This window comes from Mesorhizobium sp. M1027 (genome assembly GCF_040318745.1).
Classification (GTDB): Bacteria; Pseudomonadota; Alphaproteobacteria; order Rhizobiales; family Rhizobiaceae; genus Mesorhizobium.
On sequence record NZ_JAMYMW010000007.1, the window covers coordinates 57672 to 280354 of the forward strand.

Consider the following 222683-nt stretch of genomic DNA (forward strand, 5'->3'; position numbering starts at 1 on the left):
GCTGGCCGGATGCTGTCTCTATCTGGTCGCGCTCTTCAATTCCGCATGCGCCACCGCAATGCGGGCAGCAAGCGCGGCGTTGTTGCGGACCAGCGCGATGTTGGCCTTCAGGCTGCGGCCTTGCGAAAGCTCATTGATGCGTGCGAGCAGAAACGGCGTTAGTTCCTTGCGCCCGATGCCGCGCTTCTCGGCCTCAGCCACGGCCGCTGCGATCGTGCCGTCGATGAACGCCGGATCGAGCGCGTCCGCTTCGGGGATAGGGTTGGCGACGAGAATGCCGGTGCCGGATTCCATCTCGTCATGCAGCAGCATGGCTCGCGCGATCTCGTCGGGCGTGTCGAGGCGATGATCGGCCTTGAGCCCGCTGGAGCGGGTGTAGAAAGCCGGAAAATCATCGCTCCCATAGGCGATCACCGGCACGCGCTGAGTTTCCAGATATTCCAGCGTCTTCGCAATATCGAGGATCGACTTAACTCCGGCGCAGACGACGGTCGTGCCGGTTTGGCCGAGTTCGGTCAGGTCGGCGGAGATATCGAAAGTGGCTTCGGCGCCGCGATGCACGCCGCCGACGCCGCCGGTCGCAAAAATGCCGATCCCGGCTAAAGCGGCGATCCGCATCGTCGCCGAGACGGTGGTTCCGGCCGAGCCGCCGCGCACCATGATGGCGGCGAGATCGCGCCCGGAAGCCTTGACCACGCCCTTTGCCGCTGCCAGCTCTTCCAGTTCACGGTCGTCGAGGCCAACCTTGATCTTGCCGGCGACCACCGCGATCGTGGCGGGCACGGCGCCGTTTTCACGCACTACGGTCTCGACACCACGGGCAGTTTCCAGATTGGCCGGATATGGCATGCCGTGGGTGATAATCGTCGATTCCAATGCCACCACCGCGCGGCCTTCATCAAGCGCAGCAGCGACTTCATCGTTCAGGTGGACAAGGAAAGGTTTCATATCATCTCGCTTTCAGGCAGGAATGCGGTACATGCCGGCGGCAAGGAAGCGCGGCGACAGATCGGGATGGACGCTGGATTCGCTCTCGGTGGTCAGTGTGGCAAGCAGCGCGCCGGTGCGCACGGCATGAGCGACCGGCTCACCCGAAAGCACCTTGTACAGTGTGCCGGCGATCATCGCGTCACCGGCGCCGGTGATATCGACGGGCTGCGCCGGGACGGAGTGCATGGTCGTCACACCGCTCTCGGTCGCAACGGCAAATCCATGCGCGCCCACGGTCACGACCACCTCGCCGGCGCCGGCCGCGCGCAGCGCTGCCGCTGCTTCCTCCGGCGTCAGCCGCCTGTCGGCATCCGTCATGCCGAGCATCGTGTTGGCCTCGTCATGATTGGTGAACAGAAGATCGACGCCGGTCAAGTCCTTCGGCAGGCGCGCTGATTTCGGCGCCGATACCGTGTCGACTGCGAGCTTGAAGCGCGCACCCTGCTTGCGCGAGATCAGTGCTGCGAGGGTCGCGGCCGGCAGATTGCAGTCGATGAACACCCATGTCGCCGAAGCCAGATGCGGCCAGAAGCGGTCGAGATAGGACGACGAAAACAGATCGAAGATCTCCATGTCGGCAATGCCGAGCACGAGGTCGTTGTTGCGGTCGAGGATGGCCGCGTATTCCGCCGTCGGCCGTTCCGTGGTGGTGATGACCTGGCTGACATCGGCGCCGAGGTCGCGCAGATGCCGCACCAGTGAGCGGCCGGTTTCATCGTCGCCGACGATCGAGACGAAGCTTATGTCGACGCCGAGGCGGGCAAGGTTTTCGGCGACGTTGCGGGCAACCCCGCCGAAGCTGCGATAGCCGTCGACCGGGTTCGACGTCTCGAAAATCAGATCCTTCTTGGCGTGGTATTTGCGGTCGAGCACCGCGCCGCCGACGCAGACCATGCGCTTGGACGTCGGCAAGACGTAACCACGGCCGAGAATGTATCCCTTGTTGACGAGTTGCACGATGTGGGCCGCGACCGTCGAGCGGGCGATGCCGAGCACCGTTGCTATGTCCTGCTGGCCGGCGAATGGGTTCGCCGCAATGAGGTCGAGAACCGCTTGTTCCTGTGCTCCAAGGTCGTCCATTGTCTCACCCGGCCGTCAAATTCGAGGCTGAACGCCTTCGCAACAACAGATGACATTGTCAACATTTGTTTCGACCGGCGGCATTTGACCAATCAGCGCTCCCGCGACTCTCTTCCAGCCGGACGAAGAAAGCGGGTGAGCACATTGAAGAAAGCTATTTCACCAAGGAGGACGAAAGTTGCTCTTGTCGGCGTGCAGCGCCAGGGAGGAACTGAGGCCTTAACGCGAGACGGCGAAGAGCGCTAAGCCTTCAGCACCGAGACGGCCAATTCGCTGTTGTGGACGTATTCGTTGGCGTCAGGCTGCTTCTGCACGAGCAGGATGAACAGCAGGTCGGTCAGCGTCAGTTGTGCATCACGCGCAGTTATCGATGACGAGCGCGCGCGCTCTTCATCGGCGATCGTGTGGAGGCGAATGTCGGCAACCCGGCTCAGCGGATTGTCGCGAAGTCCGGTGACGGCGATAACGGTGGTGCCACGTTTGCGGGCAAGTTCAGCTATCCGCAGGGTTTCGATGCTCGCCCCGGAATAGGAGAGCGCGAACAGCACGTCACCTCGTCCAAGCGTCGAGACATTGGCCATTTGCACATGGCTGTCGCTGTCGTGCAGCACGTTGCGGCCGAGCTTCATCAGCTTGTAGGAAAAATCGCGCGCCACCAGCGAGGATGCGCCGACGCCGGCCAAATGAATGCGGCGCGCACCGTTCAACGCTTCGAGGGCCTTGCCGATTTCCTGCTCGGTGTTGGCCGCGACGGTCTGCTGCATCGACAAGAGCTTGCTGCCGATCAGCTTGCGCAAGATGACCAGATAGCTGTCGTCGACCTCGATCGAACCGTGGATCATGCCGGCCGACACGTGCCATTCCTGCGACTTGGCCTCACTGACGGCGAGCTTAAGCTCCTGATAGCTGGAATAGCCGAGCTTCTGGCTGAACTTGACGACGCTCGACTGGCTGCGGCCGATCTCGGCGGCAAGCGCCGCCGTCGACAGGCGGAGCATCTGGTCGGGATTATCGACGATATACCGACCGATCTCGCGGTCGCCGGGCGCCATGACTTCGAGCTTGGCCTCGATCTTCTTCAGCACGGACATGCGTTCCTCCATTGCCTGTCATCGACAATGCCAAGCCAAGGAATAAATTATTCCGTCTCTGATTGACAGCCAAGAATGAACCATCAAATCTCGACTGGTGCGGTTGCGGCCCAGCCTTCGGGCATGTCGACGATTCGGACATGAAAGATCGTAGACTCGCCGACAGCTCGGGATTAGGTCAGAGCCATGGACAAATTGCGGATCGTCGGCGGGCACAGGCTTGAGGGCGCGGTGACGATCTCCGGCGCCAAGAACGCGGCCTTGCCGCAAATAGCGGCGGCGTTGCTCAGCCCCTATCCGCTGCAGCTGACCAACCTGCCTGAGGTGACGGATGTCGACAACATGCTTGGCGTCGTCGGCCTTCATGGGGCCGAAGTCATCAGGTCGGCGCATGCCGCCACAATCGATACCAGTGCTGCCGCTTCCAGGGAGACAAGCTACGATACCGTCAGGCGCATGCGCGCGACGGTGCTGGTTCTCGGTCCACTGCTTGCCCGCTTCGGTCATGCCCGGGTCTCGCTGCCTGGCGGCTGCGCGATCGGCGCACGGCCGGTCGACATGCATGTCGCCGCACTTGCCGCACTTGGCGCCGATATCGCGATCGAAAACGGACTGATCGTCGCGTCTGCGCCGGGCGGACTGAAAGGCGCGCGCATCGTTTTGAGCTCGCCGTCGGTCGGCGCGACCCAAACGGCGATGATGGCGGCGACGACGGCAAACGGCGAGACCGAGATCCTCAACGCGGCCCGCGAGCCGGAGGTGGCCGATCTTGCCGCCTGCCTGAACGACATGGGCGCGCGGATCGAGGGCGCCGGCACGCACCGCATCCTGATCGGGGGCAGCACAGACTGGCGCGCCGCCACGCACGACATCATCCCGGACCGGATAGAGGCCGGCACCTATGCCGTCGCAGCGGCCATCACCGGCGGTCAGCTCGAGCTGACCCACGCGCGGCTCGAGCACATGGCATCCGTCGTCCAGCTGCTCGAAGCAGCCGGTGTGAAAATATGGCCGGGCGACCGCGGGCTGATCGTATCGAGAGACGGGCCGCTCAAGGCGGTCGACGTGACGACGGAGCCCTATCCGGGCTTTCCGACCGATCTCCAGGCGCAGTTCATGGCGTTGATGTGCTGTGCCGAGGGCGCTTCGCTGTTGCGCGAGACGATCTTCGAGAACCGCTTCATGCATGTGCCTGAACTGATGCGGCTCGGCGCCAATATCAAACTGCAAGGCACCATGGCGCTGGTGCGCGGAGGCGAGAAGCTGAAGGGCGCGCAAGTGATGGCGACCGACCTGCGCGCCTCCGTCTCGCTGGTGCTGGCAGCGCTGGTGTCGGAGGGCGAGACGACGATCAATCGCGTCTATCATCTCGACCGCGGGTACGAGCAGTTGGACCGCAAGCTCCGGCTGTGCGGCGCCCAGATCGAACGAATAAGGCAATGAGTGCCGGTGGGGCGTCTCCGCATTATTTCCTGGGCGTCGATGGCGGCGGAACCGGCTGCCGGGCGCGTATCGAAGACGAAGCAGGAACCGTGCTCGGGCAAGGCCTGTCGGGCCCGGCGACAACGCGACTCGGTATAGAGGTGGCCTGGGCCTCGATTGCCAAAGCCTTTGGCGCGGCGATCGAAGAGGCAGGGTTCGCGGCGGCGGAAATCGCCAGGATCCGCGCGGGTATCGGTGTTGCCGGCATCGGCCGTAAGGGTGCGCTCGAGGCGTTTCGTGGCATCGAACAACCCTTTGCGAGCATCGACTTCGTCAGCGACGGCGTCGCGGCTTGCCTTGGCGCGCATTCGGGTCAAGACGGCGCCATCGTCATAGCCGGGACCGGTTCGATCGGGCTCGGCTTTGTCGAAGGGCGCGACCTGCGCGTCGGCGGCTACGGTTTTCCGATTTCCGACGAGGGCAGCGGCGCCGATCTCGGACTGAAGGCGGTGCAGCTTGCCTTGCGAGCCCATGACGGCCGGCATGAGCGGACGGCGCTGCTGGCCGAGGTGATGCAGCGCTTCAAGGACGATCCGTTCGAGGCGGTGGCCTGGATGGACCGCGCCAGCGCGACGGACTATGCCGCCATGGCGCCGATGGTGATCCGTCATGCCGACCAGGGCGATCCGGCCGGTCGGCGGATCGTGCAAGGCGCTGCCGAGCAGATCGACACCTTCGTGCGGGTGCTGTTCGAAAAAGGCGCGCCGCGGGTCACGTTGCTCGGAGGGTTGTCCAGCCCGCTTGGGCCATGGCTCGCTCCCGACGTCCGCCGACGGCTGAAGCCGGCCGACGGCGATGCGGTTTCGGGAGCCATAATCCTGGCCAGAAAATCCCTCTGCCGCCAGTGATGGCCTTCGGCAAGGAATATAATATTCCTACTTTCCGTTGACAGAGGGAATATCGAATTCTAAAAAGTTAACGAAACAGAACCGGCGCAGCCGGTACGGAGCCGACGGCCAGGTGCAGGCACTGGACGCCGCTTGCCGCGGGCATCACAGTCCTGCTCGCAGTCGCACTTGAAAGTAAGCGAAGTGGTCGAACAAGGGTTGATGTCGGAGCTGGAGCGGCTGGTTTCCGAGGACCGGAACCCGAAAACCATGGACATCGATCTGTTGCCGACCCTCGAGGTGCTGCGCAAGATCAATGACGAGGACAAAGGCGTTGCGGCAGCCGTCGAGAAGGTCATTCCCGATATTGCTGCGGCCGTGGACCGGATCGTGAGCGCGTTCCAGAACGGTGCACGCCTTGTCTATATGGGGGCTGGCACCAGCGGCCGGCTCGGCGTCCTCGACGCCTCGGAATGTCCGCCGACCTTCGGGGTACCCGAGGACATGGTGGTGGGCCTGATCGCCGGCGGCGTTGACGCGCTGGTGCACTCTGCGGAAGGCGCCGAGGACGATCCGAAACAGGGAATAAAGGCGCTGCAGGACATCAAGCTGACCGCTGGCGACGTGGTGGTCGGCATCGCTGTCAGCGGACGCACACCTTATGTCATCGGTGGCCTGACCTATGCCAAGGAAGTGGGAGCCACCACCGTGGCGTTGTCCTGCAATCCTCGATCGACCATTGCCGGCATTGCCGATATTGGCATCTCTCCGGTGGTTGGCCCGGAGGTCCTCACCGGCTCGACCCGGCTGAAATCGGGAACCGCGCAAAAGCTGGTGCTCAATATGCTGTCTACCGCCAGCATGATCCGCATCGGCAAGAGCTATCAGAACCTGATGGTTGACCTCAATCCAAGCAACAAGAAGCTTGTCGCAAGGGCGGTCAGGATCGTGATGCAGACGACCGGCTGCGCGGCACAGCAGGCACGACAGGCACTCGACCAGACCGGCAATGATGTAAAACTGGCAATCCTGGTGACGATCACCGGCATGGGTGTCGAAGAAGCACGTAAGGCGCTTGCCAACGCGGGAGGTTTCCTGCGCAAGGCGATAGGCGAAAAGACGGTGTAAGACCGCATGGATACTGGGCCGATGTTCCGGGGCGTGTGTCCCTTTGAAGCGGTCCGAGGAACTGCAAGGCATCTGGTTTAACAATAATGGGAGACGACAATGGTACGGCACATTGGCAAGAAACTGCTTTCCGGCATGACCCTCGCGGCAATGGTTGGCATCGCCGCGCTACCGGCGCAAGCGAGTGCGGCGACGCTGCATATGGCGTGGTCGCAGGACGCCACCGGTCTTGATCCGCACAAGCAGACGGCATTCTCCTCACTGCGGCTGCTGGAACTGATCTATGAGCCACTGGTGCGGCTCGACGCAAACCTGCAAATCACGCCCGCGATTGCCGATTCATGGCAGTTCTCGCCGGACGGCAAGGAGCTGAGTTTCAAACTCAATCCGAAAGCAAAATTCCAGAACGGCGCCGCCGTGACCTCCGCCGACGTCAAGGCATCGTTCGAGCGCATACTCGACGAGAAGACCGGCGCGGCCGCGCGCGCCAACTTTCTCTCGATCGCCAGCATCGACACACCCGATCCAGCCACCGTCGTGTTCCACCTCTCGCAGCCGGATGTGCCGATCCTGACGGCGATGAGCGACGTCAACGCCGCTATCGTCCCGGCAAGCGAAATCACGGCCGGCTCGATCGGCACGACGACGATCGGCTCGGGTCCGTTCAAGTTGGAAAAGTGGGATCCGAATTCCAAGGAAGTGCTTGTCGCCAACAAGGATTGGGCGGGCGGCACGACCGGCGTCGACGGCATCGAGATCAGCGTGCTGCCGGACGAGACGGCGATCCTGGCGGCGATGCGCAGCAAGCAGATCGATTTTGCCCTGCTCAACGATCCGCTTGTCGCCACGCTTGTGCCCAAGGAAGCCAGTCTGCAGTTGAACCGTGTCCCGGTGCTTGCCTATCACGTGCTGCAGCTCAATCCTTCCCGCAAGCCGATGACCGAACTCAAGGTGCGTCAGGCGATTTCCTGCGCCATCGACCGGCAGGAAGTGCTGGACACCGCCTCGCTCGGTGAAGGCAAAGTCACCGGCCCGCTGACTATCCCGGCGCTGGCGACCGATCCGAGCCAGTTGTTCTGCTATAAGCGCGACGTCGAGAAAGCCAAGCAGCTGATGGCCGAAGCGGGCTACGCCGACGGTTTTTCGGCGACCGTGATCGGCGCCACCGGCGAGCCGCCGACAGCAGCGGCGGAAGCCCAGGTCATCCAGTCGCAACTCGCAGAAATCGGCGTCAAGCTCGACATCAAAATGATGGAGCTCAACGTCTATGTCGATGCCTGGCTGAAGGGCGATTTCGATATGGCCATCGCCCTGAACGGCGGCAGGGCCGATCCCTACACTATGTACAACCGTTACTGGACCAAGACGGGCAATCTGCAGAAGGTCGCGAACTATATCGACGATACGCTGGACAGTCTTATGCAGAAGGGCCGCAGCGAGACCGACCCGGCAGCGCGCAAAGCGATCTTCGCCGACTTCGAGAAGCACATCACTGAGATGTCGCCCTGGATCTGGCTCTACACGTCCTACAGCTACACGGCACAGCAGAAGAATATCGCAGGATTCGAACCGGTGCCGACAGGCTCGCTGTTCAGCCTCGCCAAGGTGACGATCCAGTAGCTGCTTTGGTGCCGGACGAGAGGGTATTCTTCGCGTGAACTATTTGATGCGGCGACTGGCAACCTTCCCTCTCGTCCTGCTTGGCGTGTCCATCGTCGTGTTCCTGGCGATCAGGATGGTTCCGGGCGATTCGATCACGGCAATGCTGGGGACCGAAGCCGGCCTGCTGACGCCGCAGCAGCGCGATGCGCTTGCAGCTTATTTCGGCATCGACCAGCCCTGGTTCATCCAGTACTGGCGCTGGCTGCTTGGTCTTTTCCAAGGTAATCTCGGCATTTCGTCCACCTATGGCAGGCCGGTGCTCGACGTCATCCTCGAGCGTTTCCCGCTAACGTTGGAGCTCGCCCTGCTTTCGATGGTCATCGCCCTGGTTGTCGGCATGCCGGCCGGGATTTTTGCCGCCACCCATAATGAAAAGCTGTCCGACCTCGGCGTGCGCGTTGTCGCAATGATCGGGCAGTCGACGCCGAACTTTGTCCTTGCTCTGCTGATCATCTACACGCTGTCGGCGGGGTTTGGCGTTTTGCCGGCGATGGGCGAGTTTTCGCCGCTGTGGCAGGATCCGCTGCGCAATCTCGGCCAGCTGTTGCTGCCTGCGGTCACGCTTGGATTTGCCTTCGCGGCTTCGGTGACCCGCATATCGCGTTCGGCGATGCTCGATGTGCTCAGCGACGACTATGTCAGGACGGCGCGCAGCAAAGGCGTTTCGGCGCGCGGCGTCATCTGGCGGCATGCTTTGCCCAACGCGCTCATCCCGGTCGTGACGCTGAGCGGCATAGAGTTCGGCTATCTGCTGGGCGGGGCAGTCATCGTCGAGCAGATATTTGCGCTGCCCGGTCTCGGCCGTATGGTGCTGGATGCCATCCTGCAGCGCGACTACGCGCTGGTGCAGGGAAGCGTGCTGTTCATCGCCTTCAACTTCATGATCGTCAATCTCCTCGTCGACCTCGCCTATGTCGCGCTCGACCCGCGTATCCGGCTAAGCGAGCACTGATGGCGACATTGCGGGCTATATTTGCGCATCCCAGCGGCCGCATCGGCGGTGCCATCGTTGCGCTTTATCTGCTGCTTGCCGTGCTTGGCATGCTGGGGCTGACGCCGCACAATCCGCTGACGCAGCACCGGGTCGAGCGGCTGCATGCGCCTGACGGCACCTACTGGATGGGCACGGATCTGTTTGGCCGCGATGTCGCAAGCCGGCTGATGACCGGGATCGGCCAGTCCTTCATCGTGGCCTTCTTTTCGGTCGCCTTCGCGACACTGGCCGGCACCGTGCTCGGGCTGGCGGCAGCCTGGTTCGGGCGCCGCTGGGACGGCCTGGTGATGCGCATCATGGACGTGCTGCTGGCGTTCCCGGCGATCCTGCTGGCGCTGCTGATCGTCGCGGTTGCGGGACCGGGAACCTCGACCAGCGTCATTGCCATTGCCATCGTCTACACGCCGATCTTCACACGCGTCGTGCGAGGTCCGGCTCTGTCGCTCAAGGCCCGCGAGTTCGTCGACGCGGCCCGCACGTTCGGCAGCAGTGCGGGCTATATCGTAACACGGCATCTGCTGCTCAATCTGGTGGCGCCACTGACGGTTCAGGTGACGCTGGCGCTGGCCTGGGCACTGCTGACCGAGGCCGGCTTAAGCTTCCTCGGGCTGGGCACGCAGCCGCCCGCCGCGTCGCTCGGCCTGATGCTGAGCGACAGCCGCAATCTGATGGAGACAGCTCCCTGGCTGATGATCTTCCCGGGCGTGGCGATCATGATCAGCATCCTCGGTTTCAACCTGCTCGGCGATGCATTGCGTGATGTCCTCGACCCGAAGATGCGGAGATCGATCGCATGATCCCGCTGCTGTCCGTCAGCGGATTGCGCGTCGGCTTCGGCCGCAACCCGAAAGCCAATGAGGTCGTGCGCGGCGTCAGCTTCGATCTCGCCGACGGCGAAACATTGGCAATCGTCGGCGAAAGCGGCTCGGGCAAATCGGTCACGGCGCTGTCGATCAATCGCCTTGTCGATTATGGCGGCGGCCGCGTCACCGCAGGCTCGATCACGCTGAAGCGGGTCGACAACAGTATTTTCGACCTGACCGCCGCGACCGAGCCGCAACTGACGAAGATTCGCGGCGGTGAAATCGGCATGATCTTCCAGGAGCCGATGAGCTCGCTCAATCCGGTGCTGACCATCGGCAGGCAGATCGAGGAATCGTTTCGCCTGCATCGCGGCCTGACCGGCCGGCAAGCGACGGCGGCGGCCAAGGACGCGCTCGACCGCGTGCGTATTCCCGACGCTGCACGGCGACTGAAATACACGCCCAACCAGCTTTCGGGCGGCATGCTGCAGCGGGTGATGATCGCCATGGCGCTCGCTTGCAACCCGCGCCTGCTCATTGCCGACGAACCAACGACGGCGCTGGATGTTACGGTGCAGGCGCAGATCATGGCGCTGCTCGCCGAGTTGAAGCAGGAAACCGGGATGTCGATGATCTTCATCACCCACGACATCGGTCTGGTTGCAGGCATCGCTGACAAGGTCATGGTGATGCAAAGCGGAGAAGCTGTCGAGCAGGGCGCGCTGAACCAGATATTGGACAATCCGCAGCATCCCTATACGCGGCATCTGCTTCATGCGGTGCCGCATTTCGCCGGCGGCAGTGCCGCACGCAAGGACGTGCAACGCGAAGCGCAAAAAGCTGCCGAGGCGGCGCTGACGGTCAATGGCCTCGTGGTGCGGTTTCCGGTCAAGGCTGGGTTTTTCAGCCGCGTCAGCGGTGCCGTGCACGCAGTGGACGGGGTGGATTTCGAGCTAATGCCGGGCGAGACATTGGCGGTCGTCGGCGAGAGCGGTTCCGGAAAGTCCACCACCGCCCGCGCGATTCTGGGGCTGGTGCGCCCGACGCACGGCACAATTTCGGCCAGCACGCCCAAGGCCGTCGCCGGGCAGAGCGCCCTTCCCGTGCAGATGGTGTTCCAGAATCCCTATGGCTCGCTCAATCCCAGACTCACCATCGAAAGCACCCTCGCAGAGCCGGTGATCGCTACCGGCGGACGGATAACTGCTGAAACGCAGGCGAAAATGGCCGCGCTGCTGAAACGCGTCGGCCTTCCGGAAAACAGCCTGCAGCGCTATCCGCACGAATTCTCCGGCGGCCAGCGGCAACGCCTGTGCATCGCTCGCGCGCTGATGCTCAGTCCTTCGGTTGTCGTCCTCGACGAAGCGGTTTCGGCGCTCGATGTGTCGGTGCAGGCCAGGGTGCTGGAGCTTTTGGTCGAGCTGCAGCGTGAATTCGGGCTGGCCTACCTGTTCATCTCGCATGACATGGCTGTCGTCGAGCGGATCGCCCATCGCATTGCGGTCATCTATGCCGGTCAGATCGTCGAGATCGGCGATGCCAGATCGGTGCTCTCGGAGCCGAAGCACTCTTATACCAAACAGCTTATCGCGGCCGTTCCCACCATAGACCGGCGGCATGAACGTTTCGAGCTCGACACGCGCCAGGTCCCCTCGCTCGTGCGTCCGCTGGGATTTGAGCCGGGCCCGGCCAATTGGCAGCAATTCGGGCCGGATCATAGAGCGCGGGTGGAAGTGTGATGATTGTCACCCGAAAGCATGCAGAGTCAGGCGGACAGCCTCCTCGCTGCCGTTCAGACGGAGGCCGCAATTGATCGACCATGATCTCTTCGACCGCGCATTCGCCCCGCTCGAAGCGGCCGTGGCTGCGTCGCGCATTCCTGGCGGCGTGCTCGGCATGGCCGACCGGGACGGTCAACGCATCGTCCGGGCAATCGGCTCGGCCCAAGTCGTGCCGAAGGTCAGGCCGATGCATATCGAAACATGGTTCGATCTGGCGTCGCTGACCAAAGTCATCTTCACCACGCCGCGTATCCTGGCACTGGCGGAAGAAGGCGTCATCGACCTCGACGCGCCGCTGATTTCGGTCCTGCCCGACCTTCGCCAATATGAGGAAAAAGCCTGGGAACGGAAGGTGACGTTTCGCCAGTGTCTCGGTCATCAGACGCCGTTTCCCGCCGTTGCTCCAATCTACACCTATGGCCGCGATCCCGAGCTGTTACGCGCCTTTGTCCTGCAGCGCGAGTGGCAGGCCGGGGAGCCGGTCTATTCCGATATCAACTTCATTCTGCTCGGCTTCGTCCTGGAGCGCCTGTCCGGCAAGACCATTCGCGACATGGATCCCGGTCCGGGCTTCGCGTTCTCCACCGAACCGGATCGCGCGGCGGCCACAGAAGACTGCACATGGCGCCATCGTGTTCTCAGCGGCGAGGTCCACGACGACAATTGCTCGGCATTGCAAGGGGCCGGTCACGCCGGGCTGTTCGGAACGGCGGCCGCGATCCTCGATTTTGCGCTAGGGCTGCAGGACGGGAGCGGCGCATCCGAGCGTTCAATAGCGCTGATGCGCACGCCCTTGTCGGCAACCCGCACCCATGGCTGGGAACGGCCTTACGAAGGCTGGTCCGGTGGGCGGCTGTGCAGCCCCGGCACAATTGGCCATACCGGCTTCACCGGCACCGGGCTGTGGATCGACTTCGACGAAGGCAGAGCATGGACCTTGCTCACCAACCGGATCCATCCGACACGTCATTTCAACAGCGGGATCGCAGCGCTTCGCCAAGCGGTCGGCGATCTCGTCAACGGAGCCTGACAATCATGAATCCGAAGAATGGCGAACCAATCTGGGCCGTCGGCCTGATGACCGGCACCGTGCTGGACGGCAATATCGACGTCGCGCTGATCAAGACCGACGGCGAACGGATCGCGGATTTCGGCACCTACACGCTGGCCCCCTACCCGCCGTCGATCCGGACCTTGCTGGAAGAGACGCTTAGGCAGGCAAGGAGCTGGAATTTCACCGGGCCGGAACCGGCAATCTTCCACGAGGCAGAGGAGGCGCTGACGCGCGCCCAGTCTCAGGCAGTCAAGGACCTGGTCGAACGCCACGGGCTGACGATGGCCGATATCGGCGTCGTCGGCTTCCATGGCCAGACCGTGCTGCACCGTGCCCCGCAAGTGGGCCGACTGGGCCAGACCCGCCAGCTCGGCGACGGCGAGCTGATGCATGCCATCCTGGGCACCAAAGTCGCCTATGACTTCCGCTCGGCCGACATGCGCGCCGGCGGCCAGGGTGCGCCGCTCTCGGCCGCCTATCACGCTGCGCTGCTGCGCGAAGCCGACGCCAGCGGCGACACGGCGGTGCTTAATCTCGGCGGCGTCGCCAACATCACCTGGTGGGACGGCACGGACAATGTTGTTGCCTTCGACACCGGACCCGCCAACGCACCGCTGAACGACTTCATCAAATCGAAGGGTCTTGGCGAAATGGACCGCGACGGCGCGCTGGCCCGCGCCGGGACGGTCGACGAGTCACGGCTGGCCAAGCTCCTGCAGCACCCGTATTTGACCAAGCCTTACCCGAAATCGCTGGACCGTTTCGATTTCGACGCCTCGATGGCGGACGGGATGAATGCCGAGGATGGCGCAGCACTGCTGACGGCCTTCACCGCGGCCGCGGTCGGCAAGGGGCTCGATCTTCTGCCGCGCCGGCCGAAGCGGCTGGTGATCAGCGGCGGCGGGCGCCACAATCCAACGATCATGGCCATGCTTGCCAGCCGCGCCGGTGTCGAGGCCGTGCCGGCTGAGGCTATGGGCTGGAAGGGCGATGCGGTGGAGGCGGAGTGTTTTGCCTTCCTGGCAGTGCGCGTGCTTAGGGGCTTGCCGATCAGCTTCCCCAGCACGACCGGCGTGCCGCAGCCGATGCGCGGAGGGCGGCTCGCCGGCTAATCGTGCTTCAGGTTCTTCTGCAAGAAGATGCGGCTGCGGCCAATGGGAAAGTCGGCGAGCGCACCGAACGGCCGGTAGCCGTGGCGCTCATAGGCCTTGGCCGCCTTGGGATTGAACGTGTCGATCCAGGCGCCGTGACAGTCGCGCGCGATCGCCTCCCTCTCGGCCGCCTCGAGCATCCTGCCGGCCATGCCGTGGCCGCGCAGTTTTTCATCGACCCAGAGCCATTGCACATAGAGCCAGCCCCAGGCGGTGTATCCCGAGATGCCGGCGACAATTACGCCGTGCTCATCGCGCACGAACACGGCCAATGCCTTCCTGCGGGAGGCGCCGACATCACTGTCGTTGAACGCAGCAAGCCGCTCTCCGAGAAAAGCCAGCTCGTGCGGCAAGGGATCGGCGGTTGTCTCAAGCGTTGTATTGTCCATCCACCAAGCATCTATCGATGGACGGGGCCGAGACGCAAGCCTTGCTGCGCTATAGCTTCGGCGAACGCCACGCCGCTGCCACAGCAGCGATCAGCATGAGCAGGGCTGCAACCACCGCCGACGTCGCAAAACCGAATGTGGAATAAAGCGGTCCGAACGCCGTGGTGCCGACGAACACGGCGAGGTAGGTCACCGCGCTGTTCAAGCCCATGATCGTGCCGCGCCGCGCAGGATCAAGCGCGGACAGGCGCATCACCAGGACGTTCAGCCCGAAATGATTGGCAAGGCCCCAGACGGCTATCATCGCTATAGTCAGATGGAAACTACTGCTCGCTGCGGCAATCGCGACATAGACGGCCGCGACGAGCAGGTAGGCAAATGGCATGATACGCCGCGCGCCCAGGCGGTCGATAACGCCGTCAAGAAGTGCCGCCGCACCAAATCCGGCGCCATAAGCGAGTGCGGCCAGCCCGTTGGCGCTGACCGGCCGTCCCAAGCCATTGTGAAGGTGATCGCCAAGATAGCCATAGACACCGTAGAACGCGGTCATGAATGCGGCGCAGGCAACCAGAAGCGGCACTATGCCTGGGACGCTCAAGGCGCCCAGCGGCGTCGGCGCCGGGCCGCTCTTCCTGACATCGCTCAGCGACGTCAGCGTCAGGCTTGCCAATGCGAGTGCTGCGAGCACCGCGACCGCCGCGAAAACGGCGCGCCAATGCACCAGGTCGGCAAGTACGGCCGACAGCGAAACCCCGGCGATCATGCTCAGCGTCCAGCCGGTCAGCACGACGCCTATGGTGCCGCTTTCGCGGCCGGGCGGTGCAATCGCGGCGGAGCTGGCGTAGATTGCCGGCATGGCGACACCTGCAGCGATGCCGGCGAGAAGCTGGGCCGCGACCAGCGCCGTCACCGTCGGCGCAGCAGCGCTGGCGACGAGCGCTATCGCCAGCAGCAGCAACGCTCCTTGCAGCATGCGGCGGGCACCAAGCCGGTCGATATAGCGCGCCAGGAACAAGGCGCTCGCCGACGTACCGAGCCCGAACGCGGCGGACGCGATCATAACCGCCGGCACGCTTGTGCCGAAGGACGCGGCCAACGCCGGTGCGATCGGACCGAGCACCAGCGAGTTCGAGCCGATCACGGCAATGCATCCGGTGAGGAGGTAAGCGAGCGCCGGGATAGGCGGCCTTACCGTAAATGTTGCGACTTGATCACTATTCGACATAGGGCGATAATGGCCGTATTAAATTCTGCATCAATAGGGAATTTCATTATGGATGAAGAAACAGATGGCATTCCGCAGAACAGGCCTGCCGCCCGCGATATCGATGCAACCGACCGAAAAATATTAGGCGTTCTGGTCGACGACGCCACGATCAGCTATGCCGAGCTCGGCGACCGGGTCGGCCTTTCACCGCCGGCAGCCCATGAACGCGTCAAGCGCCTCCGGCGCAGCGGCGCCATCCGCAACACCGCGGTCATCATCGATCCCAAGGCGGTGCACAAGCCGCTGCTTGCCTTCGTCCATATCGACACCAAGGGGTGGGGAAAGACGCCGGAGCTGATGGCTATTTCCGAACATCCCGAAGTCGAGGAGATCCATTCGGTGGCCGGCGACACATGCATGCTGATCAAGGTCCGCACCGAGGACACGCGGGCACTCGAAGGCCTGTTGTCGCGCCTCTACGAAACGCCTGGCGTCACCTCGACCCGAAGCTATGTGGTCCTGTCGACCTATCTCGAGCGGCCGGTGCAGCCGGGGATAACGACGGAATGGCCGACCCCCCGGCACATGGCCAAGCCGCTTTATTAGCTCATACGATCCTCACGCGTATCCAAAGTCGAACCGGAAACGTCTTAGGCACTGCATCCTGTGGTCATCCGTCGGGCCGGTTCGTTTGCGCCGGTTCTTGGATCCGACGGGATGCCTGTTGCGCAACCGGAGGCACGCGATGAGGAAATTAATCGTAGGCAGCTTTATTTCGCTGGACGGCGTCATCGAAGCACCAATGGAATGGGCCTCGCCCTTCTTCGACGAGGAGATGAAGGAGCACTCATATGAAAAGGCCGGCGAGGCGGATTTTTTCCTGCTCGGCCGCATCACCTATGAAATGTTTTCGGCGCGTTGGCCGCATGTCAAAGGCAGCAAGTACATGGACCGCATGAACGGGCTGAACAAGCTCGTCGCTTCGCGCAGCCTCCAGGCAGTGAGCTGGAACGCATCGCTGATCCAAGGCGACGTCGCTGCCGAAATCGCCAGGATCAAGCAGCAAACCGGCGGCAACATACTGAAGTATGGAGTGAGCAATCTCGACCAGACGCTGCTCGCCAACAGGCTTGTCGACGAGTATCAACTCTCGATCGTGCCGACCCGCGTCGGGCATGGCAAACGCGCTTTCCAGGATGTCGACCCGTCCCTGGTCAAGCTGGAGCTTATAGATACGCACCGTTTCAAGAACGGTGTGATCACGCTGACCTATGTCCCGATGTGATCCGCCGCCGAATCGATGCCAATGAAGATGCAGCCAAGACTTGACCCGACCGGGCTTTTCGACGTCCGCTACGCCGGCTTCCTGGAGACAGTCGCGCATTTGCGTGGACGGCTGCACCGCTACTGTGCACGCATGACCGGTTCGACGCTCGACGCCGAAGACGTGATGCAAGAGGCGCTGTTCGAGGCCTATCGGAAGATCGAGAAGCTGGACGATGCGAGTGCTCTTCGCCCCTGGCTGTTTCGCATTGCATATAATCGCTGCATCGATTTCTTGCGAAGCCGGCAGGTGCGTCTGCATGCGGAGGCCAATTTCGTCGAAGACGAGATCATCCTGCCGGTCGAGCCGGCGGGCAAGGGCGCGGATCGCGCGATCGAACGGCTGGTTATCCACCTGCCGCCCAAGGAACGCGCCTGCGTCCTGCTCAAGGATGTCTTCGACTATTCGCTGGAAGACATCGCCGATCTCGTCGGCTCGACCGTGGGTGGCGTCAAGGCCGCATTGAGCCGTGGCCGCTCCAAATTGGCCGCCTTGTCAGGCGAGCCAATCCTCCGTTCGGAGCCCCAGCGCGATCCGGAACTTCTGGAATTGCTCAGCCGCTATGTCGAACTGTTCAACCGCCGCGACTGGGACGGGGTACGGGCGCTGAGCAGCGCCGACGCACAATTGCAGGCCGCGGATTGCTTCAGGGGCAGGCTGTCGGATTCACCTTACTTCGTTGAATATGAAAGAGCCTCGACGGCCTGGAAAATGGCGATTGGCATGATCGATGGCGAGGCGATGCTGCTCGTGCTCCACCATGGCGAAGACGGTTGGAAGCCGGCCCATCCGGTTCGGATCGAAGCCGCTGGCGGGACCATAAATGGCATCACCGATTATTATGCCTGCCCCTGGATCATGCCGACGGCTGGTGCGGTGGTCGTTTCCAGGCCGGCATAACCAGCAACAGGACATGCAAGCGTCCGGCATCAAGCTGAATGAAATGGGATCGATGCCGGACAAGACATAGGGGGCTTACTGAAGCTTCGCCTGCAAGGCGTTGACGTCATCCGTCGTCATTTCGCCGTCGGTCGTCACCTTGCCGTCGACGATCTTCCAGAGCCGGAACGGGCCGGTGATGTCGCCATACTTGTCGAAGGCTACAGGGCCGATGACGCCTTCGTAGCGGATCGGCTTGCCCTCCTTGATCAGGCCGAGCGCCTTGGCGAACTCGTCCTTGCCGGCATAGATCGGTGTGCCGGCCGGATCGACCGCCTTGTACATCGCGTCCTTGATCTTGGCCGGATCCTCGGAGCCGGCAATGGCGATAGCCAAGCCGACAATGGCGCCGGCATCATAGGACCGGTCGGCTGCGGGATTGGACGGTTCGATGCCCGAAAATTCCTTGTAGTTCTTGGTGAAATACTCGGTCGATGCGGTCGGGCTGGTGCCGGATGAAGTGCCGTACGCATCCTTCAGGTAATCTGCGCCAACGGATTCGATGAAGTCCGGGCTGTTCATGCCGTCATTGAGCAGGAATTTCTGGACGCCGCCCTGCGAAATCCAGGTACGGGCGATGGTTGCGCCATCGACAGGCGTGCTGACGAGGTAAAGCCCGTCCGGTTCGCCGGCCATGGCCGCGGTCACTTCAGAGGCATAGCTCGACTGCTTTTCATTGTAGGGCGTGTCGGAGACGATGGTGCCGCCGAGCGCCTTATAGGCACGCGAGAATTCCGCCACCATGTTGACGCCGAAGTCGTTGTTGACGTGGATGACCGACAGCTTCTTGAAGCCCTTGTCGATGGCATATTTGGCGGCGGCGACGCCCTGCAGAGCGTCCGAGGTGATGGTGCGGAAGAAGATGCCATTGGTCTTGCCGTCGCGCCCGAGCGCCGTCAGCGTCGGCGACGACGAAGCCGGCGACACCTGGACGATCTTGGCCGGCGCGGTAACCGAGGTCAGGATCGGGATCGACACCGAGGAGATGATGCCGCCTATGATCACCGGCACTTTCTTGACCTGCACGAGCTGGGTTGCGGCGTCGACCGCAATGTTGCCCTGGCTCTGGCTGTCGCGGGCGTCGGTCGCGAGATCGCAGCCGCGCACGCCGCCGGCATCGTTGATGTCGCGGAATGCCATTTCGACCGACTTGGCGCCTGCCTGGCCATATTCGCCGGCCGGGCCGGTCAGTTCCATGACGAGGCCGACGGTGATCTTGCAGTCGGCGGCTTGTGCTGCGCCGGCCGTTGTCAGCAAGGCGAGCGCGGTGGTGATCTGAAGTATGGTCTTTGTCATTGTTGTTCCCCTTTCGTTACACGACTCTCATTCACGTCTTGAGCCTGTTCAGCCTTCCGGCACCTGCAGCCAGGTTTCATGCAGATGTCGCCATTCGACGCCGTTAGGCGCCGATGAACTGGTGGTGAAAACGGCACTCGAGCGACGGCGGCTGTGCTTGCCGGCGCGTTGCTGTGCCTCGACATAGCAGAGGACGATCGTGTCGCCGGCCTGCCAGCCGGCCCGGATATCCTCGATCGAGATGGTGAAACCGCCGTCACAGCTGGCGCGGCTTGCGCTGACATGGTCAAGCACAGCATCGCGATCGAGGACCTGACCGTCCGGCGCAACCATCTGGAAGCCTTTGCCCATGACGCTTTCGAAGCGCCTGAAATCTGCATTGTCCGCACTTGCCGCATTGAACCAGTCGACGAAGAAGCGGTGGAGATCGACCACCTCGACGCTGGCGCGGGAAAGCAAGGAGGGGTTTTCGTCCATGGCCGCGTTCATTTCCTGCCTGCATTCAAATTGTAATGCATGATCGAGCCGTGGCGGCCGTGACGGTCGCGTTCCAATGTGTAGACGTCGCCCAGCGGCCCCCGGCTTTGCGCGATTACGGCAGCGATCCTGGCCCGTTCGTCTGCATCGAGCGCGACGTCCATGATTCTGGCGTTGGCAAGGGCGTGCGCCTGGTTGCGGGCGCCGACGATGACGGCCGCCACTTGCGGCTGCTCCAGCACCCAGGCGCTGGCGATGGTGGCGATGTCGATACCGCGGTGGTCGGCGATGGCCTTCAGTGTGCGAAGCAACTCCTGGAAAAGCTCCCAGCCGCCGAAATCATCGATGATCAGCTTGTATTTGACCAGCGACCGGTTTTCGAGCGGCGTCTGCGGCTCGGTAACGCCAAGCCATTTTTCGCTAAGGAAGCCGCCCGCCACCGAACCGTAGCAGAGGAAACTGACGCTATGCCGGCTGGCGAGTGCTGCAAGGCTGTTGGCCGGCCGCTGGTCGAGCACCGAGTATTGCAATTGCTGGCTGACCAGCGGCACACCCGCGGCCAGGATCTCGGCCAGCCGCAGCGTGTCGAAGTTCGTGGTGCCGATATTGCGCACCTTGCCTTCCCTGCGGATTTCGTCGAGCCAGCCCATCGCATCGACATAGCGGGGCACCGAATAGTCCCACCAATGGAACTGCACAAGATCGAGGCGCTCAGTCTTCAACCGCCGCAGCGACTGGTCGACGATGCTGCTGATGTAGTCGCGGCCGATCGTGGAGAGCCGTTCGAGGTCAGGCACCAGCTTGGTGTGCACCTTCATCTTGGCGGCAGCGTCGAGGCCACGCTCATTGGCAAGGCGCAGGCGCGCCGCACCAATCAGTTCCTCGACACCGGTATAGATATCGGCGCAATCATAGGTCCAGATGCCGGCGTCGAACGTGGCGATCAGGTCCCTCACCGCCTGTTGGCGATCGACCGCGCCGTGCCCGCCGGCAAGCTGCCAGCCGCCGCGAATGACGCGCGAGATCGTGTAGCCGGGGCTGAGCTCGAATGCCTTGGCGGTCATCTCTGGTCACTTTCCCTGGGCAGCAGCACCGCCGTCGTTTCGGCATGGCTGAACCGCCGCTTGCCGGTCCTGATGATCCGCAGCCGGCTGGCGCAATTGGGATCTGGACAAGCGATCTCGGCGTCCGATGTCATCCAGTCGTTCCTGTGGGTCGGGCGCTGTTTTGCCGCGAGCAGCGGCAGCACGGCTGATATCGAATAGATCGAAAAACCCTGGCCTGCCGGCATCGACAGCATCTCGCCCTTCAGCTCGAAATAGTCGCCGGCCTTGGCGCCGCAATAGATCGGCTTGCCCTCGGGGATAACCGCCTCGACGCGAAGGTCGAAGAGCTCAAAACTATCGTCTTGTCCGGCCATTCAGATCTCCACCCGGGTGAAGGTGATGTCGCAGGCGCCGTTGCGGCGGATCACGCCACAAGCGGCTGCAAATTTATCGCGCTCCCCAGGCAGCACCTGCGCGACGACGCTTCCGGCAAGCCAGCCGATCGGGAACAGCAGGCGTGCACCCTGTCCATAAAACAAGCCGATGTCGAAGATGGCATTCGGATTGCCGCCCCACATGCGCGGCGGCACGTAGGACAACACGATGTCGCCCGGCTGCGGCGTCAGCGTTGCATTCTCCGCCGGCAAGGGCCTGGCATAGGTTTGGCCCTCAAGATCGACTGATGGAACCGGGCAGGAAATCTCAGGCCCCGTCCACATCGCATGGATGCCGGCAACGACGCGCGGCTGCTCGAGATAGGCCAGCAGGAAGGCGGCATTGTCGGGCGCCTTTTCAGGCAACAGCAGCGCGGTCACGGAAAGCTGTGAGCGCGGCTCGGTGATGCTGATGCCAGGCGCCGTCATGCCCTCAATCCTTCCTTGCTTGTGGACTGAAGTTTGTCGCGCAGGAAAGCGAAAGGCCGGCTGATGTCGGCCACCAGCGCCTCGCGCGCCGCTTTTGCATCCTGCCTGGAAAGCGCTGCGACGATGCTGCGGTGGTAATGGGCCGTATCCACTTCCCCAGCGTCTGAAAAAGCGTAGATGGCGACGCGGATGCATGGCCCCGACTGCAGCCAAAGACTCTCGATCATCGGGATCAGCACGGCGGAACCGCAGCAACGGTAGATCTCGAAATGGAAGCTCTGGTTGAGGGTGGCCTCGCGGTCGATATCCTTCTTGTGCTTCAGCGCCCGCATCTCGTCCCACTCGCCGAGCATGGCTTCGACCGAAGCGATCTGGCGCGGGTTCATGCGCGTGGCGGCCAAAGCGATCGCTTCGCCCTCGATCAGGGAGCGGGCGCGCAAGAGGTCGTCGATGCGCTCCAGCGTGATCGGCGGCACACGCACCGAGCGGTTGGGAAGCGCCTCCAGAGCCTTCTCGGTGATCAGCCGTCCGAGCGCCTCGCGCACCGGCATGGTGCTGGTGACCAGCGCGTCGGCGAGGCCGCGGATGGTCAGAACCTGGCTCGGCTCGAAAAGGCCGCCGATCAAGGCGCGGCGCAGCTCCGAATAGACGCGATCCTGCACGGTCTCGCGCCCGACCGGCGTAAGCTGGGCTGCGATCAGCTCATTGTTCTTTTCGATGGCGGCCTTCTGCATCGGCAATCCTGGTCCCGGCCGTTTTCGGCTTGCGGAAGAATTTAAAGCCGAATAGCGTGATCAAAGCAAGTGTGATCACAAATCAAATCATAGGCGACGAAGATCGCTTTCGGCCAGAGGGATTGATGAGCGACACGACGGAACGGCAGGAGGAGATCCGCACGCCGGTCCTCACGGCCAAGAACGTCCTCAGACGCTTCGGCGGCCTGGTCGCGGTCAACAATGTCTCGTTCGACGTCCGGCCGGGCGAAATACTTGGCCTCATCGGCCCGAACGGCGCCGGCAAGACCACGATGTTCGACCTGCTGGCCGGCAGCATTCTGCCGACCAGCGGCGAAATCCTTCTCAACGGCGTATCGGTGTCGGGGGAAGCTGCCCATCGCCGCATCGGCCGCGGCCTTGGCCGCACGTTCCAGATCCCCCGGCCCTTGCCTAACCTGACGCTGATCGAAAACGTCATGCTTGCCGCGCAAGGCCAGGCCGGAGAAAAACTGCTCGCCAATTTCCTGACCCCTCGGCGGGTCGCTGCCGAAGAAAGGGCTGCCGAGACAAGAGCCATCGAACTACTCGAACTCGTCACCATCGCTCACCTCGCACACGAGCCGGCGCGCGTGCTTTCAGGCGGCCAGCGCAAGCTGCTCGAGCTGGCCCGCGTGATGATGGCCGATCCGGCGATCATCCTGCTCGACGAACCGGCGGCCGGGGTCAACGCAACCCTGCTCGAGATCATTATCGACCGCATCCGCGACATCAATGCGCGCGGCATCACCTTCCTGCTGATAGAGCACAATATCGACATGGTGGCGCGGCTTTGCCACCGCGTGCTGGTCATGGCGAGCGGCCAGCTTCTGTGCGAAGGCACCCCGGAGGAGGTGGCGCGCGACCCACGCGTCATCGAGGCCTATCTCGGAGGCGCGGCATGAGCCAAAGGGTACTCGATGTCCGCGATCTCGAAGCCGGCTACGAGCCCGGCGTTCCGATCGTGCGCGGCGCTTCGATCACCATCGACCAGGGCGAGATCGTCGTCGTTCTCGGTCCCAACGGCGCCGGCAAGTCGAGCCTTATCAAGGCCATCGCCGGCCTTGTCCCGATCACCGGCGGCACGGTGCTGCTGGACGGCAAGGATATCACGGCGTCGCCCGCCCACACCATGGTCCGCCTTGGCCTTGCCTTCGTGCCACAGACAGAGAACATCTTCCCGCTGATGTCGGTCGAGGACAATCTCAGGGTCGCCTGCGGCATCCTGAGGCCGCGCGAGGTCCCCGCCCGCATCGAGGAAATGTATGCGGCCTTTCCCGATCTCGCCCGTCAACGCAGAACGGCCGCGGGCAATCTGTCGGGCGGACAGCGGCAGATGCTGGCCGTAGCCCGGGCGTTGATCGTCCATCCCAAGGTGCTGGTGCTCGACGAGCCGTCGGCCGGCCTGTCGCCGAAATTCGTATCGATGGTGTTCGAGATGCTGGCCGGCATCCGAAAGTCCGGCGTCACCATCCTGCTGGTCGAGCAGAACGCCAAGGCAGCGCTTGCCATCGGCGACCGCGCCTATGTGCTGGTCGAGGGCAAGGACCGGCACCAGGGCGTCGCCTCCGAGCTCTGGAACGACCCGGTCGTCGCCGAGCTCTACCTTGGCCAGCGCCGCCGTGAGCTAGGGAAAGGAGGCGCGGCATGAACCTGCAATTTGTCGTCGACGGACTGCTGGCAGGGTCGATGATCGGCCTCGGCGCCATCGGCGTGACACTCACCTATTCGATCCTGCGGTTCTCGAACTTCGCCCATGGCGACTTCATGGCCTGGGGCGCCTATGCGACGCTGGCCGTGGTCGGCGCCATCGGCGCGATGTTCGGCAAGATCGCGCCGATCGCGCCCCTCTCCTTCGGTTGGCCGCTGATCGTCGCGCTCATCATCGGCATGGCGGCCACCGGCCTGCTGGCGCTGGCGCTCGACATGGTGCTGTTCGCGCGGCTGCGCGCCAAGGGCCAGGCGATCATCGTGGTGATGGCGAGCTTCGGCGCCTCGATGGCGCTGAGAAGCCTGCTCGAATTCATCTTCACCTCGCGGCCGACCTACTTCAGCCGGGCCATCCAGATCGCCATGCCGATAGGCTTCGGCATTCGCATCACCCCGGACCAGATGGCGCTGCTGCTGCTGACCGCCATTCTGGTGCTTGGCGTGCATCTCCTGATGACGCGGACCCAGATCGGCCGCTCGATGCAGGCATTAAGCCAGAACGCGGCACTTGCCCGCATCGTCGGCATCGACGTCGCCAGGGTGATGCGCGTCACTTGGATCATCGGCGGCGCGCTGGCCTGCGTCGCCGGCGTCATGATCGGCATTCTCATCCAGATCCGCCCGTTCATGGGTTTCGAGATGCTGCTGCCGATGTTCGCGGCTGCCATCCTCGGCGGCATCGGCAGCGTGCCCGGCGCCGTTCTCGGCGGTTTGATCATCGGCATGGCCGAAGCGGGTGCCGTGCAATTGATCGGCGCCGAATGGCGGGCGGCCGTCTCGTTCATCATCCTGATGGCCGTGCTGTTCGTGCGGCCCATCGGCCTTTTCGGAGTGAGGGAACGCTGATGGATCTGCTCGGCTACGGCGCCTTCTTCCTGACCACCGCGCTGATCTTTTCGCTCGTCACGCTCGGGCTCAATTTGCAATGGGGGCTGACCGGGCTTTTCAATGTCGGGGTCGCCGGCTTCGTTGCCATCGGTGCCTACACCTCGGCGCTGCTGACCACGCCCGACGATGCCGCGCGACTGGGCGGCTTCGGTCTGCCGATCCTTGTCGGCTGGCTCGGCGCCATGCTGGTTGGCGGTGTCGCCGCCGCCATCACCGGCATCGCCACGCTGCGCCTGAGATCGGACTATCTGGCGATCACTACTTTCGGCGTCGCCGTCGTCGTGCAACTGGTAGCGCTCAATGCCCAGAAGCTGACCGGCGGCCCGTTCGGCATCGGCTTCATTCCGCGTCCGTTCGGCGGTCTTGCCGAAACGCCGTTGCTGTTCAACCTTTCGAACCTTGCGATCGTCTCGGTGATGACGCTGATCGTCTATCTCGCGCTGGAGCATCTGTCGCGCAGCCCGTGGGGGCGTGTATTGAGGGCGCTTCGCGAGGATGAGCGGGCCGCGATATCCCTAGGCAAAAGCGCGCGGTTCTACCGCGTCCAGGCCTTTGCCGTCGGCGGCGCCATCATGGCGCTTGCCGGTGCGCTGCAGGCGCATTTCACCGGCTTCATCGCTCCGGACAATTATTTGCCGGCGCTGACTTTCCAGGTCTGGGTGATGCTGATCGTCGGCGGCTCGGGCAGCAACATCGGCGCCGTCATCGGCAGCATCCTGGTCTGGGCGATATGGGCCGGATCGGGAGCCTTGACGAGTGTGTTGTTCTCGCCCGAACAACAGGCCCGCGCCGCCTCGCTGCAGATCGTGGCGATCGGCGTGATGCTGTGCGTCATCCTGCTGGTCAGGCCGAACGGCCTGTTCGGCGACAGGCCGCGGCGTGTGAGGTTTGGCAAGAGCACGAAAGTGACACCAGACGAGAGCGCTGCAAGGTCATGAGCAGCATTGCCGTGCCACGCGGCCTTTCGCTATGGCACGCGGTCGGCCGCAACCGCCGCGACCGGCCGGCTCTCGAAGGTGCACTCGATGTCGATCTGGCGATTGTCGGCGGCGGATTCTTGGGCCTTTCCACCGCGCTGCACACCGTCGAGAAAGGCGTCGCGGTCGCCGTCCTCGAGGCGGAAACCATCGCCTGGGGCGCGACCGGCAGGAACGCCGGCTTTGTCGTGCCGAATTTCGCGAAAAGAGACCCCGACGATATCATTGCCCAGCTTGGGCCCGAACGCGGCGAACGCCTTGTCGATTTCGCCGCCGGCGGCGCCGACCTCGTCTTCGACCTGATCAAGCGGCACGGCATAGAATGCGATGCAGTCCAGAGCGGCTGGATACAACCCGCCCATTCGCCGGCCGCTTTGGAAAAAACTAGATCGCGCGCCGAACAATGGGCACGACGCGGAAGGCCGGCTGTTGCGCTGGATAGTCAGGCGGCCGAGGAGCTGACCGGTGTTCGCGGCTATCTCGGCGGCTGGATGGACAGGTCGGGCGGTGTCCTCAATCCGGTCGAATATGCGCGCGGGCTGGCCGACTCGGCGGAAAAGGCCGGCGCCCGCATCTTCGAATATACACGGGTTAAATCGATCGACCGGACAGGGGGTGGCTGGGCTCTGAAGACGGCCGCCGGTTCGGTGCGTGCCGAAAAAGTGCTGGTCGCCACCAACGCCTATGGCGGCGCGCTGGATTGCGCGCTGCAGCGAACCTATTTCCCGCTGAAAATCTTCCAGATCGCGACGGCGCCGCTGCCGCGCGAAACACGCACCCGGTTGCTTCCGGGCGGGCAAGGCGTCGGCGACACCAGGCGCAATCTTTTCACCTTCCGCTTCGACAGCGGAAACAGGCTGATCACCGGCGGCATGCATGTTTTTGGCCCCGGTGCCGACACGCGGGTGCCGCGGGCGATCTGGCGACGGCTCGCCAAGCATCTCGATCTCCCGGAAATCCCGCCGCTTGAATATAGCTGGTCGGGGATGGCTGCCGTCGAGCCCGACTTCCTGCCCCACCTCGTCGATCTCGGCCCCGGCTTGATTGCGGGCTTCGCGTGCAACGGTCGCGGCATTGCCATGACCACCGCCATGGGCAAGGTGCTTGCAGATTGGGTTGATCGAACAAAGCCTCAGGATTTGCCGCTGCCGTTTGCGCCGCCGTCGCCGATCCCGTTCCACAGCCTGGTGCGGCATGCACCAAACATGGTCCTCCCCTGGAGCATGCTGCGCGACCGGCTGGATCGCTGATCGACGTGCGTGTCCGTCCGCCGTCCTGATACCCGAACTGCTAGACTCGCCCACATCATGTTGTTAACGACAGCAGATGAAGCAGAACTATCTTTATCTCATCATCGGCGCTTTGGTCGTCGCCGTTATTGCGTTGGGGATTTACGTTTATCGCGAGGAGACTAAGCCGAAAGGCGTGGAACTTCGTATCGACGATTCCGGCATTTCAGTTCAGGAAAAGTAGATCACATATTCCTGTTGCCCGACTTTGCGCTGGAAGTCGGCTTGCACCGCCTCACCCCAACTCCAGCGTCGTTATCGCAAAAACCCCGGACTGCATGAGCTGCGGCGCCTTTCCCTTGTACATTCGAGCGGTCTCGAAGCCCGGTTGAAGGCCGGCGGACGACAGCAAATCTGCAAATTGTCCACTGGTTTCGGGAACGTCGAGATGGACGTTTCCTGGACCGGACATGTGCGCGAGCGCGGTGAAGAGATGGCTTGCCGCGTCCAGATCGTCGGCAAAGAGCGGGCCGATCTTGCAGCCGTCCCGGCATTGGCGCGCGACGCCGTATCCCGCAATGGCGCCGTGCTTGAGGATCGCAGGCGCGATATGCGGCGGGCGCAGCCAGTGTTCCAGGAATGATCGCCTCGGGCCGGGGAAGAAACGGCGGTCATAGTCCAGTATGTCGGCCAAGAGTTCCGGCCCTATGGCGCGAATGTCGTTGTCGGCGGCTGCCGGGACATTCGGTGACCCCATGAACCGGATCGTCCGGTAGGCCGGCGCAAAGCCCATGCTGCGGTAGTTGGCCTGCTGTTCGACGACGCCGTCGAGGCCGATCGTGCGCTTGCCGAGCCGCGCCATGCCGGCATCCCAAACGGCCTTGCCGTGGCCTTGGCCACGCCTGTCCGGCCGGCAGATGTAGAGGCCGATGAAGCCGAAATCCTTGCCATAGGCAACGGCCGAAATACCGGCCGCCAGTTCGCCGTCGACAAAGGCGCCGATGAAGCCCTGCGGGTCGGCTGCCTGGAACAGCGCGGCGTCGCGGAGGCCGGGATTCCAGCCTTCCGCCGCCGCCCAATCGACAAGGGTTTCCACTTCTTCACGTGCGAGCGTTCGGATCATTCGGGGCATTGCGATCAATCGGCGGCACCAGGCGCGAAGGATTTCAGCGCACCATGATAGGGCTTTGCCAATGGGCTTGCATAGGCGCCGCGCTTGGATGTCGTCAGGCCAAGCGCGATCAATGCCTCGGCCTGTTTCACGGCAGCGCCGACGCCGTCGACGACCGGAAGCCCGAATTCCCGCTGCAGCGCCACCGCCAGGTCGGCCATGCCGGCACAGCCGAGCACGATCGCCTCGGCGCGATCCTCGTCGATGGCGCGCGCGATCTCGTCGCGCAGCCTGGGGAGTGCGTCGGACGCCGGATCTTCGAGGGCAAGAACCGGGATGTCGGCGGCGCGCACACGCGCCCGCCCCGCCATGCCATAGCGCTGCACCAGCCCTTCGACCGGCACGCGCGAGCGCCCGGTGGTGGTGACGACGGTGAAGCGCTGGGCGATGAACGAGGCCGTGCTGAGCGATGCCTCGCAGATGCCGATGACCGGAATGTTGGCCATGGCGCGTGCGGCATCAAGGCCGGTATCGTCGAAACAGGCAATGATCGCGGCTTGCGCGCCCGAGCGTTCGCCGGCGGCGATCTCGACCAGCAGGCCGGGCACGGCAAGCGCCTCGTCATAATAGCCTTCGATCGACACAGGTCCCATCGTCGAGGTGACCGCAACGATCGTCGTCGATGCGCCGGCGACAGATCGGGCCGCGGCTGCGATAGTGTCGGTCATGCTGGCGGTGGTGTTTGGATTGACGACGAGGATCTGCACTGTCAGGCACGCTCGCGGCGGCGGCCGACATAGACGATCGCGCCGAGCGTCAGCAGGATCACCAGGAAGGAAAATATGGTCGTCACGGTGCCCAGCGCATAGAGCACCGGTGTCGTCACATTGGTCGTCATGCCGTAGATTTCCAGCGGCAGCGTGTTGAACGTGCCCGAGGTCATCAGCGTGCGGGCGAACTCGTCATAAGACAAAGTGAAACCAAACAGGCCAACGCCGATCAGGCTGGGCGCGATCATCGGCAGGACGACATGTGCGAAGGTTTGCCAGGATGATGCTCCGAGATCCCGCGCGGCTTCCTCGTAGGCCGGCGAGAACCGGTTGAAGACAGCAAACATGATCAGCACGCCGAAAGGCAGCGTCCAGGTCAGATGGGCGCCGAAAGCAGAGGTGTACCAGGCGGGACGAAAGCCGATCTGCTGAAAGACAACGCCGATGCCAAGGCTGATGATGATCGAGGGCACTACGAGGCTGGCGACGGCCAGATAAAACAGTGCGGTTGCGCCGCGAAATTTCTGCCGGAAGGCAAGGCCGGCGAGCAGCGACACGGCGACAGTCACCACCATCACCATCAGGCCAAGGACGAGCGAGCGTTTGAAACTGCCGCCGAAGTCGCCGACCGCCTGGCGCTCGAACAAATTGGCGAACCAGTGCAGCGAGACGCCGTTCAGCGGAAATGTCAGGCCGCCATTCTCGCCCTGGAAGGAGAGGATCAGGATCGCCGAAAGCGGGCCGTAGAGGAACAGCACGAAAAGCGCAAAGAACGCCGCCAGCACATAGAATTCGAGGGTCCGCTTGTCGTGACTCAAAATCTCACAGCTCCTTGCGAATGTCGACGATGCGCAGGATGCCCGCGACCATCAGCAGGACCAGTACCAGCAGCACGACCGCGTTGGCAGCGGCCGCCGGATACTGCAGCAGCGACATCTGGTTCTTCATCATCAGCGCGACGGAGGCGCTCTGGCCGCCGGACATCACCTGCACCGTCGAAAACTCGGCCATCACCAGGGTGACGACGAAGATGGTGCCGATCGCCATGCCGGGCTTGGCAAGCGGGATGACGACGTTCCACAGGACCTGCCAGCCGGAAGCGCCGGCATCACGCGCGGCCTCGATCAGCGACTTGTCGATGCGGATCAGCGTGTTGAAGATCGGCGTCACCATGAACAGCGTGTAGAGATGCACCATGGCCAGCACCACGGCGAATTCGGAATAGAGCAGCCATTCGATCGGCTTCGGGAGCAGCCCCATCTGCACCAGCGTCGAGTTGACCAGGCCGTTGCGGCCAAGCACCGGAATCCACGAGATCATGCGGATGATGTTGGAGGTCAGGAACGGCACCGTGCAGACAAGGAACAGCACCATCTGCATGGCCGTGGTCCTGATATGGAAGGCGAGGAAATAGGCGACCCAGAAACCGATGAACAGCGTCAGCGCCCAAACGATGGCGGCGTATTTCAGCGTGTTCAGATAGGTCTTCCAGGTGACCCAGGAGCCGAGCGTGTCGGCGTAGTTGGTGGTCAGGAAATCCGGGTACATCGCCGCGAAATCGTAGTCCCAGAATGAGACCACGGCGATCATCAGGATCGGCAGCAGGAGAAACGCGCCGAGGATCAGCGCCAGCGGTGCCGCCTGGAGATAGGGTGCGAGGCCGGCAAAGGAGCGCTTACGTCTGGCCGGCTTTGTGGCAATGGTTGCGGGCTGATCGAGTGCCACTGTCATCTGGAACAGCCTCGGTGGTATTTTGCCGGGCTGTGATCCTTCGCGCCCCCCTCTGTCCTGCCGGACATCTCCCCCACAAGGGGGGAGATTGGCTTGCAAGCCGGCCTTCGCCAATCATCGCCGTATGACGAAGAGTGCTGAAGAAAGCCACAGCCGATCTCCCTGCTTGTGGGGGAGATGTCCGGCAGGACAGAGGGGGGCGCGAAGGAATGCAACATCTCAGTTATCGCCTGGCATCAAGCAGCGATGAACTCGTTCCAGCGCTTCACCATGTAGCGGTCCTCGTCCATGACCGAGTTCCAACAGGCGACCTTGCCCATGCGCTCTTCGAACGAGCCGCCGTCACGCACGGCGCCTGCTTTTTCCATGACCTTGCCGTCCGGCGACAGGATATCGCCCTTTGCCGGCTTGCCTTCGATCCAGTAGCCCCACTCGTCCTCCGACATGAACTTCTTGGCCGACACCATGTTGGCCGAGTAGTAGCCCTGGCGGTTGAGATAGCCGCCAACCCAGCCGGACGTGTACCAGTTGATGTATTCATAGGCGGCATCGAGTTCGGCGCCGGAGAGGTGGGCTGCCAGGCCAAGCCCGCCACCCCAGGAGCGGTAGCCTTCCTTGAGCGGCTGGAACCGGCACGCGATGCCCTTGGAGCGGACCGCGGCCACGGCCGGCGACCACATCGACTGGATCACCACTTCACCTGAAGCCATCAGGTTGACGCTCTCGTCGAAGGATTTCCAGAAGGCGCGGAACTGGCCGTCCTCCTTGGCCTTGATGAGGAAATCGATCGTCTTGTCGATCTCCTCCTTGGTCATGTTGCCCTTGTCGGCATACTTGATATTGCCGGTGGCTTCCATGATCATCGCCGCATCCATGATGCCGATCGATGGGATGTTGAGGATGGCGGTCTTGCCCTTGAAGGCCGGATCCATGATGTCGGCCCAGGTGGTGATATCGCGGCCGACGAGGTCGGGGCGGATACCGAGCGTATCGGCATTGTAGATCGTCGGCACCATGGTGAACCAATTGGTCGGCGCCTTGGCGAAGGCCTTGCTGTCCTGCGCCTCGACGTAACCGACCGTGTGCGGCGCGGTGCCCTGGGCGATGACGCTGTCCGGCGTCAGCTTGCCGGTTTTGAACAGCGGCACCAGCTCGTCGTAGTATTTCAGCTTGGTGACATCCATCGGCTGCAGGACGCCTGTCGGAAACACCTTCTTGCAGATCCAGTATTCGATGTCGGCGATGTCGTAGCTGTCGGGCTGCGTCACGGCGCGCTGCGCGGCGGCGTCGGAATCGGTTGCCGTCATCTCCAGCGTGATGCCGAGATCGGCTTTGCACTTGTCGGCGATGGCATTGAGGTTAGACACGCCGGTGCCGAACTGGCGCAGCGTGATGTTCGATTGCGCCCAGATGGTCGGAAAGCCCGATATGGCGCCGGAACCGGCGGCAAAACCGACGGCGGCGGCACCTGTCTTGAGCAGCGAACGTCGCGATATTCCAGTCTTCTTGTCGGTGGTCTTGGTCATGTTCAGTTCCCCTGTTTTGGTTGGTTATGCTGGATTCAGGAATGGAGACGGCCAAGGACGATCGCGTCCTCAGCGTCCCAGGCGATCTGCACGGCGTCGCCGACGGCAACCGGCCTGGCGAAGAAGCTGGTGTCGTCGACGATCACCGTGAAATCGTCGATGCCGGCGCCATTGACCGAGAGCTTCACGGTCGAACCGCGGTACTCGACGTTTGAAACGATGCCGGTGAAGCCGAGCCCGGCTGCCGGCGGCTCGCCGATGCGCACGTGGTCCGTGCGAATGGCGATATCGATGGGCTCCCCGGTCTCCCTGCCCTGCCCGCTGGCGGCGAGCGTGACGCCGCCGGACACATCGAAAACGACCATGCCGTCGCGACTGCCGGTGACGCGGCCGGAGATGACATTGTGGTCGCCCATGAAACGGGCGACGAAGGCAGTGGCCGGCCGCTCGAACACGATGCGGGGGTGCGCCGCCTGCTCGATACGGCCGTCGTTCATCACCACGATCAGGTCGGCCAGCGCCATCGCCTCTTCCTGGCTGTGAGTGACGTGGACGAAAGTGATGCCGAGCGACGTCTGCAGCTTCTTCAGTTCGGCCCGCATGCGGATTTTCAGGAACGGATCGAGCGCCGATAGCGGTTCGTCGAGCAACAGCGCCTCGGGATCGGTGATCAGTGCGCGGGCGAGAGCAACGCGTTGCTGTTGGCCGCCCGAAAGCTGCGCCGGACGACGGCTGGCATAGGCCTCCATCTGCATCAGCTTCAGCATGTCGAGTGCCTTGGCGCGGCGCTCCTCCTTGCCCACGCCTTTCATCTTCAGGCTGAACGCGACATTGTCGATCAGGTCGAGATGCGGAAACAGTGCGTAGGACTGGAACATCATGGCAGTGCCGCGCCTGGCCGGCGGCAGGTCGGTAACCACTGTGTTGCCGAGCCGCACATCGCCGCTCGATATGCTCTCGTGCCCGGCGATCATGCGCAGCGTCGAGGTCTTGCCACAGCCGGACGGACCGAGCAGGCAGCAATAGGTCCCCGCAGGGATTTTCAGGCTGATGCCTTCGACGGCAGTCGTCGCGCCATAGACTTTCGAAACGGACACAATGTCGATTTCGGCGGCTTTGGACATCCAGCTTCCCCTTTGGTCGGATTAGCCAAAGCATCATGCGTGCCAGTTGCGCGCCGCCGCACCAACCGACTGAATCCTCGAAGAAATCGGGGCTGTATCTACGTGGCTGCCGATACGGCATCCTTGTGCAATGCACAAATTATAGGCGATTGCCGCCGATCCTCGCAAAAATCGTATGCAATCTTTTTAATCCCTGTATTCACTTTGTCTCTCGTCCAAGCGATGCGATTCAGGGTAGAAGTACGCAGGATCACCGCCATGAACATTGCCGACCAGACTTTCCCTGCTATCGAGGCCGCCAACGAGGATCGCGCGCAGGCGATCCGCGACCAGTTGCGCGATGCGATCGTCGATCGCCGGCTGGCGCCGGGAACCAAGCTTTCCGAAGGCGAAGTCGGCACGCTGTTCGATGTCAGCCGCACCGTGGCGCGTGCGGCACTGCAGATGCTTTCCTTCGAGGGATTGGTGCGCACCGAGCGCAATCGCGGCGCCTTCGTGGCTAATCCGTCGCCGGAGGAAGCGCGGCAGGTCTTTGCTTCGCGCCGGCTCATCGAACCAGGCATCGCGATTGCCGCCGCCGGACGGATGACGCCGGGGCATATCGAGGCGTTCAAGGCCCAGCTCGACGAAGAAGGCCGTTTCATCGCCGAACGCGGACCAAACGCAAGGCGATCGGAGATCAAGGCGTCGGGGGATTTTCACCTGCTTCTGGCGTCGGTCGCGGGAAACGTCATCCTGCAGCGTTTCATGGAGGAATTGGTCGCTCGGTCATCGCTGGTGATAGCACTCTATGGCCGCTCGGGTATCTCGAGCTGCGGCCACAACGAACACACGCAGATCCTCGAGGCGCTGGAGAACGGCAATGCCGAACGCGCCAGCGCGCTGATGCTGCACCACATCGACCATATCGAGGCCGACCTCGATCTGCGCGTCAGGAGCGGCCCGGCACTCAGGCAGGCGCTCGAGTTCTGAGATCACGTCAACGCACGATCCTCACGCACATCGGCGTACCAATGTCGATGGATCGGCCGGTGTCGGTCAGCCGGCCGGTTGCGGCATCACGGGCGAAGATCGAGATGCGGTCGGCATTCTGGTTGGCCGAGAACAGATGGCCGCCCGAGGGCGTCAGTGCCAGATTGCGCGGCGTGGCGCCGCCGCAAGGCGTATAGTCGACGAGGGCAAGCCTGCCGGTTTGCTGGTCGACCGAAAACACCACGATGCTGTCATGGCCGCGGTTGGAGCCATAGAGGAAGCGGCCGTCGGGCGAAATCTGGATGTCGGCGCAATGATTGCCGTCGCGCGCCTCGGGCGGCACGGCCGGTTTGCTGTCGATCACCGTAAGCTTGCCTGATGCTTCATCCAGCGCCAGCGAGACGACCGTCGAATCCAGCTCGTTCATGACGAACACGAAGCGGCCGCCGGGATGCAACGCGAGATGGCGCGGACCTGCGCCTGGCGCAAGCGCCGACTCGGCCAGTTTGGTCAGGCTGCCGTCTGAGCCGATGCGATAGGACACCAGCTGGTCGATGCCGAGGTCGGCGACGATCGCCATGCCGCCGGCAACCGTCTCGGTTACGCTATGGGCGTGCGGCCGCTCCTGGCGTGCGGGGTCTGGTCCGGTCCCGCTATGGGCGACGCTCGACAACGGTGCGGTCAGGCCGCCATCCTCGCGCAGCCGCAAGACCACGACCGAGCGATCGGGGCCGCCCTCGCCCATGCCGTAATTGGCGACCAGCAGCTTGGTCCCGTCGCGCGTGAGGGTGTTATGCGCCGTGATGCTGCCCAGCGTCGGCTGCTTGTTGATGTAGGACAGCGTGGCGGTCTGCCTGTCGAAGCGGTAAGCCGAGACCACGCCTTCGCGCCAGGTGAACACTTCGGAATTGGCGTAGACGTGGGAGCCGTCCAGCGTCACCGACAGGAAGGTCGGATTGTCGATGTCTTCCGTCTCGGCCAGTTTCTTTGTCTCCAGCGTCCCCTCGTCAAAACTGTAAACACCCAACCCGACACCGCGCGCGCCTTGAAAATACGGGGCGTCGCGATTGAGGCTGCCGACGAAAACCAGACAGGCATTCTGCATCACTTCCTCCCTTGTTCCGCCGGCATTGGCCGCGACGGAGCAGGCAAAATTTCGCCGAGACTCGCTTGCAACACAACCCCATATGTGAAAATACTATTCACAAAAGAAGATTGACGGGAGGATCGATCATGCATTTCGCTGGTCTGCGGCGCGCCCTGATGGACGATTCCCGCTGCCCGGGGAAGCCGTCATGAGCGGTTTCGCGCCAACCGTGGGCGTGGCATCGACACACCCCGCCAACATGCCTAGGGATCACGCCGACCTTCCCGTCTGGAACGCGGAGAACTGGTTCTACGAAGACTGGCCGGTCGGCCAGAAGATCCGCTCGCTGCGCAGGACCATTGCCGAGGGCGACAGCCATCTTTTCAACGCGCTGGTGCTCGATATCCATCCTTACGTGCAGGACCAGATGTTCGCCGAAACAGAAGGCATCTTCGGCAAGCGCCTGGTCGCCGGCGCCTTCGTGTTCTCGGCCGGGCTCGGCCTCGTTGCCACCAATTGCATCAACGCTTTTTCCTATGGCTACGACAAATTGCGCTTCATCAAGCCGGTGTTCATCGGCGACACGATCTATTCGATCCGCTCCAACCTCGACAAGAAGCCAAAATACAAGGAAATGGGGCTGATCCGCGCCAGCTATGAAGTCTTCAAAGGTGAAGGCGAGCTTGTGCTTTATTGCGAGCACCTGCAGACGGTGAAGTACCGCAATCCGGCCGATTTCGCCGGCAAGACGGAGAAATAGGCAATGGCTGCCATTGCCGAACTGCCGCTGACCGGGCTCATCGTTGTCGATATGAGCCAGTTCTTGTCCGGCCCCTACTGCTCGCTCAGACTGCTCGACCTCGGCGCTCGCGTCATCAAGATCGAACGGCCGGATGGCGGCGACCTGTCGCGCCGACTCTATCTCAGCGACACCGAGATCGGCGGCGATTCCACTATTTTCCACGCGATCAACCGCGCCAAGGAAAGCTTTGCCATCGACCTCAAGGACGAGGCCGATCTTGCGGCACTGCGCGGCCTGCTGGCCAGGGCTGACGTGCTGATCCAGAACTTCAGGCCCGGCGTCATCGAACGACTGGGCTTCGATTATGAGGCGGTGCGCAACATCAATCCGAGCCTGGTCTACGCCTCGATCAGCGGCTATGGCGAGGAAGGCCCATGGGTCAAGCGGCCCGGGCAGGATCTGCTGGCGCAGGCCCGCTCCGGCGTCATGTGGCTGAACGGCGACGAGGACCAGGGGCCGGTGCCCTTCGGCCTGGCGATCGCCGACATGCTGGCGGGTTCGGCCGCCGCGCAAGGCATCCTCGCCGCACTGGTGCGGCGCGGTGTGACCGGCAAGGGCAGCCATGTCGAGACCAGCCTGCTCGAAGCGCTGGTCGACTTCCAGTTCGAGGTGCTGACCACGCATCTCAATGATGGGCGCCGGCTGCCGCGGCGGTCGAGCTTCCGCAGCGCGCACGCCTATCTGTCGGCGCCCTACGGCGTCTATCCGGCCAAGGACGGCTATCTGGCGATCGCCATGACGCCGATCTCGAAACTCGCCGATCTCCTCGGGCTCGAGGAACTTGCGCCCTACCGCGATCAGCCGTCGACCTGGTTCACTGCCCGCGACGAGATCAAGGCGATCATCGCGCAAAAAATCGCGACGAAAACGGTCGACGAGTGGCTTGCCATCCTCGAGCCTGCCGACATCTGGTGCGCCAAGGTTTTGACCTGGCCGGAAATGATGGCCAGCGAAGGCTTCCAGGTTCTCGACATGTTGCAGACGGTGACGCGCGAGGATGACGTTTCGATCCTTACCACGCGCTCGCCGCTCAGGGTCGACGGCATCCGCGCCAAGGTCGAGCGGGCCGCCCCACGCATCGGCGAGCACAGCGCAAAAATCCGCGCGGAGTTCGGGCTGTGAGCGACGTCATGCTCAAAGGCATGACCTGGAGCCATCCGCGCGGCTATGGCCCAATGGTCGCCTGTTCGGCGCTGTGGAAGGAACGGACCGGCGTCACTATCGAATGGGACAAGCGCTCGCTGCAGGATTTCGAATCCTTCCCGGTCGAGGAACTGGCCCGCGCCTATGATCTGATCGTCATCGACCATCCGCATGTCGGCCAGATCATCGCCGAGAACTGCCTGACGCCGCTCGATGTCGCCGGCCGGGAAGCCGAACGTGCAGCACTTGCGGCGGGCAGCGTCGGCCGGTCCTATGCCAGCTACAACTGGCAGGGCCGGCAGTGGGCGTTTCCGATCGACGCGGCCAGCCAGGTGCAGGCATGGCGCCCCGACATGCTCTCGGCTGCGCCGGCGAGCTGGGCCGATGCGCTCGATCTGGCGCGGCAGGGCCGCGTGTTGTTGCCGCTCAGGCCGCCGCATTCGCTGATGGTGTTCTATACGCTCGCCGGCAATCTCGGCCGGCCCGCCGGTGAAGGCCCGGGCGACCATGTGGATCCAGCAACTGGCAAGCAGGTTTTCGAGATGATGCGCGAGATCGCGGCCCTCGTCGACCCGGCCTGTCTTGGCATGGACCCGATCGCGGTTCTTGAGCAAATGGCCGGATCGGGATCGCGGATCGCCTGTGCGCCGCTGATCTATGGCTATGTCTCCTACGCCATCGCCGGATTCCGGCCCAGCCGCGTTGTTTTCGCCGATATCCCTGCTGCGGGCAATGTCGGTCCCAAAGGCTCGGCGCTTGGCGGGACCGGCATCGCCGTGTCAGCCTTTTCGAAGGCCAGGCGGGCGGCCATCGACTTCGCTTACTGGATCGCCAGCGGTGACGTGCAGCGCGGCCCTTACGCCTCGGCCGGCGGCCAGCCCGGCCATGCGGCAGCCTGGGCGGATGCCGCCGTCAACGCCGCCACCGGCAAGTTCTACGTCGCCACCCGAGCCACGCTCGAAGGTGCCTGGGTCAGGCCGCGGCACGACGGCTACATGGCCTTCCAGCAGGCGGCGTCAGATCGGATCAATCTTGGCTTGGGCGAAAGGCACAATGCCGCTCGCGTCGTTGCCGATCTCAATCGCCTGTTTCGGGAGAGCCTTTCGACGCAGGTGTCCGGGGTTGCCGGCGGAGGAGCCTGAAACAACCGAACGGAGGCCTGCGCTCAAGACGTTTCGGGCGTGATTGCTGGATTGCCGACCGAACTGAAGGCGCGATATGACGGCGCGCCGCAGAAGGTGCTGCCGTCGGCCTGGGCCGCACCTGGCCTGGTCATCGTGCTCCTGGTTTCGCTCTACGGTCGCGAGCGGCGCGTGTCGGCGACCATCTGAGGCCGTCTATTCGTTTTAGCCGCGTTTGTGCGACGCCAAGTGATTCCGCTTGGCTGCAAAATGCTCTACAAACTCCACAGCCGCTTGGCGTTGCCGGAGAGCAGCTTTTGCCGTTCATCGTCGCTGGCACCGCTGAGCAGCGCATGCGTCGCCGCCACCCAGGTCGCAAGCCCGCCGCCGAGCGTGCAGACCGGCCAGTCGCTGCCCCAGACGACGCGATCCCAGCCGAAGCATTCGATAGTGTGCTCGACATAGGAACGCAGCGTTTCGACAGTCCAGGATCCAGCATCCGCATAGGCGACCACACCGGAAATTTTGCCGGCGACGTTCGGGCGCCGCGCGATCTCCGCCATGTGCTCGCGCCAGGGGTGCTCGGCACTGCCCTTGATGTCGGGCACGCCGCAATGGTCGAGCACGAACTGCACATCCGGCGCGAGGTCGGCGAGTACGATCGCCTTGGGGATCTGGTGCGGCAGGACGACGAGGTCGAAGGTCAGGCCGCTGCCGGCAAGCCGCTTGATGTTTTCACGAAACAGCGCGCCTTCCGACAGTTCATCCGGCATGACGTGCAGCACACGCCGAAAGCCCTTGACGAAAGAATCTTCACGCTGGCGCTCGAGATAGCCGGCAAAGCCCGGCTCTTCCGGACGGCAGGAGGCGATTGCACCGCGTAGCAGGCTGCCCTTCTGCTGCGACAGCGTTTTCACATGGCTGGTCTCGGCCTCGATGTCGGCAGGATCGACATCGACCTCCATGTGCAATGCGCCCTCGATGCCGGCGCGGCGGGCCTGGACTGCATATTCGTCGTAGGAGAAATCGCGGTTGAGCGCCGGCACACCGGCCAGCCAGGGATAGCGCAGCGCGGACTGGTCGATCAGGTGCAGATGAGTGTCGAAGATCATGGTGGCGCGCTCCTCCTTGGCGACTTCGCGATCATCTCACGGAGAAATTCTTCATTCAAATAAGAATTCATCGCGATTGCTTGACGGTCGATCCCGCCAGCTGCGACAGCTTTTCGGTCGCTGCCAGCAGCAGCTCAATCGTCCTCGTAATGTCGGGCGCCTTGGGTGCGTTGACCAGTGTTATGTAGGGGATCGACAGCGCGGCGATCGCCCTGCCGTCCGAGCCAAGAACCGGTGTCGACAGGTTGAAGACACCGGCGGTCTGCATCGATGCCATCATCTCGTAGCCGCGTTCCCGGATCTGGTCGAGGCGGGCAAAGAACTCCGGCGATTGCGGCGGCTTGTCGGTGCTGCGCAGATGTTCTGAGATCATCATCTGCCGCTCTTCCGGCGGGCGGAACGCCAGCAACACATGGCCGGAGCCGGTGTCGAACAGGCTGATATGCGAGCCGACGCGGATCGAGATGCCCCAGTAATCCGGTGCTTCCTGCTGTGCGATCACCACCGCAGAACCGCGATCGAAGACGACCAGCTGATTTGCCTGCTGTGTGGTCTCGGCCAGCTCGCGCATCAGCGGCGTCGCATAGGAAACCAGCCGTCGCACCGGCGCGTGCAGCTGCGCTAGGCCAAACAGCTTCAGCGTCAGTGAGTAACGGTCACCATCCGGCCGCGTGACATAGCCGCGCCGCACCAGCCGGTCCAGCATGCGGTAGAATTCGTTCGGGCTGCGGTCGAGCTTCTTGGCGATTTCCGCCTGCGTCAGGCCACCATCGACCCCGGCCAGCAGCTCGAGGATGTCGAGCCCCTTGTCCAGCGCCGGGGCTCGATAGCGGTCGTCTTCCTCGTCCTCAGCCATTCCGCCTCTCCAGTGAATTGCATTTTTCATATACGCATAACGGTATTGCTTCCGAAAGAACTTTCGGCTTGACGATCATATGAATGTTTTGTTTGTATATGAATGAAGCTGCCGATTGACCTCACTACGCGATCGATGCAGGCTCTTGGGAGGATACCAATGACGAAACTGCTCTGCGGCCTGTCAGCCGGCGTAACGCTGCTCGCACTTGGTGCGAGTGCTGCCCTTGCTGCCGACCTGCCCGGCAAATTCGACGGCGTCACCATCGATGCCAAGCTGATCGGCGGCCAGCAATATGAAGGGCTCTACGCGCGCATCGGCGAATGGGAAAAACTGACCGGCGCCAAGGTCAACGTGATCTCGAAGAAAAACCACTTCGAGCTCGACAAGGAAATCAAGTCGGACATTGCCTCCGGCAGCATCAACTGGTGCGTTGGGTCGAACCACTCGTCCTTCGCGCCGCAGTATCCTGATATCTACACCGACCTCAACAAGCTGCTGCCGAAGGAGGAGATCGACGCCTTCGTGCCGTCGACGATCAAGGCCTCGACGCTCGACGGCAAGCTGGTGATGCTGCCGCGCGCGCAGTTCGACGTGTCGGCGCTCTATTACCAGAAGAGCCTCTACCAGGACGAAGCCAAGAAGGCCGCCTACAAGGCCAAGTACGGCAAGGAGCTGACACCGCCCGACACCTGGGACGAGGTCGCCCAGCAGGCGGAATTCTTCGCCAGCCCGCCCGATTTCTACGGCACCCAGTTCGCCGGCAAGGAAGAGGCGATCAACGGCCGGTTTTACGAGATGCTCATCGCCGACGGCGGCGAATACCTCGACAAGGATGGCAAGCCGGCCTTCAACTCGGAAGCCGGCGTGCACGCACTCGACTGGTTCGTCAATCTCTACAAGGCCAAGGCGGTGCCGGCCGGCACCACCAACTATCTGTGGGACGATCTCGGCCAGGGCTTTGCCTCAGGCACCGTCGCCATCAACCTCGACTGGCCGGGCTGGGCAGTCTTCTTCAACGATCCGAAGTCGTCCAAGGTCGCCGGCAATGTCGGGGTTAAGGTGGCGCCGAAGGGATCGGCCGGCATTCGCACCGGCTGGTCGGGGCACCACGGATTTTCGGTCACCGAAAACTGCGCCAGCAAGGAGGCTGCGGCGTCGCTGGTCTGGTTCCTGACCAATGAGGACAGCCAGAAGCTCGAGGCGGCAAGCGGCCCACTGCCGACCCGCACGGCGGTGTGGGACTGGGACATCCAGCAGGCGGCAAGCGATCCCTATAAGAAGGAAGTGCTGGCGGCTTTCCAGGAAGAGGCAAAGCACGCTTTTGCCGTGCCGCAGACACCTGAATGGATCGAAATCTCCAACGCCGTCTATCCCGAATTGCAGGCCGCCATCCTTGGCGACAAGACCTCCAAGCAGGCGCTGGACGACGCTGCCGCCAAGGCCACCCAGATCCTCGAGGACGCAGGCAAGCTTTGATCATTCAACCAAGGGGGGCGCCGCGCTCATTGAAGAGCGGCGCCCCGAACTTTTTTCGAACCATGCGCAACACGCTGTGTCTTGATCCCAGCTCGCCAATGGCGGCCTTCGGTGTCCGGGCACCAACCAGAACCGGATCGCCATGAAAGGCTGGAGACCTTCGCCGCCATTGCTGCTCCTGCTGCCGGCGGTGATCGTGCTGGCGGCGGTGGTGGTGGTGCCGCTGCTGCTGTCGCTCTATTCCAGCTTCACGCCGTTCCGGCTGACCAGGCCGGAAACGTTCTGGGTCTTCATCGGCGCGCGCAATTACGTCGCCATCCTGACCAGCCGCGCTTTCTGGGTCGCCTTTGCCCGCACCGTGGTCCTGCTGACGGTGGCGCTCAACCTGGAAATGGTGATCGGGCTCGGGCTGGCGCTGCTGGTGGAAAAGGCATCGCGCGGCCAGCGGGTTCTGCGCACCATCATGATGTTTCCGATGATGTTTTCGCCGATCCTGGTCGGTTTCCAATTCAAATTCATGTTCAACGACAATATCGGCCTGGTGAACAACGCCCTGCAGGGGCTCGGCCTGACCGACCGCGCCATCCCGTGGCTGATCGACGGCAATCTCGCCTTCATCGCCATCCTGACCGCCGAGATCTGGTCGTCGACCTCGGTGTTCGCGATCCTGATCCTTGCCGGGCTGCTGGCGATGCCGCGCGAACCGGTCGAGGCGGCCCGCGTCGACGGCTGCACGCCGTGGCAGACATTCCGCTATGTCACCTGGCCGTTCGTCATGCCGTTTGCCTTCATCGCCATGACCATCCGCTCGCTCGACGTCGCGCGCGCCTATGACATCGTCAAGATCATGACCGACGGCGGTCCTGCCGGCCGCACCGAACTGGTCTGGACGCTCGTCGCCCGCACCGCCTATGGCGATGCCCGGATGGGAATGGCCAATGCCATGGCCTATTTCTCGATCCTGCTGTCCATCCTGTTCACCGTCTATTTCTACCGCAAGCTTGCCGCGGCGCGCACGCAGATCGCGGCGGAGTGGTGAGGATGGACCAGAACAGCCTGCATCGCGTCGGCAACAAAGCGCTCGGCATCGTTCACGGCATCGGGCTGTTCCTGGCCATGCTGGTCATCTGCCTGCCCGGCATCTGGATCGTGCTGTCGTCGCTGCGGCCGACCGTCGAGATCATGGCCAAGCCGCCGGTGTGGATCCCGCAGCAACTCTCGCTCGATGCCTACATAGCCATGTTCAGCGGCGTCGGCCAGGGCGGCATCCCGGTGCTCGACTACTTCCGCAATTCGCTGATCATCTCGGTGACCTCTACGATAATCGCCATCGTTATCGGCATGGCCGGCGGCTATGCCTTTGCGCGCTACCGCTTTCGCGCCAAATCGGCGATGTTCCTCGGCCTGATGCTGACGCGCACCGTGCCCGGCATTGCGCTGTCGCTGCCGCTGTTCTTCGTCTTTGCGCGGCTCGGCATCATCGATACGCATTTCGGGCTGATCCTGGTCTATGTCGCGCTCAACGTGCCCTTCACCGTTTGGCTGATCGACGGCTTTTTCCGCCAGGTGCCGAAAGACCTCGCCGAGGCGGCGCAGATCGACGGCTGCACGCGCTGGCAGGCCTTCTGGCAGGTCGAGTTTCCGTTGGCCGGGCCTGGCATCGCCTCGGCCGGCATCTTTGCCTTCCTCACCTCCTGGAACGAGTTCGCGCTCGCCTCGCAGCTGACGCGCTCGATCAACTCCAAGACCCTGCCGGTCGGCCTGCTCGACTATACGGCCGAATTCACCATCGACTGGCGCGGCATGTGCGCGCTGGCCGTGGTTATGATCATACCGGCGCTCACGCTTACCTTCATCGTCCAGAAACATCTCGTCGGCGGCCTCACTTCCGGCGCGGTGAAAGGCTGACATGGCAACTGTATCGCTCAAGAAACTCACCAAGAGCTATGGTCCGGTGGCGGTCGTGCACGGCATCGACCTCGAGGTCGCCGACCGCGAGTTCATCGCGCTGGTCGGGCCGTCCGGCTGCGGCAAGTCGACGACCCTGCGTATGATCGCCGGCCTCGAGGCGATCAGCGACGGGATCATCGAGATCGGCGGCCGCATGGTCAACGACCTGCCGCCGCGCTCGCGCAACATCTCGATGGTTTTCCAGTCCTACGCGCTCTATCCGCATATGACGGTGCGCGAAAACCTCGGCTTCTCGCTGAAGATAGCCGGCGCCGCGAAGGAAGAAATGGACCGTCGCGTAGCCGAAGCGTCCGGCATTCTCGGCCTCGACCAGTTGCTCGACCGCCGGCCGTCGCAGCTGTCGGGCGGACAGCGCCAGCGCGTCGCCATGGGTCGCGCCATCGTGCGCGATCCCGACGTCTTCCTGTTCGACGAGCCGCTTTCCAATCTCGACGCCAAGCTTCGGACACAGATGCGCACCGAGATCAAGAAACTGCATGCCAAGGTCCGGTCGACGGTGATCTACGTCACCCACGACCAGGTCGAAGCGATGACATTGGCCGACCGCATCGTCATCATGCGTGACGGGTTCATCGAGCAGGTCGGCACACCCGACGAGGTCTTCCGCCGGCCGCAGACACGCTTCGTGGCCGGCTTCATCGGCTCGCCGCCGATGAATTTGCACGAGGCTGACGTCGACGACGGACAGCTGCTGTTCGCCAGCGGCGAGAGACTGCCTCTGCCCAGCCAGTTCAAGGCAAATGTCGGTACCGGCGACAAGGTCGTCTTCGGCTTGAGGCCCGACGACATCTATCCGACGGGACACGGCATCAGCTCCGGCGAAGATGTCGACGTCCACCAGGTGGAACTGCCGGTGACCGTCACCGAACCGCTTGGCAACGAGACGCTGGTGTTTGCCGAATTCAACGGCAGCGACTGGGTATCCCGCATGCTCAATCCAAAGCCGCTCAAGGCCGGCGACCGGGTCAAGATGAGCCTGGACCTGTCGCAGGCCCATCTGTTTTCTGCCGAAACAGGCAAGACATTGCGAGGTTAAAACATGGCAAAGATCGAGAAAGTCGAACTGCGCATGATCGACTTGGTGCCTAAGGTCAAGCGCACCGATGCCATCCAGAGTTTTGTCAGCCAGGAAACACCGATCGTCACCATCACCGACGCCGACGGCGCGGTCGGCACCGGCTACAGCTACACGATCGGCACCGGCGGCTCCTCGGTGATGCGGCTGCTGGCCGACCACCTTGCGCCGCGGCTGATCGGCCGCGACGCCGACATGATCGAGGCGATCTGGCGCGAGCTGGAGTTCGCCACCCACGCGACGACGATCGGCGCGATTACGGCAATCGCGCTGGCGGCCATCGACACTGCGCTTTGGGATCTGCGGGCGAGGAAGCAAAACCTGCCGCTGTGGAAGCTTGCCGGCGGCGCCAAGGACCGCTGCCCGCTCTACACCACCGAAGGCGGCTGGCTGCATATCGAAACCGAGGCACTGGTCGAGGATGCGCTGGCCGCCAAGGCCAAGGGGTTTCGTGGCTCGAAGGTCAAGATCGGCAAGCCGCACGGTTCCGAGGATCTTGCCCGGCTGACGGCGGTGCGCCGGGCGGTTGGAGACTCCTACGAGATCATGACCGACTGCAACCAGGGCTTTTCTGTCGACGAGGCGATCCGCCGGGCCGAGCGCTTGCGTGAACTCGACCTCGCGTGGATCGAGGAACCGCTGCCGGCCGACGACATTGACGGCCATGTGCGACTGTCGAGTGCCACATCGACGCCGATCGCCATCGGCGAGTCGCTCTATTCGATCCGGCATTTCCGCGAATATATGCAAAAGGGCGCGTGTTCGATCGTGCAGGTCGATGTCGGTCGCATCGGCGGCATCACGCCGTGGCTGAAGGTGGCGCATGCAGCCGAGGCGTTCGACATACCGGTCTGCCCGCATTTCCTGATGGAACTGCATGTCAGCCTGACATGCGCCGTTCAGAACGGCAGATATGTCGAGTATATTCCCCAACTCGACGAGCTGACCGGCACGAAAATGCGTATCGAGGACGGGCGAGCGCTGGCGCCGGACGAGCCCGGCATCGGCATCGACTGGGACTGGGATGCGATCAAGTCGAAGAGCATAGCGGAATTCACCATGGCGATAGTGAAATAGGAGGCGGACATGCAGCGAATGGGAATGGTGCTCGGTCTCAAGCCGGAGAAAGTCGCCGAGTATGTGCGCCTTCACGCTGCCGTCTGGCCGGACGTCCTCAAGATGATTTCCGCCTGCAACATCAAGAATTATTCGATCTATCTGAGGGAGCCGGAGCACCTTTTGTTCAGCACCTTCGAGTACCACGGCACCGACTATGCCGCCGACATGGCCAAGATGGCTGCCGATCCCACGACGCAGGAATGGTGGGCGCTGTGCATGCCATGCCAGGAGCCGCTGCCGACCCGCAAGGAGGGCGAGTGGTGGGCGTCGATGGACGAAGTCTTCCACTATGACTGATGACATTTTCGATCCTGCCTCGTTTTCCCAGGCCTGGCTACAGCCCTCGAAGCCCAGGCCGATCCTGATTTTCGGCGCCGGCTCGATCGTCGGCGATGCGCATTTCCCGGCCTATGGGAAAGCCGGTTTCCCGGTTGTCGGGCTTTTCGACCCCGACTTGGCCAAGGCGGAAAAACTGGCGCAGAAATGGGGCGTCACCGCTTACCGGTCGCTCGAGGAAGCTGCGTCAATCAAGGACGCCGTCTTCGACCTGGCGACACCGCCGGCTAATCACGCCGGCGTGCTCAGGGCGCTGCCCGATGGTGCGGTGGCGCTGATCCAGAAGCCGATGGGCAGCGACCTCACCGAGGCGACCGAGATCCTCGAAATCTGCCGCTCCAAAAACCTCAGGGCCGCTGTGAATTTCCAACTCCGTTTTGCGCCGATGATGCTGGCGCTGAAGGATGCGATCGCCAAGGGCTGGCTGGGCGAAGTGGTCGATTTCGACGCATGGCTGGCGCTGGCGACACCCTGGCAGCTCTGGGAATTCCTGTTGCAGGCGCCGCGTGTCGAGATCGCCATGCATTCGATCCATTATCTCGACCTGATCCGGCAATTGCTCGGCGATCCCAAGGGGGTTCACGCCAAGACACTCGGCCACCCCGGCCATAAGGTTGCGCAAACGCGCACCAGCGCGATCCTCGACTATGGCGACACCGTGCGCTGCGCGCTGTCGATCAACCACGATCACAAATTCGGTCGAAAACACCAGGCTTGCGAATTCCGCATCTGCGGCACCGAGGGCGCCGCTTACCTCAAATTAGGCGTCAACCTCGACTATCCGCGCGGCGAGCCGGATATTCTCGAAATCTACCCCAAAGGCGGCAAGGACTGGATTGCGGTTCCACTCGTCGGCTCATGGTTTCCGGACGCCTTTGCCGGCCGCATGGCCAATGTCCAGCGCTACGCGTCGGGCGAGGACGCCGAGCTTGTCAGTTCCGTCGAGGACGGCTGGCGCACCATGGCGCTGGTCGAAGCCGCCTATCAATCGAGCGCGGCGCCGGCAACACCGATAGCGGCGAGGTCCTGACATGGAGCAGACGATCTACTTCGAGGACTACCAGATCGGGTCGTCGCGCATGACCAGCGGGCGCACCATCACCGAGACCGACTTCGTCGTCCATGCCGGCCATACCGGCGATTTCTTTCCCCACCACATGGACGCCGAGTTCATGAAGACGACGCCGTTTGGCCAGCGCATCGCCCACGGCACGCTGGTCTTTTCGGTCGGCGTCGGGCTGACGGCAAGCGTCGTCAACCCGGTTGCCTTCTCCTATGGCTACGACAGGCTGCGCTTCATCAAGCCGGTGTTCATCGGCGATACGATCCGGACCCGCACCACCATCTCGGCTAGGGAAGACGACCCGAAGCGACCCGATTCAGGCCGGGTCATCGAGCGCTGCGAGGTGATCAACCAGCATGGCGACGTGGTGTTGGTCGCCGACCACATCTACATCGTCGAGCGTCGCGACAAGCCGAGCAGAGCCTCGACGGATGGCGCTGAAACCTAAAAACAAAAAACCCGCCTTGCGACGGGTCCTCGGTGCGAGCCAGCACCATACCCAAATTAGTAGCATAGCTGCCGGCACAAAGCAAGAACAAAAATGTGGCGCTGTCGGCAAAAAATGCGAATTCACTCTTCACCCGTTCCCGTCTCTATCCGCTTGCCGAGGTCGCGCTCAAGGGCGCCTGCCCCGGACCGTAAGGTGGAACCGTCGACAGGCAGCGGATGGTGCCGACATCGGGAATGGTCACATCCGGTTGACCGGATATACCGGCTTGCCGCCGCGCAGGACCGATGCGACATCGGCAAACACCTTGTTGCGAACCTCTGCGTAAGACTGGGTCGAGTAGTGCGCCGCGTGTGGACTGACCAGGACGGTGTCCAGCGCCAGCAGCGGATTGTCGGGCGAAGGCGGCTCCCGCTCGAAAGTGTCGATGCCGGCGCCAGCCAGATGGCGATGCCGGATCAGATCCGCCAAGGCGACCTCGTCGACGAGGCCGCCGCGGGACACGTTGATGAGTATCGCCCCTTCCTTCATCCGCGACAGGGCTTGCGCCGACATGATGTTTCTGGTCTCCGGTGTCGCGGGAACGTGCAGCGAGACGATGTCGGCCCTGGCAAGCAACTCGTCGAAGCCGACCGGTTCAGCACCACCGGCCGTGATGCGCTCGGCCGGCATGTACGGGTCGTAGGCGATGATGTGGTAGCCGAATATCCGTGCCCGCTCGGCAGTCAGGCGCCCGATCTGGCCGAAGCCGATCAGGCCGATGATCTGCCTGTCGGGCCGTAGGATGCCGGCGCCATCGGTCATTGCAGCCCAGCGGCCGGCGCGCACCGCGCTGTCGAACTGCTTCAGCTTGCGCGTCAAGGCCAGGATCAGGGCCATGGCGTGGGTGCTGACTTCCACCAGATTGGCGTCCGGCACGTAGGTTACCTGAACACCGGCACGGCTGGCGGCCTCGACGTCGATCGAGTCGAGCCCAACGCCGAACCGTCCGATGACCTTGAGCCTCTTCAGTTCCGCCAAAACGCGAGCCGTAATCGGCTCTCGCAATACCATCAATGCGTCGGCGTCGCGGCAGTGTTCGATCAGGGCTTCTTCCGTGAGCAGCGTCTTTTCGACAAACTCGGCGCCCAAGCCGTCGAGGTAGCGCAACTGCTCTTCCTCGACTGACAACACGCCGTCGGTCTTGATGATCTTCATGCCAAACTCTTGCTATGAGGCGCTGCGCGCCGACGCGACACCGGCGGCAAGGCCGGCGCCGAGAAACATCGTGTCGCTGGCCAGCACGTGGAAGCTGATGCCGTGCCGCGACCATTTGCCGACATCATCCGCCGAAGGGCGAAAGATGCCGACGGCCTTGCGGGCCGTGCGCGCCGCGGCCGCGATCCTCATAATCGCGGCATTGAGCTTGTCCTGGCCGGCCGGCCCCATGGCGTCAATCGAGACCGACAGGTCGCCGGGGCCAATGAAGACCACGTCGACGCCGTCGACCTGGACGATGTCGTCGATGTTGGCGAGGCCTTCGGCCGTCTCGACCTGGATGGCGACCGTCAGGACCTCGTTGGCCGATTTTAGGTAGTCCGGAATGCTGTAGCCATAACCGGCGGCGCGGCCTGGGCCGACACCGCGTGCGCCGACCGGCGGGTAACGGCAGGCCATGACCGCCATGCGGGCTTGCTCGGCCGTGGAGACGCGCGGCACCAGGACGCCCGACGCGCCGGCGTCGAGCGCGGCCGCGATCCACTCCGGCGTGTGGCCGGGAACGCGCACCATCGCGGGAACCTTGTGGACATCGGCGGCGCGGATCAGATCTTCGAGCCGTTCGCGGCCGATCTGCGAATGCTCCCAGTCGATGCACAGGAAATCGACCCCGCTCGCGGCCGCCACTTCGACCGCCACAGGGTGCGGGATGGCGCAGAAGGTGCCGATGAGGCGATCGAGAGAGATACATTTCTTGCGAAAGTCGTACATGAAATCTCCAGAAATTTTCGACGTCGGTAAACCCTGTTTGCCTATGTGGCCCTTGACGAAGGATGCACGGCTTCCGTCGACATCGGAAAATGCCGGCTGCCGCCTGAAAACGGCGGAAAAGTGTTGTAGTCGGCGCGCATCTCCAGCCGCGCCGGCGATTGCAGCGCGTGCGTCAATGCAGCGGGACTGTCGAACATGACGCGATTGCGCTGCATATGGTCGATCCGCGGCCAGGGCAGCGAACCGCACCAATCCAGTCGCGACAGAACCTCGATGTGGCGAATGCCTGGGAAGCCCCGCATCAATTGCGGATGATGCGTCACATAGTGGTGGAGCCAGACATTCATGTCTTCGGCCGGCCCGGGATAGTGGACAAGATAGCTGCAGGGCAGCCCGGACGTCTTGACGCCAACGTCCTCGACGGGAAACGGACGCACGCACATTGCCTGTTGCGTCGGCCTCGAACCGGCGATGCTCGACAGCATGCCAGCTGCGGCAAGTGCCTGCAGATGGCCGGACGGCGCCAGCGCCGCCTCCATGTCCGCCAAGTCGTCGAAATAGAGCTGGAAGCCAAAGACCGGTGGTGGACCATCGTTGTTGAACATGTCCGTCGCCACTTCGGGCAGATAGATGTTGGCAAGCGCAAGGCCCGGCGTCGATGCAATCACACGCCGCACAGCGTCAACGTCTTCACCGGCGGTGGCCAAATTTGCCTCGCGGTCGTCATGGAAGAAGGCAAGATAGGCAAAGCGCATGTGGAGACCCTCTGGATCGAGTTCGGCTAGATCAAATTCGGAAGAAAGAGAGCGATCTGCGGAAAGAGGACAATCAGCAGGATCAGCAGAAGCGTCAGCGCGATGTAAGGCGCCGCTGACATGGCAACCGTTTTGAGCGATGTGCCTTTCGGCGCGACACCGATCATGATGAACAGCAGCAGACCAAACGGCGGCGTGGTGAAGCCGACCTCGTAGGCGAGCAGCAGGATCAGCCCAAACCATACGGGCTCGTAGCCGAATTGCTGGGCGATCGGCAGGAAGATCGGCAGCGTGATCAGCATCATCGAGACCTGATCCATGAACATGCCGAGCAGCAGGATGACGAGCACCATCATGAGCAGCATGGGATACGGTCCAAGATCGTAGCCGACGATGAACTGGATAAAGCCGTTGGAGGCGCCGGAGAAGGCGAATATCTGCGAGAACGTCGTCGAAGCCGAGATGATCAGGAAGGTCATGCCGGTGACCTTCATCGCATCGTCCAGCGACTTCCAAACAACCGACCAGCTGAACCGTCGGTAGACAAACAACAAGGCGAAAACGGCGGCACAGCCGAGGCCCGCCGATTCCGTCGGCGTCGCTATCCCAAGGATGATCGTGCCGACCACCATGAACACGATAACGCTCATCGGAATAATGTTGACGGCGACCGCCCTCACCTTCTCGGCCGCGGGAACGGCGGGCACCGGATAGTGCGGAGCGGCGTCCGGGTCGATCTTCGTCTGGGCGAAGATCAGCGCTGCGTACATGACAACGAGCAGCAGCCCGGGCAGAGCCCCCGCTATGAGCAGCGCGCCGACGTCGATCTGGGCAAGCGAGCCGAGCAAGACGGCCAGCGAGGATGGCGGGATGATGACGGCAAGGCTTCCGGCGCCAAGCACCGGGCCGTAGGCCATATGCGGCTTGTAGCCCCGCTTCAGCATCTCGGGCACCATCAGCGAGCCCATCATGCCGGTATTGGCGAGGCTCGAGCCCGACAGCGCGGAAAAGATCGTGCCGGCGGCGAGGACGACATAGGCGAGGCGTCCGCGCAGATTGCCGATGCACAGGTCGAGCGCGTAGATGACCTTCTCGCCGAGGCCGGAGCGGAAGAACAGGCTGCCCATGACAAGAAACATCGGCAGCGGGGCAAGCGCGTAGGTCGAGACAGCGTCGGAGAAGTTGGCGACCATCTGCGTCACGCCGATCGAACCGCCGAAGAACAGGTACAGCCCGATCACATTGGTGACGAAGAACGCGAAGGCGACCGGCAGCCCCAGCCCCATCAACACCAGGATGGTGCCAACGAGCACGGCGAATGGAAACAGCCAGGCCACCGGTCAGAGCCCTTCCATTTCCAGAGGATCCAGCGTGTACAGCGTGTCACGGCCGAGCAGATATCTGAGCCATTCCAGCGCCGAGAGGTAGAAGGCGAGCATGATGGGCAGAAAGACCAGCCATTTCGGCATGTCGAAGCTGCGCGTTTCATATTCGCCGCCCGCCACGGCACTGGTCAGGGACGACAGAGCGACGCTGCCGAGGTAGAGGCTGACGGCAATGCAGGCGAGATAGACCAGCTTTTCAAGCACCGCCCGTGCCCGCACCGGCAGCGCCTTGCGCAGGAACTCGACGAAGACATGGCCCTTGCTGTGGACCAGCCAGGGCATCGGCAGAAATGCCGCGTAAAGCAGGCCGTATTCCGTCGCGGATACTGCCCAGGCAAGCGGCCTCAGGCCCAGATTGCGGACGCATACATCAGCAACCACCGCGACAATGATGAGGCCAAGCACCACTTTTGCCACCGCCGCCAACGCAAGGCTCAGCTTCCCAATCGCTGCAAACAATCTGTCCATGCCCGACGACCCTCATGTCCACCTTTTGCCCTTGGCCCAGCTTTGACGGAGGGCGCACAAGGCACCCTCGGCTCGGGCTACTGAAAGAATTTCTTCAACTGATCGATGTTGGTGGGATCGCGTTTGGCCATTCTCGCCCAGCTCGCCTGCGTGGCAGCCGCCAGGAATTTGTCGCGGCCGGCGCCGGTTAAGCTGACAACCTTCTGCCCGCCGTCGATCATCGCCTGTGCCTGTTTTTCGGATTCGGCAAGGTTGGCGTCATAGCTCGCGCGCTCGTATTCGACGGCCGTGTCGGCAAGCAGCTTCTGCGCCTCGGGCGACAGCGTGTCCCATCTGGCCTTGTTGATCGAGATCAGCACGTCGGTTTTGAAGAATTGCGGATCGACACGGTATTTGGTGAATTTGTCCCAGCCGAAGGATGCATAGCCAAATACGGTATAGGCGTTGGCATTGACGACGCCGCGCTCGAGCGAGGTATAGACATCCCCCGGCGCTTGCACGATCACTGTCGCGCCCAGAGATTCGAGGAAATCGCGATAGAGCGGCGACGAACGGATCTTCAAACTGCCCCAGTCGATGCTGCCTTCATCGTTGAGCTTGGGTTCGTCGACGGTGAAGACGTTGAAGCCCGAGCCCGCGTCGACATGCGCCAGCAGATGGGCATTGGCCTTCTTCTCGAAAATTGCGCTGATGAAGTCCCAGCCGCCATTGTCGCGAACCTCCCAGGGCGTCTTCGTCGATGCGGAGAAAACCTCGCCTTCGGGCACGAGTTCGAGGAACTGCCCTGCCGGTGTGTCGATCACATCGATCAGGCCGCTCCTGAGCGCCGCGCCCTGCTGGATCGGTGGAATGACCTCCGGCCCGCCACGCACGTTGATCTGGACCACGCCCTTGCCCTTTTCGTTCACCTTTTGAACGAACTTCAGGAAGCTCTGGGCGTAGCCGTTCTGCGTCGGCGTAAAATGCACGGCGTTGAGGACGACCTCGTCGGCCATGGCGATACCCGCCACACCCGACATGAGTGCAGCCAGAACAAGGGATTTCCAAATGCGCATTGCCGTATTCCCTCTGATAGATTCACTTCGCCGGAGCCCATCATCGGGCCGATCTGAAATTGCGCGCTTCGCCGCCACACGAACGGCGGTTAGTTGACATCATCTCCTACTGTCAGGAACCGCCCATGCGCGTAGAAGACCGGCGATCGGTGAGCGCGATCCAGCGCAACGCCCGAGACGATGCCGATGACGATCATGTGCGACGCCCGCACGATGATTTCGGCCACCACGCACTCGAACATTGCCCGCGCGCCGACCAGCAAGGGCGCGCCGGTTTCGCCGCGCACCCATGATCCGGACGAGAACCGCGCGGCGCCCTTGGCTTTGGTCATGCCGCCAAAGGCACGCACAACGTTCTCCTGGTCGCCGGCGGGAAGATTGACCGAAAAAGGCAAACCTTCGCGAATGGCCGAGGCAAAGGTGCTGCCGCGGTTGACACAGGCAAGCAGCGAAGGCGGCTCGGCACTGAACGAGCAGAGAGCGGTCGCCGTGATGCCGCAAAAGCCGATCTCGTCATGCTCCGACGCGAGGATGGCGACGGAGCCCGCCACGGCCCGCATAGCCTGCTTGAACGCGCGCGGATCGATGGCGTTGTGCCCATCCACCCATAGCGTCGGAATGGCGGCGGCCGGCATCAATTTACTCGAAGCCCGGCCTGGCGCATCAGCGGCAGCACGCGGTCGCAGAAGAAGGGCAGTTCGTAGGTGTAGTTGACGAATGTGAGGGCGGCGCCGGAATAACCCTGTTCCATGATCTCGGTGAGGTCGTCGACGATCTTTTCCGGCGTGCCGATGAGCGGGAAGGTCCCGGCACCGCCGGCGAACCTCTGCCGATATTCGGTGAAGGCCTTCGCGTCATGCGAGTTCGCGAATTCCTTCTTCTTGCGCATATGCTCGTCGACGGCACCCTCGTCCGCGCATTCCAGCGCGTAGTGCCGGTAGTAGTCCTCGGCTTCCTGCTGGGTCTCCCGGCAGACGACGTGACAGACCGTATAGACGCCGACTTCGCGCCCGACTTCGGCCGCGCGGTTGGTAATGTCGACCACATGCGCACGGCCGTCGGCAATTTCGGAAAAAGTCGAAAACAGATAGTCACAGTGGCGCGCCGCGTAGTTGCGCCCCGGCGCGCCGAAGGCGGCGTTCATGGTCACCGGTCGTGGCACTTGCAAGCTTGGCGGCCGGCTAACGACACTCTTCAGATCATAGAACTCGCCGCTGAAGTCGAACGGCTCCCTCGATTGATAGGCACGCACGATGATGTTGATCCATTCCTCGGCCTGATCGTAGGTCCGCTCGCCGACCGTCTGCCCGAACATGGCGAACTCGTCCGGGTTCCAGCCGCAGACGATGTTCAAGCCGGCACGCCCGTTGGAGATGTGGTCGACCGTCGCAAGCGCTTTGGCAGCCTGCAGCGGATGAACCAGCGGCACATGCACCGTCATGAACAGGCCGATGTTTTCCGTGGCGACAGCAAGACCCGCCGCCCAGGTGAACGTCTCAAACGACCATTCCCGCACATGCGTCAAACCGCCGAAGCCGCGCCAGCGGGCGATCGGCAGCAGAAACTCGAGGCCGGCGCGGTCGGCGATGCAGGCGGAATTGAGGTTGTCTTCCCAGCGGGCACGCCAGCGCTCGGGAACGGTGGTCATTGCCAGGCCGCCATCGGCGTTCATGGAAAAGACGCCGAGCTTGAACCTGTTCGGCCCTTTCAGCGGGTGCTGCTTCCTGGTCATGGTTTCCCCCGCTGCGACATGCTCTCACCTTCACCTGTGGAATTTTGAGACGGAGGGCTCAGCTTCATGAAACGCTCCTCGGCGTTCTGAATGAAGTGGGTCATGCGGTCGTAAGCGGCGACGGCGTCGCGCTTGACGAACGCCTCATAGATTGCGCGCATGCCGGCCACGACGACGGCCTGCGTCGGCTGGTGCGACAGCGTCCTTAAACGGACGACGAGGACATGATCGGCGAACCTTGCAATGGTTTGTGAAAGGCGCTCGTTCTCGACAGCGCCGAGCCAGCAATTCCTGAATGCCGAATTGGCCTGGAAAAAGCGGTCGGCATCGCCGGCGGCGGCCGCAGCCTCCGCCTCCCGAAGCGCGGCCGCAAGCGTCTTGAGGCCAGCGGCGTCGAGTGTCCGCGCAGCGTGTGCGGCGGCCCGCGGCTCGAGCAAGCGGCGGACCTCGAAGATGTCGGCGACATCCGTTGCGGTAAGCGTGGGCAGCGTGAAGCCGCGTGTGGTGCCGACGAGATAGCCCTCATGCACCAACTGCATCAAGGCGTCGCGGACAGGCATTCTGGAAATACCGAGCTGGGCGGCAATGTCGACATCTACGAGCTTCTGGCCAGGCGCCAATTCGCCATGCTGTATGGTCAGACGGATTTGTTGATAGACCTGGGCACGCAGATTGCCATCGCCAACCCGTTTGAGCTCTATCGTTTCCGTCATCCACGCCTTCCCCTGCGAAGATTTCGTATATCGTTTGAGGCTGGTGTTCTCGCAGTGATCGTTGAAATGCAGCTACATATCGAGAGAATTCGACCTGCAGGCCACGTTCCAATGCGAAGTGGAGCACAGGCTGGATCGCCTGGCAAGATGTTTTAAGTTTATAATGTATACTGTTTAGGTTCGTTGTCCGGAGGGCAGAGGGTCACGCCATCCGTGCGGTCGCGCCGCGCGACGCGGGGAGAGCCAGCGATCCGCGCGGTTCGGTAAAAAACGTACAGACGTTTTCCCGTGACACATCGAGGCTGGCGGATTTAACTAAAAATACTTGCGATCTGCGCGTGCCGGCACGCCCACCCGATCCCCTCGCCGGTGCGCATTACTGGATCGCCCGCCGTATCGAAAGGTGCGGCGGGCTTTTGGTTTCGTTTGGCGGGGAGGCGCTTATGCGAGACTTGCCTAGGGATATCGACGCAGACGTCGTGATCGAAATCAGCAAGCTGCTCGACGACCGGGCGAAGTCCGTGCCGGTGCCGGTGCACAAGCTGGCGGCGATGATCCGGCTGGGCGTCGAGACGCGTCTGACCAATCACTCCATCGAAGAGCTGATCGTAGAGATGGCCGCGACGCGAGGGCTTCCGATGCTGTTTGATTTGCCGGCGGCAAATGTCGACAATGTCGTTCCGTTCGCCTCGGCGCGCCGTCCCCGCTGAAATTTCAGCTCGAGCCACCGATCTTCGCGTCGCCACCCGATTTCACTTGCCCTGATGCGCAGGCCGGGTGTCGCCTTTCTTTTCGGGGTCGTGGGTATGGTGGCTGTCGCGTTCGCCGCCGCCACCGGAGACCTTGCTGTGGCTGCGCCGGTCGGAATCGGCCGGCGGCTTTTCGACGCTCAGCGGCTTCTTGGCGTTTTCGTGCGCCGCGCCGGGACCACCCTGGCGGATGCTGGCAGGAGTCTTCTTCGACGTGGACATGACCTAGCGATCCTGGACGTTGCCTTGATGGGTGGTGTTGACCTTCGTATTGCCTTGCTGGCCCTGCTTGTCGGGATCCGGCACGGTCGATTGGCCGTGCGGTGCTTGGTCGGCGGCTACCGGTTTTTTGTCACCGGCTCCTTTTGGGCTCAGATTCTCCGGTGGAACAGGGGGAGGTTTTGTGCTCATGGCGTTTCTCCTTCCGCCACCCAAACAAGCGGGTCGGGAGAAAAGTTCCAGATGGCCCGGTCCGAACGGCAATTGCTGCGAATAGCCGGGCCAGCAGGCCGTGGCTTGGGCCGGCGGAAGGCCTGCGCAATCCAGGATTATTTCTTGATGATGGTTCCGTTGTTCAGATCGAAGGCCTGGGCACCGAAAGCCTGTTTATAGAAATCCTCCTGCAGCTCGCCCCATTCGCCGAGATAGGCGCCGCAATTGCTGCAATAGATCGGCGTCGAATCCTTCGGGTCGTCGGGAATATCCATCAGGATCGTCCCGCACGCCTTGCAATCGAGCTTGTCATCCAAACGGCGGCTCATCGGCCGATAATTGCGCGTTTTCGGCCCCGCGCCAACTGTCGTTTTCGTACGCAGCCCCGATGGCACGTCTTCCAACTTGCAACGGACCCCAGGCTAGCGTTCCGCCGGATTTCCGAAGGTCGGATCTCGCCGCCTCGAATACGTCCCCACCCGCGGCAGCTCGTCTGGAAAGTCGACCCAGGGCAACCTCATGTCCCAGTATGCATGGGCCTGTGGCGGAAACCGTTCGGGGTGATCGAGAAAGCCGATTGCCAGATAGAGTTCGTCGGGCAACCCTTGGTCGACATAGCCGATCGATGTCCCGCAATCCGCGCAGAAGGACCGGAGCACGCCGGAGGTTTTCGAAAAGGTCCTCGGCGTGCCGGTGAGCAACGTGAATTCGGAAGGCCGATAACCGACCCACACCGTCAGAGGGCTTCCTATCGCCTTGCGACAGTCGTCATCGTGATCGGAGCAAATCCAGAAAGGCTCGCCGCGCATCTCCGCGGTTATGGCGCCGCAAAAACAGGAGGCCGTTTCAGTTCGTGGCATTGGTTAACTTCGTTGCTGGACCGGCCTTCATTGCTGGCCTGGCATTTCGGTATTTTCCTTGGGGTTCTTCTTGATGCCGGCGGCAGGCGAGGTATCGGCCGGAGCATTGCCACCCTGGTTCTGTTCAGGGGCTCTTTTGAGCGGGGAGGTTTGCCAGCCCATATCGCCGTACAAAAAGCCTATGAGAAAGCCGACGATGATAATGGCCGAAATCACCATCGCAATTAACGCGTTACGTCGCTCCATTTCGCGCGGCTCCTTTCTTCGAGCCGAACAAACGATGGCGGAAATGGTTCCGGAAGGCCTCGACCCGGAATCGGCGGCGGCAGGCTGGCACCTCGCTGCCCCACCGACAAGCCGCTGGATTGAAAAGGCGGGCCCGCTGGAACGACAGGAATTCAGCCGGCGCGCGCGAGTTCATCTACGGCATTCAAAATCGCACTTTGGCTCGCCGGCTTCTGCACGATCCTGCAAGCGCGGAACCCGGCTGGAATTTCGCGTTCGCCGTACCCGGAGAGGAAGGCGAACGGAACACCGCGCGTTTGCAACGCTTCCGCGATCGGATAGCTGGTTTCGTCGTTCAACTGGATATCCAACAACGCCGCGTCGATGCCGCCTTCGCCAACGAGCCGAAGTGCTGCCGTTACCGACGAAACCGGTCCAACCACCTGATGGCCGGCTTTGCGCAGGTAAGCCGCCGCGTCGTCGGCGATCAGCCATTCATCCTCGACGATCAGCACACGCACCTTTCCGGTCACGACGAGCCCTCGCGGGTCAGAGGGAATGCAATTTCCGCCTCCAAACCATTTGAGCGGAAAGTTGTTTCAATTTTTCCGCCCAGCCTGTAGCCGATTTCTCCGCGCAGAAGGGTAAGGCCGAAGCCGCTGTCGGTTGGCTCCTTGATGCGGGGGCCGCCCTTCTCGCGCCAGACGAGCTTGAAGGTTCCATCCACCACCGACCATTTCACAATTATCCGCCCGGCAGGCTTCGACAGTGCGCCATATTTAGCGGCATTGGTCGCCAGTTCATGGATTGCCATGCCGAACGAAAGCCCCTGTACAGGCTTGAGGCTTACCCGCTTGCCATCGAGCTCGAACCGTTCGGCCCCGAAGGGACCAAGCTCCTGGCGCAGCAGTTCCTCGACGGAGGCTTCCGTCCAGCTTTCGCGCGAGAGCAGACTGTAGGCTCGTGACATTGCATGCAGACGGCCGATCAAAGCTTCAGCGAACTCGTCTTTTGACGCCGAGTATTCCCGCGTCCGGTTGGTGATGCTGGCGACAACCGCCAGCATGTTCTTGACGCGATGGTTCAGCTCCGAGATGAGCACCTGCTGACGCTCTTCCGCCTGCGCCAGTGTCGTCACGTCGATCAGTGTCACGACCACGCCTTGGATGCTGCCGCCTTTGTCCCGGTAAGGGTTGATGCGGACCAGGTAGAACCGGCCCTTGTCGTCGCGCGCAAGGTGATGGTTCAGGGTCTCTCCCGTCTCGAACACCGCCTGGATGTGCCGCTTCAACTCGGGGTAGTCGAGTTGGCTCGAAAGATCGGTCAGCGGTCGGCCGACATCTGACGGACGCAAGTTGAAGAACGACGACGCGGCAGGAGTAAAGGTTCGCACCACAAGGTTGCGGTCGAGGAAGATGGTGGCGATTTCCGTGCTTTCGAACAAGTTTCTGAGATCGCTGTTGGCGCGATCGAGTTCCTCTATCTTGCCGGTCAGTTCCGCATTGATGGTGTTGAGCTCTTCGTTGAGCGACTGCATTTCCTCCTTCGAGGCCTCAAGCTCCTCATTCGTCGACTGTGCCTCTTCATTGACGGAGACGAGTTCCTCGTTCGAAGATTTTACTTCCTCCAGCGCGGTTTCGTACTCCTCGATGGTCGACTGCAGCCGCTCGCGCGTGTCGCGCAACTCCCGTTCGAGATCGGCCGCGTCGTCTGTGCCGCGGCTTTCGCGGGCCGGATCGGAGCGTATCTGGGCCTGCCCCACCGGATTGAACAGGACGAGGTAGAGGGGCTCGCCATTGCTGCGTTCCGTGTACGGCTCGACTGTCAGTGTAATGAACTGAAGCTGTCCGTCGTCTTCTTCGACCGCTATGTTCTCCCGCACGACCGTGCGGCGCGTCGTTGCTGCTTCCCGCAACGCGGCGCGCATCTCAAGTCTCAGCCCGCGGCGGGCCAAGGTCAGCAACTGCCGGCTCGGGGCACCTTGCGGCGCTTCCAGATATTTACCCGTCCGCCCCGAATAGTAGACGACGTCGCCATCGCCATTGACCAGCACGTGAGGCGGGGCGAACCGCTCCAGCACCTGAGCCTCGATTGCCTGGCGCAGCGAATGGCTCGCGCCATCGTTTTTTGAGCCACGGCGTCCCGCCGGCAGGGCAGCTGTGAAGCCATTGCCGATCAGGACCGGCGGTCGCGGCGTGGCATGTTCCCGCGCCTGGAATATCCGCTGCTTTTTATCGACCGTGGCGAACAGGTCGCCGTGCTGACCGACGCTTTCCGAGGTGCCGAGGAACAGATAACCGCCCGGCCTCAGCGCATAGTGGAAGATCGGGACGACCCGGTTCTGGATCTGCGGGCCGAAATAGATCAACAGGTTGCGGCACGAAATCATATCCATACGCGAGAACGGAGGATCGCGGATGACGCTGTGCGGGGAAAAAATGCAGAGTTCGCGCACCTCTTTGGCCAGCACATAGCTCTCGCCGTCGCTGTGGAAAAAGCGTTGCCTGCGCTGTGGCGATAGCCCGTGCAGCAGCGCTTCGGGATAACGCGCCGCACGCGCCACCGCGAGCGCCGGCTCGTCGATGTCGGTCGCGAATATCTGGACGCGCGGCGGCGCGGGAAGTTTCTCCATGCGCTCGCGCATCAGCATGCCGATCGAGAACACCTCCTCGCCGGTGGCGCAGCCGGGCACCCAGACACGCACCGCATCGGACGCGTTCCTGCCCTCGAAAATCTGCGGTATGATCTTGTCCTCCAGCAATTTGAACGCTTCGGCGTCCCGAAAAAAGCTGGTGACATTGATGAGCAGGTCGCGAAACAGCTTCGCCACCTCGTCGGGATCCCTCTTCAGCCGTTCTATGTAGGTGCTGATCGACTGTAGCTGCGTTATCTGCATGCGCCGCTTTACGCGACGCAGGAACGTCTTGGCCTTGTAGCCGGAAAAGTCGTGACCGGAATGGCTGCGCAAAATGGCGTAGATTTCATCGCGGGCTCGATCTATCTCGGCCTTGCGTTCGTCGTCCGCTTCGGTCAGGCCGTTCAGCACGTCGAAACCGCGGACAAACGCCTGAAGCTTTGCACCGATCTGCTCGGCGGGCGCCGCTATGTCGATCAGGCCGCTCGAAATCGCGCTCTGCGGCATATCTGGATTGCGGGGGCCGGAACCGTTGGAGGCCTGGGCAATGGTCAGCCCGCCATGCTCCTTGATGGCCCTGGCGCCAAGCGTGCCGTCCGAATCGCCACCCGACAAAATAATGCCGACGGCATACTCGCCCTGGTCCTCGGCCAATGCGCTGAAGAAGATATCGATCGGCTTGCGCTCGCGGTTGAGCGTGTTCGGCCGGCGCAGCGAAAGCGCGCCCTTACGGATGGTGAGGACGACGTTTTGCGGCATCACATAGACCTGGTCGGGTTGGACCGCTGCCCCCTCCTCGGCCACCAAGACCGGCATTTCGGTGTAACGTCGGATGACCTCGTGCAGCAGGCTTTCCCGCTCCGGGCTGAGATGCGTGACGACGACGAACGCCATGCCGGTGTCGCCGGTCAGCCCTTTGAACAGGCCCTCCATCGCGGGAATGCCGCCGGCCGATGCGCCGACCCCGACTATGGGAAATCTTCCATTCTGGGATGCCACGCCAAGCCCCTGGTAACAGCCGCAAACACAAAGCCGTCAAATCGGGCCTTAGACCCAAATCGCGCCTCAGATTAAGACCGGGCCGAGCCTGAGGCCAGTAAATAGTCCACCAACGGAACAAAGTACCGCCGGTGGGCATTAACATTTGACTTTGGAGGCGGTTCCAATGGCAAAACGATCACCTGAAATAAAGCCGGCCAAGCGAATTCTGTTGCCCTCGCCGGATCTGACCAAGTTCCCGGTATCTGAAAACATTCCGGCTCGCCTGCTCGCGCTCGCGGAACGGTTGCAAGAGGTATTGGAGCGCCACTTTGCAGAAGTCCGCGCCGACAAGCGTAGATCCCGCAGAAAGAAGGAACAATGAGGTGCGCGACCTGCAAGGCCTGCATATCCTGATCGTCGAGGACGAATGGATGCTGGCGGGGGATCTTGCACGTTATTTCAGCAAGATGGGCGCCGTGGTGCTTGGCCCGGTAGCGACGGTGGAACAGGCATCGAAACATACGGACGAGGCCGAAGCCGCGATCCTGGACATCAATCTCAACGGACGACGGGTATTTCCGATCGCCGACGAACTGATGCGCCGTGGCGTGCCGTTCGTGTTTTTCAGCGGCGATGAAGACATCGTTATTCCCGAGCGGCTTCGGTATGCCAGCAGCCTCCGAAAATCCTCGGACGCCCAGGCTGTTTTCGACGCTCTCTTTCCAGCCGAGACGTCGGCATCGACAGGAGGTCGAGCGTCGGAGCCCTCGGACGACGTATTTTCGCTGCTGCCTAAGCTCAGGCTCGCGGCGCGCCTGCTGCTGGGAGATGTCGAGGCCTCCGACCGGCTGGTCGAGCGGACGCTCGAACAGGCTATCGGCGAAATCGACCGGAGACCATCCGGCTCCTCCACCGAGGACTGGCTCAACGGCATCATGCGAAACATCGTCAGGGCACGTGGAGCGAACCTGCTGCACTGACCGCGGCAGTTGCCGGCAATCAGACGAGGTCAGCCTTTCCGGTTGCGTTCGACGAATTTGTTGAAGCGGCTGGTTTTGCCGCCGCTGGTCTCTTCCTGGTAGAGGAAGGCCAGTTCGTTCTCGTCGAATATCCTGAAGAACTCGTCCCATTCGACAGGCTCGAACGTTTCTTCAGGCTCGCCGAAGTCGATGCGCAGTATGCCGCCCTCGCCCTTGGTGCGCACCACCGCCGGCCGGCCATCGCGATCCTCGGCCCAACGGCGGATTTCATCATGATCGGTGGTCGTCTTCGATTCAGACATTCCAATCTCCCTTCGATTCCACCGCACACCGCGAGATCCCGGTCTGCCTCGTACAACCAGCAGATGCATTGCTGCCGAGCATATGCGCGCGGTTGGTCGATTATGGCTCCTAACACCAAGCGCGCTTCGATGTTCCCGTGCCCAGCCCAAGGCGGTCGCTTCCGGAGCGCAGCGCCCGGGAACTTTGTTGAAGCAAGGGAACAAACCTTTCGCCCGGAAGTTTGGGGCGGCAAAGCCATTCGTATGAGGAGTTGTCGTGAAACGTATACTGGTCACGGGAGGCTGCGGTTTTATCGGCCGCCACGTCGCCCAGGAACTCGTTGAACATGGCTATGGGGTTTCAATTCTCGATGCGTTGCTGGACCAGGTGCATGGCGGCGAGGCAATCAGCCTGCCGCCAGGCGCCAAGCTGATCAAAGGCGACGTTCGCGATCGCGAGGCCATCGCAGAGGCGGTCGACGATGTCGACGCGATCATTCACCTGGCGGCCGAAGTCGGTGTCGGCCAGTCCATGTACGAGATCGCCCGCTATGTCGGCGCCAACGACCTCGGCACCGCCACGCTGCTGGAAGTGCTGATCAAACGCCCGATCGAACGGATAGTCGTTGCTTCGTCGATGAGCGTCTATGGCGAGGGTCTCTATGCCACGCCGGACGGCCGGCGCATCGACAATGCAAGACGGCAGCCGGACGATATCCGCAGCGGCCAATGGAATCCCCTGTCGCCGGAAGGCGAAGTCCTGTCGCCGCTGCCCACGGACGAGCAGAAACCGGTCGACCTCGCCTCGATCTACGCGCTGACAAAATACGCCCAGGAACGCGCCGTACTGATCTTCGGTGAAGCCTATGGCATCGACGCGGTGGCACTGCGCCTGTTCAATGTCTTCGGCGCCGGACAGGCGCTCTCGAACCCGTATACCGGCGTCCTGGCGAACTTCGCCTCGCGCATCGCCAATGGCCAGCGACCGCTGATTTTCGAGGACGGCGAACAGCAGCGCGATTTCGTGCACGTGCGCGACGTTGCCCGCGCCTTCCGGCTGGCGCTGGAACAGCCCCAGGCGCGCAGCCACGTCATCAACATCGGCAGCGGGCGGGCCTACGCAGTCAGCGACGTCGCCCGGCTGCTCGCCGAAGCAATGGGCGTGCCTGGCCGCCAGCCGGAAATCCTCGGCAAGGCACGCTCCGGCGATATCCGCAATTGCTTTGCCGACATATCGAAGGCGCGCGAACTGCTCGGCTTCCAGCCGCAATACCGGCTGGAGCATTCGCTCGGCGATTTCGTCGCATGGGTGCGCAACACCGTCGCCATCGATCGCAGCGCCGAGATGAAGCGGGAACTCGAAGCGCGAGGGCTGGTATCATGAGACCGGATTCACCCGATTTTCGCGAAGCGCCCGTCGCCGTTATCGGCGGCAGCGGCTTCATCGGCTCCAACCTCGCCGACAGCCTGTTGTCGGATGGCGAACCGGTGCTGGTCATCGATAATCTGAGCCGTCCCGGCGTCGAGCAGAACCTCGAATGGCTGACGCAAAAGCACGGCAGCCGTCTCACCACTGAAATCATCGACATCCGCGAGGCCGAGGCGCTGATGCCGCTCGTGGCTGGTTCGAGGGCGGTTTTCCACTTTGCCGCGCAGACCGCCGTCACCACGAGCCTGGTTCGGCCGGACGAGGATTTCGACATCAACCTGCGCGGAACGTTCAACGTCCTGGAAGCCGCTCGCCGCAGCGGCAAACGCATCCCCGTCGTTTTCGCCAGCACCAACAAGGTCTATGGGCGGCTCACTGACATTGCGATGCGCGAAGACGACGGCAAATATGCGCCTTGCGACGCCAGCATCCAGGCGCACGGCATTGACGAGACGCGCGGCCTTGATTTCTGCACGCCCTATGGCTGCTCCAAGGGCGCGGCGGACCAGTATGTCCTCGACTACGCCAAGTCATACGATCTGCCGACGGCGGTGCTGCGCATGAGCTGCATCTATGGACCGCGCCAGTTCGGGACGGAGGATCAGGGCTGGGTCGCCCATTTCCTGCTTAGCGCGTTCTCCGACCGGCCGATCACCATCTATGGCGACGGCAAGCAGGTGCGCGACATCCTGCATGTTGCCGACGCGGTCGCGGCCTACCGCGCGGTGCTCGACCGGATCGAGGAAATCAAGGGCCAGGCATTCAATCTCGGCGGCGGACCGGAAAACGCCGTCAGCCTGCGCATGCTACTGAAGGAGATTTGCGACATAACGAAACGGGACGTTTCGATCCGTTACGACCGCGAACGCACCGGCGACCAACCGTTCTTCGTCGCCGACACACGCGCGATCGAGGCGGCGCTGGGATGGAAAGCGCATGTCTCGTGGCGAAACGGCATCCGCGACCTCGCCGATTGGCTGCAGCGTCATCGCGCCGACCCGCATCCCGAACCGGCGAGGTACGTAGCATGAAGGTCGCTCTGGTCAATCCGTCCTGGACCTACCAGGACAGCATCTATTTCGGCTGCCGCCAGCCGCATCTGCCGCTCGAACTCGGCTATTCGAAAGCCTTGCTCGAAGCCGCCGGTCACGAGGTGCTGATGCTGGACGGGCAGATCCAGAAGCTCGACAACGCCGCGCTTGCCGATCGCGTCGCCGCTTTCGAGGCTGATATGACCGTCGTCAGCACCGCGCCGACCTACCTGTTCTGGCGCTGCGCACCGCCCGAGTTGCGCGTGCCGGCTGAGTTTCTCAACCATCTTGCCGGGCGCGGCGGCCGCACCGTCGCCGTCGGGCCGCACGGCTCGGCGACGCCGGCGCCGACTTTGCGCAAGCTTGGCGTCGACATTGTCGTGCGCGGCGAATGCGAGGAAGTGGTCGCGGAACTCGCCCGGCGCGACGACTGGAATGCTGTGCCGTCCACCGCCCATTTTGAGGATGGAGAACTGGTTTCGAACGGCAGCGCGCATGCGAGCTCGTTCATCGATCACCCAGCGCTCGAATGGCCATCGGACTGGATTGCCGCCCATTCGCACCACCATCACCGCTTCGACGACAACCAGGTCGGCTTTGGCGCCGAGGTCGAGGCTTCGCGCGGCTGCCCGTATAATTGCAGCTTCTGCGCCAAGATCGATTTCCGCGACGCCTATCGCCGTCGGAACCACGAAGCGGTGATCGCCGAGATCGACCGGCTGATCGCACAGGGCGTCGGCTACATCTACTTCATCGACGAGATATTCCTGCCACAAAAGGCATTGCTGGAAGCGCTGGTCGATCGCGATGTGAAGTTCGGCGTGCAGACGCGGATCGACCTCTGGAAACCGGAACTGCTGAAACTGCTTGGCGCCGCCGGCTGCGTCTCGATCGAGGCGGGGCTCGAAAGCCTGACGGTGGAAGGCCGCGCCATGCTGGCAAAACGCTGCCGGCTGGGCACCGAGGAACTGGCTGCGTTGCTGGTCGACGCCAGGCGCCATGTGCCGTTCGTTCAGGCCAATCTCATCGGCGTGGTCGAAGACGATCCCGCGCTGGTCGACTATTGGCGAAAGCACCTGATCGACAACGGCGTTTGGGCCAACGAACCGGTGCCGCTTTATCCTTATCCGAGTTCGCCCAGCTACCGCGAACTTTGGGGCGAGCCGGACGATCTCGCCTGGGAGCGCGCGCATGAACATTACCTCGCATCCTTCCGGACGTTCAGCGACATCCAGGAGAAGCGTCCGCGTCCGCTGGCTGAATTGGAGGCCACATGTTGCGGACACTGAGCCCGCCGCGTCGCATCCTGATGACTGTCGATGCCGTCGGCGGCGTCTGGCGCTATGCGCTCGATCTGGCCAGGCAACTCGTCGCCGGAGGCGACAGTGTCGTGCTTGCCGGGCTTGGTCCGGAACCGTCCAGGCAGCAGGCCGAGGAGGCCCAGTCATTCGCGGCGCTGACCTGGCTCAACACGCCGCCCGACTGGATGACCCGCGACGAGCAAGACCTCGACGCGTTGCAGCAGGAGCTGCTCCCGCTCATCCGTGACTACGCCATCGAAATCGTCCATCTCAACGCGCCGACGCAGGCTGCGGGGCTCGACGTGCCCTGCCCGGTCGTGGCGGTGTCGCATTCCTGCGTGGTGACATGGTTCCACGCCGTCAAAGGACAGGCGGCGGACGGCGATTGGGCCTGGCAAAAGGACCGCAACCGGCGCGGTTTCGATGACGCAGGCATGGTCGTTGCACCCAGCCGCAGCCATGCCGACATGCTGGAAACCTGCTACGGGCCGATCGCCCGCCTGAGCGTCGTCGGCAACGGTGCACGGCCCGGGCCGAAGAGCGAAAGGCGGGAATCGGTCGTTTTCGCCGCTGCGCGCTGGTGGGACGAGGGAAAGAATGCGGCGGTGCTGGACCGGGCCGCTTCCCGCACGCAATGGCCGGTCTTCGTCGCCGGCTCGCTGCAAGGCCCGGACGGCCAGCATGTTGGCTTCAGCCACGCCGTTCCCGTCGGGCCGGTACCGCATGAGGAAGTGCGCCTGCTGATGGCGCGGGCCGGCATTTTCGTATCGCCGTCGCGCTACGAACCGTTCGGTCTGGCCACGCTGGAAGCCGCGATGTCGAAGACGCCTTTGGTGCTCGCCGATATTTCGACCTATCGCGAACTGTGGGACGGCGCGGCCATGTTCTACGACGCGCGCGATCCGAGCGATCTCGCCAGATGCATCAGCAGCCTGTGCAGTGACGCGCAGCGCCGGCGAGAACTCGGTGAGGCAGCGGCCCGCCGAAGCCGTAGATTTTCATTGGCAAGACAGGCGACCGCCATGCGCGGCGTCTACGACAAGGCGGCCCTGGCCACCATGGCGGGTAGTTGATTATGCGGTTTTTGTTCTACACCCATTCGATCGTTTCCGACTGGAACCACGGCAACGCACATTTCCTGCGGGGCATCATGCGTGAGCTGGTCGCGCGCGGGCACCAGGCTATCGCGCTGGAGCCCGCCGACGGCTGGAGCCGGTCGAACCTGCTGGCCGAGAAAGGATCCTTCGCCATCGAACGATTCCGGAAGGACTTTCCCGAGCTGATGCCGGTCACCTATGACGCCGCCTTCGACCACGAAGCCTGGATCTCCGATGCCGATGTGGTGATCGTGCATGAGTGGACCGAGCCGGATCTTGTCGCGCGGCTGGGCAGGGTGAAAGCGAATGGCGGGCGTTTCACGCTGCTGTTCCACGACACGCACCATCGCGCCATATCGGCCACGCAAGCGATCTCCTCCTTGCGGCTTGAACATTATGACGGCGTGCTCGCCTTCGGCGAGGCGCTGCGGGAAAGCTATCTCCGTGCCGGATGGGGCAAGCGGGTCTTCACCTGGCACGAGGCAGCCGATGACCACCTGTTCCAGCCGCATCCTGAAATCGAGCGTAGTTCCGACCTTATCTGGATCGGCAATTGGGGCGACGACGAGCGCAGCGCCGAAATCAGGGAGTTCCTGGTCGGCCCGGTGCGTGAGCTCGGCCTGAGCGGAACCGTCCACGGCGTTCGCTATCCGCCGGAGGCGCTCGCCGACCTTGCGGCCGCCGGCCTGCGCTACGAAGGCTGGATCGCCAATGCCGACGTGCCGAAGGCATTCGCGGCGAACCGCATCACGGTTCACATCCCGCGGCGTCCATATCGCGAAAGCCTGCCCGGCATCCCGACCATCCGCATGTTCGAGGCGCTCGCCTGCGGCATTCCGCTTGTTTCGGCGCCTTGGTCCGATGTCGAACGCTTGTTCAGGCCCGGCACCGATTTCTTGTTTGCAAATAATGGCTTCGAGATGGGGCGTCATCTTCGCGCCGTGCTGCACGATGCGGATCTCGCCGCTTCTCTGGCGACCTCGGGCCTCGAGACCATCCGCTTGCGGCACACATGCCGGCACCGGGCGGATGAATTGTTCGGCGTGCTCGCCGAATGCGGGCACCGCCAAGCCGCCGACACGATCCTTGCAAAGGAGGCCGCCGAATGAAGATCGCATTCTATGGATCGAGTCTGCTGTCGTCCTATTGGAACGGCGCGGCAACCTATTACCGCGGGCTGCTCAAGGCCTTGGCAAGGCTCGGCTATGACATCACCTTCTACGAGCCGGACGTCTACGATCGCCAGAAAAACCGCGACATCGAGGCGCCGGACTGGTGTGCCGTGGTCGTCTACGAGGCCACCCCGCATGCCATGATGCAGGTGGCCGCGCGGGCGGCGGAGGCAGATATCGTCGTCAAGGCAAGCGGCGTCGGTTTCGCCGACGACGCGCTGTTGCGGGCGGTGCTCGATCACGCCCGTGCCGATGCGCTGACCGTATTCTGGGATGTCGATGCGCCGGCGACGCTCGGCCAGTTGCGCGACGAGCCCGACCATCCGCTGCATCGCGCGCTGCAGGAAATCGACCTCGTGCTGACCTATGGCGGCGGCGACCCGGTGGTCTGGGCCTATCGGGCCATGGGAGCGGCCGAATGCGTGCCGATCTACAATGCGCTCGATCCGGAAACTCATCATCCGGTCGGCAAAGATATGCGTTTTGCCTGCGATCTCGCCTTCCTCGGCAACCGGCTGCCGGACCGCGAGGCGCGCGTCGAGGCCTTCTTCCTCGACCCGGCCGGCCGCTCGGCCGATCAGCGCTTCCTGCTCGGCGGATCTGGCTGGGGCGACAAGCAGATGCCCGCCAATGTCCGATGGCTCGGCCATGTCGGCACGCGTGACCACAATGCTCTGAACGTCACGGCCAAGGCGGTGCTGAACATCAGCCGCGACAGCATGGCGGCCAATGGCTTTTCACCTGCGACGCGCGTGTTCGAGGCAGCCGGCGCCGGCGCGTGCCTCATCACCGACGCCTGGCTCGGTGTGGACCTGTTCCTGAAACCCGGCGAGGAAATCCTGGTCGCGCGCGATGGCGAGGACGTCGCCGAGATCATGCAAAGCCTTAGCGCCGAACAGGCCAAGGCGATCGGGGCATCCGCGCTTCGGCGGGTACTTGGCGAACATACCTATACGACACGGGCCGTTTTGGCCGACGCCATTTTCAGGCGCCATTTCGAGCGTCCGACCGTGGAGGCGGCCGAATGACGAAGCCGCTCGACATCGTCTTTCTTGGCCTGTCGCTCTCCTCGTCCTGGGGAAACGGCCACGCCACCACCTTTCGGGGGCTGCTTAAAGGTCTCCACGAACTCGGTCACCGCGTCACCTTTCTCGAACGCGACGTGCCGTGGTACGCAAGTCACCGGGATCTGCGCGACCCCGATTTCTGCGCGTTGCGCTACTATGAAACGACCGATGATCTTCGCCGCAATTTTGCGCGCTGCCTGCGCGATGCCGATATCGTGGTCGTCGGCTCCTTCGTTCCCGAAGGTCCTGAAATCATCGACGTCGTGGCATCGCTGTGCACAGGTCAGTTCTGCTTCTACGACATCGACACGCCGGTCACGCTGGCAAAGCTTTCAACCGATGATTGCGAGTATATTGCCAGGCGGCAGGTCCCGTATTTCGATGCCTACTTCTCCTTTACCGGCGGGCCGACGCTTGCCCGTCTGACTGCGGAATTCGGCGCGAGGCGGGCCGAGCCGCTCTACTGTTCCGTCGACCCGGAACGGCATCACGGAACCGGTGACCCAATCCGCTGGGATCTCGGCTATCTCGGCACGTACAGCCCCGACCGCCAGGCGACGCTGGAGGCCCTGCTGTTCGAACCGGCGCGTCGCATGCCTGAGCGTCGCTTCGTCGTTGCCGGCTCGCAATATCCGCGCGAAATCGCCTGGCCGGACAATGTCGATCGCATCGAACACCTGCCGCCGGCAGACCATGCCGCCTTTTACAGCCGCCAACGCTACACGTTGAACGTCACGCGCAGTTCCATGATCGCGGCCGGATGGTCGCCCAGCGTGCGCCTCTTCGAGGCAGCCGCCTGCGGCACGGCGATCATCAGCGATTGCTGGGCCGGACTGGACAGCTTGTTTCCAGGGCGGACGATCCACACGGCGCGCAGAACCGAGGACGTAATCGGTATCCTGTCTGGAGAATCCGACGGCGCCCGGCTTGCCATGGCCAAGCAGGCGCGCGTGCTCATCCTGGCAGCTCACACAAGCATCGCAAGAGCCCGCGAATTCGTTGCGCTGCTGGCGCAAGCCAAATCGCCACGTTCTGTTCTCGATCTGGACGTCGAGAGCGCAGCATGACCCGCAGACGGGAGAAGATAGAGATGCAGCTATCAAGAAAGGCGCAACGGACCAAGACCGTGCTTGTCGCCGGCGGCGCCGGCTTCCTCGGTTCGCATCTTTGCGAGACAATGCTCCAGGCCGGCTGGCGCGTGATCTGCGTCGACAATTTCCTTACCGGCCGCATGGAGAACATAGCATCGATCGCCGATCGTCCGGATTTTCGGCTGATCAAGCAAGACATTTGCCGGCCGTTGGAGCTTGGCGAACCGGTGGATCGCATCTTCAACATGGCATGCGCGGCCTCGCCGCCGCGTTACCAGGCCGACCCGGTCCACACGACGCGGACTTGTGTCATCGGGACGCTCAATCTGCTGGAGCTCGCCGCCCGTGATGGCGCCCGCTTCCTGCAGGCGTCCACCAGCGAAATTTATGGCGATCCCGAACAGCATCCGCAGAAGGAAGACTATGTCGGCCACGTGAACTGCATCGGCCCCCGCGCCTGCTATGACGAAGGCAAGCGCACCGCCGAAACCTTATGCTTCGATTATCTGAGAATGGGAAAAGCCGATATCCGTGTCGCGCGCATCTTCAACACCTACGGCCCCAGGATGGACCCTGCGGACGGACGGATCGTTTCCAATCTGATCATGCAGGCACTCGAGAGACGGCCGCTGACCATATTCGGCGACGGGCTGCAGACCAGGTCGTTCTGCTACGTTTCCGATCTGGTCGACGGCTTGATCCGGTTGATGGAGGTCGATCCCAATCCACGCCAGCCGGTCAATCTGGGCAATCCGGGGGAGTTCACCATCCTGCAACTGGCGAGCCTGGTGAGAAGCATGACCGCAACCAAATCGGGCCTGAAATTCCTGCCGCTGCCGCAAGACGATCCTCGTCGTCGGCAACCCGACATTTCCCGCGCAAAGAAGCTTCTCGGTTGGTCGCCAAAAGTGCCGCTCAGGCAAGGTTTGATGCGCACGATCGGCTATTTTGCCGAGCTTGAGACGGCGCAGATGATCGACAGAAGACGTCGAATTGCCGCCACCGTGCGTTCTGCCTCAGGCCGGCTGCAAAACCTGCCCGCCTGAGGCGGGGAGCGTCTGGCCGCTGCACGATCGCGCGGTCGTTTCGGATTTCGTCACTTTTTCTCGTCGCGGGAACAACCCGTCCAGCTTCTGGTTCTGCCAAGGTACCGGCATGGAGACGATTATGCATCCGAAGCGATCCGCCAAAGACATCGAGCAAATGGCCGCAAAGGAGACGGCTGCCTTCCTGCGGCGCGCCTCCATCACCTATCTGGAATGTTGCGTGAGCCTGATGATGACGCATCTTCAGCGCGAGGAGGTAGTCGCCATCCTCGAAAAGGAAGCGGATATGCTTCGCCGGCTGGACTGATCCTGGTCGAAGGGCCGCAGTTCCCCTTGGTTCTCCAGGAAACGAAGCAACATCGAGGTATAACGTCTTGCCGCGGCCGCCAGCCGGATCTGTTCCCGATCATCGCCAGATCGTGCAGCCATGCTCCACAAGCCAAGCTGGAACGCAAGATAGCAGGGCTCATAGTATTGGACCAGATTGGCATCGACGGGACGTGAGGCTCTCACTTCCACAGCCTTGCAAAGCGCCCCAGTCGCCGGGTCGGAGAGGCTGTACTCGACACGGGCGCCGGCAATGTCCCAGGCGATGTTCTGGCAGCCGATCAGATCGTGCGATCGGCAATGATCGAGGGCGTCCGTCTTGACCAGCGTTCCACTGCGCGAAAGGATGAACTCCCACGGATGAAGCCGCCCGTCGATCTCGACCCGCTGCATGGTCTTGGGTGGAGCCTGTTTCGAGAACCAGGTCTGCAGCTCCGCCGCGCGGCGTTCGCCCAGCGCTTCACTTGCATTCCGCACGGCCATGTCGGCAAGCGCCTCCAGCGAGGCGCCTGGCTCCGAGGCGGGCAGATTGGCTGCGCGCCAGGCGAGATAGCGCGCCAGGTGAGCGACCAATTTTTCTTTCGAAAGCGTTGCCCGGTCCAGCGTTGTGCCGTCGATCCAGCGTTCGGCCAGAAAGCCATGGCACAGCCCGGCGACTTCCGGGCCAAAGCCTGCGTCGTGCAGCCTCCTGGCGGTCTCGGCCTTGTGCATTCCGATTTCACCGAGGCCGACGAATTTGACCGACCATTTTTCCCGGCCGGCGGAAGCGAGGAACTTCCGCCGCTCGAGGCCGCGATGAACGGGCGGCCACTGATCCTGCGAGCCATAATGCAAGCGACGCCACTCTCCGGCGGATATTTCCATCAGGCTGACCGCTGTGCGGCCGATCATTCTAGCCACCCAATCCCGCAGCGCCGGCAGAGCGGATCCAGCGGGGAAAGTCCGTTCGAAATCCGCGGTGTGTTTTTGGCACACCGTCCATGCCTCACGGATGTCCGCCGACGTCTCGGGGCCCGGGCCACCCAAATGACTTGGGAACAGATGGATGCGCCTGGCATCGATGCCCAGCGCTTGTAGCCATGCGACGACGGCATGGAACGAGCTGCCGGACAGACCCGGGCCCTCATCGACGATGGCAAAGCGGGCCGACGGCTTCGCCATCCAGCCCCTGATCAGCTCCGGATCGGCGGCAAGCCGCCTGCGAAACGGGTGGCCGGTCGGACGGACGCTGACGGGTGCTGGCGCGCCGATGGCTGCAGCCACCATCGCGGCAAGCCCCAGGCCGATGCTGCGGATGCCGATTACGCATGTGTTCGCATCGAGACCCGACTGCCGCGCGGCGACGAAATAGCTCTCCGGATAAAGCCCGTAATGAGCGTAGCCCTCAGCCGCGCCGGTCAGAATGTCGGCATCGCATTCGAGTTCGGCCAACATTCGCGGCACTTCGGCATCGACCGGGCCGGCGACGGCGAATCCGGCTCTCCACGATCTGCCCACCTCCCGGGCCAAGCCGACCAGGAGATTTGCGCCCGCGATCCGTTGTGGGGAATTCCTGTCCGTGCCCTTGGCCTCGAATTCCGCGTCGGCAAGGCCCTGGACCAATTCCGAGACCTTGATGAACAGGCCGACCAGGGCTGCGTGCCGTCCGATCCCGCTTGGCATGTCCGCGATGTGCCCGGCCGCGTCGCGAGCCGAGGCGCGAACATATCGCGCGCTCTCAGTTTGCTTGTGGTCGCCATAGACGATCATTGTCCGTCCCGGTTGGCCTCATCCCCTGCTGCACAACTCGGCGGACGCTACTTTGATCCACCGTCGGTTGCACGATTTTTACAGCCGGCAAGGAACAATCCGGGAGGAAGGCGGTTTGGCACGAAGAACTTACCTTCAACAGCATAGGCAGCGGTTTCGTGGGATCGAAGAAAGTTCGGATCGGAATAGTCGGCGTCGGCAACTGCGCCTCCTCCCTTGTTCAGGGCATCACCTATTACCGCGACGCAAGGAGCAATGAGCCCATACCCGGGCTGATGCATGCCGATCTGGGCGGCTACCATGTCAAGGACATCGAGGTGGTCTGCGCTTTCGACGTCGCCAAGGGCAAGGTCGGACGTGATGTGGCAGACGCGATCTACAGCGCGCCCAACAATACTTTCCGCTTTGCCAATGTTGCGCCTACCGGCGTTCGCGTCGAACGCGGACCGACGCTGGACGGCATCGGCAAATATCTGCGCGACGAGATCGAGGAGGCCGACGAGCCGGTCGCCAATGTCGGCAACATCCTCGCCGAAAGCGGCACCGAGATCCTGGTGTCTTATCTGCCTGTCGGTTCGGAGGAGGCAACACGCTTTTACGCCGAGTGCGCGCTCGAGGCGGGCTGCGCCTTCGTCAACTGCATACCTGTCTTCATCGCCTCGCGGCCGGAGTGGCGCCGGCGCTTCGAGCAGCACGGGCTGCCGCTAATCGGCGACGACATCAAGAGCCAGGTCGGTGCGACGATCGTCCACCGGCTGCTCGCCAACCTGTTTCGTGAGCGCGGCGTGCGCATCGATCGCACCTACCAGCTCAATTTCGGCGGCAACACCGACTTCCTCAACATGCTGGAGCGCGAGCGGCTGGAATCAAAGAAGATCTCAAAGACGCAATCCGTCACCAGCCAGATCGACGTCCCCCTGGAGCCCGGCAACATTCACGTCGGGCCGAGCGACCATGTCCCGTGGCTGACCGACCGCAAGTGGGCCTATATCCGGGTTGAAGGCACGACCTTCGGCGGCGTGCCGCTGAATGCCGAGCTCAAGCTGGAAGTGTGGGATTCGCCCAATTCGGCCGGCGTCGTCATCGATGCGGTGCGTTGCGCCAAGCTGGCGCTCGACCGCGGCATCGCGGGCGCGCTGACCGGCCCATGCAGCTATTTCATGAAATCGCCGCCCGAGCAGTTCACCGACGCGGAAGCCCGCCAGCGCACACTCTCTTTCATCGCTGGCAAGGACGAGCCGATGCTCGATGCGGCGGAATGACGACGACGTTTTTTCTGGTGCGCCACGCCGCGCATGACAATGTCGGCTGTTATCTTGCCGGGCGGATGGCCGGCGTTTGCCTCGGCGAGGCCGGCAGGGCACAGGCCTCGCATCTGGCTGACCGTATGGCACGCGAGCCGGTAGCGGCAATCTTCTGCAGCCCGCGCGAACGCACGCAGGAGACTGCCAATCCGATGGCGCTCGCCTGTAATGCCGGTGAAATCGTGATCCGCGAGGAACTCGATGAGATCGACTTCGGCACCTGGTCGGGAAAGACCTTCGAGGAGCTGAACAAGGATGCCGACTGGCGAGCGTGGAACGACCAGCGTCAGCAGGCGAGAACGCCGAGCGGCGAGACCATGCTAGACGTGCAGCAACGCGTCGTCTTGCTGATCGAACAGGTCCGCGGCACCTACCAGAACCAATGCGTTGCACTGGTCAGCCATGCCGACGTCATCAAGGCCGCGGTGTGCAAAGTGCTCGGCCTGTCGCTGGGGAACTGCTTTCGCTTCGATATCGACCCAGCGTCGATCACCACGGTTGTTTGGGGGGACTGGGGGTCGAAGCTGATCAGACTCAACGAAGCTGCCTGACGAGGAATTTGCCGGATGCGCATGGTCATTTTCGGTCTTACCGTGACATCGTCGTGGGGCAACGGCCACGCCACGCTGTGGCGCGGATTGATCCGGGCGATGGCCGGGCTGGGCTGGTCCATCACCTTCTTCGAACGCAACACCCCCTATTATGCCGGTACACGCGATCTCGACCAGTTGGATGGCGGCAACCTTGTCCTTTACCCGGATTGGGAGGACATCCAACGCGTTGCCGAGCAGGCGATGAAAGAGGCCGATGTCGTCATCGTCACCTCCTATTGTCCCGATGCCGTGAGCGCGTCCCGCCTTGCTCACCAGGCCTGTCGCGGGCTGAAGGTCTTCTACGATCTGGACACGCCGGTGACGCTGGCGCGGATCGAACAAGGCGAGCCTCCGGCCTATTTCGGGCCGGAAGGGCTTCGCGATTTCGATCTCGTGCTGAGCTACACGGGAGGAACCGCGATCGACGCATTGAGGTCGACGCTGGGTGCACGCCGCGTCATGCCGCTCTACGGCCATGTCGATCCAGAGCGACACCGGCCCGCCCCGCCCAGGCCGGAGTTTGCCGGTGACCTGTCCTATCTTGGAACCTATGCGGCAGACCGCCAGGCCGGGGTCGAGAGGTTGCTGGTCAGCCCGGCTGCGCGCCTGCCGGATCGCCGTTTCATTATTGGCGGCGCACAATATCCGCAGGAATTCCCGTGGAGCGACAATATTTTCTTCGTCCGGCATCTGCCGCCGGCCGACCACCCCGCCTTCTTTTCATCTTCACGACTGACCCTGAACGTGACCCGCGAGGCGATGGCCGAACGGGGCTGGTGTCCTTCCGGCCGGCTGTTCGAAGCCGCCGCTTGCGGGGCTGCGATGGTGAGCGACACATGGCCCGGACTGGAGGCCTTTTTCCGGCCCGGTGAAGAGATCGTCGTGGCCAACAGCACCGACGACGTGGTCGCGGCAATCGACCTGTCCGACGCCGAGCTTGACGCGATTCGCCGCCGTGCGCGCGAGCGGGTGCTGGACGAACACACCTCGGCGCGGCGCGCGAAGGAATTCGACCGCATCCTGTCCGATGCACTGCACGGCTCCACGCATGGCGAGCCATTGAAGGAGGCAGTTTGATGTTGGGCATCGTGCCCGCAGCCGGACGGGGAAGCCGCATCCAGCCGCTCGGCTTTTCGAAGGAGCTTCTGCCGGTCGGCAGCCGCATCGACGGCAACACCGAGCGGCCTTGCGCGGTCAGCGAATACCTGGTGCGCCGCATGGTCCGCGCTGGGGCCGACAAGATCTGCTTCGTCATCGGCTCGGGTAAGTCGGATATCCTGGAATATTATTCTGCCGGCTATGCCGACGCGGCCGCTCTGTTTGTGGTGCAGCCCTCTCCGGTCGGCCTTTGCGACGCCATCTTCCGCGCCGCACCGCTCGTCGCAGCCGACGAGACCGTTCTGGTCGGGTTGCCCGACACGATCTGGTTTCCCGAAGACGGCTTCCTGGCCCTCCCGGACGACGGCCTGTCCTTCCTGCTGTTTCCGGTGGACCAGCCGGAGTTCTTCGATGCCGTCGTTGTCGACCCGGACGGCCGGGTGAAGCAAATCCAGGTCAAGCAACAGAATGCCGCATCGAACTGGATCTGGGGTGCGTTCAAGATGCCCGGCCGCACCCTTCATCAGCTCGCCGCGCTGTGGCGGGAACGGGACCGGTGCGACGAATACATCGGCACACTGGTCAACGCCTATCTCGCCGCCGGGGGCGAAGCCTATGGCATCAAGGCTGGCACCGCCTATGTCGACGTCGGCACCTTCAACGGCTACCGCACCGCATTGCGGCTGCTTGAAAGCGCCGCCGGTACCAAGGACGACCAAGCCGCCATTACGCTGCCCGGCCACCAGCACGTCCCTATCCTCGCAGGCGAAGGAGGCTAGCCATGCTGCATTCCGATGCCGAGATCCGCCGCCGTATCAATGCGCTCGGCCCATGGTTCCACAATATGGAGCTGGCCGGCATCGAAACCGCTCCCGACCATTTCCTTGGCAACTATCCGCTGATCAAATGGCGCAAATTCGCCGGCGCGATTCCCGCCGATCTTTCCGGTAAGGCGGTGCTCGACATAGGCTGCAATGCGGGTTTCTACTCGATCGAGATGAAACGTCGCGGCGCCGGCCGCGTGCTAGGCATCGACTTCGATGAAGCTTACCTGGCGCAGGCGCGCTTTGCCGCCGAGGTCGCAGACTGCGACATCGAATTCCGGCAGCTCTCGGTCTACGACGTTGGCGCCCTGCATGAGCGGTTCGACATCGTGCTGTTCATGGGCGTGCTCTACCATTTGCGCCATCCTCTGCTCGCACTCGATCTGATCCGGGAGCACGTCGCCGACGACCTGATGATCTTCCAGTCGATGCAACGCGGCAGCACCAACGTGCCGGCGCTCGAGCAGAACTATCATTTCTGGACCCACGACCTTTTCGACCGGCCGGAATTCCCAAAGCTGCATTTCATCGAGCATCGTTACGCCGACGACCCGACCAACTGGTGGATTCCCAATCGCGCCTGCACCGAAGCCATGCTTCGCAGCGCCGGCTTCAAGATCGTGCTGCAACCGGAACAGGAGGTCTATTTCTGCCGCACCGCCGACGTGCCGGCCGGCGGCGGCGCCGTCTACCCGTCGAAAGGACAGATAAATGATTGAAGCCGCGATGATCTGGAACGAGCCCAACAACAAATCCCACTGGGATCCCGAGCTCGACCCCGACTGGAGCCGCTTCGCCGCTACGGCAATCCTGGCCGCCGACGCGATCGCGGCGGAGAATCCCGCCTTGACCAAGGTGCTGGGCGGCATCTCGCCGATCGATGCCGGCTTCATGACCCGGATGAAGGAATTCGGCGTGCTCGATCACGTCGACGCGGTCGCCGTACACGGCTTTCCGCTCGACTGGAACCTCTGGCAGATCCACGAATGGCCGCAGAAGGTCGGCGAGATCTCGGCTGTCACCGATCTTCCGGTATGGGTCAGCGAGGTCGGCGTGTCGACCTTCGGCGCCGAGGAGGTACAGGTCTGGGGCCTGCGCCGGACCGCGGAATTGCTGATCGGCAACGCACCGCGCATCCAATGGTACAGCCTCTACGACCTGCCGCGCGAGTGGGAAGCGACGACGCGCCATCGCGAGGCGGAAGGCTCGTCTTACTATCGCCATTTCTACATGGGCCTGCTTCGCCAGGACGGCACGCCAAAGCCCGCGCTCGAGGAGTTCCTGCACCACACGCCGGCATTAGGACTGGTGCAGTGGTTCCATTTCGAAGATCACCGGCTTGATGACGCCGTTGCCTGGATGAAACGCCTCGGCGTCACCAATCTGCGTACCGGACTTTCCTGGGCCGACAGCTTCAGGCCGAACGCGCTTGACTGGTTCGACCGGCAGATGGAGGCGTTGGCCGACTTCGACGTTACCGTTACTTTCTGCTTCACGCCGGAGCATCGCGGAATGATGCCGCACCACAGCAGTCCGCCGCTGGTGCCGGAGGAATTCGCCGAGTTCTGCGCGGCAATGACGCGCCGCTATGCCGGCAGCATCGCTGCCCCCTCCGTCGGCAGGCTACGCGCCTCCGCGGCGTGAGGAGCTTCGGCTCTCCCGCCATGACGCTCACCGTCCTCAACGTCGCCTATCCCCTCGCCCCGGTCGGGCCGGATGCGGTCGGTGGTGCCGAGCAGGTGCTGTCGATGCTCGACCAGGCGCTCGTACAGGCCGGACACCGCTCGATCGTGATCGGTTGCCAGGGCTCGAGCGCTGCGGGCACTCTCATCGAGACGCCGGCCGAACCGGGCGTGCTCGATGAAGCGGCGAAGCGCCGGGCGCAGCGTGCTCATCGCGCTGCAATCGCTACCGCACGCGCTCGCTGGCCAATCGACGTGGTTCATTTGCACGGCATCGATTTCGACGCCTATCTGCCGGGCGACGGGCCGACATTGGTGACCCTGCACTTGCCGCTCGACTGGTATCCGGCCGACGCTCTCAATCCGACACGGGAGGATCTGTGGCTGCATGCGGTATCAGCGGCTCAGCAAAGAACCGCGCCGCCGGGAGCCAGGCTCATCGAACCGATCCCGAACGGAGTGGACATCGACGCGCTCAGCGAGCGGCAGGCCAAGCGCGACTTTGCCCTCGTGCTCAGCCGCGTCTGCCCGGAAAAGGGCATCCATCTGGCGCTGGACGCAGCCAAGAAGGCCGGTGTGCCGTTGGTCATCGGCGGCAAAGTCTACCCTTACGAAACCCACACCGCGTATTTTGGCGACGAGGTCGAACCTCGGCTGGACGACCGGCGCCGCTTCCTTGGTCCGGTCGGCTTTGTCGCCAAGCGGCACCTGCTGAACACAGCCCGATGCCTGGTCATCCCGAGCCTCGCCGCGGAAACCAGTTCGCTCGTGGCCATGGAGGCGCTCGCCTGCGGCACACCCGTGGTGGCCTTCCCGAATGGCGCACTGCCGGATGTGGTTGAGCACGGCAAGACCGGGTATCTGGTCGGGGATGTCGACGAGATGGCGCAAGCCATCCTTGCCGCGGCCGGCCTGGATCCCGAGACCTGCCGGGCCGAGGCGCGGCGGCGCTTTTCACTCGACCGCATGGTTTCCTCCTACATGGACGCCTATCGGGCGCTGGCACGGCTCGGCACAGACAGCGGGCAGCTCGCGACGGCGAAGTGAGCGGGACATGCTCCGCGGTGAGATCATCGACGATCCGGCCGGCCTCGAAGCCCTTGAGCCACACTGGTGGGAACTCTGGTCGCGCAGTCCCTCGGCGACGCCGTTCCAGTCTCCCGCATGGTTACTGCCATGGTGGCGGACATTCGCTCCCGGCGAGCTAGCGACCGTCGCCGTTTGGAGTGGCGACGATCTGGTCGGCCTGGCGCCACTCTATCTGGAACGCCAGGACGCCGGCGCGCGGCTGCTTCCGCTCGGCATTTCGTTGAGCGACTATCTGGACGTCCTTTGTATTCCCGAAACCGCCGAACCGGTCGCCGTCGCCATCGCCGACACGGTTCTTTCCCTCGGCTGGTCGCAGTGGATCTTGCAGGACCTGCCTCCCGGCGGCGCCGGCCTTGCCATCAGGCATGCCGCGCTCGAATCGTGCCAAGCCGTCAGTCATGCCGCTTGCCCGGTGCTCGCTCTCGTCGGCGACCAGACGCTTCAAGGCTGTGTTCCGGCGCGGCGGAGGCGCCAATTGCGCCGCGCCCTCGGGGCCGCGTCGAGACGCGGCAGGGTCTCCATCGAACCCGCTTTGTCCGATCCGCAGACATTCCTCGATCACCTGATCCGCCTTCACCGCGCGCGCTGGGCCGGACACGGCGACGGGGTTCTGTCCGATTCCCGCGTGGAAGCATTCCACCGTCAGGCGCTGCCGAAACTGGTCGCACAAGTGCTTGCCCGATGCTGGCTCATCACCATCGGTGACGTGATCGTGGGCGCCTATTACGGGTTCCATCATCGGGGCCGCGCTTACGCTTACCTCGGTGGCTTCGATCCGGCCTATGCTGAGGAAAGTCCCGGCGCGCTGCTCATCGGCCAGGCGATAAGGCAGGCGATCTGCGAAGGCGCGGAAGAGTTCGATTTTCTGCGCGGACAAGAGGCCTACAAATACAGTTGGGGCGCCGTCGACCGGTGGACGATGCGCAAGATCTGGACGCGGAGCAAAGGGCGATGAGCGCGACCCAGCCAGGATCTCGGCGGTCGACATCAGCAAGGCGGGTGCTGGAGGACTGCATGGCAGACGGTGCCAGCGTCGAAGCCGTCATCGCCAGGCTGGCTCTCCGTTTCGAGACAGGAATCGAACCCGCAGAACTGGCGAAGATTGCACAAAACACGCATTCGGCCGATCCGCGAAAGACGGCAAAACTACGACGGATTGCGGACCTGCTTCAGCGCAGGCCCGAGATCTTCGCCACGCTGCGCAAAACAGGTGCTGCCGTTCGGCATGAGCGTGGCGGTGGCGAGACCGACGATGCGGTTGTCAAGCGGCTGGCGGCAGGGTTTGACGCGGCGGCGGCGATCTCGCCGGCGGCGAGCGTCCAGCTGTCGTCGCTGGGCGATGAGGAAAAGCTCGCGGCCGCTACGGCTGAAATCGTTGCATGGTTGGAGAGGCGAGGCTTTACCGGAATCGGCCGCGACATACTGGATATCGGCTGTGGCATCGGTCGGTTCGAACAGGTGCTCTCTGCTCTATCGCACCGGATCGTCGGCAGCGATATATCCCCGGCGATGATCTCGATCGCCCGCCGGCGATGCGCCGGGCTCGGCAATGTAGAATTCCGCCCTACCCGCGGTTTCGACCTTGCCGATTTTCGCGATGCCAGCTTCGACCGCGTGCTGGCCGTCGACAGCTTTCCCTATCTGGTGCTGGCCGGCCTCGCGGAACGACATTTTGTGGAAATCGCACGCGTGCTGAAGAGGCCAGGCATGGCCGTGCTTTTGAATTATTCATATCGCGGATCGCCGGCGCTGGATCGCGCCGATGTCCATAAGTTCGCCAACGCAAATGGCATGCAAGTTGTCGTCGACGGCGAAAAGCCGTTCCGGCACTGGGATGGCGATGCCTTCCTGCTTACGATTTCCGGCGGAACATTGCGGCCCAACGCAGGTTCGGATGCCGAACGAGAAAAGCCGCTATTCGACAGCAGGAAGGAGGACGAGATGGCGTCCGGCAGCAAGAAGCACATCGGTCGCGGCAGTCACGGCAAAGGCGCCGGCGCTGGCGCGATGACCGATCTTCCCAAGGACAAGATCGGAGAGAACGCCGTTCTGTCCAACAGAGACAAGAAGCAGCACACCAAGGAGCGTGGGCTCGACGGCAATCGGGTTAAATCGGAGCAGTACCAGGATCATTCAGCGGATCGGCGGCCTGAAGACTGATCGTTGCGGCAGCATATGGCTTGCAGCCGGTGAGCAATTGAAACGCAGCGAGAGCCCAACCGCTGACGAAGCTGTGCAAGGACCGAAGCCGGTCGCATGGATGGCCTGCAAATTCTTGCAAACTCGCACTGTTGCCACCAGAGTGAGATGAAGGGACCAACATTTGCCAAGAGAACGCGATGTCTCGCGCAAGGGAAGATTCCGTCGGCACGCGCGCCGATCTGACGATAGACCGGGAAATCGCTTCCTTGCTTGCGGCAATCGAGCAGGAAAGGGTTCCTGACCGGCTGACCAAACTTGCGATCGAATTGCAGCATGCGCTTGTCGAAAGACGCTTGCGCGGAACCAGTAACTAACGTGACATATATTAGCGGCGCCTCTCGGCTTCGAAGTCCAGTTGTCCTTCGGACAGATAGCTGCGCCTTTCCATCAGGGTTTGCGAGGAACTTTCGCCTAGGTATTCAAGCACGCCGGCGCGGGCCCTGTTGAGCCGGCTCTTCACGGTTCCCACCGCGCAACCGCATATTTCGGCGGTTTCCTCATAGCTGACGCCCAGCACGCCTATTAGCATCAGAACCTCGCGCTGATGCTCGGGAAGGCTCTGGATGGCCTGGTGGACTTCCTTGCCCTGTACGGACCATTCCTGCGTCGCTTCCGAGATCGGCCGCAGCGAAGCGCAGTCGAGCAGGCCGGGCGCTTCCCTCACGGCGGCCCTGACACGCGTGTAGTAGGTGTTGCGCATGATCGTGAAGAGCCATGACTTCATGCGCGTTCCAGCTTCGAACTTGTCAATGTTGGCCAGGCCCTTGGTCAGCGTCTCCTGGACCAGGTCGTCGGCATCATCGGGAGTGCGGCAGAAGGTGCGGGCGAAAGCCCTCAAAGCGGGTATGAGGTCGACGATGGAAACTTCTTCGGCTTCGCGGGTCGCCAAGGCGTAGGCTGTGGGTGGCAATGGTTCAGCTCCCGTCCAGAATGAGTTCGCGAGCGCAGACCAGTTAAATGCATTGGGCGAAAGATCGTTCCGGTTGCGAAAATCACCCCGCTCCAGAAAACCGGAGAGGGCTTGGCTGAGCAATCCCGGCCGACGGCGATATTTTTGACGGAACAACCATCGGGATCGCGGAGTTCAAAATCAAGGTCGTCCGACAATTCGGGCGCCGCCATTTGGCGCGTCGAAATGCGATTCGCAGCGAGCCTTGGCCGCGACCTCAAGGGCGGCCTGCCACCTCAAGAAACAGGAGGAGTCCATGACAGGAAACAAGCACGCCAAAGGCAAAACGCCGGCCGATAGCGATCTTGCCAACGATCCCGGCATCGGCAGTTCCAGGGGCACGATCAAGGAGGGCGACCGGCTCGATCAGGGCACCAATACGTTCGAAGGCGATGTCGAGAACGACACCACGCCGCAAGGCGGTATCAATCCTCGGCAAAAGATGCGGACCAACAAGTGACCGGCCGCGCACGATCGAACAAACCTGCTGCAACCCGTGCAGCAATCCCGCGTTAAAGAGCATGAGCCTCGGGTCCGCCCCGGGCGTTGATGCGACAGGCTCTTTCGCGGAGACACAGATGACAAAAAAATTGTTTGGCCGCCCGGTTCCAATTCTCGTCGGCCTTGGTTTCCCTCGCTATGTCGAAAATATCTGGCAGGCCTATGACGTCTTAAATGAATGGCCGAGCCGCGGTCCGGCGCACAAGGCGGCGTTCGACGCCTGTCGCGCCGGGCTGGCTGACGAGGTCGACGTCGAGACGGTGCGTGCGGCGTTCGATAAATTCGCCCGCAAGGCGGGCATTCTGGCCTACGATATCGCAGCCGAAACACCAGCACGCGCCAAAACAGCTGCGAAGGCCTACGACGTTTGGCTGAAACGCCCGTCGGACAGTCGTGTAGACCCTGAAGACACGCAGCTTGCTTGAAGCGACACCTTGCTTGAACCGGGAGGAATACGGTGCAGAGAATAGAGTTCGATACACCTGTTTGCATCTATTTCGGCAAGCCCGGGCGATCACGATTGGTCAGTTCCGTTTTCGAAGCAGCACATTGCCTGAAAAGCGAGAAATGGCCGACGCGCAATGCCCCACTGGCGCTGGCGGCCGCTGATGTATTGAATCGCGCCCGAACCGGTGAAATTACGGCCGGCAAAGCGCGGCAAGCGTTTGTCGACGCCGCGTGGGAGGCAAACATTCTTGTCGAAGGCGAGCCGCATGATGGGCATGCCACGACAGCCTTCATATCGGACTGCGGGTGAAGCGGCAGGCTGCCTCCCTGAAGTTCCGCCCAAAGCTTGGTTTATCGCGAATGATTGGCGTCCTCGGCCTTTTTCTCGCGCTGCTGCCTGAGGATTTCGTCGGTTCCGACGAGCTTCTTCGATCCGCCCGGGATCGCGGTGGAGACGACCGCCGGTGGGTCGCTTGCCGGGAAGGAATCTTCCAGGCCTGCCTGCAATTGGTCTTCCAGCGTTTGCGGCTCTTCAGAGCGGCCGGGGGTCCTTCGGGTATCTACGCTCTCCAGCGGCTGTGTCATGTCCGGCGAAGACCTGACTTCTCGAATCCAGCCATAGAGCTGTTCGATGGCAAATTCCTTCATCGTGTCGAAATCGGCCTTTTCGTCACGCAATGCCTCGATTTGGTCGACCATGGTCTTCTCGAAACGTTCGAGGCTATCGCTTCCGCAGGCCCGGCAGAGACGCACCAGCGCCTGGCGCAGTATGAGTGGCGCAAAGTGCGCCGTTGCCTCAAGCCTGAGCTGCTGCAAACGCTCCGGGGTAGCGGCTTGGAACTTCGACATGCTCGACCTCTTCGCCTTGTGGAGCATGTCAACGAAAATTGTCGGCGGATGTTCCATCGGCGGCCGCTGCATCGCTCGATCCTCAGCGGTGCGCGCCACCACCGACCGCCATGCGGATACCGAGACCGACGACGAAACAGCCTGCCACCCGCTGCTGCCAGAGCCTTACCTTCGGTCGTTTCATAATCCAGGCCCCGAGCGTGCCGGATGCGAGTGCATATGTGCCCAGCACCAGCACACCGGTCATTTTCTGGGTGCCACCGAGCAGCAGCAATTGCAGCGTGACCGATCCGCGAGCAGGATCGACGAACTGCGGAAGGAATGCCACCATAAAGGTTATCGGCCAAGGATTTATCAGATTGGCGATCATTCCTTCGCGTGCGGCCACAAGCGGTCCGACATTGCGCGGCTCCTCGACGGCGGCGCTGGTTGACGGCAACAGCACCAGACGCGATCCAAGCCAAACGAGATAGGCTGCACCCGCCCAGCGAAGCATGGCAAAGGCAAACGGCGATGCCTGAAGCAGCGACGATATGCCGAGGGCAAGGAGCGGCAGCTGGACCATACCGGCGCCGAGGGTCATTCCGAGGACGGTGAACAGGGCAATATCACGGCCCTGCCCGATGCCGCGCGCAATCACCAGCAGACTGTCGGGCCCCGGCGGCATCTGCATCAGGATGACCGTTCCGACAAAAGCCGTCCACGAAGCGGAATCCACGCCGCTACTTCGCCCCGGTTTCGCAAGATGCCTTCGCGCTGTCCTTCAACCGGCCGGCATCTCGCATCGTCTTGAGTGCTTCGTCCCTCGTCAGGCCGCACCTGCGGGCAAAAAAATCGATCTCATAGGCCAACTCGGCCGACAGGTCGTGTTTGGCATGCATTCTTCGCTTGTGTTTGCGTGCGCCCATTCAGGCTCGGTCCCGGATACGCTAGTCCTCCCGAACTCACATCGGATCAGTCGGTTCCACTGCCGGACCAATCCGCTTTCCGCAGGTTTTCTCACGCGCTGTCTGGCCGGCCCACCCTATCCTTGAGTTCGTTCAGGAACGCGAGCAGCGCGTCCTCAGGATCGTCGGCCTCTTCGGTCAGCATATCGATGCCCCAGTGGCCAAGAACAGCCTCCTGGACGATGCTCGGCTGCGACATGAAGATGAAGGATTTCGGGCGGCTCTTCTCGTAGCCCGACCGCCGCCAGGTCTGCCAAAGCCTGTGCAACAGCAGACGGATGTTCATATCAGACATGCTGTAGCCGATGAACAGGATGGTGCGCCCCAGTGCGTCGGCGCGAAACTTCACGTCGAGCGGCGAATCGAACGAAAGCCGGTCGAAATAGTCGGTCTCCGCCAGGACCAGCGATTTGTCGTCGTCGAAATCGCCGTGGAATTTGATGATCTGCGTCACCTCGCCGGTCGTCTTGGGCAAGTCCTTTGCGTTGGCCACCTTCACAAAGGGCCGGCCATGAATCTCGAAGGCAACCTCGAGGTTGCGATCATAATTGGTGGTGTAGATGATCGGAAAATCGAGCGATACGATGAGCTTGTGGATTGCCGACCGCTGCACTTCTTCCCGCGAGACGCTCCATTCACGATCCATCCAACTGCGCAAAGGGCCGAGGCTCCCCTGCTTCAGCCGGTAATATTCGGCAAGCGCCTGATAGCTGGCCTCCGGTGCGCCGATCATGTCCTCGTCAAGGCCGAGCTCGTTTTGCATGTGCTCGATGAGCTTTTGCCAAGACGGCAAGCCGACGCTCATCGACACCCCGGCTCCAACGAACAAGATACCTCGTCGCTCTTTCACCGATTGAGCCAGTTGCTCGACTGCGGACACCATTCGACACAACTGCCAGAAGTGCTGCTCTGTTCCGACGGCGCCTGGACCATCGCAAGAATAACTCCGATTTCCGGTTGAGTGCCAACACCCAGATCGGCTGTCCCGAGTTCCGGTCCCCGAGTTTGTCCGACCGAATCCGATATTTATTTCGTTCCCTTTGGCACTTCTGCGCCTCCTACGCGTTGGAGAGTGTTCAACAAAGACGGCGCAGCTAATGGATCGCCATCGGATTGTCTCGGTAGCATTATGTCTGTTCCTGCTTACGATCGGCGCCGTCCAGCAAAAGGCTTGGGCTCAAGCACCTTGCCCGGCCGACCATGACAAGTTGCTGGCCGCCCTCAAGGCCAACGTCAAGTCCAGCGGCGGTCCCGGCAATGGCGGCTTCGACACTAATGAATGGGCGGCAGTCGTGGCTCGCGACGGAACTGTCTGCGCCGTCGCCTTCAGTGGGCCGACCGCCGACGCCCAGTGGCCTGGCAGCCGGCTGATCGCCGCTGAAAAAGCCAATACCGCCAACGGGCTCAGCCTCGCCCACATGGCGTTGTCCACCGCGAACCTCTATGCGCCGGTGCAGCCCGGCGGTCCTCTATTCGGTCTGCAGGCCACCAATCCGGTCAATCCAGCGGTGGCCTATGCCGGCGATCCTTCGACGTTTGGAAGCTCCAGCGATCCATTGCTGGGAAAGCCTATCGGCGGTGTCGTCGTGTTTGGCGGCGGCCTGGCTCTCTACGACGGCAAGGGGATCGTCGGGGCCCTGGGGATAAGCGGCGATTCCTCCTGTGCCGACCACAATGTCGCCTGGCGTGTGCGCGCCGCGCTCGGGCTGGATAAGGTGCCGGCAGGCGTCAACCCAAACCGCAAGGACGCTATCATTTACGACCTCGATCCCGGCGGCAAGAGCGCCTCCGGCTGGGGCCATCCATTGTGTGCCGGAAGCGAGGCGGACGTGGCGGCGGAGCTTGGCGCCGGGGTCGGCGGCTCGATACGCAAATGAGGAAAGGGCGACAGGTGGCGGCGAAGACTCGTGTGTCAGCCAAAGGCGGAAACAGGCCAATGGCTGCGAGGCTGGGATGGACGCTGCTGGCGGGGTTTGCACTGATGACGGCGGCGTTTGCTCAGTCTTTATCAGGCCCTGCGATAAATCCGCCGGCCGCGGCTGCTCCGCCCGACGACGGCCAGTGGGCGATGCCGGCAAAGAACTACGCCTCGACCCGCTACAGCGAACTTGCGGAGATCACCGAAGACAACATCAAAAACCTGCAGGTGGCCTTCACCTTCTCGACCGGCGTCAACAAGGGCCAGGAGGCTGCGCCTCTGGTCGTCGGCAACACGATGTACATCGTGACGCCGTTTCCCAACATCCTCTATGCGCTTGACCTTACCAAGCCCGGCGCGCCGATGAAGTGGAAATTCGAGCCCAATCCCGAGCCCGCCGCGCAGGGCGTTGCCTGTTGCGACGTGGTCAACCGCGGTGCGGCCTTCTTCGACGGGCGCATCTATTTCAACACGCTCGATGGTCATGCCATCGCCGTCGATGCGGCAACCGGCAAACCGGTCTGGAACACCCATATCGGCAACATCAATATCGGCGAGACCATCACGATGGCGCCGCTGGTGGTGAAGGGGAAGGTACTGGTCGGCAATTCCGGCGGCGAAATGGGCGTACGCGGCTGGATCAAGGCGCTCGACGCCGGCGACGGGCACGTCGTCTGGACGGCCTACAATACCGGCCCGGACGCCGAGGTGCTGATCGGCCCCGATTTCAAGCCGCATTACGACATGGACAAGGGCAAGGATCTCGGGGTGACATCGTGGCCGCCCGACGCCTGGAAGATCGGGGGCGGCAATGTGTGGGGCTGGATCTCCTATGACCCGGACCTCAACCTGATCTTCCACGGCACCGGAAATCCCGGTCCGTGGAATCCGGATCTGCGGCCCGGCGACAACAAATGGACCGCCGGCATCTTTGCCCGCGATCCCGACACCGGCGCAGCCAAATGGTTTTACCAATGGACCCCGCACGATTTGCACGACTACGACGGCATCAACGAACAGGTGCTGCTCGACATGACCTGGCAGGGCAAGCCCCGCAAGGTGCTGGTCCGACCGGAACGCAACGGCTACGTCTATCTGTTGGACCGCACTACGGGCGAAGTACTGTCGGCAGTGCCGTTCGGGCCTGTCAATTCCAGCAAGGGCGTCGACCTGAAGACCGGCCGGCTGATTGTAAATCCGGACAAGAAGACCGGCACCGGCAAGGTCGTCCGCGACATCTGTCCCACCGCATCGGGTCTCAAGGACTGGCAACCTTCGGCGTTCTCGCCCAAGACCGGCCTGCTCTACATCCCGCATAATAACATGTGCATGGACGAAGAAGGCGTCGAGGTGAATTACATCGCCGGCACGCCCTATGTCGGCATGAACGTGCGCATGATTCCCGGGCCGGGCGGCAATCGCGGTGCATTTACTGCCTGGGATGTCGCCGCCGCCAAACCGGCGTGGAGCCGGAAGGAGAACTTTCCGGTGTGGAGCGGCGCCGTCGCCACCGCCGGCAACGTCGTGTTCTATGGCACGATGGAAGGCTGGTTCAAGGCGGTCAGCGCCAGGACCGGCGAACTGCTTTGGCAGTTCAAGACGTCGTCCGGCATCATCGGCCAGCCGATCACCTATCGCGGCTCGGACGGGCACCAATATGTTGCGGTTCTTTCGGGCGTCGGTGGCTGGGCCGGTGCGATCGTATCCGGCGATCTCGACCCGCGCGACGCCACCGCGGCGCTCGGCTTCGTCAACGTCATGAAGGATCTGAAGGATGTAACCACGCCGGGAGGTACGCTGTATGTGTTCCGGCTGCCTTGAGACGATCGGCCGAGTTATGTGCTCACGGAAAACGCGTTCGCGGCGGCTTGCCGCCGCGGTTGGCGCACTGGCGCTCTCGCTTGTCGCCGCCGTTGCCGATGCGCGCGAGTTGAGGATCTGCGCAGATCCCAACAACATGCCGTTCTCCAATGCCGCCCGGGAAGGCTTTGAAAACAAGATTGCCGAACTCGTCGGCCGGGAGCTGGGTGCGACTGTTTCCTACACGTGGTGGGCACAGCGGCGCGGCTTCGTCCGCAACACGCTGAAAGCCGGCCTGTGCGATCTGGTGCCCGGCACGCCCACCAATCTCGAGATGCTGCGCACCACCGCGCCCTATTACCGGTCTTCCTACGTCTTCGTGACACGCAGAGATGCGCCGGAAATCGCGTCCTTCAACGATCCTCGCCTGCGCGATCTGCACATCGGCGTCCAGCTGATCGGCGACGACGGCGCCAACTCGCCACCCGTCCAGGCGCTCGGCAGTCGCGGCATCGTCGGCCATCTCGTCGGTTTCCCCGTCTATGGCGACTATTCGGCGCCAAACCCGCCAGCGCGCATCATTGAGGCGGTCGCGAATGGCGACATCGATATGGCCGTCGTCTGGGGGCCGTTGGCCGGCTACTTCGGTGCCAGGCAAAAAGTACCGTTGCGGATTACGCCGGTTGCACCGCGCATCGACGGTCCGCTGCTGCCGATGATCTACGACATCTCGATGGGCGTGCGCCACGACGACGATGCGCTGCGCAGCGAGGTAGACGCAGCGCTCGCCAAACACCGCGCCGAGATCGATGCAATCCTGGCGGCATATGACGTGCCTCGCCTCGACGTCGCCGGGGCGGCAGCGCGATGAACCGCGGCCTTCCATGCGTGCTGTCGGCGATGCTCGTTCTTGCCGCTTGCCAGCGTGAGGAACGCGACACGCGTCCACAGTCGGCGCTCGGCTCGGGCGACCAACCGGCAGCCGTCACGGCCCTCGAGCCGGGCGGCCAGCGGCCAGCCTCGTCCAACAACAAGGCCGGAGTGTTCGAGGCCAACGCGTTCCACCTCAGCGAGGGCAAGCGTCTGTTCAACTGGTTCAACTGTTCCGGCTGCCATGCCAATGGCGGTGGCGGCATGGGCCCGGCGCTCATGGACCAGAAGTGGCTCTATGGCAGCTCAATCGAAAGCATCCACGCCACGATCAGGGACGGTCGGCCAAACGGCATGCCGAGCTTCCGGGACAAGATCCCGGACGACCAGATCTGGGAGCTTGCCGCCTTCGTCCGCGCGTTGAGCGGCAACGCGCCGAAATCGGCTGCGCCGAGCCGCGACGACGACATGATGCCCCATCCGTCCGAAAATCGCCTGCCGGATGCCGCGACTCTGGGGAAGTCGCCGTGATCCGCCTTGTCTGCAGCGTGTGCTGCGGCGCAGCCTGCATGCTGCTCCTTGCAGGATGCAGCGGCTGGCAATCCGCGCTTGACCCAAAAGGCCCGGCCGCGGGCGAGCTTGCATGGCTGATCTGGTTCTTCACAGCACTGTGCACGGTGGTCTGGCTTTTGGTGATGGCCGTGCTGATCCTGCCATTGGCCCGACGCCCCGCGCCGGTCGGCGATCCGCTTGTCCTCGACGCTGCCGCCGAGCGCGGCAAGATGCGAATTGTCGTCGCCGCACTCGCCGCTACCGCCCTGATCCTGGTCGGCCTGACGCTGCTGAGCTACTTCGCTAACCGGACGCTCGCCGCCATCGGCTCGGATGCGGCGCTGACGATCCGGGTGACCGGGCATCAATGGTGGTGGGAGGTGCGCTACGAAAACGATCAGCCGAACCGCATCCTGACGACTGCCAATGAAATCCACATCCCGGCGGGCGAGCCGGTGCGGCTTGTAGTGACCTCGACCGACGTCATCCATTCCTTCTGGGTGCCGAACCTCTCGGGCAAGCTGGACCTCATTCCAGGCCACGAGAACGTTCTCGATCTGAAGGCTGACAAGCCCGGCGTCTATCGCGGCCAGTGCGCTGAGTTCTGCGGCGCGCAGCACGCCAATATGAGCACCTTCATCATCGCCGAACCTCGGCCCGTCTTCGACGCGTGGCTGAACGATCAGCTGCGGCCGGCAGCTGCTCCCGTGTCGACCGAGGCCAAAACCGGCCACGACCTGTTCCTCAAACGGCCATGCGTGATGTGCCACAAGATCGGCGGCACCATCGCCGGCGGTACGGTCGCTCCCGACCTTACACATATCGCAAGCCGGCGGACGCTCGCTGCCGGAACGCTGGCGATGAGCCGCGGCAATCTCGCAGCCTGGATAGCCGATCCCCAAGGGATCAAGCCAGGTGCCCACATGCCCGTGGTGGGACTGAACGGGGACGAGCTGAATGCGATAGTAGCCTATCTCGAGGGCTTGAAATGAGCAGCGCCGACCTAGCCCATGGGCGAGACCTCGCCCCGCAACGCGCCACAGCACAAAAGGGTGACCTGGCTCCCGAGCGCGACGGCCCTCGCGATACCGGCCTCGACGACGCCAGCCTCGAGCGCTGGCTGGCGCGGACATGGCAGACCGTGCCGGGCATCATCGGTGCGCTCTCGAGCGTCGACCACAAAATTGTCGCGCGGCGGTACCTGATCACCGCTTTCGTCTTCCTGTGCCTCGGTGGCCTCAGCGCCGTTGCCATGCGCATCCAACTGTCGGGGCCGGAGCGCGGGCTGATCGGGCCGGACCGCTACAACCAGCTGTTCACCATGCATGGCGTGACCATGATGTTCCTGTTTGCAGTGCCAATCGTTCAGGCGACCGGCATCTATCTCGTGCCGCTGATGGTCGGCACCCGCAACATCGCCTTCCCGCGCCTCAATGCATTCAGCTTCTGGATTTATCTCTCCGGTGGCCTCTTCGCCTGGGTGTCGTTTGCACTCGACATGGCGCCCGACGTCGGCTGGTTTTCCTACGTGCCGCTGTCCGGTCCTGAATTCGGACCAGGCAAGCGTTCCGACGTGTGGGCGCAGATGATCACCTATACCGAAGTGTCGTCGTTGGCGGTCGCGGTTGCCACCATCGTCACCGTGCTGAAGCAACGCGCGCCGGGCATGTCGCTGGACAAGATTCCGCTCTATCCCTGGGCGATGCTGGTCACCTCTTTCGTCATCGTGTTCGCCATGCCGGCGGTCATGATCACGTCGACCTTCCTGATCCTCGACCGTCTGGTCGGCACCCATATCTTCAATCCCGCCGAGGGTGGCGACGTCCTGCTGTTCCAGCACCTGTTCTGGTTCTTCGGCCACCCCGAAGTCTACATCATTTTCCTGCCGGCCACCGGCATAGTGTCCTCGATCATCGCCGCTTTCGCCCGGCGTCCGGTATTCGGCTATCTGGGCATGGTTCTGTCGCTGATTTCGGTCGGCTTCCTGTCGTTCGGCCTGTGGGTTCACCACATGTTCGCAACCGGCCTACCCAAGCTCGGCGCGAGCTTCTTCACCGCCTCAAGCATGCTGATCGCCATCCCGAACGGGCTGCAGATCTTCTGCTGGCTGGCGACATTGTGGGACGGACGCCCGATAATCAGGACGCCGCTGCTGTTCGTGTTCGGCTTCTTCTTCACGTTCGTCGCGGGCGGCCTGACCGGCGTGATGCTGGCGTCGGTGCCATTGGACCTGCAAGTACACGACACCTATTTCGTTACCGCGCATTTCCACTACGTGCTGATCGGCGGGTCGGTGTTCCCGCTGCTCGGCGCGACCTATTTCTGGTTCCCCAAGATCACCGGCCGGATGATGAGCGAGCGTCTTGGACGCTGGCACTTCTGGCTTGCCTTCATAGGCTTCAATGCGGCGTTCTTTCCGATGCACATTGTCGGCCTGTGGGGCATGCCGCGCCGGGTCTACACCTATCCGGTGGAGCTCGGCTGGGGCAACATCAACCTGTTCATCACAGCCGGCGCGGTCGTCCTGTTCCTAAGCTTCGTTCTGTTCACCATAAACCTGGTGTACAGCGCCTCGAGGGGCGCCCCGGCCGGGGACAATCCCTGGAATGCGGGCACGCTTGAATGGGCGACAAGCTCCCCGCCGCCGAGCTATAATTTCGCTCGGATTCCGGTGGTTACCCACTCCGAGCCGCTCTGGGCCGAACGTGACACGCTGCCTGTCGCGACCGGGCTTCGCGTCGACGTGCGCGAACTTGTCATTTCGACCGTGGCAGAAGCGCATCCAGATGTGCGCGAGAAGTCCGCGACGCCGTCGATCTGGCCATTGTTCGCCGCGCTCGCCGTCGGCGCCACCTTTCTCTATTCGATCTTCAGCCCGTGGGCGGTGGTCTGGGGAGCCGGGCCAATCGCCATCACTTTGATCGGTTGGTTCTGGCCGAAAGGCGATCCGGAGGATGAGGAATGAAACAGCGTCCTGCCGCCGATCTTTCCAAACTCCCGACCTTCGGGATCGGACCGCGCAGCCCGACCTGGTGGGGCACTCTCGCCTTCATGGCGCTGGAGGGCACCGGCTTCGCGCTGGCCGCAGGCGCCTATCTTTACCTCGCCTATCTGTCGCCCGAATGGCCATTGGGCGTGCCGCCGCCCAACCATTGGCCAGGCACCATCGTCACGCTGTTGCTGCTCGCCAGCGTGGTGCCCAACCACATACTGAACCGCTACGCCGAAGCCTGTGCCATGGTGCCCGTGCGCATCGGCCTGATCGTCATGTCGCTGCTCGGTATCGCACCGCTTGTCGTGCGGTGGTTCGAATTTCCGGCCCTCAACATCTATTGGGATACCAATGCGTACGGCTCAATGCTGTGGGTCCTGCTCGGCCTCCACACCACACACCTGATCACCGACGTCGGCGACACGCTGGTGCTGACGGTCCTGATGTTCACGCGCCATGGCTATAGCGGCCGGCGTTTCGGGGATGTTGGCGACAACGTCTTCTACTGGGATTTCGTGGTCGCGACCTGGATCCCGATCTATCTATTGATCTATTGGATGCCGAGGCTTGACTGAGATGCGTGCGCTTCGCTTGGGCACATCATGGGGCGGGCTGTTGTCCGGGCCTTTGGCCTGGGCGGTGTCGACGCAGCTGAATTACGCGTTCGTGGAGTGGCAGTGCGCCCACGGCATTCCTGTCATACCGGTCGTTGCGCTGATGCTGACAGTGCTGGCCTTGCTCGGCGGGGCGCTGTCGTGGCGGGCGCGACAGCAAGGTGGCGCCGCCTTTAAACCGGACCGTGCGCGCGGCACTGAAGATTTCGTCGCCAATATCGGCATTCTCAGCGCGTTGCTGTTTGCGCTGGTAATCGTCATGCAAGGCGCCGCCTCGCTCATTCTCGACGGCTGTCTGCGATGAGCTTCGACGCGCTTTTCTCGACCTCGATCTGCTACGGTGCCGGTGCCCCGCAGGCCGGCTGGACGCTGGCGTTGCCGATCACGCTGCCGCTAACCATGGTCGCACTGCTTTACGCGGCAGGCGCCTTTCGGCTGTGGCGGCGGAGCGCCCGCAGCCGCCCGTTGCGGATGCGGCAAGCCCTGCTGTTCGCGACCGGCTGGGCCATTTTGGCGGCAGCACTGGTCAGTCCGCTCCACGCATTGGGTGAGCACGTTTTCACCGCCCACATGATCGAGCACGAGCTGTTGATGGCGGTGGCGGCACCCCTGCTGGTCGCCTCCCGTCCGGCGGCGGCGATGATGTGGGCATTGCCGATCAAGCTGCGGCTGGCATTTGGCGCAGCCGGGCAGGCGAAGGTGCTTCGAACCGTTTGGGCCGCAATCAGCCGCCCCGTTGCCGCGACCTTCCTGCACGGCGTCGCGATATGGGCGTGGCACGTTCCGGCGCTGTTCGAGGCGGCGCTCGCACGGGGTGTCCTGCATTATGCGCAACATGCCTGCTTCTTCGGTACAGGGCTGCTGTTCTGGTGGGTGCTGCTGCCGCGTTCAGGCCGCGAACAAGCCTATGGCAGCGCGGTCATGCACCTCTTCTTCACCTCGCTGCATACCGGCCTGCTCGGGGTGCTGCTGCTGGTCTCGCCAAGGCTGTGGTATCCGGTAAACGCAGCCGGTGCGAAATTGTGGAACCTTAGTCCGCTCGAGGACCAGCAGCTCGCCGGGCTGGTTATGTGGGTTCCGGCCGGCCTGATCTATGGCGGCGCGGCTTTGCTGCTGGCCGGCCTGTGGATCCGCTCAAGTGGACAGAGAAGATGGGAGACGTCGCATGCGCTCCAAGCTGTCTAAGCTGGTCATTGGTGCCGGGACGGCAATTGCCGTGCTGGCCGCAGCTTGGGCGGCGCTGACGTTGTGGCCGGAGCGCGTCATCAGGGTCGCGCATAAAACGGACAATGCCACCAGCAGCATCGGCGTGCGCGCCACATCGCGTTTCACTCCGTCCGGACCCATACTCGGCGCCGCAGCAATTGTCGTGCTCGTTGCAGTCCTGGCCGGGATCGCGTTGTATTTCGAGCAAAGCCGTCGAGTGGAGCAGAAGGCCGACAATGCAACCGGCGGTGTTGGCGCCCGCGCCATACCTATCATGATGGCCAATGGCTGTGCTGGATGCCACACGATCGCCGGCGTTCCCGGCGCGCAGGGAATGGTCGGTCCACGCCTCGACGCCAGCTTGGCCACCCGGGTCTATATCGGCGGCGTATTGTCCAACAACCCGCGAAACATGGTCCGTTGGATACGGGCCGCAAGGGAGATCAATCCGCACACGGCAATGCCTTCGACCAGAATTTCCGAGCAGGAGGCGCGGGATATCGCCGCCTATCTCTATTCGATGAAATGACATCGTTGCTCGCCTAGCCGAGATCAAACCCTCCCGGCGGTCTACCGATGCCGGTTTGCCGGGACCGGCAATCGTCACCGCCTTCGGCTCGATGCCTTAGTTGCCGACGAACCTTTCGGAACCGGCCCGCATCGGCGAGGCTGCCCGCGATCACGTCGGACATCGCCGAGCGCCGCTATGCCGGTAATCTGCTGTGCGGATTGTTTCGCGGGCATCTCGGATATGAGCTTCTTTGGCGAGTGGGCCGAGTGCAATCTCGGCGTCGTCGTCCCAGTCGAATTGACGGGGTGGTTGTTTTTTCAGAATTGGACAGTGCTGCTGAGAATTGCGTGCCACGCCGTGGGGACACGCCTCATGGAGCCGAAGAACCGAACGGATTCAGAGCGAAGAATCGGAACGGACCGGAGCGCCTCGGCTAATGACTTGAGCGCCGCGATCACATTTGTTAGCGGAAGGTTGCGGGCTCCTAGCCGACTTTGATGTTCCAACCGCGAGGCGATCGCGGTCGGAGTCGCCACGAACGACCGCAGCGCAATCACGTCGTTTCGGGAGACTCGTTCGATTTGGGAGCCTCGTCGGTCTCCGGCAAACGATCGCGAATGGCTTCCTCGGTTTTACTTGCCGTCTTTTTCACGACTTTCTCGACGCGGTCGACCAACGTCTCGGCGTCGCCACTGGAACCCTGTCGGTCAGCCTCTTCCTTTACAGTCTCATATGCTTCGGCGGCGACCTGCTTGGCTTGCTCGACGCCTTCCTCAAAGACTTCCTCGGCACTGTCACGAAGCTTGTCGCGGTATGGGCCGAGTTGCGCGTCTTCCGCGGCTGTGTGAGGCAGCATCACGCCGATGGCGGTGCCCACGGCAAGGCCCACCGCGGCCATTGCCAGAGGTTCGCGCTGGAACAGGTCCTGCGCCGACTGCCGTACCCGCCCCGATATATCGGTGGCCGCCGAGCCGAACTGCCCGACCGTGCTTCCTAACCTTTCTTTGGCGCCGCTCGCAACGTCTGCCACAGCCTCAGTCGCACCGCCTGCCACGGACGCAACCGAACGGGCGGCATCGGAGAGCATGGAGCCGGCGGAACCTTCGCCCTCGGCACCGTACTCATCGCCGCGTGAGTCCTGCCAGGCCCCGCCCAAGCCCCTCTGGTCAGAGAAGTTTCGGGTGCCGTCAGGTTCCCTGCCGGTCGAATAGGCACCAAGTGCTGAACTGTCTACCGACGTGCCCTTGCCTAGCATCAGCCAGGCCAGGCCCGCGCCGACCAATGTAAGCGGTAACGGATTGTCCCTGACCTGAGTCTTAAGATTGCTGAGCATGGCGGATCCCTCGCCGCTGAACATCCCGGTGAATTCGTCGATCAGCTGACCTGGTGTCATCTTGCTCCGGATCGAGTCTGCCGTGTCCGTTATCTTGGCACGGGCAATGTCGGCATCGCGTTCGAGTTCGGCTGCGGATTTGTCGGTCATCTTATCTGGTCCTTGATCACGCGTGCGTCGCGTTTAAGTTGGTCTTGTGTCCGGTCGGGGGTCAACTCTGAGGGAGCCATGCTTGCCTTGCCGGAGCGCAGGAGTATGACGCCCAGTACTGCCACCACGACGCCGACGAGCAGCGAGGACCATCCGGCTCCCAGGCCGGCGCTCGCCAAGGCAATCACCAGCGCCTGCAAAAGCACCATCAGGGCGGCAAGCAGGCAAATGACGCCTCCCATTACCTCCACGGCGCCGGCGCCGGCCTTGCTTAACTTTTCTGACATTTCAGCCCGCAACAGCCTGCTTTCGGTTTGAAGCAGTGTTGTGACCTGCTGTGCCAGATCGCTGACAAGGGTTGTCAGGCTGCGAGTGTCCTGGTTGTCAGTCATGGGTTTCGCTCCAGGCTTGCATTGGCCCAGTCATCGCCGGACTGATCGGATCCTAACGGGGCTGGTTCAACTGGCTCTGCCGATCGCCATCCCGACTCATTCGAGCTAGGACCCGTCTCGGGCGCCCGGCCTGTTCCCGACTGGCCCGGTGCTCCGGTTTGGGCAGAGGGTGGCGAGCTCTTGATGAACCGCCCCAAAGCCAGGCCTGCCAATACCGAGCCGGCGATCAGCGCCCCCGAGTTTTCGCGGCCGAACGACTGAATTTCGCCAAGCACCTCGTCGAACGGTTTATCCTTCAGGGACGAGGAAAGCCGCTCGAGCCCGCCTGCGGCGTCAAGGGCGAATTTCGAAGCGGTCCGTTGATCATTGTTGGCAAGATGCTCGCTTGCCGCGCGCAAAGCGCCGCTGAAGGCCTTGAGACTGGCGCTCATGTCGCGCTGCGTTCCCTCCGCCTTGTTGAACAATGCTTGCTTTGCTTCCGATGCGTAATCTCCGGCTTTCCTGGTGATCTCGTCACGCGCATCGTGGAGCGCTTCCGTCGCGGTCTGCTTTTCCCGTTGTAGTCTTTCCGAAAGCTCGCTTCTGGCTGTCTCGAAATCGGCCGTCTGACGGCCTTGATCGTCTTTGTCCTGCATGGTGTCTCCTAGTGGAATCCGAGGAAGGAGAGGATCGCAAGCACGACGACGACAAGGCCGATGAGATAAATAACGCTGTTCATGGCGCAATCTCCTCCACTGCGCACCGAACTTGCATGTGCTTCCCGTGTTCCATCTTTTTGTAAGCGAAGCCTAACCAGCCTCAAGACGGGATCTTGTCCTGTGCCGATGGGCGTGAGCGCGCGGTTGGAAATGATACGAGACCGGACTCCGGTGCGACTTACAGGTCGAGACGCACGTCCGCTCCGGCAGATATTCGCGGTGCAGGGGCCGGAATTTTCCGCAGTGCTTTGACTGGGCATTATCGCAGTGGGACCTGCCTGCGACCTACCACTCGATCGCTGGCCGCGCGATCATCAGCCAGAAAATCCCGAGCACGGCAGCGAAGGCGGGGAAGCCGAAGGCGAACCACAACCAGAACAGCCGATGGTAGCGCGGCGGCAACGGCGCGCCTGCAGCGGCGGCTTGCGATGCCAGCTTGCGCATCTCCATTTGCATCCAGACGACCGGGAGCCAGAACATTCCGGTGAAGATATAGAGCGCGATCGAAAGTACGATCCAGCCCTCCGACAGCGAGTAGCCTGCCTGCCAGGCGAGCGCGCCTCCGGTCAAAGGTTGCGCGACCACGGCCGTCGCTGTGAAAACGAAGTCGGCGACGACGACGATACGCGCCACCGCCGCAACCGTCGCGGCATTGCCGGTCCTGTGGGCGAGCAGCATGAAGAAAGCGATGCCTGCGCCGGTGCCAAGCAGCACGGATGCGCCGATGACATGCAGAAATTTCAGCAGGAAATAGAGCATCAACGCTCCTCCAGCACTGCCAAGGCCACAAAGTGCAGCACCAGGATCGGCAGCACTTTGAGGAACGGCCCAAGCGGGTCGTTCCACAGATCGGGGCTCAGGAAGCTTCCGACGACCAGATAGAAGAGCGAGAGCGCGATGCCGCCATAGAGGCCTTTTCGCGCCGCCGGCCGCCAGGCTATGACCACGCCGATGGCGATGTCGGCAAGAGCGCCGGCGATCACGATCGGTGCCGATAAGATGCCGGCCCCCGTGCCTTGCATCAGATCGACGCCGCTGCCGTAGCCGGTTGTCAGCGACACGATTCCCGTGATGATCCAGAAGACTGGCAGGACGACGAAGATCGCCGGCTTGATGAAATACAGCCGGGCAAACCATTTCTCCTGCACCGTTGCCGGATTGAGCGCGAGGAAGCCCGCCAGGGTTTGCGGGCGTATGCCGGTCGCGGCGGTCCAGTCCGAGGGATCTCCAACCGCTCCTCGGGCGATCTCCCTGGCCGCGTTGGTGCGCATCGGTGGACGCCAGCCGAACATCGCGGCAAGGTCGCCTAGGCCGTAGAGAAGCCTTGCAACAGGCGCCGGCAAGACAAACCTGGCTGCCGGAGCCCAACCGAGCCATCGGCGATAACTGCCGACGACCTCGTCCATGCTCAGTTGTTCGGGACCGACAAGTTCCAGCACGACGCGAGATGGACTGGCGGGATCGAGAAGGAAAACGACCGTTGAGACCACATCGTCGAGTAGTACCACCTGGAGCCGGCCGGTGCCGGGCATGGACGGCAGCACTGCCAGCGAAGCGAGACCCCGAAACAATGCGCTGGCCCCAAACACCGGCCGGCCGAGCACCACGGACGGGCGCAGGACCACCCAATCCAGATCAAGCGTCATAAGCGCCTGGTCCCCGGCCAGTTTCGTCGCCGAGAACGCCGAAGGCTGCGCCCGATCGACGCCGATCGCCGAAAAGTGGATCACCCGGGCAACCCCTGCCCGCGCACAGGCGCGAAAGAGTGCGACGGCCGCATCGCGATGGACTTCGCGCGTCTTTTCACGGGGGCTGTCCTGGAGAACGCCGGCACAATTCACGACGGCGTCGACACCCCTGAGATGCGGTAGCCAGTCTTCGGGCTGCAGCGCCACCGCCATGTCCAGCACCAGCAATTGGTAATTGCCGGCCCGGTTTGCACCGGGGCTGCGGACCAATCCGATTACCTCATGCCCTTCGGAAAGAAGGCGTGCCACGACGGAGGCACCGATCAGGCCGGTGGCGCCGGTAACCAGGACTTTCACTGAACCCCATTCTCCGACGGCGGGAAAGTGTCGTTCATTCCGGTTTATCGCCCTCGATACTGCCCTTCATAGCGGAAAGTTCTTCCATCGCGCACAACAGTCGCGGCTGCGTCGGGTCGGAGATGTCGAGCTTGTCCCAGGGAATGCGGTACATGCTGTCGTGACTGCGCAGTCGAAAGACTTCGAGGACCGCCGTGCCGATGGCCGAAGCGGAAAGACGCTCGAACGCCGCGTGGATGCCGACGTGGTACTCGGTAACCACGAGGTCGTCGCCATCCGGTTCGGCGCGTATCTCCTCGATATGGCCGATGCTTTTGCCGCGCTGCGAAAGCACATTTCTGCCTGCCAATTGCTCAAGGTTGACGGTGGCCATCATCCGGCTCCCGGGATACGCCTTATGACATGGTCGCGCAGCCAATCCTGCCAGTCGAAAATCGCCGTTTCACGCACGTCGATGTCGAATTCGATGTCGACGCCGATGTCGCGCACCTTGTTCCAGGCGATGCGGTGCGGTTCGGCATGGCGCTTGCCGCCGAGCCTTGCCGCAAGGCGCGCCATCCAGCGCCCGGATCGCTCGCCAAGCCGACGCGCTAGCGTGATCGAGCCGAGCTCGACCGCAACGATTTTGGGTGGCTTGCCCGGCCTGACCTCGGCTACCAGCCCGTCCACCTTGCCGATCTTGACCTGCTCACGGTCAACCACTTGCTTGTCCAGGATGTCGCGCAGCAAATCCATCACGTGCCTCCGAATATCTGCAAAGGAATGGTCACGATCGCGAGCACGAAACCGAGCGCAATGATGAAGATGACCGCGGCATTCGCGATCATGCCATTGCGGTGCTCGCCGACATAACGCTCGTCATTCAGCAGGAAAAGGAACGGCACCACGGTCAGCGGCAGGCTGGCGGCCGTCAGCGCCATGGAAAAGATGGTTAGCTTCAGCGGATCGAGACCCAGGGCGATCGGAATGGCGGCGAGAAACAGCGAGACCGTGTAGACGGTGCTGAAGCCGGGATCGTCGCGCGGTTTCAGGTCCTCGCCCCAGGTCCAGCCGAAACCCTGCGCCACTAAGTACGCTTGCTGCAGCCCGATTTCGAGCGCAGCGCCGAAGCAGGCTATGCCTAGTGAAGCAACGAACAGGACGAATCCCCAGAAACCGAAGATCTGGATCAGCATCAGCGGCAATTGATGGTAGTCGTCGACCTGCTCTATGCCGTGCGCTGCCAGCACGAGCGCCGCCACGATCAGCACGCCGATCGAGATTGTGCCGCCAAAACTCATTCCCAATCCGGCAATGGCCCGATTGGTCCCGAGATAGCTCTTGTCCCACTGGTCCTCGATGGCTCCCGACGAATAGAACATGAACAGGTAGGGCGAGACCGACGCACCAAGAATACTGACCGCCATGAACCAGTAATTGGCCGCGTCGTGCTCGGGCAGAGTGGGGACGGCACCGGCCGCGACCTGCCCCCAATCGGGCTTCAGCATGACGGCGCCAACCACGAAGCACAACGTGACCAGGCCGAGGATCGAGACGCCCTTTTCAATGAAGCCGAACGTGCCTTTCCAGAGGAACAGCCATGCCAGAAAAGCGACCGGCAGGGCCCACCACTGAAAGCCGATGCCGGTGGCGAGCTCGAGCGCAATGGCGACACCGCCGATCTCAGCTGCCATGACCATGAAGTTGACCAGCAAAGTCGCAAGCAACGGCCACAGAAAGGCGGTGAAGCCAAACCGTTCCCGGATCCCGTCGGCGATGGTGTGATGGCTTACAGCGGCGAAGCGGCCGGCCATCTCGACCAGGAAGATGATGCATATCGTGCCCAGGAGGACGGCCCAGATCAGCTGGAACCTGAACGCTGCACCCGCCTGTGCGGCGGTTGCCATCGATCCGACCTCGAGAAAGCCACCAACGCTGGTGACGATGCCCAGCGATATTTCGAGCAGCTTCTTCATGGTTTCGGCGCGAAATGTTTGGCGTAGGATGCATTCAGGGCGGCGGTGGCAGCCCGGAGATCCTGCTGCACCTTTTCCGCCTCCGATCGGTTGCCGTCCTGCACCGCCGTCGCGGCGCGTGTCACCGCCGCCGACAGCTGTCCGACTACCGCCGTCAGACCGGCTTGCTCGCTGGGCTCAGGCGACTTGGCGGACTGGATTTGCGCACCGGCATCGACGAGCGCCTTGCCGACCGATTGCAACGTGCGCGACGTATATGTCGAAGGGGCTGCCCCGGCGGCCCAGGCACCCAGGACCAGCGATGCTGTCTGTGCGGCCGAAGCCGCGGTTTTCGACTGCTGCTCGATCTGGTCGGAAGGCGAGCATGCCGTCAGCACAAACGTTGTCAGCAGCAGGCACAGCCGGTCTGGTCGAAGACCGATAGCTGCAATGGCATCTACAACACGTGCTTGTAGCGTTGCTGCCACACGATTGTTCTCCCCGGCACCAGGCGACTTCGGCGTGCAATTTCATCTAGGGCGCCCGGTGGTCACGTCAACTGAACCGTCGGGAACTGCCTGGCAACGCGGAACAAACCTTCGATCGCCGGATTAGGGATATCAGGAGGCAAAGGTCATGGACAAGGAAGAGCGTATCAGGCAGCGGGCCCATGAGATATGGGAGCGCGAAGGCCGTCCGCAAGGACGCGAGCGCGAGCATTGGGACCAGGCCGTGCAGGAGATCGAAGCTGAGGGCTCCGAAGCCGAACGCGGTCCGGTCGTGCCCGATCCAACAGTTGAGACCGGCTCCGATCCCGAGGTGCGCGGCAGCAAGCGGCGGGGGAAGTGAGCCCCAATGCCTCGTCTCGTCGCCTGGATCGTGGTCGTACTGGTCGTGCTCTTCGCCGCATGGCTGATGCTTGGGCGCGACAGGACCAGCACTGGTGGCGAAACTCAGCCCTCGCCACATGCAATAGACCAGAATGGATAGGAGCTGACATGACGGCTAGGGAAAGCCATCCCGAACAGGACCCTGCGGAAGGATCGCGATCGACGATAGAAAAGCAGCTCCGCAAGGAGCAAGGCGGCGAGGCGAAGAATCGCGAAGCCAAGCCAACTTCCGACAAATCCGGCAGCAAGGCCAAGTTGCCTCCGGAAGCGCCGAAGAAAGGCTCAGGCCTGGACTGAGCGGCTGGTTTCACGTTTCCACGTCGTCATTCCTCCTCGCTCCGTCGCGCGAATGGTTGTCATTCGGGCAGATCGCCGGCAGCCGCTTCTGTCCTCTTTCCAGCCGAGCCCGGTGCTTTGAAATAATGGGGATAGCGTTCCCGGACGATTGCGAGCACCTCGAAGATGCGGCGAAGATGCGTTCGCATCGCCTCTTCCGCCGCAAGGGCGTCGGCCTGCTCGAGCGCATCGACGATCCGCCGATGCTGGCCGAGAACCACCGACATGCTGTCGAGGCGCGGGAAAGACAAGAAGCGGAAGCGGTCCATGTGCAGCTTCGCCGCGCTGATGTCGGCCCAGATTCCGGGGAAGCCGGCATGGCTGGCGATGTGCTGGTGGAACAGCTCGTCCGACTTGAAGAAGCGCCTGTCGTCCGAGATGGAGGCGAACGTCTCCTGGACCGCCAGTTCGCCTTTGAGCATGGCGAGTAGTTCGGCGCGGCGCGGGCTCTCGACCGCACGTTTGACCAGGCCGATTTCCAGCGACTCGCGCAGGAACTGCGATTTCTCGAGATCGGCGATCCGCAGCGGCGCCACCATGCTGCCGCGCTGCGGATAGATGTCGATCAGGCCAAGTCCGGCCAGCCGGGCGAGCGCCTCCCTGACCGGCGTGCGGCTCACGCCGAGGGCTTCCGACATCGCCTTTTCGGAAATCAGCTCGTGCGGCTTCAGGCGGAAGGTCAGGATCTGGTCGAGCAGGACCTCGAACGTCCTCGCCGCGACTGAAGCGCTGGGGCCGGTTTCGCCAAGCCGCCCCTCGGTGATGGTCCGCATTCCCAAAAGCCCTGCCATCGGCAATTCCCTTAAAGGCTCGGCAGCTTCAAGCCATTCATGAAATGGCTGCGCAAGCAGCAGCGCCGACGTTATTCCTTGCGCGGAGAACCGCCGATGCGCGCCAGCAGGCCGCCATCGACGCGCACGACTTCGCCGGTGACGAAGGAGGCATCGTCGGACAGCAGGAAGGCAACGACGGCCGCAATCTCTTGCGGCTGGGCGGTGCGGCCGAGCGGATGCATGTTGTCAAGGATGCGCAGGATCTCGTCGGGCTTATCGTTGAGCTTGACCGCATCCCGCAGCATCGGCGTGTCGACCGCGCCCGGAGCCACGGCATTGACGCGCACACCGAGCGGCGCATAGTCGACGGCCATGGATTTGACCAGCCCGATCAAGCCGTGCTTGGCCGTGCTGTAGGCCAGAACCCCTTCCTGGCTGGCCAGGCCTTGCACCGAGCTCATATGGACGATGGCGCCGCGGCTTTGCCGCAGCAGCGGCATCGCCGCGCGGGAGAGCAGATAGGCAGCCTTGAGGTTGACATTCATCACCTCGTCCCAAAGCGCCTCGTCCGTGGTCTCCACCGTTCCGTAACGCTGGATGCCGGCATTGTGGGAAAGCATGTCGAGCCCGCCGAACGCGGACCGGGCAAGCTCGACGGCGCGGCCGCAGGCTTCGGTGTCGGCGGTCGAGCCGAGCACGGTGTGCACGGTCACGCCGCGCGCCGCAAGCTGCGCCGCGACCTCGTCCAGCTGATCGCCCACACGGTCGAAGAGGATCAGGTCGACACCTTGCTGGGCCAGCCTTTCGGCGACAGCACGGCCGATGCCCATGGCCGCCCCGGTGACCAGTGCGCGTTTCTTGAACTCAGCCATTTCTCCTCCCACGAACAGTTGCAGCGGCTGCCATGGTAGTCGATCAGCGACGTATGACGTACCCTTTTCGCTGAGCCGGCCCGAGCGTATTCGGCGTCATGTCGATCCTTGCATGAAGGCCAGTGTTTCCGCGCGCGTCGGCGCGCCGAGCCGTCCGCCAAAACGCAGGCACTTCAGCGCAGCGGCGGCGCTTGCCACTGCTATGGCCTGCTCCTCATCCCAACCTTCAGCCAGCCCCAGAGCGAAGGTGCCGTGAAACACGTCGCCCGCCGCCAGCGTGTCGACGGCTTCGACTCGCGGCGACGGCAGATGACGGACATCATTGCTGCTCGGGTGCTGGAACGCGGTGCCGTTCGCCCCATCGGTGATCGCGACGAAGGCGCCGGTCCGTTCGCCCAGAATAGCGACGGCGGAACCGGCGGAAACCTCTGGACCGCAAAGGATACGCGCCGCGGGCAGCGAAGCAATGACATGCGAGGCGAGCGGCAGCAATCGGTCGAGCACCGGTCGCGACGCAATATCGGCGTCGAGGATCGCCGGAATGCCGCATTCGCGGGCCTTCGCCAGCGCCATCGCGGCGGCTCCGGGCCAACGAACGTCGACCAGGACGGCGTCGAAGCGGGAAAAATCCACGGGCGGAAGACGGTCCGGATCGGCTTGCGTGACGGCATCGTAGAAGGGCACGATCATGCGCTCGCCGGCGGCATCGACCAGGATCGTGGCAATGGCCGAGCGGCCACCTTCAACCCTGCGCACCAACGAACAGTCGACCCGCTCCGCCTCCATCTGCGCGATGACATCGCGGCCGACGGTATCGTTGCCGACGCTTGCCCATAGCCAGACCTGCCCGCCCTGGCGGCTTGCCGACGCGGCGGCACTTGCCGCCATGCCGGCGGCGATCTGCACGGCCTCGCTCGGCAGGAACTTGCCGGCGCCGGACGGCAGGACATCGAGGCGCAAGATCGTGTCGTAGGTGAGCGCGCCGACGCAGAGCAGGCGGGGCGCCCTCATTGCAGCCTATAACCGCGCTGATGGGCAATCGCCGTCATTACGCCTCTCAGTTCGGCAAGGCCGCGAAGACGGCCGATCACGGGGTAGCCGGGATGGGTGTGCCGCGTGGCGTCATCGATCAGCTCGTGGCCGTGATCCGGGCGAAACGGCAGCAGCGCCGGTTGCCCGGCGTCGCGGCGGCGTTGCTGCTCGTCGAGCAAGATCGAGACCACCGAAACCATGTCGACATCCCCGTTCAGATGCTCGGACTCCATGAACGACCCGTCCGGATCCTTGCTGACGTTGCGCAGGTGCACGAAGTTGATCTTGTGCGCAAAGCGCCTGGCGATGGCGGGCACGTCATTGGCCGGATTGGCGCCCAGCGACCCCGTGCACAAGGTAAGGCCGCTATGGGCCGATGGCACCGCATCCAGGATAAAGGCGATGTCGTCGGCGTTCTTGACGATCCGGCACAGGCCGACGAGATCGCGCGGCGGATCGTCCGGGTGGATCGCCAACGTGACGCCCGCCTCTTCGGCCGCCGGCAGCACGTGTTCGAGAAAACGGACGAGATTCTCGCGCAGCCGGTCGTGAGACAGGCTAGACTGCTCGGCCACCACTTCGCGCAATTCCGCTATGTCATAGCGCTTGAAGGCGCCCGGCAGGCCGGCCATGATGTTGGCAAGCAGACGCTCTTTTGACGCATCCGGCGTCGCCTCGAACCATTCGCTTGCCCGCTGGAGAACATCGGACGCATAGTCGCGCTCAGATCCCTTGCGCTGCAGCATGTAACAATCGAACGCGGCAAGCTCGTGCATGTTCATGCGGAGCGCCCGTCCGCCGCCCGGCAGCGGCGCAGCCAGGTCGGTCCGGGTCCAGTCGAGGATCAGCATGAAGTTGTAGCAGACCGTGCGCACACCGCAGGCGCCGAGATTGCGTAAGGTCTGCCTGAAATTCTCGTAGAGCCGGTCGAGATCGCCGCGGCCGAGCTTGATGTCCTCGTGCACGGGCACGCTCTCGACGACGCTCCATTTGAGGCCCATCGCCTGATCCGCCTCGATAAGCGCCTGGCGCTGCCTGATGGCGTGGATCGGCCAGACTTCGCCGTAAGGAATGTCGTGCAATGCCGTCACGATGCCGGTCGCGCCGGCCTGCCTGGCATGGGCAAGCGTTGCCGCGTCGCTCGGGCCAAACCATCGCCACGTCTGCTCCATTCGACCTCCAGCTACGGAATTCCCCGACGAGACTGCTGTCTATTGGATGCTACCATGGCAGTCAATTGCTTGCCGCAGCCCAGTGCTGTGTCCGCGTTCGGGCGGCCGCCCTTAGAGATTACAACGATACGTGGCGTTCAGATTGAACGGCTACGCAAGATCCGGGTTTCGGCTGGCCCAAAGCATGCCGCGCTCGAACATCGTACGCATTTGCGGCACTGCGAACTCGTCGGCGGTGTGGCCGAGTGCGCTGTAGAAGACGCGGCCCTTGCCGTAGCGGCGCTTCCAGACAACCGGCATGACGACGCCGGCGATGAAATCGAGATGCTCGCCGGTGAAAGTAGTCGTCGCCAGCACCTCGTTGGTCGGATCGACATGCATGTAATACTGCTCTGAACGGTACGCGAAGCCGTCGATGCCCTGCATGACCGGATCGTCTGGCATGGTGATATCGACGTGATAGTCGATGATGTTGCCTGGATGGGCGACCCACTGGCCGCCGGTCATGAACTGGTATTCCGGCTCGTTGCGGAAGCTGTCGCACATCGTGCCGTGAAAGCCCGCAAGGCCGGTGCCGGCCCCGACGGCGTTGGTCAGGTTTTGCAGTTCCGGCTTTTCGATCGTCGACATGGTGATCACCGGGACAATGAGATCGAGCTTGCCCAGTTGCGGATCGGCAAGCGCCGAAGTCCCCTGCTCCAGCTGCACGTCGAAGCCGTTGCCGGCCAGCATCTCCTTGACGATGTGGGCGCTACGGGCCGGCGTGTGGCCTTCCCAGCCGCCCCAGAAAATCAGTGCCGTCTTGCTCATCGTGTCATCCCCTATTCCAGAATTCCGAAAGGTAGATCGGCGTGCATTGGCGCCGGCCGCGCGCAGCCATATCTCAGGTCGATACGCCGCCCTGTCTCTGCTGAAGAGATGATCGATTCCATGATTTCCAGGACATGGAGGGAAAGATCGAGGCTGGCGCGGTGTTGCCTGCCCGAGACGATCGCCTGCGCCATGTCGGCGAGGCCGATGCCCCGGTAATTGCCGTCGCCATAGGAATGGATCTGATCGGCCACCGTCCAGTCGCCCTTGCGCTGGCTGGTCCTGATGTCGCCCTGGAACTGATTGGGATCGGAGACGATCATCGAGCCGGTGGTCCCGTAAAGTTCGATGTGATTGTGTTCATGCTTCCAGACGTCGAAGCTGGTGGTGATCGAAACCGCCGCGCCGTTCTCGAATGTGAGCAGGCCGGAAATATGGGTCGGCACCTCGACCTGTATCGTTTCGCCCTGGCGCGGTCCGGAACCGATGGTGCGGGTGGCATAGGATGCCTTTGCCTGCCCGATCACGGATTTTGCCGGACCCAGGAGATTGAACAGGCAGGTCAGATAGTACGGTCCCATGTCGAGCATTGGCCCACCGCCGGGCTGATAGTAGAAATCCGGATTGGGATGCCAGAGCTCGTGGCCGGGCACCTGCATGAAGGCAGAGCCGGCGACAATAGTCCCAACCGCATCCTCATCGACCAGGCGCCGCGCCGTCTGGTGGGAGCCGCCAAGAAAAGTGTCGGGTGCGCAGCCGACGCGCACGCCCTGTTCGCGCGCGGCCGCGACCAGCCGCTCGGCGTCGCTGAGCGTCGTTGCCAGCGGCTTCTCGGAATAGACGTGCTTGCCTTGCCCGACAGCCTGCAGGCCGACCGGCACATGATGCTGCGGCGTCGTCAGATTGAGCACGATCTCAACGCGCGGATCGGCCAACAGCGCGTCGACCGGCATGGCAGCCAGGCCGTAGGCAGCTGCCTTGGCCTCGGCTGCCGCCCGGTTGATGTCGGCGACGCCGATAATGTCGAGCACCGGGAATTGCGGCGATGCCTTCAGATAGGCATCCGAAATGTTGCCGCAGCCGATAATGCCGACACCGATCCTCCGCATGGGCTTCTCCTCAAAAGGCGGCATTGATGAAACAGCAGAACTCGTTTGTCACCCCCCTTTCGGCCGGACGCGGTTGTCCCGTGACAAGTACATACCTCGAGAGCCTCAGAACCGCCGCCCGATCACAATCGCGCGCCTATGCGAGAGCCGCTTGCTTTTGAGGTCGAACGGCCGGTACTCAGCAACACTGCTTCCTGTAGCTTGCTCGACATTTTGATGCCGGTTTTGAGCACAGCACAGATTTTCACCCGTAGAAGGACGCACATGATCCGCCCGCAAGGAACCATCGCACCGATCCTGACGCCGTTCGAAAACGACGGCTGCATTGCCCGCGACCTCTGGATATCACACGCCAAGTGGGTGCTGGACCAGGGAGCACATTTCCTGTCGCCGTTCGGCACCACGGGCGAGGCGTTGTCCGTCTCGTTGCGCGAGCGCATGCAGGCGCTGGAGTGGCTGGTCGAGGCCGGCATTTCGCCAAGCCGGCTTATGCCCGGCACCGGCGTCACAGCACTTGTGGAGACCGTCGAGCTGACCGCGCACGCCGTCGGGCTCGGCTGTGCTGCGGTGATGGTGCTGCCGTCGTTCTTCTATACGGCCGCCGGTGACAACGGACAGGCCCGTTATTATGGCGAGCTGATCGATCGGGTGGCGAACCCGGCGATGAGGATGATCCTCTACCACATCCCGCAAAATTCCGGCGTAGCGGTGAGCCCGGCGCTGACCGCCCGATTGAGCGAAGCGTTTCCCGATGTCGTGGTGGCTTACAAGGACAGCGCCGGCGACTGGAACAACACCGCGGCGGTCATTGCGGCAGCCCCAAGGGTCGCGGTGTTCCCGAGTTCGGAAGCACAGCTGACGAAGGGCCTCGCCAACGGTGCTGCCGGCTGCATCTCGGCGACAGTCAATCTGAATCCCGCAGCGATCCGGGCCCTCTACGACGCAGTGCTGGCGGGAGAGGACACTACGGACGCGGATGCCGCCATCAGGGCGTTCCGCAAAATCATCCAGGACGCCGGCCTCATCACTGCGATGAAGGCAGTGCTGGCGGTACGGTCCGGCGACAGACGCTGGCTGAATCTGCGCGCGCCGCATGAGAACGCGACGCAAGCCACCGGCGAAGCCGTGCTCGCCGCTCTCGGCCCGCTAGCCGACCATATCGGCCGGAGCTGACTATCGGGCCGTGTTCAGGGCGGCAGCAGCGCGTATCAGCGCCTTGAACGCATTCTCATCTATGTCTTCGCCCTCACGGATATCGATGGCGCGCCTGGTGTTGCCTTCCAGGCTGGAGTTGAACAGGCCGGAAGGGTCCTGCAGCGAGGCGCCCTTTGCGAAGGTCACTTTCACGACGTTCTTGTAGGTCTCGCCAGTGCAGATTATTCCGGCGTGCGACCACACCGGAACGCCTCGCCACTTCCACTCCTCAACCACTTCCGGGTCGGCCTGCTTGATGAGGGCGCGGACATGGGAAAGCGTCTTGCCTCGCCAATCGCCCAGCTCGCTGATCCTCGCATCGATCAGCTGAGAGGGAGAGTTGTCTGCACTTCTTTCCATTGAGTCACTCTTCATCATCATTGTCGCTTTCCCTTGGTTGTTGCCGCTCGCCCGTCACATGAATACCGCTAGTCGGCACCGGATTTGCCGGGATGACTGGCATTCCACTCACATTCGCTCGCCTGGCAATTGGCTGGCTTGCTTTATCCAGTCGGCGAGTTGAGCTTCGTCGAGCAGGTCGTCCTCGTAGATATCGAGGTAGCGCACGTCCTTGTGCTTGGACTCACCGGGTGGGACGGGACGCAGCGACGCGCCGCGGAAGAAAGCCAGCTTGATGTACTTTGTGAAGCAATGGAAGTTGAGGAACCACCCCTGACCCTCTACGCCGTAGAAGGGCGAGTTCCATTTGACGGCCTTGCGCACGTCAGGGACGTTGCGCACGATGAGCGCGTCGAGGCGACGCCCGACGTCGCGTTTCCAGCCCGGCATGGCCGCGATGTAGGCCTGCACAGGAGCGTCACCATCACCCTTCGGGATCTGCGGGTTGCCGCCTGCGAGGAGGACCGGCTTGGCGGCTGCAGGCTTGGCGGCGGACTTCTTCGCGACCGCCGATGACTTGATGGACGTCTTGTTGGCCATGCATTCACTCCAATGCGCCGGTGCCCCCCGCGCTGCGCCGCTTGGGCGCGTAAGGCAGCACGAACATGTACAGTCCGGTAAGCAGGAGCAAGCCGAGTGGAAACAGCGGCATGAGGTATACCCAGTAGGAGGGTTCCTTGCCTACTCCCAGGCTGATGAAGATGGCGGCGACGACCGCCGCAAAGATGATCGACAGCCAGCGGTGGATCTGCCGAACCCATTTGTTCCAATCCATTGAGACCTCCTCTGAAGACGAACCGAGCGGATCGGGCGGCCCGTTTGGCGGCTCCCGCCGGGCAGCCACGCCACTGAATGCGTGCCTTACCAGCGCGCCAGCTGTGTGATTTGAATGAGATTGCCGCAGTTGTCGTTCAGCTGGGCTATGATCGAGCCGGTTACTTCGGTCGGCGGCATGGTGAACTTGGCGCCGCGCGCTTTGATGCGCTCGTAGTCCTCCTTGACGTTATCGGTGAAGAACATGACCGCGGGCTGGCCCTGCTGGAAAATAGCTTGCTGGTAGGTCTTTGCAGCGGGGTTGTCATTGAGCGCGAGTTGCAGCTCGGCACCGTCCGGCTCGTCGGGTGATGCGACGGTCAGCCAGCGAAACGGCCCATTGCTGAAATCGGCCTTCTTGGTAAAGCCGAGCGTTTCGGTGTAGAAACCCAGAGCCTTTTCCTGGTCATCCACGTATACTTTGGTCAACTTGATCTTCATTGGCTTGCCTCCATTATCGCTCCGCCATCTGCCGCCCTGTAACAGAGCCCTTGCTTGAATAGCGCAGGCGGATCTCAGTCCGTTCGCGCAAGAACCTGCTCCAGATCGTCAAAGAACCTCGGCCAGCCGACTTTGGCACCCCGGAAGTAAGGCTGCTGATCCGGCCGGAAGCCCGACTGTTCCATACGCAAGCGGGCGCCGATGCTCGTGGGGGTGATCGTCCAGGAGACGACACTCTTGAGATCCTTGGTATCCCACGTGTAAGTCAGCGTTCTGTTAGGCTCGACTGTCTGGACCTGACATTCGACAGAGCCCCAGGCCGCGTGAAGGTTGAAACGGTGGTCCGCGACAGGTTTGAAGTCGTTTTTCATGAGCCACTCCTCGATCAAGTGTGGTTGCGTGAGCGCGCGCCAGATCTTCTCGGGCGGATAAGCGATTTCCCGTTCGACAATGACGGAGAGCGTTTCGGTCGCTATTTCGTTCACTGGTCCATCCTTTTGAGCAGGTCCTCGAGGTCGTCGAACCGGCTCTGCCAGAACCCGGTCATCTGGCTTGTCCAGTCGATCAGGGGGGCAAGCGCGGCGAGCTGCGCGCTATAATGGGTCTGCCGTCCCGCATGGCGGTCGCGCACCAGCCCCGCCTGCCGCAAAATCCCGAGATGTTTCGACACGGCCGGTTGCGAGATCCCGGCCTGAGCCGTCAGCGCGCCGACTGTCTGCTCTCCCTCGCGACACAGTCGCTCAAAAATAGCGCGCCGAGTCGGATCGGCAAGCGTTCTGAAGAGCACATCGTGAGCGTTTGGCATTGGGATATATAACCCTTCGGCTATTGATCAATGCATAACCACCGGGATATGTGTGAGTCAAGCGGGAAGCGGCATAATTCTCGTTGCAGGAGCGGTCACTTGCTTCGCTCACGCAGCCAGTTGCTTATTCGCCGTGCACTGGAATTGTCACACGTGATGCGCTATATGACCATCTACATGGTCAGGAGCTGACATGGACGCGGTCAAGCTGGCGGACGCCAAGGCACATCTGAGTGAGCTCATCGACCGGGTCGAGGCTGGAGACTCGATCGACATAACCCGGCGTGGCAAGCCGGTCGCCAGGCTCACGGCCGTGGCCCGCCCTCGCAAACGGATCGACGCCGTCCTGCTCCAATCCCTGACCGCAACCATGCCTCTGCAGGCTCAGGCTGCCGCCGATCTGGTGCGATCGATGCGAGATGGCGATCGCTATTGATGGCCTATCTCGATACTTCGCTGATCGTCGCGGCGCTATCCAGCGAAGCCATGACCGCGCGCGTTCAGGGCTGGCTGGCGGAGCAGGACCCAGCGCAACTTGTGATCAGCGACTGGACCATCACCGAGATGTCCTCCGCCATGGCGATCAAGCTTCGGACCGGACAGATCGACTTGGAGCAGCGCGCGGCTGCGCTCGCGATGTTCAATAAGCTTGTCGCTGAGAGCTTCACCGTGCTGCCGGTGACGGGCGGGCATTTTCAGGTCGCCGCGAAATTCGCCGATCAGCATATGCTCGGGCTTCGTGCTGGCGACGCCCTGCACCTCGCGACGGCATCGGAGCATGGCGCCACAGTGTGGACCCTCGACCAGCGGCTCGCCGAGGCAGGACCGATTCTCGGCATACCGACGCAGTTGCTGGCATGATCAAGGCCTCTCCTCCAAATGAATATACCCAAGCTACGTTGCGAGTTGATCACGCTCATTGAAGGGAGCCGGCCGGGAGCGAACTGGCGGCTTTCGATATTGCCCTAGCGGCGCGTCGGGCACGCAGAGCGATGCTGTCAACCACAAGCGTCTGCACGGGCGAGGAGAAAGGCCGCTTCGCGCGCGTTGCGGGTGAGCTTGGCCGCAGCCTCGAATTCGGCGCGGGCCTCGGCCAGCCGGCCGGCCCGAAACAGAAAATCGCCCCTCGCCGCTGGCAATGGCGCATAATTGCGCAAGGCGGCGGCGTCGGCAATCTCGTCCACCAGCCGCAGGCCCGCTTCAGGCCCGAAGGCCATGCTGTGGGCGACCGCTCGATTGAGATCGACCACCGGCGAGGGCATCACTGCTCGTAGCCGGTCGTAGAGCGCTGCGATGCGGGGCCAGTCGGTATCGGCCGGACTGCGCGCCCGCGCGTGACAGGCTGCAAGCGCGGCCTGCAACACATAGGGGCCATCGCCCCCGAGAGCTTCGGCACGGGCCAGCGCGTCAAGTCCCCGGCGGATCAGCAGTTGGTCCCAGCGTGCGCGGTTTTGCTCGGTCAGGGTCAAGAGGGCGCCGTCCGGCCCGATGCGCGCGGGCAGGCGCGATGCCTGGATTTCCATCAGAGCCAGCAGACCGAACACCTCGGCATCCTCGGCCATCAGACCCGCCAGCATACGGCCCAGCCGTTGTGCCTCCAGGCACAGGCCCGGCCGGACAAGGTCGTCGCCGGCCGTGGCAGCATAGCCTTCATTGAAGATGAGGTAGATGACCTCCAGCACCGAGGAGAGACGCCCCGCACGCTCGGCACCGCGCGGCACCTCGAAGCTAAGCCCGGCCTTTCCGATCGTCCTCTTCGCGCGGACGATGCGCTGGGCGATCGTCACCTCGCTCGACAGGAAAGCACGGGCGATCTCGTCCGTCGTCAGGCCGCCGATGACACGCAGCGTGAGCGCCGCGCGGGCGTCGGCCGAAAGTATGGGGTGGCAGGCTGTGAAGATGAGGCCCAGCAGCTCGTCGCCAAGATCGTCGTTCATGGCCATTTCGTTTCCCTCGGCCGTACGGTCGCACTCGCCGTCCAGCTCCCGGGCGATCTCCTCATGCTTGCGCTCGCGCATCTTGTCGCGACGGATCGCGTCGATGGCGCGGCGTTTGGCGACCGTCATCAGCCAAGCGCCGGGATTGGCCGGAACGCCGGTCCTGGACCATTCGGAGAGGGCTATGACCAGGGAGTCCTGCACCAGTTCCTCTGCAAGGTCGACATTGCGCACGAGGCGGGCCAGGCCCGCAATGAGCCGGGCCCGTTCAATGCGAAAAATCGCCTCGATCGCCTGGTGCGTCTCGCCTGCGGTCATGCTGCCTTGTCGGCCAAAGCCACAATGGAGGCAAGCAGGTTGCGGCCGACAGGTTCAGTTGCCGCTGCGCTTCTCGCGCGTCCGGTCACGGATTTCCGTGACCTCCGGCGTCAGATTCCCATTGCCAATCAGCCATCTCGTACAGCGGCCGGATTTCGATCTCGCTCGGTCCCGGCATGGGATTGGGGCAGCGCTTCACCCAGGCGACCGCCTCGTCCATGTCCTTGACTTCCCAGAGCCAAAAACCGGCGACCAGTTCGCGGGTCTCGGCGAAAGGCCCGTCGATGACCGTCCGGCGGGGACCATCGAACGCAACGCGCTTGCCCTGCGAGGAGGGCTTGAGGCCGTCGGCGTCGAGCAAGATGCCGGCATTGCGCAGCTCGTCGTTAAATCTGCCCATCGCCTCCATCGCCTCTTTCGCCTCGGGCGTCGGGAGAAAGCCCTTTTCGCTGTCCTCGGTAGCCTTCACGAGCACCATCACACGCATCGTCTGTCTCCTTGTTTGAGCCGGCCTCACCGACCGGCAGCGAAACGACGAACGGAGTTTAGGAAATCGACATTGTCCTGCAGATTTTTTTTCGAGCTTGAAGAGAAAGATGCCGATGGCTGCTCCCCTGGTCAGGGGTCGCGATGGCGCGATATCGAGATTGGGCGCTACGCTGGTCGCGGATTGTAAGTAATTCTACGCTAAAGTCCTCCGCGTCCAGCCGCGTTGGTTCCGCTCTTGGACCCGACACGCATGAGTGGCCTGCCTAAACCATTTCGGGACGTTTAGAAGCCTCGCGGATCGCCTTGTGCACGCGGCGCTGCAAATCCATGAAGGCCGGAGTTTCCATGACCTCTTCCCGGCGCGGGCGCTCGATATCGACATTGAAGGTCTGCATGATGCGTCCCGGCCCGATCCCCATCACGACGATGCGGTCCGACAGGTAGACGGCTTCTTCCACATCATGGGTGACGAAGAGCACGGTGAGCCTGTGCTCCTCCCAGATCTGCGTCAGGAGTTCCTGCATCTGATGCCTGGTCAAGGCATCGAGCGCGCCAAAGGGCTCGTCCATCAGAAGCATTTTGGGTCGATAGGAAAGGGCACGCGCTATGGCCACGCGCTGCTTCATGCCGCCAGAAAGCTCAGATGGATAGCGATTGGCGCTATGAGGGAGCTTGACCAGATCGAGATGCTCGCGCGCTATCCTGCGGCAGGTCGCGCGGTCATGACCCGCGGCCTTGAGCGCGAACTCGATGTTCTGCTGCGCCGTCAGCCAGGGAAGCAGGGTGTAGGACTGAAAGACGACGCCGCGGTCGAGGCCCGGCCGCAGGATCGGCGCACCATCGATAGCAAGATCTCCCGCGTCGAAATCCTGCAGTCCGGCAACGATCGACAGCAGCGTGCTCTTGCCGCAACCCGACGTGCCCACCAGCGAGACGAACTCGTTGTCGGCAAGATCGAGATTGATATCGCGCAGTACTTCCGTGCGCCGCGCGCCCGTGCCGAAGCTTTTGTGGAGGCCTTCGATCCGCAGTTTGGGCAAACTCATCGGCCCGGCCTCATTGCACGTGGCCCTCCTGCCGGAACAGCACTTTTCCCAGTGCCTTCATGACCTGGTCGGTAATGAGGCCAAGCACGCCCAGCAGCAGGATGTAGCCGATGATGGTGTTTGTCTGGAAATAGCGCTGGGACACGGTGATGCGGTAGCCGAGGCCTGATGTCGCCGCGACAAGTTCTGCCAACACCAGCCAGGTCCATGCCCAGCCGAGACTGATGCGCAGCGTATCCCAGATGCCTGGCAAGGCGCTGGGAACGACGATGCGCGTCAGGATCTTGCGATCCGGCAGGCCGAGCGTCCTGCCAAGGCCGATGAAATCAGCGGGAACCCGCTTCACATTGTCCATGATCATCAGTACCTGCTGGAAGAAGGTACCTATGAAGATGATCAGGAATTTCTGGGCATCGCCCGTCCCCGACCACAGGATGGAGAGAGGCACGAAAGCGACCACCGGCATGTAGCGGATGAAATCCACAAGCGGCTCGATCGCCGCTTCCCAGGTCCTGAAGCTGCCGATCAGCACGCCAATCGGAATCGCCAATGCCGAGGCGATGAGGAAGCCAACAGAAATACGGTATATCGAGGTCCTGAGATCCAGCCACAGCGTGCCGTCACCCGAGAGCTTGCCGAGCTGGGTCACCACGCTTCCCGGCGACGGCAGGAAAATTGGCTTTACCAGTCCCAGCCCCGTTGCCGCCCACCAGGCGAGGCCGAGGCCGGCAAAGACGGCCACTGCTATCATCAGGAAGCGCGAGCGTGCGATGGGCGCGCCGAGCCCGGGGGAGCGGCGACGGCGCATCGGCTGTTTGATCGCCGGCCCCGGCGCTGCGTGAGACGGGCTTGGCTCGGTCGCACGCTGCTCGGACATTTGCGTCACCACCGCGAGCCGGCCCTCGTCATTTCGCGGCCTTGACGAATGACGGGTCGATCATCTGTTCCGGCGTCACGTCCGCCTGCAGCAGCCCGGCGTTCTTGGCGGCCGCCTCTACATCCGCAAATGTCTTGGTGGAGAACTCCCCGGTCAGGGCATCCTTGTTTTCGGCGAGAGTATAGTAACGCACGCCATCAAAGGCGGTGTTGAGGTCTTCGACGCTCGACCCGACCGCCTTGGAGATGATCGCCCGGCCGTCGGGCGTGTCGGCGTTGTAGGCCTTCAGGGCAGCATCCCAGGTCTTGATCATGGCAAGCACCTGGCCGGGACGCGACTTGATCACCTCGTCGCGCACCACGAATACGTCACTGATCAGGCCGGGATCTTCGCCCGCGGTGAAGAGCAGCTTGAGGTCCTTGTTCTGCGCTCTTGCCGCGGTGAGATAAGGCTCATAGGTGACTGCGACTGGAACCTGGCCGGCGATCAAGGCGCTGCCGGCATCCGCCGCCGGCATTGGAACCGGCTGGACATCGGCGATCGACATGCCGTTCTTGGCGAGCGCGTATTTGAGCAGGATGTCGCTCGTGGTGCCTTCTTCGAAAGCAACCTGCTTGCCCTTGAGGTCGGCGACGGAAGCGATGTCCTTGCCGGCGATCATGGCGTCTGCCGTCATGCTGACGTCGAGCAGAAGCACGATCTTCACCGGCAGGCCGGCCGCAACCATTCCCATAGCCGTGTGCGTCGCGATGTTGGCGGCATCGAGCTGGCCGCTCGCCAGGGCGGCGTTGATATCCTTGTCCTCTGCGAAGTTCACGATCTGCACGTCGGACAGCCCGCTTGCCTTGAACAGGCCCTTGGCCTCGGCGACGTGCCACTGGCCGTAGCCCAGCCATGGCTCGATGCCGATCTTGAACGTTCCTGCCTCAGGCGTCGCCGGAATTGTCGTGTCGGCCGCGTAGGCCGCCGGGGCAAACCCGACAGCAGCAGCCATAACGAGCGCCCGAAATTGTCCTGCTAGATTACGCATCATCTTGTTCCCCTTGATGATCAGGCCGCTTTTTTGAACCAAACTCCGGCCTGGTGAGAATGCCGGCGTCAGCTCTTGCGGCACCGTGCCTCGGCATCTTAGCTGCCCGTTCAACGAAAGTGCGACGACACTTCAACGTTAGCAATAGCGGATGTCAAGGCTAAATACATACATGCATATACAAGTTAGACCCCTCCTTCCGAGTCTGATTCGCTTCACTGCGATCAAGTTTTTTTGGACGGAGAATACCGGCTGCCAAGCGAATAGCGGCTGCCAACGTAAGTCAGCTTGCTGATCGTGGCAACGATGGCGCCCGTCCATGTCCGGCGATGCAGAAACAGGCAGCAGCTGCCGACATCGATGCCCAGATGCCGCGCCGTCTCGGCATCGGCAGGGGTCGCCGAGATGATGTGCTCGACCTCCGTCACCGGGGTTTTCTGCATGAGGTAGTCGTAGGTTGCTGTCTTGGAAAAGTCCTGCTTGTCGTAGTCGGGTATCAGGGCCGGGTTGACGAAGCGCTCTTCCAGTTGCACAGGCAGGTCGTTCTCGAAGTTGACGACGATGGAATGATAGACCGGCGCGCGTTTTGCGAACTCGAAAGAAAGCGCGAGCTCCTTTGTCGGCGTGATCTTTTCGAGCACGATAACCTCGGAGCGATGCCTGTTTCCCCGCGCGACAATTTCCGCCGCGATGTTGTTGATCTCGATCAGTGCTGATTGTGGTCGAGGTGGCGCGATGAATGTGCCGACGCCCTGGAGCCGGATCAGAAAACCCGCAGAGGTCAACTCCCGCAAGGCACGATGAACCGTCATCCGGGACACGCCGAGTGTCGCCACGAATTCATTTTCGGACGGCAGCTTCCGGTCCTTGCTCCATCGGCCCATTCCGATGTTCGTCAGGATGTAGTCCTTGACCTTCTCGTAAAGAGGGCTGGCGGTGTCGGGCAAAGTGATCATTTCAAAATCCTTTCCGGCAACGTTCGGAAATCACACGCGCCCGGAAGACCGCATCCGGATGATTGTTTTCAAACCATCGCCCTGCCCCGCCAACAGCCGCTCATAGGCTGCGGGAACATCATCCAGGCCGATCTCGCGGTCGATCAGTTCGACCATGGGCTCGGTCAATTCGCCGAGCATCCGAATGGCGTCGGGAAGCTCATCGGCAAAGGCGTGGCATCCCAGCAATGCGATTTCGCGTTCAACCAGGATGTTGGGATCGATGTCGAGGCGCCCATGGAATATGCCGACCATCGCAACGGTGCCACCGGCATCGAGAACGCCGAGCAACTGGCTGAGTGCTGCGATGCTGCCGGTCGCTTCGACGGCAGCAAGCAGGGGGGCATCCGCGGTGGCGGCGGCAATGGCGTCCCGGTTCAAGTCGACGATGCTGGCGCCGGTCACCCGCGCCACCCGGGCGCATCGGCCAGGGTTGCGATCGGCGACGAGCACGGTACCTGCGAATGTCCGGGAAAGCAGCAGTGCGGCAAGCCCGCCAATAGTCCCGCAGCCGACCACAAGAACGGAGCCGGCCGTTTTCGGCAGACGCCGCACTGCGTGCAATGCTACAGCCAGCGGCTCGGCCATCGCCGCGACCCGTTCGTCAAGCGCGGCATCGACGACGTGCAGCAGGCGTGCGGGCAGGACCGCCTGTTCGGCAAATCCGCCGTCGCATATCTCGCCGACAAAGCCCAGCGACGTGCAAAGATGCCGCCTGCCTGCATGGCATTGCGCGCATTCTCCACACCAGAAACGGGAATCGGCGACCACGCGGTCGCCAACAGCGACGATGTCCACGCCCTCGCCGATGGCGATCACCGTGCCTGTCAGCTCATGGCCAGCCGTCGAGGGCGACCGGCTTATCCATTGGCCCGTGCGAAAGTTGTGAAGATCGGAACCGCAAATGCCTGCGGCATCGACCCTCAGCTTCACCCAGCCTGGCCCGGGAGCGCCTGGCGCGGCGATATCCTCGACGCGCAGGTCGCCGGGTCCATGGAGTCGCGCCGCCCTCATCGTCATCGTTTCCGCTCAGCCGGCGAGATAGCGATCGCGGATCTCCGAAACCGCGTTCTCATGCGAGCTGAACCCTTCGTAGCGGGCGAGCCTGCGGGCATGCAACGCGAGTTCCGGATAGGCCGCCGAGGTCACATAGCCGACCGACGATCTCTTGACGAAATCCGTCACCGAAAGCGGTCCAAAGGTTCGCGCCCACCGGCTGGTCGGCAGCACCGCATTGGGTCCCAGGACGAAGTTAGCGAGGGTCACCGGCGTGTGCGGTCCCATGAGGATCTCGGCGGCTTCTGTGATACGTCCAAGATGCGCGAATGGCTCCGTTGACAGAATCTCGAGGTGCTCCGGGGCATAATCGTTGATGAAACGGTAGCTGTCCTCCAGCGACTCGGTCAGCACGATGCCGCCGCGCTTTCCAGTCAGCACCGCGCGCGAGAACTCCACACGCTGTTCGCTCATTCGGGACCAGTGTTCCGGTATCGCAATCAACGCGGCTTCGGCGACCTTGCGGCTATGCGTCACCAGATAGGCCGACGAATCCGGGCCGTGCTCGGCCTCTATCAACAGGTCAAGAGCGGCCAGGCCGCCGTCGACGCTGTCATCGGCAAAGATGATCGCTTCGGACGGGCCGGCAGGCAGGCCTGTGTTGATGATCGGGGACAACACGCTCTTTGCCGCCACCACCCACGGGCTCCCCGGCCCGACGATCTTCACGGCAGGCTTCACGGTCTCGGTTCCATAGGCGACGGCGGCGACCGCATGGGCGCCGCCGCACTTGTACACGGTCTCCACGCCGGCAATGCGGGCAGCAACCAGCGTCGCGGCGTCGACGGAACCATCCGAAGTCGCAGGCGTCACGATCGCGATCTGGGGAACCCCGGCAATCACCGCCGGAACCGAGGTCATCATCGTCACCGAGGGGAAGGCGCCTTTGCCGCGCGGAACATAAAGCGCAACGGAAGCAATCGGTGTGTATCGGTCACCCGCATAGGCGCCCGGCCGAACTTCCTTGAGCCACATCGTTTCCGGGCGCTGCTCCTCGTGGAAATGCCTTATGTTCTCAATGCCGAACCGGATACTCTCCACGACATCCTTGTCGACCTTGTCGAATGCCGCGTCGAACTCTGCTTCCGAAACTTTCAGCCCACCGTCGGCAACATCGGCTTTGTCGAGTTCGCGCGCAAACCGGAGCAAGGCCGTGTCACCTTCATCCTTGACGGCCTTGATGATTGGACGGACCTTTTCGATGAAGGAAGACAGATCTCCTTCGGCGCGTTTCAGTAAACTGGCCCGCTGATCGACACTGAGGGATGACAGGCGGTGGAAGCTGACGTCAGACATGGCGGCTCCTTTTCTTAGAACGCAATTACGATTAGCATCGATCACTTCTGGGACACGTCTCCAGCCCCTGAAGCCTTCAAATCGATGCGAGAAAGCCTCCATCCACGGGAATGGACTGGCCGGTTATGTAGGCTGCCGCATCCGAAGCGAGGAACACCGCGATTCCGTGCAGGTCCGAGAGATCACCAAAACGGCGCTGCGGAATCTTGGCGAGCATCGATTGCTGCCATGCCTCGTTGCTGTAGAACACGTCTGTCATCGCTGTCCTGAAATAGCCGGGCGCAATGGCGTTGACCCGGATCCCAAGATCGGCCCACTCCGCCGCAAGCGCCCGCGTCATGCCGAGGAGGCCTGATTTCGACGAGCCGTACGGCACCGCCGTGGGAACCCCAACCTCGGAGGTCAACGAACAGAGATTGATAATGACGCCGGGCCGTCCGGCGTCTCTCATCTGCCGCGCAGCGGCCTGGGCGCAGAAGAAGGCGCCTTTGAGATTCGTATCGACAATCCTGTCCCACAAGGCCTCGTCGACATCGAGTGAAGGCCGGATCTCTTCCGTACCTGCATTGTTGACGAGAATATCGAGACCTCCGAGCAGGCTGCCGGCCTCGGCTGTCGCCGTCCGGCACCGGTCGACGTCAGTGACGTCCAGGGCGACGGCGTGCGCGACCCCGCCGGCGGTGCGGATGGCGGCTATCGTCTTCTCGAGCGAGGCCACACTGCGCGCCGTGACGGCGACGTCGGCGCCGGCCGCGCTGAGCGCCTCGGCGATGCTGCGCCCGATGCCACGGCTTGCGCCGGTTACAAGCGCCTTCCTGCCTGACAGATCGAAGAGAGATGCGTTGCGCATGTCATCCTCCTTGGTAATGTCGCGCTTGGACCGATCGCGTCGAGACTATCCGAATGCAGCTTATCTATACAAGCATGTACATCATGGCTGTAGTGCGCCATGCGAAACTCTGCTTGTCAGAGCGGCAGCGCATTGGCCGACATCGGACCGGTCTACGCGGTTCGCCCCAGCCCATCTGGAGTTCATCGGGAGGGATATATGAAGCGCGCAGTAGACCACGACGCGATGAGCGTGGTTGGCTATACCACCCCCTGGAGTGCCAAAGCAGGCCAGCGGATCAAGCTCAGCCTGTCATGCGATCGGCCGATAAAGGCCACACGAATTTGCCGGCTCGACAAGCCGGCTCCGGAATTTCTCGCCTGGCCCATCGAAACAATAGGTGAAGCACGGCGTCAGCATTTCGACCAAGGGTCGTTCCTGTTCGTGCGAGCCGGCGAACTGGCCAAAGTACAAGCCCTCCACGGCATACGTTTTGAGCTGTTCCTCACGCGCAACGAAGGTGCGCGCACGATCCTGGAGGCAGGCGCCCTCGGGCTGCGCCTCCGCGACGGCGCATTCGTCGTGGAAATCGGTGACGAAACCCTTGTCGAGAAGAAGGCGCCAACCGGTGTGTGGCTCACTGTCGAGTTGGATCTGCGGCAGGAACAATCGCGTCTGCGCATCAAATCCCATGATCTTCTCGCGCCTTACGAACTCTGTGAAGGTTTTGGCAGCCCTGCGCGGAATCTCCAAGGGCACGGCATCCATTTCGGCGCAAGTGCTACCAACCACGAACCTACGCTCAACGCGAAATTTGCTGCGATCCGGTTCGACACGCCACAGGGGACTGTTGCCTGGGATTTCCCGACGCTGTTACCAACGCAACCGATCCTGTCGTCGGGCGGAGCAGATCCGCTGCTCCTAGATGTGATCAATCAGCCAGCCTTCTGCGTGACTTCGGCACGCTGGGACGGATCGAGCTTCGAGCCTCGCTTAGTGCCGTCGCACTACGACGCTATCCATTGCCACGACGACGACATCGGCCCGCTTGAGTGGCCGGCATCACACCGCGTGACGATCCCTGAAAACGCACACCCAGGCGTCTACGCGTTCCAGGTCGAATGGGAGGGGGGCGACGAACGCGTGGTGTTCTTCGTCACCTCGTCACAGGTCTCGTCGCCGCTGTTGTATCTCGTGCCGACGGCCACCTATCTCGCTTATGCCGACGAATATCTCCCGGATCATCTTTATGAATGGAAAGGCGACGACCGGGGACATCGCTTCGCGATCGCCAACAATCTGAAATCTCTTTACGACTACCATTCCGACCTTAGCGATGTTTCCATCTGTTCCTACAAAAAGCCGAAAGTGACGCTCAGGGACGATTACGATTATCCGCTCTGCGGCTGCCCACACAATTTGCCGGTCGATCTGCACTTCCTCCGATTCTGCCACGGAAATGGAATCATGTTTGACGTCCTGACCGATCACGACTTGCACGAATGCGGCATAGACGGTCTGCGTCGACATCAAGCCGTCGTCACCGGCAGTCACCCCGAATATATGTCGATCGAGATGGAGCAGGCGCTGCGGCAGTTTGTGGCCGAAGGCGGCAGCATCGCCTATCTCGGCGGAAACGGCTTCGCTGCCACTGTGGCTTTCAAGGACGACCTGATGGAGCTGCGGCGCTCGCCGCTGGAGGCAGGCCGCACCTGGGATGGCCCGGTCGCCGAACAGGCGCTGTCGATCACCAACGAACCAGGCGGCTATCTCCGCTCGCGCGGCCGAGGCGAATTCTCGCTGATCGGCGGCGCGGTCTCACTGATGGGATTCGAAGGCGCGCGCCCCTTCACGCGCACTGAGGAAAGCTGTGAAGCAGGATACGCATGGCTGTTCGAAGGCGCTGAAAATGCGACCTTCGGCACGGACGGCATCGTGCTGGGCGGTGCCGCGGGCTACGAAGTGGATGCGACAGATCCAGCCCTCGGCACTTCCGCTGACACCGTCGTGATCGCGCGGGCGACGGGATTTCCGGACAGCTTCTTCCAGGATCCGACGCGCTGGTATGAGGGCGGGGATACGCAACGCATCGCCCGCCGCTGCGCCGAAATGACCCTGCGAAAGCTCGCAGCAGGCGGCTTGATCTTTTCGGCAAGCTCGGTTGCCTGGTGCGGCGCGCTGCCAGCCGCAGGCGCCATGAACGATGTCGGCAGGATCACGCTCAATCTGCTTAACCGCCTCGGCACCACGAACGAAGAACCCGGCCGAGAAAATCAATAACTTTCGGCGAAGGTACTGACCAGCAGACCGCGCGACCTCGAGGAGCGCGGCATCCTCGATAGCGGGCGGGCATTTAGAGAGTGGTACTGCGCAGTGACTTGGGCCCTCCAAGAGTCTAAGCAGCCAGCATGCTTCTGACAGCACGAAGGAAAAACCGCTGCATACCCCGCTTTCTTGCCATCTACCCCATGAAGCCCGAAGACCTCGCTCGCTTTCGCAGCCTGCCTAAGCCCGAGCAGGATGCGATTGATGCCGTCGGCTTGCAGCAGTGGGCGGACTGGGAGGAGAGAAATGCCGCATTTTTCCCCGATCGCGGCGACTTCAACGCCGTCAAAAAATTATGCTCCTGATTCTAAAGGCTAAAGTCGCCGCAAAAATATTTTGAGGTTTCGCCAACTGTCGGGACCAATCGAGCGGTTTTTGCACCTCGCGACGTTCGATGGTCCGCTCAGGTCGTCTCAAAAAGTACCGTCACCGCCCCAGCTAAGGCATTAGCCAGAGGCCATAGCGATCGACAAGCAACCGGTGTTGCACACACCCCGCTGCGGGCGGTGTGTTGTGAGAGCTGGCATCCACTCGATTCCTGGCGAAATTCAGGCTAGCTTGGGCGATAGATGGCTCAGTTCTGGTCGGTGAATCATAATCAGACCGCCCGTCAAGAGATTGATGGGCAGCACCTTTGGTCTCCCAAGACCGAGAGCGATGGCGCGCGAAACGAATTCTGCAACAACATGTGCCGTGCGACGCCCGGCGACCCTGTCCTTTCGTATACCGATCAAGCAATTGACTATATGGGCAGGATCGCGGAATTCGCTGTCACCGCTCCGAAACCATCGAGTTCGGAGAGACCGGAGCTTATTGGAATCAAGAGGGATGACTTCTGCCGATCTTTTGGACACCGCTTTCCCCTTCGATTCATCCCAAAACAACAACGGGGAGTCTCGGCCCGCTCCCGCCGAGACGATATTCGCCACTCCATCTAGTTTCGGACTCAGGCAATCAGAAAGCCCTATCTGACAGGCATTCCACAGAAGTAATGCAAATTCAAAATCGCGGCCTCATGTTTCAAAGCCAGGATGGTTGCGAAGCCGGCGGGTCGCTCACGGTCCTCAAAGCGAGAATTCTAAGAGACGTTCAACAATGACCCAGCACGCAGAAAACGCTCGAATTCTCATGTACAGCCACGACACGTTCGGGCTCGGCCACTTGCAGCGCTGCCGAACTATCGCGCATTCGCTGGTCGAGGATTTCCGCGGACTTCAGGTGCTTATCATTTCGGGTGCGACTATCGCTGGCGCCTTCGACTACCGTGCCCGTGTCGACTTCGTGAAGATCCCCAGCGTCATCAAGCTGCGCAACGGCGAATACACCTCGCTGGAAAAGGACATCGATCTGCATGAGACGCTAAGGATGCGCCAGTCGATCATCCGCCACACGGCCGAGACCTTCCGGCCGGATATCTTCATCGTCGACAAGGAACCGCTCGGCCTGCGCGGTGAGATTGAGGACACGCTGTCCTACCTCAAGACGCGGGGCACCACGCTGGTGCTTGGCCTGCGCGAGGTGATGGATGCGCCGCATCTGCTCGAAGCAGAGTGGGCACGCCGGGACGTGATGCGCAAGATAGGCCTGTTCTACGACAAGGTCTGGGCCTATGGCCCGCCGGATTTCTACGATCCGTTGACCGGCTTGGATGTGCCGCCGGCTGTCAGGGCAAAGATGAGGTTCGTCGGTTTCCTGCAACGGAGCCTGCAGCGGAACGAGTTGCCCGGCCATCGGCCCGAGGGCGACTATATCCTCGTTACCACCGGTGGCGGCGGTGACGGCGCCGATCTGATTCACGACGTCATCGATGCCTATCAGCAGGATCCGCAATTGCAGCATAGGGCCCTGATCGTGCTTGGGCCTTACATGCCGGCGCGCAAGCGCAACAAGCTGCTCAAGAAGGGGTCCAAGATCCCCTATATCAGGATCATCGAGTTCGACAACCGCATGGAAGACCTGATTGCCGGCGCCAAGGCGGTAGTGGCGATGGGCGGCTACAACACCTATTGCGAGATACTGTCTTTCGACAAGCCGGCGCTGATCGTGCCGCGCGTCGAGCCCCGAAAGGAACAACTGATCCGCGCACGGCGCGCGGCCGAACTCGGCCTTATCGAGATGCTTTTGCCGGAAGAAGCCGAGGATTCCCGGCGGTTTGCCGACGCACTGAAGGCGCTGCCGGACCGGCCCCGCCCATCGCAGAGCAATCCGCATCTGACGCTGGAAGGGCTGCCTCATATTTCCGAAATCGTCGCGGAACTGCTCGACCGGCGGGCCGGCCATCACCTTTCAGTCATTGAAGGAATGACCTGAGTTGCAACATCGCAAGATCGTCGTGGTTCTGAAGGGTTATCCGCGGCTGTCCGAAACCTTCATCGCGCAGGAACTGCTCGGCCTTGAGCGTGCGGGGTTCGACCTGATACTTGTCGCGCTCAGGCGGCCGACCGACGAAAAACGCCACCCCGTGCATGACGAGATCAAAGCGCCCGTCCATTATCTGCCGGAATATCTGCATGAAGAGCCGCTGCGCGTGTTTCGCTCGCTGTTTGCCTATCTGCTGCGTCCGGGCTTCTGGCGCGCGCTCGGATCGCTGGCTGCCGATATGCCCCGCGACTTTACGCGCAATCGCGCGCGCCGCTTCGGGCAAGCGCTCGTGCTGGCGGCCGAATGGCCGGAAAACGCGGGCTGGCTGCATGCCCATTTCGCGCACACGCCTGCATCGGTGACGCGCTATGCCAGCCAGCTTCGTGGCCTGCCCTGGACCTGCTCGGCCCATGCCAAGGACATCTGGACTTCGGCGGACTGGGATCTGGCCGGCAAGCTTTCCTCGGCGCGCTGGACGGTCACTTGCACGAAAACCGGCTTCGACCGTCTGAAAAAACTCGCTAACGGCAACTCGTGTGTGCATCTGAGCTATCATGGGCTCGACCTTGATCGCTTTGGCAGTTTCGATGAGGCGCGAAAGCAGCATGACGGCTCGGCTCCGGACGAACCGGTTGTCGTTCTGAGTGTCGGGCGCGCCGTTGAAAAGAAAGGTTACGATACGTTGCTGGAGGCCCTTGCCCTGTTGCCCGGCGATTTGGCGTGGCGTTTCGAGCATATCGGCGGCGGCGAAGAACTGGAACGGTTCAAGGCGCTGGCGCAAAAGCTCGGTGTGGATGATCGCGTCTCTTGGAAAGGCGCGCTTGCGCAGGAGGAGGTGCTTGAGCACTACCGCCGCGCCGACATCTTCGCCCTGGCCTGCAGGATCACCGCAAATGGCGACCGGGACGGTCTGCCGAATGTTCTGGTGGAGGCGGCTAGCCAGCGGCTTGCCTGCGTGTCGACCGATATTTCCGGCGTGCCGGAGCTTTTATCGCCGGATGAAACCGGGTTGCTGGTTCCGACGGAAAACCCGATTGCCCTGGCACAGGCGCTGGAACGCCTGATCCGTGATCCCGTGCTCCGCGGCCGCCTCGGCGACGCCGCAGAGCGGCGCGTGCGCGGCAATTTCGATCATTTGGCAAGCATTGGACAGCTCAGGGAACTGTTCGAGCGGGAGTGGCGGGCCGCCGAATGAAGCGGCTGCGCGCTTTCTTCTATGTCCAGCACCTGCTCGGCATCGGCCATCTCGCGCGCGCCAGCCGCATTGCGGCGGCTCTGGTCGATGACGGGTTTGACGTAACCGTCGTGGCCGGCGGGGCGCCGATCGCCGGGTTTCCGGCACTGGGGGTAAAATTTGTAACCCTGCCACCTGTCACCTCCGGTGATGAAGGATTTTCGGCACTTGTCGACCTGCAAGGCAACCCGATCGACGATGATTTCAAGAAATGGCGTTCAGAGATGCTGCTGCAGGCATTCCGGGATTGCAGGCCTGATATCGTCATTGTCGAGGCGTTTCCATTTGGACGCCGGCAGATGCGTTTCGAACTCTTGCCGCTGATCGAGGCCATCGACGCGACGTCGCCCAGACCGCTGCTGGCGACGTCCGTCCGCGATATCCTCCAGGAGCGCGTCAAGCCGGGCCGAAACGAGGAAACGGTCGATCTCATCAACAGGCATTTCGACCTTGTTATGGTCCACGGCGATCCGGCTTTCGCAACCATCGACAAGACATTTCCATTGGCTGGGGCGATCAGGGCCGAGGTCACCTACACAGGGCTCGTTGCCGCGCCGCCATCGCCCGCGGCCTCCGAGCGCTTCGACGTTCTGGTGTCGGTTGGCGGCGGGGCTGCCGGAAAGAGCCTTGTCAGCTCCACGATCGCAGCGGCGCGGGATGCCAACAACGCTTGGAAATGGTGTTTGATCACCGGCCCGAACCTGCCGAAAGACGAGTTTGACGCGATCGCAGGCGATGCCACGCCGGGCCTGTCCATCTTCCGGTTCCGCGAGGATTTCGCCAGCCTGCTGACCGGCGCCCGCCTGTCAGTCTCGCAGGCGGGTTACAACACGGTCTGCGATGTACTGCGCGCGGGTTGTCGCTCCCTGCTCGTCCCATTTGCAGCCGGCGGGGAAACCGAACAGACGGTTCGCGCCCTGATGCTCGAAGAACTCGGCCTTGCAACGGTGCTGACGGAAAAGGACCTGACGCCTGAAGGTTTGGCGCAAGCTATCGAACAGGCGCTTGTGGGACGGACGCCATCCGCGCATCGTCTCGATCTGGAAGGCGCGCGTCGCTCGGCGCAAATCCTGCGCGAGCGGTATCGAACATGGTCCCTAAATGTGGGGCCCGGTTTCGGAAAAGTTCATGATCAAACAGACGATAGATCCTAACGCGCGTAGCGTCTGTGAGATTCGTGCGACGCGCTTCAAGTCCTGTTTTTATGCGTATCGTTGTCCCAAAACCGCTACGCACTTTTGGGCGAAATGCATTAAACAGTTCCAATCAGCATGAAACGCGTATAATTTTTCGTCGGCAGTTCGCCGGAGAACCGCACCTCCCGTAGCGCCGCCATTTCCTCGAAGGCTGCAAGCGAAGCCACGCAGTTGATGTGCGTCGGCTCGCTGAAATAATCGTTCGATTGCAGCAGTACATTCGTGCCCGGCGGAAGCAGAGCAAGCCAGGCGCGCAGATCGGCTATGTGTTCGCAGCTCGTATTGACCATCAGGTCGGGCCGCCCGGCCGCATAGTCGAGTGCGTACATATCTGCCGTCAGCGCCCGGAACCGGTCGCCGGCTTCCCGGTTGAGGGTCCGGGCGACCGGCGCGACTTCAGGATCGATGTCGATGCTATCAATCGCCGCGATGTCGAAGCGGGCATCGTTGAAAAGCATTGCCGGCAATACGCCGTACCATCCACCCAGAATCCATATGCGCCCGAACCGGCCGCCGCCGCTTTCGAACAGCCTGTCGAGCGCCCACATCTTGCAGGCGACCTGCTTGTGGTTGAAGGCGTTGGCGATATCGGCCTTCGGATGCTTGGCGATGACGCGCGCCAGCCCTGCCACGAGAGGGCAGTTGACATAAGCAGCAATTCCCCGTGTGAGGTCCAAGGCTTGCTCATGCCAGTCCATGGCATTGCGTGGTTGCGTGACATCCATCATAATTCGTCTTGTATGTTGGGATTCTGGGCGACACAACGCAATCTTGCCTCCCGCAAGACTGTTTGATTCCGCGGACGTGATCATGCTGCAAGCCGCTTGGCTATTGCCCGGTGCCGGAGAGAGCCTATTGCATCTGTCCGGATCATCGGCGTCCATCCGCCAGCACCAGCCGCGCAGCTGCGGCCTCGTGCTGCTCAGCTGTTCGCCAAAGCCCTACGAAAGCCGCGGACCGTTTGGCCAGCTCGTTGGCGATGAAGAAATTGCCGATACGCCATTCGCCAGCAGGTGCTTTTACATCCTGCACGCTTCCAACTGAAGGGTCCACAGTCGCATATGGAAGCCAGCCTAGCCCGCTATATCTGGACGCACACCAAGAAGCAGCAGCTCTGGATATTGATGATCGTCGTGCTTTCGATGATCCCATATTTCATGTCTTTCGACCTGCCGAAGCTGATCGTCAACGGACCGATCCAAGGTCGCGGCTTCGAGCAACCGGGCGCGACCCAGCCATTCATGAGGCTACACTATAACCTGCCGTTCATTGGAGAGGTCCAGTTCTTCTCCGGTTTTCAGCTCGACCGCGAGGAGACCCTGTTTGCCCTGAGCCTTGTGTTCCTCTTGCTAGTCGTCATCAACGGCCTGTTCAAATTCTACATCAACACCTACAAGGGCCGCCTCGGCGAACGCATGCTGCGGCGTATCCGCTTCGATCTGGTCGACCGCGTGCTGCGGTTTCCGCCGGTTTACTTCAAGCGGGTGAAGTCCGCCGAAGTGGCGACCATGGTGAAGGACGAGGTGGAGCCGCTGGGCGGCTTCATCGGCGACGCCTTCCTGCAGCCGGTACTGCTCGGCGGCCAAGCGCTGACGGCCATGCTGTTCATCATGATCCAGAACGTCTGGCTCGGAATGATAGCGGTCGTGATCGTGGCGATCCAGATCGTGCTCATCCCGCGAATGCGGCGGCGGCTGATCGTGCTCGGGCGCCAACGGCAGTTGACGGCGCGCGCGCTTTCGGGCCGGGTTGGCGAAATCGTCGACGGCATCGGCGCGGTTCACGTCCACGATACATCAAACTACGAGCGCGCCGACATAGCTGCCCGGCTCGGGCTCATCTTCAAGATCCGCTTCGATCTTTACCAATGGAAATTCATGGTAAAGTTCCTCAACAATTTTCTCGCGCAGCTCACGCCCTTTCTGTTCTACATGATCGGCGGGTATCTGGTCCTCCAGGGGCGGCTGGACGTCGGCCAGCTCGTGGCCGTGATCGGCGCCTACAAGGACCTGCCCGGACCGATGAAGGAACTGATCGACTGGGATCAGGATCGGCAGGATGTCCAGGTCAAATATCAACAGGTCGTTGAACAGTTCACCGTCGAAGGTCTCATCGCGCCGAAAATCATGGCATTGACGATCGACGATCCCGATCCGATGACCAAACCGCTGTCGGCGATCAATCTGTCCATAGCAGACGATGGCGGTGCGATGCTCCTCAACCGTATCTCCCTCCAGGTCAAGCCGGGTGAGACGGTGGCACTGGTCAGTACCGCAACAGGTGGAGCGGAGGCGCTTGCAGAAGCCTTCGCGCGGCTGATCTGGCCAGACAGCGGAAAGGTCGCTTCGGGCACCGACGACCTGCTTGAACTCCCCGAAGCAGTAACCGGCCGGCGCATATCGTATGCCTCGTCGGATGTTTTCCTGTTCCAGGCAAGCCTCCGCGACAACCTGCTCTACGGGTTGAAGCATGCGCCGCTGACATCGGTGCCTTATGACGGTGCTGCGGCAGATCAGCACCGCTGGAACATTCACGAGGCGCGCCGGTCGGGCAATCCGGATCTTGATATCCACGGCGACTGGATCAACTATGCTTCCGCTGGCGCTACCGGCCCGCACGACCTCTTTGAAGCCGTGCGCCGGGTGCTCGACGCGGTTGTTCTGTCGCGTGACATTCTGGATCTCGGATTGCGCTCTTCAGCTGACCTCACGCGTCACACGGAGCTTGCCAGGCGGATCGTCGAACTGCGTGCGGCGCTGCGGACCCGGCTGGAACAAGAGGGGCTGAGCGGACTGGTGGTTCCTTTCGAACCGGGCGCCTACAACAAGGAAGCAACGATCGGCCAAAACCTGCTCTTCGGCGCTGCCGCCGGTCCCGAACTGGCCGACAGGGCGCTGGCGGCCAATCCCTATTTTGCTTCCGTGCTGAGGCAAGCCGGCCTCGACCGCACGCTCTACGAAATGGGCTTGGAGATCGCCAAACAGGCGATCGAGTTGTTTGCCGACCTGCCGCCCGATCACCAGTTCTTCCAGCAGCTCGCCTTCATGAGCGCGGAGGAGATACCCGCCTACGAAACCTTGCTGCAACGGCTCAAGAACCGTCCCTACGAGGCGGTTTCGGAGAACGATCGCGCCATGATCGCCACCTTGAGCTTTGCCTACATCGAGCCCCGGCACCGCTTCGGCCTGCTGAGCGACGAGCTGATGAGCAAGATCGTCGCTGCACGCAACCGGTTCTATGAAGACCTGCCGCCCGAGTTGCACAATGCGATCGAACGGTATGATCCTGCCAAATACATTGCCGCGGCCACGGTCATGGATAATGTCCTGTTCGGGCGTGTGGGCAACAATCATCCCGACGCGCCCGACCGCATACGCTCCATCGTCTATGACATTCTTGACGAACTCGGGCTTTATGGCGAACTTCTGGATGTCGGCCTGGACTTCAACGTCGGCTCCGGCGGGAGGCGGCTGACCGGTGGACAGCGACAGAAGCTCGATGTTGCCCGGGCCTTGCTCAAGCGTCCCGATTTTCTCATTCTCAACCGGCCGCTGTCGGCGCTCGACCAGCGCATGCAGGATAAGGTGCTGCGAAATGTGCTCGAGGAAGCCAGGCGCGACGGCCATTCGCCGGCAATTGTGTGGGTCGTGACGAATCCGGCAATGGCGATGATGTTCGATCGCGTTGTCGTCTTCGACTCGGGTCAATTGGCGGAAGACGGAACACACGAGACACTCTTGGCGGGGAACGGTATCTTCAAGGAACTGTTGTCATAGAGCAACGGACATTCAGATGGATCATTCTGCCGGTGCACGACATCGGGCTCGCCACCTTTCGCGTGGTTTGCCTCGCCATCTCGGAAAGAGAATTGATTCCATCTTGGCGTCCCTTGCTCTAGTCTGGCAAACGCGAATTTTGGAAGGTTTGCGACAATGCTGCTCAAGGATGAAGTTGGAATGCTGCAACGCGTTCCCTTGTTCTCTGCCATCGAGCCGACAAAGCTCAAGCTGCTTGCGTTCACATCCGATCGTGTGAGCTACAGCGCCGGCCAGATCCTTTTCAGGCAGGGCGACGAGGGAGACGCCGCCTATGTCATCCTTTCAGGCAGGGCGGATATTCTTGTCGATTCCGATAGCGGACCGATAAAAGTTGCCGAACTGGAGCCAAATTCGATCGTTGGCGAGATCGCCATATTGTGCAACAGCTCCCGCACTGCCACCGTCAGAGCGGCAAGTCCGCTGGAAGCCTTGAGAATCCGCAAGGATCATTTCCTGAGGCTTATGAGGGAGTTCCCGGAAATGACCATCGAGATATTGCGGGTTCTTGCCGATCGCCTAAGCCATACGACCGCGGATCTGATCGACGCACGAAGCGCCAAATAACGAAGGACGTGCGCCCGATCCTCGCCGTCGTGACGGCACTGTCCTCTCGCTGAGAAGATCACCCGGAGAAAGCCTGTCTCGCCTAGCAGCGGTTGTTTGGATATGATGGGCGAAGGGGTAGCATGGACGACAACGTTTTCCTGGTCAGGTTTTGGGGTGTCCGCGGCAGCATTTCGGTATCAGGGCCAGAATTCTCTCGCTATGGCGGCAACTCAATCTGCGTCGAAATGCGATGCGGTAAGCATACGCTTCTGTTCGACGCAGGCTCTGGCCTACGGCCTGCCGGCGCGGCACTTCAGGCGTTGGGCGTGACCGATTTCGACCTGCTTTTCACCCATTGCCATTACGATCACATCATCGGGTTGCCGTCTTTTGCGCCGATCTATGATCGGGGCGCCAAGGTTACGCTTTGGTCCGGGCATCTTGCAGGACACATGACGACCCGGCAGATGGTCGATGAGTTCATGCAGCCGCCGTGGTTTCCGGTGAAACTGGAAGCCTGCAAGGCAAGCCTCGACTATCGCGATTTCGTATCCGGAGACGTGCTTCGCCCGCGCGAAGGGGTGGTGGTCCGAACCGGCAGTCTTATCCATCCGGGCGGCTGCATAGGCTACCGGGTCGAATGGGGCGGCCGCGTCGTGGCGATGATCACAGACACTGAGCACGAGCCGGACAAACTCGATCAGGCGGTGCTCGGCCTGATCGAAGATGCCGACCTCGTCATTTACGATTGCACCTACACCGAGGAGGAAATGGAACGCCGCCGCGGTTACGGGCACTCGACATGGCAAGAGGGTGTCAAGCTCTGTGAGGCGGCCGGTGCGCGCAGGCTTGCCCTGTTTCACCACGATCCGACACGGACCGACGAGGAACTGGACGAGATCGAGAAACTGGCCAAAGACAGGTTTACCGGCGCTTTTGCCGCGCGGGATGGCCAGACGCTCAAATTTCCAGTCTCATTGCGCAAAAAGCGCTGAGCTGTTTTCCTCTATCTCTTTGTTTTGACGCAATTCCGGACGGAAAACCATTCACACTTTTCCTGGAATTGCTTTACCGGCGCTGCGCCCGATCAATGTCCTGATCGGAAGCCATACGCAGGCTTCAGTCTGTGCGGTGACTGTGAACAGCCGTTCGAGGAAGAGCCAGGCCGATTCATCATGCACGAGATGGTGGGTGAGCAGGCCGGCCGGTTCGCCTCCATCGAATGCATGCTGCAACTGCGCGATGATGGCTTGAACCAACAGGCCATGATCGCGGCAGCCGCGCGTGCCATGCCAATCCATGATGTCGACATTGCTGTTGATGACCGCAAGTGAAGCCGGTCTTGGCGGCCCATAGACCGACAATGCCGAAAATCCTATCGATCCAAGGTCGGATACCAAGCCGGCGTCGATCCTGTTCCAGGGTGGCACCAGCATCGGAACGGCACGTGCGCCGTGCAGGCCGGTTATGTGCGACAGCCCGCGGGCCAGATCATCGAGCACCGCCTCGCGTGGCCGATGCGCGCCGAGCTCCTGCTTCTTCTGGCCCTCCGGAGCATGATTTCGGTGCGCCCAGCCATGGATGGCGACCGTGGCATGCGGCGCCTCGTCAAGCCGAACGACAAGCTTCTCGTCAGTCAGGGCGGGAATGACGGCCAGAGTCACCGGAACCGCGAATTCACCAGTGAGGTCGAGCAACCGATCAAGCGCAGGCGTCGGATCAACGCCGTCATCGTCGCGCAGCCAGAACTCTGCCTTACGGTCCGCCCGTTGCCAGTTCGCCAGCTCCTCCACCAAGGGTTGCCAGATTTGATCGGATGTCATGAGACCGGGATCTTCGCAAGAAGTTCGGCCAGACGCGCCGCCGCAGCACCGAGACAACGTTCTTCGAGGATGAAACGTCTGGCTTCTGCGGCCATGATGGATCTTTCGTCGTTACGGGTCAGAAGCCTTTCAATGGCAGAAGCGAACGCCGCCACATCGTCCGGCGGGGTGAGAAACCCGGCCTGGCCATCCCGCACGACCTCCGGCACGCCGGCGACATCCTGAGCCACAACCGGAAGGCCGGCGGCCTGTGCTTCAAGATAGGCAACGCCATAGGCCTCGCCGAAACCCGGCCAGACGTAAATTCCCCCACTGTAGAGGACATCCGGCACGGCGGCTGGCTCAAGCGCGCCAAGCCATTCGATACGCTCGGCGGGCAAGCCGGCGAATTGCGCTTTGATCTCCTCGCGGGCAGGTCCGTCCCCGACGATCGACATGGTCCAGGTCAGATGACCGATCGAACCGAGCGCCTGCGCCAGCATGCGATAGCTTTCGACTTTGTCGCCCGGGCGCATCATGGCGACGGTAACGAGGCGCGTCGGACAACCCCGTGCCGGTGTTTCCCGGAATAGCGATGTGTCGATGAAGGGCGAAAGCACGCCGAAAGCGGCGTCGGGTATCGCATCTGCCAGTCCCTGAAGATCCCTTTGCGTGAAGCAGATGTTCAGCGCCGCCTGTTCGACGGCTCGCGCCACCAACGCTTGCGTATCGGCCCACAAACCGGTGTTGCGCCGCCTCGAATAGGAGGCTTCCGCTGTCACATAGGGAACACCAAAGGCCAACGCCAGTTCGGGCCCGATCAGGTCGGGCGCCTTGTAATAGGGATGATAGGTGAACCACAGATCGGGCTTGCCGTCACGATCCCAAAGCCCTGCCAGCCGCGCGGCTTCCTCCCGGGCCTCGACCTTGAGCGCATCGAAACTTTTCGAATCCGGTTCGCGTAGATAGAAGCGCAATTCAGATGCCAGTTCGACGCTGTGCCCTCCATGCTCCAGCGCCTTGACCAGCATCCGTGCCATCTGACGGTCGCCTGAGGCAACGGGATGATTGGGCGACTTCAGCGGCGCGTAGAAGGCAATTCGCATCGCCGGACCCTATCATCGGAAAGCCTGCGCAAGTCAATTTCGAAGCATGATCGACTTCACCCTCAAGCACTGGAATGTGCTATCTGATGCTCATGGAAACAGCTGCCGCGTCCGACCCGTTTGTCGCTTCCCTACCGGTCTTCGCCAGGTTCGAAAGCGTTGCCGATATCGATAACTATCGGCCTCTCCCCGATGGCTGGGCGCTGGCCACCGCAGATATCGTCGGCTCTACCAAGGCGATCGAGGCGGGGCGCTATAAAACCGTCAATATGGCCGGTGCCAGCGTCATTTCGGCGCTGCTCAATGCGCTGGGTAGGCAAGATCTTCCCTTTGTCTTCGGCGGCGACGGCGCGCTCGTGGCGTTTCCCGGCTCGGCGCTGGAGATCACCCGCAACGCGCTGGCGGCTGTCCAGAGATGGGTGGCGGCCGAACTGGATCTGACCTTGCGTGCCGCAATCGTGCCGATAAAGGATATAAGAGCGCAAGGCCTCGACGTTCGCGTGGCGAGGTTCCAGGCCTCCGATGCAGTCTTCTATGCCATGTTCGCCGGAGGTGGCGGCAGTTGGGCGGAAGCCGAGATGAAAGCGGGGCGCTACCGCATCGATCCTGCGCCGGCCGGCGCGCGGCCGGATCTGACCGGCCTCTCCTGCCGCTGGAACCCAATCGAAGCCCGGCATGGCGAAATTGTCTCGATCATAGCCATACCGGGGGCGTCGCGCGACTTGCGCGGTTTTCAGTTTCTGGTTTCCGACATTATCGCCCTAGCCGGCAGGCAGGAACGCGATGGCCACCCGGTGCCAGTGAACGGGCCGGACTACAGTTTGCTGCCCGCCGGCCTCGATATCGAGGCGCGGGCCATGGCGCCGGCAGGACGGCGGTGGCTGTCGAAGCTGTGGATAGTGTTCCTGATGACGCTTACGGCTGTTACGGATAGATATGGCTGGACGATCGGCAGATTCGATCCGAAGATCTACAAACGCGAAGTGGCCAGCAATTCGGATTTCCGGAAGTTCGACGATGGCTTGAAGATGACCATCGACGTTGACGCGGATGTATTGCAACGGATCGAGAACCGGCTGAAACAGGCGGAAGAGGCGGGCATCTGCAACTATGGCCTGCACCGCCAGAAATCGGCCTTGATGACATGCCTCGTCGCATCGCCGCTGCAGCGCGATCACGTTCATTTCATCGATGGCGCCGCCGGCGGCTATGCGATGGCTGCCGCAAGCCTTAAGGCGAAGGTGCCGGTCTGACGGCTTGCGGACATCGATTTTCCGCAATATGCCTCGGGGCTCTTGGGAGCGGTGAGCCTCACCATGGAAGCGGACGGCCTGTCCGAATTGACGGGAAGCACATTTTTGGACGCCTCACGATCGACATATGACCGTCTTCTGAACCGGATTTCGACGCGTGCCGCGCAAGTCGGCGTGATCGGACTGGGCTATGTGGGGCTGCCGCTGGCGGTTGCGATCGCACGCGCCGGCTTCCCGGTTTCCGGCTTCGACATCGAACCCCAAAAGGTCGAGAGCCTGAACAACGGCCAATCCTACATCGAGGCGGTGATGTCGCCAGCCCTTGCCGGCCAGGTGGCGAGCGGACGGTTCCGCGCCACTGCGGATTTTGCCGAACTGGCCGTCTGCGATGTCATCATCATCTGCGTTCCGACACCACTGACGAAACACCGCGAGCCGGATCTCTCCTTTGTCAGGAACACGGCAGGCACCATCGCGAAGCATCTGCGTCTCGGCCAGCTGATCGTGCTGGAATCGACCACCTATCCCGGCACCACCGACGACGTGATCAAGCCCATCCTGGAAAAAACCGGCTTGCGGTCGAGGATAGATTTCTTCCTCGGCTTCTCGCCCGAACGCGAGGATCCCGGCAACCGCAGCTTTGAAGTCGCGACGATCCCCAAGGTCGTGGCAGGTGACGGCACTGAAGCGGCGATGCTCGTGCAGGCTTTCTACCATGGCGTGGTCAAGACCGTCGTTCCGGTTTCCACCACGGCAACCGCCGAGGCGGTCAAGCTGACGGAAAACATCTTCCGCTCGGTCAACATAGCCCTCGTCAACGAGTTGAAGGTCGTGCTCGGTGCGATGGGAATCGACATCTGGGAGGTGATCGAGGCGGCAAAGACCAAGCCGTTCGGCTATATGCCTTTCTATCCTGGCCCTGGACTTGGCGGGCACTGCGTTCCGATCGATCCTTTCTACCTGACGTGGAAGGCGCGCGAATACGAACTGCCGACCCGCTTCATCGAGCTGGCGGCAGAGATCAACACGGCCATGCCGCGTCATGTGGTCGATGAACTGGCGAAGGCGCTGGACCGGCGCTGCGGCAAGGCGCTCAGCCGCTCGCGCATTCTCATCATCGGGCTCGCCTATAAGAAGAATGTGCCCGACATCCGCGAAAGCCCCTCATTGCGGCTCATTGAACTCATCGAGGAATGGGGCGGCAAGGCGGAATTCCACGATCCGCATGTTACCGAAATCCCGACCACACGGGAGCATATGGCGATCAAGGGGCGTCGCTCGGTCGAATTGACCGAGGTGGCCCTGAAGGATTTCGACGCTGTCGTCGTTGCAACCGACCACGACGCGATCGACTATCAGGCGATCGCGGATCACGCTCTACTGATCGTCGACACACGCAATATTTTTGGCCGCCTCGGGCTAGCCCGAGAGACGGTGGTGAAGGCCTGACGGCGTCCGAGCCGGCGAATTTGTGGCGGATCAAGGAGATTTCGAGATAGCATGAGCACAGCGCAAGCAGAAATTTCTGCCATTCTCATGGATAAGGTTGCCGATTGGCTGACGCAATCGGCGTTGGCGGGCGACGATCTGGAAACATTGGTAAGGGGCTTTTGTGAACGGCTGGCTGCTGCCGGCCTGCCGCTGAAGCGGGTGCATTTGAGCTTTTCGATGCTTCATCCGCTTTATGACGCGCTCGGCTTCACCTGGCTCCGCGGCCAGGGCCTGGAAGTGGAAGGCTTCCGCAAGGAGAACGGCGTTCACTCCGACAGATTCCTGACCAGCCCATACTACCATCTGCTCAGCCACAAGCTCGACCATCTGCGGCGCCGGCTCGACCCGTCGGTGCCGTCGGAATTTCCTGTTTTCGATGACCTCAAGCTGATGGGCGTCACCGATTACATGGCTTTCGTCCATCCCTTCAGCGGCAACACCAGTCAGGGCATGATCGGGTCTTGGTCCACCGACAGTGCCGCAGGCTTCAGCGACAGCATGATTGCGGCGCTGCTGCGCATCCAGAACCATCTCGCTATCGCAACCAAGATGGCGGTGCTCACCAAGCTTGCCGACAACATGATGACCACTTATCTCGGCGGCGACGCCGGCAGGCGCGTGCTCGACGGCCAGATCAAGCGCGGCGAGGGTGATACAATCCGGGCGGCACTGGTCATGGGCGACATGCGCGGGTCGTCAAGACTTGCCGAAACCTCCGGCCGCGAAGTCTATATCGATACGCTGAACCAGTTTTTCGACGCCGCTGCTGCGCCTTTCAATCGTAAGGGCGGGCAGATCATGAGTTTCATAGGGGATGGCTTCATTGCAGTTTACCCTTGCGCAAGGCACCGTTCACAGTCCGAGATCGCCTGCCAGGCCGCTCTTGCAGCAGCGCACAAGGCCACCGCGCGCATGATGGATCTCAATCTGCGCAGAAAGCAGCAGGGATTGAGCGACATAAACTATGGTATCGGCCTGCATGTCGGCAATGTGATGTTCGGCAATGTCGGGCTTACCGACCGGCTCACATTCTCCGTCTTCGGCTCGGCTGTAAACGAGGTCCAGCGCCTCCAGACCCTAACCAAGAAATATCCGCACAGCGTTCTCGCCAGCAAAGACTTCGCCAGCTATTGCGGCGCCAACAACTGGCTGGCGCTCGGCATGGAGGAACTGGCGGGCATCAGGCAGAAGCTAACGGTGCTTTCACCCGATTTGTCGGGTGCTCTCTCGCTCGACGAAGACGGTGCGCTGGAGCCGATTTACGACCGAATATCGGACGCCGAGCAGGTCATGCTGCTTCATCGCAATGCCGCGCGGCCGTCCGCGGGCGACCCGAGGAAGCTCCAGTAACCGCCACGATCCGATCCGAACGCGTTTTGGTATGCAGTCCGATCGCCGGTTCCGGCAGGGAACTTGCGACTGTTCGAATCCAAGTTGCTCTAGGCTGGCAATGCGCTAGTCTCGCCTTCTGGAGCGGCCAGAGTGGGGGCTGGTGTGAGAATGAATTTGGGCGTTGATCTGCTGCGGATCGAGGATGTTGGCATCTCTTTTGCCATTATAGGGGGACCGTTGCATGCCGTCAGGCGTGCGAATCTTCGCGTCTTGCCCGGCAAGGTTACCGCGCTTGTGGGCGAGTCCGGTTCCGGAAAATCGGTTCTCAGCCAGGCAGTGATGGGCATTTTGCCGAACACAGCCCATGTTCGCGGCCGTATCCTGTTTTCCGATCCTGAAAAGCCCGGCACGACGCAGGATATCCTGCAGATGCCGCGTGACGGACCCGAAATCCGGGCGTTGAGAGGCAGCCGCATCGGCAAAATATTTCAGGAGCCGATGACATCACTGTCGCCGCTGCATACGATCGGCAATCAGGTCAGCGAATCCCTGCAGATTCATACGCCCACGGCTCGGGTGGAGCGCAAGGCGCGGACCGAGGAAATGCTCGGACTTGTCGGCTTTCCCAACCCCAAGCGCGCCTATGACATGTATCCCTTTGAACTTTCGGGAGGATTGCGTCAACGCGCCATGATCGCCATGGCGCTTATCTGCCGGCCCGCCCTGTTGATCGCCGACGAGCCGACAACGGCGTTGGACGTCACCATCCAGGCGCAAATCCTGCAATTGCTGCGCGAGCTTCAGACGAAGCTGAACATGGCGATGCTGCTGATCACGCACGACCTTGGCGTAGTCGCCAATGTCGCCGACGAGGTGGTGGTCATGTACCATGGCGAGATCATGGAAGCGGGACCTGTGGAGGCGATATTCCGCCGGCCGGGCCACCCTTACCTGAAGGGCCTGATGGCAGCCGTTCCGCATTTCGACCTGAAGCCCGGCGAAAGGCTAAAAGCGCTCCGCGAGGTGCCGGTGAATGTCGGGAACCTGCTCGGCAAGCAGACGGCGCCAGCATCGAAGGGGCCGGACGACCTCCTGCTGTCGGTCAGGGATATGACAAAGACCTTCACGATCCGCAAGTCCGGATGGTTCGGCGGAGGTCATCAAACCTCTGTTCGCGCCGTGGACGGCGTGAGCTTTGATATCAGGCGGGGCGAGTGCCTGGGTCTTGTCGGCGAAAGCGGCTCCGGCAAAACCACCGTCAGCAAGGTCCTCATGCGGGCTGTCACCCCTAGCGGCGGCTCTGTGATCTTCAACGGCCGCGATGGTCCGATCGACGTCTTGAAAGCCGAGGGAGACGCTCTGCGCATGCTGCGCGCGAAAATCCAGATGGTCTTCCAGGATCCGGTTTCGTCGCTTTCACCTCGCATGACGGTGGAGAACATTTTGAGCGAGCCGCTGGAAATCCATCAACGTGGCAATGCCGCGTCCCGACTCGCCACGGTCAAGAACCTGATGCAGGCAATCGGACTCGACCCGCGTTTCATAAAGCGTTATCCGCACAGTTTCTCCGGCGGACAGCGTCAGCGTATCGGCATCGCGCGCGCGTTGGCACTGGGGCCTGAACTCCTGATCTGCGACGAGCCAGTTTCGGCACTCGATGTCTCTGTCCAGGCGCAGATCCTGAATCTTCTGAAGGACCTGCAGAAGGAACTGGGCCTGACCTACCTGTTCATATCCCACAACCTGGCGGTGGTGGACTACATGGCCGACCGCATCGCGGTGATGTGCGGCGGGCGTATCGTCGAGCTAGCGCCGCGCGAAATTCTGCTTAGGAAACCGGTCCACCCCTACACGCGCTCACTGGTCGCCGCAGTCCCTTTCCCCGATCTCGACAGGCCGATGGATTTCAAGACTCTGAAGCTCAGCGGCGCTTCCGACACCAGCGCATGGGGACCGCAATTCCGTGACGAGGGCGACGAGGACATGCTGTCGCCGCTCGACCTTGGCGGCGGCCACCTCGTGCTGGCGCGACGTTCGGCCGATGTCAGCGAGCTACGCCATTGATCAGCCGGCGCACCGTCCTTGGACTCATGGCTTCGGCATTTCTGCCGGGCACGTTGCGCGCCGGCGACCTGGAGCCGGAATTTCTTCAGCCGCAGATGAAGGCCAGGGCGCTGCCGGCCCTGGCCGAACGCCTGCCCAAGCGTCCGCGCGCGTTGAATCTCGCTGCGATGGGCCGGCAGCCCGGCCAATATGGCGGCACGCTGCGCACGATCATCGGCAGCCAGAAAGATATCCGGATGATGACGATCTACGGGTATGCTCGCCTGGTCGGCTATGACGAAAAGCTTAACCTGCAAGCCGACATTCTCGAAAGTTTCGATGTAGCGGATGATCGTGTCTTCACTTTCAAGATACGAGAAGGACATAAATGGTCTGACGGTAGCCTGCTGACGTCGGAGGATTTTCGCTATTGCTGGGAAGATGTCTGGCTGAACGATGAGCTTTCGCAAGGCGGGCTCGCCCCGGCCCTGCTGGCGGATGGCAAGCCGCCACGCTTCGAGATCGTCGATCCGTTGACGGTCCGCTACAGTTGGGATGCGCCCAATCCCGACTTCCTGCCCAAGCTCGCCGCTGCTTCGCCCCTATCGCTTGTTCTGCCGGCCGCCTATCTCAAGCAGTTCCACAAGAAATACCAGGATCCATTCCGGCTCGCCGGCCTAATGAAGGAGAACCGGGCCAAGAAATGGACGCTCTTGCATATCCGCATGTCGCGGCAATATCGCCCGGAGAACCCGGAACTGCCGACGCTCGATCCCTGGCAGAACCGGACCAAGCCGCCGGCTGAGCAGTTCGTCTTCGAGCGGAACCCGTTCTTTCATCGAATAGACGAGAATGGCCGGCAACTGCCCTATGTCGACCGGATAGTCATGAACGTCAGCTCGTCGGCGATCATTTCCGCCAAGACCGGTGCGGGCGAGAGCGACCTGCAAGGCATGGGAATTGACTTCACCGATTACGCCTTCCTGAAGGATGCGGAGAAGCGCTACCCAGTGAAGATGCATCTCTGGAAACGCACACAAGGTTCGCGGCTGGCGCTGCTGCCCAATCTGAATTGTGCCGACCAGGTGTGGCGCGGCCTTTTTCGTGACGTGCGCGTGCGCCGCGCACTTTCGCTCGCTGTGGACAGGCGCGAGATCAATTTGGCCGTGTTCTACGGATTGGCGCAGGAAAGTGCCGATACGGTCCTGCCGGAGAGCCCGCTCTACCGGCCGGAATTCGCGAAAGCCTGGGTCGCCCATGATCCCGACCAGGCTAATGCCCTGCTCGACGAGGTCGGGCTTCAGGCGCGTGACGATGACGGCCTGCGGATACTTCCCGACGGACGCCCGGCGCAGCTCGTAGTGGAAACTGCCGGCGAAAGCACGCTGGAAACCGACGCGCTCGAGCTCATCACTGATCACTGGCGCAAGATCGGCATCGCTCTGTTCATCCGGACTTCGCAGCGCGACATCTTCCGCAGCCGCGCGCTTGGTGGCCAGATCATGATGTCGATGTGGTCGGGCATCGACAATGGCGTGCCGACCGCCGACATGAACCCCTACCAACTGGCCCCCACCGTCGACGACCAGCTGCAATGGCCGCTCTGGGGTGCTCACTACTTGTCCCGTGGCAAGGTCGGCGAAGCGCCCGATCTTCCGCCCGTGGTCGAGTTGATGGATTTACTCAAGCGCTGGAACGCATCGACTGAAGCCACGGAGCGCGCCGAGATCTGGAATTCAATGCTGTCGATCTATACCGATCAGGTGTTTTCGATCGGCACGGTGAACGGAACGCATCAGCCGGTTCTGGCATCCTCGCGGCTGCGCAATCTGCCCGACAAGGCGCTTTACGGCTACGACCCGACCGCCTATTTCGGTGTCTATATGCCGGATACATTCTGGCTTGGAGAGTCCTGAGCGTGCTTCGATATTTGGTCTGGCGCATCGCCGTGATGGTTCCAACGCTGCTGGTCATATCGGCACTGGTGTTCACGATCATCGAACTTCCCCCAGGCGACTATTTCGACAGCTATGTTGCCGAGCTTCGGGCTCAGGGCGAAGCGGTGGATTCCGATCGCATCGAGATGATGCGCAAGGAATATGGTTTCGATAAGCCACCGGTCATTCGCTACTTCTACTGGGTCGGCGGGATGCTGCACGGCGATTTCGGCTATTCCTTCGAATATGAGCTGCCGGTTCGCGACGTCGTGGGGGACCGAATGTGGCTGACGGTGCTGGTTTCCTTCGTCACGATCATCTTCACCTGGCTCATTGCCTTTCCGATCGGCATGTACTCCGCCACGCATCAATACAGCTGGGGCGACTACGGCCTGACTTTCTTCGGCCTTCTCGGCCTTGCGATTCCGAACTTCATGCTGGCGCTGATCCTGATGTATTTCGCCAACATCTGGTTCGGCACGTCCATCGGCCATCTCATGGACCAGCAATATCTCGGCGAGCCGATGAGCTGGGCCAAGGCGAAGTCGATCCTCGCCCATCTCTGGATTCCGGTCTTGATCATCGGCACCGGGGGCACGGCAAGCATGATCCGGCGGCTGCGCGCCAATCTGCTCGATGAATTGCATAAGCAATATGTCGTGACCGCGCGCGCCAAAGGCCTTCATCCCTTCAGGGCGCTGGTCAAATATCCGCTGCGCATGGCGCTCAATTTCTTCATTTCGGATATCGGCTCTATCCTGCCGGCCATCATCTCCGGTGCCGAAATCACGGCGATCGTGCTGTCTTTGGAAACGACCGGGCCGATGCTGATCAAGGCGCTGCAAAGCCAGGACATGTATCTCGCAGGGTCGTTCCTGATGTTCCTCGCCTTCCTGACGGTCATCGGCGTCCTGATTTCCGACCTAGCGCTGGCGCTACTTGATCCGCGAATTCGTTTGCAAGGCGGCAGCACCAAATGAACACGCAATCGCCGCTGCCCGCTCCGGGTGCCCCACTGCAACACTACGTTTCCATCGAGCCCTTTGACCTGCAGTCGGTCGAGGCGATGACGCCGGAGCAGGAGAAGGTCTTTCAGGCGTCGCAGCTGCGGCTGATGTGGTGGAAATTCCGCCGGCACCGGCTTGCCCTTGTATCCGGCATATTCCTGGCAACGCTTTATTTCGGGATACTGATCTGCGAGTTCCTGGCGCCCTACGATCTGCACACGCGCAACATGGACTACATCTATTCGCCGCCGCAGCGGGTGCACCTGTTCCACAACGGCCAGTTCGTCGGGCCGTTCGTCTATGGCCGCCAGATGACGCTGGATATGGACACGCTCAAGCGAAACTACATCGAGCAACAGGATGATGTTCAGCGGATCCGTTTCTTCTGCAAGGGCGACAAGTACCGGTTCTGGGGCCTGATCGAAGGTGACAGGCATTTTGTCTGCCCCGCCGAAAACGGCCAGCTCTTTCTGGCCGGCACTGACAGGCTGGGGCGCGATGTGCTCTCGCGCATCATCTATGGCGCACGCATTTCACTGACAATAGGCCTCGTCGGCATCAGTTTCAGCTTCCTGCTCGGCATTGTCATCGGCGGACTGGCCGGCTATCACGGCGGTATCTTCGATCTGATCGTTCAACGGATAATCGAAGTTCTGCAATCGATCCCCAGTATTCCGCTATGGCTGGCTCTGGCGGCGATCATGCCGATAACCTGGAGTCCGATCCTGATCTATTTCGGCATCACCGTCATCCTCGGGCTGCTCGACTGGACCGGACTGGCGCGGGCCGTGCGTTCGAAGCTTCTAGCCTTGCGCGAGGAGGATTACGTTCTGGCCGCGCAATTGATGGGCGCCAGAAGCAGCCGCATTATCCGCCGACACCTCATTCCCGGGTTTATGTCGCATCTGATCGCGACGGCAACGATCTCCATACCCGGCATGATCCTGGGCGAGACGGCGCTGAGCTTCCTCGGGCTCGGCCTGAGGGCGCCGATAACCAGCTGGGGCATCCTGCTCACCGAGGCGCGCAGCGTCAGCGTGATCGCGTTCTATCCATGGCTGCTTTTGCCGATGCTCCCCGTCGTTCTCGTCATCTTGGCGTTCAACTTCCTCGGCGACGGGTTGCGGGACGCCGCGGACCCCTACAAGTGACATCGCTATTCCGCCGCGCGCCGCGCCGCCGACTCCACCCGGTATGATCCTTGTCGGCAGCCTGTTCGCTTGTTGCAGTGTTCATCGTTCGCCTCTACACGCGGCAAGACTCGATCGGGGTTTAACACGTCGCCTCTGGTTTCAGCCGCGAAACGCTCTGGTCGGGGGCAGTTGATTTCGTGGACTTGTTCAGGAGATACAATCGCGCATGAGTCGCCTCGACAGTTTCATCCGGAGGATGACCGCACAGCGCGACATACTCGATCATGTCTGCGCCGAGGTGGCGAAGATAGAGGGCCCCGTGCTCGAGCTCGGCCTCGGTAATGGCCGGACGTTCCACCATCTGCGCGAGCGCCTGCCCGGACGCCGGATCATAGCGTTCGACCGCGCACTTGCCGCACACGCCAGCTCAATTCCCGAAGCTGAAAACCTCGTGCTCGGCGAAATACGCGAGACGGCGAGCAGGTTCATTGGCATCGACGCCGCCCTTGTTCATGCCGACATCGGCACCGGCTATGAAGATCGCGATGCAGTGATCTCTACCTGGCTTCCCGATCTGACCGCGCGCCTACTTCGCGTCGGCGGCATCGCGGTCAGCGGCACGCCGCTCGATCACCCGCAGTTGCAACGCCTCCCGCCGCCACCTTCGGTTCCCGCCGATCGTTATTTTATCTATAGGCGTGTGTGAGGGGCCGGGACGAGCCAAATCTTCAGGGCCAAGCCTTCAGGGGCCGAACCTTCAGGGGCCAAACCTTCAGGGGCCGAACCTTCAGGGGATCGTGTATACTGCTATCTCCCGGTCAATGCCGCGCAGCGAGACCTCGTGGGGCACGGGCGTCAGCGCATTCCTGTGCAAGAGATCAGCGGTGAGATTGTCGTCGACCACCGCTCGAGTGGCGAAGATCGCCTGTGCGTTGGCAAGGTTCTGGACCCGCGAAGCAATGTTGACCGTCTGGCCGAAATAGTCCTGTCGCTCATTCATAGACACGGCGATGCAGGGGCCGGCATGGACTCCGATCTTGAGCAGCAGATCCTCGCGCCCGCTCTTGTCGTTGAGCGTACGCATGGCATCGCGCATCCTGAGGGCTGCAGCGATCGCACGATCGGGCGTCGCAAAGGTCGCCATCACCGCATCACCGATCGTCTTCACCACCGCGCCTGCCTCCGCCGTGACGATCTCGTGCAGAACCTGGAAATGCTCGCGCACGAGATCGAAGGCTGAAAGGTCGCCCACCCGCTCGTAAAGCTCGGTCGATCCGCGCAGGTCGGTGAACAGGAACGTCAGGCTGGTGATCTTCAGGCGCTGGTTGATGTCGAGTGTATCCGTGCGATAGAGATCGCGGAACGTCTGGTTGGTGAGCAGGCGCTTGGCGGTCAGGAAGGGCCGGCGTTTTCCCAGGAAATCATGCAATGCCTGGCTGGCGATGAAGACCGTCGGCAGCACGCGGGTGTCGGTCCGGTTTTCCAGCGAAATGCGCAACGGGCCGGGTTGCATCTCCAGCGTCTGGTTCTGAACATGGTCGCGGTCGAAGGCCAAAGAGAGGCTCCGGCGCTCCTTTGTTGGTTCGCCCTTCCCGTCGATGAACTGCGCCGAGTGGGTGACCGGCTCGAAGACGATGATGAATTCGGACGGAAGCTGTATGGGCAGAACCGCCTTTTCACCGGGCGCAAGCTCGATATCCTCCAGCGAGAACGCTTCCATCTTTTCCGCGAAATCCTCTTCCGGCAGATCGACGCCGGACGCCCAGTAGATCTGGCGGAAATATTCCGCCACCGGCAGTTCGTGTGGACTGTGGGCGGCAATCCTGCGCACGCGGGGACTGACGGTGAATGTCACCTCGACCATCTCGTCTAGGGTCGGCGAATAGCCCTCGGAGCACAGCGCGCAGGTGTATTCGTCCCTTTGCAGGGTTTTCAGCGTGGCGTTGGTGTCGAGCACGCCGCCACAGCCGGGGCACAGAACATTCCAGGAAATGTCGAAGATGCCCACCCGCGCGGCATGGAGAAAGGCGCCTATTGCGCGCTCCTCGTCGAGGCCATGCTTGCTGGCGAAGGCTGGCGCATTGATGCGGCAAAGTTCGCGGTCCTCGCCCTCCGCGATGGTTCGCTTGATCGCGTCGATCGCCTGTGGATCGACATCGGCCGATTGTCGCAGAAGTGAGAACAGATCCTGAGCTTCGTTCATCGTGCAGGCTCCGGAAAATGCACCCCGTGGCGTTTTGACCGGACCGGTCTTTGGTCCGAATGCTCCATCTTACTTCGAAACGAACCGTGCGGCCATTCGAATGGATAAGCCTGGTGACCGTTCACTTAGGCCGATTTTAACCGGCCGCAAGCAGCATTATGATGGTCCATGGAGCCTTCATCTTTGGGATTTTCTCCCATGCCGACATCCGACAATCCGCCATTTCCCGCGACCCTGCGCCTTTTCTCTGCGGTCGTCATCATCGTCCTGATCGTAGGCGCCGGCCTGTTTTTCGTGCCTGTTCTGGTCAAACCGGGCTGGCCTTGGGCCGTCACGCCGTTCAATGCGCGCTTTCTCGGCGGCTTCTACACCGCCGAAATGGTCGTGATGGCGGCGCTGCTGGTCTGGAATCGCTGGTCGCCCGGCAGGCTCGTGCTCGTCATGGCCTTCATCTTCACCGTCATCGTGTCGGTGGCTTCGTTCATCAATCTCGGCTATTTCAACTTCGAGCGCAAAGCGCCTTGGCTGTGGTTTTTGGTCTATCTTGCTTCGGTCGCGGTATCCGGGCTGTTCCTGTGGCGGGCCAGAGCCCGTCCTTCTGCGAAAGGGGTGACCTTAAATCCCGCATGGCGCGGCTACATGCCGGTGGAATCCGCGATCCTTGGGCTCTATGGCGTCGGCCTGTTGCTGTTTCCCCTGACATTCAGTGGCATCTGGCCATGGCCGATCGATGCCTTCCACGCTCAGGTCTACAGCGCAATCTTCCTCGCCGGTGCGGGCGGTATATATCTCGTCTGGAGAAGCGCGCCGCGCGAGGAACTGCTGGTGCTCGGGTTGGCACAGTTTCTGGTTGGCCTGCTTGCCATCCTCGGCGTCGTCATCACCGACGCTGCGGTGCACCGGATCGACTGGACGGCGATCGGGACATTGTGCTGGCTCACGCTTTTCGGCTGGATCGGCATCAGCGGCGTCTTCAAACTCTACGCCGCCTCCCGGTATTTCAGCTCGCAATCGGCATCATAGGTTGAGAGACGGCTGGATTTTCAGGTGGCGTCCGGTGCATCGTACCGGGCCGATTGCCTTCGCCGGGAACGCCATGACCAGCACGACGTCGCCACCCTCCGAGAAAAGCCAGCCGCTGCTCCGGTCCGTCCGGCCAAGCGATGCAGAGGCGCTTTGCGCTATTTTCAACATGCCGGGCTTCCGCCAGGGCACGCTCAGGATGCCTTTCGAGATGGTGGAGCAGGTGGCGCGGCGCATCGCCAAGTCCGGCCCGGAAACCACCTGGATCGTTGCCGAGCTGGACGGCAAGGTCGTCGGCCACGGCAGCCTGGTCGTGCAGGGTTCACCCCGCCGTTCGCACATCGGCGAGATCAATATCGGCCTTGACGATGCCTTTGTCGGCAAAGGTATCGGCTCTGCCATACTTGGCGCGCTGCTTGACGTGGCCGACAACTGGCGCGCCCTGAAGCGAGTCGAATTGACCGTCTATGCCGACAACGAACCGGCCCTCCGTCTCTACAAGAGCCACGGCTTTGAGATCGAAGGCCGGCATGTGAAGGCCGGCTTTACCGACGGGCAGTACCACGACCTCCTGAGCATGGCCCGGCTGCGGTTCTAAGATCCGCTGTTTGCCTTGGCTGTTTAGCCAATCTGACAATTTGTGCCGAGTCAGCGAACAGGGCTGCATCCAGCAAGTCTGGTCTCGCTTGGCGTTTACACCGCAAGCGGCTAGACGGGACCAATGACCGCCGTCTTTGATCCAACCCCTACCCCTCCGCTGGAAATTCTGGCTGTGCTGTCGCTGCTCTGCCCGGAGGTCGTGCGCGACATCGAGCAGAACTGGAATGCACCGGTTTCCGATTACGCCCGCCATCTGTGGCGGCCGGTGGCAAGGCCTGCATCGGGCCCGGCGATCGCTGCCCGCTCGATCCTGCGCGAAGTCCTGCATCAGCGCCTCGATAGGATCATGCGGCCTGAGGAGATCGGCAAAGCCCTCGACGAGTTCGAGCACAGACCGGTGATTCAGTCCGGCCTGCACTGCCTGCTTCTGATGGACCGGATCACCTTCGATGCCCTCCTGCTTGCCTGGCTCGGCGCGGTCGAAAACGGGCTGTCGGCCTTCGTCGGCTTCATGGGAACGACGATGACCATGGAGACAGTTGGCCGGGAGGGGCCGGGATGGCTCGATGTCGGCGACGACAAGGTCAACCTGTTCGGCATGGGGCGCCACAAACTGTGCCGCAAAAGCGCCTGCGTGGCCGGTCCCGTCTCCCTCAACAAGCGCGCGCTCGAAGCGGTGGGCGATGAAACGGATGCCAGCCGCTGGCTGGGCACACTGCTTGCCAGCCAGGACAAGGTGTTTGAAACCGCCGCCGATGCGCTGACTGCCCTGAACCACGATCTGGTCGCCAATTGGGATCGTGCCGGCATGGCCCTGCCGCTTTTCATCGATGATCGGGCCGCCGCGGCTGCCATGGCGCGGCATCTGGAATATGACGGCGGCCTTCTTTCCAGACTGCTCATTGAACCCGCAAGACGCCAGCGTCTCGAACGTGCCTGGCAAGAGGCCGCATCGAGCCCATTTGGCAGATTCCTGCCCAATGCCACGGACTATTTCTGGGGCATTCGCGAGGAGCGCGTGCGCAAACTCGTTCTCGAGAACGGGCACCTGATCGAGCCCGACAGGCCGCAAGGTCTTTCCATCCCGTTCGAGCGGCCGTATCTCAGGCAGGCGCTGCTGGACGGCGTGCTGCTGCCGAACTTGTTCCTGACGTTCCTCGTCCTTGCCATATTGCCGCGCGCGCGGGTCGTGGGGGGCCTGAGACAGATTGGCTATGTAGCGCTTTTCCACTCGATCCTTCTGGCCGCGCTAGACGAAAACGCGCCGGAAGAGCGCGATCTGGCTGCGGAGCTGCAGGTTCGGGAAAATGCCTGGGGCATGCGGGTCATCGATGAAAAGATCTCAGTCCGCGAGAAGCTTGCCGGCCTGCCGGAAGGAGCGCTCTTCCCGGACCTGCTCCGGCAATACCGATTGCGGACATTTGCCGAGACGACCGACGACCTGAAACTGGTTCGCGAAAACGCCAGATGGCGCAAGATCGGCCAGGCAGAGATCAAGCCGACCTGAGCCTAATTCGCAACCGCAAGCTGACAGCGTTTGCGAGCCAGCCGTTGTATCAAGAGGTCATGGGAGCGCTCTGCCACCGGACCCACACGGATGGCTCGATGCCCATTTGCGCTGCCGCTTGCTCGTCGACGGCTATCGGTGCATCCTTGTGAATAGCCTGGCCGTGCAGTGCGGGCGAGATCACGCCGTCACGGCCACTAGTGAGGTCTTGTTCGATGGACTGCTCGGGCTGCGGTTTCGAGATTGAGGGCGGTTACGCCTTCTGTCCGAGGTGTGGCAGGCGCCAGCCCGTGCCATGCGCCAGTTGCGGCTACACCTGCGCACCTGATTTCGAGTTCTGTCCGAAATGTGGGGCAAGCGTCGGTGCGCCCGCAAAAGCCGTCGAACGGCCTGCTCCGGCACCAAGCCGGACCATTGTGCCGCCTTCTCGAACTCCGTCGCTGCTTCCGAACATCGAAAGCGAAGAAGGGCTGCATCCCGTCTCCGACGCCGATCGCCGGACCGTAACGGTCCTGTTCGCCGATCTTTGCGGCTTCACGACACTCAGCGAGCAGCTCGACCCCGAGGTCATGCAAGCGCTGCAGAATAAACTGTTCAAGGAATTGACGGCGGCCGTGCGAAACTTTGGTGGTTTCGTCGACAAATTCATCGGCGATGCACTGCTCGCTTTGTTCGGTGCGCCGGTCGCGCATGAGGACGATCCGGAACGTGCGCTTCGCGCCGCTCTCGACATGATCGCCCGGACGGCGCGGCTCGGCGAAAGCACCCCCCACTCCGGCTCGCCTCTGTTACTCCACATCGGCATAAACACTGGTCCGGTCGTTACTGGCGGATTGGGCATCGGCACCGCCAGATCCTATTCGGTGACCGGCGACACAGTGAATACGGCGCAACGCCTGCAATCGCTGGCCGCACCGGGTGAGGTGCTGGTAGGCGAGCTCACTCACAGGCTGACCCGGCATGCCTTCTCTTACGAGTCACTGGGTGATGTCGTGTTTCGCGGCAAGGCTGGCAGCGTGCTCGTCCATCGACTGGACGCACCGCTAGCGGTGCCGCGTGCAGCGCGCGGGCTAGAAGCGCTCGGCCTCAGTGCGCCACTAATAGGTCGTGGTGCGGAGCTCAATAGAATGATGGCGAGCCTTGACCAGGCGTGCGGCGGCTCGGCCCAACTTGTCCGCCTCGTCGGAGAAGCTGGTATCGGGAAATCGCGGCTGGTGAAGGAGTTCGTCGCCCGCGTCGGCGACGAGGAGCGTTTTCGCAACGTCGTCGTGCGGCAGGCCACGTGCTCACCGCTGGGCGAACAATCTTTTGGCGCCTTGGGCGCCGTGGTGCGCAGCGCTGCCGGGATGATGCAAAACGACAATGGGGACGAAATGCGGGGGAAGCTCGCAGGCTTGCTTGCCGATCTCGGCCTGCAGGGCGAGGAGGCGATGCGGCTGATGCCTTTGCTCTATCATGTGCTCGGCCTTGGCGACCCCGATGCCACCTTGCAGCATGTCGAGCCTGAGCAGTTGCGGCGGCAAATTCTCTACGCAGTCCGCACAATCATCGAACGGCGGCTTGCGTTGTCGCCGCTGTTGATTGTCGTCGAAGACCTGCACTGGGCCGACGCCGTGTCGCTCGAGGCACTACGTTTCGTGATGGACAGGTTAGAACGCACGCGGTTGATGTTGCTGGTCACGCATCGTCCGGCGCCGGACAACGACCAGCTCGACTCAAGTCGGGTCAGTCACACAGCGCTCAGGCTTCCGCCGCTCAATAGTGATGACGGACGCAGGCTGCTCGCGGCGCTTTTCGGCGAGAGCTGGGTAAACTCCGCAGGAGGGCTTCTCGATCAGATCCTCGAGCGCGCGGGCGGCAACCCCCTTTTTGTAGAGGAGATTGTTCGCGGCCTTATCGATCGCGGTGTACTGATGCGAGAGGGCCAGCGATGGCGGACTGTGGCCGGCGAAGTCGCAACCGGCATCCCCGCCACTATCCAGGCGATGTTGCTTGCCCGCGTCGACCGGCTGCCCCCAGAGGTGCGCCGGTTGGCTCAGGAGGCCGCGGTAATTGGCCCGCGTTTCGATGCCACACTTCTGAAATCCGTGACGGCCGACCCCGGCCGGCTTGAAGCCGGCTGCGAACTGCTTTGCGATGCGGAAATCATCGAGGAAGTTGCCGGATCAGGCTCGGTCTCGTCGCAAAGCTACCGCTTTACGCAAACATTGCTGCAGGACGTGATCTACCAGAATCTGCTCCTGCAACGCCGGACCGACATCCACGGGCGGGTCGGTGCTGCCTTGGAGCAACTGTGCGGCGACAAGCCGGAACGGCTCGAGGATTTGACCGTGCTCGGTCATCATTTCGCACAGAGCGCCGAGCGGGAGAAGGGCGCGCATTACCTGCAGGCGGCAGGCGATCGCGCTCGCATGATATACGCCAACGACGACGCCCTTCGTTTCTACGAGCGAGCACTGACAGCATTGGACGCGATCGGGCAAACACCGCTCAAACTGGCAATTGCAGAGCGCATTGCCGATTTGAGCGGCCCGGCAGGCCGCCGCGAGATCGCGCACCACCACTACGAGACCGTGTTGCAGGCATATCGCGAAGCGGCCAATCACGTCGCCTCGGCGCGAGTTTTGCGTAAGATCGGTCGGCTGCTCTGGGACGTCGGCAAGCGGGACAAGGCAGAACCCTGCTATGCTGAGGCGGCAGCGCTCCTCGATGGGGCGGATGCCCCGATCGAGCAGGCGCATCTGTGGCAAGAACGTGGCCGACAGGCGTTCCGTAGCGGAGATCACGCTCTCGCGGCAAAATGGGCAGACGCGGCGCTGGATTGCGTACGCAATCTGACAACGGAGCATGTCTCCGAGGTTGGGTGTGATGCCACTCTTGTGACCGCCGAGGCACTCAATACCAAGGCTGTCGCGCTGGCTCGCCTCGGGCGAAACCGTGAGGCCGTGCGTCAGGTTGAGCGTAGCATTGAATTGGCCGAAGCCGCCGGTCTGCTGGGCGCGGCCTGCCGCGGCTACACCAATCTCGGCGTGCTATACACGACCATCGATCCGGCACAGGCGATGGAGGTCTGTCGGCGCGGTCTTGAAGTGGCGCGCCGTATTGGTGATTTGGGTTTCCAGGCGCGCCTCCTCGCCAATCTGGCGGTCGCTTGTTGTACTTTCACGGATCGCTGTCCAACGGAGGGCATACCTGCTGCCGAGAAGGCCATCGAGATCGACAGGGCGCTCGACCAGCGCGAGCACCTGCCGGTGCCGTTGATCGTGCTTGGGCAGATCCACCAGTGCAACGGCCGTCCGGACCTGGCCGTTGGTTTGTTCCACGAAGCACTGGACGTAGCCCGCGAAACGGGCGAACCCCAACTGCTGTTTCCGTGCTATGATGGTCTTGCAACGCTTAATCTCGACCTCGACAATCTGGCCGAGGCCGAACGCTACTTTTCCCTGGCGCAGGGTATATGCGCCCAGCACGGGCTCGACCCGGAAGCGCTCGTGGTGCTGCCTTTTCTCGACTAGCCGGGGTTGGAGGTTGGAAATGTTGGTGCCGCTTCAACCGGGCGACCGTGCGCCGAACGTGGTACTCGACGCCATTACCCAGGAAGGCAAGATCGCGCTTGACGACTTTCGCGGCCAAAAACCGGTGCTGGTCGGCCTGTTTCGAGGTCTGCATTGTGCGTTTTGCCGGCGCCATATCGCCGCCCAGGCGCGGCTTGATCCGGAGCTGCGCGAAAAGGGCGTGGAGAGCCTGACGGTGGTCAACACGCCGATCGAACGGGCGCGTCTCTATTTCCGCTACCATCCGATGCCGAATCTGCTTGCGGCCTCCGACCCTGAACGCGCTTCACATCGTGCTTTTGGACTGCCCAATCTCGAATTCACCCAAAACGAGACGAACTGGCCGTACAAGGTCTCGATGGCAGCGGCAAAGGATATGCGGGTCGACATACCAGGCGAGTTGCCCGGTCCTATGGATCCTCTTGAGGCCAGCGAAATCCTCAACAAGAAGGACCATTACGAACTGACGGAAGCCGACGAGCAGATGATAGCAACGGGACACGGACAATTGATCGGTCAGTTCCTGCTGGACCGGCAAGGGATCGTCCGCTGGAGCTTCACGGAGGTTCCAGAGGGCGGGCGATACATGTTTGGGGCGCCAAGCCCGCAGGAGCTGATGTCAGCCGTGTCCGAAGTCGCCCAATAGACTTGCGAACGAGGCAAGCGGAACGGGACGCTGAACAAAACGCGGAACCAACTTGTTACAAATCTAGACACTGACAAGTTCACGGTTCATGCGAGCACGGCCTCGACAACCGCAACAAAGTCATCGAGCGAACGATCCCCACGAATCTCGATACGCGGAAGGTCGATGGGATCGCAATCGAGGTCCGCCGGCCCGTGTCTGCCGCCGAAGCCGATTCGATAGCCGCACTCCTTGGCCAGCCTGCCAAGCCGTCGGTCGGTGACTGAGAAGGGTGCCGCGAACGCCGCGGTTGGCCGACCGGTCCAGCGTTCGATGAACATACGAGAGCGCAGAAGCTCAGCGGCCAAGTCAGAGCTCGACAGACCATCGATCGCGCGATGCGTCGCCAGATGGCTTCCGAAGAAGGCGCCTTCGCCGGCGAGGCGTCGCACCGTCCCGGCGTTCATAAGCTGCGTCGGCGGGCCGCTGTAGGCGTCCCACTGTGCACTTTCACCCACCAAGTCCGTCACCAGGAACACTTCCGCGGTGAGGTCGTTCGCGCGCAGGGTCGGCCAGGCATGGTCGGCAAAGTTCTGGAAGCCGTCATCGAAGGTGATGAGCACCGGGCGGCCAACGAAAGGCTGACGGTTGGCGATGAACCATTCCAGCTGCTCGGAGCTAATCGCGTGGAAGCCATTGGCGCGCAGCCATGTCATTTGGCTGGCGAATGCGGCGGGCGTGAGCCGAAAACGGGCGAGCGCGGCCGGACCTTCATCGGAGACGCTGTGATACATGAGAACAGGGATACGTTGCCGCCGCTCGCTACGTGCAACGTCGCGGCGCAAGGCCCGTGCCCCGCCCCAGACGATTTTTCGCGCGACCCCCATATCGATGCACGCGCGGATTGGCACATGATCAATGACTGGTTCCATCGCCACGTCGCCTGGTGACAGGCGGCGGAAGCGGTCTATGCGATAGAGCTCGGTCTGGATCGATTGCTCGAGGACAAGACCTTCGGTCCCTGCCAGCGTCTCCGAGATCGCTTGTGCACCGAATGTGTTCCAGTCGAAGCCCGTCCTCTCAGGATTGTCACGTAGCACGAATGCGTGTGCGCTGATGAAGCTGCCGCCAGGCGCCAATGCCTCAACGACTTTCTTGGCGAAGCGTTGCAACTCGGCGAGATCATCCAGGTAGTAGAGCACTTCCGAACAGAAGATCAGATCCATCTCACCCGGTAGCGTATCGGCCATGAAATCCAGTACGCCGAACTCAACATTCGGCTGATCGCCGCATCGCGCGCGCGCCCGTTCGATGGCTATGGCGGAGATGTCAGTTGCGGTCAAATGGCTCACGCGCGGCGCCAGTTGCCGCGTGAAGTGGCCTTCCGCACAGGCCAGCTCAAGCGCCCGTCCAATGGGACCGGCAGGCAGAATTTCGAGCTGCCGCTCATATTTCTCCTGCTCATAGGACGAACCGTAATTCCAGGGATCCTCGGTCGCGAAATAGCCATTCCAGAACGACGTGCGATCCTTGTCGTGCCTGGCCCGTGCGCGGCGCAGCGCCGGGAGAGGCTCCGCAGGTTCGGCGCTCGACCGAACCAGCTCCCGCGCTTCCTCGGCCAATTGGGCGAGTTTGCCGAAGTGACTGTCCGGATCGGACCGGCCTTCAAGCCGCTCAGGGGGCACGACATTCAGGATCAATTCAATCCAATAATCCCTTGTCACTGTCCCAAGTACGCCGAATTGCACGACAGCCTCGATCTGGCCATCCATCATCAGATAGGCATAGATTTGATCGATTCCTTCTGGCACTTCGATCGAGGTCGGATTTCGCGTGTCGACACGAATTCCAAGTGTCCGCGCCAGCCTGCGCGGCGCAGCGAGATCGTCGACGTCGAGCAGCATTTGCTCAAGATGATACTGGACGCGGCGAGCCGCGTCGGGATTGTTCCAGACCTTGCCGAGTTCGATGATCAACTCGGTGAGGGAACCGCCGAACCTGTCCCACCTGGCAGCCAATTGCGCTGGCACCGACAGGCTTCCGACCGCTAGGCCATCGAAGATCACCTTGGCGATCTCTCGTGCCCATTTGCGTCCTGGCGGCAGCGCGCGCAGGGACTGCGGGTTGATCGAGCGCGAGCCGCTGCCGCAATCCGACGCGGCGTTCCACAACGCGAACCACGCGAGTGCCTCGGAGGCGGTGCCGCCGTTCGCCTCGATCGCTCCATTGGCGTGAGCCGACGCCGGATGTTTGACCCTGGGATCGGCGGAAAAGCCGCGGGCGATCACGATTTCAGCATCTGCCAGCATCTGCGTCGAATTGCGGCTGAGCGCGTTGGGGCTGGTCCGATAGAAAGCGAGCGGCTCATCGACCATCACCCAATTTTTGCCCAGACGTGCGAGGCGCTGCCACAGGTCCCAGTCCTCGCAGGTGCGCAGCGACACATCGAAACCGCCCAACTCGACAATTGTCTCCCGGTCGACCAGCAGCGCGTGAATGGCGATGGCACGTCTGCGGGCGAATGTCTCGAAGGGCTGGATCGCAACCTCCGTTGCGATGCTCGACGCGGTGAGTTCGCCATCGGGCATCACGCGCCGGGAACCGCAATAGGCGGCCACTGCATCGGGAACGGATTTCAGTGCCGCCAGCATTTTGGCGAGGAAGCTGGCATCCACCCAATCGTCGGCATCCAGAAACATGAGCCAGCGGCCGCGCGCCGTCGAAATCCCGCTATTGCGCGCGCCGGCGGCGCTATAGGCGGAAGACCTCAACGTCCGAAATCGGGCATCGTGCTCTACATAACCGGCGATGATCGCGGGGGTGCGGTCCATGGAGGCGTCGTCGACGATGATCGCCTCCCAATCCACTATTTCCTGATCGAGAAGGCAATCGAGTGCGCGCGCCAGCGTTACCTCCGCGTTGTGCGCAGGAACCACGATTGAAACCAAGGGATCATGCGCCACGCCGTCTTATCCGCGCCCGGTTCGAAGGCAGAACAAGATGCATTGATCTTTCTTGGCGTGCCGGCAAGCGTTGTGCCGACGGCTTGCTCGGCATTGAAAATCGGTGCCATACCGCCTTGCGGTAGCATTGTCTTGAATCATCGAGCTTTCGTTTCTTCGGCAAGAGTCGGCGAATGTCAAAACCGGATGACGGCATCGGCTGGCAGCACTGTCCTGTCAAGATCGGGGCGAATTAGAGACAGGCAAAAGACTTGAAGACAGGCTGAATAGCAAGCGCGCATGCCCGACGGCTTGGAGCTGAGGTCGATGCGCCAGGCATCTCCGCTCTCGCATTTCATCTGCAAAAAGATGATCGCGGGCGAAGACGCGAGCGCAAGCTGATCCGGATTCGAGGCGCATGTCGAAATCTACCCGAGTGGGGACGCACGAACCGACTTGAGCCGAGAAAATTCCGGCTTGCGGGTCGGCTATTTTGCTGACATGTTTATCAGTTTCTAAATTAGCGCTGTGGCAATGTCAAAAGAAGGGGCATGGGATGGCCAAGGAATCTTCGAGTACCGCTTCTTCGGTAAATAAAGCGGACGCAAATCTGATAAGTAATGCAGACGGAGGCGGGCTGACCTTCATGGCGGGCCAGGCTCGCGAGAGCGGGCCCCCCGGCGACGCCGTAGGTGTCGACAAGATACGTGATCTGCTGTTCGGCAACCAGATGCAGGACTATGACCGCCGCTTCTCCAAGCTTGAAGAACGGGTCTTGCAGCGCTTCAAGGATGTCGAATCCGAGGCCAAGCGCAATCTTGAAATGTACGAGTCAAATGCAAAGAAGCAGGTCGACTCGCTTGCGGCGCAATTGCGGAACGAAAAAGACGCGCGAGCCGACGCCGACAAGGAGATTGATCGGAATCTTCGCGAGCAAAATCAGGCGCTCGAAAAGCAGGTGCGCGCGTTGTCGGATCAGTTGAGCGAGCTTGAGCGGGAAGTTGCGGACCGGATAAATCGAAACGATCATTTGCTGCGTGAGGAAATCAAGCAAAAGAATGAAAGCATTCAGATGCTGATGGAGAAAATGTTTTCCGATCTTGGCAATGTCAAGACCGACCGAAATCTTTTGGCTGGCCTGTTTGTCGAGGTTGCAAAATGTCTAAATCAGGATCCCGCCGGCAGCAAGAACAACTCGGAGCGTACCTGGAAAGTGAGTTGATGGGAACTTGACGTCGACTGTCGACCCAATCAGCCTCCCTAAAAGAGCAGCTTCGAACGATACAGAGATTGATCGCGAGGCTCTGGCTCGCCTTTTGATCGAAATTGCCCGGAACGTTGATCCGGACTATCGTGCGCGTCTCGACGGAATCCCAACCGCCGATCCTCGCATGGAAACGCTTCGCCAGTTGCTGGTCGGCCGCGAAATTTCGGAGCTTTCACGAGTTACCCACCTGCTCGACGAACCTGAGCAGCTTGCGGCGGCAGTGGGGGGCGTCCTCCCCGGTGCAGCCGCACGCGCGTCTCATGCGCAACTCGGCGAGGCCCTTGCGCCAGTTGTCGAGAGGGCTGTGCAACGGTCCATCCAGAAAAGCCCGCGCACGCTGACGGATATATTATACCCGGTGTTTCTGCCGGCTATTCGCAAGTCGATCGGCGAAAAGATCGACCAAACCTTTCAGTCGCTGAATGAAACCTTAAGACACATATTTACTTGGCATGGGCTCAAGTGGAGACTTGAAGCTTGGAGAACGGGGGCAAGCTTCTCAGAAGTTGTTCTTAGGCATTCTCTTGTCTATCGTGTAGAACATGTCTTTCTCATTCACCGCAATTCCGGGCTTTTGATCAAGCATGTAACTGCCGAAAACGCAACCAGCGAAGATCCTCAACTGATTTCCTCGATGCTTAGTGCAATTCAGGATTTTGTAAAAGACTCATTTAACGAGGAAGAACAGAGTGGCCTGGACATTATCCGTTTCGGGGAGCTTCGTCTCTGGTCGGAAGTTGGGCCGTTTGCGACCTTGGTTGCGGTGATCCGGGGAAATCCGCCGGAGGAATTACATGAAATAATTCGCGATGTATTGCTTCGCATCCATGATGAATGCTCACAGGCCCTGGAGCAGTTTGACGGCGACAGTTCGCAGTTGGCCGGCGTCGAGACGCAGTTGCAGACCTGCGTTGATCTGAAGCAGGAGGAATCAAACCAGGGATTTCCGTGGCTGGTCCTGGCTGCAGTCCTGCTGGTTTTGATTCCCGCAGGCGGTTGGTTCTTTCTTTCCTGGCAATCCGGGCAGCGCTGGCAGGCGTATGTGTCGCGACTGGGGATCCAGCCGGGCATCATCGTTGCCGACCAAAAGGTGCGCGATGGCCAATTCTATATTACCGGCCTGAGAGACCCTCTTGCCGCCGACCCGCAGTCGCTGTTGGCCGGAACGCAGGTCGATCCCGCCCGCGTTCATTCACACTGGCAATTCTATCAGAGCCTTGATCCGGAGTTCGTGTTGAAGCGGCTGACGGCGTCGCTGGTTCCGCCGGATTCAGTACGACTTTCGATCGTCAATGATCGCATCGTTGCCGAGGGGGAGGCTCCCGACACCTGGATAGATCGGGCGCGCGCAGCGGCCCGACAGCTTTCGGCAGGCGGACCGGAATTCGACATCTCCAAAGTTCGTGATGTGAGCCCCGAAGCACGCGCGGCGGAGCGCTGGCAGACTTATGTGTCGCGACTGGAGGCCCAGCCGGGTATTATCGTTGCCGAACAAAAGGTGCGCGATGGCCAATTCTATATTGCCGGCCTGAGAGACCCTCTTGCCGCCGACCCGCAGTCGCTGTTGGCCGGTACGCAGGTCGATCCCGCCCGCGTTCATTCGCAGTGGCAATTCTATCAGAGCCTTGAGCCGGAGTTCGTGCTGAAGCGGCTGACAGCGTCGCTTAACCCGCCGAAATCGGTTCGGCTTTCGATCGTCGAGGATCGCATCGTCGCCGAGGGTGAGGCTCCCGACACCTGGATAGATCGGGCGCGCGCAGCGGCCCGACAGCTTTCGGCAGGCGGACCGGAATTCGACATCTCCAAAGTTCGTGATGTGAGCCCCGAAGCACGCGCGGCGGAGCACTGGCAGGCCTATGTGTCACGACTGGAGGCCCAAGCGGGAATCATCGTCGCCCAGCAAACGGCGAGGGGCGGACATTTCTATATTTCCGGCCTGAGAGACCCGCAGGCCGCCGACCCGCAGGTTCTGCTGTCCGGAACAGGGGTCGATCCTGCCCGCGTTCATTCGCAATGGCAATTCTATCAAAGCCTTCATCCGAAGTTCGTGGTGAAGCGGCTGATGGCGTCGCTGACTCCGCCGGATTCAGTACGGCTTTCGATCATCAAGGATCGCATCGTTGCCCAGGGTGAGGCTCCTGCCGCCTGGATAGATCGGGCGCGGGTCGCCGCCCAACAGCTGTCCGCGGACGGACTCTCTCTAGAACTCTCCGAGCTGCGTGAGTTGACCCCTCCGGAACTGACTCATTTGAGGGAGGCTATTCAAACGGTCAGCATTTTCTTCGATTCTGGCAAGGCTGTACCGGGACCAGAGCAACTGCCGGTTCTCGACAAATTGGCGAGTCAGTTGAAGGAATTGGCCACGGACGCCCGCAAGGCAGGGGTAACAGCACAATTCATGTTGACCGGCCATTCGGACGAGACGGGCCGTGAAACGGCCAAGTTGTCGATCAGCGCGGCGCGCGCGGAAACAGTTCGTGCGCTTCTCAAGAAACGCGGCGTCGATCCGGAATTGCTCTTGGTTCGCGGCGCGGGCACCTTTGAGCCAGCGGAGACTGAAAATAGCCGAACCGGGAGCTCCGCGAACCGCAGAGTTTCGGTTACGGTAAACTTCCACTAGGCGGAGCCCAGGATATTGCAAAAGAAGATCTGCATGTTGGGCGGGTTCGCTGTCGGAAAGACGAGTCTGGTTCGCAGGTTTGTGCAAAGCATCTTTTCAGAAACCTACTTGACCACGGTGGGAGTGAAAATCGATAAGAAGAGTGTCGCATTCCCGGACAAAACCGTGGATCTGATTTTGTGGGACTTGGCCGGCGAAGACGATATCGGCTCATTCCGCGTCAGCTATGTGCGAGGTGCGAGTGGGCTCGTGCTTGTCGTCGATGGAACACGCGCTGCTACTCTTGCCGTGGCGCTCACGTTGCGCGAGCGGGCCGAGGCTGAATTCGGCGCTATGCCGTTTGTATTGCTGTTCAACAAATCCGATCTGGCCGATCGGTGGGCAATATCGGATAGTGAAATTGACGAACTGAGGCAACTTGGATGGCAAATCTATCTAACAAGTGCGCTTTCGGGTGAACATGTTGATGATGCGTTTCGTCAACTTGCTTCGATGGTCAGCAAATAAACCATGCATGTCTTGCCAAGAGAAGTTAGAAGCTGGATTTACGATTTCTTCTACAACGAGCGCTCGGTCGCATATCTAAAAATCGACGCCCAGCTTTGCGTAGCTGCGAAGGGCGGTAACGTTAAACATTACGGACTCTCGTCAGTTCGCATAGGTAAGCCTGTTGCCGAGCAGCTTGAATTCATGGAAGGTTTGTTGCCCTGCCCGGAGCTTCCATTTGATATGGACATGGTCGAACTGCCCGGCGGGCGTGTCGCGGACCTCCATCTTTTTGCTGACAATGCCTGCGTGTGGCTGCTCTTTCTTGACGCCGCTGCCGAACGCGACAATAGGCAGCGGCTTCAACAGAAGGCTTATGAAATGACGCTTCTGCAAGAGAGGGAGCGTCAACTCAACGAGAAATTACAATCGATGAACGAGGCGTTGAGGGCGAGCCAAGAGGGATTGTCGCGTGAATACCAACGCGCCGAAGCCCTACTCCTCAACATTCTTCCGGCGTCGATCGCGGAGCGCTTAAAAGCGGACGAACAAATTGCAGACAACCATGCTGACGTGAGTGTGCTTTTTGCCGACATCGTCGGTTTTACGGAAAGAGCGCGGAGCGTCGGAGCCGTAACGACGCTCGCTATTTTAAATTACTTCTTCAAGGCGGCGGATCTGCTCTCGGAGCAATACGGCTGCGAAAAGATCAAGACAATCGGCGATTGTGTAATGGTGGTCGCTGGCCTGCCCGCCGCGCGATCCGATCATGCGGAAGCCCTTGCGCACTATGCACTTGAACTGCGCAACGAGGTCAAGCGCGAACGCTTCGCAGGAGAACCGATAAGACTCAGAATTGGAATTCACTCAGGACCAATCGTGGCGGGCGTCATAGGCAAAAGGCGGTTTGCCTATGACCTATGGGGCGACACCGTTAATCTCGCCGCACGTATCCAAACGTCCGCGGAGCCCGATGAAATCCGCATTTCGGATGCAACTCATCAACTGCTTGGACCAAATTTTGCTTGCGACCCACTCGAGGAAACGGAATTGCGTGGTACAGGTCGTGTGCGAATGTGGCGGCTCCCGGCCTGATTTGCCGCATGGCAGCGCCGACTCGGAAGCGCATTGCATCTCAAGCAACATCATGGTTTCCAATGTCCGCAGCGGTGCGCGAAGCAGTTGACCACCGAGCGACCGCCAAAGGTCTGTCCTAGTCAGTTCAGGAAATCAGTTCCTGAGGTTTAACGTCGATGCCCAGTTTATAGAACGGCCGGAGACCTGGGCCGAGGTCGGAATGCCCTGCCCCCGCGGCTAAATAAACACCGCCAAGTACCCGGCGCAAGGTCCGGCTCGGAACGATGACGTCTTGCACCGCAACATCGGTTTCTTCAAGGTAAGGCAACAACGGACATAGATGTCGTTGCTTGCCGATTTGACCGGAAGGTTACAGCACGATGCCACGCATCACTCGACGATTGGGGGCCAGGAATCTGGCGCGCCCGGCACGGCGTCTCGGAGACCTGACCGCGATGTTTGCCTTGATTGCCAGGCCGCTCGTCTTTGGGATCGCCCTTTTGTTGGCTGGTCAGGCACAGGCGCAGGCGCCGGCGACGGTCCCGCCTGAAAGGGTCAAACAGCTGTTCGAGCTTCTCGACGATCCGTCAGTGAAGGCCTGGGTGGCCGAACAGCGAAATCAGGACGCCGGGTCAACGGGAGCGCCTGCCGAGCCAGGGGCTTCGCCGACCGACGCATCGTCCGGCGCCGTGGCCGCACCAGGCCCGATGAATACGATGGCATCCTCGACGCTCGATGGGATCAGGCATCATATCGAAAGAATCGTGCGAACTTTGCCCTTGCTGCCAAGCCAGTTCGCGCGCGTTCGGGCAGAGACAATGGAGGATATGTCCAGCAAGGGGCCTGCCGGCGTATTTGTGCTGATTGCAATGTTCATCGCTGCCGGCCTGGCGCTCACTTGGGCAACGTACAAGCTCACCCGCCCATTTCGTCTCTGGATTATCGCGCAACCGAAGGATACGCCCGTTGGGCGAGCCAAGAAGATTGGTGGCCGCCTGCTTTATTCCAGCCTGCTGATAGTCTCTTTCGCACTGGGCAGCGCCGGCGCATTCATGTTGTTCGACTGGCCGATGCTTATCCGCGAGATTGTACTGACATTTCTGATGGCGGCAGTCGTTACATGGGGTGTGCGCATGTACGTCATGGCCATGCTCGTCCCTTCCTTCATGAACGTCGAGAACGCCGGCGAGGTTCGTGCTTTGCCGATCACCAACGACGCGGCTGACCATTGGTCCTATTGGCTACCCCGGATCGTCGGCGTCTTCGCCTTCTTCGGCGCCGCGTTTATCCTCTTGCCAGGTCTCGGCATCGATCAGGACGGAATGATGGTCCTGTCACTGGGCGCCGATTTCGTGCTGCTGTTGCTCCTGCTGCTTGCCATTTGGCGTCGGCCAAGAACGCAGCGAGACGGTGCGAGCCACATCGGTCACACGGAAGCGACATGGCTATTGACTGCTTATTTCGTCGTCCTGTTCCTGCAGCGTATCGCCGGCCTTAATACATACTTCTGGTTCACCTTCGCCGCATTCTTCCTGCCTTTGGCGATCGTGGTGACGCAGCGCGGGGTTAATTTCGTTCTGCGGCCAGGTTCGGAAGATGTCGGCCGGCCCACGATCCCGGCGGTGACGATCGCTGTCATCGATCGCGGAATCCGAATGATTTTCATCCTGGCGGCGGCTTACCTTCTCGCACGTGTCTGGGGTCTGGACATGCAATCCATGCGGGACAGCGATACGACGACGACGTTCATATTGCGCGGCTTGATCAATGTCGTGGTGATTGCCCTCGCCGCCGACTTCGGCTGGTCGATCATCAAAGCTTTGATTGAACGAAAGCTCGGCATCGAAACACCGCACCCTGTGATCAGCGACGAGGACGTTCCGGTCCTCGATCCGCAGCAGGCGCGGCTGCACACACTCTTGCCGATCCTCCAGAACATTCTGCTCGCATCGATCATCGTGATGGCGGTGCTTATGATGCTCGCCTCGCTGGGAATCCAGATCGGCCCATTGATCGCCGGCGCCGGCGTCGTCGGCGTCGCCGTGGGCTTTGGCGCACAAACCATCGTCAAGGACGTCATTTCAGGCGTGTTTTTCCTGCTCGATGATGCGTTCCGTGTCGGCGAATACATTTCATCGGGCAATTACAAGGGTACTGTGGAAAGCTTCTCGCTGCGCTCGGTGAAGCTGCGCCACCATCGTGGTCCGCTGTTCACGATACCTTTCGGTGAACTCGGGGCAGTCCAGAACCAGAGCCGTGACTGGGTTATCGACAAATTCAACATCACCGTTGGTTATGACACCGATATCGACTTCGCTCGCAAGCTGATCAAGCGGATCGGCCTCGAACTGGCGGAAGATCCCGAGTTCAAACACTGGGTGCTCGACCCGATCAAGATGCAGGGCGTGCAGGAGTTCGGGGAATACGGCATCGTATTGAGGGTCAAGGCCACAACCAAACCGGGAGGCGCCTTCGGTATGAAGCGCAAATTCTATGTACGCCTCCGCCAAGTCTTCAAAGAGCAGGGCATCGAACTCCCATTTCCGACCGTCCAGGTCCAGGGGCTACAGAACCCACATGGGGCAGAGAATGCGCCGTTGGAGATCACACCCGAGTTGAAAATGGCCGTTGCGCAGTCGCACACTATTCGGCGCAGAAAAAAAGCCAGCACACCGGAGTAGGAAAGCTGTGACACCTGCCGGTCACAGCGTCGCTTTCCGCGCATCGCCCGTGGCAGGGATACTCTTCTATCTTCAACCGTTAAGACGAAAAAGACGGTCACGAGGCAGTCTACAACCAGAGTCCGTCCCGAGATTTACATCGGGCTGCGTAAGTTGATACAGCGGTACGCTCGAGACAGCGCCATCTGCTACCTGCCGCGCGTCAGTCACGCGATAAGGACCGTCCCGCGAGAAGCGGCGCGTACGCGGCGAGCGTGCGGGATACGAACTCGGTGAAGAGCCGCACTCGCTTCGTCTTGCGTGTCTCCCCCTGTGTGAGAAGCCAGAGCGTTCCGTACATGTGCAGGTCGGTGCCCGGCACCCTCACCAGTAGGGGGTCGGCATCTCCGACGAAGCACGGCAGTGTCGTCATCCCGAGCCCTTGCCGTACTGCAACGATCTGCGCCTCGCCGTCCGTGGTCCTGAACGGAACCCCCGTGGTGCGAACCTCACCCTCGCGGGCCCAGTCCGGGACGCCATGAATGCTTATGACGATCCACCGGATGGGATCAGACGAACCCGCACGCCATGCGGTTAGTCGATCACGAGACATGTAGACGCCGCCGAACAGCTCCGGTCCCTTCAGGCCGTGAAGATTGAGCGGCAGGGTTTTGCGGTCGTAAACGACGCGGATCGCGACATCGGCCTCTCGGTTGGTCAGATTTGCCAGCTCGCCGGACGACAAGATTTCCATCTCGATGTCCGGATGCAGGCGCGCGAAATCGGCGAAGTCCGGCATGAGCAGGTGTGTCGCGAGGGGCGGTGCCAGCGTCACCCGCAAGAGTCCGCGTACGCCCTGGTCGCGCCCGAAGATTCGCGTCTCAAGCCGGGTCGACGACGCCTCCATCTGCTCCGCGAACTCGAGGACTTCCTCGCCCGCAGCCGTCAGGCGGTAGCCCGAGGGCAGCTTCTCGAACATCTGCGCCCCCAGCCGCTCCTCCAGTTGGGCAAGGCGCCGCAGCACCGTGGTGTGGTTAACCCCGAGGCGCTCGGCGGCAGCCCGCACCGAGCCTCCGCGCGCGACGGCAAGAAAGTAGCGAACGTCGTCCCAGTCGATCATGGTGCAATCCCGCACCGCGGGGTGCGCCTTCCAAAGCCCGTATCTAACACATCGAACAGCAATACGCGCGGTCATCATAGCCTATGTCGGCGAGCGCGGCCCAATTCCGAACGGCGGACATCGATCGTCGCGGCTGGCGTCCCGCCGGATCGATTTTGCACCACCGATGTGCGCGCTTCCGCACTCAACACCTGACGCCGGCGGACCTATTTCGAGGTTCTCGGGGGTGTCCCCGCACAACCAAAGGCGAAGGCCTGGAAGGATAAGTCATGGGAAAGCTTGAAGGGAAGGTTGCAGTCATCACCGGCGGCGCTACCGGCATCGGCCGCGCCGCAGCAAAGCGCTTCATCGAGGAGGGCGCCTTCGTTTTCATCTTCGGCCGCCGGCAGGAAGCGCTCGACGCCGCTGTGGCCGACCTCGGGCCCAATGCCCGCGCGGTGAAGGGCTCGGTCTCCGATCTGACCGACCTCGACCGACTTTACGCTGCGGTGAAGGCCGAGCGTGGAACCCTCGACATCGTCTTTGCCAATGCCGGGGCGGGAAGCCAGCTTCGGCTCGGCGAGATCACCGCCGAGCACATTGACGAAACCTTCGACACCAATGTGAAGGGTACGATCTTCACGATCCAGAAGGCGCTGCCGCTGATGAGCGAGGGCGGTTCGATAATCCTGACCGGATCGAGCGCTGGCACCACTGGCGCCCCGGGGATGAGCGCCTACAGCGCGAGCAAGGCGGCAGTGCGCAACCTCGCGCGGACCTGGGCGGAGGACCTAAAGGGCACCGGCATCCGGGTAAACGTGCTGTCGCCCGGGGCCACTGCGACCGAGCTAGCGAAGGAAGCGCTGGGCGAGGAGGGCCAGAAGGTCTTCGCCTCGATGACTCCGCTCCAGCGCATGGCCGATCCGGCGGAGATCGGGGCGGCGGCGGCCTTTCTCGCGTCGTCGGACAGCAGCTTCATGACTGCCAGCGAGGTCGCCGTTGACGGCGGTCTTGCGCAACTCTGACGCGCTAACCCAGCGCCGTTGAAGGCCGGGGAATCAATACCAACACAAATCGGAGAAGATTATGAGCTACGCAATTGTAGGATTCGGTAAGATAGGCCAGGCCCTCGCCCACGCCTTTGCCCGTAAAAACATCGACGTGACCGTCGCGAGCCGCCGTCCGCCCGAGGCGTTGGCGCCGCAGGCTCGGGCGATTGGACCCACGATCGTCACCAAGTCGTTGCGGGATGCACTCGAGGCCGACACGATCATCCTGGCGGTCCCGTTCGGGGAGCACCGCGAGGTTGCGAAAGCCCTGCCGAGCTGGGAAGGCAAGACGGTCATCGACGCGATGAACCTCTTTCCGGTCCCTGAAGAGCTGGACGGTCTCCCGTCCTCCGCTTTCGTCGCGAAGGCGTTCACCGGCGCCAAGTTCGTGAAAGGGTTCAATCACCTGATTGCGGCCACCCTGGCTGCCGATCCGATCGTCGAGGGCGGCCACCGGGTCGTCTTTCTGTCGAGCGACGACGAGGACGCGATCGCTCCCGTGGCGGCCTTGGCCAAACAACTCGGGTTCGCACCCGTCAAGCTGGGAAAGCTCAACGAGGGTGGCGCGCTGGTGCACGCACGCGGCCGTACTTGGGGCCAGCTTATCTTCCAGGATTTGTTCAAGAAGGAGTGACTATCGACATCAATTGGTCGATTTTTCGCTTCGCAGGCACACGCACATTCGGCATAGCGCCTGATAAATGACCGTCAGCAGTAAAGCGCATGGGCGAGAGAGACCGTTTCGCGACGGCCTCTCCTACGTCCGCTCCGCCGTTATCGGCCGTCGTCAGCCGTTTTGAAAGCCCCTGAGGTGATCTGCCCTTTTGGGACTAACCGCGCTTAGAGAATTCCTCGGCTGCGATACGAACCGCCTGCTGTGTCGCGGGATAGCCGCTGTAAGGAGTGAGGTTTATGAGCGTTTCCAGGATTTCTTCCCGCGTCGCGCCAACGTTCAACGCGGCGTTGATGTGCACGCGAAGCGGAATCTCTGCCGTGGCAGACCCAACGGCTGCTAGAGCAGCGCAGGCGCTGAGTTCCCGAGACTTCATGTCGATTCCGCTCCGCGAGAACACCTCACCATAAGAATGCTCGACGATCATTCGACCGAGATCAGGTGCGACATCATCGAAACTGCGGACCACGGCATCGCCCGATGAACCGGACGTCTTTGCAAGCGTAGCACGCCCGCGTTCCAACCGGTCTGCGCGGCTCTCGACCACGGCGGGTGGGGGCACGTTTGCCGCAATCGTTGGCGACCCGGCAGCGAAGATATCCTTGGCGACGGCGAAAGCGTTGAGCGCTGCCGGAAAACCCCGATAGACGCTGAGCTGGATCAGCACCTCGATGATTTCCTCTCGCGTCACGCCATGGGCAAGCGCGCCGGCGAGATGAAGACGGAGCGCCGCCGCACGATTGCCGCTGGCAGCAAGCATCGAGATGATTGCTAACAGTTTGGCTTTTTGGTCGAGGCCGTCGCGCGCCAGCATTTCACCAAAGGCGAACTCGATGGAGAGTTGCGCGAGGTCAGGCGAACCGGCAGCAAAGCCATCGAAATATGCCTGCACATCGCCTCCAGAGAGCCGGTCGAGCGCCTCCAACCCGGCCTGTCGGCGTGTCGATCCATCGCCTGCGGAGGGCTCGATGGGTTCAAAAGCGAGCTTGCGCTCAGCGAACACCGCACGAATAAGGCCGATCGCATTTACCGTTGGCGGGAAGCCGAGGAGCGCTACAGATATAAACATGAGTTCGATGAGCGCCTTCGGCTCGCCGCCGGCGTTGAGGAAGCCCGCCATATGAAACTTCAACTGCGGCTGGGCGCTTCCGTCGGCAAGCAGCATTGAAATAGTGCACAGCTGACGCAATGGGAGGTCGAGACCTGGCCGCGATAGAACGTCTCCGTATGGGTATTCTACGGTGAAACGAGAAAGGTCGACGGATGTCTCGGCAAGACTATTAATCGGCGCGTCGAAATTCTCTCCGCCAATCTGCCGTAAGATTTCAAGACCGCGCGAATAACGACTAGCTTGAGATGTTGTTGTCATTGCATATGCCTTCTGATTGACCGTGGCGAGAGTCCCGCCCACGGCGACAAGGGCAGCTCCAAAGAACTCTGGCCGGGTGCGGTGCGCTGTGCTCGGTTATTGCTGCGTTAGGGCGACACGACATCGGCGATCTCTTTCACGAAGCGTCCCGGACTTGGCCGCGAAACCAAAGAAGGCATCGCGGAACTAGCCATAGTCGAAGGCGCTCGACAAGGAATGCTGGTCGCGCCCGCCCCACACCAGGCACAGCCGGATTTGATACAAACCCTCGGAACGTGACCTCTGCAGTCGAGGGTTTGTATCATCGGAGCCGACGCTAATGCCGGCTGATCCCAGTCATCGCGAATTGAGAACTATCGGCTACTTTTGCTGTGCTGGTATCGCCTACAGCGCGATATCCTATCCTACTTTACTCCACAGCACGCCCCTCACTCCCACTCGATTGTTCTTGAATATGGCAACGCACTGATCTAACGGCGCAATTTTTTCTACACTCAATGGAGAACCAACGCAGCGCGCGCTCGGTCTCCCCTTGAATGCCGCTAATCCATGTGTTACATACTGAACCACATGGTTCAGTATGCTCGGACCCGCTTCGATGCCTCGTTCGCCGCGCTCTCGGACGCCACCCGACGCGGCGTTCTGGAGCAGCTCGGACGTGCAGACGCTTCGATCACGGACCTTGCCGAGAAGTTCCACATGACCCTCACGGGCATGAAAAAGCATGTCGGCGTCTTGGAGCAGGCGGGGCTCGTCACCACGGAGAAGGTCGGACGCGTGCGGACCTGCAAGCTCGGCCTGCGCCGACTAGAGGAAGAGGCGGCATGGATCGAGAGGTACAACCAGCTCTGGGACGCACGCTTCGACGAGCTGGATAAGGTTATCGAGGAACTGAAACAGAAGGAGAAGGTCGATGGACGCAGGAAGTGAGAGTGAGCCTACCCCCATGAAGAACCGCACGACGGTGGAACGGAAGTCCGAGCGTGAGCTAGTCGTTACGCGTACCTTTGACGCCCCGGCGCGCATCGTGTTCGAGGCGTGGACCAAGCCCGAGCTGTTCAAGCAGTGGTGGGTGCCGAAGTCGATGGGCATGCTCCTGCGTTCCTGCGAAATGGATGTTCGTGTCGGGGGCAAGTACCGTCTCGAGTTCGAACCCGATGCTATGGTGTTCTTCGGCACGTACCTCGAAGTGACAGCGCACTCGCGCCTCGTCTGGACCAATGAGGAAGATGGTGAGGGTGGGCCCGTGACCACGGTGACCTTCGAGGAAAAAGGTGGCAAGACGCTGCTGGTCCTGCACGAGCTCTATCCCTCGAAGGAAGTTCTCGACGCTGCCGGCACCGGGGCGGCGGATGCAATGGTCGAGACGTTCGAGCAACTGGACGAGCTTCTTATCACCCTGGGCGCGCGTGGGACGGTCATGAAGTCGTCGATCTCGCGGTCGGCCGCTTGGCTCTTCACTACGCGGAAGAGAACCCCGACGAGGTCGTCGCCGCCCTCTGCGGACCTACGAGACCATCATCAACCTCATTGACAATACGACCAACCGAGGTGTCTCGTCGTGCGCGTCCGCCTCAACCACCTTTTTGCGCGCCATTCTACGCTGGAGCACTACCGCATTCGGAAACGCATTCTGAGGCCGACGTGCGCGGTGGGCCGCAATCAAATGTCCTCGTCGAGGATAGTTCGGCCGCACAGTCGGAACGGTGGTAGCGCCAGAAGCCTGACCGCCATGCTGATTGCAAAGCTGGCATCGCGCAGGCGGCGAAAAATTCGATGCATTCGTCCCCTTCGTCAGACATTTTCGATCTTGAATATAAAGGGAAAATTCGCCAAGTCGAAAGCGCCGCAAGATTGAACACGGTGCCGTGATAATAATCGACGAAGAGATCGACTATCCCCACAATGTTGTAAGCAAGCACGAGTGGCCAGAAGAAGAAGCGCGCCCTGATCGTGAGAAGCGCCAGGATGGCCAGCAGTCCTGTTGCGAAGTCGCCATATGCGGCGAACTCTGCAAAGCCAGCGGGCAGATCGGGGCCGACAACGCCCGGAAGGATAAAGACCAGCCCAAAAAAGCGGAAAGCGTGCAGGATCGCGATGGCGCGCTGCGCCTCAACGCGGTCCATCGACTTGAGCCTGGGCCAGAAATACACACCGAAGCAGATGAGCCACGGCACGTAGCCCAGAACAAGTTGAATGTCGAAGATCGTTGCCGGTGACATGAAATCTCCTATAGCGACTTGATTCATGCGGCCTCAAGCACCGCTATCAGAATACCGCGCCGTTTCCGCCCGGCTGCGCCGGATTAACTGGCGCAGTGACAGCGTGTGCAGCAGGATCGAGCATGGCACCATGAAGCCGGGGTCAGCACATCGGGATAAGCGCCGGCGCCTGCGCTGTTCAGCACATTCGGAACACGATACCAGCGGGAACAGCGGCGACGGGCATCAGCGGTCCTTCCATATGCTTTCTCAAATCGGATGTTGATTGACGCGGCCTCGAACACCGGAGTCAGAATGCCGAGCTGGCCTTCCATGAGACTTCGCCCCAGCGCCGAGATTCATGCACTAAACGCTGGGTTCACGGTCTGCCGAGTTATTGCTTGGCTGACTGGCTCCCAATAGCAGGCGCAATGGCATCAGCGGACCGACGGGAATGTACTCGTGATCCATCAGATTCTCTTGAGCGAGCGGCAGGGCCTCCATGATCGAACTCGCCTCAGCCACGTCTTTGACGTTCAGAAGGAAGACGGCGCCTCTGCCGTCTTCCCGCGAGTGCCATTCGCGGATTTTGCCTTCAAGATAGAGTTGGACCGTCGCGCGTATCTCAGCGGGTATAGCGGCCATAACCTGCTCGCGCTTCACGCCGGGCTTTGCCGTCAACAGTGCAAACACGCCAGTGGTCGTTGCGGTGGAGGTCTGGGATTGGGTGGGTGACGGCTCGGCCATCGGGAAATCTCCATTCAGGATTTGCCCATCAAATCTAGGATCGCTTCCGGTAAGCGACTATCCGCGATAATATTGATGGGCCATGAAGCAGAACTTCACAGTGAGGCAAGGCGCGCTCGACGGCGTCGAGGCATTCCTGAGCGTTGCTCAGCACCGCAGCTTTCGCAGAGCAGCCGCGGAACTCGGGGTGACTCCATCGGCGATCAGCCAGGCGGTACGCGCGCTCGAGGCGCGCCTCGGCGCAGCACTCTTCATCCGCACAACACGCAGCGTCGGTCTGACCGAGGCCGGCGAACGTTTCTTGTCGCGCGCAAAGCCCGCCTTCGAGGAGCTCGTCGCCGCAAGCGAGGCCGCGCGTGACCTCGGGCAGCGGCCGGCTGGACTATTGCGTCTCTCGGTACCGCGCGCGGTGGTGCCGATCCTGCTGGAGCCACTGATCGCATCCTTCTGCCAAGCCAATCCCGAGGTCGAGGTGGAGATCGCCGCGAGTGAGGAACTGGTCGATATCGCGGCCGGAGGATTTGACGCAGGCATCCGGCTCGGTCAGTTCATCGCAGCGGACATGATCGCGGTGCGGCTCACGCCGCCGTTTCCGCTCGTCGTCGTGGGCAGCCCCGAGTATCTACGCCGGCAGGGGCGGCCGGAGCGTATCGAAGATCTGCGTGAGCATGCCTGCCTGCGCATGCGCCGCTCGAACGGGTCGATCGCGCCTTGGTCCTTTGTCAACGGCAACAAGCCGGTCGAGGCGCTCATCTCGGGACCGCTCGTCGCCCACGACTTTCCCACCGTACTTGGCGCGGCAGTGGAGGGCATGGGGCTCGCGCAAGTGCCTGCGCCGATCTCAGCTGGGCCAGTGAAAGCCGGAAAACTCGTGCGCGTTCTGGAGCGGTTCGCGCCGATAGCGCCGGGCGTGTTTCTCTATTATCCCAGCCGCCATCAAATGATGCCGAAACTGCGAGCCTTTATCGATCACGTAAAGAGCGGATCGGACGCTGCCAACAAAAATCCAGTTCACATCGATAACAAGCGAACAGGCGACGTGAAAGTGCGCTGACGTGGGAAGCGCGGACCAATAGAATTGAGAAGCCGACCTATGGGCCGTCAAAACGTTACAGTCTTGATTTCCGAGGGAAAAATAGCACGAAAATTTTTTGTGCGGTTTCGGCATCTATCGAAGTCGATCGCCTTTCCGGACCCACTTTGGGCAACTCAGGTGGTTTCACAGCGAACGAAGAAAGTACCCGTCACTAACTTTCATAGCACAGCGCGCCACAACGCGACCCGCCGCGGCAGCGTCATCCAGGCGCCATCCCCTCTCCGTTTTGTAGGTGAACTGGATACCGCTGGCAGTGCAAACTGGACACTCCCGGCAGCATAAACTGGACACCTCAAGACCCACCCGCTCCGAGGGCGCGACAGCACGGTTCAAGGTTCAATGCCGCGCCCTCGCTTGCTGAACTTCTTCCCGGAGGGGGCCGGGGGAGGTTGAATAACCTGTGGAAAACCTGTGGGTCTTTTGGGACGGTTTGCGGACCGGCCTGAGCCTGGGAATCGTTTTGCTCAACTGCCCCTTCGAGACGGCTGACCGGCCAAAGACGCCCCTCAGGGGAGAGGGGGCCCGCGTTCCGTGGCACCGGCCCGCAACCTTCATAATATGATGGCCCGCGGCAACCGGAGAAGGGAATCTGTGCTCTCAAACCAGCATCGACTGCTGGGCGAAGATACCCGCCATCGCGCCGTGCGATGATGCCGTGGCGACCGAGGCCATGAGGGGGTTGGCGAGGTCGCCGGCGGCGTAGATGCCGGGCATGCTGGTTTCGCGGCGCTCGTCGACCTTGAGGGCGATGCCGAGGGGCGTATCCACCGTGGCGAGGCCCAGTGATTCATGCAGGCTTGCGGACGGCTTGTTGCGCGGATGGGCGAACAGGATGTCGACGGCGACATTGCGGCCGGTATCGAGATTGACGGTGGCAATATGGCCCCCGTGATGGGCGATCTCGGTGATCCGGCCATCGACGACAGGTATGTTGCGGCGCGCCAGATCGGCCCGGATATCGGGTGGAATGTCGTGACCATCGGCGAAGAGCGTCAACGTGTCGGTCCAATCGTGGTACAGCCTGACATAATTGTGCGACTGCGGGCCGGACCAGACAAGGCCCCAATGCTGGCCGGCGACTTCAAAGCCGTCGCAATAGGGACAGGGCACGATGGACGTGCCCCACCCTTCGGCAAAGCCCCGAACGTCAGGCATCTGGTCGGCGACGCCATAGCTCAGGATCAGGCGGCGCGCCCCAAGGCTTTCGCCATCGCCAGTGAGGACGGAGAAATCGTCGATGGCGCCGGAGACGCTGTCCGCACGGGCACTGACCAGCCTGATCGTGGGATAACGCGCCAGCTGCTGCCGCGCCTCGGCCAGGATGTCCAGCGGTGGCTTGTGATCGTGACCGAGCAGGCCATGCGAGTGGCCGGCGAAGCGATTGCGCGGCAGGCCGGTATCGAGAACGGTGACCTTGCGGCGGGCACGGCCGAGCTGCAGGGCGCCGGCGAGACCGGCAAAGCTGCCGCCGATGATGATGACGTCATCCATGGTGATAAACTCCGTGTTGTGGATGGAGGGGGTTGGGCTGGGCCTGGCGCAAAATATCGTCCAGCGATACGCGCTCGAGACGGGCAGCGAGCAGGGCTTCGGCTTCGACGAGAAAGTCGCCCATCACTGTGTTGACCGGCCGGACAATGCCGCATTCGATATCGCCGGGCGCCCCGGGAAACTTGATTTGGAGGACAGGTTGAAACCTACCTATTGGCTTGCACATTTCAGATACTACATGGTATCATAATGCAAGTATTAGGATACTGTCAAGTACTGGAATTGTCGTGACCGAAAACAGCCAGGGCCGGCGCGGCCGGCCCGCCAACGAGGCGCTTGGCCAAACGATAGTCGACGCCGCGTGCGAACTCTTTGTGGAATTGGGTTTTCAAGCGACGACATTGGACAAGGTCGCCCAGCGGGCGAAGATATCCAAGCTCAGCATCTATCGGCACTTCGAGAACAAGGAGGCGCTGTTCAGCGCGGCCATCGCGACCCGCTGCCATCAGTTTGCACCACAGGCCCTTTTTGAAGGCCTCGACGGTTCGGCCGAAGATCAGCTCATGGCGGTGGGATCATCCCTGCTTCGCACGCTGTTGAGCCCGGACGTCCGCAGTGTCGAAGCCATGATCATGGCCGACAAGACGAATCAAAAGTCGTTAAGCAAGCTCCATTACGAAGCCGGTCCCGCCCATGTCATCGCCCAAATCGAGGCCCTGTTGCGTCAGTTGCACGCGAAGGCGGTTCTGAACGTGCCCGATCCTCTCCGGTCCGCCCGCTTGTTTGCCGCGCTTTTCAAAGGATCCGATCTCCTGATTGTCGCACGCTTCGATGAGGCGAGAGCAGAGGACGACAGCGAAATCGAATCCTATTGCCGGTCGGCCGTCGCCATGTTCATCGCCGCGCACGGTGGCAACGACCACGCGGGCGGATAGCCTAGACGAGGCCGCGAAGGAGTACTTGCTTGATATTTTGGATACTCGCATTGACATCAACGCGACTATTATCGTTGGACAGCGGGCTGTAAGTGAATGGCATGACTGGCTTGATAGTCCACTGATTGCAGATGCAATTTATGGATCGTTTGGTCCAGCGGGCCCATCAATTCTCGCTGAAAGGCCATGCGATCAAGCCTGTTCCGAGATCCGCCTGCCGACTGAATTGAGCCCAGGCCTCGGCGCCAGGAACGTGCCATGCAGGTCCACCAACCAACGCTCGGTCGAACAACGGTTCCTGCCAATATCCCACTCACGAATGTTGCTACCGCAAGCAGCCAGCGTGTGCGCACGGCTGGCATCGAAAAATGTCTCCTCTCAGCGATCCATCGATGACAATCGAACGCCTTCGCTGAAACGAACACGTTCCTCAGCTGCGCTGTAACGCCCTGCTCTACGCCACAATACGCCTCGTCACTCCCACTCGATTGTACCTGGGGGCTTGCTCGTCACGTCGTAGACGACGCGGTTGATGCCGCGCACTTCGTTGATGATGCGCGTAGCGGCGGCACCGAGGAAGGCCATGTCGTAGTGGTAGAAATCCGCCGTCATGCCGTCGACCGAGGTGACGGCGCGCAGCGCGCAGACGAACTCGTAGGTGCGGCCGTCGCCCATCACGCCGACGGTCTGCACCGGCAGCAGCACGGCGAAAGCCTGCCAGATGGCGTCGTACAGGCCGGCCTTGCGGATCTCGTCGAGATAGATGGCGTCGGCCTCGCGCAGGATCTCCAGCTTCTCGCGGGTGATGCCACCCGGACAGCGGATGGCGAGACCGGGACCGGGGAACGGATGCCGGCCGATGAAGCTGTCGGGCAGGCCGAGCTCCTTGCCAAGCGCCCTCACCTCGTCCTTGAACAATTCGCGCAGCGGCTCGACCAGCTGCATGTTCATGCGTTCGGGCAAGCCGCCGACATTATGGTGCGACTTGATCGTCACCGACGGGCCGCCGCTGAAAGAGACGCTTTCGATGACATCGGGATAGAGGGTGCCTTGCGCCAGAAAATCGGCGCCGCCGAGCTTCTCGGCCTCCTCCTCGAACACCTCGATGAACAACCGCCCGATGGTCTTGCGCTTCTTCTCGGGGTCCGACTCGCCCTCGAGCGCGCCGATGAAACGGTCCGCAGCGTCGACCAGGATGAGGGGCAGATTGTAATGCTGGCGAAACATCTCCACCACGCCTGATGCCTCGTCCTTGCGCATCAGCCCGTGGTCGACGAGGATGCAGGTAAGCTGGTCGCCGACGGCCTCGTGGATCAGGAGTGCTGCGACAGAGGAATCGACGCCGCCTGAAAGCGCGCAGATCACCTTGCCCTTGCCGACCTGCTTGCGGATCGTCTCGACCGCGTGCTCGCGGTAAGCGCGCATCGTCCAGTCGCCCTCAATACCGGCGATGTTGTGGACGAAGTTTTGGAGCAGTCTGGCGCCGTCCGGCGTATGCACCACTTCGGGGTGGAACATGAGGCCGTACATCTTGCGCTCGACATTGCCGAAGATGGCGAAGGGCGAGCCCTCCGATTTTCCGAGCACCTCGAACCCCTTGGGCAGGGAGATGACGCGGTCGCCATGGCTCATCCACACCTGGTGGCGCTGGCCGGGCGCCCACAGGCCCTCGAACAACGGGCTGTCCTTGGCGATCTCGACGAAGGCGCGGCCGAATTCGCGATGATCGGAGCTTTCGGCGACGCCGCCCATCTGCACGCACATCGCCATCTGGCCATAGCAGATGCCGAGCACCGGCACGCCGGCGTCGAAGACGATCTGCGGCGCGCGCGGACTGCCGATGTCGGCGGTCGAGGCCGGGCCGCCGGACAGGATCACCGCCCTCGGATTGATGCGCTTGAACGCCGCCTCGGCCGACTGGAAGGGCACGATCTCGGAAAAGACGCCGGCCTCGCGGATGCGGCGGGCGATCAGCTGGGTAAACTGGCTGCCGAAATCGACAATCAGGACGGTGTCGGGATGATTGGCTGTTTTCATGGCGAGCGTTTAGAGAAAGAAACGAGTCGGCGCAATGGGTTGCGAGGCCTCTCTCTCATTCCGATTCCGCATCTTCACGCGACAGATCAAACTCGATCGCGCCGGAGGCGATCGCCTGTTCCAGCAGCTGAACCGCCGCGGCCAGCTTCTCGTCGATGATGTGCAGATATTCGGTCCAGTCGCCGACATGCCTCAGATCGGCTGCCCCGTCGGAAATGCCGCGCAGGCCGATAAGCGGCACGTCGAACAGCTGGCAGGCGCGCAGGCAGGCGAAGGTCTCCATATCGACCATGTCGGCCGCGATCGCGTCGTAGGCGGCGCCGGTGACGATTGCCGCACCGGTCGACAGCGTCGCTTGCCCGATGCCAGGAACTCTGAACGGCAGCGGCACGCTGACAGGCAGGTCGAGGAACGGCGTGGCGCCCTTCTCGAACCCCAGGGGCGAGGCGTCCATGTCGCGGTAGGCGACTGAAACGGCCTGGTAGATTTCCGTCTGCTCCAGCGTCCGGCTGCCTGCCGACCCGAGCGACACGACGAGATCGGGCAGCGCCATCCCGGCATGCAGCCGGGACAGTTCGGCGCTGAGTCCGACGCCGGCCTCGACCGGTCCGACGCCGGTCATCAGGGGCGTGAACAGCCGCTGCAGGTGTGGACCGTATTCGGCTTCGGCTGCCATGACGAAGAGAACGGACTTGCCGGAGATCGGGGTGAGCTCACCAGGTGCCTTGCCGGCCATGATCGTCGATCCTCCCCTGCCCGTTCCTCAGCCTTCGATACCGTCGCGGCCGAGCACTGTCATCATCGTTCCGGTCATTGTGGCAATCAGCTTGGCCTCGCCATCGACGGCGAACGCATAGGCCTGGCCGTCGGCGACGATGATGGTGCGGCCGGGCTTGGTCACCGAGCCGCGGAACAGGAAACGCTCGCCCCGGCCCGGCGCCAGCAGATTGACCTTGAACTCGATGGTCAGCACACCGGAATTTTCCGGCATCAGCGAGAATGCCGCATAGCCGCAGGCCGAGTCGAGAGCCGTCGAAATGACGCCGGCATGGAGAAAGCCATGCTGCTGGGTCAGTGCCGCAGAATAGGGCATTTCGATCTCGATGATGCCGGGCGTCACCAGCGTCAGCTCGGCGCCAATCGTCATCATCGCATTCTGGCGCGCAAAGGACGTCCTGACGCGGTCCTCATAATCGGGAGCAGGAACGATCTTTGCTGCCATGGCCGTCGCCCTTCGTTTCTCGGCAAATCTTATTGCAAAGTCATTTATCGCAGAGGGGTGGGCGACAGGCAATCGCAAATGCTGCACTGCAGCATTCGGCCCCGGCTCTGTGTCCATGGCAATGGTTCAGCCGGCGCGGCGCAGCGCGCAGAAATAGAAACCGTCGGTGCCGCTCAGCAACGGTGACAGCGAAATGCCGCCCGCAGCGCCTATCCGCATGACCGCTTCGCGGCCCGCAAAACGGCTGTCCCAAAGCTGGCGGTGATCGACAGGGACAAAACCGGGATGGCGGTCCCGGAACGCCGAAACCTGGTCGCCATTTTCCTCGTCGAACACCGAACAGGTGATGTAGACCAGCAGGCCGCCGGGTTTGACGAAGTCGCTGGCGGCATCGAGTATCGTCTCCTGCTCGCCCTTGCGCGCGTCGAGCTGCCTCTGTGTCAGCCGCCATTTGGCATCCGGCCGGCGCCGCCACGTGCCGCTGCCGGTGCAGGGCGCATCGATCAGGACGATGTCCATATGCCTGCCGAGCGGCGCGAGTTCGGCCGGCCTGGTGACGATCTGCACATTGCGGTTTTCCGAGCGGCGGATGCGGTCGAAGATCGGCGCCAGCCTGGCCTTCTCGGCGTCGTGGGCGAAGATTTGGCCGCGATTGTCCATCGCCGCGGAGAGCGCCAGCGTCTTGCCGCCGGCGCCGGCGCAAAAATCGAGCACCTGCATTCCAGGTTCGGCGCCGGCCAGTTCGGCCGCAATCTGCGAACCCTCGTCCTGAACCTCGAACCAGCCTTTCTGGAAGGCCGGCTCGGCCTGCACGTTCGGATGCCTGCCGTCGCCTTCGATCGGCGGGATGCGGATGCCGTGCGGCGCGATCCGCGCAGGCTTGGCGCCGGTCTCCGCCAACTCGGCCAGCACCTTGCCGCGATCGGCCTTGAGCGTATTGACCCTGAGGTCGAGCGGCGGGCGTGTCGCCAGCGCGGCACCCTCTTCCACCCAGGCCATGCCGAACGCGCGCTCGAACAGCGGCATGCACCAGTCGGGGATGTCTGCCCTGACAGCCGGCGGCGCATCGGCGAGCCGGCGACCGCCGAGCGTTGTCAGTTCGTCGGCGGTAAGCAGCGGCGGCGCGAACCTGTCGCCCTCGAGCACCTCGTTCAGCGACTGCGCCGTCTGGCCCCATTCGAGCAGCAGCGCGCCGAAGCCGATGGCGCGCGGCGTGTCCTCGCCGAGCAGCCAGCCGGCCGAGCGCTTGCGGCGCAGCGCGTCATAGACGATGTTGCCGATCGCGGCGCGGTCGCCGCCACCGGCGAAGCGGTGCGACAGGCCCCAGTCCTTCAGCGCATCGGCCACCGGCCGGTGGCGCCGGCCAATGTCGTCAAGCACTTCAATGGCTGCCGCCAGCCGCCCGCCCAGTCTCATTGTCGTCTTCCATTACTCAGCAAAACAAAATCCGGCCCTGCTCTTAGAGCTTTTCGTGTCCTGATTGAAACAGTTCTGTTTCCCCGACGGCGAGACAATCCATGCAAGGGGTGACGAGTGTGGGTTGGTGCATCGCGAGCCGCCGCCACCAAGCGGGCGCCGGCATGCGTAACCAAACAATTCATCAATACATTACAAGTCTCTAATGTGCATGTCTGGCGCTCACAAGCATAGCGGCTTGCGAAACTGCTCTGCTTTCCAAGTTTTCCGGTTGCGAATACTCTTTGCGCGGTGATTCGCGTCGCAGAAAAGGCGGAGCCGCGGGTCGATACGAGGAGAGGGCAATGAAGACTTATCTGGCGGAAGTTCTAGGCACGTTTCTATTGGTGTTCATCGGCACGGCTTCGGTGGTGACGGGCGGCTTCGGCGGCGCGCTGCCGCTTGGCCAGGAAGGTATCGGTCTGGCGTTCGGCATCGGCCTGATCGCGGCGGCCTATGCGATCGGCCCGATTTCGGGCGCGCACCTCAATCCGGCGGTGACGCTCGGTGTGTTCCTCGCCGGGCGGATGCCGGCCAGGGATGTCATTCCCTATTGGATCGCGCAGGTCATCGGCGCCATCATCGCGTCGCTGGCACTGTGGATCATCGTCTCCGGACAGGTCGGCGGCCACACCGGCGGCTTCGGCGCCAATGGCTGGGATGTGACGAAATGGGGCGTCAGCTCGGCCTTGCTGTGGGAGCTGATCGGCACCTTCACCTTTGTCACGGTGATCCTCGGCGTCACCAACGCCAAGCACACCACGGCCTTCGCCGGCCTCGTAATCGGCCTGACGCTGGCCGGCCTGCACTTCGCCATCATCCCGGTGACCGGCACATCGCTCAACCCGGCCCGTTCGATCGGACCGGCGCTGTTTTCGGGAACTGCGGCGATCGGCCAGCTGTGGCTGTTCATCGTCGCGCCGCTGATCGGCGGCGCCATTGCCGGCGTGGTTGCCAAGGCCGGTATCTTCGAGAAGGACTGACTTTTCGGAAGCCCAACGAAAAAAGGCGCGGGTCGAGGCCCGCGCCTTTTTTGTTGCGTCGAGAAATTCGTATGCCCGGATCAGGCCGCCAGGTCAAAACGGTCGGCGTTCATCACCTTGGTCCACGCCGCGACGAAATCCCTGACGAACTTCTGCCCGGCGTCCGCCGACCCGTAGACCTCGGCCAGCGCCCGCAGCTGCGCATGCGAGCCGAAGATCAGATCCGCGCGGGTGCCGGTCCACTTGACCGCCCCGGTCTTGCGGTCGCGCGCTTCATAGACTTCATCGGAGCCGGCCGCCGGATCCCAGACAGTGTTCATGGAGAGCAGGTTGACGAAGAAATCGTTGGTCAACGTGCCCGGCCTGTCGGTGAACACCCCGTGCTTCGACTGACCGGTGTTGGCGCCGAGCACCCGCAACCCGCCAACGAGCACCGTCATCTCCGGCGCCGTCAAGGTCAGCAGCTGCGCCCGATCGACCAGCATCGCTTCGACCGACATCGGCGGCTTGCCCCTGACATAATTGCGGAAGCCATCGACTTTCGGCTCGAGCGCGGCGAAGGACTGGACATCCGTCTGTTCCTGCGAGGCGTCCATGCGGCCTGGCGTGAACGGCACCCCCACGTCATGGCCGCCGTCTTTCGCCGCCTTCTCGATCGCCGCTACGCCGCCGAGGACGATAAGGTCGGCAAGCGAGATCTTCTTGCCGCCGAACTGCGCTGCGTTTAACTCGCTCTGGATGCCTTCGAGCTTTTCGAGCACCTTGGCCAGTTGCGCCGGCTGGTTGACCTCCCAATCCTTCTGCGGCGCCAAGCGGATGCGGGCGCCGTTGGCGCCGCCACGCTTGTCGGAGCCGCGGAAAGTCGAGGCCGAGGCCCAGGCGGTCGAGACCAGTTCTGAGACGGACACGCCGGAGGCCAGGATCTTCGCCTTCAGCGAGGCGATATCCTGCTCGCTGACCAGTTCGTGGTCGACTGGCGGTATCGGATCCTGCCAGATCAGCTCTTCCTTCGGCACGAGCGGGCCGAGATAGCGGACGGCCGGACCCATGTCGCGATGGGTCAGCTTGAACCAGGCACGGGCGAAGGCATCGGCGAACTGATCAGGATTCTGATGGAAGCGCCGCGAGATCTTCTCATAGGCCGGGTCGACGCGCAAAGCGAGGTCGGTGGTCAGCATCGCCGGGGCGCGACGCTTCGACGGATCGTGGGCGTCCGGCACGGTGCCTGCACCGGCGCCGCCCTTGGGCGTCCACTGATGGGCGCCGGCCGGGCTCTTGGTCAGCTCCCATTCGTAGTTGAACAGATTGTCGAAGAAGTTGTTGCTCCATTTGGTCGGCGTCGTGGTCCAGGTCACCTCGAGGCCCGAGGTGATGGCGTCACCGGCAATGCCGGTGGCGTGCTTGCTCGACCAGCCGAGGCCCTGCGCCTCGATGCCGGCGCCTTCCGGCTCCGGGCCGACCAGCGATGCATCACCGGCGCCGTGGGTCTTGCCGAAGGTGTGACCGCCGGCGATGAGCGCCACGGTTTCCTCATCGTTCATGGCCATGCGAGCGAAGGTTTCGCGGATGTCGCGCGCCGCAGCCAATGGATCGGGCGTGCCGTTCGGCCCTTCCGGGTTGACGTAGATCAGCCCCATCTGCACGGCGCCTAGATGGCCGTGAAGTTCGCGGTCGCCGGAATAGCGCTCGTCGGCGAGCCACTTGGTTTCCGATCCCCAGTCCACGTCCTGCTCGGGCTCCCAGACGTCGGCGCGGCCGCCGGCGAAGCCGAAGGTCTTGAAGCCCATCGATTCCAGCGCGACGTTGCCGGTGAGGATCAACAGGTCGGCCCAGGAGATCTTCCTGCCGTATTTCTGCTTGACCGGCCACAGCAGCCGGCGCGCCTTGTCGAGATTGGCGTTGTCCGGCCAGCTGTTGAGCGGCGCGAAACGCTGCTGACCGGCGCCGGCGCCGCCACGGCCGTCGCCGATGCGATAGGTGCCGGCGCTGTGCCAGGCCATGCGGATGAAGAGCGGGCCGTAATGGCCGAAATCGGCCGGCCACCAATCCTGCGAATCGGTCATCACCTGGTGCAGATCCCCGATCACCGCATCGAGATCGAGGCTCTTGAATTCCTTGGCGTAGTCGAAGTCCTCGTCCATCGGATCCGAGAGGCTGGACTGCTGGTGGAGGACGCCAAGGTCGAGCTGGTTTGGCCACCAGTCACGGTTGCTCCTCCTGGCCGATCCATGTGGGACCGGGCATTTGCCGGCGCTGTTGTCGTCGGTTTTCGCGTCCATCTTTGCCTCCGATTTGTTGATTTTCCGGGATTTTGTTGATTTTCCGGGCAGGGCCAGCGAGCCGCGCCATCCTGGAATGGTTCCAGACTAGCCTGCCCGGCCGATAAACACAAATTGCCTTTGCTGTTTATTCTGATAGGTTTTTCTTATGATCGGTTTGACCGTCCGGCAGATGCATTATTTCGAGGCGCTGGCGCAGACGCTGCATTTCGGCCGCGCCGCCAAGCTCGCTGGCGTCAGCCAGCCGGCGCTGTCTTCGCAGATCGCCGAGATGGAGCTGCGGCTCAATTGTCGTCTGTTCGAGCGCGGCGGCAAGGCGGTGCGGATGACCGACGAGGCGCAGGGCTTGCTGCCGCGCATCGAGCGCATTCTTGCCGACGTCCGCGACGTCGAGGCGACGGCCCGGCGCGGCCGCCCGGCGCTGGAAGGCCGCTTCCGGCTCGGCATCATCCCGACGGTGGCGCCCTATCTCCTGCCGCATGTGCTGCCGGAGCTGAAACGGCATTTCCCGGCCTTACAGCTGGAACTGCGCGAGGCGGTGACTGCGTCGCTGGTCGACGACACCAACTCGGGAAAGCTCGACGCCTTCGTCGCGGCACTGCCCCTCGATTACCCGGGCCTGGTCACCGAAGAACTTTTCTCGGACCGGTTCTTCCTTGCCGTGCCGGCCGGCGACCCCGCCTTCGCCTCACCGCCGGTGCCGCCGGAAAGCCCCGCGCTGGAAAGGCTGATGCTGCTGGAGGAAGGCCATTGCCTGCGCGAACAGGCGCTCGCCGTCTGCGGCAGCGTGCGGCCGGTGGCGATGGCAAGCTACGGCGCGACCAGCCTGACGACGCTCTTGCAGATGGTGGCGCACGGGCTCGGCGTCACGCTCATCCCGGAAATGGCGGCAGGGCCGGCCAGCACTATCCCCGACCTGAAGATCGTGCCTTTCCAGGAGCCGATGCCGCAGCGCACGATCTGTCTCGCTTGGCGGCGCAACAAGGTGCGCCACGACGAATGCGTCGAACTGGCCAAGATCATCCGCGGGCTGGATGCGGCGGTGCTGGCGGCGTAGAGCGGCGCATGTTGAGTCCGGTTAGCCCCGAAGCGGACCCGCAGGCCCCCTTCGAAAGGGACGACTTCAACCTTTTTCCCAGGCTGCGAGCAACGGGCCTTTGCTTCCGTAGACAGGGTCCTTGCGCGGCCGGCCGACCCTGGGGATCGTGACGACCGCCCTGTCATGATCGGCAGCGGTCGTACACAGGTCATAGGTGCCGGATGGAGGATAGGCGCCGACGACCAGAAAATCGTCGGATGCGGAAAGACGCTGGTGCCCGGTGCCGGCCGGAAGCACCGCGACGTCGCCGGCCTTCAGCGACAGCGTTCGTCCCTTGCTGCCGCCAAAGCGGACCTTGGCCGTGCCGCGCGCAACGCCCAGCACCTCGTGGATGCGCGAATGGTAGTGGACGTAACCGTAGATGCCGTTGCGCCAGCTATCGCCCCAGCCATTTGCTTCGAAAAGCGCCTCCATGACGGCCGCCGGATCGAAGTCTTCGGGCAGCTTCACAGCGCCGCGATAGACGACAAGCGGCCAGAACGGATGGTTGGGCACCAGGCCATCATCGCTGAACCGAAACGCGTTTGGTTTGCGCGGCCTCAGGAGGTCGGCAACCTCTCGCCTGTCCGGTCTGGCGATACCAGTGACCTGCTCGACGGCTTTCTTCGTGGTTTGCAGAATGCTCATGGTGCGCCCTTGGGGTTGGTGGAAGCTTCATACCGATTAACCGGTTGGATGGCGGTCGGTTCCGCTGGCGGCAGAGATCTGCGAACGGTGCGGCAGTCATGGACGGTGCTTGGCGTCGCGACAAGATCCAGCACGACGAGGTGTGAAACTGGCAACAAATATTCGTCGGTCGGAGGCGGCGGCATTGGAGGGGGAGATGCGCCGTACCGTGAAATGGAAAGTCTGGTGTGACCCGAGGTCGACCTTCGCAGCCTGAATGGCTGCTTTGCGCCGCATCACAGCCGTTGGGGAGAGAAGATGGTCATCCCGAAAGCCGAAAGTTCCGTTTGTTCGAATGATGACAACTAAGGAAATACGAAACAGCCTTTGCGCGAATCCGCGCTTTGGCGTTGCCGAGGGTGCTTCACTAGCATTGATCTTTTTGGTGCGGCATCCACGGCGCCGCGGCGTGCAGTAAGTGGAGAATACAATAGCGGTGAGGGCTGCGATCGTTGAGGTTCAGTGATGAATCATGTGCAGACTACCAGGTCAAAATGTCTCCGCTGTGACTTCACCTTTATTAAACGACGGCCATTGATTTTACCTCACCAGATAAGCGGCAGGGGGTATAACGGCGTGCCGTCCCTCATTCCGCTATGCCTCGTTCTGCTGTTGGCATCTCCGGCAAATGGTCAGTTGGCGCCCGAAGCGCCAGCGGTTGCCATGGCTAACGACAGCTCGTCGGTCGTGGTTTCCGAACATACCAAGGTCGACAAAGAACCGGGCAAGCCACAACCGAGCGCGCTCGGATCCTGTCTATCTAGAGAGCTGGTGCTCAGCGAAACACAGGCACTCAAGGAGGGTGCGCAAACGCGCCTGGGCGAGCATGAAGTGGCTTTACGCCGCGAATTGGCCGCAGCACGAGCGGAGCTAGACGTCATGCAGCGCAGCATACGTGAGCTAAGCGCCCAAGCACACGTGCTGGCAGACACGGTGGCTCAGCAAGCACAAGCCCTAAAAGAGCAGCAGCGAACAGACGAAGCGCTCGCGCTCGATCTGGAGACGGCGCAGCGCGTTATCGAAAGCTACAGAGCTGAAGCCAGTCTCTGGAACAGCGAGCAGGCCGCCGCGCTTGGCGCGCACCCCTCTATGGAAGCCTCCCAGCTTGCTGCGAAGCGAGCGCTTGATGACGAGCGGCACAAGGTTGAGCTCTTGGAACAAGAACTTGCCACGGCTCGCCAAACTATCGATGCTCTGAAGACAGGCGCAAATCTGGCAGCCGTCGAGCAGGCCAACGCCATAAGGGACCGACAGGTGGCCGAGGCCGCTCTAAAGCAGGTTCGAGAAACGCTTGAATTGGGACGCGAACGAGCAGATTCAGCTGTACGTGACCTCGATATTGTTCGCCAGGAACGCGATGCTTTAAAGCAGAATTCGGTAGCATTGAGTGCGGCGCTCGACCAAGAGCGTGAAAGGGCTATCGGCCTAGCCCGCAGCCTCAGTGCGGCGCGTGAGGCAATTGATACTGTCAAGGGTAAGCGTCGGACTGCGGCTGTGGAGCGCGCGCCGAAAACACGTACCCCCGCGAGTGCACTTGCAAGTAGGTTATCGCGTTCGGGCGCCAAACCAGCCCGTAAACCGGGCTTGCCGGAAAAACAGAGAGTGAAGGTCCAAAAGTCGCCGCAAACTGCTCTGCTGGCAACCATACCTCTTCCCGCAGCATTGCTTCCAACACGGCCATCAAAAAGCTCGAGCCGCGCGAGTGAAGACTAGTGAGCGAAAGCCGCAGGGGAGACGACTATGAACAAGTATGTCGCAGCTGCGTTGGTGATCGGGACTACAATTGGGCCTGCCTCGGCACTTGAAGGAGGCGTGGGCGGTAGCGCCGGCGGTGTCGGAGTCGGTGCTGGAGTGAGCGCCGGTTCGCAAGGCGTATCTGTCGGGGCGGGCACGAGCGTCGACGGCGTAGGCGGAGCAAATGTTGGAGCTTCGGTCGGTGCAGATGACGGGTCAGTCGACGCAGGCGTTGGTGCCAGCGGCAACGTTGGTGACACAAGCACAAGTGCCAGTGTGGGCGACGATCCGTCCGCCGAAAACGAGGCGGCTACCGCACCCGACAGTTCGACTGCAGCGACGGCCCCTGCCTCTGCCAAGACCGCCAGGCAATTCATCGTGCTGCCACCCGTCCTCAGGCCTTCCAAAGCCGGTGAGGGTGACTTCACCAAGGGGTATCCGTTTGGATCTCTGGGGCCACTGACAGCGAAACCCGGTACGCCTGTTGCGGTCGTGCGAGCCTGCCGCGCGGCGATCATGGCCGCTGCAACGCCGCTGGGCGCCGTCCGTGTCCACGCGGCAAGCGCAGGCGCCTTGCGTCAGCGTCGGGGTGCAATCACGGCGCCGATCGAGGTGCGAATAGACTACGCAAGAGAAGGCGGCATCGAAGTCCGGCAGGCGCAAGTCAGTTGTCGCCTCGATGCGTCGGGCAGGGTCACTGCAATAATATAGCACCAAGCCTGATTGACAGCGCTGCACGCCGACAGCCGGTACGATCCGCTTCGCCATCTACAAGGCGGCGTTCTAGTCCATCTGCGCCCCCCACCCCCTCACGGCACAAATATCAAAAACACCCAGGTAAAAAACACCACCAGATGCACCAGCCCGGTCAGGAACGTCGTTCTCTCGGTGCTAAAGCTTACATTGCAGATGAAAAGCGCCAGGACCAAAAGCACCGTGTCGGTCGCCGGCAGCCCCAGGGTCAGCCCTCTTCCTGTGAGCAGGCTGGCGGCGGCGATGCCGGGTATCGTCAGGCCGATCGTGGCGCAGGCCGAACCCATGGCGACGTTCAGGCCGCGCTGCAGCTCGTTGTTGAGTGCGGCACGGACCGCCGAAATCGCCTCCGGCATCAACACCAGCCCGGCGATCATCGCGCCGACAATGGCGTCGGCCTGCGGCACCTCATAGGCAATGAGCGCATCTTCGACGCTTGCCGCGACCTGTTCGGCCAGCATGACAATGCCGATCAGCCCGATCAGCAGGAGAATAGCGCCGGCGGCGACGCTTTCGTGAGCGTCGGTTCGCGTCGAGGCGCCGTGTGCTTGTGCGTCGATGAAATCGTCGCGGTGGCGGACAGTCTGCGCGAACAGAAAACCGGCATACAGCAGCACCGAAAGCACGCTGACGAAGCCAAGCTGAGCCGCCGAGAACGTGCCGGGATCGGTGGTTCGCGTGTAGGTCGGCAGAATGAGCGTCATGACGCTCAGCGCGACCAGAACCGCCAGATAGGCGCTTGTGCCTTGGCGCACGATTGCCTGCTTGCGATGGCGCCAGCCGCCAAACGTCAGGCACATGCCGACGACGCCGGTGGAGGTGATCATCACCGTCGAGAACACGGATTCGCGTGCAAGCGTCGGGTTGTTCGCGCCATGCAGCATGATGGAAACGATGATCGACACTTCGATTGCGGTCACGGCGATGGTCAGCACCAACGTGCCGTACGGCTCGCCTACCCGCCGGGCCACCGCCTCGGCGTGGTCGAGCACCACGAAAATGGTGATGAACATGATCGCGCTCGACAACGCGCCAATAAATATCCTGGTGCCCAGCGACCCTTCGTCCACCGACACCCCGCTGGCCCTGACCGCGACAGCCATCGCCAGCGCGGCCAACGGCATGCCGTAGGAAATCGCCGATCTTGCGAAACCACTCATTGTCACCGTTTTGCGTTCCCGCGAATCCCGTGGAAGGGCGATTTGCAACCACTGTTGCGCACCGCGACCATCCAGAGGAATCGCATATGACAGGTCATCACGAGCCCCATCGCAGCGTACCCCACCCCTTCAAGGGGAAGGGCAATCGCATTGGAGTCTTGCGAAAATGGACCCACACCCTAACCCTCCCCACAAGGGGGAGGAACGCTGCCGCGCGCCCTTGCTTTCCTTTTGGCGACGAAACGCAGGCAATTTGCAAAGGTCGGCGCCACCGAAAGTCCCCCTCCCCCTTGTGGGGAGGGTCAGGGGTGGGGGTCCTCTTCGCAAGAATCCTCCTGCCCCCGCACACCTCGCCTGTCCCCTGGTCCGAAACATCATGTCATCCGCAGGCAAGCTCACACGCTAGCCGGGCGTGTTGGCCTTGACGACCTTCGTGCATTCGGGCGTCAGCTCGCTCATGTGACCGGCCAGGCATTTGACGACGCGGCCACCGCCCGGCAGCACGCCTTTGCACAATCTCTGGTAATCTGCCTGGCAGGCCTCACGCTCGGCCGCCGTCTGCGCCAGCGCCGCGGTGGCTGCCAGCTGCGTTGCCAAGAAAAGCACGCCTAACCCAATCCGCATGGAACACCCCCCTCAATATGTTGTCCAAACAACGCCTCCGTCACGCGTAGACGCAAGCCTTCTCAAGCCGTCTTCTGCGTCACCAATCCCAGTTCGTCGATCATCGCCTGGCGCATCAGGAATTTCTGCGGCTTGCCGGTCACCGTCATCGGCAATTCGGTGCGGAAGCGGATGTAGCGCGGGATCTTGAAATGGGCGATCTGGCCGGCGCAGAAGGCCTTGATCTCCTGCTCGGTGGTGATCTGGCCGGGCTTCAGCACGATCCAGGCGCACAGCTCCTCGCCATATTTCGGGTCGGGAATGCCGAACACCTGCACCTCCTTGATCTTGGGGTGGCGATAGAGGAATTCCTCGACCTCGCGCGGATAGACGTTCTCGCCGCCGCGGATGACCATGTCCTTGACCCGGCCGACGATGTTGCAATAGCCGTCTGCGTCGATGGTGGCGAGGTCGCCGGTGTGCATCCAGCCCTCCGCGTCGATGGCCTCGCGGGTCTTCTGCTCGTCGTCCCAATAGCCCTTCATCACCGAATAGCCCCGCGTGCAGAGCTCGCCCGGCGCGCCGACCGCGACGGTGGCGCCTTCGGCGTCGATGGCCTTGACCTCGACATGCGGATGGACGCGGCCGACGGTCGAGACGCGCTTTTCCAAGGGGTCGTCGACGCTGCTCTGGAACGACACCGGGCTGGTCTCGGTCATGCCGTAGGCAATGGTCACCTCAGCCATATGCATCAGCGACACCACCTTCTTCATCACCTCGATCGGGCATGGCGAGCCGGCCATGATGCCGGTACGCAGGCTGGTGAGATCGAAGGAGGCGAACTCCGGGTGGTCGAGCAGGCCGACGAACATGGTCGGCACGCCGTAAAGCGCGGTGCAGCGTTCCATTGCCACCGCCTTCAGCGTGGCGCCGGCATCGAACCCCTCGCTCGGGAAAACCATGGTCGCGCCCTTGGTGACGCAGCCCATCGTGCCCATCGACATGCCGAAGCAGTGGTAGAGCGGCACCGGGATGCACAGCAGGTCGTCGACGGTAAGCCGGATCGCCGCGGTGACGAAATTGCCGTTGTTGACGATGTTGTTGTGGGTCAGCGTCGCGCCCTTCGGCGCGCCGGTCGTGCCAGAAGTGAACTGGATATTGATGGCGTCGTCCGGTTTCAGCCCGTCGGAAATGCGGTCGAGCCGGTCATGCTCGTCGCGCCCGGCCATCGCCAGCACATCGGCGAAATTGAACATGCCCGGCGAACTCTCCTCGTCCATGCGGATGACGATCTTCAACGCCGGCAGCTTGCTGGCGTCGAGCTTGCCGGGGGTGGCCGTGGCGATCTCCGGCGCCAGCGTCTCGATCATGCCGAGATAGTCGGAACTCCTGAACTTGGCGGCGGTGACGAGCGCTCGGCAAGCCACCTTGTTCAAGGCATATTCCAGCTCGACCAGCCGGTAGGCCGGGTTGATGTTGACCAGGATCAGGCCGATGCGGGCAGTGGCGAATTGCGTCACCAGCCATTCCCAGCGGTTCGGCGACCAGATGCCGACGCGGTCGCCTTTCTCGAGGCCGAGCGCCAGGAAGCCGGCGGCCAGCGCATCGACGGTCTCCGAGAGTTCCTCCCAGGTAAAGCGCTTGTCCTGCTCGACGAAGACAGCGGCATCGAGCGTGCCGTATTTGCTGACCGTATCGGCAAACAGCGCCGGGATCGTCAGGTTGAGCAGCGGCACGCTGCGCTCGCCCGAGACATGCGCCGTGCCGTCGACCGGCGCAATGAACGAGCCGCCATCGCGCTTGCCGCGCAGGCTGGTGGCATTCTTCAACTCGTCGAGATTGATCGGCATCGCCGTGTCCTCCGCAGACCAGCCGAGCCTATCAGCCCGGCGGGGTGGTGGAAATCCCGTCGATGGTGGGGCTTGCGCTGGAACTCGCCTGTCAGGGCCGAAAACAAAAAACCCGCCTCGGCGGGCGGGTCTTCAGGGCCAATTGGCACCATAGCGAGATTAATAGCATAGCTGCCGGCACAAAGCAAGAACAAAATTGCTGTATGTCAGGAAATTGCTTCGGGTCGGCGTAGCTGCTTATCTCCCCCCTCGAGGGGGAAATGGCCGGCAGGCGAGAGGGGGTCGCCACGCGTGGAGCTCCAGCCTGTTCTGTCGGTCAGGAGAGTCGCGTCAAGACGTACCGACCCCCTCTGTCGCCTTCGGCGACATCTCCCCCTCAAGGGGGGAGATCGGCGGCGTCAGCCTGCGTCCACCGACGCCATCCTGGCTGCAATATCCCGCAAAGTTGCCTCGTCGGCCGCGGCGCGCATCTTCCTCGACGCCACGAGACAGGCCTGCGAGCGCAGGATCACGCCATCGGCCAGCACTTTGAGATGGTTGGCGCGCAGCGTCGAGCCTGACGTGGTGATGTCGACGACGATATCGGCCAATCCGGCCGCCGGCGCGCCTTCGGTGGCGCCCAGGCTTTCGACGATGCGATAGACCTGGATGCCGTGCTTTTGCGAAAAGAACTGCTGGGTCAGGCGCCAGTATTTGGTGGCGATCCTGAGCCGCCGGCCATGGCGCTGGCGGAAGTCGGCGGCGACGTCGTCGAGATCGGCCATCGTGTCGACATCGAGCCAGATGTCGGGCACGGCGACGACGACATCGGCATTGCCGAAACCGAGGCGGGCGATGATTTCGGCGCGCGCCTCGCAATCGGCAAGGTTTTCGCGCAGCAGATCCTCGCCGGTGATGCCGAGATCGACCGAGCCCTGGCCGATTTCGCCCGCGATCTCGGAGGCCGACAGGAACGCTATCTCGACGCCGTCCATGCCATCGATACGGGCGCGGTATTTGCGCTCATCGCCGGGCAGGCTGACGGCAAGCCCGGCCTTGGCCAGCACCTCCAGCGCCTGCTCCTTGAGCCGGCCCTTCGACGGCAGCGCCAGCGTGATCATGGCGCCTTCTCCCGGAGCGCCTCGATGCGGTCGAGCCAGACGGAAAAACCGACGCCGGGGATCGGCGTTTTTGCGCCGAGCAGCGTCAGCAGCCGGTCGTAGCGGCCACCACCGGCGAGCGGCCGGTCGCCGCCTTGCGCCGCGATCTCGAAGACCAGGCCCGTGTAGTAATCGAGCGGGCGGCCGAAGGCAGCGTCGTAGCGGATTTCAGACATCGGCAGGCCGAGGCTTTCGATGGCCGCGGCGCGGGCGGCAAAATTCTCCAGCGCGGCGCCCAGCGAAAGGCCGGCATCGGCGGCAAAGCTTTCGAGCGCTCCGGCGGCGCTGTCGAGCGGCACGTCGATCGCCAGAAACCCCTTCAGCGCCGCAAATGCCTCGTTCGACAGCCGCACGCTGCGCAATTCGGCCTTCTCGACCAGGCGCCGCGCGATTTCGGAGGGCGAACGCCCGGCCGTTGCCGACAGGCCGGCCTCTTCCATGCCGCCGGCGATATGCGCCGAAAGAGCGTCCAGATCGCCATCAAGGACAAGGGCGGCGACCGCGCCGGCGAGCTGGCTGTTGCGCGGCGGATTGGCGAGGTCGGCAAGGGCTGCCTCCAGCATCGCCGCCGAGCCGAAGGCGCGCGCCAGCCGCATGCGCCAGCCGCGCGGCAGGCCGAGTGCTGCCAGCACCGCCTCGAAAATGGTCTGGTCGCCGAGCGTGACCACCAGCTCGCGGCCGGGCAGCACCAGCGAGAGCAGCGCATGCGCATCGGCCAGCGAGCGGGCGTCGGCGGCGGCCGTGTCGCGGTCGCCGAGGTCCTCGATACCGGCCTGGAAGAATTCGTTGCCGCCCTCGCGGCGCTGGCGAAACACCTCGCCGAGATAGGAATAGCGGCGCGGCGTGCCGGCCTGGCTGGCAATGTGGTCGAGGCAGACCGGAATGGTGAATTCCGGCCGCAGGCAAAGCGTCTGCCCGGTCTCGCTCTCAGTGAGAAAGATGCGACGCCGCAAATCCTCGCCGGCCATGTCGAGGAACGGGTCGGCCGGCTGAAGCACGGCGACTTCGACCGCATGGGTGTTGCGCGCGGCGAAGAGCGTCGCGATGTCGGATGCGATGGCGGGGCGGGAGGTCATTGATCGGTTGGGCGCGAGGCACCCCCCTCTGTCCTGCCGGACATCTCCCCCGCAAGGGGGGAGATCGGCAGCTTGGGCCCCGGCACCTTTTCTCCAACGCCGGAGATTGGCGAAAGCAGGCGCGACATCCAATCTCCCCCCTTGCGGGGGAGATGGCCGGCAGGCCAGAGGGGGGTGTTCACGCGCCACCCTTCGCGCGGTCAGCCGCCTGCGCCGCAAGTATCTTCTTCACTTCGGCAACCAGCTCACTCTCCGCCACCGTCACCTGCGCCGGCCGTGCGGCGCGCCATTCGGCGTTATCGGCGATCTCGGCCGACATGCGGGCGCCCTCGATCAGGTCCTTGATCTGCACCTCGCCCTTGGCGCGCTCGTCGCCGCCCTGGATGACGGCGACCGGGCTGCCGCGACGGTCGGCGTATTTCAGCTGCGCCTTCATGCCTGCGCCGCCGAGATACATTTCCGAGCGGATACCGGCGGCGCGCAGCTCGGCCACCATCTTCTGGTAGCGGCCGAGGCTTTCCGTATCCTTGTCCATGGTGAGCACGACGACCGGCGCGATGACATCGGAACTATCGAGCTTGCCCAGGTTCTTCAGCGCCGTCATCAGCCGTGAGACGCCGATGGAAAAACCCGTCGCCGGCACCGGCTCGCCACGGAAGCGCGAGACGAGACCGTCATAACGGCCGCCGCCGCCAACCGAACCGAAGCGCACGATCTGGCCGTCCTCATTGGGGATCTCGGCCAGCAGCTCGGCCTCGTAGACCGGGCCGGTGTAATATTCGAGGCCACGCACGACAGACGGGTCGATGCGGATGCGATCCTCACCGTAGCCGCTTTGTGCGACCATGGTTCTTATCTGCTCCAACTCTGCAAGACCCTCAACAAACGAGGCGTTCGTGATGCCCAGATGTTCGAGTTTCCTTTCCTCGATAAGATTGCTGAGACCGGGGTTGATGGATGCCAGTGTCTGGACAATTTTTTCGGGATCATGCTGCGCCATGACTGTGAAATAGCTGATGACAACGTCGATTTGCGTATTGTCCAGCCCGGCGCCTTTGGTGAAATCACCGCTCTCGTCCTTGCGCCCGGCGCCCAAAAGCAGGCGCACGCCCTCGACTCCAAGCTTGTCCAGCTTGTCGATGGCCCGCAGCACCGTCAGCCGGCGCCCGGCATTTTCGTCACCGCCGAGGCCGATCGCCTCCAGCACGCCGTCGAGCACTTTTCGGTTGTTGACACGGATGACGTAGTCGCCGCGCTTGATGCCCAGCGCCTCCATCACGTCCGCCATCATCATCGCCATCTCGGCATCGGCCGCAACGCCCGGGGTGCCCACGGTATCGGCGTCGAACTGCATGAACTGGCGAAAGCGACCGGGGCCGGGCTTTTCGTTGCGGAACACCCAGCCGGAGCGGTAACTGCGATAGGGTTTCGGCAGGCGCTCGAAATTCTCGGCGACGAAGCGCGCCATCGGCGCAGTCAGGTCGTAGCGCAGCGACAGCCACTGGTCGTCGTCGTCCTGGAACGAGAACACGCCCTCGTTCGGCCGGTCCTGGTCGGGCAGGAACTTTCCAAGCGCATCGGTGTATTCGATGAGCGGCTGGTCGACCGGCTCGAAACCGTAGAGCTCGAAGACCGAGCGGATCGTCGCCATCATCTTCTCGACAGCGCGCAGGTCGTCGGCGCCGCGGTCGACAAAGCCGCGCGGCAGCCGCGCTTTCATCTTTTCGGATTTGTCGGCCATGGGATGGGTACTTTGCTAAGTAATCGGTGACTAATTTCGGGTCGGCGTGTCCTACCGATGCCATCGGGAGAAGGCAAGGGTTTGCACTTCTTCGCTCTCAGCTCGCCGCGGAGAAGAAAGTCAGAGCTGAAACAATTGCGCCACGCGCGCGGCATCGTGCCGACACAATCCCGGCCGATAAGCGCGCCGAAACAAGGGGTTCGGGCCCATGGCCACGCTACAGAAGTTCGACATCATCGATAGCGGCGCACACGACGTCTCGGTCCGGCTGCGGCCGGCCGACAATCATGCGCCGAAGGCGACGAAGCAAATCGCAGGACCGTTCGAGATCGCGGCGCAACAGCGCAACGGGCCGACCATGCGCGATGTTCTGATGACCGGCCTGCTGGTGATCTATCCCGTGTTCGCCGCGCTGGCGGCCATCCTCGCCGGGCTTTTCCTGGCCGGCATCCGCGGCGTCTGACAGCATCTTCCTTCTCCCACTGTGGGAGAAGGCAAGGGGCGCTCACTTCGGCCGCTTGAAGGCTTTCCGCTCCGCCTCGACCGGCTCGCGGCAGACGCAGCCCTCGAGATGGTCGTTGACCAGCCCCATCGCCTGCATGAAGGCGTAGACGGTGGTCGGACCGACAAAGCTCCAGCCGCGCTTCTTCAGATCCTTCGAAATACGGACCGAGACCGCCGTCGTCGGATTGGCGCGCAGATGGGCGAGATCGACGATCTCGGGCCGCTCGTCCGGTCCTGGCTCGAACTTCCAGAACCATGCCGCCAGCGAGCCGGCCTCGTCGATGAGCTCGCGGGCGCATCTGGCGTTGTTGATGGTCGACACGATCTTGCCGCGATGGCGGATGATGCCGGCATTGCCGAGCAGGCGCTCGACATCGGCGTCGGTGAAGGCGGCGATCTTGTCGACATCGAAGCCGGCGAAGGCCTCGCGAAAATTGTCGCGCTTGCGCAAAATAGTCAGCCAGGACAGGCCCGACTGAAAACCTTCGAGGCAGATCTTCTCGAACAGCCGGCGGTCGTCGGCGACCGGCCGGCCCCATTCGTGGTCGTGGTAGTGCAGGTAATCCGGCAGATTGCCATGCCAGAAGCAGCGGGCGATGCCGTCGGGACCGGCAAGCAGACCTGTCTTTTCATCCATCGCGGAATTCCGTTCGTGTCCTGGCGTTAACGCGTTTTGACGCGGCCTTTACCGCGGCTTTACCAGATTCCTGAACCGGGCGGTAACCACACCAAAAGCTTTACTGACAGATCGGCATTTTACGCATTCCGATTCATGTTTCGGTTGCCGCTTCGCGCCCAATGTCGGCGAAATCGGGGAGGCTTTGCACCCCGGCATGTTCGACGATCAAGGTGCGTTGCGATGAAGATATTCTTGTTCCCACTGTTCGGCGCCGCCGCCGTTCTTGCCGCCGGTGCCGCGAATGCCAACGACCGCTATGCCGAGAGGCCGCCGGTGGTGGTCAGCCCCGACCTTTCGGCGCCCTGGGTGCTGCAGCTCGGCCATGCGCCGGGCATCGTGCGGCAGAGCCGGCAAGAGGCGCAGCCGCAACGGCGCTATCGGCGCCAGGCCGAACCCGATCAGCTGCGCACCGCAGCGGTGCAGGCACCGGCCAAGCGCATGATCATGCGGCCGCAGATCGACCCGATCTATCTGCCGCAGGAAGTCGCCTATGACGGCCCGCAGAAGCCGGGCACGATCGTCATCGATACGCGAGAGAATTTCCTCTATCTGGTCGGGAAGAACGGCAAGGCGCGGCGTTATGGCGTCGGCACCGGCAAGCCGGGCTTCGAATGGTCCGGCACCCACAAGATCACCAACAAGCGCGTCTGGCCGGACTGGCGGCCGCCGGCGGTGATGATCGCCCGCGAGGCCGCCAAGGGCCGTTATCTGCCGACCTATCTCGCCGGCGGCATGGAAAACCCGCTCGGCGCACGCGCGCTCTATCTCGGCTCGACCGAGTACCGTATCCACGGCACCAATCAGCCCTGGACGATCGGCGGCGCGGTGTCGTCGGGCTGCATCCGCATGCGCAACGAGGACGTGGTCGACCTTTACGAGCGGGTCAATGTTGGCACGACGGTTGTAGTGATGTAATCTGCGGTTGACCTCACCGATGATTCTGCTCAGAAGCCTCGGGAGTATTGAATAACGGGGGACGGGCCGTGTGGGGATGCGGCCAGTCACGAAAGGGCAGCGCGGCAAGCCGTGCTGCCCTTTTTGTTTCCGCCAACGCCTGCAAGAATTGACGGGAAGATTTCGCCGGCACGTCGCGCGACCGGCATGGCGGTTCGTTTTTCGCACTGCCTGTTCGCGGTTGCTTTGCTATGTGGCGGCTAAAGTTCCAGACAAAGGCCCTATCTCGATGACCCTCTCCGACGACAGCCGCTATCTCAGGGGCGGCCCGGTTGCCCAACGCATCATCGCCGGCGTGCGCGAGGACGCGGCGATCGCCACCGCCGAAGGCTTTCCGCCCAAGCTGGTGTCGATCACCGTCGGCGACACGGCGGCGGTCGACGTCTATGTCCGCAACCAGCGCGCCAAGGCCGGGCTTGCCGGCATCGGCTTCGAGGAAAGGCGCTTTCGCGCCGACATCACCGCCGGCGAGCTGGAAGCGGCAATCCACGGGCTTAACGCCGACCCGCGCGTCACCGGCATCATCATCCAGCGGCCGGTGCCGGTGCACATTCCGATCAAGACGCTGCAGGCGGCGGTGCATCCGCTCAAGGATGTCGAGGGCATGCATCCGGCCTCGATCGGCAACATCGTCTACAACCAGCTCGACCTGGCGCCCTGCACCGCCGCCGCTTCGGTCGAACTGCTCAGGGAAACCGGCCTCGACCTCAAGGGGCTCGAGGTGGTGGTCGTCGGCCATTCCGAGATCGTCGGCAAGCCGATCGCCTTCCTTTTGATGAGCGAAGGCGCGACGGTGACCGTCTGTCACCACATGACGCGTTCGGTGGCGGCACACGCACGCCGCGCCGACGCGCTGTTCGTCGCCGTGGGCCGGCCGCGGCTGATCAAGGCCGACATGGTGAAGCCCGGCGCTGCCGTGATCGACATCGGCATCAATTCGGAGATCGGGCCGGACGGCGAAAGCCGCATCGTTGGCGACGTCGACACCGAAAGCGTCAAGGAAGTCGCCTCCTGGATCACGCCGGTGCCGGGCGGGGTCGGCCCGATCACGGTGGCGATCCTGCTGCGCAACACGATGGTAGCGCTCAGCCGCCAGCGCGCCCGCTACCAGGCCACCTACGGCACGGCAGACCGGCTGGCGGCGGAGTAGGCGCTTTCGTCACGTGTATTGCGGCACATGGCAGGTGATCCGGGACTCGTCATCCCAGAAGACGTAGAGCACGCCGCCGCTGCCCCAGAAGAAACCGGCGAGTGAATCGAACTGAAGAAGAAATTTCATTTCCCGGTCCGTTCCGGGAACGACTGGAAACTGCGGTCCCTGAATCCATGACGGCAGCCCACCAAGCCGAAACAGGTTTTGCCTTGAATTGCTTATCCCGTACGACTGCCTGAGCCACCGTTTAGGGGTCGGTGCCAACCGAACAGTTCTTTTCTCGGCGGCTTTTGCAGGCCTCTCAATGTAGGGCGAATGCAGAGGCGCGATCGGCGTCGGCACACCGGCAGCGTCGTGGGAATAATAAGTCGATTCGAGAGAATTCGCACAGGTCTCGATACGGAGTCTGGGAAGCGGCATCGTCAGCTCACTCCCAAGATCGTCCAGCGTAATCAGATGTATCAGTCGCTCTCGACAGGTCGGGCACACTGCCGATCCTTCGCCGCCGACCGTAAGTGGCCTGCCAGTCGCCGGCAGATGCCAGGTAGGATGATTGCGATGCGTCGGAAAAGACATGTCGCTCGGAGCGCCTTCCTCAAAGCTGAAATGATGACATGCCGGCGGCGAACGAGGATCATCATGCGTCAGCCAGTCTGCGAAATCGGGAATGTCGCCCAAAGTACTGTCTGGAAACAATTCCGGCGCCTGCAAGGCGACGTGAGCCAGCAGATCCTCCACGTCTATTCCGCGTTTCACTTCCTCTTGCAGGAAAAATGCCAGACGAGCCAAATGCGCGTCGTCGAGAAACGAAACGGCGTCGATAATCAGATTGTCTTGCTGGACGTCGGCTTCTACCGCTGCCTTTATGAGCGCAAACAGGAATTCGGACCCATCCTTGAGATGACGAGCGATGATTGTCTGGCATTCGCCATAGCTGGCCTGGAACGTCGCCGGCGATCTGTCCGACAGCAGCCGAACGACGGTTCCAATCTCTTCGGACTTTGGGTTGGGCATCTCGGCAGTCTCATCGGCGGGTGCGCAGCAATCAAACCAATTTTGGCGGCTCGCCGCCATAGGCCCAGTCGAGCAGCTTTATCGTATGCACCACCGGCAGCTTCGCGGCAGAAGCGATCTGGGTGATGCAGCCGATATTGCCGGTGGCGACGATTTCGGCACCGGTCGCCTCGATATTCCTGACCTTGCGGTCGCGTAGCGTTGCCGAAATGCCGGGCTGCAGGATGTTGTAGGTGCCGGCAGAACCGCAGCAGAGATGCCCTTCGCGCGGCTCGCGCACGACGAACCCGGCTTTGGCCAGAAGCTCCTTCGGCTGGCGGGTGATCTTCTGGCCGTGCTGCATCGAGCAGGCCGAGTGATAGGCGACGACGGTGCCCGGCTTAACCACCGGCTCGGGCAGGTCGAGGCTTGCCAGATACTCCGTGATGTCCCTGGCCAGCGCCGACACCCGCGCCGCCCTGTCCGCATAGGCCGGATCGAGGCGCAGCATGAAGCCATAATCCTTGATCGTGGTGCCGCAGCCGGATGCGGTGATGACGATGGCATCGAGCCCGCCTTGCTCGATGGCGCGCGTCCAGGCATCGACATTCTGCCTGGCCGACGCCAGGGCAGCCGCCTCGCGGCCCATGTGATGCACAAGCGCGCCGCAGCAGCCCTCGCCCTCAGGCACCACGACCTCGACGCCAAGCCGGGTCAGCAGCGAAATCGCCGTGTCGTTGATACCGGGATCGAGTACGGATTGAGCGCAGCCGGTGAGGATGGCGACGCGGCCATTTTTCTTCGGGCCCTGCCCCGCATGGACGCCCGGCGAGGCCATCGGCGAGACTGCCGGGACCGACGCGGGTGCGAGCTTGAGCATGGCGCCCAGAGGCCTCAAGGCCTGGATTTTCTCAAACAGGCCGGCGAATGGCTGGCCGAGCTTCGCCAGCTTGAGCGCCGCGCGGAAACGCGAGGGATAAGGCAGCACGAAGGCCAGCATGGCGCGGGTCAGACGATCGGCCAGCGGACGTTTGTAGGTCTCCTCGATGTGGGCGCGGGCGTGATCAACCAGATGCATGTAGTTAACGCCCGACGGGCAGGTGGTCATGCAGGCGAGGCAGGACAGGCAGCGGTCGATATGGGTGACGATCTCCTTGTCGGCCGGACGTCCGTTTTCCAGCATGTCCTTGATCAGGTAAATCCGGCCGCGCGGCGAATCCAGCTCGTTGCCGAGTGTCACATAGGTCGGGCAGGTGGCCGTGCAGAAGCCGCAATGCACGCATTTGCGCAGGATCTTCTCCGATTCCGCGACATGCGGATCGGCGAGCTGGGCAGCTGAGAAATTGGTCTGCACGTAAACAAATCCTTACCGTTTGAGCATGATCTTTTCCCAAAACCGGTACCCGCTTTTGGGGATCACGCTCATAATCCCAGAAACCAGCTTTCCGGGTTCTTGACCGCTTCGCCGCGCTGCAGCGCCTGCAGGCCGAGAATGCAGCGGGCGATGAACCAGACGGCGACGGCGAAAATCAGCACGACACCGATGACCACGATCATCAGCAGCGCCGAGATCAGTGCATAGAGCAGGCCGATCCAGAAGGTGCGGATCAGGAATGTGTAATGGCTCTCGACGAAGCCGCCGGCCTTGCCGCGGTTGATATAGGCCAGGACGATACCGACAATGCCGCTGACGCCGATGACAAGGCTGGCGAGATAGAGGATGTAGATGACCAGCGCGTTGGTCGGGCCGGGCTCCAGCCAGCGGTCGGTCTGGCGTGACGTACCGTTTTGGCCTGGATCGCTCATTGTGCTCCTCCCTGGGTTGCCGCGGCGAGAGTAGCAGAGGCTGCGCCCGGCGCCATACGGCCGGGATTGAGGATGTTCTTCGGATCGAATTCGGCCTTCAGCCGGGCCGACAGTGCTGCCAGTTGCGGCGCTTGCGGTTCGAACACGGGAACGGCAGCGCGGTGCGAGGGGGTTGCGCGCACCAGCGTCGCATGGCCGCCACCATGTCTTCTGATGAGGCCGCGCAACAGGCCGGCCTCGGGATCGTCCTGCTGCATGCGCAGCCAGATCAGCCCGCCCTGCCAATCGTAGAAGGCATCGACCGCGGCCTGCATGCGCAGCGCCAGCACCATCTGGTGGCCCTGTGACGGCGCCATCGAGACGCGCCACACAGGCCTTTCGCCGCCATCGGCGAACGGCGCGCAGTCGCGGATGTCGCGCCAGACCGAATACGAGACCGAACCGGAAATCTCCTGCAGCGGCCCAGCGTCTTTCAGCAGGTCTTTCAGCGCGGCAATGCGGTAGGCGACCGACGGGCCGAAGCCCTCGATGCGCAGCAGCGTCGCCGCATCGCTGCCGAGACTGCCGTCAGCAACCCTAGCTGCGACCCGTTCGGGAAGATGGGCAGCGCTCGACACCTCCGCGCTGGAACCGAGCGCCAGCGCCATGGCGGCGGCGGCATGATCGTCGAGCAGGCCGCGGATGGCGAGCGTGACTTCGGTCTCGGCGGCAGGCAGCACCTTGAAAGTGACGTCGGTGAACACCGCCAGGGTGCCCCAGCTGTTGGCCATCAGCTTGGACAGATCATAGCCCGTGACGTTCTTGACCACGCGGCCGCCGGACTTGAAGGCCTCGCCGCGCCCGGAAACGGCAGATATGCCGAGAATGTGGTCGCGCGCAGCACCGGCCTTCAGCCGGCGCGGGCCGGAAAGGTTCGCGGCAAGCACGCCGCCGATGGTGCCTCGTCCCGGCTCGCCGCCGAGCAGCGGGCCGTAATCCATCGGTTCGAAGGCCAGTTGCTGGCCGTTTTCGGCAAGCAGGCTTTCGATCTCGGCCAGCGGCGTCCCGGCCTTCGCCGACAGCACCAGCTCGGCCGGCTCGTAGAGCATGACGCCGGAGAGTTTGGAAAGGTCGAGCGTATGCTCGCTCTGCTGCGGCCGGCCGATGCCGCGCTTGGAACCATGGCCGATGATTTCGAGCGGCGAGTCTTCCGCCGCTGCCCAAGCGACGGCGGAGTGGGTTTCCGCTGATGTGGTCGGGGTGAAGGTGGTCATGCGGCAGAACCACCAGTCGTAAATGACGAGAGGCCGCGATCCTTCCCACCCCCCTCTGTCCTGCCGGACATCTCCCCCGCAAGGGGGGAGATCGGATGTCGCTTAGGCTTTCGCCAACCATCAACGCTTAAAGGCGAGCAGGACGTTGAAGCAGCCAATCTCCCCCCTTGCGGGGGAGATGTCCGGCAGGACAGAGGGGGGTGTCCAAGCGCCAACATACCCTCAAAACCTCGGAATGTCCGGAAACGCCACTTGCCGGCGATGCACGTGCATCCGCCCGAGTTCGGCGCATCGCCTCAGCTGAGGAAACACCTTGCCCGGGTTGAGCAGATGGTTGGGGTCGAACGCGCATTTGACGCGCATCTGCTGGTCGAGGTCGATCTGGTTGAACATTTCCGGCATCAGGTCGCGCTTCTCGACGCCGACCCCGTGCTCGCCGGTCAGCACGCCGCCGACCTTGACGCAGAGCCGCAATATGTCGGCGCCGAAGCTTTCCGCCTTGCCGAGTTCGCCCGGCACGTTGGCGTCATAGAGGATGAGCGGGTGCAGATTGCCGTCGCCGGCGTGGAAGACATTGGCGACGCCGAGCCCGTATTTCTCCGACAGTTCGCGCATGCCGGCGAGCACGCGCGGCAGTTCCTTGCGCGGTATGGTGCCGTCCATGCAGTAATAGTCGGGCGAGATGCGGCCGACCGCCGGGAAAGCCGCCTTGCGGCCGGCCCAGAAACTCAGCCGCTCCTGCTCCGATTGCGAAATGCGGCATGTGGTCGAGCCGTTCCTATAGGCGATGGCTTCGACCAGGCCGATCAGGTGATCGACCTCGACACCCGGCCCGTCGAGTTCGACGATCAGCAGCGCCTCGACATCCAGGGGATAGCCGGCCTGGACGAAATCCTCTGCGGCGTGGATGGCCGGACGGTCCATCATCTCCATGCCGCCCGGGATGATGCCGGCGCCGATGATGTCGGCGACGCATTGGCCGGCCTGCTCGCTGGTCGGGAAGCCGATCAGCAGGGCACGCGCCGTCTCCGGCTTCTTCAGGATGCGCACGGTGACCTCGGTGACGACGCCGAGCAGTCCTTCGGAGCCGGTCATCACGCCAAGCAGGTCGTAGCCTTCCGCGTCGAGATGGCTGCCGCCGAGGCGCACCACCTCGCCATTCATCAGCACCATCTCGATGCCGAGCACATTGTTGGCGGTGAGACCGTATTTCAGGCAGTGCACGCCGCCGGAATTCTCCGCGACATTGCCGCCGATCGAGCAGGCGATCTGTGAGGATGGATCGGGGGCGTAATAGAAGCCCTCCTGCTCGACGGCGGTGGTGATGCCGAGATTGGTGACGCCGGGCTGGGCGACGACGACGCGGTTCTGAAAATCGATCTCGAGGATCCGGTTGAAGCGGCTCATCACCAGCAGCACCGCGTCTTCCAGCGGCAGCGCGCCGCCGGACAGCGAGGTGCCGGAGCCGCGCGGCACGACGCGGATGTTGCGATCGCTGCAATATTTCAGCACGCGCGAGACCTGCGCCACGGTCTGCGGCAGCACCACGACGAGCGGCAATTGCCGGTAGGCGGTGAGCCCGTCGCTCTCGAAGGCGCGCATGGCATTGGCGGCGTCGACGACGCCCTCGCCCGGCACGATGATGCGCATATCGGCGACGATCTCATCGCGCCGGCGCAGCGTGGCGTCGTCTGGTTTCGGCATGGCAAGACCGGACATCGACAGCCTCCTTCGACCGACTGGTAAAAATCTTTTACCAGCGACGGCAGTCGGTTGCAAATGCCGCTTTGGCCGGGATGGGAGGCCTATGGCCGGGACAGCCTTCCGCAGCGGCAATCTGCCGCTCTGCCCTTCACTACTCGCCGGGCTGCTTGCCTGGTTCGGAGTGCATGCGGCGGACGCGGCGCACGCCCCACCAGACGAGCACGACGGCGAGCGGCACCGAGGCGGCGGTGACCATTTCCGGCGCAAAGGCGTGGCCGAAGACCGAGGCGCCCTTGGCGACGTAGCCGATGAGGCCGACGACATAGTAGGAGACGGCGGCGACCGAGAGCCCCTCCACCGTCTGCTGCAGCCGCAATTGCAGGCGGGCACGATTGTTCATCGAAGCCAAAAGATCGCGGTTCTGCTTTTCGACCTCGACGTCGACCCAGGTGCGCAGCAGCGTGGTGGCACGGGTGAGCTTCGTCGACAGGTTGGCCTGACGCTCCTCGACCGAACGGCAGGTACGCATCGCCGGCGCCACGCGGCGCTGCAGAAAACCGCCCCAGGTGTCATAGCCGGGCACCGCCTCTTCGTCGAGCGCCTCCAGCCGTTCGCGCACGATGCCGTCATAGGCGCGGCTGGCGCCGAAGCGGTAGAGGCTGGAAGCGGCATCCGCCTCCAGCTCGGCAGCCAGTTCGGTCAAGTCGGCAAGTAGCGTCTGGCTGTCGCGGGTCTCGGCGACCTTCATTTCCAAGGTGGTCTGAGCCAGCCTGTCTTCGATGCGGCGGGCGCGACCGGACAGCGTCAGCGCCAGCGGCAACCCAAGCATGGCCAGCGTGCGGTAGGTCTCGATGTCGATCAGCCGCTGTGAAAGTGCCCCGGTGCGGGCCGGGGTCAGGCCGCGGTCGAGCATCAGCATGCGGGTCAAGCCGTCGCCATCCTGGCGGAAATCGGTGACGATGGCCGCGTTGCCGCGCTCGACCAGCGAGTAGCACAGGCTGGTCGGGTCAAAGCCGGCGATCAGTTTTTCGTTCGCCGGCGTCCATTTGCGGATTTCCAGCCTGATGCCGGAAATCACCGTGCCCGGCGGTGAAAACCCGTTGCCGAAGGGTGTGTCTTCTTGCCCTCTGCCGTTTTCGGCGAGCGGTCCTTCCCAGAGGTAGGTCGAGAACTCCGTGTGCCGTTCCCAGCGCAGCGAGCCCTTGCCCCATTTCATCGCGTGGTGGCGGGCGTGGGGGTCGGGCGCGGCGATGCCAAGGCGTCGCGACAATTCGGAAAGCACGGCCTGATCGACGCCGGATCCAGCTTCGGTCATGAAGGAAAGCTGCACCAGCACGCGCGGCTTTTCGACCAGCGGATGCGGCCGGGCGTGGACCTCGCCGAGGGCGCCCGGCCGACCTTCATGCGCCGGAAAGCCCATGACGCTGCCGCCCACGGCTTTGGCGCGCAGCTGGAATTCGAGGTTGGACGGGTCGGCGTCTGGCACGGCTGGTCCCCCGGGCTTCCCTGAGCCCTTTGGCAATGAGGTCCCTCTAGAGGCAATCGCCAGAGGACGCAAACGCCCAATTTAGCTGAAGATGATATGGCGCCGCGGCAATCAAACGGACCCGGCCCCGGCGAATTGGATAAATAATTTGACCAGTTGGCGACGTTGGCTTTATCTTGCGCGACTTCGGTTCAACCCCCAGGCACCCCGTTTGAGCGACATTTTCTCCCGGATCGAGCATTCGCGCACCGCCGACGAGGTGGTGCAGCAGATCGAGAGCCTGATCCTCGAAGGCGTGCTGCGCACCGGCGACCGGCTGCCGGGCGAGCGCGAGCTGGCGCGCCAGTTCGAGGTGTCGCGGCCGATCCTGCGCGATGCCTTGAAAGCCTTGGAAGGGCGCGGGCTGTTGACGACACGGCCAGGCGGCGGCACCCATGTCGCCGATGTCATCGGCCAGCTGTTCACCAAGCCGGTGACCGACCTGATCTCGATGCATCGCAAGGCGGTGACCGACTATCTGGAGTACCGCCGCGAGATCGAGGCGGTGGCTGCCGAATATGCGGCGCGGCGTGCCACATCGGACGATCTGGCGCTGCTCGACCGCATCATGGCGCGCATGGACGAGGCGCACCGGACCGCCAATTTCGACGACGAGGCGGAAATCGACATCGAGTTCCATCACGCGATCTGCGAATGCGCGCACAACATCATCCTGCTGCACACGCTGCGCTCCTGTTATCGGCTGCTGTCGGAAGGCGTGTTCCAGAACCGGCGGCTGGTGTTCAACGTGCCGGGCGCGCGCGAGGCGCTGCTTTCGCAGCACCGGGCAATCTATGCGGCGGTCAAGGCCGGCGATCCGGCTGCGGCGCGGCAGGCGGCGATGGACCACATCTCCTACGTCGAACGATCGATGGCCGAGGCCGAGCGCAGCGGCGACTGGCAGCGCGTGTCGCGGCTGAGGCTCAGGCAACGTTCCGAGCCCGGTGCCGGTGAGGCGGCAAGAAAACAGCCGTAGGCCCCGCCCAGAAAATCCAACGACGACGAACCAGCGAAGAACCAGCGGAAAAGATCCATGAGCAGCATTCTCACCATCGCCGACCTCAAGGACCTGGCGCGCCGCCGCGTGCCGAAGATGTTCTTCGACTACGCCGATTCCGGCGCCTGGACCGAAAGCACCTACCGCGCCAACGAAGAGGATTTCCAGAAGATCAAGTTCCGCCAGCGCGTGCTTGTCGACATGGACAACCGCTCGCTGGAATCGACCATGATCGGCGAGAAAGTGACGATGCCGGTGGCGCTGGCGCCGACCGGCATGACCGGCATGCAGCACCCGGACGGCGAGATGCTGGCCGCGCAGGCGGCGGAGGAATTCGGTGTGCCGTTCACGCTGTCGACAATGAGCATCTGCTCGATCGAGGATGTCGCGTCGGTGACCAGGAAGCCGTTCTGGTTCCAGCTCTATGTGCTGCGCGACAAGGACTTCGTCTTCGATTTGATCGACCGCGCAAAAGCGGCGAAATGTTCGGCACTGGTGCTGACGCTCGACCTGCAGATCCTTGGTCAGCGCCACAAGGATATTCGCAACGGGCTTTCGGCGCCGCCGCGGATGACGCCGAAGCACATCTGGCAGATGGCGACAAGGCCGCGCTGGTGCGTCGGCATGGCCGGCACCAAGCGCCGGAGCTTCCGCAACATCGTCGGCCATGCCAAGGGCGTCGGCGACCTCGCCTCGCTGTCGTCGTGGACGAAGGAGCAGTTCGATCCGCATCTGTCGTGGAAGGACGTCGCCTGGATCAAGGAGCGCTGGGGCGGCAAGCTGATCCTGAAAGGCATACTCGACAAGGAAGACGCGCTGATGGCGGCCAGGACGGGCGCCGACGCGATCATCGTTTCCAACCATGGCGGCCGCCAGCTCGACGGCGCCTCGTCGTCGATCATGGCGCTGGAAGAGATCGCCGACGCCGTCGGCGACACGATCGAGGTGCACATGGACGGCGGCATCCGTTCCGGCCAGGACGTGCTCAAAGCATTGTGCCTCGGCGCCAAGGGCACCTATATCGGACGGCCTTTCCTGTACGGCCTCGGCGCACTCGGCAAGGAAGGGGTTACCAAGGCGCTGGAAATCATCCGCAAGGAGATGGACATAACGCTGGCACTGTGCGGAAAGCGTCTGGTCACCGACATGGGCAAGGATCAGCTCCGGCGCTAAAGTCCCGTGACGGCATGACCACGGAGGCGACGCAGGCATTGACGGAGCCCGGCATCAATTTTTTCGAAGCGCGCGGACCGGAAGGTATGCGCCTCTATGCGATCGGCGATGTGCACGGTCGGCTTGACCTGCTGACCGCCATGCACCGCCGGATCGAGAGCGAGTTGGAGAGGAAGCCCATTGCCGATTGGCGCGTGATCCATCTCGGCGACTATGTCGACCGGGGTCCGGACTCCAAAGGCGTCATCGATTTCCTGATCGACGCGCAAAAACGCGATCCACGTCACCTGATGCTGGCCGGAAATCATGATCTCGGCTTCCTCGATTTTCTCGATGTCCCCGACCCGGACGGCCTGTTCATGCGCTATGGCGGCATCCAGACGGCGCTATCCTATGGCGTGTCGCTCGGTGGGAGCAGCGCCTGGTTTGGCCGCGCCGATGCGGCATTGCGGCAAGGGCACCCCGCGCTGATCGAGGCCGTGCCGCAGAACCATGTCGAGTTCCTGCGCTCGCTGCCCTTTTCAGTAACGTTCGGCGATTTCTTCTTCTGCCATGCCGGCATCCGGCCCGGCATTGCGCTGGAAAGCCAGAGCCGGCAGGACCTGATCTGGATCCGCGAGGTCTTCCACGACCACACCGGTCTTCATCCGAAGATCGTGGTGCACGGTCATACGCCGGTGGCCAAGCCCGAGATCACCGGCAACCGCGTCAATGTCGACACCCTCGCCTGGCAGTCGGGAAACCTCACCGCGCTCGTCGTGGACGGCGCTGACAAGCATATCCTGACAGTGACGGGTGAGCGGGCGTAGGTAAGGCGTGGGATTATGAGCAGAGAGGCTAGCGAAGCGCGGCGGTGACGCCGTAGCCGTCAACGGCATTGTGGTCGTTGGCCGCGTCGGCGGAATAAATGCCGAGGCCGCACAAGACGATGGCCGACAACATGGCAAAGGACAAAAAGGCTGCTTTCACGGACGTCATCTCTTGTTGAGCTTTCTGCATCTATGCACGAGCGGGTTACCAATGCGTTGAAACGCGAAATACGTCGCAAATGTCTGACGGTTTCGCGCTTCTAGGCATGTTCTGTATCGGCGGTGTGTCGCGCGGGTCACAGCAAAGGTTCATCGCGGTTGCACGCAAGATGCAGAGCGGGCGCCTTTTAGGCTGGCGGACTGACACAGGCCAAGGATGAAACGCGTTATCCCCGGCGGATTTGCCGCCGCGTGCCAAATATGCAACGTCGCCAAATACGTTGGCTGTATGAGCCGTCAGATGGTCGCCACCCAAGCGCGGGCGATGGCCAGGCCGGCGGCATCGGCTTGCGGTCCGTTGCGGGCCATTTCATCGTCGAGCCGGACGGCCCAATCGGGATGCCGCTCGGCGATCAGCGGTGCGAAGGAGGTGCTCCAGTCGCGCACCATCGGACTGTCGGCCTCGAAATGGAACTGGAAGCCGTAGATGGCGCGGCCGATGCGGAACGCCTGGTTCTCGGCGACGGCATTGCCGGCCAGCCGCACGGCAGTCTCGGGCAAGAGAAAGGTGTCGTCGTGCCATTGGAAGATCGGGAATTTTTCGGGCAAGGCGGCGAGCACCGGATCGGCCTGCGCCGCCGCGGTGAGCGCGACCTCGTGCCAGCCGAACTCCGAGGCGCCGCCTATCTGGTTCTCGCCGCCAAAGGCGCGCGCGACCAACTGGCTGCCAAGGCAGATGCCGAGCACCGCGCGATCCCTGTCGGCAAAGTTGCGCGTCAGATCGAGCAGGCCCGGGAAATACGGGCAGAGCTCGTCGTCGAGCGCATTCTGGGCGCCGCCGAGCACCACCATGGCGTCATGCCAGCCGCTATCTTGCGGCAGCGCGTCGCCGCGATACGGCCGGCGCAGGTCGATATCGGCGCCCGCCTCGACAAGCGCCGCGCCGATCTGGCCAAGGCCCTCATTGTCGAAGTTCTGGACGACCAAGACCCGCATCGAAACCTGCTGACATGAAATTGATGCAGCGAGCGATATCATGGCGTCAGCATTGCAGCCAACAGGGAACGCCTATGCCACTGCAAAACCGGGTCGACCCGTTCGGCGCCATCCATGCCGTGCCGGAGCGCGGCCTGTTCATGGGCAATCGCGGCATCATTCACGACCCCGAGACGAGAACGCTGTTGAAGAAGCGCTGGGCGCTGCAAGCCTGGATCATCTGTGTCTGCGAATACGGCGACGTGCGGCGCCAGCCGATGGGGCGCAACCGGCAAAGCGACGACCAATTGGGCGGCAAGGCCGGCTGGACCGAGCTGTTTTTCCTCGACGAGGTGACGGCACTTGCCGCCGGGCACCGGCCGTGCTTCTTCTGCCGGCGCGAGCGGGCCAGGGATTTTGTCCAGCGCTTCGGCGATGCCTTCGGCCTTGCCGAGCCACGCGCGCCGCAGCTCGACAAGCGCCTGCACAAGGAGCGCCTGGCATCGGGCGGGCGGGCGCCGCGACTGAAACCGGAGGCGCTTGCGGACTTGCCGGACGGCACGATGATCTCGTCAGGAAACAGGGCGTACGCCCTGTTTGACGGCGCCGCGCTGCCCTGGAGTTTCGGCGGCTATGGCGATCCGGTGGGATTCGGCGATTTTGCCGACGGTCCAATCGGCATGCTCACGCCGGCGACAACTGTTTCCGTGCTGAAGCGTGGCTACAGACCTGTCTGGTACGCCAGCGCGGAGGCTTGACGCCGGCGACGGCCTCGCCCATTCCTCGGCGATGCGCGCCAATTACAAGATGCAGCGGCTATTCGTGCCGGACGAACTTGGACCGGATATCGAGTTCGACGTCGGCCAGCAGCAGAGCCATTATCTCTCGCATGTGCTGCGGCTCGGCGAAGGCGCCGAAATTCTGGTCTTCAACGGGCGCGACGGCGAATGGTCGGCGGCGATCGCCGCGAAGTCGAAGAAGGCGTTGCGCCTGAAGGTGATGAAGCTGCAGCGGCCGCAGCCGCCGCTGCCCGATCTCGTCTATTGCTTCGCGCCGCTGAAGCAAGGGCGGCTCGACTACCTCGTGCAAAAGGCGGTGGAGATGGGCGCCGGCATCCTGCAGCCGGTCATCACCCAGCACACGCAAGTGGCAAAACCCGGTATCGAGCGCCTGCGCGCCAATGTCGTCGAGGCGGCCGAGCAATGCGGCATATTGGCGGTGCCGGAGCTGCGCGAAGCGGAAAAATTCGAGCGCCTGCTGGCGGGTTGGGACCGCGAGCGGCGGCTGATCTTCTGCGACGAGGATGCATCAACCAACAATCCCCTGCCGGCATTGCAGGCGGTGCGGGAGAGAAAGCTCGGTCTGCTGGTCGGGCCTGAGGGCGGCTTTTCCGACGAGGAACGCAGGATGCTGAGAGCGCTGCCCTTCGTTACCGCCATTCCGCTAGGGCCGCGCATCCTGCGAGCGGATACGGCGGCGGTGGCGGCACTGGCGCTGATCCAGGCGACAATCGGCGATTGGTGATCAATTCCCGTTACCCTCTGGCTCAGGATTTTTCGCTTGATCGGCTACTGACATTTCGTCCATCTAGCGCCGGCAGTGGCCGCGTGTCCTTTCGGACGCGCAAAGGACGCTGTAGCATTTGATTGGGCACCTGATCCCTTCAGAAAATCGAAGCCGGTTTTCGGGGTCATGTGCGGAGGGCTATTATGGCGCGCGATACCACCGATTTCCGGCCGATCGAAGGCGTCGACGAACTCGTCGAGCACCTGGCCGAAGGCAACAAGCCGCGCGACAAATGGCGCATCGGCACCGAGCACGAGAAATTCCCGTTCTATGTCGACGGCAATGCCCCGGTGCCCTATGGCGGCGAGCGCGGCATCCGCGCCATCCTCGAAGGCATGCAGGACAAACTCGGCTGGGACCCGATCATGGATGCCGGCCGCATCATCGGACTGGTCGAGCCGACCGGTCAGGGCGCGATCTCGCTGGAGCCAGGCGGCCAGTTCGAGCTGTCCGGCGCGCCGCTGGAGACGATCCACCAGACCTGCCGCGAAGGCAATGCGCATCTGGCGCAGGTGCGCGAGATCGCTGAACCGATGGGCATTCGTTTTCTCGGCCTTGGCGGCAGCCCGAAATGGTCGCTGGCCGAGACGCCGAAAATGCCGAAATCGCGCTACGAGATCATGACGCGCTACATGCCCAAGGTCGGCACCAAGGGCCTCGACATGATGTACCGGACCTGCACGATCCAGGTGAACCTCGACTTCGAGAGCGAAGCCGACATGCGCCGCAAGATGCAGGTGTCGCTGAAATTGCAGCCACTGTCGACGGCGCTGTTTGCCAACTCGCCCTTCACCGAAAGCCGGCCGAACGGCTTGCAGAGCTGGCGCGGCGAGATCTGGCGCGACACCGACAATCAGCGCTCCGGCCTCCTCGAATTCTGCTTCTCGCCCGATTTCGGCTTTGCCGATTATGTCGAATGGGCGCTCGACGTGCCGATGTATTTCGTCATCCGCGACGGCCAGTACCATGACATGACTCACATCACCTTCCGCCAGTTCATGGCGGGCGCTGCCCGTAACGAACTGCCGGACGGGCTGCCGACGATGGGCGACTGGGCGAACCATCTGTCGACCCTGTTCCCGGACGTGCGGCTGAAGCGCTTTCTCGAAATGCGCGGCGCCGATGGCGGGCCGTGGCGGCGCATCTGCGCGCTGCCGGCCTTCTGGGTCGGGCTGCTCTACGACGCGGCAGCGCTCGACGCGGCCGAGGCGCTGACCTCGAGCTGGAGCTATGAAGAAGTGCTGGCGATGCGCAACGCGGTGCCGCAACAGGGCATTTCGGCGCCCTTCCGCAACACGACGTTGCGCGAGATCGCCCGCGACGTGCTCGTCATCTCGCGCATGGGACTGAAGAACCGTGGCCGCAAGAACCGCGACGGCTACGACGAGACCTCGTTCCTCAACACGCTGGACGAGGTCGTCGCGCGCGGCACGACCAGCGCCGAGGAGATGCTCTCCGCCTACCACACACGTTGGGGCGGCTCGATCGAGCCGGTATTCATGGAATACGCGTATTAACGCTTCCCTGTCCGCATGAGCCACGGTCCGGCAAATTCGCTTCAATCAGTGATGGAAACGAACTAGGCTTCTCCAACGAGGATTTTCCCGGAGGAGAAAACAATGCCTTCCTTGTTCGATATTCTGGCACAGGCCCAGAATGGCAACGGCATGCAGGCGCTGGCCCAGCAGTTCGGGCTGTCGCAGCAGCAGACGCAGGCGGCGGTCGCGGCGCTGCTGCCGGCCTTTTCGCAGGGGCTCAAGCGCAACACGGCGGACCCTTATGGGCTCGGCTCCTTCATGACGGCGATGGCCAGCGGCCAGCACGCTAAATATTTCGAGGATGCAAGCCGGGCCTTCTCGCCGCAGGGCCTCGATGAGGGCAACGGCATTCTCGGCCATCTGTTCGGCTCGAAGGACCTGTCGCGGGCCGTTGCCAACCAGGCCGCGCAGGCGAGCGGCGTCAGCCAGCAGGTGCTGCAGCAGATGCTGCCGGCAATCGCCTCGATGATGATGGGCGGGCTGTTCAAGCAGACCACCAACCAGCTAGGCGGACAGATGCATGCGGCAGGCAGTGGCGACAATCCGCTCGGCGAACTCATCGAGCAGATGATGCGGCAGGCGGGCGGCGGCAGCCAGGCACCGGCCCCTCAGCCTGCAGGCCACACGGATAACCCGCTCGGCAAGATGCTGCAGGATATATTCGGCGGCGGGCAGCAGCCCCAAAGCCAGCCGCAGCAGACACAGAACCCTTATGGTGACAATCCGCTCGGCAAGGTGCTGCAGGATATGTTCGGCGGCGGTGCACCACAGCCACAGCAGCCGCAGAACCAACCCCAGCAGACACAGAACCCTTATGGTGACAATCCGCTCGGCAAAGTACTGCAGGACATGTTCGGCGGTGGCGCACAACAGTCTCAGCCGCGTCAGGCGCCGCAGCAACCCCAGGCGCCGCAGCCGCAGGCCAATCCGAGCGGCAGGCCGAGAAATCCGTTCGACGACCTGTTCGGCAAAATGTTCGAGACAGGCGCCCAGCAGCGCGACGACTACCAGAAAGGCATGGAGTCGATCTTCGACCAGTTCAAGCAAGGCATGGGCCGGCGCTAGACCAGACACCGGCAAGCAATCATCAGTGCCGCCCAAAAAAGAAAGCCCGGTCCTGGGAGGACCGGGCAGCGCGCAGGCTGGCCGGGGGGATCCGGCAGGGAGTGGGGAGCCTGCGTAACTTGGTGGCGTCGTGCCTCAAGAGGTTCAATGCGACCAAAATCGCGAATTTGTGCGATCACACCACCTTGCGGGCAAGATCCTCGATCGTTTCGGCGCGCTCGATGGCGATGACGCGAAGCCTTTCTGTCGGATCTCGGCCAAAGGGTACACCGACAGCGACGTGCAGGTCGGCGCGGGTCAGGCCGATGTCGGCGAGCTCGGCATCCGACATCTCGCCGAGGCGATAAAAGGCGCGGCGGTTTTTCCAGGCGCGGTAAACATTGGCAGCGGCATTGGCCACGCGCGTCGCAACGGCCGGACGCGAGGTGATGCGCGAGGTCTCGGTAGCGAAATCAAACGTACCCATGTCGGTCTCCTTCACATTCGAACGGGCGAAACCGGTCGATCGGGCGCTGGCAACAGCGGCCGTTCCGGCTTCGATTCACATGCGTTCATGTGGACAAATCGGAATTTGCCATGGCCCGATTGATTAATCCAACGAATGTTTCTAATCTTTAGCATCAGCATCAATGATGGATTAGGCCAATGAAAGCGCCGCTCGATCTCGATCAGTTGCAGACCTTCATCTCGATTGTCGACACCGGCAGCTTTACCCGCGCGGCGGAAGCGGTGCATCGCACCCAGTCGGCGGTGTCGATGCAGATGCGGCGGCTGGAGGAACGGATCGGCAAGCCGCTGTTCGAAAAAGACGGCCGCACCAACAGGCTGACCGAGGAAGGCGATAGACTGCTCTCCTACGCAAGGCGGCTGCTCTATCTCAACAAGGAAACACTGGCCGCCTTCGACGACCGCCGGCTCGAAGGCACCATCCGCATCGGCACGCCGGATGACTATGCCGATCGCTTCCTGCCAGAGATCATGGCGCGGTTTGCCCGCTCCAACCCGCATGTCGAACTGACCGTTATCTGCGAACCGACGCCGGGACTGGTCGAACACATCAAGCGCGGCAATCTCGACCTGGCGCTGGTGACGCACAATGACGCGCGCGGCCAGTCGGAAGTGGTGCGGCGCGAACCGCTGCTGTGGGTTACCTCGGCCAACCACGCGACGCATGAGCAGCCGATCCTGCCGATGGCCTTCGGCCGGCCGAACTGCATCTGGCGGCGGGCCGCCGCCGACGTGCTCGATCAGCAGAGCCGCGACTATCGCATCCTGTTCACCAGCTTCTCTGCCACCGTCATCGCCGCGGCGGTGCTTTCCGGCCTGGCGATCTCGGTGCTGCCAGAATGCGCGCTGCGGCCCGGCATGCGGGTGCTGGGCGAGGCCGACGGTTTCGGCGCCCTGCCCGATTGCCGCATCGGCATCATGCGCGGCCAGACCTCGCGGCCGGAGATCGTCGACGCGCTTGCGCGCCACATTTCGGAAAGCCTCGACAATATTTCCGTGCCGCTCGGCGAGGAGACCGGCACGTTCGATTTCGCCGCCCTCGCCTTCGCCAAGATGAAACGGACGAAGCCGAACCAGATCCTGCCGGGCTGGTGATCGCGCGATTGGGGCCGACATCGAACACGGCCGCCTTGACGGCGGCCAACAACCGTTCCCCAATCGGCCGATGAGCGACGCAGCACCCGAATCACGCACCAACGCCACCGAGTATACGGTGAGCGAGATTTCCGGCGCGCTGAAGCGCACGGTCGAGGACGTCTTCGGCAATGTACGGGTGCGCGGCGAGATTTCCGGCTATCGCGGACCGCATTCCTCCGGCCATGCCTATTTCTGCCTGAAAGACGATCGCGCGCGGCTCGATGCCGTGGTGTGGAAGACCACGATGAGCCGGCTGAAATTCCGTCCCGAGGAAGGCATGGAGGTGATCGCCACCGGCAGGCTCACCACCTATCCCGGAAAATCCAACTACCAGATCGTCATCGACAATCTCGAGCCGGCCGGTGCCGGTGCGCTGATGGCGCTGCTGGACGAGCGCAAGCGCCGGCTGCAGGCCGAAGGGCTGTTCGACGCGGCCCGCAAGCGGCGTCTGCCGTTCATGCCGCGCGTCATCGGCGTGGTCACCTCGCCAACAGGTTCGGTGATCCGCGATATTATCCACCGCATCAAGGACCGGTTCCCGCTGCACGTGCTCGTCTGGCCGGTGCGGGTGCAGGGCGAGACGGCGGGCGCGGAAGTGACCGCTGCCGTCAACGGCTTCAATGCACTGCCTTGGGACGGCGCCATCGCGCGGCCCGATCTGTTGATCGTGGCGCGCGGCGGCGGCAGCCTGGAGGATCTGTGGGGCTTCAACGACGAAGCGCTCGCCCGGGCCGTCGCCGCTTCGAGCATTCCCGTGATTTCGGCAGTCGGCCACGAGACCGACTGGACGCTGATCGATCTGGCTGCGGATGTGCGGGCGCCGACGCCGACAGGCGCCGCCGAGATCGCCGTGCCGGTCAAAGTCGACCTCGAAGCGACGCTTGCCGGCCTTGGCGCGCGGTTGAAGACCGCACTGTCGCGCAATTTCGAACGCAAGCGGCAGGCGGCGCGCGCAGCCGCCCGGGCGCTGCCCTCGCCCGACCAATTGCTGGCGCTGCCGCGGCGGCGCTTCGACGAGGCGACGAGCCGGCTCGGCCGGGCGCTGTCGGTCAGCGTCGAGCGCAAGCGGGCCAGGCTTCTGGGCCAGCGTCTGACACCGGCGACCTTGTCGCGGCGCATGAACGAAGCCCGCACACTGACCCGCCGCGACCTCGCCCGAGCGCAAGCGGCGTTCTTCGCCATCGTGCGCGAGCGTCGGGCACGGTTTTCGCGCACGGCCGCCAGACTGTCACCGGCGCCGATCGCCAGACGGCAGAAACTGCAAGGCGATGCCCTGCTGGCACTGACACGGCGGCAGGACCAGGCGATTTCGCGGCGGCTGGACCGTCTGCGTGGAAAACTGACGCAGGCCGATCGATTGCTGGCGACGCTGTCGCACAAGGCCGTGCTGGCGCGAGGCTTCGCACTGGTCAAGGATGCGGACGGCGCGGTGGTCAAGCGTTCGGCGGAGGTCGTGTCGGGAATGGCGCTTTCGCTGGAGTTCGCCGACGGCACCGCCGATGCAGTCGCCATCAGTGGCACGGCGCGGCCGAAGGCGATTGCCAAGTCGGCAGCCAAGCTCAAGGCGCCGGGCAGCCAAGGCTCGCTTTTCTGAGGAAGACCAAGGCGCTTTTCTGAGGAAGAAATGACCGATCCGCATCTTACGACGCCCTCGGGCAAACTGCGTGCACGCGCCCTCGATATCCCATTCGAAGGCACCCCAGGCCGCTTCAATGCGATCACCGATGTGCCCGGCGTGACGGTCGGCTATACGACGCTGATCTCAGGGGACGGGCCGCTCGTTGTCGGCAAGGGTCCGGTACGCACCGGCGTGACCGCGATCCTGCCAAGGCCCAGAGACGAGTTGGCCGTCCCGGTGTTCGCCGGCGTGTTCAGCGCCAATGGCAATGGCGAGCTGACCGGTTCGCATCTGATAGAGGAACTCGGAGCGTTCAATCTTCCCATCACCATCACCAACACGCATTCCTGCGGCGTCAGCCGCGACGCAACGTTGCGCTGGATGCAGACGGTGCTGCCGCACGCGCTCGACAGCGCCTGGGCGCTGCCG

Annotated in this window: 222 protein-coding genes and 3 pseudogenes (1 of these 225 only partly in view); 120 read left to right on the forward strand and 105 right to left on the reverse strand. The window is 62.4% G+C overall.

All coding sequences use genetic code 11. The annotated features are described in order from the left end of the window. Nucleotides 1-18: 18 nt before the first annotated feature. From NKH50_RS14880 to NKH50_RS14890, 3 genes are all read right to left on the reverse strand, one after another. Nucleotides 19-948: a pseudouridine-5'-phosphate glycosidase gene (locus tag NKH50_RS14880; protein WP_023676041.1), complete on the reverse strand. Its 930-nt coding sequence runs from the start codon at nt 946-948 to the stop codon at nt 19-21. 12 nt (nt 949-960) lie between these two features. Beyond that, nucleotides 961-2070 carry a carbohydrate kinase gene (locus NKH50_RS14885; RefSeq protein ID WP_352701819.1) on the reverse strand — a complete coding sequence of 370 codons (1110 nt, stop codon included), beginning with the start codon at nt 2068-2070 and terminating at the stop codon, nt 961-963. A 242-nt stretch (nt 2071-2312) separates the two neighbouring features. Beyond that, a complete protein-coding gene (locus tag NKH50_RS14890; protein ID WP_352621064.1) occupies nt 2313-3161 on the reverse strand; it encodes a MurR/RpiR family transcriptional regulator in 849 nt (282 codons plus the stop codon). A gap of 186 nt (nt 3162-3347) precedes the next feature. Between NKH50_RS14890 and murA the strand changes: the two genes are divergently transcribed. The 9 genes from murA to NKH50_RS14935 all read left to right on the forward strand — a co-directional run bounded on the left by murA (nt 3348) and on the right by NKH50_RS14935 (nt 14004). After that, on the forward strand, nt 3348-4604 hold the full coding sequence (gene murA, locus NKH50_RS14895; protein WP_352879560.1) for a UDP-N-acetylglucosamine 1-carboxyvinyltransferase: 1257 nt from the start codon (nt 3348-3350) through the stop codon (nt 4602-4604). Then, nucleotides 4601-5491 (forward strand): glucosamine kinase nucleotide-binding domain-containing protein, encoded by an 891-nt coding sequence (locus NKH50_RS14900; protein ID WP_352701823.1) that lies wholly within the window; start codon nt 4601-4603, stop codon nt 5489-5491. Before murA ends, NKH50_RS14900 begins: the two co-directional genes overlap by 4 nt. Before the next feature lie 183 nt (nt 5492-5674). Continuing rightward, nucleotides 5675-6598, forward strand: a complete 924-nt coding sequence (gene murQ, locus NKH50_RS14905) for an N-acetylmuramic acid 6-phosphate etherase (protein WP_352455307.1) — start codon at nt 5675-5677, stop codon at nt 6596-6598. A gap of 99 nt (nt 6599-6697) precedes the next feature. Further along, nucleotides 6698-8218, forward strand: a complete 1521-nt coding sequence (locus tag NKH50_RS14910) for an ABC transporter substrate-binding protein (RefSeq protein WP_352879562.1) — start codon at nt 6698-6700, stop codon at nt 8216-8218. A 34-nt stretch (nt 8219-8252) separates the two neighbouring features. Next, nucleotides 8253-9212, forward strand: a complete 960-nt coding sequence (locus NKH50_RS14915) for an ABC transporter permease (RefSeq protein ID WP_352879564.1) — start codon at nt 8253-8255, stop codon at nt 9210-9212. Beyond that, a complete protein-coding gene (locus NKH50_RS14920; RefSeq protein ID WP_352879566.1) occupies nt 9212-10051 on the forward strand; it encodes an ABC transporter permease in 840 nt (279 codons plus the stop codon). Before NKH50_RS14915 ends, NKH50_RS14920 begins: the two co-directional genes overlap by 1 nt. Beyond that, nucleotides 10048-11796, forward strand: a complete 1749-nt coding sequence (locus NKH50_RS14925; RefSeq protein ID WP_352879568.1) for an ABC transporter ATP-binding protein — start codon at nt 10048-10050, stop codon at nt 11794-11796. Before NKH50_RS14920 ends, NKH50_RS14925 begins: the two co-directional genes overlap by 4 nt. Before the next feature lie 70 nt (nt 11797-11866). Continuing rightward, nucleotides 11867-12868 carry a serine hydrolase domain-containing protein gene (locus tag NKH50_RS14930; RefSeq protein WP_352804562.1) on the forward strand — a complete coding sequence of 334 codons (1002 nt, stop codon included), beginning with the start codon at nt 11867-11869 and terminating at the stop codon, nt 12866-12868. Between the two features lie 5 nt (nt 12869-12873). Next, nucleotides 12874-14004 carry an anhydro-N-acetylmuramic acid kinase gene (locus tag NKH50_RS14935; RefSeq protein WP_352879571.1) on the forward strand — a complete coding sequence of 377 codons (1131 nt, stop codon included), beginning with the start codon at nt 12874-12876 and terminating at the stop codon, nt 14002-14004. On the opposite strand, the gene NKH50_RS14940 is transcribed toward NKH50_RS14935, so the two are convergent. Together NKH50_RS14940 and NKH50_RS14945 are read right to left on the reverse strand one after the other, a co-directional pair. Further along, the gene (locus NKH50_RS14940) at nt 14001-14432 is read right to left on the reverse strand and encodes a GNAT family N-acetyltransferase (RefSeq protein WP_254818745.1); all 432 of its coding nucleotides are present in this window, start codon (nt 14430-14432) and stop codon (nt 14001-14003) included. The genes NKH50_RS14935 and NKH50_RS14940 overlap by 4 nt on opposite strands. 49 nt (nt 14433-14481) lie before the next feature. Then, complete coding sequence (locus NKH50_RS14945) at nt 14482-15657, reverse strand: MFS transporter (RefSeq protein WP_352879574.1); 1176 nt, start codon at nt 15655-15657, stop codon at nt 14482-14484. Nucleotides 15658-15705: 48 nt separating this feature from the next. Between NKH50_RS14945 and NKH50_RS14950 the strand changes: the two genes are divergently transcribed. The 3 genes from NKH50_RS14950 to NKH50_RS14960 all read left to right on the forward strand — a co-directional run bounded on the left by NKH50_RS14950 (nt 15706) and on the right by NKH50_RS14960 (nt 17863). Next, entirely contained in the window at nt 15706-16245 is a 540-nt protein-coding gene (locus NKH50_RS14950) for an Lrp/AsnC family transcriptional regulator (RefSeq protein WP_352452390.1), read from the forward strand. A 139-nt stretch (nt 16246-16384) separates the two neighbouring features. After that, nucleotides 16385-16924, forward strand: coding sequence for a dihydrofolate reductase family protein (locus tag NKH50_RS14955; RefSeq protein WP_352645309.1), 540 nt, complete (start codon nt 16385-16387; stop codon nt 16922-16924). 21 nt (nt 16925-16945) lie between these two features. Beyond that, on the forward strand, nt 16946-17863 hold the full coding sequence (locus tag NKH50_RS14960) for a sigma-70 family RNA polymerase sigma factor (RefSeq protein WP_352879576.1): 918 nt from the start codon (nt 16946-16948) through the stop codon (nt 17861-17863). 75 nt (nt 17864-17938) lie between these two features. Here the strand turns inward: NKH50_RS14960 and NKH50_RS14965 are convergent, their stop codons facing one another. From NKH50_RS14965 to NKH50_RS14990, 6 genes are read right to left on the reverse strand one after another with little or no spacing between them, the layout of a single operon-like run. Then, nucleotides 17939-19198, reverse strand: a complete 1260-nt coding sequence (locus NKH50_RS14965; RefSeq protein WP_352879578.1) for an ABC transporter substrate-binding protein — start codon at nt 19196-19198, stop codon at nt 17939-17941. A gap of 48 nt (nt 19199-19246) precedes the next feature. Then, nucleotides 19247-19675 carry a DUF4440 domain-containing protein gene (locus NKH50_RS14970; protein WP_352879580.1) on the reverse strand — a complete coding sequence of 143 codons (429 nt, stop codon included), beginning with the start codon at nt 19673-19675 and terminating at the stop codon, nt 19247-19249. A gap of 8 nt (nt 19676-19683) precedes the next feature. After that, complete coding sequence (locus NKH50_RS14975) at nt 19684-20739, reverse strand: aldo/keto reductase (protein ID WP_352879582.1); 1056 nt, start codon at nt 20737-20739, stop codon at nt 19684-19686. After that, nucleotides 20736-21095, reverse strand: coding sequence for a TIGR04076 family protein (locus NKH50_RS14980; protein ID WP_352879584.1), 360 nt, complete (start codon nt 21093-21095; stop codon nt 20736-20738). The genes NKH50_RS14975 and NKH50_RS14980 overlap by 4 nt, the downstream gene beginning before the upstream one ends. Further along, nucleotides 21096-21584 (reverse strand): DUF3830 family protein, encoded by a 489-nt coding sequence (locus tag NKH50_RS14985; RefSeq protein WP_352879586.1) that lies wholly within the window; start codon nt 21582-21584, stop codon nt 21096-21098. It abuts the gene before it with no gap. Then, nucleotides 21581-22318: a GntR family transcriptional regulator gene (locus NKH50_RS14990; protein WP_352488547.1), complete on the reverse strand. Its 738-nt coding sequence runs from the start codon at nt 22316-22318 to the stop codon at nt 21581-21583. The genes NKH50_RS14985 and NKH50_RS14990 overlap by 4 nt, the downstream gene beginning before the upstream one ends. Nucleotides 22319-22443: 125 nt before the next feature. Between NKH50_RS14990 and NKH50_RS14995 the strand changes: the two genes are divergently transcribed. From NKH50_RS14995 to NKH50_RS15020, 6 genes are all read left to right on the forward strand, one after another. Then, on the forward strand, nt 22444-23241 hold the full coding sequence (locus NKH50_RS14995; RefSeq protein ID WP_352488546.1) for an ABC transporter ATP-binding protein: 798 nt from the start codon (nt 22444-22446) through the stop codon (nt 23239-23241). After that, nucleotides 23238-23987, forward strand: coding sequence for an ABC transporter ATP-binding protein (locus tag NKH50_RS15000; RefSeq protein WP_352488545.1), 750 nt, complete (start codon nt 23238-23240; stop codon nt 23985-23987). The genes NKH50_RS14995 and NKH50_RS15000 overlap by 4 nt, the downstream gene beginning before the upstream one ends. Continuing rightward, a complete protein-coding gene (locus NKH50_RS15005; RefSeq protein WP_352488543.1) occupies nt 23984-24892 on the forward strand; it encodes a branched-chain amino acid ABC transporter permease in 909 nt (302 codons plus the stop codon). The genes NKH50_RS15000 and NKH50_RS15005 overlap by 4 nt, the downstream gene beginning before the upstream one ends. Next, complete coding sequence (locus NKH50_RS15010; RefSeq protein WP_352564867.1) at nt 24889-25872, forward strand: branched-chain amino acid ABC transporter permease; 984 nt, start codon at nt 24889-24891, stop codon at nt 25870-25872. The genes NKH50_RS15005 and NKH50_RS15010 overlap by 4 nt, the downstream gene beginning before the upstream one ends. Continuing rightward, entirely contained in the window at nt 25869-27161 is a 1293-nt protein-coding gene (locus NKH50_RS15015) for an NAD(P)/FAD-dependent oxidoreductase (RefSeq protein WP_352564804.1), read from the forward strand. Before NKH50_RS15010 ends, NKH50_RS15015 begins: the two co-directional genes overlap by 4 nt. 76 nt (nt 27162-27237) lie before the next feature. Continuing rightward, nucleotides 27238-27384, forward strand: coding sequence for a hypothetical protein (locus NKH50_RS15020; RefSeq protein WP_023716676.1), 147 nt, complete (start codon nt 27238-27240; stop codon nt 27382-27384). Between the two features lie 51 nt (nt 27385-27435). Here the strand turns inward: NKH50_RS15020 and NKH50_RS15025 are convergent, their stop codons facing one another. The 6 genes from NKH50_RS15025 to NKH50_RS15050 all read right to left on the reverse strand — a co-directional run bounded on the left by NKH50_RS15025 (nt 27436) and on the right by NKH50_RS15050 (nt 33402). Beyond that, nucleotides 27436-28272, reverse strand: a complete 837-nt coding sequence (locus tag NKH50_RS15025) for a GNAT family N-acetyltransferase (protein ID WP_352488541.1) — start codon at nt 28270-28272, stop codon at nt 27436-27438. Nucleotides 28273-28277: 5 nt separating this feature from the next. After that, nucleotides 28278-29018 (reverse strand): aspartate/glutamate racemase family protein, encoded by a 741-nt coding sequence (locus NKH50_RS15030; protein WP_352488539.1) that lies wholly within the window; start codon nt 29016-29018, stop codon nt 28278-28280. Nucleotides 29019-29020: 2 nt separating this feature from the next. Beyond that, nucleotides 29021-29839: an ABC transporter permease gene (locus NKH50_RS15035; RefSeq protein ID WP_352488537.1), complete on the reverse strand. Its 819-nt coding sequence runs from the start codon at nt 29837-29839 to the stop codon at nt 29021-29023. Between the two features lie 4 nt (nt 29840-29843). Next, on the reverse strand, nt 29844-30752 hold the full coding sequence (locus NKH50_RS15040) for an ABC transporter permease (RefSeq protein WP_352488535.1): 909 nt from the start codon (nt 30750-30752) through the stop codon (nt 29844-29846). A gap of 236 nt (nt 30753-30988) precedes the next feature. Continuing rightward, a complete protein-coding gene (locus tag NKH50_RS15045) occupies nt 30989-32278 on the reverse strand; it encodes an ABC transporter substrate-binding protein (protein ID WP_352488533.1) in 1290 nt (429 codons plus the stop codon). 35 nt (nt 32279-32313) lie between these two features. Continuing rightward, nucleotides 32314-33402, reverse strand: a complete 1089-nt coding sequence (locus NKH50_RS15050) for an ABC transporter ATP-binding protein (protein ID WP_352488532.1) — start codon at nt 33400-33402, stop codon at nt 32314-32316. 258 nt (nt 33403-33660) lie between these two features. Between NKH50_RS15050 and NKH50_RS15055 the strand changes: the two genes are divergently transcribed. Further along, nucleotides 33661-34374 (forward strand): GntR family transcriptional regulator, encoded by a 714-nt coding sequence (locus NKH50_RS15055; RefSeq protein WP_352488530.1) that lies wholly within the window; start codon nt 33661-33663, stop codon nt 34372-34374. 7 nt (nt 34375-34381) lie between these two features. On the opposite strand, the gene NKH50_RS15060 is transcribed toward NKH50_RS15055, so the two are convergent. Continuing rightward, a complete protein-coding gene (locus tag NKH50_RS15060; protein WP_352879592.1) occupies nt 34382-35479 on the reverse strand; it encodes a lactonase family protein in 1098 nt (365 codons plus the stop codon). A gap of 190 nt (nt 35480-35669) precedes the next feature. On the opposite strand from NKH50_RS15060, the gene NKH50_RS15065 reads away from it, so the two are divergent. Genes NKH50_RS15065 through NKH50_RS15080 form a run of 4 tightly spaced genes read left to right on the forward strand, consistent with a single transcriptional unit; the run spans nt 35670 to nt 38737 of the window. Beyond that, nucleotides 35670-36221, forward strand: a complete 552-nt coding sequence (locus NKH50_RS15065; RefSeq protein WP_352505387.1) for a MaoC family dehydratase — start codon at nt 35670-35672, stop codon at nt 36219-36221. Nucleotides 36222-36224: 3 nt separating this feature from the next. After that, entirely contained in the window at nt 36225-37385 is a 1161-nt protein-coding gene (locus tag NKH50_RS15070) for a CaiB/BaiF CoA transferase family protein (RefSeq protein ID WP_352823041.1), read from the forward strand. A 20-nt stretch (nt 37386-37405) separates the two neighbouring features. Beyond that, nucleotides 37406-38548, forward strand: a complete 1143-nt coding sequence (locus NKH50_RS15075; RefSeq protein WP_352879831.1) for an extracellular solute-binding protein — start codon at nt 37406-37408, stop codon at nt 38546-38548. 39 nt (nt 38549-38587) lie between these two features. Next, nucleotides 38588-38737 carry a hypothetical protein gene (locus tag NKH50_RS15080; protein WP_352823039.1) on the forward strand — a complete coding sequence of 50 codons (150 nt, stop codon included), beginning with the start codon at nt 38588-38590 and terminating at the stop codon, nt 38735-38737. Nucleotides 38738-38802: 65 nt separating this feature from the next. Here the strand turns inward: NKH50_RS15080 and NKH50_RS15085 are convergent, their stop codons facing one another. Next, nucleotides 38803-39639, reverse strand: a complete 837-nt coding sequence (locus NKH50_RS15085; protein WP_352823036.1) for an amidohydrolase family protein — start codon at nt 39637-39639, stop codon at nt 38803-38805. Between the two features lie 67 nt (nt 39640-39706). Next, a complete protein-coding gene (locus NKH50_RS15090; RefSeq protein ID WP_352451570.1) occupies nt 39707-40495 on the reverse strand; it encodes an IclR family transcriptional regulator in 789 nt (262 codons plus the stop codon). A gap of 159 nt (nt 40496-40654) precedes the next feature. On the opposite strand from NKH50_RS15090, the gene NKH50_RS15095 reads away from it, so the two are divergent. From NKH50_RS15095 to NKH50_RS15130, 8 genes are all read left to right on the forward strand, one after another. Beyond that, entirely contained in the window at nt 40655-41974 is a 1320-nt protein-coding gene (locus NKH50_RS15095; protein WP_352879594.1) for a type 2 periplasmic-binding domain-containing protein, read from the forward strand. A gap of 142 nt (nt 41975-42116) precedes the next feature. Further along, on the forward strand, nt 42117-43013 hold the full coding sequence (locus NKH50_RS15100; protein WP_352823030.1) for a carbohydrate ABC transporter permease: 897 nt from the start codon (nt 42117-42119) through the stop codon (nt 43011-43013). A gap of 2 nt (nt 43014-43015) precedes the next feature. After that, nucleotides 43016-43882, forward strand: a complete 867-nt coding sequence (locus NKH50_RS15105; RefSeq protein ID WP_352823027.1) for a carbohydrate ABC transporter permease — start codon at nt 43016-43018, stop codon at nt 43880-43882. A 1-nt stretch (nt 43883) separates the two neighbouring features. Next, nucleotides 43884-44981 carry an ABC transporter ATP-binding protein gene (locus NKH50_RS15110; protein ID WP_352737235.1) on the forward strand — a complete coding sequence of 366 codons (1098 nt, stop codon included), beginning with the start codon at nt 43884-43886 and terminating at the stop codon, nt 44979-44981. A 3-nt stretch (nt 44982-44984) separates the two neighbouring features. After that, nucleotides 44985-46097: a mandelate racemase/muconate lactonizing enzyme family protein gene (locus tag NKH50_RS15115; RefSeq protein WP_352879597.1), complete on the forward strand. Its 1113-nt coding sequence runs from the start codon at nt 44985-44987 to the stop codon at nt 46095-46097. 9 nt (nt 46098-46106) lie between these two features. Then, nucleotides 46107-46436, forward strand: coding sequence for an L-rhamnose mutarotase (locus NKH50_RS15120; protein WP_023676093.1), 330 nt, complete (start codon nt 46107-46109; stop codon nt 46434-46436). Then, complete coding sequence (locus tag NKH50_RS15125) at nt 46429-47505, forward strand: Gfo/Idh/MocA family protein (RefSeq protein WP_352879599.1); 1077 nt, start codon at nt 46429-46431, stop codon at nt 47503-47505. The genes NKH50_RS15120 and NKH50_RS15125 overlap by 8 nt, the downstream gene beginning before the upstream one ends. A gap of 1 nt (nt 47506) precedes the next feature. Further along, a complete protein-coding gene (locus NKH50_RS15130) occupies nt 47507-47986 on the forward strand; it encodes a MaoC/PaaZ C-terminal domain-containing protein (RefSeq protein ID WP_352476485.1) in 480 nt (159 codons plus the stop codon). Between the two features lie 240 nt (nt 47987-48226). Here NKH50_RS15130 and NKH50_RS15135 read toward each other — a convergent pair whose 3' ends face one another. The 9 genes from NKH50_RS15135 to NKH50_RS15175 all read right to left on the reverse strand — a co-directional run bounded on the left by NKH50_RS15135 (nt 48227) and on the right by NKH50_RS15175 (nt 56062). Continuing rightward, a complete protein-coding gene (locus tag NKH50_RS15135; RefSeq protein WP_352879601.1) occupies nt 48227-49183 on the reverse strand; it encodes a C-terminal binding protein in 957 nt (318 codons plus the stop codon). A gap of 12 nt (nt 49184-49195) precedes the next feature. After that, entirely contained in the window at nt 49196-49954 is a 759-nt protein-coding gene (locus NKH50_RS15140) for an HpcH/HpaI aldolase family protein (protein WP_352804470.1), read from the reverse strand. Between the two features lie 41 nt (nt 49955-49995). Continuing rightward, nucleotides 49996-50709 (reverse strand): hypothetical protein, encoded by a 714-nt coding sequence (locus tag NKH50_RS15145; RefSeq protein ID WP_352879603.1) that lies wholly within the window; start codon nt 50707-50709, stop codon nt 49996-49998. A gap of 26 nt (nt 50710-50735) precedes the next feature. Next, a complete protein-coding gene (locus tag NKH50_RS15150; RefSeq protein WP_254818782.1) occupies nt 50736-52046 on the reverse strand; it encodes a TRAP transporter large permease in 1311 nt (436 codons plus the stop codon). A 3-nt stretch (nt 52047-52049) separates the two neighbouring features. Further along, on the reverse strand, nt 52050-52562 hold the full coding sequence (locus NKH50_RS15155) for a TRAP transporter small permease (RefSeq protein WP_352645270.1): 513 nt from the start codon (nt 52560-52562) through the stop codon (nt 52050-52052). 77 nt (nt 52563-52639) lie between these two features. Next, nucleotides 52640-53617, reverse strand: coding sequence for a TRAP transporter substrate-binding protein DctP (dctP, locus tag NKH50_RS15160; protein ID WP_352879606.1), 978 nt, complete (start codon nt 53615-53617; stop codon nt 52640-52642). An 89-nt stretch (nt 53618-53706) separates the two neighbouring features. Continuing rightward, nucleotides 53707-54252, reverse strand: coding sequence for a flavin reductase family protein (locus tag NKH50_RS15165; RefSeq protein WP_352688599.1), 546 nt, complete (start codon nt 54250-54252; stop codon nt 53707-53709). Continuing rightward, the gene (locus NKH50_RS15170; RefSeq protein WP_352505404.1) at nt 54252-55349 is read right to left on the reverse strand and encodes an LLM class flavin-dependent oxidoreductase; all 1098 of its coding nucleotides are present in this window, start codon (nt 55347-55349) and stop codon (nt 54252-54254) included. Before NKH50_RS15170 ends, NKH50_RS15165 begins: the two co-directional genes overlap by 1 nt. After that, entirely contained in the window at nt 55346-56062 is a 717-nt protein-coding gene (locus NKH50_RS15175) for a GntR family transcriptional regulator (RefSeq protein WP_352804456.1), read from the reverse strand. The genes NKH50_RS15170 and NKH50_RS15175 overlap by 4 nt, the downstream gene beginning before the upstream one ends. A 443-nt stretch (nt 56063-56505) precedes the next feature. On the opposite strand from NKH50_RS15175, the gene NKH50_RS15180 reads away from it, so the two are divergent. Continuing rightward, nucleotides 56506-56772, forward strand: a complete 267-nt coding sequence (locus NKH50_RS15180) for a hypothetical protein (protein WP_352505406.1) — start codon at nt 56506-56508, stop codon at nt 56770-56772. Between the two features lie 42 nt (nt 56773-56814). On the opposite strand, the gene NKH50_RS15185 is transcribed toward NKH50_RS15180, so the two are convergent. The 7 genes from NKH50_RS15185 to NKH50_RS15215 all read right to left on the reverse strand — a co-directional run bounded on the left by NKH50_RS15185 (nt 56815) and on the right by NKH50_RS15215 (nt 61962). Beyond that, on the reverse strand, nt 56815-57033 hold the full coding sequence (locus NKH50_RS15185) for a hypothetical protein (protein WP_352590409.1): 219 nt from the start codon (nt 57031-57033) through the stop codon (nt 56815-56817). 3 nt (nt 57034-57036) lie between these two features. Next, nucleotides 57037-57222, reverse strand: coding sequence for a hypothetical protein (locus NKH50_RS15190; protein ID WP_254818788.1), 186 nt, complete (start codon nt 57220-57222; stop codon nt 57037-57039). Between the two features lie 137 nt (nt 57223-57359). Next, the gene (locus NKH50_RS15195) at nt 57360-57572 is read right to left on the reverse strand and encodes a hypothetical protein (protein ID WP_352879609.1); all 213 of its coding nucleotides are present in this window, start codon (nt 57570-57572) and stop codon (nt 57360-57362) included. Between the two features lie 93 nt (nt 57573-57665). Further along, entirely contained in the window at nt 57666-58103 is a 438-nt protein-coding gene (locus NKH50_RS15200; protein WP_352879611.1) for a GFA family protein, read from the reverse strand. Nucleotides 58104-58130: 27 nt separating this feature from the next. Beyond that, on the reverse strand, nt 58131-58349 hold the full coding sequence (locus tag NKH50_RS15205; protein ID WP_254818791.1) for a hypothetical protein: 219 nt from the start codon (nt 58347-58349) through the stop codon (nt 58131-58133). Nucleotides 58350-58501: 152 nt separating this feature from the next. Then, entirely contained in the window at nt 58502-58843 is a 342-nt protein-coding gene (locus NKH50_RS15210) for a response regulator (RefSeq protein ID WP_352505411.1), read from the reverse strand. A gap of 14 nt (nt 58844-58857) precedes the next feature. Continuing rightward, a complete protein-coding gene (locus tag NKH50_RS15215) occupies nt 58858-61962 on the reverse strand; it encodes a CheR family methyltransferase (RefSeq protein ID WP_352701896.1) in 3105 nt (1034 codons plus the stop codon). 166 nt (nt 61963-62128) lie between these two features. Between NKH50_RS15215 and NKH50_RS15220 the strand changes: the two genes are divergently transcribed. Both NKH50_RS15220 and NKH50_RS15225 read left to right on the forward strand, forming a co-directional pair. Continuing rightward, a complete protein-coding gene (locus NKH50_RS15220) occupies nt 62129-62326 on the forward strand; it encodes a hypothetical protein (RefSeq protein ID WP_352505413.1) in 198 nt (65 codons plus the stop codon). A 1-nt stretch (nt 62327) separates the two neighbouring features. Then, nucleotides 62328-62924, forward strand: coding sequence for a response regulator (locus NKH50_RS15225; protein WP_352505414.1), 597 nt, complete (start codon nt 62328-62330; stop codon nt 62922-62924). A 29-nt stretch (nt 62925-62953) separates the two neighbouring features. On the opposite strand, the gene NKH50_RS15230 is transcribed toward NKH50_RS15225, so the two are convergent. Further along, nucleotides 62954-63226: a hypothetical protein gene (locus NKH50_RS15230; protein WP_352505415.1), complete on the reverse strand. Its 273-nt coding sequence runs from the start codon at nt 63224-63226 to the stop codon at nt 62954-62956. Between the two features lie 256 nt (nt 63227-63482). Here NKH50_RS15230 and NKH50_RS15235 point away from each other — a divergent pair, with 256 nt between their 5' ends. From NKH50_RS15235 to NKH50_RS15270, 8 genes are read left to right on the forward strand one after another with little or no spacing between them, the layout of a single operon-like run. After that, nucleotides 63483-64589 (forward strand): NAD-dependent epimerase/dehydratase family protein, encoded by a 1107-nt coding sequence (locus NKH50_RS15235; protein ID WP_352645253.1) that lies wholly within the window; start codon nt 63483-63485, stop codon nt 64587-64589. After that, complete coding sequence (locus NKH50_RS15240) at nt 64586-65665, forward strand: NAD-dependent epimerase/dehydratase family protein (RefSeq protein WP_352879615.1); 1080 nt, start codon at nt 64586-64588, stop codon at nt 65663-65665. The genes NKH50_RS15235 and NKH50_RS15240 overlap by 4 nt, the downstream gene beginning before the upstream one ends. Beyond that, complete coding sequence (locus tag NKH50_RS15245) at nt 65662-66954, forward strand: TIGR04295 family B12-binding domain-containing radical SAM protein (protein WP_352701908.1); 1293 nt, start codon at nt 65662-65664, stop codon at nt 66952-66954. Before NKH50_RS15240 ends, NKH50_RS15245 begins: the two co-directional genes overlap by 4 nt. Beyond that, nucleotides 66939-68039: a glycosyltransferase family 4 protein gene (locus NKH50_RS15250; protein ID WP_352701911.1), complete on the forward strand. Its 1101-nt coding sequence runs from the start codon at nt 66939-66941 to the stop codon at nt 68037-68039. The genes NKH50_RS15245 and NKH50_RS15250 overlap by 16 nt, the downstream gene beginning before the upstream one ends. A 2-nt stretch (nt 68040-68041) precedes the next feature. Further along, nucleotides 68042-69172: a CgeB family protein gene (locus NKH50_RS15255; RefSeq protein WP_352879618.1), complete on the forward strand. Its 1131-nt coding sequence runs from the start codon at nt 68042-68044 to the stop codon at nt 69170-69172. After that, nucleotides 69169-70263, forward strand: a complete 1095-nt coding sequence (locus tag NKH50_RS15260; protein ID WP_352701915.1) for a CgeB family protein — start codon at nt 69169-69171, stop codon at nt 70261-70263. Before NKH50_RS15255 ends, NKH50_RS15260 begins: the two co-directional genes overlap by 4 nt. Beyond that, nucleotides 70260-71369, forward strand: a complete 1110-nt coding sequence (locus NKH50_RS15265; RefSeq protein ID WP_352879620.1) for a CgeB family protein — start codon at nt 70260-70262, stop codon at nt 71367-71369. The genes NKH50_RS15260 and NKH50_RS15265 overlap by 4 nt, the downstream gene beginning before the upstream one ends. A gap of 23 nt (nt 71370-71392) precedes the next feature. Beyond that, on the forward strand, nt 71393-72439 hold the full coding sequence (locus tag NKH50_RS15270; protein WP_352505423.1) for a UDP-glucuronic acid decarboxylase family protein: 1047 nt from the start codon (nt 71393-71395) through the stop codon (nt 72437-72439). A gap of 243 nt (nt 72440-72682) precedes the next feature. On the opposite strand, the gene NKH50_RS15275 is transcribed toward NKH50_RS15270, so the two are convergent. Continuing rightward, on the reverse strand, nt 72683-74515 hold the full coding sequence (locus NKH50_RS15275) for a hypothetical protein (protein WP_352879622.1): 1833 nt from the start codon (nt 74513-74515) through the stop codon (nt 72683-72685). A 158-nt stretch (nt 74516-74673) separates the two neighbouring features. On the opposite strand from NKH50_RS15275, the gene NKH50_RS15280 reads away from it, so the two are divergent. The 11 genes and pseudogenes from NKH50_RS15280 (at nt 74674) to NKH50_RS15330 (ending at nt 83621) form a co-directional block, all read left to right on the forward strand. Next, complete coding sequence (locus NKH50_RS15280) at nt 74674-75777, forward strand: inositol-3-phosphate synthase (RefSeq protein WP_352879624.1); 1104 nt, start codon at nt 74674-74676, stop codon at nt 75775-75777. Beyond that, nucleotides 75774-76370: a histidine phosphatase family protein gene (locus NKH50_RS15285; RefSeq protein WP_254818806.1), complete on the forward strand. Its 597-nt coding sequence runs from the start codon at nt 75774-75776 to the stop codon at nt 76368-76370. The genes NKH50_RS15280 and NKH50_RS15285 overlap by 4 nt, the downstream gene beginning before the upstream one ends. A 15-nt stretch (nt 76371-76385) precedes the next feature. After that, on the forward strand, nt 76386-77489 hold the full coding sequence (locus NKH50_RS15290) for a CgeB family protein (RefSeq protein WP_352879626.1): 1104 nt from the start codon (nt 76386-76388) through the stop codon (nt 77487-77489). Further along, nucleotides 77489-78289: a nucleotidyltransferase family protein gene (locus tag NKH50_RS15295; RefSeq protein ID WP_352505429.1), complete on the forward strand. Its 801-nt coding sequence runs from the start codon at nt 77489-77491 to the stop codon at nt 78287-78289. The genes NKH50_RS15290 and NKH50_RS15295 overlap by 1 nt, the downstream gene beginning before the upstream one ends. Nucleotides 78290-78291: 2 nt before the next feature. After that, on the forward strand, nt 78292-79053 hold the full coding sequence (locus tag NKH50_RS15300; RefSeq protein WP_352505430.1) for a TIGR04290 family methyltransferase: 762 nt from the start codon (nt 78292-78294) through the stop codon (nt 79051-79053). Further along, nucleotides 79046-79978, forward strand: a complete 933-nt coding sequence (locus NKH50_RS15305; RefSeq protein ID WP_352505431.1) for a glycoside hydrolase 5 family protein — start codon at nt 79046-79048, stop codon at nt 79976-79978. The genes NKH50_RS15300 and NKH50_RS15305 overlap by 8 nt, the downstream gene beginning before the upstream one ends. Before the next feature lie 20 nt (nt 79979-79998). Further along, nucleotides 79999-81063, forward strand: coding sequence for a glycosyltransferase family 4 protein (locus NKH50_RS15310; protein ID WP_352688578.1), 1065 nt, complete (start codon nt 79999-80001; stop codon nt 81061-81063). A 7-nt stretch (nt 81064-81070) separates the two neighbouring features. Beyond that, complete coding sequence (locus NKH50_RS15315; RefSeq protein ID WP_352879629.1) at nt 81071-82060, forward strand: GNAT family N-acetyltransferase; 990 nt, start codon at nt 81071-81073, stop codon at nt 82058-82060. Nucleotides 82061-82119: 59 nt separating this feature from the next. Next, nucleotides 82120-82824, forward strand: a pseudogene (locus tag NKH50_RS15320) (class I SAM-dependent methyltransferase); the annotation flags it as partial. A gap of 222 nt (nt 82825-83046) precedes the next feature. After that, nucleotides 83047-83265, forward strand: coding sequence for a hypothetical protein (locus NKH50_RS15325; RefSeq protein WP_023676213.1), 219 nt, complete (start codon nt 83047-83049; stop codon nt 83263-83265). A 179-nt stretch (nt 83266-83444) separates the two neighbouring features. Then, nucleotides 83445-83621 carry a hypothetical protein gene (locus tag NKH50_RS15330; RefSeq protein WP_254818813.1) on the forward strand — a complete coding sequence of 59 codons (177 nt, stop codon included), beginning with the start codon at nt 83445-83447 and terminating at the stop codon, nt 83619-83621. Between the two features lie 11 nt (nt 83622-83632). Here the strand turns inward: NKH50_RS15330 and NKH50_RS15335 are convergent, their stop codons facing one another. Next, complete coding sequence (locus NKH50_RS15335; protein WP_502900970.1) at nt 83633-84217, reverse strand: sigma-70 family RNA polymerase sigma factor; 585 nt, start codon at nt 84215-84217, stop codon at nt 83633-83635. Between the two features lie 295 nt (nt 84218-84512). Here NKH50_RS15335 and NKH50_RS15340 point away from each other — a divergent pair, with 295 nt between their 5' ends. The 3 genes from NKH50_RS15340 (at nt 84513) to NKH50_RS15350 (ending at nt 85514) form a co-directional block, all read left to right on the forward strand. Further along, nucleotides 84513-84716 carry a hypothetical protein gene (locus NKH50_RS15340; RefSeq protein WP_254818814.1) on the forward strand — a complete coding sequence of 68 codons (204 nt, stop codon included), beginning with the start codon at nt 84513-84515 and terminating at the stop codon, nt 84714-84716. 118 nt (nt 84717-84834) lie between these two features. Then, nucleotides 84835-85182 (forward strand): DUF982 domain-containing protein, encoded by a 348-nt coding sequence (locus NKH50_RS15345; RefSeq protein ID WP_254818815.1) that lies wholly within the window; start codon nt 84835-84837, stop codon nt 85180-85182. 32 nt (nt 85183-85214) lie between these two features. Beyond that, nucleotides 85215-85514, forward strand: a complete 300-nt coding sequence (locus NKH50_RS15350) for a DUF982 domain-containing protein (RefSeq protein WP_352879633.1) — start codon at nt 85215-85217, stop codon at nt 85512-85514. Nucleotides 85515-85555: 41 nt separating this feature from the next. Here the strand turns inward: NKH50_RS15350 and NKH50_RS15355 are convergent, their stop codons facing one another. From NKH50_RS15355 to NKH50_RS15365, 3 genes are all read right to left on the reverse strand, one after another. Continuing rightward, the gene (locus NKH50_RS15355) at nt 85556-86053 is read right to left on the reverse strand and encodes a hypothetical protein (protein ID WP_254818816.1); all 498 of its coding nucleotides are present in this window, start codon (nt 86051-86053) and stop codon (nt 85556-85558) included. Nucleotides 86054-86135: 82 nt separating this feature from the next. Then, nucleotides 86136-86771 carry a LysE family translocator gene (locus NKH50_RS15360; protein WP_352879635.1) on the reverse strand — a complete coding sequence of 212 codons (636 nt, stop codon included), beginning with the start codon at nt 86769-86771 and terminating at the stop codon, nt 86136-86138. A 281-nt stretch (nt 86772-87052) separates the two neighbouring features. Continuing rightward, on the reverse strand, nt 87053-87883 hold the full coding sequence (locus tag NKH50_RS15365; RefSeq protein WP_502900489.1) for an SIR2 family NAD-dependent protein deacylase: 831 nt from the start codon (nt 87881-87883) through the stop codon (nt 87053-87055). Between the two features lie 214 nt (nt 87884-88097). Between NKH50_RS15365 and NKH50_RS15370 the strand changes: the two genes are divergently transcribed. From NKH50_RS15370 to NKH50_RS15415, 10 genes are all read left to right on the forward strand, one after another. Beyond that, nucleotides 88098-88877, forward strand: a complete 780-nt coding sequence (locus tag NKH50_RS15370; RefSeq protein ID WP_254818820.1) for a heme-binding protein — start codon at nt 88098-88100, stop codon at nt 88875-88877. Nucleotides 88878-88981: 104 nt separating this feature from the next. Further along, entirely contained in the window at nt 88982-90739 is a 1758-nt protein-coding gene (locus NKH50_RS15375) for a methanol/ethanol family PQQ-dependent dehydrogenase (protein ID WP_352879834.1), read from the forward strand. Between the two features lie 16 nt (nt 90740-90755). Further along, nucleotides 90756-91589, forward strand: coding sequence for a substrate-binding domain-containing protein (locus NKH50_RS15380; protein WP_352879638.1), 834 nt, complete (start codon nt 90756-90758; stop codon nt 91587-91589). Continuing rightward, the gene (locus NKH50_RS15385; RefSeq protein ID WP_254818823.1) at nt 91586-92119 is read left to right on the forward strand and encodes a c-type cytochrome; all 534 of its coding nucleotides are present in this window, start codon (nt 91586-91588) and stop codon (nt 92117-92119) included. The genes NKH50_RS15380 and NKH50_RS15385 overlap by 4 nt, the downstream gene beginning before the upstream one ends. Nucleotides 92120-92157: 38 nt before the next feature. After that, a complete protein-coding gene (gene coxB, locus NKH50_RS15390) occupies nt 92158-93132 on the forward strand; it encodes a cytochrome c oxidase subunit II (protein ID WP_352801244.1) in 975 nt (324 codons plus the stop codon). Beyond that, on the forward strand, nt 93129-95105 hold the full coding sequence (gene ctaD / locus NKH50_RS15395) for a cytochrome c oxidase subunit I (protein ID WP_352879640.1): 1977 nt from the start codon (nt 93129-93131) through the stop codon (nt 95103-95105). The genes coxB and ctaD overlap by 4 nt, the downstream gene beginning before the upstream one ends. Continuing rightward, the gene (locus NKH50_RS15400) at nt 95102-95707 is read left to right on the forward strand and encodes a cytochrome c oxidase subunit 3 (RefSeq protein WP_352801240.1); all 606 of its coding nucleotides are present in this window, start codon (nt 95102-95104) and stop codon (nt 95705-95707) included. Before ctaD ends, NKH50_RS15400 begins: the two co-directional genes overlap by 4 nt. Before the next feature lies 1 nt (nt 95708). Then, the gene (locus tag NKH50_RS15405) at nt 95709-96050 is read left to right on the forward strand and encodes a hypothetical protein (protein WP_352879642.1); all 342 of its coding nucleotides are present in this window, start codon (nt 95709-95711) and stop codon (nt 96048-96050) included. Then, on the forward strand, nt 96047-96931 hold the full coding sequence (locus NKH50_RS15410; RefSeq protein WP_352879644.1) for a cytochrome c oxidase assembly protein: 885 nt from the start codon (nt 96047-96049) through the stop codon (nt 96929-96931). Before NKH50_RS15405 ends, NKH50_RS15410 begins: the two co-directional genes overlap by 4 nt. Beyond that, nucleotides 96912-97481, forward strand: a complete 570-nt coding sequence (locus NKH50_RS15415; RefSeq protein ID WP_352879646.1) for a c-type cytochrome — start codon at nt 96912-96914, stop codon at nt 97479-97481. Before NKH50_RS15410 ends, NKH50_RS15415 begins: the two co-directional genes overlap by 20 nt. A gap of 535 nt (nt 97482-98016) precedes the next feature. Here NKH50_RS15415 and NKH50_RS15420 read toward each other — a convergent pair. The 9 genes from NKH50_RS15420 to NKH50_RS15460 all read right to left on the reverse strand — a co-directional run bounded on the left by NKH50_RS15420 (nt 98017) and on the right by NKH50_RS15460 (nt 104503). Continuing rightward, nucleotides 98017-98946 carry a hypothetical protein gene (locus tag NKH50_RS15420; protein ID WP_352753316.1) on the reverse strand — a complete coding sequence of 310 codons (930 nt, stop codon included), beginning with the start codon at nt 98944-98946 and terminating at the stop codon, nt 98017-98019. After that, nucleotides 98943-99338, reverse strand: a complete 396-nt coding sequence (locus NKH50_RS15425) for a phage holin family protein (protein WP_254818831.1) — start codon at nt 99336-99338, stop codon at nt 98943-98945. Before NKH50_RS15425 ends, NKH50_RS15420 begins: the two co-directional genes overlap by 4 nt. Continuing rightward, entirely contained in the window at nt 99335-100063 is a 729-nt protein-coding gene (locus NKH50_RS15430) for a WXG100 family type VII secretion target (protein WP_352879648.1), read from the reverse strand. The genes NKH50_RS15425 and NKH50_RS15430 overlap by 4 nt, the downstream gene beginning before the upstream one ends. Before the next feature lie 258 nt (nt 100064-100321). Next, nucleotides 100322-100795, reverse strand: coding sequence for a DUF2269 family protein (locus NKH50_RS15435; protein ID WP_352475748.1), 474 nt, complete (start codon nt 100793-100795; stop codon nt 100322-100324). Beyond that, on the reverse strand, nt 100795-102081 hold the full coding sequence (locus NKH50_RS15440; RefSeq protein WP_352879650.1) for an SDR family oxidoreductase: 1287 nt from the start codon (nt 102079-102081) through the stop codon (nt 100795-100797). The genes NKH50_RS15435 and NKH50_RS15440 overlap by 1 nt, the downstream gene beginning before the upstream one ends. A 34-nt stretch (nt 102082-102115) precedes the next feature. Further along, nucleotides 102116-102454 carry a hypothetical protein gene (locus NKH50_RS15445; protein WP_352506814.1) on the reverse strand — a complete coding sequence of 113 codons (339 nt, stop codon included), beginning with the start codon at nt 102452-102454 and terminating at the stop codon, nt 102116-102118. Continuing rightward, nucleotides 102454-102816 carry a hypothetical protein gene (locus NKH50_RS15450; RefSeq protein ID WP_352475750.1) on the reverse strand — a complete coding sequence of 121 codons (363 nt, stop codon included), beginning with the start codon at nt 102814-102816 and terminating at the stop codon, nt 102454-102456. Before NKH50_RS15450 ends, NKH50_RS15445 begins: the two co-directional genes overlap by 1 nt. After that, nucleotides 102816-104036, reverse strand: coding sequence for an NRAMP family divalent metal transporter (locus NKH50_RS15455; protein ID WP_352506815.1), 1221 nt, complete (start codon nt 104034-104036; stop codon nt 102816-102818). Before NKH50_RS15455 ends, NKH50_RS15450 begins: the two co-directional genes overlap by 1 nt. Beyond that, on the reverse strand, nt 104033-104503 hold the full coding sequence (locus NKH50_RS15460) for a hypothetical protein (protein ID WP_352879653.1): 471 nt from the start codon (nt 104501-104503) through the stop codon (nt 104033-104035). Before NKH50_RS15460 ends, NKH50_RS15455 begins: the two co-directional genes overlap by 4 nt. A gap of 148 nt (nt 104504-104651) precedes the next feature. Here NKH50_RS15460 and NKH50_RS15465 point away from each other — a divergent pair, with 148 nt between their 5' ends. Together NKH50_RS15465 and NKH50_RS15470 are read left to right on the forward strand one after the other, a co-directional pair. After that, nucleotides 104652-104864, forward strand: a complete 213-nt coding sequence (locus NKH50_RS15465; protein WP_254818839.1) for a DUF2934 domain-containing protein — start codon at nt 104652-104654, stop codon at nt 104862-104864. A 149-nt stretch (nt 104865-105013) separates the two neighbouring features. Continuing rightward, nucleotides 105014-105202, forward strand: coding sequence for a hypothetical protein (locus tag NKH50_RS15470; protein WP_352688542.1), 189 nt, complete (start codon nt 105014-105016; stop codon nt 105200-105202). Between the two features lie 59 nt (nt 105203-105261). On the opposite strand, the gene NKH50_RS15475 is transcribed toward NKH50_RS15470, so the two are convergent. The 6 genes from NKH50_RS15475 to NKH50_RS15500 all read right to left on the reverse strand — a co-directional run bounded on the left by NKH50_RS15475 (nt 105262) and on the right by NKH50_RS15500 (nt 111009). Continuing rightward, a complete protein-coding gene (locus NKH50_RS15475; protein ID WP_352879655.1) occupies nt 105262-106032 on the reverse strand; it encodes a GntR family transcriptional regulator in 771 nt (256 codons plus the stop codon). A 71-nt stretch (nt 106033-106103) separates the two neighbouring features. Next, the gene (locus NKH50_RS15480; protein ID WP_352879657.1) at nt 106104-106886 is read right to left on the reverse strand and encodes an SDR family NAD(P)-dependent oxidoreductase; all 783 of its coding nucleotides are present in this window, start codon (nt 106884-106886) and stop codon (nt 106104-106106) included. Between the two features lie 96 nt (nt 106887-106982). Next, entirely contained in the window at nt 106983-107897 is a 915-nt protein-coding gene (locus NKH50_RS15485; RefSeq protein ID WP_352879659.1) for a PfkB family carbohydrate kinase, read from the reverse strand. Further along, nucleotides 107894-109090, reverse strand: a complete 1197-nt coding sequence (gene uxuA, locus NKH50_RS15490; protein WP_352804331.1) for a mannonate dehydratase — start codon at nt 109088-109090, stop codon at nt 107894-107896. Before uxuA ends, NKH50_RS15485 begins: the two co-directional genes overlap by 4 nt. A gap of 150 nt (nt 109091-109240) precedes the next feature. Beyond that, on the reverse strand, nt 109241-109900 hold the full coding sequence (locus NKH50_RS15495; protein ID WP_352475758.1) for a ThuA domain-containing protein: 660 nt from the start codon (nt 109898-109900) through the stop codon (nt 109241-109243). An 11-nt stretch (nt 109901-109911) separates the two neighbouring features. Further along, the gene (locus tag NKH50_RS15500) at nt 109912-111009 is read right to left on the reverse strand and encodes a Gfo/Idh/MocA family protein (RefSeq protein ID WP_352879662.1); all 1098 of its coding nucleotides are present in this window, start codon (nt 111007-111009) and stop codon (nt 109912-109914) included. A gap of 264 nt (nt 111010-111273) precedes the next feature. Here NKH50_RS15500 and NKH50_RS15505 point away from each other — a divergent pair, with 264 nt between their 5' ends. Continuing rightward, the gene (locus NKH50_RS15505; RefSeq protein WP_352879664.1) at nt 111274-112182 is read left to right on the forward strand and encodes a dihydrodipicolinate synthase family protein; all 909 of its coding nucleotides are present in this window, start codon (nt 111274-111276) and stop codon (nt 112180-112182) included. Here the strand turns inward: NKH50_RS15505 and NKH50_RS15510 are convergent, their stop codons facing one another. The 6 genes from NKH50_RS15510 to NKH50_RS15535 form a co-directional block, all read right to left on the reverse strand. Continuing rightward, nucleotides 112183-112581: a DUF1801 domain-containing protein gene (locus NKH50_RS15510; RefSeq protein WP_352506910.1), complete on the reverse strand. Its 399-nt coding sequence runs from the start codon at nt 112579-112581 to the stop codon at nt 112183-112185. Nucleotides 112582-112671: 90 nt separating this feature from the next. Beyond that, the gene (locus NKH50_RS15515) at nt 112672-113142 is read right to left on the reverse strand and encodes a DUF1801 domain-containing protein (RefSeq protein WP_352506825.1); all 471 of its coding nucleotides are present in this window, start codon (nt 113140-113142) and stop codon (nt 112672-112674) included. 4 nt (nt 113143-113146) lie between these two features. Then, nucleotides 113147-113377, reverse strand: coding sequence for a hypothetical protein (locus tag NKH50_RS15520; RefSeq protein WP_352506826.1), 231 nt, complete (start codon nt 113375-113377; stop codon nt 113147-113149). An 86-nt stretch (nt 113378-113463) separates the two neighbouring features. Continuing rightward, a complete protein-coding gene (locus NKH50_RS15525; RefSeq protein WP_352506827.1) occupies nt 113464-113856 on the reverse strand; it encodes a VOC family protein in 393 nt (130 codons plus the stop codon). 74 nt (nt 113857-113930) lie between these two features. Then, nucleotides 113931-114341: an SRPBCC family protein gene (locus NKH50_RS15530; protein WP_352506828.1), complete on the reverse strand. Its 411-nt coding sequence runs from the start codon at nt 114339-114341 to the stop codon at nt 113931-113933. Beyond that, complete coding sequence (locus tag NKH50_RS15535; protein ID WP_254818851.1) at nt 114338-114661, reverse strand: ArsR/SmtB family transcription factor; 324 nt, start codon at nt 114659-114661, stop codon at nt 114338-114340. Before NKH50_RS15535 ends, NKH50_RS15530 begins: the two co-directional genes overlap by 4 nt. Before the next feature lie 193 nt (nt 114662-114854). Between NKH50_RS15535 and NKH50_RS15540 the strand changes: the two genes are divergently transcribed. Next, nucleotides 114855-115097, forward strand: a complete 243-nt coding sequence (locus tag NKH50_RS15540) for a type II toxin-antitoxin system Phd/YefM family antitoxin (protein ID WP_352701967.1) — start codon at nt 114855-114857, stop codon at nt 115095-115097. Further along, nucleotides 115097-115522: a type II toxin-antitoxin system VapC family toxin gene (locus NKH50_RS15545; protein ID WP_352879667.1), complete on the forward strand. Its 426-nt coding sequence runs from the start codon at nt 115097-115099 to the stop codon at nt 115520-115522. Before NKH50_RS15540 ends, NKH50_RS15545 begins: the two co-directional genes overlap by 1 nt. Nucleotides 115523-115659: 137 nt before the next feature. On the opposite strand, the gene NKH50_RS15550 is transcribed toward NKH50_RS15545, so the two are convergent. From NKH50_RS15550 to NKH50_RS15590, 9 genes are all read right to left on the reverse strand, one after another. Beyond that, entirely contained in the window at nt 115660-116916 is a 1257-nt protein-coding gene (locus tag NKH50_RS15550; RefSeq protein WP_352879669.1) for an RNA polymerase sigma factor, read from the reverse strand. A gap of 85 nt (nt 116917-117001) precedes the next feature. Next, entirely contained in the window at nt 117002-117403 is a 402-nt protein-coding gene (locus NKH50_RS15555; protein ID WP_352475767.1) for a YciI family protein, read from the reverse strand. A gap of 265 nt (nt 117404-117668) precedes the next feature. Then, on the reverse strand, nt 117669-118451 hold the full coding sequence (locus NKH50_RS15560; RefSeq protein ID WP_352506832.1) for an ABC transporter ATP-binding protein: 783 nt from the start codon (nt 118449-118451) through the stop codon (nt 117669-117671). Nucleotides 118452-118461: 10 nt separating this feature from the next. Next, the gene (locus NKH50_RS15565; RefSeq protein ID WP_352879836.1) at nt 118462-119259 is read right to left on the reverse strand and encodes an ABC transporter permease; all 798 of its coding nucleotides are present in this window, start codon (nt 119257-119259) and stop codon (nt 118462-118464) included. A 97-nt stretch (nt 119260-119356) separates the two neighbouring features. Further along, nucleotides 119357-120358, reverse strand: coding sequence for an ABC transporter substrate-binding protein (locus tag NKH50_RS15570; protein ID WP_352801447.1), 1002 nt, complete (start codon nt 120356-120358; stop codon nt 119357-119359). A gap of 224 nt (nt 120359-120582) precedes the next feature. Further along, nucleotides 120583-121314: a histidine utilization transcriptional repressor HutC gene (gene hutC, locus NKH50_RS15575; RefSeq protein WP_352879673.1), complete on the reverse strand. Its 732-nt coding sequence runs from the start codon at nt 121312-121314 to the stop codon at nt 120583-120585. A gap of 30 nt (nt 121315-121344) precedes the next feature. After that, nucleotides 121345-122367 carry a zinc-dependent alcohol dehydrogenase gene (locus NKH50_RS15580; RefSeq protein ID WP_352879838.1) on the reverse strand — a complete coding sequence of 341 codons (1023 nt, stop codon included), beginning with the start codon at nt 122365-122367 and terminating at the stop codon, nt 121345-121347. Between the two features lie 15 nt (nt 122368-122382). Beyond that, on the reverse strand, nt 122383-123705 hold the full coding sequence (gene hisD / locus NKH50_RS15585; protein WP_352879840.1) for a histidinol dehydrogenase: 1323 nt from the start codon (nt 123703-123705) through the stop codon (nt 122383-122385). A gap of 76 nt (nt 123706-123781) precedes the next feature. Next, nucleotides 123782-124555 (reverse strand): SDR family NAD(P)-dependent oxidoreductase, encoded by a 774-nt coding sequence (locus tag NKH50_RS15590; protein ID WP_352879675.1) that lies wholly within the window; start codon nt 124553-124555, stop codon nt 123782-123784. Nucleotides 124556-124753: 198 nt separating this feature from the next. On the opposite strand from NKH50_RS15590, the gene NKH50_RS15595 reads away from it, so the two are divergent. The 5 genes from NKH50_RS15595 to NKH50_RS15615 all read left to right on the forward strand — a co-directional run bounded on the left by NKH50_RS15595 (nt 124754) and on the right by NKH50_RS15615 (nt 131608). Then, entirely contained in the window at nt 124754-126814 is a 2061-nt protein-coding gene (locus NKH50_RS15595) for a N,N-dimethylformamidase beta subunit family domain-containing protein (RefSeq protein WP_352879677.1), read from the forward strand. A gap of 128 nt (nt 126815-126942) precedes the next feature. Then, nucleotides 126943-127164, forward strand: a complete 222-nt coding sequence (locus tag NKH50_RS15600; RefSeq protein ID WP_352879846.1) for a hypothetical protein — start codon at nt 126943-126945, stop codon at nt 127162-127164. A 790-nt stretch (nt 127165-127954) separates the two neighbouring features. Further along, entirely contained in the window at nt 127955-129169 is a 1215-nt protein-coding gene (locus NKH50_RS15605) for a glycosyltransferase family protein (protein ID WP_352645145.1), read from the forward strand. A gap of 1 nt (nt 129170) precedes the next feature. Next, nucleotides 129171-130415 (forward strand): glycosyltransferase, encoded by a 1245-nt coding sequence (locus NKH50_RS15610; protein WP_352879679.1) that lies wholly within the window; start codon nt 129171-129173, stop codon nt 130413-130415. Next, nucleotides 130412-131608 carry a glycosyltransferase family protein gene (locus tag NKH50_RS15615; protein WP_352879681.1) on the forward strand — a complete coding sequence of 399 codons (1197 nt, stop codon included), beginning with the start codon at nt 130412-130414 and terminating at the stop codon, nt 131606-131608. The genes NKH50_RS15610 and NKH50_RS15615 overlap by 4 nt, the downstream gene beginning before the upstream one ends. A 98-nt stretch (nt 131609-131706) precedes the next feature. Here NKH50_RS15615 and NKH50_RS15620 read toward each other — a convergent pair whose 3' ends face one another. After that, nucleotides 131707-132375 (reverse strand): class I SAM-dependent methyltransferase, encoded by a 669-nt coding sequence (locus tag NKH50_RS15620; protein ID WP_352879842.1) that lies wholly within the window; start codon nt 132373-132375, stop codon nt 131707-131709. A 336-nt stretch (nt 132376-132711) separates the two neighbouring features. Here NKH50_RS15620 and NKH50_RS15625 point away from each other — a divergent pair, with 336 nt between their 5' ends. The 3 genes from NKH50_RS15625 (at nt 132712) to NKH50_RS15635 (ending at nt 137009) form a co-directional block, all read left to right on the forward strand. Further along, nucleotides 132712-135426 (forward strand): ABC transporter transmembrane domain-containing protein, encoded by a 2715-nt coding sequence (locus NKH50_RS15625; protein WP_352879683.1) that lies wholly within the window; start codon nt 132712-132714, stop codon nt 135424-135426. A gap of 156 nt (nt 135427-135582) precedes the next feature. Next, nucleotides 135583-136032, forward strand: coding sequence for a cyclic nucleotide-binding domain-containing protein (locus tag NKH50_RS15630; RefSeq protein WP_023675957.1), 450 nt, complete (start codon nt 135583-135585; stop codon nt 136030-136032). Between the two features lie 122 nt (nt 136033-136154). Beyond that, nucleotides 136155-137009, forward strand: coding sequence for an MBL fold metallo-hydrolase (locus NKH50_RS15635; protein WP_352506842.1), 855 nt, complete (start codon nt 136155-136157; stop codon nt 137007-137009). A gap of 51 nt (nt 137010-137060) precedes the next feature. On the opposite strand, the gene NKH50_RS15640 is transcribed toward NKH50_RS15635, so the two are convergent. Beyond that, nucleotides 137061-137837: a polysaccharide deacetylase family protein gene (locus NKH50_RS15640; protein ID WP_352688526.1), complete on the reverse strand. Its 777-nt coding sequence runs from the start codon at nt 137835-137837 to the stop codon at nt 137061-137063. Then, nucleotides 137834-138922 (reverse strand): glycosyltransferase family 4 protein, encoded by a 1089-nt coding sequence (locus NKH50_RS15645; RefSeq protein WP_352879686.1) that lies wholly within the window; start codon nt 138920-138922, stop codon nt 137834-137836. Before NKH50_RS15645 ends, NKH50_RS15640 begins: the two co-directional genes overlap by 4 nt. 74 nt (nt 138923-138996) lie before the next feature. Between NKH50_RS15645 and NKH50_RS15650 the strand changes: the two genes are divergently transcribed. The 8 genes from NKH50_RS15650 (at nt 138997) to NKH50_RS15685 (ending at nt 149824) form a co-directional block, all read left to right on the forward strand. Continuing rightward, nucleotides 138997-140175, forward strand: coding sequence for a DUF3095 domain-containing protein (locus NKH50_RS15650; RefSeq protein ID WP_352506845.1), 1179 nt, complete (start codon nt 138997-138999; stop codon nt 140173-140175). 105 nt (nt 140176-140280) lie between these two features. Next, the gene (locus NKH50_RS15655) at nt 140281-141624 is read left to right on the forward strand and encodes a nucleotide sugar dehydrogenase (protein WP_352879688.1); all 1344 of its coding nucleotides are present in this window, start codon (nt 140281-140283) and stop codon (nt 141622-141624) included. Nucleotides 141625-141675: 51 nt separating this feature from the next. Further along, entirely contained in the window at nt 141676-143016 is a 1341-nt protein-coding gene (locus NKH50_RS15660; protein ID WP_352506847.1) for an adenylate/guanylate cyclase domain-containing protein, read from the forward strand. Nucleotides 143017-143166: 150 nt separating this feature from the next. Further along, nucleotides 143167-145062 (forward strand): ABC transporter ATP-binding protein, encoded by a 1896-nt coding sequence (locus tag NKH50_RS15665; protein WP_352475783.1) that lies wholly within the window; start codon nt 143167-143169, stop codon nt 145060-145062. Further along, on the forward strand, nt 145059-146957 hold the full coding sequence (locus tag NKH50_RS15670) for an ABC transporter substrate-binding protein (protein WP_352506848.1): 1899 nt from the start codon (nt 145059-145061) through the stop codon (nt 146955-146957). The genes NKH50_RS15665 and NKH50_RS15670 overlap by 4 nt, the downstream gene beginning before the upstream one ends. 2 nt (nt 146958-146959) lie before the next feature. Continuing rightward, complete coding sequence (locus NKH50_RS15675; protein WP_254818875.1) at nt 146960-147958, forward strand: ABC transporter permease; 999 nt, start codon at nt 146960-146962, stop codon at nt 147956-147958. Further along, the gene (locus tag NKH50_RS15680; protein ID WP_254818876.1) at nt 147955-149136 is read left to right on the forward strand and encodes an ABC transporter permease; all 1182 of its coding nucleotides are present in this window, start codon (nt 147955-147957) and stop codon (nt 149134-149136) included. Before NKH50_RS15675 ends, NKH50_RS15680 begins: the two co-directional genes overlap by 4 nt. A 208-nt stretch (nt 149137-149344) precedes the next feature. Next, a complete protein-coding gene (locus NKH50_RS15685) occupies nt 149345-149824 on the forward strand; it encodes a class I SAM-dependent methyltransferase (protein WP_352801162.1) in 480 nt (159 codons plus the stop codon). Nucleotides 149825-149905: 81 nt separating this feature from the next. Here NKH50_RS15685 and NKH50_RS15690 read toward each other — a convergent pair whose 3' ends face one another. Next, entirely contained in the window at nt 149906-151321 is a 1416-nt protein-coding gene (locus NKH50_RS15690; protein ID WP_352879692.1) for an adenylate/guanylate cyclase domain-containing protein, read from the reverse strand. A gap of 198 nt (nt 151322-151519) precedes the next feature. On the opposite strand from NKH50_RS15690, the gene NKH50_RS15695 reads away from it, so the two are divergent. From NKH50_RS15695 to NKH50_RS15715, 5 genes are all read left to right on the forward strand, one after another. Further along, nucleotides 151520-152344 carry a hypothetical protein gene (locus tag NKH50_RS15695; protein WP_352879694.1) on the forward strand — a complete coding sequence of 275 codons (825 nt, stop codon included), beginning with the start codon at nt 151520-151522 and terminating at the stop codon, nt 152342-152344. A 73-nt stretch (nt 152345-152417) separates the two neighbouring features. Continuing rightward, the gene (locus tag NKH50_RS15700; protein ID WP_302895874.1) at nt 152418-152942 is read left to right on the forward strand and encodes a GNAT family N-acetyltransferase; all 525 of its coding nucleotides are present in this window, start codon (nt 152418-152420) and stop codon (nt 152940-152942) included. 123 nt (nt 152943-153065) lie between these two features. Next, the gene (locus NKH50_RS15705; RefSeq protein ID WP_352879696.1) at nt 153066-154451 is read left to right on the forward strand and encodes a hypothetical protein; all 1386 of its coding nucleotides are present in this window, start codon (nt 153066-153068) and stop codon (nt 154449-154451) included. A 215-nt stretch (nt 154452-154666) separates the two neighbouring features. After that, nucleotides 154667-157966, forward strand: a complete 3300-nt coding sequence (locus NKH50_RS15710) for an ATP-binding protein (RefSeq protein ID WP_352879698.1) — start codon at nt 154667-154669, stop codon at nt 157964-157966. Between the two features lie 19 nt (nt 157967-157985). Continuing rightward, the gene (locus NKH50_RS15715; RefSeq protein WP_352879700.1) at nt 157986-158651 is read left to right on the forward strand and encodes a redoxin domain-containing protein; all 666 of its coding nucleotides are present in this window, start codon (nt 157986-157988) and stop codon (nt 158649-158651) included. Between the two features lie 86 nt (nt 158652-158737). On the opposite strand, the gene NKH50_RS15720 is transcribed toward NKH50_RS15715, so the two are convergent. After that, a complete protein-coding gene (locus NKH50_RS15720; protein ID WP_352879702.1) occupies nt 158738-161593 on the reverse strand; it encodes a trifunctional glycosyltransferase/class I SAM-dependent methyltransferase/polysaccharide deacetylase in 2856 nt (951 codons plus the stop codon). Between the two features lie 535 nt (nt 161594-162128). Between NKH50_RS15720 and NKH50_RS15725 the strand changes: the two genes are divergently transcribed. The 4 genes from NKH50_RS15725 (at nt 162129) to NKH50_RS15740 (ending at nt 167040) form a co-directional block, all read left to right on the forward strand. Continuing rightward, entirely contained in the window at nt 162129-162794 is a 666-nt protein-coding gene (locus NKH50_RS15725; protein ID WP_352879704.1) for a DUF3450 domain-containing protein, read from the forward strand. Between the two features lie 169 nt (nt 162795-162963). Then, a complete protein-coding gene (locus NKH50_RS15730) occupies nt 162964-165459 on the forward strand; it encodes an OmpA family protein (protein WP_352879706.1) in 2496 nt (831 codons plus the stop codon). Nucleotides 165460-165474: 15 nt separating this feature from the next. Further along, nucleotides 165475-165966, forward strand: coding sequence for a Rab family GTPase (locus NKH50_RS15735; RefSeq protein WP_254818889.1), 492 nt, complete (start codon nt 165475-165477; stop codon nt 165964-165966). A gap of 3 nt (nt 165967-165969) precedes the next feature. Beyond that, nucleotides 165970-167040, forward strand: coding sequence for an adenylate/guanylate cyclase domain-containing protein (locus tag NKH50_RS15740; RefSeq protein ID WP_254818890.1), 1071 nt, complete (start codon nt 165970-165972; stop codon nt 167038-167040). A 127-nt stretch (nt 167041-167167) separates the two neighbouring features. On the opposite strand, the gene NKH50_RS15745 is transcribed toward NKH50_RS15740, so the two are convergent. Beyond that, nucleotides 167168-167353: a hypothetical protein gene (locus tag NKH50_RS15745; RefSeq protein ID WP_352879708.1), complete on the reverse strand. Its 186-nt coding sequence runs from the start codon at nt 167351-167353 to the stop codon at nt 167168-167170. Between the two features lie 49 nt (nt 167354-167402). On the opposite strand from NKH50_RS15745, the gene NKH50_RS15750 reads away from it, so the two are divergent. After that, nucleotides 167403-169703: a mechanosensitive ion channel family protein gene (locus tag NKH50_RS15750; protein WP_352702009.1), complete on the forward strand. Its 2301-nt coding sequence runs from the start codon at nt 167403-167405 to the stop codon at nt 169701-169703. Nucleotides 169704-169905: 202 nt separating this feature from the next. Here the strand turns inward: NKH50_RS15750 and NKH50_RS15755 are convergent, their stop codons facing one another. Continuing rightward, nucleotides 169906-170802 carry a LysR family transcriptional regulator gene (locus NKH50_RS15755; RefSeq protein WP_352702012.1) on the reverse strand — a complete coding sequence of 299 codons (897 nt, stop codon included), beginning with the start codon at nt 170800-170802 and terminating at the stop codon, nt 169906-169908. A gap of 269 nt (nt 170803-171071) precedes the next feature. Here NKH50_RS15755 and NKH50_RS15760 point away from each other — a divergent pair, with 269 nt between their 5' ends. Both NKH50_RS15760 and NKH50_RS15765 read left to right on the forward strand, forming a co-directional pair. Continuing rightward, on the forward strand, nt 171072-171806 hold the full coding sequence (locus NKH50_RS15760) for an SDR family NAD(P)-dependent oxidoreductase (protein ID WP_352473458.1): 735 nt from the start codon (nt 171072-171074) through the stop codon (nt 171804-171806). A 61-nt stretch (nt 171807-171867) separates the two neighbouring features. Continuing rightward, nucleotides 171868-172464, forward strand: a complete 597-nt coding sequence (locus NKH50_RS15765; protein ID WP_352804228.1) for an NADPH-dependent F420 reductase — start codon at nt 171868-171870, stop codon at nt 172462-172464. A 196-nt stretch (nt 172465-172660) separates the two neighbouring features. On the opposite strand, the gene NKH50_RS15770 is transcribed toward NKH50_RS15765, so the two are convergent. Further along, entirely contained in the window at nt 172661-173872 is a 1212-nt protein-coding gene (locus NKH50_RS15770) for a carboxymuconolactone decarboxylase family protein (RefSeq protein WP_254818895.1), read from the reverse strand. A 570-nt stretch (nt 173873-174442) separates the two neighbouring features. On the opposite strand from NKH50_RS15770, the gene NKH50_RS15775 reads away from it, so the two are divergent. Together NKH50_RS15775 and NKH50_RS15780 are read left to right on the forward strand one after the other, a co-directional pair. Further along, nucleotides 174443-174802 (forward strand): ArsR/SmtB family transcription factor, encoded by a 360-nt coding sequence (locus NKH50_RS15775; RefSeq protein WP_352506866.1) that lies wholly within the window; start codon nt 174443-174445, stop codon nt 174800-174802. Continuing rightward, nucleotides 174786-175280 (forward strand): annotated as a pseudogene (locus tag NKH50_RS15780) (SRPBCC domain-containing protein); the annotation flags it as partial. The gene NKH50_RS15775 and the pseudogene NKH50_RS15780, both read left to right, overlap by 17 nt. Nucleotides 175281-175470: 190 nt before the next feature. Here the strand turns inward: NKH50_RS15780 and NKH50_RS15785 are convergent. Continuing rightward, nucleotides 175471-176094 carry a DUF8737 domain-containing protein gene (locus NKH50_RS15785; RefSeq protein WP_352879712.1) on the reverse strand — a complete coding sequence of 208 codons (624 nt, stop codon included), beginning with the start codon at nt 176092-176094 and terminating at the stop codon, nt 175471-175473. A 345-nt stretch (nt 176095-176439) separates the two neighbouring features. After that, nucleotides 176440-176820, reverse strand: coding sequence for a hypothetical protein (locus NKH50_RS15790; protein ID WP_352702016.1), 381 nt, complete (start codon nt 176818-176820; stop codon nt 176440-176442). An 82-nt stretch (nt 176821-176902) separates the two neighbouring features. Here NKH50_RS15790 and NKH50_RS15795 point away from each other — a divergent pair, with 82 nt between their 5' ends. After that, nucleotides 176903-177874, forward strand: a complete 972-nt coding sequence (locus tag NKH50_RS15795) for a LysR family transcriptional regulator (RefSeq protein WP_352506870.1) — start codon at nt 176903-176905, stop codon at nt 177872-177874. Nucleotides 177875-178513: 639 nt separating this feature from the next. Here NKH50_RS15795 and NKH50_RS15800 read toward each other — a convergent pair. Beyond that, the gene (locus NKH50_RS15800; RefSeq protein WP_352879715.1) at nt 178514-179407 is read right to left on the reverse strand and encodes an NAD(P)/FAD-dependent oxidoreductase; all 894 of its coding nucleotides are present in this window, start codon (nt 179405-179407) and stop codon (nt 178514-178516) included. On the opposite strand from NKH50_RS15800, the gene NKH50_RS15805 reads away from it, so the two are divergent. Both NKH50_RS15805 and NKH50_RS15810 read left to right on the forward strand, forming a co-directional pair. After that, nucleotides 179388-179657 carry a hypothetical protein gene (locus tag NKH50_RS15805; RefSeq protein ID WP_352879717.1) on the forward strand — a complete coding sequence of 90 codons (270 nt, stop codon included), beginning with the start codon at nt 179388-179390 and terminating at the stop codon, nt 179655-179657. The two genes, NKH50_RS15800 and NKH50_RS15805, sit on opposite strands and share 20 nt — an antisense overlap. A gap of 37 nt (nt 179658-179694) precedes the next feature. Continuing rightward, on the forward strand, nt 179695-180342 hold the full coding sequence (locus tag NKH50_RS15810) for a TetR/AcrR family transcriptional regulator (RefSeq protein ID WP_352879719.1): 648 nt from the start codon (nt 179695-179697) through the stop codon (nt 180340-180342). Nucleotides 180343-180816: 474 nt separating this feature from the next. On the opposite strand, the gene guaA is transcribed toward NKH50_RS15810, so the two are convergent. The 4 genes from guaA to NKH50_RS15830 all read right to left on the reverse strand — a co-directional run bounded on the left by guaA (nt 180817) and on the right by NKH50_RS15830 (nt 185017). After that, on the reverse strand, nt 180817-182379 hold the full coding sequence (gene guaA, locus NKH50_RS15815; protein ID WP_254819336.1) for a glutamine-hydrolyzing GMP synthase: 1563 nt from the start codon (nt 182377-182379) through the stop codon (nt 180817-180819). A gap of 55 nt (nt 182380-182434) precedes the next feature. After that, on the reverse strand, nt 182435-183115 hold the full coding sequence (locus tag NKH50_RS15820; protein WP_352737293.1) for a 5'-methylthioadenosine/S-adenosylhomocysteine nucleosidase: 681 nt from the start codon (nt 183113-183115) through the stop codon (nt 182435-182437). A 27-nt stretch (nt 183116-183142) separates the two neighbouring features. Then, nucleotides 183143-183601: a PaaI family thioesterase gene (locus NKH50_RS15825; RefSeq protein ID WP_023677140.1), complete on the reverse strand. Its 459-nt coding sequence runs from the start codon at nt 183599-183601 to the stop codon at nt 183143-183145. Between the two features lie 126 nt (nt 183602-183727). Further along, the gene (locus NKH50_RS15830) at nt 183728-185017 is read right to left on the reverse strand and encodes an RsmB/NOP family class I SAM-dependent RNA methyltransferase (RefSeq protein WP_352737294.1); all 1290 of its coding nucleotides are present in this window, start codon (nt 185015-185017) and stop codon (nt 183728-183730) included. Nucleotides 185018-185361: 344 nt separating this feature from the next. Between NKH50_RS15830 and NKH50_RS15835 the strand changes: the two genes are divergently transcribed. Then, nucleotides 185362-186039: an MIP/aquaporin family protein gene (locus NKH50_RS15835; protein ID WP_254819333.1), complete on the forward strand. Its 678-nt coding sequence runs from the start codon at nt 185362-185364 to the stop codon at nt 186037-186039. 80 nt (nt 186040-186119) lie between these two features. On the opposite strand, the gene katG is transcribed toward NKH50_RS15835, so the two are convergent. After that, complete coding sequence (katG, locus tag NKH50_RS15840) at nt 186120-188318, reverse strand: catalase/peroxidase HPI (protein ID WP_352879722.1); 2199 nt, start codon at nt 188316-188318, stop codon at nt 186120-186122. A gap of 148 nt (nt 188319-188466) precedes the next feature. Between katG and NKH50_RS15845 the strand changes: the two genes are divergently transcribed. Further along, entirely contained in the window at nt 188467-189375 is a 909-nt protein-coding gene (locus NKH50_RS15845; RefSeq protein WP_352737295.1) for a hydrogen peroxide-inducible genes activator, read from the forward strand. 66 nt (nt 189376-189441) lie between these two features. Here the strand turns inward: NKH50_RS15845 and NKH50_RS15850 are convergent, their stop codons facing one another. After that, nucleotides 189442-190044, reverse strand: coding sequence for a cupin domain-containing protein (locus tag NKH50_RS15850; protein ID WP_352688499.1), 603 nt, complete (start codon nt 190042-190044; stop codon nt 189442-189444). 504 nt (nt 190045-190548) lie between these two features. On the opposite strand from NKH50_RS15850, the gene NKH50_RS15855 reads away from it, so the two are divergent. Next, entirely contained in the window at nt 190549-191796 is a 1248-nt protein-coding gene (locus NKH50_RS15855; RefSeq protein ID WP_352737296.1) for a coiled-coil domain-containing protein, read from the forward strand. Between the two features lie 830 nt (nt 191797-192626). On the opposite strand, the gene NKH50_RS15865 is transcribed toward NKH50_RS15855, so the two are convergent. From NKH50_RS15865 to hisS, 6 genes are all read right to left on the reverse strand, one after another. After that, nucleotides 192627-193730 carry a calcium:cation antiporter gene (locus NKH50_RS15865; RefSeq protein ID WP_352879725.1) on the reverse strand — a complete coding sequence of 368 codons (1104 nt, stop codon included), beginning with the start codon at nt 193728-193730 and terminating at the stop codon, nt 192627-192629. 402 nt (nt 193731-194132) lie between these two features. Next, a complete protein-coding gene (locus NKH50_RS15870) occupies nt 194133-194336 on the reverse strand; it encodes a cysteine rich repeat-containing protein (protein WP_352688493.1) in 204 nt (67 codons plus the stop codon). Nucleotides 194337-194416: 80 nt separating this feature from the next. Further along, complete coding sequence (locus NKH50_RS15875; RefSeq protein WP_352751559.1) at nt 194417-196183, reverse strand: AMP-binding protein; 1767 nt, start codon at nt 196181-196183, stop codon at nt 194417-194419. A 398-nt stretch (nt 196184-196581) separates the two neighbouring features. Then, nucleotides 196582-197283 (reverse strand): ATP phosphoribosyltransferase, encoded by a 702-nt coding sequence (gene hisG / locus NKH50_RS15880; protein WP_352879728.1) that lies wholly within the window; start codon nt 197281-197283, stop codon nt 196582-196584. Beyond that, nucleotides 197280-198398, reverse strand: a complete 1119-nt coding sequence (locus NKH50_RS15885) for an ATP phosphoribosyltransferase regulatory subunit (RefSeq protein ID WP_352751556.1) — start codon at nt 198396-198398, stop codon at nt 197280-197282. The genes hisG and NKH50_RS15885 overlap by 4 nt, the downstream gene beginning before the upstream one ends. 178 nt (nt 198399-198576) lie before the next feature. Beyond that, complete coding sequence (hisS, locus tag NKH50_RS15890) at nt 198577-200139, reverse strand: histidine--tRNA ligase (protein WP_352778347.1); 1563 nt, start codon at nt 200137-200139, stop codon at nt 198577-198579. Between the two features lie 208 nt (nt 200140-200347). Here hisS and NKH50_RS15895 point away from each other — a divergent pair, with 208 nt between their 5' ends. Continuing rightward, entirely contained in the window at nt 200348-200602 is a 255-nt protein-coding gene (locus NKH50_RS15895) for a hypothetical protein (protein ID WP_352740845.1), read from the forward strand. Nucleotides 200603-200644: 42 nt separating this feature from the next. On the opposite strand, the gene NKH50_RS15900 is transcribed toward NKH50_RS15895, so the two are convergent. After that, complete coding sequence (locus NKH50_RS15900) at nt 200645-201280, reverse strand: DNA-3-methyladenine glycosylase I (protein ID WP_352879731.1); 636 nt, start codon at nt 201278-201280, stop codon at nt 200645-200647. 222 nt (nt 201281-201502) lie between these two features. Here NKH50_RS15900 and NKH50_RS15905 point away from each other — a divergent pair, with 222 nt between their 5' ends. Together NKH50_RS15905 and NKH50_RS15910 are read left to right on the forward strand one after the other, a co-directional pair. Next, entirely contained in the window at nt 201503-202237 is a 735-nt protein-coding gene (locus tag NKH50_RS15905) for a L,D-transpeptidase (RefSeq protein WP_352879733.1), read from the forward strand. A 268-nt stretch (nt 202238-202505) separates the two neighbouring features. Then, nucleotides 202506-203426, forward strand: coding sequence for a bifunctional 5,10-methylenetetrahydrofolate dehydrogenase/5,10-methenyltetrahydrofolate cyclohydrolase (locus NKH50_RS15910; protein ID WP_352879735.1), 921 nt, complete (start codon nt 202506-202508; stop codon nt 203424-203426). 9 nt (nt 203427-203435) lie between these two features. Here NKH50_RS15910 and NKH50_RS15915 read toward each other — a convergent pair whose 3' ends face one another. The 6 genes from NKH50_RS15915 to NKH50_RS15940 form a co-directional block, all read right to left on the reverse strand. Beyond that, on the reverse strand, nt 203436-204503 hold the full coding sequence (locus tag NKH50_RS15915) for a hypothetical protein (RefSeq protein WP_352879737.1): 1068 nt from the start codon (nt 204501-204503) through the stop codon (nt 203436-203438). Beyond that, nucleotides 204475-205776, reverse strand: coding sequence for a glycolate oxidase subunit GlcF (gene glcF / locus NKH50_RS15920; protein WP_352879739.1), 1302 nt, complete (start codon nt 205774-205776; stop codon nt 204475-204477). The genes NKH50_RS15915 and glcF overlap by 29 nt, the downstream gene beginning before the upstream one ends. Nucleotides 205777-205844: 68 nt before the next feature. Further along, nucleotides 205845-206228: a DUF4870 family protein gene (locus tag NKH50_RS15925; RefSeq protein WP_352879741.1), complete on the reverse strand. Its 384-nt coding sequence runs from the start codon at nt 206226-206228 to the stop codon at nt 205845-205847. Next, a complete protein-coding gene (locus NKH50_RS15930) occupies nt 206225-207481 on the reverse strand; it encodes an FAD-binding protein (protein ID WP_352879743.1) in 1257 nt (418 codons plus the stop codon). Before NKH50_RS15930 ends, NKH50_RS15925 begins: the two co-directional genes overlap by 4 nt. Nucleotides 207482-207703: 222 nt before the next feature. Next, complete coding sequence (locus tag NKH50_RS15935; RefSeq protein ID WP_352879745.1) at nt 207704-209200, reverse strand: FAD-linked oxidase C-terminal domain-containing protein; 1497 nt, start codon at nt 209198-209200, stop codon at nt 207704-207706. Between the two features lie 136 nt (nt 209201-209336). Beyond that, on the reverse strand, nt 209337-210671 hold the full coding sequence (locus NKH50_RS15940; RefSeq protein ID WP_352879747.1) for a DUF3422 family protein: 1335 nt from the start codon (nt 210669-210671) through the stop codon (nt 209337-209339). A 211-nt stretch (nt 210672-210882) separates the two neighbouring features. Between NKH50_RS15940 and NKH50_RS15945 the strand changes: the two genes are divergently transcribed. From NKH50_RS15945 to NKH50_RS15955, 3 genes are read left to right on the forward strand one after another with little or no spacing between them, the layout of a single operon-like run. Further along, a complete protein-coding gene (locus NKH50_RS15945; protein WP_352879749.1) occupies nt 210883-211686 on the forward strand; it encodes a FadR/GntR family transcriptional regulator in 804 nt (267 codons plus the stop codon). A gap of 57 nt (nt 211687-211743) precedes the next feature. Continuing rightward, nucleotides 211744-212880 carry an alpha-hydroxy acid oxidase gene (locus tag NKH50_RS15950; protein ID WP_254819311.1) on the forward strand — a complete coding sequence of 379 codons (1137 nt, stop codon included), beginning with the start codon at nt 211744-211746 and terminating at the stop codon, nt 212878-212880. A gap of 38 nt (nt 212881-212918) precedes the next feature. Then, nucleotides 212919-213689: a metallophosphoesterase gene (locus NKH50_RS15955; RefSeq protein WP_352879844.1), complete on the forward strand. Its 771-nt coding sequence runs from the start codon at nt 212919-212921 to the stop codon at nt 213687-213689. Between the two features lie 28 nt (nt 213690-213717). Here the strand turns inward: NKH50_RS15955 and NKH50_RS15960 are convergent, their stop codons facing one another. Then, nucleotides 213718-213858 carry a hypothetical protein gene (locus tag NKH50_RS15960; RefSeq protein ID WP_352748062.1) on the reverse strand — a complete coding sequence of 47 codons (141 nt, stop codon included), beginning with the start codon at nt 213856-213858 and terminating at the stop codon, nt 213718-213720. A gap of 287 nt (nt 213859-214145) precedes the next feature. Beyond that, entirely contained in the window at nt 214146-214844 is a 699-nt protein-coding gene (locus NKH50_RS15965) for a type 1 glutamine amidotransferase (protein WP_352506899.1), read from the reverse strand. A gap of 74 nt (nt 214845-214918) precedes the next feature. Between NKH50_RS15965 and NKH50_RS15970 the strand changes: the two genes are divergently transcribed. The 4 genes from NKH50_RS15970 (at nt 214919) to NKH50_RS15985 (ending at nt 218992) form a co-directional block, all read left to right on the forward strand. Then, nucleotides 214919-215581, forward strand: coding sequence for a hypothetical protein (locus NKH50_RS15970; RefSeq protein ID WP_352506900.1), 663 nt, complete (start codon nt 214919-214921; stop codon nt 215579-215581). 31 nt (nt 215582-215612) lie between these two features. Next, entirely contained in the window at nt 215613-216347 is a 735-nt protein-coding gene (locus NKH50_RS15975) for a 16S rRNA (uracil(1498)-N(3))-methyltransferase (RefSeq protein WP_352506914.1), read from the forward strand. 185 nt (nt 216348-216532) lie between these two features. Then, entirely contained in the window at nt 216533-217906 is a 1374-nt protein-coding gene (locus NKH50_RS15980; protein ID WP_352879751.1) for a glutamate--cysteine ligase, read from the forward strand. Nucleotides 217907-218008: 102 nt separating this feature from the next. Further along, complete coding sequence (locus tag NKH50_RS15985; protein WP_352879753.1) at nt 218009-218992, forward strand: DUF937 domain-containing protein; 984 nt, start codon at nt 218009-218011, stop codon at nt 218990-218992. A 175-nt stretch (nt 218993-219167) separates the two neighbouring features. Here the strand turns inward: NKH50_RS15985 and NKH50_RS15990 are convergent, their stop codons facing one another. Beyond that, a complete protein-coding gene (locus NKH50_RS15990) occupies nt 219168-219458 on the reverse strand; it encodes a DUF1127 domain-containing protein (protein WP_352879755.1) in 291 nt (96 codons plus the stop codon). A 179-nt stretch (nt 219459-219637) separates the two neighbouring features. Between NKH50_RS15990 and NKH50_RS15995 the strand changes: the two genes are divergently transcribed. The 3 genes and pseudogenes from NKH50_RS15995 to NKH50_RS16005 form a co-directional block, all read left to right on the forward strand. Beyond that, a complete protein-coding gene (locus NKH50_RS15995) occupies nt 219638-220594 on the forward strand; it encodes a LysR substrate-binding domain-containing protein (RefSeq protein ID WP_023680469.1) in 957 nt (318 codons plus the stop codon). Nucleotides 220595-220664: 70 nt separating this feature from the next. Continuing rightward, a complete protein-coding gene (gene xseA / locus NKH50_RS16000; protein WP_352822378.1) occupies nt 220665-222230 on the forward strand; it encodes an exodeoxyribonuclease VII large subunit in 1566 nt (521 codons plus the stop codon). Nucleotides 222231-222260: 30 nt separating this feature from the next. Continuing rightward, a pseudogene (locus tag NKH50_RS16005) lies at nt 222261-222683 on the forward strand (DmpA family aminopeptidase) (it continues 700 nt past the right edge of the window).

What these genes read in the sequence shown, in the direction of transcription:
- NKH50_RS15195 (WP_352879609.1), bottom strand. Translation starts at nt 57,572, where the DNA reads ATGAGCCGCCGTTTGGATGACAAGCTCGATTGCAAGGCGTGCGGGACG.
- NKH50_RS15380 (WP_352879638.1), top strand. Translation starts at nt 90,756, where the DNA reads ATGTGCTCACGGAAAACGCGTTCGCGGCGGCTTGCCGCCGCGGTTGGC.
- NKH50_RS14890 (WP_352621064.1), bottom strand. Translation starts at nt 3,161, where the DNA reads ATGTCCGTGCTGAAGAAGATCGAGGCCAAGCTCGAAGTCATGGCGCCC.
- NKH50_RS14990 (WP_352488547.1), bottom strand. Translation starts at nt 22,318, where the DNA reads ATGCAGAAGGCCGCCATCGAAAAGAACAATGAGCTGATCGCAGCCCAG.
- NKH50_RS15700 (WP_302895874.1), top strand. Translation starts at nt 152,418, where the DNA reads ATGACCAGCACGACGTCGCCACCCTCCGAGAAAAGCCAGCCGCTGCTC.
- NKH50_RS15645 (WP_352879686.1), bottom strand. Translation starts at nt 138,922, where the DNA reads ATGCGAATTGCCTTCTACGCGCCGCTGAAGTCGCCCAATCATCCCGTT.
- NKH50_RS15500 (WP_352879662.1), bottom strand. Translation starts at nt 111,009, where the DNA reads ATGCGGAGGATCGGTGTCGGCATTATCGGCTGCGGCAACATTTCGGAT.
- NKH50_RS15605 (WP_352645145.1), top strand. Translation starts at nt 127,955, where the DNA reads ATGACCCAGCACGCAGAAAACGCTCGAATTCTCATGTACAGCCACGAC.
- NKH50_RS15915 (WP_352879737.1), bottom strand. Translation starts at nt 204,503, where the DNA reads ATGGCGGCGAGCCGCCAAAATTGGTTTGATTGCTGCGCACCCGCCGAT.
- NKH50_RS15015 (WP_352564804.1), top strand. Translation starts at nt 25,869, where the DNA reads ATGAGCAGCATTGCCGTGCCACGCGGCCTTTCGCTATGGCACGCGGTC.
- NKH50_RS15130 (WP_352476485.1), top strand. Translation starts at nt 47,507, where the DNA reads ATGGAGCAGACGATCTACTTCGAGGACTACCAGATCGGGTCGTCGCGC.
- hisS (WP_352778347.1), bottom strand. Translation starts at nt 200,139, where the DNA reads ATGGCCGACAAATCCGAAAAGATGAAAGCGCGGCTGCCGCGCGGCTTT.
- NKH50_RS15660 (WP_352506847.1), top strand. Translation starts at nt 141,676, where the DNA reads ATGAGCACAGCGCAAGCAGAAATTTCTGCCATTCTCATGGATAAGGTT.
- murA (WP_352879560.1), top strand. Translation starts at nt 3,348, where the DNA reads ATGGACAAATTGCGGATCGTCGGCGGGCACAGGCTTGAGGGCGCGGTG.
- NKH50_RS15050 (WP_352488532.1), bottom strand. Translation starts at nt 33,402, where the DNA reads ATGTCCAAAGCCGCCGAAATCGACATTGTGTCCGTTTCGAAAGTCTAT.
- NKH50_RS15650 (WP_352506845.1), top strand. Translation starts at nt 138,997, where the DNA reads ATGTGCTATCTGATGCTCATGGAAACAGCTGCCGCGTCCGACCCGTTT.
- NKH50_RS15540 (WP_352701967.1), top strand. Translation starts at nt 114,855, where the DNA reads ATGGACGCGGTCAAGCTGGCGGACGCCAAGGCACATCTGAGTGAGCTC.
- hisD (WP_352879840.1), bottom strand. Translation starts at nt 123,705, where the DNA reads ATGTCTGACGTCAGCTTCCACCGCCTGTCATCCCTCAGTGTCGATCAG.
- NKH50_RS15855 (WP_352737296.1), top strand. Translation starts at nt 190,549, where the DNA reads ATGAATCATGTGCAGACTACCAGGTCAAAATGTCTCCGCTGTGACTTC.
- NKH50_RS14880 (WP_023676041.1), bottom strand. Translation starts at nt 948, where the DNA reads ATGAAACCTTTCCTTGTCCACCTGAACGATGAAGTCGCTGCTGCGCTT.
- NKH50_RS15770 (WP_254818895.1), bottom strand. Translation starts at nt 173,872, where the DNA reads ATGACAACAACATCTCAAGCTAGTCGTTATTCGCGCGGTCTTGAAATC.
- NKH50_RS15095 (WP_352879594.1), top strand. Translation starts at nt 40,655, where the DNA reads ATGACGAAACTGCTCTGCGGCCTGTCAGCCGGCGTAACGCTGCTCGCA.
- NKH50_RS15635 (WP_352506842.1), top strand. Translation starts at nt 136,155, where the DNA reads ATGGACGACAACGTTTTCCTGGTCAGGTTTTGGGGTGTCCGCGGCAGC.
- NKH50_RS15450 (WP_352475750.1), bottom strand. Translation starts at nt 102,816, where the DNA reads ATGGATTTGCTGCGCGACATCCTGGACAAGCAAGTGGTTGACCGTGAG.
- NKH50_RS15990 (WP_352879755.1), bottom strand. Translation starts at nt 219,458, where the DNA reads ATGGGTACGTTTGATTTCGCTACCGAGACCTCGCGCATCACCTCGCGT.
- NKH50_RS15595 (WP_352879677.1), top strand. Translation starts at nt 124,754, where the DNA reads ATGAAGCGCGCAGTAGACCACGACGCGATGAGCGTGGTTGGCTATACC.
- NKH50_RS15025 (WP_352488541.1), bottom strand. Translation starts at nt 28,272, where the DNA reads ATGCCCCGAATGATCCGAACGCTCGCACGTGAAGAAGTGGAAACCCTT.
- NKH50_RS15260 (WP_352701915.1), top strand. Translation starts at nt 69,169, where the DNA reads ATGAAGATCGCATTCTATGGATCGAGTCTGCTGTCGTCCTATTGGAAC.
- NKH50_RS15275 (WP_352879622.1), bottom strand. Translation starts at nt 74,515, where the DNA reads ATGATCGTCTATGGCGACCACAAGCAAACTGAGAGCGCGCGATATGTT.
- NKH50_RS15115 (WP_352879597.1), top strand. Translation starts at nt 44,985, where the DNA reads ATGGCAAAGATCGAGAAAGTCGAACTGCGCATGATCGACTTGGTGCCT.
- NKH50_RS15135 (WP_352879601.1), bottom strand. Translation starts at nt 49,183, where the DNA reads ATGAAGATCATCAAGACCGACGGCGTGTTGTCAGTCGAGGAAGAGCAG.
- NKH50_RS15200 (WP_352879611.1), bottom strand. Translation starts at nt 58,103, where the DNA reads ATGCCACGAACTGAAACGGCCTCCTGTTTTTGCGGCGCCATAACCGCG.
- NKH50_RS15705 (WP_352879696.1), top strand. Translation starts at nt 153,066, where the DNA reads ATGACCGCCGTCTTTGATCCAACCCCTACCCCTCCGCTGGAAATTCTG.
- dctP (WP_352879606.1), bottom strand. Translation starts at nt 53,617, where the DNA reads ATGCGCATTTGGAAATCCCTTGTTCTGGCTGCACTCATGTCGGGTGTG.
- NKH50_RS14995 (WP_352488546.1), top strand. Translation starts at nt 22,444, where the DNA reads ATGAGCGACACGACGGAACGGCAGGAGGAGATCCGCACGCCGGTCCTC.
- NKH50_RS15425 (WP_254818831.1), bottom strand. Translation starts at nt 99,338, where the DNA reads ATGACTGACAACCAGGACACTCGCAGCCTGACAACCCTTGTCAGCGAT.
- NKH50_RS15075 (WP_352879831.1), top strand. Translation starts at nt 37,406, where the DNA reads ATGACCTGGAGCCATCCGCGCGGCTATGGCCCAATGGTCGCCTGTTCG.
- NKH50_RS15020 (WP_023716676.1), top strand. Translation starts at nt 27,238, where the DNA reads ATGAAGCAGAACTATCTTTATCTCATCATCGGCGCTTTGGTCGTCGCC.
- NKH50_RS15515 (WP_352506825.1), bottom strand. Translation starts at nt 113,142, where the DNA reads ATGGCCAACAAGACGTCCATCAAGTCATCGGCGGTCGCGAAGAAGTCC.
- NKH50_RS15060 (WP_352879592.1), bottom strand. Translation starts at nt 35,479, where the DNA reads ATGCAGAATGCCTGTCTGGTTTTCGTCGGCAGCCTCAATCGCGACGCC.
- NKH50_RS15475 (WP_352879655.1), bottom strand. Translation starts at nt 106,032, where the DNA reads ATGGCAGGGCTTTTGGGAATGCGGACCATCACCGAGGGGCGGCTTGGC.
- NKH50_RS15740 (WP_254818890.1), top strand. Translation starts at nt 165,970, where the DNA reads ATGCATGTCTTGCCAAGAGAAGTTAGAAGCTGGATTTACGATTTCTTC.
- NKH50_RS15175 (WP_352804456.1), bottom strand. Translation starts at nt 56,062, where the DNA reads ATGACGGAAACGATAGAGCTCAAACGGGTTGGCGATGGCAATCTGCGT.
- NKH50_RS14955 (WP_352645309.1), top strand. Translation starts at nt 16,385, where the DNA reads ATGAGGAAATTAATCGTAGGCAGCTTTATTTCGCTGGACGGCGTCATC.
- NKH50_RS15715 (WP_352879700.1), top strand. Translation starts at nt 157,986, where the DNA reads ATGTTGGTGCCGCTTCAACCGGGCGACCGTGCGCCGAACGTGGTACTC.
- NKH50_RS15680 (WP_254818876.1), top strand. Translation starts at nt 147,955, where the DNA reads ATGAACACGCAATCGCCGCTGCCCGCTCCGGGTGCCCCACTGCAACAC.
- NKH50_RS15755 (WP_352702012.1), bottom strand. Translation starts at nt 170,802, where the DNA reads ATGATCGACTGGGACGACGTTCGCTACTTTCTTGCCGTCGCGCGCGGA.
- NKH50_RS15330 (WP_254818813.1), top strand. Translation starts at nt 83,445, where the DNA reads ATGTCTCGCGCAAGGGAAGATTCCGTCGGCACGCGCGCCGATCTGACG.
- NKH50_RS15615 (WP_352879681.1), top strand. Translation starts at nt 130,412, where the DNA reads ATGAAGCGGCTGCGCGCTTTCTTCTATGTCCAGCACCTGCTCGGCATC.
- NKH50_RS15665 (WP_352475783.1), top strand. Translation starts at nt 143,167, where the DNA reads ATGAATTTGGGCGTTGATCTGCTGCGGATCGAGGATGTTGGCATCTCT.
- NKH50_RS15505 (WP_352879664.1), top strand. Translation starts at nt 111,274, where the DNA reads ATGATCCGCCCGCAAGGAACCATCGCACCGATCCTGACGCCGTTCGAA.
- NKH50_RS15120 (WP_023676093.1), top strand. Translation starts at nt 46,107, where the DNA reads ATGCAGCGAATGGGAATGGTGCTCGGTCTCAAGCCGGAGAAAGTCGCC.
- NKH50_RS15905 (WP_352879733.1), top strand. Translation starts at nt 201,503, where the DNA reads ATGAAGATATTCTTGTTCCCACTGTTCGGCGCCGCCGCCGTTCTTGCC.
- NKH50_RS15205 (WP_254818791.1), bottom strand. Translation starts at nt 58,349, where the DNA reads ATGGAGCGACGTAACGCGTTAATTGCGATGGTGATTTCGGCCATTATC.
- NKH50_RS15065 (WP_352505387.1), top strand. Translation starts at nt 35,670, where the DNA reads ATGAGCGGTTTCGCGCCAACCGTGGGCGTGGCATCGACACACCCCGCC.
- NKH50_RS15600 (WP_352879846.1), top strand. Translation starts at nt 126,943, where the DNA reads ATGCTTCTGACAGCACGAAGGAAAAACCGCTGCATACCCCGCTTTCTT.
- NKH50_RS14970 (WP_352879580.1), bottom strand. Translation starts at nt 19,675, where the DNA reads ATGGACGAAAACCCCTCCTTGCTTTCCCGCGCCAGCGTCGAGGTGGTC.
- NKH50_RS15625 (WP_352879683.1), top strand. Translation starts at nt 132,712, where the DNA reads ATGGAAGCCAGCCTAGCCCGCTATATCTGGACGCACACCAAGAAGCAG.
- NKH50_RS15985 (WP_352879753.1), top strand. Translation starts at nt 218,009, where the DNA reads ATGCCTTCCTTGTTCGATATTCTGGCACAGGCCCAGAATGGCAACGGC.
- NKH50_RS15795 (WP_352506870.1), top strand. Translation starts at nt 176,903, where the DNA reads ATGAAGCAGAACTTCACAGTGAGGCAAGGCGCGCTCGACGGCGTCGAG.
- NKH50_RS15885 (WP_352751556.1), bottom strand. Translation starts at nt 198,398, where the DNA reads ATGACCTCCCGCCCCGCCATCGCATCCGACATCGCGACGCTCTTCGCC.
- NKH50_RS15290 (WP_352879626.1), top strand. Translation starts at nt 76,386, where the DNA reads ATGCGCATGGTCATTTTCGGTCTTACCGTGACATCGTCGTGGGGCAAC.
- xseA (WP_352822378.1), top strand. Translation starts at nt 220,665, where the DNA reads ATGAGCGACGCAGCACCCGAATCACGCACCAACGCCACCGAGTATACG.
- NKH50_RS15765 (WP_352804228.1), top strand. Translation starts at nt 171,868, where the DNA reads ATGAGCTACGCAATTGTAGGATTCGGTAAGATAGGCCAGGCCCTCGCC.
- katG (WP_352879722.1), bottom strand. Translation starts at nt 188,318, where the DNA reads ATGGACGCGAAAACCGACGACAACAGCGCCGGCAAATGCCCGGTCCCA.
- NKH50_RS15270 (WP_352505423.1), top strand. Translation starts at nt 71,393, where the DNA reads ATGCAGCTATCAAGAAAGGCGCAACGGACCAAGACCGTGCTTGTCGCC.
- NKH50_RS15110 (WP_352737235.1), top strand. Translation starts at nt 43,884, where the DNA reads ATGGCAACTGTATCGCTCAAGAAACTCACCAAGAGCTATGGTCCGGTG.
- NKH50_RS15445 (WP_352506814.1), bottom strand. Translation starts at nt 102,454, where the DNA reads ATGGCCACCGTCAACCTTGAGCAATTGGCAGGCAGAAATGTGCTTTCG.
- NKH50_RS15900 (WP_352879731.1), bottom strand. Translation starts at nt 201,280, where the DNA reads ATGGATGAAAAGACAGGTCTGCTTGCCGGTCCCGACGGCATCGCCCGC.
- NKH50_RS15960 (WP_352748062.1), bottom strand. Translation starts at nt 213,858, where the DNA reads ATGACGTCCGTGAAAGCAGCCTTTTTGTCCTTTGCCATGTTGTCGGCC.
- NKH50_RS15040 (WP_352488535.1), bottom strand. Translation starts at nt 30,752, where the DNA reads ATGACAGTGGCACTCGATCAGCCCGCAACCATTGCCACAAAGCCGGCC.
- hutC (WP_352879673.1), bottom strand. Translation starts at nt 121,314, where the DNA reads ATGATCACTTTGCCCGACACCGCCAGCCCTCTTTACGAGAAGGTCAAG.
- NKH50_RS15375 (WP_352879834.1), top strand. Translation starts at nt 88,982, where the DNA reads ATGACGGCGGCGTTTGCTCAGTCTTTATCAGGCCCTGCGATAAATCCG.
- NKH50_RS15535 (WP_254818851.1), bottom strand. Translation starts at nt 114,661, where the DNA reads ATGCCAAACGCTCACGATGTGCTCTTCAGAACGCTTGCCGATCCGACT.
- NKH50_RS15555 (WP_352475767.1), bottom strand. Translation starts at nt 117,403, where the DNA reads ATGCGTGTGATGGTGCTCGTGAAGGCTACCGAGGACAGCGAAAAGGGC.
- NKH50_RS15630 (WP_023675957.1), top strand. Translation starts at nt 135,583, where the DNA reads ATGCTGCTCAAGGATGAAGTTGGAATGCTGCAACGCGTTCCCTTGTTC.
- NKH50_RS15725 (WP_352879704.1), top strand. Translation starts at nt 162,129, where the DNA reads ATGGCCAAGGAATCTTCGAGTACCGCTTCTTCGGTAAATAAAGCGGAC.
- NKH50_RS15285 (WP_254818806.1), top strand. Translation starts at nt 75,774, where the DNA reads ATGACGACGACGTTTTTTCTGGTGCGCCACGCCGCGCATGACAATGTC.
- NKH50_RS15790 (WP_352702016.1), bottom strand. Translation starts at nt 176,820, where the DNA reads ATGGCCGAGCCGTCACCCACCCAATCCCAGACCTCCACCGCAACGACC.
- NKH50_RS15310 (WP_352688578.1), top strand. Translation starts at nt 79,999, where the DNA reads ATGACGCTCACCGTCCTCAACGTCGCCTATCCCCTCGCCCCGGTCGGG.
- NKH50_RS15400 (WP_352801240.1), top strand. Translation starts at nt 95,102, where the DNA reads ATGAAACAGCGTCCTGCCGCCGATCTTTCCAAACTCCCGACCTTCGGG.
- NKH50_RS15480 (WP_352879657.1), bottom strand. Translation starts at nt 106,886, where the DNA reads ATGGCTGAGTTCAAGAAACGCGCACTGGTCACCGGGGCGGCCATGGGC.
- NKH50_RS15070 (WP_352823041.1), top strand. Translation starts at nt 36,225, where the DNA reads ATGGCTGCCATTGCCGAACTGCCGCTGACCGGGCTCATCGTTGTCGAT.
- NKH50_RS15640 (WP_352688526.1), bottom strand. Translation starts at nt 137,837, where the DNA reads ATGACATCCGATCAAATCTGGCAACCCTTGGTGGAGGAGCTGGCGAAC.
- NKH50_RS15925 (WP_352879741.1), bottom strand. Translation starts at nt 206,228, where the DNA reads ATGAGCGATCCAGGCCAAAACGGTACGTCACGCCAGACCGACCGCTGG.
- NKH50_RS15975 (WP_352506914.1), top strand. Translation starts at nt 215,613, where the DNA reads ATGCGCGCCAATTACAAGATGCAGCGGCTATTCGTGCCGGACGAACTT.
- NKH50_RS15695 (WP_352879694.1), top strand. Translation starts at nt 151,520, where the DNA reads ATGCCGACATCCGACAATCCGCCATTTCCCGCGACCCTGCGCCTTTTC.
- NKH50_RS15125 (WP_352879599.1), top strand. Translation starts at nt 46,429, where the DNA reads ATGACTGATGACATTTTCGATCCTGCCTCGTTTTCCCAGGCCTGGCTA.
- NKH50_RS15230 (WP_352505415.1), bottom strand. Translation starts at nt 63,226, where the DNA reads ATGTCTGAATCGAAGACGACCACCGATCATGATGAAATCCGCCGTTGG.
- NKH50_RS15560 (WP_352506832.1), bottom strand. Translation starts at nt 118,451, where the DNA reads ATGAGTTTGCCCAAACTGCGGATCGAAGGCCTCCACAAAAGCTTCGGC.
- NKH50_RS15145 (WP_352879603.1), bottom strand. Translation starts at nt 50,709, where the DNA reads ATGCGCTTTGCCTATCTTGCCTTCTTCCATGACGACCGCGAGGCAAAT.
- NKH50_RS15590 (WP_352879675.1), bottom strand. Translation starts at nt 124,555, where the DNA reads ATGCGCAACGCATCTCTCTTCGATCTGTCAGGCAGGAAGGCGCTTGTA.
- NKH50_RS15370 (WP_254818820.1), top strand. Translation starts at nt 88,098, where the DNA reads ATGGATCGCCATCGGATTGTCTCGGTAGCATTATGTCTGTTCCTGCTT.
- NKH50_RS15935 (WP_352879745.1), bottom strand. Translation starts at nt 209,200, where the DNA reads ATGTCCGGTCTTGCCATGCCGAAACCAGACGACGCCACGCTGCGCCGG.
- guaA (WP_254819336.1), bottom strand. Translation starts at nt 182,379, where the DNA reads ATGAAAACAGCCAATCATCCCGACACCGTCCTGATTGTCGATTTCGGC.
- NKH50_RS15190 (WP_254818788.1), bottom strand. Translation starts at nt 57,222, where the DNA reads ATGAGCACAAAACCTCCCCCTGTTCCACCGGAGAATCTGAGCCCAAAA.
- NKH50_RS15105 (WP_352823027.1), top strand. Translation starts at nt 43,016, where the DNA reads ATGGACCAGAACAGCCTGCATCGCGTCGGCAACAAAGCGCTCGGCATC.
- NKH50_RS15850 (WP_352688499.1), bottom strand. Translation starts at nt 190,044, where the DNA reads ATGAGCATTCTGCAAACCACGAAGAAAGCCGTCGAGCAGGTCACTGGT.
- NKH50_RS15465 (WP_254818839.1), top strand. Translation starts at nt 104,652, where the DNA reads ATGGACAAGGAAGAGCGTATCAGGCAGCGGGCCCATGAGATATGGGAG.
- NKH50_RS14965 (WP_352879578.1), bottom strand. Translation starts at nt 19,198, where the DNA reads ATGACAAAGACCATACTTCAGATCACCACCGCGCTCGCCTTGCTGACA.
- NKH50_RS15710 (WP_352879698.1), top strand. Translation starts at nt 154,667, where the DNA reads ATGGACTGCTCGGGCTGCGGTTTCGAGATTGAGGGCGGTTACGCCTTC.
- NKH50_RS15055 (WP_352488530.1), top strand. Translation starts at nt 33,661, where the DNA reads ATGAACATTGCCGACCAGACTTTCCCTGCTATCGAGGCCGCCAACGAG.
- NKH50_RS15895 (WP_352740845.1), top strand. Translation starts at nt 200,348, where the DNA reads ATGGCCACGCTACAGAAGTTCGACATCATCGATAGCGGCGCACACGAC.
- NKH50_RS14940 (WP_254818745.1), bottom strand. Translation starts at nt 14,432, where the DNA reads ATGGACAATACAACGCTTGAGACAACCGCCGATCCCTTGCCGCACGAG.
- NKH50_RS15495 (WP_352475758.1), bottom strand. Translation starts at nt 109,900, where the DNA reads ATGAGCAAGACGGCACTGATTTTCTGGGGCGGCTGGGAAGGCCACACG.
- NKH50_RS15420 (WP_352753316.1), bottom strand. Translation starts at nt 98,946, where the DNA reads ATGACCGACAAATCCGCAGCCGAACTCGAACGCGATGCCGACATTGCC.
- NKH50_RS15355 (WP_254818816.1), bottom strand. Translation starts at nt 86,053, where the DNA reads ATGTCGAAGTTCCAAGCCGCTACCCCGGAGCGTTTGCAGCAGCTCAGG.
- NKH50_RS15185 (WP_352590409.1), bottom strand. Translation starts at nt 57,033, where the DNA reads ATGTCCACGTCGAAGAAGACTCCTGCCAGCATCCGCCAGGGTGGTCCC.
- NKH50_RS15525 (WP_352506827.1), bottom strand. Translation starts at nt 113,856, where the DNA reads ATGAAGATCAAGTTGACCAAAGTATACGTGGATGACCAGGAAAAGGCT.
- NKH50_RS15805 (WP_352879717.1), top strand. Translation starts at nt 179,388, where the DNA reads ATGATGATGACGTCATCCATGGTGATAAACTCCGTGTTGTGGATGGAG.
- NKH50_RS15980 (WP_352879751.1), top strand. Translation starts at nt 216,533, where the DNA reads ATGGCGCGCGATACCACCGATTTCCGGCCGATCGAAGGCGTCGACGAA.
- NKH50_RS14925 (WP_352879568.1), top strand. Translation starts at nt 10,048, where the DNA reads ATGATCCCGCTGCTGTCCGTCAGCGGATTGCGCGTCGGCTTCGGCCGC.
- NKH50_RS15620 (WP_352879842.1), bottom strand. Translation starts at nt 132,375, where the DNA reads ATGGATGTCACGCAACCACGCAATGCCATGGACTGGCATGAGCAAGCC.
- NKH50_RS15965 (WP_352506899.1), bottom strand. Translation starts at nt 214,844, where the DNA reads ATGCGGGTCTTGGTCGTCCAGAACTTCGACAATGAGGGCCTTGGCCAG.
- NKH50_RS15785 (WP_352879712.1), bottom strand. Translation starts at nt 176,094, where the DNA reads ATGTCACCGGCAACGATCTTCGACATTCAACTTGTTCTGGGCTACGTG.
- NKH50_RS15750 (WP_352702009.1), top strand. Translation starts at nt 167,403, where the DNA reads ATGCCACGCATCACTCGACGATTGGGGGCCAGGAATCTGGCGCGCCCG.
- hisG (WP_352879728.1), bottom strand. Translation starts at nt 197,283, where the DNA reads ATGATCACGCTGGCGCTGCCGTCGAAGGGCCGGCTCAAGGAGCAGGCG.
- NKH50_RS15995 (WP_023680469.1), top strand. Translation starts at nt 219,638, where the DNA reads ATGAAAGCGCCGCTCGATCTCGATCAGTTGCAGACCTTCATCTCGATT.
- NKH50_RS15000 (WP_352488545.1), top strand. Translation starts at nt 23,238, where the DNA reads ATGAGCCAAAGGGTACTCGATGTCCGCGATCTCGAAGCCGGCTACGAG.
- NKH50_RS15005 (WP_352488543.1), top strand. Translation starts at nt 23,984, where the DNA reads ATGAACCTGCAATTTGTCGTCGACGGACTGCTGGCAGGGTCGATGATC.
- NKH50_RS15250 (WP_352701911.1), top strand. Translation starts at nt 66,939, where the DNA reads ATGTTGCGGACACTGAGCCCGCCGCGTCGCATCCTGATGACTGTCGAT.
- NKH50_RS15090 (WP_352451570.1), bottom strand. Translation starts at nt 40,495, where the DNA reads ATGGCTGAGGACGAGGAAGACGACCGCTATCGAGCCCCGGCGCTGGAC.
- NKH50_RS15085 (WP_352823036.1), bottom strand. Translation starts at nt 39,639, where the DNA reads ATGATCTTCGACACTCATCTGCACCTGATCGACCAGTCCGCGCTGCGC.
- NKH50_RS15405 (WP_352879642.1), top strand. Translation starts at nt 95,709, where the DNA reads ATGCGTGCGCTTCGCTTGGGCACATCATGGGGCGGGCTGTTGTCCGGG.
- NKH50_RS15435 (WP_352475748.1), bottom strand. Translation starts at nt 100,795, where the DNA reads ATGCTCTATTTCCTGCTGAAATTTCTGCATGTCATCGGCGCATCCGTG.
- NKH50_RS14975 (WP_352879582.1), bottom strand. Translation starts at nt 20,739, where the DNA reads ATGACCGCCAAGGCATTCGAGCTCAGCCCCGGCTACACGATCTCGCGC.
- NKH50_RS15930 (WP_352879743.1), bottom strand. Translation starts at nt 207,481, where the DNA reads ATGACCACCTTCACCCCGACCACATCAGCGGAAACCCACTCCGCCGTC.
- NKH50_RS14910 (WP_352879562.1), top strand. Translation starts at nt 6,698, where the DNA reads ATGGTACGGCACATTGGCAAGAAACTGCTTTCCGGCATGACCCTCGCG.
- NKH50_RS14960 (WP_352879576.1), top strand. Translation starts at nt 16,946, where the DNA reads ATGAAGATGCAGCCAAGACTTGACCCGACCGGGCTTTTCGACGTCCGC.
- NKH50_RS15240 (WP_352879615.1), top strand. Translation starts at nt 64,586, where the DNA reads ATGAGACCGGATTCACCCGATTTTCGCGAAGCGCCCGTCGCCGTTATC.
- NKH50_RS15820 (WP_352737293.1), bottom strand. Translation starts at nt 183,115, where the DNA reads ATGGCCGGCAAGGCACCTGGTGAGCTCACCCCGATCTCCGGCAAGTCC.
- NKH50_RS14935 (WP_352879571.1), top strand. Translation starts at nt 12,874, where the DNA reads ATGAATCCGAAGAATGGCGAACCAATCTGGGCCGTCGGCCTGATGACC.
- NKH50_RS15550 (WP_352879669.1), bottom strand. Translation starts at nt 116,916, where the DNA reads ATGACCGCAGGCGAGACGCACCAGGCGATCGAGGCGATTTTTCGCATT.
- NKH50_RS15510 (WP_352506910.1), bottom strand. Translation starts at nt 112,581, where the DNA reads ATGATGAAGAGTGACTCAATGGAAAGAAGTGCAGACAACTCTCCCTCT.
- NKH50_RS15970 (WP_352506900.1), top strand. Translation starts at nt 214,919, where the DNA reads ATGCCACTGCAAAACCGGGTCGACCCGTTCGGCGCCATCCATGCCGTG.
- NKH50_RS15170 (WP_352505404.1), bottom strand. Translation starts at nt 55,349, where the DNA reads ATGACCAGGAAGCAGCACCCGCTGAAAGGGCCGAACAGGTTCAAGCTC.
- NKH50_RS15255 (WP_352879618.1), top strand. Translation starts at nt 68,042, where the DNA reads ATGCGGTTTTTGTTCTACACCCATTCGATCGTTTCCGACTGGAACCAC.
- NKH50_RS15690 (WP_352879692.1), bottom strand. Translation starts at nt 151,321, where the DNA reads ATGAACGAAGCTCAGGATCTGTTCTCACTTCTGCGACAATCGGCCGAT.
- NKH50_RS14900 (WP_352701823.1), top strand. Translation starts at nt 4,601, where the DNA reads ATGAGTGCCGGTGGGGCGTCTCCGCATTATTTCCTGGGCGTCGATGGC.
- NKH50_RS15365 (WP_502900489.1), bottom strand. Translation starts at nt 87,883, where the DNA reads ATGGTGTCCGCAGTCGAGCAACTGGCTCAATCGGTGAAAGAGCGACGA.
- NKH50_RS15830 (WP_352737294.1), bottom strand. Translation starts at nt 185,017, where the DNA reads ATGAGACTGGGCGGGCGGCTGGCGGCAGCCATTGAAGTGCTTGACGAC.
- coxB (WP_352801244.1), top strand. Translation starts at nt 92,158, where the DNA reads ATGCTGCTCCTTGCAGGATGCAGCGGCTGGCAATCCGCGCTTGACCCA.
- NKH50_RS15300 (WP_352505430.1), top strand. Translation starts at nt 78,292, where the DNA reads ATGCTGCATTCCGATGCCGAGATCCGCCGCCGTATCAATGCGCTCGGC.
- NKH50_RS15950 (WP_254819311.1), top strand. Translation starts at nt 211,744, where the DNA reads ATGAGCAGCATTCTCACCATCGCCGACCTCAAGGACCTGGCGCGCCGC.
- NKH50_RS14980 (WP_352879584.1), bottom strand. Translation starts at nt 21,095, where the DNA reads ATGGCCGGACAAGACGATAGTTTTGAGCTCTTCGACCTTCGCGTCGAG.
- NKH50_RS15265 (WP_352879620.1), top strand. Translation starts at nt 70,260, where the DNA reads ATGACGAAGCCGCTCGACATCGTCTTTCTTGGCCTGTCGCTCTCCTCG.
- NKH50_RS15835 (WP_254819333.1), top strand. Translation starts at nt 185,362, where the DNA reads ATGAAGACTTATCTGGCGGAAGTTCTAGGCACGTTTCTATTGGTGTTC.
- NKH50_RS15295 (WP_352505429.1), top strand. Translation starts at nt 77,489, where the DNA reads ATGTTGGGCATCGTGCCCGCAGCCGGACGGGGAAGCCGCATCCAGCCG.
- NKH50_RS15825 (WP_023677140.1), bottom strand. Translation starts at nt 183,601, where the DNA reads ATGGCAGCAAAGATCGTTCCTGCTCCCGATTATGAGGACCGCGTCAGG.
- NKH50_RS15570 (WP_352801447.1), bottom strand. Translation starts at nt 120,358, where the DNA reads ATGCGTAATCTAGCAGGACAATTTCGGGCGCTCGTTATGGCTGCTGCT.
- NKH50_RS15180 (WP_352505406.1), top strand. Translation starts at nt 56,506, where the DNA reads ATGCGAGACTTGCCTAGGGATATCGACGCAGACGTCGTGATCGAAATC.
- NKH50_RS15345 (WP_254818815.1), top strand. Translation starts at nt 84,835, where the DNA reads ATGACAAAAAAATTGTTTGGCCGCCCGGTTCCAATTCTCGTCGGCCTT.
- NKH50_RS15875 (WP_352751559.1), bottom strand. Translation starts at nt 196,183, where the DNA reads ATGCCGATCAATCTCGACGAGTTGAAGAATGCCACCAGCCTGCGCGGC.
- NKH50_RS15220 (WP_352505413.1), top strand. Translation starts at nt 62,129, where the DNA reads ATGGCAAAACGATCACCTGAAATAAAGCCGGCCAAGCGAATTCTGTTG.
- NKH50_RS14985 (WP_352879586.1), bottom strand. Translation starts at nt 21,584, where the DNA reads ATGACGGCGCCTGGCATCAGCATCACCGAGCCGCGCTCACAGCTTTCC.
- NKH50_RS15340 (WP_254818814.1), top strand. Translation starts at nt 84,513, where the DNA reads ATGACAGGAAACAAGCACGCCAAAGGCAAAACGCCGGCCGATAGCGAT.
- NKH50_RS15865 (WP_352879725.1), bottom strand. Translation starts at nt 193,730, where the DNA reads ATGAGTGGTTTCGCAAGATCGGCGATTTCCTACGGCATGCCGTTGGCC.
- NKH50_RS15415 (WP_352879646.1), top strand. Translation starts at nt 96,912, where the DNA reads ATGCGCTCCAAGCTGTCTAAGCTGGTCATTGGTGCCGGGACGGCAATT.
- NKH50_RS15800 (WP_352879715.1), bottom strand. Translation starts at nt 179,407, where the DNA reads ATGGATGACGTCATCATCATCGGCGGCAGCTTTGCCGGTCTCGCCGGC.
- NKH50_RS15455 (WP_352506815.1), bottom strand. Translation starts at nt 104,036, where the DNA reads ATGAAGAAGCTGCTCGAAATATCGCTGGGCATCGTCACCAGCGTTGGT.
- NKH50_RS15140 (WP_352804470.1), bottom strand. Translation starts at nt 49,954, where the DNA reads ATGTACGACTTTCGCAAGAAATGTATCTCTCTCGATCGCCTCATCGGC.
- NKH50_RS15485 (WP_352879659.1), bottom strand. Translation starts at nt 107,897, where the DNA reads ATGAGGGCGCCCCGCCTGCTCTGCGTCGGCGCGCTCACCTACGACACG.
- NKH50_RS15100 (WP_352823030.1), top strand. Translation starts at nt 42,117, where the DNA reads ATGAAAGGCTGGAGACCTTCGCCGCCATTGCTGCTCCTGCTGCCGGCG.
- NKH50_RS15325 (WP_023676213.1), top strand. Translation starts at nt 83,047, where the DNA reads ATGGCGTCCGGCAGCAAGAAGCACATCGGTCGCGGCAGTCACGGCAAA.
- NKH50_RS15305 (WP_352505431.1), top strand. Translation starts at nt 79,046, where the DNA reads ATGATTGAAGCCGCGATGATCTGGAACGAGCCCAACAACAAATCCCAC.
- NKH50_RS15155 (WP_352645270.1), bottom strand. Translation starts at nt 52,562, where the DNA reads ATGGACAGATTGTTTGCAGCGATTGGGAAGCTGAGCCTTGCGTTGGCG.
- uxuA (WP_352804331.1), bottom strand. Translation starts at nt 109,090, where the DNA reads ATGGAGCAGACGTGGCGATGGTTTGGCCCGAGCGACGCGGCAACGCTT.
- NKH50_RS15685 (WP_352801162.1), top strand. Translation starts at nt 149,345, where the DNA reads ATGAGTCGCCTCGACAGTTTCATCCGGAGGATGACCGCACAGCGCGAC.
- NKH50_RS15730 (WP_352879706.1), top strand. Translation starts at nt 162,964, where the DNA reads ATGGAAACGCTTCGCCAGTTGCTGGTCGGCCGCGAAATTTCGGAGCTT.
- ctaD (WP_352879640.1), top strand. Translation starts at nt 93,129, where the DNA reads ATGAGCAGCGCCGACCTAGCCCATGGGCGAGACCTCGCCCCGCAACGC.
- NKH50_RS15410 (WP_352879644.1), top strand. Translation starts at nt 96,047, where the DNA reads ATGAGCTTCGACGCGCTTTTCTCGACCTCGATCTGCTACGGTGCCGGT.
- NKH50_RS15580 (WP_352879838.1), bottom strand. Translation starts at nt 122,367, where the DNA reads ATGAGGGCGGCGCGACTCCATGGACCCGGCGACCTGCGCGTCGAGGAT.
- NKH50_RS15845 (WP_352737295.1), top strand. Translation starts at nt 188,467, where the DNA reads ATGATCGGTTTGACCGTCCGGCAGATGCATTATTTCGAGGCGCTGGCG.
- NKH50_RS15545 (WP_352879667.1), top strand. Translation starts at nt 115,097, where the DNA reads ATGGCCTATCTCGATACTTCGCTGATCGTCGCGGCGCTATCCAGCGAA.
- NKH50_RS15775 (WP_352506866.1), top strand. Translation starts at nt 174,443, where the DNA reads ATGGTTCAGTATGCTCGGACCCGCTTCGATGCCTCGTTCGCCGCGCTC.
- NKH50_RS14885 (WP_352701819.1), bottom strand. Translation starts at nt 2,070, where the DNA reads ATGGACGACCTTGGAGCACAGGAACAAGCGGTTCTCGACCTCATTGCG.
- NKH50_RS15315 (WP_352879629.1), top strand. Translation starts at nt 81,071, where the DNA reads ATGCTCCGCGGTGAGATCATCGACGATCCGGCCGGCCTCGAAGCCCTT.
- NKH50_RS15760 (WP_352473458.1), top strand. Translation starts at nt 171,072, where the DNA reads ATGGGAAAGCTTGAAGGGAAGGTTGCAGTCATCACCGGCGGCGCTACC.
- NKH50_RS15045 (WP_352488533.1), bottom strand. Translation starts at nt 32,278, where the DNA reads ATGACCAAGACCACCGACAAGAAGACTGGAATATCGCGACGTTCGCTG.
- NKH50_RS15520 (WP_352506826.1), bottom strand. Translation starts at nt 113,377, where the DNA reads ATGGATTGGAACAAATGGGTTCGGCAGATCCACCGCTGGCTGTCGATC.
- NKH50_RS15910 (WP_352879735.1), top strand. Translation starts at nt 202,506, where the DNA reads ATGACCCTCTCCGACGACAGCCGCTATCTCAGGGGCGGCCCGGTTGCC.
- NKH50_RS14945 (WP_352879574.1), bottom strand. Translation starts at nt 15,657, where the DNA reads ATGTCGAATAGTGATCAAGTCGCAACATTTACGGTAAGGCCGCCTATC.
- NKH50_RS15565 (WP_352879836.1), bottom strand. Translation starts at nt 119,259, where the DNA reads ATGCGCCGTCGCCGCTCCCCCGGGCTCGGCGCGCCCATCGCACGCTCG.
- NKH50_RS15385 (WP_254818823.1), top strand. Translation starts at nt 91,586, where the DNA reads ATGAACCGCGGCCTTCCATGCGTGCTGTCGGCGATGCTCGTTCTTGCC.
- NKH50_RS15245 (WP_352701908.1), top strand. Translation starts at nt 65,662, where the DNA reads ATGAAGGTCGCTCTGGTCAATCCGTCCTGGACCTACCAGGACAGCATC.
- NKH50_RS15470 (WP_352688542.1), top strand. Translation starts at nt 105,014, where the DNA reads ATGACGGCTAGGGAAAGCCATCCCGAACAGGACCCTGCGGAAGGATCG.
- NKH50_RS15165 (WP_352688599.1), bottom strand. Translation starts at nt 54,252, where the DNA reads ATGCCGGCCGCCGCCATTCCGACGCTATGGGTGGATGGGCACAACGCC.
- NKH50_RS14950 (WP_352452390.1), top strand. Translation starts at nt 15,706, where the DNA reads ATGGATGAAGAAACAGATGGCATTCCGCAGAACAGGCCTGCCGCCCGC.
- NKH50_RS14920 (WP_352879566.1), top strand. Translation starts at nt 9,212, where the DNA reads ATGGCGACATTGCGGGCTATATTTGCGCATCCCAGCGGCCGCATCGGC.